General features: G+C 30.8%; 142 protein-coding genes, 1 tRNA gene, 1 other RNA gene, 5 pseudogenes and 1 riboswitch (1 of these 150 cut by a window edge). Of the genes and pseudogenes, 117 read left to right on the forward strand and 32 right to left on the reverse strand.

The features are described 5' to 3' along the window. The 4 genes in view from spoVAC to CPJCM30710_RS01385 are tightly spaced (at most 24 nt apart) and all read left to right on the forward strand, a layout consistent with a single transcriptional unit that may run on beyond the window. Positions 1 to 221, forward strand: partial view of a stage V sporulation protein AC gene (gene spoVAC / locus CPJCM30710_RS01370; protein ID WP_212902376.1) — the final stretch only. Its footprint begins 259 nt before the window's first position; the window shows 221 of its 480 coding nt (coding positions 260–480); the start codon falls outside the window, past its left edge; it ends in the stop codon at positions 219 to 221. After that, positions 222 to 1,223 carry a stage V sporulation protein AD gene (spoVAD, locus tag CPJCM30710_RS01375; protein ID WP_212902377.1) on the forward strand — a complete coding sequence of 334 codons (1,002 nt, stop codon included), beginning with the start codon at positions 222 to 224 and terminating at the stop codon, positions 1,221 to 1,223. It abuts the gene before it with no gap. Between the two features lie 19 nt (positions 1,224 to 1,242). Continuing rightward, positions 1,243 to 1,596, forward strand: a complete 354-nt coding sequence (spoVAE, locus tag CPJCM30710_RS01380; RefSeq protein ID WP_212902378.1) for a stage V sporulation protein AE — start codon at positions 1,243 to 1,245, stop codon at positions 1,594 to 1,596. A 24-nt stretch (positions 1,597 to 1,620) separates the two neighbouring features. After that, complete coding sequence (locus CPJCM30710_RS01385) at positions 1,621 to 1,827, forward strand: DUF1657 domain-containing protein (protein WP_212902379.1); 207 nt, start codon at positions 1,621 to 1,623, stop codon at positions 1,825 to 1,827. Positions 1,828 to 2,028: 201 nt separating this feature from the next. Here CPJCM30710_RS01385 and CPJCM30710_RS01390 read toward each other — a convergent pair. Continuing rightward, positions 2,029 to 2,379: pseudogene (locus tag CPJCM30710_RS01390) on the reverse strand (GerW family sporulation protein); the annotation flags it as partial. Between the two features lie 470 nt (positions 2,380 to 2,849). Between CPJCM30710_RS01390 and CPJCM30710_RS01395 the strand changes: the two are divergent. Then, a complete protein-coding gene (locus CPJCM30710_RS01395) occupies positions 2,850 to 3,335 on the forward strand; it encodes a spore coat protein (RefSeq protein ID WP_212902381.1) in 486 nt (161 codons plus the stop codon). Between the two features lie 218 nt (positions 3,336 to 3,553). Further along, on the forward strand, positions 3,554 to 4,804 hold the full coding sequence (locus tag CPJCM30710_RS01400) for a GntP family permease (RefSeq protein WP_212902382.1): 1,251 nt from the start codon (positions 3,554 to 3,556) through the stop codon (positions 4,802 to 4,804). Positions 4,805 to 5,435: 631 nt separating this feature from the next. On the opposite strand, the gene yjeM is transcribed toward CPJCM30710_RS01400, so the two are convergent. Continuing rightward, positions 5,436 to 6,950 (reverse strand): glutamate/gamma-aminobutyrate family transporter YjeM, encoded by a 1,515-nt coding sequence (gene yjeM / locus CPJCM30710_RS01405; RefSeq protein WP_212902383.1) that lies wholly within the window; start codon positions 6,948 to 6,950, stop codon positions 5,436 to 5,438. A gap of 364 nt (positions 6,951 to 7,314) precedes the next feature. Here yjeM and CPJCM30710_RS01410 point away from each other — a divergent pair, with 364 nt between their 5' ends. Further along, on the forward strand, positions 7,315 to 8,043 hold the full coding sequence (locus CPJCM30710_RS01410) for an EcsC family protein (protein WP_212902384.1): 729 nt from the start codon (positions 7,315 to 7,317) through the stop codon (positions 8,041 to 8,043). Between the two features lie 82 nt (positions 8,044 to 8,125). On the opposite strand, the gene CPJCM30710_RS01415 is transcribed toward CPJCM30710_RS01410, so the two are convergent. The 3 genes from CPJCM30710_RS01415 to CPJCM30710_RS01425 are packed head-to-tail and all read right to left on the reverse strand — an operon-like array spanning position 8,126 to position 12,074. Further along, positions 8,126 to 9,238, reverse strand: coding sequence for a GerAB/ArcD/ProY family transporter (locus CPJCM30710_RS01415; protein ID WP_212902385.1), 1,113 nt, complete (start codon positions 9,236 to 9,238; stop codon positions 8,126 to 8,128). Positions 9,239 to 9,272: 34 nt separating this feature from the next. Further along, on the reverse strand, positions 9,273 to 10,445 hold the full coding sequence (locus CPJCM30710_RS01420; RefSeq protein WP_212902386.1) for a Ger(x)C family spore germination protein: 1,173 nt from the start codon (positions 10,443 to 10,445) through the stop codon (positions 9,273 to 9,275). A 3-nt stretch (positions 10,446 to 10,448) separates the two neighbouring features. Next, entirely contained in the window at positions 10,449 to 12,074 is a 1,626-nt protein-coding gene (locus tag CPJCM30710_RS01425) for a spore germination protein (protein ID WP_212902387.1), read from the reverse strand. Positions 12,075 to 12,428: 354 nt separating this feature from the next. Between CPJCM30710_RS01425 and CPJCM30710_RS01430 the strand changes: the two genes are divergently transcribed. Together CPJCM30710_RS01430 and CPJCM30710_RS01435 are read left to right on the forward strand one after the other, a co-directional pair. Continuing rightward, positions 12,429 to 12,701 (forward strand): DUF2325 domain-containing protein, encoded by a 273-nt coding sequence (locus CPJCM30710_RS01430; RefSeq protein WP_212902388.1) that lies wholly within the window; start codon positions 12,429 to 12,431, stop codon positions 12,699 to 12,701. A gap of 282 nt (positions 12,702 to 12,983) precedes the next feature. Then, the gene (locus CPJCM30710_RS01435; protein WP_212902389.1) at positions 12,984 to 14,312 is read left to right on the forward strand and encodes a DUF4434 domain-containing protein; all 1,329 of its coding nucleotides are present in this window, start codon (positions 12,984 to 12,986) and stop codon (positions 14,310 to 14,312) included. Between the two features lie 30 nt (positions 14,313 to 14,342). On the opposite strand, the gene CPJCM30710_RS01440 is transcribed toward CPJCM30710_RS01435, so the two are convergent. Together CPJCM30710_RS01440 and CPJCM30710_RS01445 are read right to left on the reverse strand one after the other, a co-directional pair. Continuing rightward, positions 14,343 to 15,509: an iron-containing alcohol dehydrogenase gene (locus CPJCM30710_RS01440; RefSeq protein WP_212902390.1), complete on the reverse strand. Its 1,167-nt coding sequence runs from the start codon at positions 15,507 to 15,509 to the stop codon at positions 14,343 to 14,345. A 180-nt stretch (positions 15,510 to 15,689) separates the two neighbouring features. Further along, the gene (locus CPJCM30710_RS01445) at positions 15,690 to 16,205 is read right to left on the reverse strand and encodes a CBO0543 family protein (RefSeq protein ID WP_212902391.1); all 516 of its coding nucleotides are present in this window, start codon (positions 16,203 to 16,205) and stop codon (positions 15,690 to 15,692) included. A 529-nt stretch (positions 16,206 to 16,734) separates the two neighbouring features. Here CPJCM30710_RS01445 and CPJCM30710_RS17990 point away from each other — a divergent pair. The 9 genes and pseudogenes from CPJCM30710_RS17990 to CPJCM30710_RS01485 all read left to right on the forward strand — a co-directional run bounded on the left by CPJCM30710_RS17990 (position 16,735) and on the right by CPJCM30710_RS01485 (position 25,675). Next, complete coding sequence (locus CPJCM30710_RS17990; protein ID WP_281413943.1) at positions 16,735 to 17,184, forward strand: CBO0543 family protein; 450 nt, start codon at positions 16,735 to 16,737, stop codon at positions 17,182 to 17,184. Between the two features lie 212 nt (positions 17,185 to 17,396). Continuing rightward, positions 17,397 to 19,106 (forward strand): SulP family inorganic anion transporter, encoded by a 1,710-nt coding sequence (locus CPJCM30710_RS01450; RefSeq protein ID WP_212902392.1) that lies wholly within the window; start codon positions 17,397 to 17,399, stop codon positions 19,104 to 19,106. 487 nt (positions 19,107 to 19,593) lie between these two features. Continuing rightward, a pseudogene (locus tag CPJCM30710_RS01455) lies at positions 19,594 to 19,761 on the forward strand (DUF255 domain-containing protein); the annotation flags it as partial. Positions 19,762 to 20,099: 338 nt separating this feature from the next. Then, positions 20,100 to 21,188: an RCC1 domain-containing protein gene (locus CPJCM30710_RS01460; protein ID WP_212902394.1), complete on the forward strand. Its 1,089-nt coding sequence runs from the start codon at positions 20,100 to 20,102 to the stop codon at positions 21,186 to 21,188. Between the two features lie 218 nt (positions 21,189 to 21,406). Continuing rightward, a pseudogene (locus CPJCM30710_RS01465) lies at positions 21,407 to 21,565 on the forward strand (DUF255 domain-containing protein); the annotation flags it as partial. 696 nt (positions 21,566 to 22,261) lie between these two features. Further along, entirely contained in the window at positions 22,262 to 23,179 is a 918-nt protein-coding gene (locus tag CPJCM30710_RS01470; protein ID WP_212902396.1) for an ABC transporter ATP-binding protein, read from the forward strand. A gap of 18 nt (positions 23,180 to 23,197) precedes the next feature. Next, complete coding sequence (locus tag CPJCM30710_RS01475) at positions 23,198 to 23,992, forward strand: ABC transporter permease subunit (protein ID WP_212902397.1); 795 nt, start codon at positions 23,198 to 23,200, stop codon at positions 23,990 to 23,992. A 735-nt stretch (positions 23,993 to 24,727) separates the two neighbouring features. Beyond that, positions 24,728 to 25,186 carry an NUDIX hydrolase gene (locus tag CPJCM30710_RS01480; protein ID WP_246503424.1) on the forward strand — a complete coding sequence of 153 codons (459 nt, stop codon included), beginning with the start codon at positions 24,728 to 24,730 and terminating at the stop codon, positions 25,184 to 25,186. Positions 25,187 to 25,483: 297 nt separating this feature from the next. After that, entirely contained in the window at positions 25,484 to 25,675 is a 192-nt protein-coding gene (locus tag CPJCM30710_RS01485) for a DUF255 domain-containing protein (RefSeq protein WP_212902398.1), read from the forward strand. Positions 25,676 to 25,703: 28 nt separating this feature from the next. On the opposite strand, the gene CPJCM30710_RS01490 is transcribed toward CPJCM30710_RS01485, so the two are convergent. Together CPJCM30710_RS01490 and CPJCM30710_RS01495 are read right to left on the reverse strand one after the other, a co-directional pair. Then, complete coding sequence (locus CPJCM30710_RS01490) at positions 25,704 to 26,444, reverse strand: DUF5050 domain-containing protein (protein WP_212902399.1); 741 nt, start codon at positions 26,442 to 26,444, stop codon at positions 25,704 to 25,706. A gap of 96 nt (positions 26,445 to 26,540) precedes the next feature. Continuing rightward, a complete protein-coding gene (locus CPJCM30710_RS01495) occupies positions 26,541 to 27,323 on the reverse strand; it encodes a type II CAAX endopeptidase family protein (protein WP_212902400.1) in 783 nt (260 codons plus the stop codon). A 265-nt stretch (positions 27,324 to 27,588) separates the two neighbouring features. Between CPJCM30710_RS01495 and CPJCM30710_RS01500 the strand changes: the two genes are divergently transcribed. Both CPJCM30710_RS01500 and CPJCM30710_RS01505 read left to right on the forward strand, forming a co-directional pair. After that, complete coding sequence (locus CPJCM30710_RS01500) at positions 27,589 to 27,774, forward strand: hypothetical protein (protein WP_212902401.1); 186 nt, start codon at positions 27,589 to 27,591, stop codon at positions 27,772 to 27,774. Positions 27,775 to 27,916: 142 nt separating this feature from the next. Then, positions 27,917 to 28,096: pseudogene (locus CPJCM30710_RS01505) on the forward strand (DUF255 domain-containing protein); the annotation flags it as partial. Between the two features lie 115 nt (positions 28,097 to 28,211). Here CPJCM30710_RS01505 and CPJCM30710_RS18195 read toward each other — a convergent pair. From CPJCM30710_RS18195 to CPJCM30710_RS01515, 3 genes and pseudogenes are all read right to left on the reverse strand, one after another. Next, positions 28,212 to 28,328 (reverse strand): annotated as a pseudogene (locus CPJCM30710_RS18195) (butanol dehydrogenase); the annotation flags it as partial. A 182-nt stretch (positions 28,329 to 28,510) separates the two neighbouring features. After that, positions 28,511 to 28,804, reverse strand: a complete 294-nt coding sequence (locus CPJCM30710_RS01510) for a spore coat protein (protein WP_212902403.1) — start codon at positions 28,802 to 28,804, stop codon at positions 28,511 to 28,513. Positions 28,805 to 28,819: 15 nt separating this feature from the next. Next, a complete protein-coding gene (locus CPJCM30710_RS01515) occupies positions 28,820 to 29,026 on the reverse strand; it encodes a hypothetical protein (RefSeq protein WP_212902404.1) in 207 nt (68 codons plus the stop codon). A gap of 200 nt (positions 29,027 to 29,226) precedes the next feature. Here CPJCM30710_RS01515 and CPJCM30710_RS01520 point away from each other — a divergent pair, with 200 nt between their 5' ends. Continuing rightward, positions 29,227 to 31,278, forward strand: a complete 2,052-nt coding sequence (locus tag CPJCM30710_RS01520) for a thioredoxin domain-containing protein (protein WP_212902405.1) — start codon at positions 29,227 to 29,229, stop codon at positions 31,276 to 31,278. A 30-nt stretch (positions 31,279 to 31,308) separates the two neighbouring features. On the opposite strand, the gene CPJCM30710_RS01525 is transcribed toward CPJCM30710_RS01520, so the two are convergent. The 3 genes from CPJCM30710_RS01525 to CPJCM30710_RS01535 all read right to left on the reverse strand — a co-directional run bounded on the left by CPJCM30710_RS01525 (position 31,309) and on the right by CPJCM30710_RS01535 (position 33,378). Further along, a complete protein-coding gene (locus tag CPJCM30710_RS01525) occupies positions 31,309 to 31,860 on the reverse strand; it encodes a YqaA family protein (RefSeq protein ID WP_212902406.1) in 552 nt (183 codons plus the stop codon). A gap of 219 nt (positions 31,861 to 32,079) precedes the next feature. Next, the gene (locus CPJCM30710_RS01530) at positions 32,080 to 32,655 is read right to left on the reverse strand and encodes a TlpA disulfide reductase family protein (RefSeq protein WP_212902407.1); all 576 of its coding nucleotides are present in this window, start codon (positions 32,653 to 32,655) and stop codon (positions 32,080 to 32,082) included. 18 nt (positions 32,656 to 32,673) lie between these two features. Beyond that, positions 32,674 to 33,378: a cytochrome c biogenesis CcdA family protein gene (locus tag CPJCM30710_RS01535; protein ID WP_212902408.1), complete on the reverse strand. Its 705-nt coding sequence runs from the start codon at positions 33,376 to 33,378 to the stop codon at positions 32,674 to 32,676. Positions 33,379 to 33,720: 342 nt separating this feature from the next. Here CPJCM30710_RS01535 and CPJCM30710_RS01540 point away from each other — a divergent pair, with 342 nt between their 5' ends. The 11 genes from CPJCM30710_RS01540 to CPJCM30710_RS01590 all read left to right on the forward strand — a co-directional run bounded on the left by CPJCM30710_RS01540 (position 33,721) and on the right by CPJCM30710_RS01590 (position 49,889). Beyond that, the gene (locus CPJCM30710_RS01540) at positions 33,721 to 35,151 is read left to right on the forward strand and encodes an MFS transporter (RefSeq protein ID WP_212902409.1); all 1,431 of its coding nucleotides are present in this window, start codon (positions 33,721 to 33,723) and stop codon (positions 35,149 to 35,151) included. Positions 35,152 to 35,221: 70 nt separating this feature from the next. Continuing rightward, positions 35,222 to 36,373: a DUF116 domain-containing protein gene (locus CPJCM30710_RS01545; protein ID WP_212902410.1), complete on the forward strand. Its 1,152-nt coding sequence runs from the start codon at positions 35,222 to 35,224 to the stop codon at positions 36,371 to 36,373. A 153-nt stretch (positions 36,374 to 36,526) separates the two neighbouring features. Beyond that, positions 36,527 to 37,861: a peptidoglycan-binding domain-containing protein gene (locus CPJCM30710_RS01550; protein ID WP_212902411.1), complete on the forward strand. Its 1,335-nt coding sequence runs from the start codon at positions 36,527 to 36,529 to the stop codon at positions 37,859 to 37,861. A 206-nt stretch (positions 37,862 to 38,067) separates the two neighbouring features. Next, entirely contained in the window at positions 38,068 to 39,375 is a 1,308-nt protein-coding gene (locus tag CPJCM30710_RS01555) for a S8 family peptidase (protein WP_212902412.1), read from the forward strand. 18 nt (positions 39,376 to 39,393) lie between these two features. Beyond that, positions 39,394 to 42,138, forward strand: a complete 2,745-nt coding sequence (locus CPJCM30710_RS01560; protein WP_212902413.1) for an endonuclease — start codon at positions 39,394 to 39,396, stop codon at positions 42,136 to 42,138. A 330-nt stretch (positions 42,139 to 42,468) separates the two neighbouring features. After that, a riboswitch (glycine riboswitch) is annotated at positions 42,469 to 42,560 on the forward strand. 310 nt (positions 42,561 to 42,870) lie between these two features. Further along, complete coding sequence (gene thrC, locus CPJCM30710_RS01565; protein WP_212902414.1) at positions 42,871 to 44,352, forward strand: threonine synthase; 1,482 nt, start codon at positions 42,871 to 42,873, stop codon at positions 44,350 to 44,352. Positions 44,353 to 44,361: 9 nt separating this feature from the next. Beyond that, the gene (gene thrB, locus CPJCM30710_RS01570; protein ID WP_212902415.1) at positions 44,362 to 45,255 is read left to right on the forward strand and encodes a homoserine kinase; all 894 of its coding nucleotides are present in this window, start codon (positions 44,362 to 44,364) and stop codon (positions 45,253 to 45,255) included. 41 nt (positions 45,256 to 45,296) lie between these two features. Further along, positions 45,297 to 46,619 carry an aspartate kinase gene (locus tag CPJCM30710_RS01575; RefSeq protein WP_212902416.1) on the forward strand — a complete coding sequence of 441 codons (1,323 nt, stop codon included), beginning with the start codon at positions 45,297 to 45,299 and terminating at the stop codon, positions 46,617 to 46,619. A gap of 30 nt (positions 46,620 to 46,649) precedes the next feature. Further along, positions 46,650 to 47,939 carry a homoserine dehydrogenase gene (locus CPJCM30710_RS01580; RefSeq protein ID WP_212902417.1) on the forward strand — a complete coding sequence of 430 codons (1,290 nt, stop codon included), beginning with the start codon at positions 46,650 to 46,652 and terminating at the stop codon, positions 47,937 to 47,939. Between the two features lie 510 nt (positions 47,940 to 48,449). Continuing rightward, positions 48,450 to 49,013 carry a DUF6143 family protein gene (locus tag CPJCM30710_RS01585; protein ID WP_246503425.1) on the forward strand — a complete coding sequence of 188 codons (564 nt, stop codon included), beginning with the start codon at positions 48,450 to 48,452 and terminating at the stop codon, positions 49,011 to 49,013. A gap of 192 nt (positions 49,014 to 49,205) precedes the next feature. Continuing rightward, a complete protein-coding gene (locus CPJCM30710_RS01590; protein ID WP_212902418.1) occupies positions 49,206 to 49,889 on the forward strand; it encodes a YjjG family noncanonical pyrimidine nucleotidase in 684 nt (227 codons plus the stop codon). A gap of 186 nt (positions 49,890 to 50,075) precedes the next feature. On the opposite strand, the gene CPJCM30710_RS01595 is transcribed toward CPJCM30710_RS01590, so the two are convergent. Then, positions 50,076 to 51,305, reverse strand: coding sequence for an aminopeptidase (locus CPJCM30710_RS01595; RefSeq protein WP_212902419.1), 1,230 nt, complete (start codon positions 51,303 to 51,305; stop codon positions 50,076 to 50,078). Positions 51,306 to 51,462: 157 nt separating this feature from the next. Next, on the reverse strand, positions 51,463 to 51,963 hold the full coding sequence (locus CPJCM30710_RS01600) for a hypothetical protein (protein ID WP_212902420.1): 501 nt from the start codon (positions 51,961 to 51,963) through the stop codon (positions 51,463 to 51,465). A 314-nt stretch (positions 51,964 to 52,277) separates the two neighbouring features. Between CPJCM30710_RS01600 and polA the strand changes: the two genes are divergently transcribed. The 9 genes from polA (at position 52,278) to CPJCM30710_RS01645 (ending at position 60,579) form a co-directional block, all read left to right on the forward strand. Further along, the gene (gene polA, locus CPJCM30710_RS01605; RefSeq protein ID WP_212902421.1) at positions 52,278 to 54,887 is read left to right on the forward strand and encodes a DNA polymerase I; all 2,610 of its coding nucleotides are present in this window, start codon (positions 52,278 to 52,280) and stop codon (positions 54,885 to 54,887) included. Between the two features lie 12 nt (positions 54,888 to 54,899). Beyond that, a complete protein-coding gene (gene coaE, locus CPJCM30710_RS01610; protein ID WP_212902422.1) occupies positions 54,900 to 55,499 on the forward strand; it encodes a dephospho-CoA kinase in 600 nt (199 codons plus the stop codon). 21 nt (positions 55,500 to 55,520) lie between these two features. Further along, positions 55,521 to 56,069 carry a lytic transglycosylase domain-containing protein gene (locus CPJCM30710_RS01615; RefSeq protein ID WP_212902423.1) on the forward strand — a complete coding sequence of 183 codons (549 nt, stop codon included), beginning with the start codon at positions 55,521 to 55,523 and terminating at the stop codon, positions 56,067 to 56,069. Positions 56,070 to 56,275: 206 nt separating this feature from the next. Continuing rightward, positions 56,276 to 57,616 (forward strand): DUF346 domain-containing protein, encoded by a 1,341-nt coding sequence (locus CPJCM30710_RS01620; RefSeq protein WP_212902424.1) that lies wholly within the window; start codon positions 56,276 to 56,278, stop codon positions 57,614 to 57,616. Between the two features lie 288 nt (positions 57,617 to 57,904). Then, positions 57,905 to 57,987, forward strand: a tRNA-Leu gene (locus CPJCM30710_RS01625). A gap of 1 nt (position 57,988) precedes the next feature. Continuing rightward, a non-coding RNA gene (gene ssrS, locus CPJCM30710_RS01630) (6S RNA) lies at positions 57,989 to 58,182 on the forward strand. A gap of 210 nt (positions 58,183 to 58,392) precedes the next feature. After that, complete coding sequence (locus CPJCM30710_RS01635; RefSeq protein WP_212902425.1) at positions 58,393 to 58,830, forward strand: hypothetical protein; 438 nt, start codon at positions 58,393 to 58,395, stop codon at positions 58,828 to 58,830. Between the two features lie 243 nt (positions 58,831 to 59,073). Beyond that, entirely contained in the window at positions 59,074 to 59,757 is a 684-nt protein-coding gene (locus CPJCM30710_RS01640) for a LiaF transmembrane domain-containing protein (protein ID WP_212902426.1), read from the forward strand. 234 nt (positions 59,758 to 59,991) lie between these two features. Next, the gene (locus tag CPJCM30710_RS01645; RefSeq protein ID WP_212902427.1) at positions 59,992 to 60,579 is read left to right on the forward strand and encodes a protein kinase; all 588 of its coding nucleotides are present in this window, start codon (positions 59,992 to 59,994) and stop codon (positions 60,577 to 60,579) included. A gap of 96 nt (positions 60,580 to 60,675) precedes the next feature. Here the strand turns inward: CPJCM30710_RS01645 and mscL are convergent, their stop codons facing one another. Further along, positions 60,676 to 61,080 (reverse strand): large-conductance mechanosensitive channel protein MscL, encoded by a 405-nt coding sequence (gene mscL, locus CPJCM30710_RS01650; RefSeq protein WP_212902428.1) that lies wholly within the window; start codon positions 61,078 to 61,080, stop codon positions 60,676 to 60,678. 138 nt (positions 61,081 to 61,218) lie between these two features. On the opposite strand from mscL, the gene CPJCM30710_RS01655 reads away from it, so the two are divergent. The 17 genes from CPJCM30710_RS01655 to pckA all read left to right on the forward strand — a co-directional run bounded on the left by CPJCM30710_RS01655 (position 61,219) and on the right by pckA (position 82,660). Next, positions 61,219 to 63,150 carry a sensor histidine kinase gene (locus tag CPJCM30710_RS01655; protein WP_212902429.1) on the forward strand — a complete coding sequence of 644 codons (1,932 nt, stop codon included), beginning with the start codon at positions 61,219 to 61,221 and terminating at the stop codon, positions 63,148 to 63,150. Then, positions 63,137 to 65,179 carry a sensor histidine kinase gene (locus tag CPJCM30710_RS01660; protein WP_212902430.1) on the forward strand — a complete coding sequence of 681 codons (2,043 nt, stop codon included), beginning with the start codon at positions 63,137 to 63,139 and terminating at the stop codon, positions 65,177 to 65,179. Before CPJCM30710_RS01655 ends, CPJCM30710_RS01660 begins: the two co-directional genes overlap by 14 nt. Positions 65,180 to 65,371: 192 nt before the next feature. Then, positions 65,372 to 65,872: a TspO/MBR family protein gene (locus tag CPJCM30710_RS01665; RefSeq protein WP_212902431.1), complete on the forward strand. Its 501-nt coding sequence runs from the start codon at positions 65,372 to 65,374 to the stop codon at positions 65,870 to 65,872. A 304-nt stretch (positions 65,873 to 66,176) separates the two neighbouring features. Then, a complete protein-coding gene (locus CPJCM30710_RS01670; RefSeq protein ID WP_212902432.1) occupies positions 66,177 to 67,328 on the forward strand; it encodes an amidohydrolase in 1,152 nt (383 codons plus the stop codon). A 354-nt stretch (positions 67,329 to 67,682) separates the two neighbouring features. Further along, the gene (locus tag CPJCM30710_RS01675; protein WP_212902433.1) at positions 67,683 to 68,684 is read left to right on the forward strand and encodes a 2-hydroxyacyl-CoA dehydratase family protein; all 1,002 of its coding nucleotides are present in this window, start codon (positions 67,683 to 67,685) and stop codon (positions 68,682 to 68,684) included. After that, positions 68,681 to 69,445: an acyl-CoA dehydratase activase gene (locus CPJCM30710_RS01680; protein WP_212902434.1), complete on the forward strand. Its 765-nt coding sequence runs from the start codon at positions 68,681 to 68,683 to the stop codon at positions 69,443 to 69,445. Before CPJCM30710_RS01675 ends, CPJCM30710_RS01680 begins: the two co-directional genes overlap by 4 nt. Further along, positions 69,442 to 70,116: a 7-cyano-7-deazaguanine synthase QueC gene (gene queC / locus CPJCM30710_RS01685; protein WP_212902435.1), complete on the forward strand. Its 675-nt coding sequence runs from the start codon at positions 69,442 to 69,444 to the stop codon at positions 70,114 to 70,116. The genes CPJCM30710_RS01680 and queC overlap by 4 nt, the downstream gene beginning before the upstream one ends. A gap of 15 nt (positions 70,117 to 70,131) precedes the next feature. Next, positions 70,132 to 70,596 (forward strand): 6-pyruvoyl trahydropterin synthase family protein, encoded by a 465-nt coding sequence (locus CPJCM30710_RS01690; protein WP_212902436.1) that lies wholly within the window; start codon positions 70,132 to 70,134, stop codon positions 70,594 to 70,596. 1 nt (position 70,597) lies between these two features. Continuing rightward, positions 70,598 to 71,374 carry a radical SAM protein gene (locus tag CPJCM30710_RS01695; RefSeq protein WP_212902437.1) on the forward strand — a complete coding sequence of 259 codons (777 nt, stop codon included), beginning with the start codon at positions 70,598 to 70,600 and terminating at the stop codon, positions 71,372 to 71,374. A 283-nt stretch (positions 71,375 to 71,657) separates the two neighbouring features. After that, positions 71,658 to 73,814, forward strand: coding sequence for a type IA DNA topoisomerase (locus CPJCM30710_RS01700; RefSeq protein WP_212902438.1), 2,157 nt, complete (start codon positions 71,658 to 71,660; stop codon positions 73,812 to 73,814). A 216-nt stretch (positions 73,815 to 74,030) separates the two neighbouring features. Further along, the gene (locus tag CPJCM30710_RS01705) at positions 74,031 to 75,629 is read left to right on the forward strand and encodes an ATP-binding protein (RefSeq protein WP_212902439.1); all 1,599 of its coding nucleotides are present in this window, start codon (positions 74,031 to 74,033) and stop codon (positions 75,627 to 75,629) included. Further along, entirely contained in the window at positions 75,607 to 76,314 is a 708-nt protein-coding gene (locus CPJCM30710_RS01710) for a response regulator (protein WP_212902440.1), read from the forward strand. Before CPJCM30710_RS01705 ends, CPJCM30710_RS01710 begins: the two co-directional genes overlap by 23 nt. 310 nt (positions 76,315 to 76,624) lie before the next feature. Next, a complete protein-coding gene (locus tag CPJCM30710_RS01715; protein ID WP_212902441.1) occupies positions 76,625 to 77,797 on the forward strand; it encodes an NAD(P)-dependent malic enzyme in 1,173 nt (390 codons plus the stop codon). A gap of 96 nt (positions 77,798 to 77,893) precedes the next feature. Further along, positions 77,894 to 78,862 carry a 2-keto-3-deoxygluconate permease gene (locus CPJCM30710_RS01720; RefSeq protein WP_212902442.1) on the forward strand — a complete coding sequence of 323 codons (969 nt, stop codon included), beginning with the start codon at positions 77,894 to 77,896 and terminating at the stop codon, positions 78,860 to 78,862. A gap of 165 nt (positions 78,863 to 79,027) precedes the next feature. Beyond that, positions 79,028 to 79,735 carry a carbonic anhydrase gene (locus CPJCM30710_RS01725; protein WP_212902443.1) on the forward strand — a complete coding sequence of 236 codons (708 nt, stop codon included), beginning with the start codon at positions 79,028 to 79,030 and terminating at the stop codon, positions 79,733 to 79,735. A gap of 193 nt (positions 79,736 to 79,928) precedes the next feature. Next, positions 79,929 to 81,017, forward strand: coding sequence for an Ldh family oxidoreductase (locus CPJCM30710_RS01730; protein ID WP_212902444.1), 1,089 nt, complete (start codon positions 79,929 to 79,931; stop codon positions 81,015 to 81,017). Positions 81,018 to 81,055: 38 nt separating this feature from the next. Next, complete coding sequence (pckA, locus tag CPJCM30710_RS01735) at positions 81,056 to 82,660, forward strand: phosphoenolpyruvate carboxykinase (ATP) (RefSeq protein WP_212902445.1); 1,605 nt, start codon at positions 81,056 to 81,058, stop codon at positions 82,658 to 82,660. Between the two features lie 256 nt (positions 82,661 to 82,916). Here the strand turns inward: pckA and CPJCM30710_RS01740 are convergent, their stop codons facing one another. Both CPJCM30710_RS01740 and CPJCM30710_RS01745 read right to left on the reverse strand, forming a co-directional pair. Beyond that, complete coding sequence (locus CPJCM30710_RS01740; RefSeq protein ID WP_212902446.1) at positions 82,917 to 86,219, reverse strand: glycosyltransferase; 3,303 nt, start codon at positions 86,217 to 86,219, stop codon at positions 82,917 to 82,919. A gap of 390 nt (positions 86,220 to 86,609) precedes the next feature. Then, on the reverse strand, positions 86,610 to 87,626 hold the full coding sequence (locus CPJCM30710_RS01745) for a polysaccharide biosynthesis protein (RefSeq protein WP_212902447.1): 1,017 nt from the start codon (positions 87,624 to 87,626) through the stop codon (positions 86,610 to 86,612). A 460-nt stretch (positions 87,627 to 88,086) separates the two neighbouring features. Between CPJCM30710_RS01745 and CPJCM30710_RS01750 the strand changes: the two genes are divergently transcribed. Then, complete coding sequence (locus CPJCM30710_RS01750; RefSeq protein ID WP_212902448.1) at positions 88,087 to 88,968, forward strand: phosphotransferase enzyme family protein; 882 nt, start codon at positions 88,087 to 88,089, stop codon at positions 88,966 to 88,968. Positions 88,969 to 89,261: 293 nt separating this feature from the next. Then, positions 89,262 to 90,434: an NAD(P)-dependent malic enzyme gene (locus tag CPJCM30710_RS01755; protein WP_212902449.1), complete on the forward strand. Its 1,173-nt coding sequence runs from the start codon at positions 89,262 to 89,264 to the stop codon at positions 90,432 to 90,434. Positions 90,435 to 90,755: 321 nt separating this feature from the next. Here the strand turns inward: CPJCM30710_RS01755 and CPJCM30710_RS01760 are convergent, their stop codons facing one another. The 5 genes from CPJCM30710_RS01760 to CPJCM30710_RS01780 all read right to left on the reverse strand — a co-directional run bounded on the left by CPJCM30710_RS01760 (position 90,756) and on the right by CPJCM30710_RS01780 (position 95,041). Further along, positions 90,756 to 91,463 carry an LrgB family protein gene (locus tag CPJCM30710_RS01760; protein WP_212902450.1) on the reverse strand — a complete coding sequence of 236 codons (708 nt, stop codon included), beginning with the start codon at positions 91,461 to 91,463 and terminating at the stop codon, positions 90,756 to 90,758. A gap of 16 nt (positions 91,464 to 91,479) precedes the next feature. Next, a complete protein-coding gene (locus CPJCM30710_RS01765) occupies positions 91,480 to 91,830 on the reverse strand; it encodes a CidA/LrgA family protein (RefSeq protein ID WP_212902451.1) in 351 nt (116 codons plus the stop codon). Between the two features lie 391 nt (positions 91,831 to 92,221). Then, positions 92,222 to 93,019 (reverse strand): ABC transporter permease, encoded by a 798-nt coding sequence (locus CPJCM30710_RS01770; RefSeq protein WP_212902514.1) that lies wholly within the window; start codon positions 93,017 to 93,019, stop codon positions 92,222 to 92,224. Then, a complete protein-coding gene (locus CPJCM30710_RS01775; protein ID WP_212902452.1) occupies positions 93,009 to 93,776 on the reverse strand; it encodes an ABC transporter ATP-binding protein in 768 nt (255 codons plus the stop codon). The genes CPJCM30710_RS01770 and CPJCM30710_RS01775 overlap by 11 nt, the downstream gene beginning before the upstream one ends. A gap of 230 nt (positions 93,777 to 94,006) precedes the next feature. Then, positions 94,007 to 95,041, reverse strand: a complete 1,035-nt coding sequence (locus CPJCM30710_RS01780; protein ID WP_212902453.1) for an ABC transporter substrate-binding protein — start codon at positions 95,039 to 95,041, stop codon at positions 94,007 to 94,009. Positions 95,042 to 95,321: 280 nt separating this feature from the next. Between CPJCM30710_RS01780 and CPJCM30710_RS01785 the strand changes: the two genes are divergently transcribed. The 4 genes from CPJCM30710_RS01785 to xylE all read left to right on the forward strand — a co-directional run bounded on the left by CPJCM30710_RS01785 (position 95,322) and on the right by xylE (position 100,245). Then, positions 95,322 to 96,218 carry an MBL fold metallo-hydrolase gene (locus CPJCM30710_RS01785; RefSeq protein WP_212902454.1) on the forward strand — a complete coding sequence of 299 codons (897 nt, stop codon included), beginning with the start codon at positions 95,322 to 95,324 and terminating at the stop codon, positions 96,216 to 96,218. 559 nt (positions 96,219 to 96,777) lie between these two features. Next, positions 96,778 to 96,954, forward strand: coding sequence for an alpha/beta-type small acid-soluble spore protein (locus CPJCM30710_RS01790; RefSeq protein ID WP_212902455.1), 177 nt, complete (start codon positions 96,778 to 96,780; stop codon positions 96,952 to 96,954). Between the two features lie 212 nt (positions 96,955 to 97,166). Further along, positions 97,167 to 97,958, forward strand: coding sequence for a histidinol-phosphatase HisJ family protein (locus CPJCM30710_RS01795; protein WP_212902456.1), 792 nt, complete (start codon positions 97,167 to 97,169; stop codon positions 97,956 to 97,958). 892 nt (positions 97,959 to 98,850) lie between these two features. Continuing rightward, positions 98,851 to 100,245 carry a D-xylose transporter XylE gene (gene xylE / locus CPJCM30710_RS01800; protein WP_212902457.1) on the forward strand — a complete coding sequence of 465 codons (1,395 nt, stop codon included), beginning with the start codon at positions 98,851 to 98,853 and terminating at the stop codon, positions 100,243 to 100,245. Between the two features lie 366 nt (positions 100,246 to 100,611). Here xylE and xylR read toward each other — a convergent pair whose 3' ends face one another. Continuing rightward, positions 100,612 to 101,760 (reverse strand): transcriptional repressor XylR, encoded by a 1,149-nt coding sequence (gene xylR, locus CPJCM30710_RS01805; RefSeq protein ID WP_212902458.1) that lies wholly within the window; start codon positions 101,758 to 101,760, stop codon positions 100,612 to 100,614. A 723-nt stretch (positions 101,761 to 102,483) separates the two neighbouring features. Between xylR and xylA the strand changes: the two genes are divergently transcribed. The 14 genes from xylA to CPJCM30710_RS01875 all read left to right on the forward strand — a co-directional run bounded on the left by xylA (position 102,484) and on the right by CPJCM30710_RS01875 (position 120,387). Then, on the forward strand, positions 102,484 to 103,806 hold the full coding sequence (gene xylA, locus CPJCM30710_RS01810) for a xylose isomerase (protein ID WP_212902459.1): 1,323 nt from the start codon (positions 102,484 to 102,486) through the stop codon (positions 103,804 to 103,806). A gap of 84 nt (positions 103,807 to 103,890) precedes the next feature. Next, entirely contained in the window at positions 103,891 to 105,387 is a 1,497-nt protein-coding gene (xylB, locus tag CPJCM30710_RS01815; protein ID WP_212902460.1) for a xylulokinase, read from the forward strand. 25 nt (positions 105,388 to 105,412) lie between these two features. Next, positions 105,413 to 106,060: a fructose-6-phosphate aldolase gene (fsa, locus tag CPJCM30710_RS01820; protein WP_212902461.1), complete on the forward strand. Its 648-nt coding sequence runs from the start codon at positions 105,413 to 105,415 to the stop codon at positions 106,058 to 106,060. 32 nt (positions 106,061 to 106,092) lie between these two features. Then, the gene (gene tkt, locus CPJCM30710_RS01825; RefSeq protein ID WP_212902462.1) at positions 106,093 to 108,084 is read left to right on the forward strand and encodes a transketolase; all 1,992 of its coding nucleotides are present in this window, start codon (positions 106,093 to 106,095) and stop codon (positions 108,082 to 108,084) included. A 386-nt stretch (positions 108,085 to 108,470) separates the two neighbouring features. Next, a complete protein-coding gene (locus tag CPJCM30710_RS01830) occupies positions 108,471 to 109,529 on the forward strand; it encodes an aldose epimerase family protein (protein WP_212902463.1) in 1,059 nt (352 codons plus the stop codon). Between the two features lie 393 nt (positions 109,530 to 109,922). Next, the gene (locus CPJCM30710_RS01835) at positions 109,923 to 111,086 is read left to right on the forward strand and encodes an ROK family transcriptional regulator (RefSeq protein ID WP_212902464.1); all 1,164 of its coding nucleotides are present in this window, start codon (positions 109,923 to 109,925) and stop codon (positions 111,084 to 111,086) included. A 45-nt stretch (positions 111,087 to 111,131) separates the two neighbouring features. Beyond that, a complete protein-coding gene (locus tag CPJCM30710_RS01840; RefSeq protein ID WP_212902465.1) occupies positions 111,132 to 111,371 on the forward strand; it encodes a hypothetical protein in 240 nt (79 codons plus the stop codon). Positions 111,372 to 111,459: 88 nt separating this feature from the next. Beyond that, entirely contained in the window at positions 111,460 to 111,900 is a 441-nt protein-coding gene (locus CPJCM30710_RS01845) for a methylglyoxal synthase (RefSeq protein ID WP_212902466.1), read from the forward strand. 866 nt (positions 111,901 to 112,766) lie between these two features. Continuing rightward, complete coding sequence (locus CPJCM30710_RS01850; RefSeq protein WP_212902467.1) at positions 112,767 to 113,777, forward strand: LacI family DNA-binding transcriptional regulator; 1,011 nt, start codon at positions 112,767 to 112,769, stop codon at positions 113,775 to 113,777. A 342-nt stretch (positions 113,778 to 114,119) separates the two neighbouring features. Beyond that, positions 114,120 to 115,364, forward strand: a complete 1,245-nt coding sequence (locus CPJCM30710_RS01855; protein ID WP_212902468.1) for an ABC transporter substrate-binding protein — start codon at positions 114,120 to 114,122, stop codon at positions 115,362 to 115,364. Between the two features lie 166 nt (positions 115,365 to 115,530). Continuing rightward, positions 115,531 to 116,367, forward strand: coding sequence for a carbohydrate ABC transporter permease (locus CPJCM30710_RS01860; RefSeq protein WP_246503432.1), 837 nt, complete (start codon positions 115,531 to 115,533; stop codon positions 116,365 to 116,367). Then, the gene (locus tag CPJCM30710_RS01865; protein ID WP_212902470.1) at positions 116,367 to 117,188 is read left to right on the forward strand and encodes a carbohydrate ABC transporter permease; all 822 of its coding nucleotides are present in this window, start codon (positions 116,367 to 116,369) and stop codon (positions 117,186 to 117,188) included. The genes CPJCM30710_RS01860 and CPJCM30710_RS01865 overlap by 1 nt, the downstream gene beginning before the upstream one ends. Positions 117,189 to 117,248: 60 nt before the next feature. Continuing rightward, positions 117,249 to 118,934 carry a glycoside hydrolase family 13 protein gene (locus CPJCM30710_RS01870; protein WP_212902471.1) on the forward strand — a complete coding sequence of 562 codons (1,686 nt, stop codon included), beginning with the start codon at positions 117,249 to 117,251 and terminating at the stop codon, positions 118,932 to 118,934. A gap of 754 nt (positions 118,935 to 119,688) precedes the next feature. Beyond that, entirely contained in the window at positions 119,689 to 120,387 is a 699-nt protein-coding gene (locus tag CPJCM30710_RS01875) for a sensor histidine kinase (protein WP_308442609.1), read from the forward strand. A 546-nt stretch (positions 120,388 to 120,933) separates the two neighbouring features. Here CPJCM30710_RS01875 and CPJCM30710_RS01880 read toward each other — a convergent pair. Continuing rightward, positions 120,934 to 121,164 carry a DUF3892 domain-containing protein gene (locus CPJCM30710_RS01880; RefSeq protein WP_212902472.1) on the reverse strand — a complete coding sequence of 77 codons (231 nt, stop codon included), beginning with the start codon at positions 121,162 to 121,164 and terminating at the stop codon, positions 120,934 to 120,936. Positions 121,165 to 121,675: 511 nt separating this feature from the next. Here CPJCM30710_RS01880 and CPJCM30710_RS01885 point away from each other — a divergent pair. The 10 genes from CPJCM30710_RS01885 (at position 121,676) to CPJCM30710_RS01930 (ending at position 130,982) form a co-directional block, all read left to right on the forward strand. Then, positions 121,676 to 121,840, forward strand: a complete 165-nt coding sequence (locus CPJCM30710_RS01885) for an HAD family hydrolase (protein WP_212902473.1) — start codon at positions 121,676 to 121,678, stop codon at positions 121,838 to 121,840. Beyond that, a complete protein-coding gene (locus CPJCM30710_RS01890) occupies positions 121,798 to 122,514 on the forward strand; it encodes an HAD-IIB family hydrolase (RefSeq protein WP_212902474.1) in 717 nt (238 codons plus the stop codon). Before CPJCM30710_RS01885 ends, CPJCM30710_RS01890 begins: the two co-directional genes overlap by 43 nt. 282 nt (positions 122,515 to 122,796) lie before the next feature. Further along, the gene (locus CPJCM30710_RS01895) at positions 122,797 to 124,929 is read left to right on the forward strand and encodes a BglG family transcription antiterminator (RefSeq protein WP_212902475.1); all 2,133 of its coding nucleotides are present in this window, start codon (positions 122,797 to 122,799) and stop codon (positions 124,927 to 124,929) included. Positions 124,930 to 125,224: 295 nt separating this feature from the next. Next, positions 125,225 to 126,046: a transketolase gene (locus CPJCM30710_RS01900; protein WP_212902476.1), complete on the forward strand. Its 822-nt coding sequence runs from the start codon at positions 125,225 to 125,227 to the stop codon at positions 126,044 to 126,046. A 12-nt stretch (positions 126,047 to 126,058) separates the two neighbouring features. Continuing rightward, a complete protein-coding gene (locus CPJCM30710_RS01905; RefSeq protein ID WP_212902477.1) occupies positions 126,059 to 126,997 on the forward strand; it encodes a transketolase family protein in 939 nt (312 codons plus the stop codon). 200 nt (positions 126,998 to 127,197) lie between these two features. Beyond that, entirely contained in the window at positions 127,198 to 127,641 is a 444-nt protein-coding gene (locus CPJCM30710_RS01910; protein WP_212902478.1) for a PTS sugar transporter subunit IIA, read from the forward strand. Positions 127,642 to 127,764: 123 nt separating this feature from the next. Continuing rightward, positions 127,765 to 128,049, forward strand: coding sequence for a PTS sugar transporter subunit IIB (locus CPJCM30710_RS01915; RefSeq protein WP_212902479.1), 285 nt, complete (start codon positions 127,765 to 127,767; stop codon positions 128,047 to 128,049). Between the two features lie 43 nt (positions 128,050 to 128,092). Then, positions 128,093 to 129,355: a PTS ascorbate transporter subunit IIC gene (locus tag CPJCM30710_RS01920; protein WP_212902480.1), complete on the forward strand. Its 1,263-nt coding sequence runs from the start codon at positions 128,093 to 128,095 to the stop codon at positions 129,353 to 129,355. Positions 129,356 to 129,605: 250 nt separating this feature from the next. Next, complete coding sequence (locus CPJCM30710_RS01925; RefSeq protein WP_212902481.1) at positions 129,606 to 130,289, forward strand: fructose-6-phosphate aldolase; 684 nt, start codon at positions 129,606 to 129,608, stop codon at positions 130,287 to 130,289. A 249-nt stretch (positions 130,290 to 130,538) separates the two neighbouring features. Next, a complete protein-coding gene (locus tag CPJCM30710_RS01930; RefSeq protein ID WP_246503426.1) occupies positions 130,539 to 130,982 on the forward strand; it encodes a hypothetical protein in 444 nt (147 codons plus the stop codon). A 419-nt stretch (positions 130,983 to 131,401) separates the two neighbouring features. Here the strand turns inward: CPJCM30710_RS01930 and CPJCM30710_RS01935 are convergent, their stop codons facing one another. Both CPJCM30710_RS01935 and zupT read right to left on the reverse strand, forming a co-directional pair. After that, positions 131,402 to 132,010, reverse strand: coding sequence for a DUF3267 domain-containing protein (locus CPJCM30710_RS01935; RefSeq protein ID WP_212902483.1), 609 nt, complete (start codon positions 132,008 to 132,010; stop codon positions 131,402 to 131,404). A gap of 105 nt (positions 132,011 to 132,115) precedes the next feature. Beyond that, complete coding sequence (gene zupT, locus CPJCM30710_RS01940) at positions 132,116 to 132,892, reverse strand: zinc transporter ZupT (protein ID WP_212902484.1); 777 nt, start codon at positions 132,890 to 132,892, stop codon at positions 132,116 to 132,118. Positions 132,893 to 133,330: 438 nt separating this feature from the next. On the opposite strand from zupT, the gene CPJCM30710_RS01945 reads away from it, so the two are divergent. Then, positions 133,331 to 134,965, forward strand: coding sequence for a nitrite/sulfite reductase (locus CPJCM30710_RS01945; protein ID WP_246503427.1), 1,635 nt, complete (start codon positions 133,331 to 133,333; stop codon positions 134,963 to 134,965). An 858-nt stretch (positions 134,966 to 135,823) separates the two neighbouring features. After that, a complete protein-coding gene (locus CPJCM30710_RS01950) occupies positions 135,824 to 136,975 on the forward strand; it encodes an MFS transporter (RefSeq protein WP_212902485.1) in 1,152 nt (383 codons plus the stop codon). 230 nt (positions 136,976 to 137,205) lie between these two features. Here the strand turns inward: CPJCM30710_RS01950 and CPJCM30710_RS01960 are convergent, their stop codons facing one another. Together CPJCM30710_RS01960 and CPJCM30710_RS01965 are read right to left on the reverse strand one after the other, a co-directional pair. Continuing rightward, entirely contained in the window at positions 137,206 to 137,904 is a 699-nt protein-coding gene (locus tag CPJCM30710_RS01960; RefSeq protein ID WP_246503428.1) for a YsnF/AvaK domain-containing protein, read from the reverse strand. Between the two features lie 171 nt (positions 137,905 to 138,075). Next, positions 138,076 to 138,525: a YsnF/AvaK domain-containing protein gene (locus CPJCM30710_RS01965; protein WP_212902487.1), complete on the reverse strand. Its 450-nt coding sequence runs from the start codon at positions 138,523 to 138,525 to the stop codon at positions 138,076 to 138,078. 364 nt (positions 138,526 to 138,889) lie between these two features. Here CPJCM30710_RS01965 and CPJCM30710_RS01970 point away from each other — a divergent pair, with 364 nt between their 5' ends. The 17 genes from CPJCM30710_RS01970 to CPJCM30710_RS02045 all read left to right on the forward strand — a co-directional run bounded on the left by CPJCM30710_RS01970 (position 138,890) and on the right by CPJCM30710_RS02045 (position 153,218). Further along, a complete protein-coding gene (locus CPJCM30710_RS01970) occupies positions 138,890 to 139,792 on the forward strand; it encodes a hydrogenase small subunit (protein ID WP_212902488.1) in 903 nt (300 codons plus the stop codon). 18 nt (positions 139,793 to 139,810) lie between these two features. After that, the gene (locus tag CPJCM30710_RS01975) at positions 139,811 to 141,247 is read left to right on the forward strand and encodes a nickel-dependent hydrogenase large subunit (RefSeq protein WP_212902489.1); all 1,437 of its coding nucleotides are present in this window, start codon (positions 139,811 to 139,813) and stop codon (positions 141,245 to 141,247) included. Further along, positions 141,247 to 141,717 (forward strand): hydrogenase maturation protease, encoded by a 471-nt coding sequence (locus CPJCM30710_RS01980; RefSeq protein ID WP_212902490.1) that lies wholly within the window; start codon positions 141,247 to 141,249, stop codon positions 141,715 to 141,717. Before CPJCM30710_RS01975 ends, CPJCM30710_RS01980 begins: the two co-directional genes overlap by 1 nt. After that, positions 141,710 to 142,051, forward strand: coding sequence for a hydrogenase maturation nickel metallochaperone HypA (gene hypA / locus CPJCM30710_RS01985; RefSeq protein WP_212902491.1), 342 nt, complete (start codon positions 141,710 to 141,712; stop codon positions 142,049 to 142,051). The genes CPJCM30710_RS01980 and hypA overlap by 8 nt, the downstream gene beginning before the upstream one ends. A gap of 1 nt (position 142,052) precedes the next feature. Then, positions 142,053 to 142,715, forward strand: a complete 663-nt coding sequence (gene hypB, locus CPJCM30710_RS01990) for a hydrogenase nickel incorporation protein HypB (protein ID WP_212902492.1) — start codon at positions 142,053 to 142,055, stop codon at positions 142,713 to 142,715. Positions 142,716 to 142,717: 2 nt separating this feature from the next. Beyond that, positions 142,718 to 142,891: a Sec-independent protein translocase subunit TatA/TatB gene (locus CPJCM30710_RS01995; RefSeq protein WP_281413942.1), complete on the forward strand. Its 174-nt coding sequence runs from the start codon at positions 142,718 to 142,720 to the stop codon at positions 142,889 to 142,891. Between the two features lie 24 nt (positions 142,892 to 142,915). Continuing rightward, positions 142,916 to 143,680, forward strand: coding sequence for a twin-arginine translocase subunit TatC (gene tatC / locus CPJCM30710_RS02000; RefSeq protein ID WP_212902493.1), 765 nt, complete (start codon positions 142,916 to 142,918; stop codon positions 143,678 to 143,680). Continuing rightward, on the forward strand, positions 143,646 to 145,916 hold the full coding sequence (gene hypF, locus CPJCM30710_RS02005; RefSeq protein WP_212902494.1) for a carbamoyltransferase HypF: 2,271 nt from the start codon (positions 143,646 to 143,648) through the stop codon (positions 145,914 to 145,916). Before tatC ends, hypF begins: the two co-directional genes overlap by 35 nt. 3 nt (positions 145,917 to 145,919) lie before the next feature. Then, a complete protein-coding gene (locus CPJCM30710_RS02010; RefSeq protein WP_212902495.1) occupies positions 145,920 to 146,138 on the forward strand; it encodes a HypC/HybG/HupF family hydrogenase formation chaperone in 219 nt (72 codons plus the stop codon). Between the two features lie 18 nt (positions 146,139 to 146,156). After that, positions 146,157 to 147,254 carry a hydrogenase formation protein HypD gene (hypD, locus tag CPJCM30710_RS02015; protein ID WP_212902496.1) on the forward strand — a complete coding sequence of 366 codons (1,098 nt, stop codon included), beginning with the start codon at positions 146,157 to 146,159 and terminating at the stop codon, positions 147,252 to 147,254. Continuing rightward, positions 147,254 to 147,934 carry a cobalt transporter CbiM gene (gene cbiM / locus CPJCM30710_RS02020; RefSeq protein ID WP_246503429.1) on the forward strand — a complete coding sequence of 227 codons (681 nt, stop codon included), beginning with the start codon at positions 147,254 to 147,256 and terminating at the stop codon, positions 147,932 to 147,934. Before hypD ends, cbiM begins: the two co-directional genes overlap by 1 nt. A gap of 33 nt (positions 147,935 to 147,967) precedes the next feature. Continuing rightward, positions 147,968 to 148,285 carry a PDGLE domain-containing protein gene (locus tag CPJCM30710_RS17750; RefSeq protein WP_246503430.1) on the forward strand — a complete coding sequence of 106 codons (318 nt, stop codon included), beginning with the start codon at positions 147,968 to 147,970 and terminating at the stop codon, positions 148,283 to 148,285. Positions 148,286 to 148,294: 9 nt separating this feature from the next. Beyond that, on the forward strand, positions 148,295 to 149,242 hold the full coding sequence (cbiQ, locus tag CPJCM30710_RS02025) for a cobalt ECF transporter T component CbiQ (protein WP_212902497.1): 948 nt from the start codon (positions 148,295 to 148,297) through the stop codon (positions 149,240 to 149,242). Positions 149,243 to 149,246: 4 nt separating this feature from the next. Continuing rightward, a complete protein-coding gene (locus tag CPJCM30710_RS02030; RefSeq protein WP_212902498.1) occupies positions 149,247 to 150,002 on the forward strand; it encodes an energy-coupling factor ABC transporter ATP-binding protein in 756 nt (251 codons plus the stop codon). A gap of 33 nt (positions 150,003 to 150,035) precedes the next feature. Then, the gene (hypE, locus tag CPJCM30710_RS02035) at positions 150,036 to 151,040 is read left to right on the forward strand and encodes a hydrogenase expression/formation protein HypE (RefSeq protein WP_212902499.1); all 1,005 of its coding nucleotides are present in this window, start codon (positions 150,036 to 150,038) and stop codon (positions 151,038 to 151,040) included. A 75-nt stretch (positions 151,041 to 151,115) separates the two neighbouring features. Further along, positions 151,116 to 152,783, forward strand: coding sequence for a hydrogenase maturation protein (locus tag CPJCM30710_RS02040; RefSeq protein ID WP_212902500.1), 1,668 nt, complete (start codon positions 151,116 to 151,118; stop codon positions 152,781 to 152,783). A gap of 156 nt (positions 152,784 to 152,939) precedes the next feature. Next, a complete protein-coding gene (locus tag CPJCM30710_RS02045; protein ID WP_212902501.1) occupies positions 152,940 to 153,218 on the forward strand; it encodes a YmaF family protein in 279 nt (92 codons plus the stop codon). A gap of 207 nt (positions 153,219 to 153,425) precedes the next feature. On the opposite strand, the gene CPJCM30710_RS02050 is transcribed toward CPJCM30710_RS02045, so the two are convergent. Beyond that, the gene (locus tag CPJCM30710_RS02050) at positions 153,426 to 153,860 is read right to left on the reverse strand and encodes a DUF1259 domain-containing protein (protein WP_212902502.1); all 435 of its coding nucleotides are present in this window, start codon (positions 153,858 to 153,860) and stop codon (positions 153,426 to 153,428) included. A 570-nt stretch (positions 153,861 to 154,430) separates the two neighbouring features. On the opposite strand from CPJCM30710_RS02050, the gene CPJCM30710_RS02055 reads away from it, so the two are divergent. From CPJCM30710_RS02055 to CPJCM30710_RS02100, 10 genes are all read left to right on the forward strand, one after another. Next, a complete protein-coding gene (locus CPJCM30710_RS02055; RefSeq protein WP_212902503.1) occupies positions 154,431 to 155,213 on the forward strand; it encodes a transporter substrate-binding domain-containing protein in 783 nt (260 codons plus the stop codon). A 12-nt stretch (positions 155,214 to 155,225) separates the two neighbouring features. Next, entirely contained in the window at positions 155,226 to 155,876 is a 651-nt protein-coding gene (locus CPJCM30710_RS02060) for an amino acid ABC transporter permease (protein WP_212902504.1), read from the forward strand. After that, entirely contained in the window at positions 155,873 to 156,595 is a 723-nt protein-coding gene (locus tag CPJCM30710_RS02065; protein WP_212902505.1) for an amino acid ABC transporter ATP-binding protein, read from the forward strand. The genes CPJCM30710_RS02060 and CPJCM30710_RS02065 overlap by 4 nt, the downstream gene beginning before the upstream one ends. Before the next feature lie 382 nt (positions 156,596 to 156,977). Then, entirely contained in the window at positions 156,978 to 157,466 is a 489-nt protein-coding gene (locus tag CPJCM30710_RS02070) for an FUSC family protein (protein WP_212902506.1), read from the forward strand. 861 nt (positions 157,467 to 158,327) lie between these two features. Then, positions 158,328 to 161,768, forward strand: coding sequence for a pyruvate carboxylase (locus CPJCM30710_RS02075; protein ID WP_212902507.1), 3,441 nt, complete (start codon positions 158,328 to 158,330; stop codon positions 161,766 to 161,768). A 277-nt stretch (positions 161,769 to 162,045) separates the two neighbouring features. Further along, complete coding sequence (locus tag CPJCM30710_RS02080) at positions 162,046 to 162,459, forward strand: MarR family winged helix-turn-helix transcriptional regulator (RefSeq protein ID WP_212902508.1); 414 nt, start codon at positions 162,046 to 162,048, stop codon at positions 162,457 to 162,459. 168 nt (positions 162,460 to 162,627) lie between these two features. After that, complete coding sequence (locus CPJCM30710_RS02085) at positions 162,628 to 163,077, forward strand: pyridoxamine 5'-phosphate oxidase family protein (RefSeq protein ID WP_212902509.1); 450 nt, start codon at positions 162,628 to 162,630, stop codon at positions 163,075 to 163,077. A 229-nt stretch (positions 163,078 to 163,306) separates the two neighbouring features. After that, positions 163,307 to 163,759, forward strand: a complete 453-nt coding sequence (locus CPJCM30710_RS02090) for a MarR family winged helix-turn-helix transcriptional regulator (RefSeq protein WP_246503431.1) — start codon at positions 163,307 to 163,309, stop codon at positions 163,757 to 163,759. Continuing rightward, the gene (locus tag CPJCM30710_RS02095; protein ID WP_212902510.1) at positions 163,759 to 165,489 is read left to right on the forward strand and encodes an ABC transporter ATP-binding protein; all 1,731 of its coding nucleotides are present in this window, start codon (positions 163,759 to 163,761) and stop codon (positions 165,487 to 165,489) included. Before CPJCM30710_RS02090 ends, CPJCM30710_RS02095 begins: the two co-directional genes overlap by 1 nt. Then, entirely contained in the window at positions 165,482 to 167,305 is a 1,824-nt protein-coding gene (locus CPJCM30710_RS02100) for an ABC transporter ATP-binding protein (protein ID WP_212902511.1), read from the forward strand. Before CPJCM30710_RS02095 ends, CPJCM30710_RS02100 begins: the two co-directional genes overlap by 8 nt. The last annotated feature ends 590 nt before the right edge of the window (positions 167,306 to 167,895 follow it).

Below are 167,895 nucleotides of genomic sequence, written 5' to 3' on the forward strand. Positions count from 1 at the left end.
ATCATATTGGACAGTGGGCTGGAGCAGGAACAAGTATTCCAGTTACAGGCTTTGCTAATTCTATAGCTTCTGCTGCTATTGAGCATAAAACTGAAGGGTTTGTTTTAGGAACAGCAGGAAATATGTTTAAGATAGGTGGAGCAGTTATTGTTTATGGTGTATTTGCAGCTTTTGTAGTTGTACTTATTAAAGTTACTATTAAATGGTTAGGTGGGATGTAAGTGATTAAAGGACATCAATCATGGATTTTTAAATCTAATCCCACTATAATTGCTTCTGCTGCTGTGGGAGGACCTTTTGAATCTAAAGGGGCTTTAGCAGAAGATTTTGATATACTTCATGAAGATATATGGATAGGCCAAGATAGTTTTGAAAAGGCGGAAAAAGTTCTTTTAGAACATGCATGTGAAAGAGCAATTCAGAAGTCTGGATTAAAAAAAGAGGATATTCAATTTTTTTTAAGTGGAGATTTAATGAATCAAATTATTTCAAGTAGTTTTGCTGCTCGTACTCTAGGCATGCCTTTTCTCGGAGTTTTTGGTGCATGCTCAAGTGCCATGGAAGGATTAGCTTTAGCTAGTTTAATTGTAGACAGTAAGGCTGCAAATTATGTAATCGCAGGTGCTTCCAGTCATAATGCAGCTGCAGAAAAACAATTTAGATATCCTACTGAATATGGAGGTCAAAAACCACCTACTGCTCAATGGACTGTAACAGGAGCGGGAGCAGCAGTAGTGGGAAGTAAAGGAGATGGACCTAGAGTTACTTCAGCGACTATAGGTAGAGTAATAGATATGGGAATTTCTGATCCATTTAATATGGGAGCAGCAATGGCACCAGCAGCAGTAGACACTATTGAAGCTCACTTTAGAGATTTAAATGTAGATTCATCTTATTACGATATTATTGCTACTGGTGATTTAGGAAAAGTAGGCCATGAAATTGCAGCGAACTTATTAATAAAACATGGGATTATAATACCTTCAGAAAAATTTACAGATTGTGGGGTTTTAATATATAAAGAGAACCAACCAGTTTTCTCAGGAGCTAGCGGTTGTGCTTGTTCTGCCACAGTAACCTATGGTCATTTTCTTAATAGGATGAGAAGAGGAGAATTAAAAAGACTATTAATTGTTGCAACAGGTGCATTAATGTCTCCAATGTCATATCAGCAAAAAGAAAGTATACCATGTATAGCCCATGCAGTATCAATAGAAATGTAAAAAGAGGTGTTCATATATCATGGAAAAGTTTATTTGGGCATTTATAGTAGGTGGGGCAATATGTGTTATTGGGCAGATTATGATGGATGTATTCAAACTTACTCCTGCTCATACTACTTGTTCATTAGTTGTAGTTGGAGCTATTCTAGGAGGTATGGGATTGTATGAACCTTTAGTAAAGTTTGCAGGAGCCGGTGCATCTGTACCTATCAGCAGCTTTGGAAATGCTTTAGTAAAAGGAGCTCTGATGGAAGCAGAGCAGACTGGTTTTATTGGGATACTAACAGGGATTTTTGAGATTACCAGTGCAGGTATTTCTTCCGCTTTAATTTTTGGTTTTTTAGCTGCTCTAATTTTTAAGCCTAAGGGTTAGATATATTGAAAGGAGGTGAAATTTATGACAGTAGGAACTCAAATGCAACAAGCAATTGCAGGAATTCAAAGTGCTGCTGCTACAATGAAAACCTTTGCTTTAGAAACTCAAGATCAACAAGCAAAACAAGATTTTCAACAAATTGCTCAGCAACTTGATAGTGCACTTAATGTCTTAGAAGGAAGAAAACAATATATTGAGCAACAAGAACCTCAATATAAACAACAATAATTTTATTTATCTATAACTAAAGTGTAGTTAGTAGTTTTATTTAATTTTATTGATATAGACTTACATAAATTATATAAGTTGAATTGAATAAATAAAACTAACTATAAATAGGTTCTAATCAATTTAGTCAAATTTCACTTTATGAATGAAGTGGAAACAAATAAAACAGCTGGAGTGTATATCCAGCTGTTTTTCAATAAGTTAGTATTTTTTTGTAGTATTTTGTGATTGATTATTCTTTTGATTTTGTTGTTGGTTCTGCATAATACCTTGCATCATATTCTGCATTTGACCTTGTTGTTGTCCTCCCTGACCCTGCATACCTTGCTGGTTCATACTTTGGCCTATATTTGCTATTGTTTGAGGAACTTTATCTAATAGCTGATTTATATCTAAATTACTGCTTTTTTCATTAACAGGAAGCATAGACACTGATTCCTTATCAATAACTACTACTGCATTGGTAGAAATTTTAGCACCTAAACCTAGACCACCTGGAGAATCTGCTGCATTACCATAACCTACTGTAACAGACATTACAGGAACTAAAGTTTTATCTCCAACGGAAAGTGGATGACCAAGAACAGTTTCTGTATCTACAAGATTTTTAAGGTCTGAAAATAATGTATCCTGATATGATCCCTTTAATCATTGGATTCAGCCATGATATGACTATACGCAAGTCGGATAATACCTCTGAACTAGCAGCAAAAGTAGTTTTTAATGGAAATACTTCTAATAACAATATCAATAGTAAGAGTATAATTATTAGCATTAATAAAAAAAACATATTATTACCTCTCTAATTAATAATTAGTCAGTAAATAAAACTTATCTTTCTCTATCAATAGTATGTCAACTATTATCATTAATATTAATTGAAATATATTCATAAGTTTTCAAATCTTCAAAGTTAATGTACATATAAATAAATTATCTAGACTATGAGAATCTATCAAATTTTTAGATGAAATGTATAATATTTTTATTTTTACTAAAAATATTTATGAGGTGAGGTAAATATGCAAATACAACTTAGTCAAAAAGAAAGAATGATTTTAGAGGACTTAAAAACTCAAGAAGAAGTTTGTATCCAAAAATATAATAACTACTCTCAACAAGTTCAAGATTATCAGTTAAAGCAGCTTTGCAGCAAATTGGCTGGAGCAGAACAGCAACATTACAATACTATCAACCAATTACTGCAAGGTCAGCAACCAAATTTAAATCAAAGCCAACAAGGTCAACAATCACAACAAAATCAACAAATGCAACAAACTTCAACTCAGAATCCTGTACCAGGATCTGTTAATCAAAATGATAAGATGCTCTGTACTGATTTACTAGCTACAGAGAAGCATGTTTCAGGAAATTATGATATTGGTATTTTTGAATCTGCTTCTCCGCAAGTTAGACAGACACTACAACATATTCAGCAAGAAGAACAAAAACATGGAGAAGAGTTATTTAACTACATGCAAAGTCATGGAATGTATAATGTAAAATAGATTTTATAGAAAAAATAGCATTAGGGGATTACCTGGTGCTATTTTTTCTATTATTTCTGAATATAAATTTGAAATTTTATGATAAAGCTTAAAGATTAAATATAAGATGTTATTTATAAAACTATAAAAGTTATTATAATTAATATTTAAACAATAATATACTAGAAGTTATAATGATAATAAAAATAGAATCATGATTATTAATTGGAGGATCAATTATGGAAGTTACAGCATTAGGTGCAATCATAGGGCTAATTATAGCAATTATACTTATTATTAAAAAGGTTCATCCAGCATATGGATTAATACTTGGTGCAATTATAGGAGGAATATTGGGAGGAGCAGGGCTTATAGGAACTGTTGATTTAATGATTAATGGAACAAAAGAAATAATGCCAGCAGTACTTAGAATCTTAACAGCTGGTGTCCTTGCAGGAGTACTTATCGAATCTGGTGCAGCAGCAAAAATTGCAGAAACTATAGTAGATGAACTAGGAGAATCTAATTCCCTGATAGCTCTATCTATAGCGACCTTAGTATTAACCTCTGTAGGGGTATTTATTGATGTAGCAATTATAACTGTAGCACCAATAGCATTGGGTATTGGAAGAAGGATAAACTTAACTAAAACAGCTATTCTTATTGCAATGATTGGTGGTGGTAAAGCTGGAAACTTAATGTCTCCAAACCCTAATGCTATAGCAGCATCAGATAGCTTTAAGGTACCACTTATTTCTGTTATGGCAGCAGGTATAATTCCAGGATTTGTAGGACTTATAGTTACTTGCTTGATAGCAAAAAAGTTATCAATGAAGGGGACAAGTGTAGATTTAAGTGAAGGTGCATTAACTTCTGAAATAAAACCAGCATTTCTAACAGCTATTGCTGGACCACTTGTAGCAATCATATTATTATCCTTGAGACCATTATTTAAGATTAGTATAGACCCTGTTATAGCATTACCAATCGGTGGAGTAGTAGGTGCTTTATGCATGGGAAAAATAAAAAATATAAACAGATATGCTGCAATTGGACTTTCAAAAATAAGCGGAGTTGTAATACTTCTTCTTGGTACAGGTGCAATAGCAGGAATCATTGCAAATTCACAATTAAAGAATGTTATTATAGATATACTTAATACTTTAGGACTGCCAGCTTTTATGTTAGCACCTATGGCAGGTATTTTAATGTCAGGAGCAACTGCTTCAACAACTTCAGGTACTGCTGTGGGAAGTCAGGTCTTTGGGCCAACGATACTTCAGCTTGGAGTTAAACCATTAGCTACTGCTGCGATGATACATGCAGGAGCAACTGTGTTAGATCATCTTCCTCATGGAAGCTTTTTTCATACTACTGGTGGAAGTGTGTTTATGGATATGAAGGAAAGATTAAAGCTTATACCTTATGAATTATTAATAGGTTTATTAATGACAATAATATCAACTATAATATTTGGATTCATAATGTAGATTAATAAATATAATAAAGATAAACAGACATCGAGCTTGCATAGCTTTAGTTCAAATGATAACAAATAAAAGTAGTACCAGTATTACAGTACTACTTTTTTAAATATACAATATAGATTTTAAAATATAAAACAATAATATAGAGCACGTAACGATCTACCTTACACCACTATAAATAACTTATTACCTAACAATAATCTTTCGACTATAATCAAGCAGGTCATTACTAATAATGATGGTTCGTTCGACTATACAAAATATCTACACAACCATATATAACCTTTCGGCTATACATGACCATAATTGATCCCCATTGATCATTAGACTAAAAGTCATCAATACTCTGTATAATCTTAGCTCGACCTTATATTATAAGTTGGAACCTTAATATAATCAATGCTATTCGACTATATTAAAGCTTTTCCCCACAATATAAAATCTTCCCTCTGACTATATAAAAGCCAATAACGACCTATATATAATCTTTGGCCGACTTATATATATACTAATATATAGAACATATATAAGTCTTGGCTCAACCGTTACGTACCCTACGTTATTATACTAACCCTTTTATCTTTATTATATACAAGAAATTTAAAACAATTTTTTCAAAAATTATTTAATAATTTTATGCAACTTTATAGTTTTGCTCTTTTTTTGTTTTCTTTTCGTAGTTGCTGTACATTATTAATGCAACTATTGTAAAGAATAGAGGTCCAGAAATCATCCATAATGTAGATTGCATATCACCATTTGTTGCAGGTTCTATTATTGTAAACAAATTAGCGAATCCTACAGTAAGAGTAACAACGATAGTAGCAATTAAACTGCTATTATAACTCTTGAAAACTTGAAAAGGCTTTTTAATATCTGTTTTCTTTTTAAATGGAGCAAATGCACCACCTATAAACAGGTAAGGAAGTGTCATAGCTACATTAGTCATTAAAACTAATTTATTAAAGAATTGAGAAGCACCTTCTCCACCAAATGATACTAGTAACACAAAGGCTGCTACAATGACGCATTGAATCCATAATGCATTTTTGGGTATATTATTTTCAATTTTACTCATTTTCTTAGGCCAAAATGTAGCTGGAGTACCTTCTATTAATTGCTTTAATGGAGCATAAGATAATGTGAAAAAAGCTCCTGTAAATGCTAAGAACATTGATAATCCAGCAAATCTTGCTACCCAAGCACCAATAATTAAGGAAGTACTTTGGCTAAATCCAAAGCCTTGGCCTAATTGGTATCCTAAGTTTTTCATTACTACATATACAACGTTACCCATATGTACATTCTTTGAAGCTAATACATCATTCCAGTTTACAAAGATACCACACAAAAATATACCTAATGAATATCCTATAGCAATAATAATTGCAGCAATTGTAATCCCTTTAGGGAATGTTACTTCAGAATTTTCAGTTTGATCCACCAAACCTCCGACTACTTCTATACCACCATAAGCAAATATCGTAAATACTAAAAATGATAAAACAGCCAATGGGGATCCATACTTAGGATTAGGAGATTGTGTAAAAGTTTCAGCAGTAATAGGTTGAGCTGCATGTCCGCCATTTGCTATTAAAACAACTACTGCACCAACTAATAATACAATGTTTAATAATGCTACCGCAGTACCACCAATTGAAGTTATTTTAGTTATTTTTTCAAAACCTCTTGATGCTGTTAATGTTACTAGTAGAATCCAAACTATACCTAATAATCCTAAAGTTTGAGTTGAATTTAGTCCTAGTAGTGACCAGCTTGAAGTTGTATCCTTTCCGAATATTACGTTTGATAATGGAATCCATATTGCAGAACAGGTGTTAACCATCCAAACTACATATGAAGCATACCACATGAATGTTCCTACAAAAGCATATTTAAGTCCAATGGATTTTTCCATCCATGAATAAATTCCACCTTTTTCATTCTTAAATGCTGCACCATATTCAGCCATCATAAATGCAAAAGGAATAAAGAATGTTATTGCGGATAAAATATACCAAGGAATTGCACTATAGCCCATTAAGTAGAATGATCTAGGCATGTTGGCAAATCCAAATACTGATGTAAAAATCATTAATACCAATGGTACTAATGTTAATTTTTTACTAACGTTTACATCTGATTTCATAATTTGTTCTCCTTTGAATGTAGATTTCACATAACTTTATAACCAATATATAATTATACTGAAATCAATATAGTGCGCAATGACTGTAAAAGAGAATTATGAGTTTGGATTTTTTTGTTGAATATTGTTAATTATTTAATTGGAATAACTTTAGAATCTTACTGAATTGTAACTAAAGATAAACAACTTCAATCTTTAAATAGTTCCTGAAAATAGACTCGACATGCAATGCTTTTTCAAGAATTATAAGTTCAGTTACGAAGTTGTGTATCTATATAAAGACGATGTATTAATATATTTCATAGAATCAGCTGGAATAAAAGAGTATAATTAGTATAAACAAAATCGTTTGTGAGGGGTAAATATGAAAAGTTATGAAGAAAAAGCTTTATATGAACTAAAAATATGGCAAAAAAAGATGGCTAAGAAACCTTCTTTTACAAGTGGCATAACAAAAGGATTACAGAATAAAGTAAATAATCTCATTCCAGAAAAGGTTCATACGGTAGTTACGGAAACTATTAAGAATATGGTTAAGGGCGTATTGATTGGTTCAGAATTTATGACTAAGCGGATATTGGTTCAAGCACCTTTGGAAGAAAGGGAACGTTTAGTAATGGATAAGTTAGACTTTTATAAAAAGGCTGCAGTTTTAAGTGGTGCTGGAACCGGTGGAGCAGGATTTTTTATTGGATTAGCGGATTTTCCTATTCTTATAAGCTTAAAAATAAAATTTTTATTTGATGTAGCAAGTTTATACGGATTTGATGTAAGAAATTATAAAGAAAGACTATATATTCTGTATATTTTTCAGTTAGCTTTTGCTAGTGACAAAAGAAGAAATGAAGTCTATAAGGAGATATTAGACTGGGATAATTATGTGCAAAAATTGCCTGATGATATAAACTCTTTTGATTGGAGAACCTTTCAACAAGAATATAGGGATTATATTGATTTAGCAAAAATGCTGCAGTTAGTTCCAGGAATAGGAGCTGTAATTGGTGCTTATGCTAATTATAAGTTAATGAATAAACTTGGAGAAATAGCTATTAATGCCTATAGACTAAGATTGTTTAACATTAAGACTCTATGATAACTATAATAGAGTCTTAATGTTATTTTCCACAAATAGTTAATACTACGTATAAAGGTTGAAAAATATGTATATATAAATTTTATTTCATACGAGTTCTACTTCTTTTTTTTATAAGGTTCTTTATGTAATATAATAATAATGCAGCTATTGGAATTATAATTGCTAATGGTAAGTGAATGTATGTTAGCGTCAGTACTTGACCTATAAAAATATGTTGTGGATAGTTTTTGGCTATTAGTAATGAAGTAATAAGAACTACTATACTGAAAGGTATGGCTAAGTATTTTGTATCTTTTAACTTTACAAGTTGAGCAGTACCAAGCATTGCTCCATACATAAAGAAACTTATCTTGATGAAACCTCCTACTACCATAATAAGGACTATAAGTATATCTACTCTATCAAATGCTTCCCCTATTTTCATTACGCGTAGAGTTTGTAGAAGGGGAAAGAGAGTCTCAGATGCAAAATCTGTTCCCAGTACAGAAATAAACATTATAGTGTTTAATGCAACAAGTATTCCTTGAAAAATCATAGCAAATGCTGCTGCTTTTCTTATTTTTGATACTTCAATAACAGATGAAAATAACATGGTGAATAGTATACTCTCACCATATGGGAAAGTAATGAGTTTCCAGCTTTCTTTTATAGGAGTTATTATTCCATTTTCAAGTACAGGCTTTAAATGATGAAAATGTAAAGCGTGTGGTGTTGTGAAAAGAAATATCCATTCCATGATAAAGAAAAATACCCACAGAGGTAAGAATATATGAGTTAATCTGTAAACATTTTCAATACCTTTAAAAACTGAATATCCTACTGGTATCATTAATGCAACAGAAGTTATAATTAATGGCAGTTTAGGCATTACAGCAATTGCTATAAGTTCTGTAAAATCCCGTAATACTCTTGCAGCTTCATATGCAAAAAAAATAATGTATATTAAACTTAATAGATACCCTATTACTCTTCCAAAAATTTTAGGTATATATGTAACAATAGTATCATCAGGGTACTTTTGCCACAGACTTGTATATAAAATTTGTAATATAACTGCTGGCAGTAAATAAAAAAGTATTGCTATCCATGCATCTTGTTTTGCTTCAGGATTAATAAAAAAAAGTACAGCGCTGCCATAAGGTACAAATACAATAGCAGAAAACAATTGATAAGCTGATATTTTTGTTTTCACAATAATCCTTCCTCTATAGATAATTTAGTTACTATTAATGAATTATTGGGTGAGAAATGAAGCCAGGTCTTTTTAAACTGGAATTTACTTTTATTTCTACTGTGATATATGGGAAAATATCGTTCCAGTTTTTCTCCATTTTTTTCCAAATGTCAGGATAAGTTCTATGTATTATGTCGCCAAAATCAAAAATGTCTGCATTCAACTTATTTTGAGCTGCATCTAAAGCAAGTTTAATTTCTTTTTCTATGGCCTTGTCTTGAATTTTACTTAAGTCATTCATTATTTCTGAGTTTTTTATAGGATCTAAATCAGCTGTCATTTCTCTTAAGTTTCCTTCTTCTTTTATAGTTATCTGTAAAGTTATACTGTTATTTTTTATGATGGGTTTTATTGTACTTTTTGATTTTATTATTTCAAAGGTAAGTATTTTGTTATTTGATGAATGCACTGTTATACTTCCACCTTTTACCTCACCTTTTACCCACTGCATGCCTCGAGTTTGATTTATGTCTAAGTATCCTATGAGTTTATCTTTTTTTAATACAGCAGTACCAACCATCTTGAATGTGTTGTCTACATTAGGACTTTTATTAAGACTAATAATTCCTAGTACCGGTGCTGCTGTTTTGCTATGTAATATATTGGCAAAATCAACTCTGCGAACTATAGGTGAATATCCCATAATTGATTGCATTTTTATTAAATTTGCTATCTCATTAGCAGGAATTGTTTCATCAGTAGTTAGTGCGGATACTATATCTGAAGACCTATCTTTTGTTATGAAAAGAGGGGTATCTGGTCTTACTGTATAAGTTCTTAAGGAAGAATCAAGAGCCAGTGATAAACCGGATTCGGCTATCCTTTCACTATAAACTAAGAATTTAATGTGAGCAAAAAATAGGTTTTTACCAAGCTCAGTAGATAGATGGTTTAAGGCATCAGCTGGTGTATCACCAGTAGTATTATATATTGTTACATCCGTTGAAACTTGCTGATTTTCTCCTTTTTTAGTATCTGTACTGCTAGATGGCTGTTTTTTTGGATTCAATATCTGAGCTGTTAACATGTATTTACCTTCTGATGAAAGGTCAAATCCCATTGCTACTAATATTGCTAATTTCTCAAGTTCTTGTTTTGTTCCCTTACAGCCTATAATAGAAAATGTAGTTATAATCATTACGAGAATCGAAAAAAATTTTTTCATAAACTACTCCTTTCTATTATTTTCTTCCATAGCTTTTTTATGTTCTTCTTTTATTGACTTAATACGAGATTTTGGTTTTCTTCGTATAGAGTGTGTTCCTGTTATAAGCCAAGATCTTTTAAATTTAGCCCATAAAGGACGCCGCATAAATAAATCTGGCAATTCATTTGTCACAACAGGTGCTAATGGTGCCATGTATGGAACACCAAATGAACGCATAGATATAAGTTTTATAAACAGTAGTATTGCTCCAGAAGTTACGCCTAATAAACCTAGAGTTCCACCAAGTAATAGAAATATAAATCTAGGAAATGTAGTTGCTGTATACATATCTGTAGATGGTATAGCAAATGAGGATATAGCTGTAGCAGCTATTACAATTACCATTGGCGTACTTGCAAGACCGGCCTCCACTGCAGCCTGTCCTAACACCACTGCACCAACAACACTTATTGCCTGGCCTACAGCTCTTGGAATTCTAACACCAGCTTCTCTTAATATTTCATATGCTAATAACATCAAAAAACACTCAAATAATGCCGGATAGGGTACTCCAGAACGAGCTTTTATAAAAGTAACCAGTAAAGGAGTTGGAATAAATTCTTGATGAAATGTTGTTATTGCTACATAAGTTCCTGGTAAGGTAAGACATATTATAAAAGATAAATATCTAATCCAGCGGTTAATAGTAGATGGAATAAATTTTAGATAGAAATCTTCATTTGTTATCATAAATTCTATAAAAAGAGAAGGCATAATTATAACTACAGGGGTTCCATCTATAATGATTGCTATGCGACCTTCTAATAGTTTGCCTGCTACCACATCTGGTTTTTCTGTGGAGAATATGGTAGGAAAACCACTTGTAGGATCATCCTCTATATATTCTTTTATATAGCTAGCTCCTAGTACTGCATCTATATCAATTTTATTTAGTCTTTTTCTTACCTCTCTTACGATGTCATGATTCGCTATATTGGAAAGATATGCAATGGCAATGTCCGTTTTAGTTTCTCTTCCTATTTTCATTGATTCCATCTTGAGGTTTGTGTTCTTAATTTTCTTTCTTATAAGAACTTTATTAGTAGCTATGGATTCTGTAAAACCTTCTCTAGGTCCACGAATAACACTTTCAACTTCAGGTTCTTCTATATTTCTTCCCGGAGGGTTGTTTACATTTATAACCAGTGCTTCATTTACTTTATCTATAAACAAAATAAGTTTTCCACTCAATATTGAATCTATAATTTTATCCATATCAATATAAATATCGTTATCTCTTATTCCTAATAAATATTTAGAATAGTCCTTACTATTAGGAGTATAAGTTTTTTCTTGATTTTCTTTAGTTAATTTTTCAATTATAGATTGTTCAATGAGATTTGTTTGTATCATATTATCTATGTACACAAGCATCGCACTAAACTCTGGATTGTTTGTGATTTTTAGTTCTCTAATAATTAAATCGGAACAATTCTCAAATATGTTTTTTATATATTGTTTATTTTCTTCTAGTATATGTGAAATTTTAATGTTTTCATCTTTAGGTACCTTAGCAGTTTCATTTATAGTCTTTTTTTTACTGTTTTCATCGCTTAATGAAAACATGGTTTTTATTAAATCTAACACTTAATTCACCTACCTTTGGTAATATTGTGTGATAAATTTGGTTATTTATTCATGGAGATTATATAGCAGGGTATAAGCATAAATTTTTCTAAACTGATAGAAATTACAATATGCCATATAGTGGAATTTGATATAATATTTTCAAAAAAAATTATAAAAAGATGTTGTAAATATTTGAGAAACATATTAATATAATAGGAAAGGTAGGTAATGGTTAATTGAAATACAAAAGGTAAAATATAAATGATTGTTTTATTTTAGAAATTATTGATAAGGTATGTGGTTACTAGTACTTTTAATCAATATTGTGGGGAAGTTAATATAACAAGAATATGGAGAAAGGGTGTTGATTTTATGTGCATTACGATTGTAGGTGGAGATAATATTGCAAAGATAAATGGTAATCTTTATAAAAATGGTTTTTTTGTAATTAAACACATAAGCGGTAGAAAAAAGAGTCATAAATGTGTTGAAATTCCTAAAAACACTGATATAGTGTTGGTATTTATAGATTATGTAAATCATAAATTATGTGAACATATAAAAAGGGAATCTAAAAAAATGGGTATAAAGGCAGTGTACTCCAAAAGAGCATGGTCTTATATTGAGACCCTATTATGTGAATAAAAACATAATCTTTCAATCTTTATCTCATAATTTTTAATAGCATCAAGTCTCTTTAACGTTCCTGTTACATTTTGTGAAATGACACCAAATCTTTTCGATATTTAACACTTTTCTTAAAATTATTGATTTAATATGAACTTATATATCCAAATTACAAATTTAGTTATGAAATTGTTTATCCATATTTTTGAATATCGGTAGCAATCTTTTTTATTATCCCTGCATTTAAGTGTTATAAAATCATAAAATATATATGTGTAATATATTTAGGAGAGAGTACATATGTGTACAAATAAAAGTTATCCTATTGTTGATGGAAGCTTTATTCAATCCGATATGGTATATACTTGGGATGATTCGATGTGGTTAAAGGAATTTGGATATCTAAAAGAAGCTAATATGCACTATGTAGTTATTATGGGAGCATCTGTCACAGAAGGGGACACTATTAAAACAATTTACCCTACGAAAATTTCGAGGGGAGCAATGAAGTATGATGGAATAAATGTAATAGATAGTTTTCTTAGAAATGCAGAAAAAGTTGGAATGAAGACATTTTTAGGTATAAATTTTAATGGAGATTGGTGGAAAAAGCACGCAAATGATCCTGCATGGCTTTATGCTCAAATGGAGAGGGGAAATCTTGTAGCTGATGAGCTTTTTAGTCTGTATCATTCTAAATATCCAAATGCTTTTTATGGCTGGTATTGGATGTATGAAGTAGACAATTTAAACTTTAGAACTGAGGGACAGCTAAATGTGTTGGCTAAAGCTATTAATATTAACTTAAAGTATCTTAGAGAGAAAAATGAAAGATTACCTGTCCTAATTTCTCCTTTTATGAACTCAAAATTTTCAACCCCAGAACAGTATGCAGAGAGTTGGGCGTATATCTTAAAAAACACAGAGCTTGGACGAGGGGACATATTTTGTCCTCAGGATTCAGTAGGGAGTGGAGGAATAAATGTTGATGAAGTAGAAAAGTGGTTTTCTGAGCTCAAAAAGGCTGTAAATACAAAACCTGGTTTACTGTTTTGGGCAAATAATGAAAACTTTGATCAAAGAGATTGGTCAAGTGCTACTTTAGATAGATTTATAAAGCAGCTGCAGTTTACAGATCCTTATGTCACCAACCACATAACTTTTGCATACAGCCATTATTATAGTCCTAATAACATTCACTATGGATTTCATAAAACTTATTTAAAATATGTTAATAATGGAATCTTAGAGAAAAGTTGTCCAACTGCACCTAAAAACCTAAAATTAAAGGTTATTGATAAATCTAAAGTATTACTAAGTTGGGAACAGTCAGAGGATAATATAGGTATATACGGTTATGAAGTATATAGAGATGCAAAACTTATCTATAGTTCTAAGAGGCAGAGAGTGTATGGTGGGGCTAAAGAAGATATTTCTACTAAATACTTAGATAGTTTAAGAGTGGGATATACAAGAATAAAATATATATACAAGTTAAGAGCTTTTGATTTTGCTGGAAACTTCTCAGAATTTAGTAAAGAGGCTGAAATAGCAGTAGAAGGAAGTTTGTGGAATAGGTTAAAACAATGCTTTAAAAGTATAAGACAAATCTTTAGTAAGAAAATGTGAAAAGCCAGCATATGCTGACTTTTCTATATTTTAAAAATCTACTTTTTCTCCATAGTATGCACATTCATATAATTTTTGCATTTCTGCTGGCGTTATTTGTCTTGGGTTGCATCCTGTACAAGCGTCTTCAACAGCTCTTTCTGCGATAACTTGTACTTTATTCTTAAATTCTTCTTCATTAATTCCATATTCTTTTAGTGTTAAAGGAATGTTCATTTTCTTATTCATCTCTATAATCATTGAGGTCAATGAATCAACTAATTCTTCATCAGTGGTTCCTGCCAACCCAAGCCTCTTTGATATATACGCATATCTATCAATACAAGCCTTCTTATTGAAGTCTATTACATATGGTAGATAGATTGCATTTGCACATCCGTGAGGAATATGGAATACAGCTCCAGATTTATGAGCCATACTGTGAGTTATTCCAAGTAAAGCATTTGAAAATGCCATTCCTGCTAAACATTGAGCATAATGCATTTGTTCTCTGGCTTCCATATTTTCTTCAAAAGAAGGTATTAAATAATCTCTAATCATTTCTATAGCCTGTATAGCTAATGGGTCTGAGAACGGTGAGTGTAATGCAGCAACATATGCTTCAATAGCATGAGTTAATGCATCCATACCAGTGTGAGCAGTTAATGTTTTAGGCATAGTTTCTGCTAAATTAGAATCAACTACAGCTATATCAGGAGTTATGTTGAAATCAGCTAAAGGATACTTTATTTCTGTCTTGTAGTCTGTAATCACTGAGAATGCAGTAACTTCTGTTGCAGTTCCTGAAGTTGAAGGTATAGCTATAAACCTAGCCTTATTTCTTAATTCAGGAATTGTAAATGGGTCCTTTATATCATCAAACTTTAATTCAGGATGTTCATAGAATACCCACATAGCCTTTGCAGCATCTATTGGAGAACCCCCACCGATTGATACTATCCAATCTGGTTCAAACTCTCTCATTACTTCAGCACCCTTAAATACAGTTTCTACTGATGGATCTGGTTCTACTCCTTCAAAAAGCTTAACTTCCATACCGGCTTCTTCTAAGTAAGCTACTACTTTATCAAGGAATCCAAACCTTTTCATTGAGCCCCCGCCTACAACTACTATAGCCTTCTTTCCTTTTATAGTCTTAAGTACCTCCATTGAACCTTTTCCAAAATATAAATCTCTTGGCAATGTAAATCTGTTCACTATATTTTCCTCCTTCTAATTTCCAATATATACCACACAACTTTAATTATACCCTTTTTATTCCTTGTTATCAAATTTTTAACAGAAAATAAAACAAGGTTAGTATCTACTTACTTGTTTTCTCTAAATAGATTTTTATTTTACATTCTTTTTTTACAAAAAAGTAAAGAGAGGGATAACTTACATTATAATTTTAAAAGGAATTTTAAATTTAGTTGTCATGATAACAGATATAATTATACAAACAAACCAAGCTAAAAGAGGTTTGTCATGATGCAGTTTTAATACTGGGAACTGGTACGTATTATGTAACATAGACCACCAGATATTCCAGCCATTATCGTAGCCAACTAATCCCAATGAATACAGAATGGCTTCTATTCCAGTATAAATAAATACCCATAGTACTATATATATAACTTGATCATATAATTTCTTCGGATAGTGAGTTAGATATATTAATACACTAAAAGAAAAGACTGTAAATATGTTAAATAGATCATTAAAAGGAAATCTAATATAGCTACATCTAAATACCCAGAGCCAATTATCATAAAATGTTAAACAATAGATAATGTCACCAAAGGCAAAAAATAACATAGAAGGATAATATACTCTCCAGTTTTTCCAATCTCCCCATTTATAAGCAGCAAGTGACCATATTACTCCGTGTATTAAACGTACTACTACATTCATATTGATTCCTCCTAAATTATTAACATCAATATTAATGGATTGTTTTTTATGCTTAATTTGTTTTAATTGAGTTATATATTAATGAGAAAAAATTTAATTAAAAAACAAGTTTAATGGCATGATTAGAAAAGAAAGTTTCTATTTTTCAAACTTTCTTTCTGAATCAAAGTTCCCCATTGAACTTGTTTTATTTTGAGTATAAATAGTTTTCTATAAGATATACAAGTATTCATCATCTCTAAGTAAATAAAATATTATTCACCTATGTTTCGTAATATTATCGAAGTTGTAGTAGGTTTTATTAATTTGATTGATAATTAATTAACAATATTTTTCCCTTTTAAATATTTATTATACAGTTAACTTGGTTCTACATTTACTTCTCGTTAGACGGTAATAATATAAATATAACATCATTTTTTTATTATTTAATTGTATTTAAGGATGATGAAAAAGGTTGCTTTATTTCTTTATTATGGTGCAGGGAGCCAAAGGAGTGAAAGTTAATATGAGTAAAGATACGATAATTATGTGTATTGGGTGTTTATTAGCTACAATTCTACTCATACTATTTGTTCCAAGGAATAAAATCAGGGAGGCACATGTGATTTTTCTTTTTGTACAAGTAATAACATGGTTGGTAGGGCTAATAGTTGTAGAATATAGATTAATTGAATACCCCGATCGATTTTTTGAATATTCCACAAAAACAAGTTTTGCTTTTGAGTATTTTATTTATCCTTCGATTTGTATTATATTTAACTTATATTATCCTGAAAAGAAAAATATCTTTAGGCAGTTTATGCATAATGCTTATTATTGTACAGGTATAACAATTACAGAGGTGCTTTGTGAAAGATATACAAACATAATTAAATACATACATTGGTCTTGGTATATAACATGGATTACTCTTTTTATAACTTTTTATGCCTCAAGGATATATTATGTTTGGTTCTTTAGATTAAAAAATAATTAATACACATTTTTTAAAAAGATGATAGGAGGAATCCAAAGGTTTCTTTATTTTTATTAATAAAAACTAATCATAAGAAGAAATCAGGTTAATGTTTTTTGCTTATCCATAGACTACTTTTTAGTGTTTTAATATATCATCCGCAAGACATAAAACAGCATTTTAATAACATTTGGCACTATTTTAAGGAAGTATGACTAATTAGGAGGCATAAAATGTTAAAACCAAAACTTTTTTCAATTATTAAACATAGAGATGTTGAATTAAATAAAAGTCAAATTATTAACGATGTTATAGCAGGAATTATAGTGGCAATTATTGCGCTTCCTTTGTCAGTAGCACTTGGTATTGCATCAGGTGTAACTCCAGAAAAAGGTTTAATTACGGCAATTATTGCAGGGTTTTTTATATCATTTCTTGGTGGTAGTAGGGTTCAAATTGGAGGACCAACTGGTGCCTTTGTAATTATCCTCTATGGCATAGTATCAAAGTATGGTGGTCAGGGGTTAACAGTTGCAACGATTATGGCAGGCATATTTATGATATTTTTTGGATTTATGAGATTGGGAAGTGTGATTAAGTATATTCCATACCCTATAACAACTGGTTTTACAAGTGGTATAGCGGTGGTTTTATTTTCTACCCAAGTAAAAGATTTATTGGGGTTATCTATTAAAGAAGTGCCCTCAGAATTTTTCGATAAATGGCAGGCATATTTCTCAAACCTTTCCACAATAGATATTACTACAATGGTAGTAGGTTTAGTTTCATTGCTCATTATTGTAATATCGCCTAAAATCAACAAAACAATTCCAGGATCTTTAATTGCTCTAGTAGTAGCAACTTTAGCAGTTAAAGTATTACATTTACCTGTTGACACAATTGGAAGTAGATTTGGAGAAATTTCAAGTTCTATTACATTCATTAATTTAGAGGATTTTCACATTAATATATCCATAGTTAAGGAATTAATAAGACCTGCTATTACCATTGCTTTTTTAGCAAGTGTTGAATCTTTGTTATCAGCAGTTGTTGCAGATGGTATGATCGGTAAAAAACATAATTCCAATATGGAACTTATTGCACAAGGTGTTGCCAATATTGCATCAGCACTTTTTGGAGGGATTCCTGCAACTGGGGCAATAGCTAGAACAGCTGCAAATGTAAAAAGTGGCGGACGTACACCTATAGCAGGAATTGTTCATGCATTAATGCTTTTGGTTATTATGCTAGTTTTCATGCCGTTTGCAAAATTTATTCCAATGACCACTTTATCAGCTATTCTTGTTATTGTATCTTATAACATGAGCGAATGGCGTTCATTTAAAGGATTGTTAAAATCCACAAAGAGTGATATAGCCGTATTAATGGTGACATTTTTATTTACTATATTATTTGATTTAGTAATTGCAATAGAAATAGCCATGGTAATTGCAATGTTTTTATTTGTTAAAAGAATGTCTGAAAGTACACAAATTGAAAATAGCAGTCAATATTATAAAGACAATTTTGAAGAAAGTGAAGATGAAGATGAATATTCAATTTTAGCACAAAAAGATAATTTACATGAACATTTAGGTTCTAAAATTTTGTTATATGAAATTAATGGACCTCTTTTCTTTGGAGCTGCAAATACATTCATTGATATTATGAATGAAATTAAGAGTGATTCAAATATTATTATTTTCAAAATGAAAAATGTTCCCAATATGGATGCCACAGCTTTTAATGTTCTAAAAACAATAGATAAAAAATGTAAAGAAAAACATATTTTAATACTTTATTCAGAAGTTAATGAGCAACCTATGAAATTGATGATAAATACTGGGTTTGTATCTAAGATAGGAGAAGATTGTTTTTTCGAAAGTACTGAAAGAGCAATAAAGACTGCAAATGAAATTATTAATTGTAAAGTGTCACTTTAATAACATTCGATTCATAATTTAGTTATATATACTTATATGTGTTTGTAGCTTTATGGCAGCATCAATATTCGGTGAGGCAGGCATTGAATGAGCATAAAGAAGTTTTACTTGGTACTAAACTATTTGAGCATGAAAAGAACTTTTAAAAAATAACGTATATAGATTTGTGTAAATTCAAATCTATATACGTTATTTTACTGAATTGCCGATAATCTTTCTATATAGTATTAATATAATAAGTGTAAAAAGAGAGTGCGGAACTAGCAACATATAATAAAGAAAGCATGCTAGGTGGATTTAATAATAGACTTAATACTCAATCTTTTAATGCTGCAAACTTTTGGGTTCCATAGTTTTATATATTATCTTTAGAAATTTTAAGAAGATGTGTTATAGATATTTTTTATGTGTAAAAGCGAGCTAAAGGCTTTCTTATTTTTATTAATAAAAATTAATCATATAAATAATAATAATTACGATATAAGAAGTGGAGGGTGAGAGTGTAAAAGATAGAAAATCTAATAGACTAATAAATCAGAAATCCCCATATTTATTGCAACATGCATATAATCCAGTTGATTGGTATCCATGGGGAGAGGAAGCCTTTGAAAAGGCAAAAAGAGAAGATAAACCAGTTTTTCTAAGCATTGGATATTAGACCTGTCATTGGTGTCATGTTTGTTATTAACAGCAAATCAGAATTACATCTCTTTGAAATTCTCTATTAATTCATTCTTGTTCTGTATGAAGAATATGAAAAGCCAGGATATATTTTAGAGTACATAGTAGGACTTGCGGATAGTACTGAAAAGTAGTTTATTTAGATAGGAGGAAAATCAAGTTGGGGTAAATATCTAAATAGTGATTCAGCTCGAAATCCATCTAATAATTAAAAAAGTGTCGAAGGTGTTCCTTTTAACATACTATATAGCAAAATATTCATTTCTATTATATGAGGAATATAATAAAGTAAAAATATTGGGTGGTGTTATTATGAGCAATATTGTATGGGCTTGGGGATATAATGGTGTGGGTCAATTAGGGAATGGTACAAATACTGATAGTAATATTCCAGTACAAGTTTTAAATACTAATAATATAGTTGAAGTATCTGGTGGAATATCTCATAGTTTAGCTCTTGATAGCAGTGGAAATGTATGGGCTTGGGGATATAATTATTATGGCCAATTAGGGAATGGTACAAATACTGATAGTAATATTCCAGTACAAGTTTCAAATATTAATAATATAATTGCAGTATCTGGTGGAGGAAGTCATAGTTTAGCTCTTGATAGTAATGGAAATGTATGGGCTTGGGGATATAATTATTCTGGTCAATTAGGGAATGGTACAAATACTGATAGTAGTATTCCAGTACAAGTTTTAAATATTAATAATATAGTTGCAGTAACTGGTGGAGGAAGTCATAGTTTAGCCCTTGATAGTAATGGAAATATATGGGCTTGGGGAGGTAATTATTCTGGTGAATTAGGGAATGGTACAAATACTAATAGTAATATTCCAGTACAAGTTTCAAATATTAATAATATAGTTGCAGTATCTGGTGGAGGAGTGCATAGTTTAGCCGTTGATAGTAGTGGAAATGTATGGGCTTGGGGAAATAATTCATTTGGCCAATTAGGGAATGGTACAAATACTGGTAGTAATATTCCAGTACAAGTTTCAAATATTAATAATATAATTGCAGTATCTGGTGGAGGATTGCATAGTTTAGCCCTTGATAGTAGTGGAAATGTGTGGTCTTGGGGATATAATTATTCTGGTCAATTAGGGAATGGTACAAATACTGATAGTAATATTCCAGTACAAGTTTTAAATATTAATAATATAATTGCAGTATCTGGTGGATATACTCATAGTTTAACCCTTGATAGTAATGGAAATGTATGGTCTTGGGGATATAATATTGATGGTGAATTAGGGAATGGTACAAATACTGATAGTAATATTCCAGTACAAGTTTCAAATATTAATAATATAATTGCAGTATCTGGTGGATGGTATCATAGTCTTGCAATCAGTCAAACCTTACCAAGAAGAGGAGTATTGATATTTTATTAATTGTATAATGAATTAAAGTGCGGAAAGGACTGAATTAACAAGCTTTTCTACACTTTTTTTATTATTTTTACAGTAAATACTATCATCAAGGGCTATAAATTTCATTAATAGTACTTGATGATGTAAGAAGTATAGATAGAATTAACATGTAATATGCCATATTGAACATGGGTAAATTATTAACACTAGTTAAAAGATAAAAAAGGGAGTGAAATAGTATGTTAGGTTCAAAAGAAAAGTCAAATAGACTAATAAATCAGAAAGCCCCATATTTATTGCAGCAGGCATATAACCCAGTTGATTGGTATCCATGGGGAGAAGAAGCTTTTGAAAAGGATTTTAGGGAAGATAAGCCGGATTTTCCAAGTGTTGGATATTAGACCTGCCATTGGTGTCATGTCTGTTATTAACAGCAAAATGAACTACATCTCTTTGAAATTTTCTATTAATTCGTTCTTGTTCTGCATGGAGAATATGAAAAGCTAGGATATATACTGAATTTTATATATCTTAAAAATCTACTTTTTCTACATAGTATCCACACTAATATAAATTTTGCATTTCTGCTGGAGCTATTGTCTTGGGTTGCATCTTGTACAAGCGTCTTGAACATTTATTTCTCTAATAACTTGTATTTTGTTCTTGAAGTCTTCTGTATTAACTCCATATTTTTTTACGATTAGAGGAACATTAATTTTCTTGTTCATACATATAAGTGTTTTATGGTAGGGTGCACATCGGTGAGGAATATAAAATATAACTCTAGACATATGAGACATACTGTGATTTATTCCAAGTAGAGTGTTTCAAAACCATTTATCAGTAGATTTATACTTCACAGGTGCAAATATAAAAAATCATAAAATTTTGCTATACCATATTATGCAGTAAGTGATTTGGTATTTTATGTAATTAGAGTTATAATGATATATGAGGTTAATTCGAAATTGTAGTATAAGACGAATTAAAATTTATATGAATTTTAAATAATAGTTATTTATAAGTATCGAATAGATTACACATTTTTTGAACTTTTTATCTGGTTATACGTTTAATAATTGCGAGGTGAAAAAATGAATGCAATAAATATAGAAAATCTTAAAAAATCCTATGATGGGCAGACTAATGCTTTGAACAATATAAGTCTAAGTATACCAAAAGGTGAGATATTTGGCTTTCTTGGCCCTAATGGTTCAGGGAAAACCACTACAGTTAGAATTCTTAATGGAATTCTTTCAGCAACATCAGGACATGCTGAAATTTTAGGGATACCTGTGGGGGAAAATAATCTTGAGATTCATAGATTATGTGGAGTTATGACCGAAAGTTCCTCCTGTTATGAAAATCTTACTGCCGAACAAAATCTAATATTCTTTGGGAAAATGCATGGAATTGAGGAAAAATCGCTTAATGAACGTACTAATTTTATATTGAAAAGGCTGGAGTTACTAGATGTAAAGAATAAAAAGGTAAAATTTTTCAGTACAGGAATGAGAAAGAGAATTTCCTTGGCTATAGCATTAGTTCACAATCCTCAGATTTTATTCCTTGATGAACCTACTTCTGGTTTAGACCCAGAAAATGCACTGAATGTTACAAGGCTTATAAAAGAACTTGCAGAGGAAAACGAGGTTACAATCTTTCTTTGTACCCATCAATTAAAATATGCTGAAGATATTTGTACACTATATGGTTTTATAAATAATGGCAATATCCTTGGTTTAGGTACATTTGATGAACTTGCTTCAAGGAAAAATGCAACCCTTCGATTAAAAATTAGAGGGAAAAATATTTCGGAGAAATTTAGATTTATCCATGAAGGTAATGATATATATAGCAAATCTATTTTAGGAGACAAAGAGGTAAATACTCTAATACAAGGCATACTGACAAGTGGTGGGGAAATTTATGAGGCTGTACAGCAGAAATGGTCTTTGGAACAACTGTACTTTAAATATATAAAAGGTATATCTGATGATATAACATTATAAGTCTGGAGTGGTTAGAATATGAATAGAAATGAAAAAGCATTGATATATAAAGATATAAATGAAATAACAAGTTCAAGACGGGTTATTATGCCTATGACTATTGTACCAATTATTCTGATTGTAATCATACCCCTAGCAATATTGATAGGTGCTAACTATATTGGAAATGATTCAAATATGTTTACAAAGATAGCTCCTCTTCTAAAAAAATTGCCTTCTGAATATACAACATATACTCCAGCGCAACTTTTAATAAAAGTAACGATAAACTTTATGTTTCCGTCATACTTTCTTATAATTCCAATAATGTGTTCAGGAGTTATTGGAGCCAGTAGTTTTGTGGGAGAAAAGGAACATAAAACTCTGGAGTCTCTGCTTTACACACCAATATCCATGGAACAACTGCTTAGAGCCAAGATTTTAGGCGTTTTTGTGCCGTCTTACATCGTGACTTTGATTTCATTTATAGTTTTTGGCATCATATTTAATGTAGGTGGTTTTATCTATTTTGGAGGACTTATTTTTCCAGATATAAAATGGCTCATAATCATACTTTGGATTTCACCTGCAATCAATTTATTATCGCTAATATTTACTGTGATGGTATCGGCAAAGTCAGAAACCTTCCAAGAAGCACAGCAAGTAAGTGGCCTTCTTGTCATTCCAGTGATTCTTGTATTAGTGGCTCAAATGACAGGTGTACTTTTGCTCAGTAAACTTGTAATGTTTATAGGGGGTGGTGTTCTCTTGATACTTGATTACATATTGATAAAGAGGATTTCCTCTAAGTTTATTCCTGAGAAACTGATCTAAATATCTGTTATTGACCTTTTAATTTTGTTCCTCACGTAATGAACTTTTATGTTTTTTTGACGACAAAGTACCAGTAAATATACTGAAAAAATATCATTTAAAAGAAATACACGGGGCAGACAAGTATCTTAGGTGCTGGTCTGAATGGTATGGTTAGCATATAAGGGAGACTTGACTGTTCACGAATAGACTTAGTTCGGAGTATTCTTATGTTCCGAATTTTTGGGTTTCATAGTTATATATTATATTTAGAAATTTTGAAGAGATGTATCGTAGATATTCTTTTATGTGTGAAGGGAAGCTAAATAAAGGCTTCCTTATTTTCATTAATAAAAATCAACCATATAAATAATAATAATTACTATATAAGAAGTGGAGGGTGAAAGTATGGAAAGTGTGAAAGATAAAAAATCTAATAAACTAATAAATCAGAAATTGCCATATTTATTGTAGCATGCATATAACCCCGTTAATTGGTATCCATGTTGAGAACATTCGCCTTATGTAAGATTATGAGCATAAAATTTAGCTTATTTAGTACTCATAATTCTTATAGGTTGCATATATCCTAAAAATAGGACATATGCAGTCAAGTATAATTTTACGAAATATTATTAAAATAAATATTCTAAACATAGATTTAATGAATTGCATAGTAATGATTCCCACTTCACATTTCAATGTTTTTAATTATTGTATTAACAGATGGTTTGGGAGATATAAAAGGAGGAATGAATGGAGAAAATGAATTATGTAAAATACATACGTGATAGAGTTGGAAATGATGTAATAAACTTAATAGGGGTAAATGTATTAATAATAAATGAAAACAATCAAATTCTACTTCAGAAAAGGGGAACATTTCCTTATAAATGGGGATTGGTTGGAGGGATTACGGAATTGGGAGAATCCCTTGAAGAAACTGCTATTAGAGAAGCAAAAGAAGAAACTGGACTAGATATTAAGGAACTAAATTTACTAGGAACTACATCAGGAGAAAAATGTTATATAGATTTTCCTAATGGTGATAAAGCATATTTTATAACTGTTGGATATTTTACCAAAAGTTTTAGTGGCGAATTGAAGATAGACAATTTGGAAACTAAGGAATTGAAGTTTTTTAGTTATGAAGAATTACCTGATAACATACCCAATAGCCACAGAATAATGCTAGATAAATATTATAATAATTAAAATCAAAAATGTTTAGTTACCAATCCTTTATTATATTGAGTCGAAATCTTCTTATGTTACGAACTTTTGGGTTTCATAGTTATATAGTATCTTTAGAAATTTTAAGAAGGCGTGTTATAGATATTTTTCATGTGTAAAAGGGAGCTAAAGGCTTCCTTATTTTTATTTGCTGCCATTTCAGAAAGTAAAATCTAGCTAAGTTGAATAGGCTCGATACCTATTCAACTTTATTTTTATTAATAAAAATTAATCATATAAATAATAATAATTACGATATAAGAAGTGAAGGGTGAAAGTATGGAAAGTGTAAAAGATAAAAAACCTAATAAGTTAATAAATCAGAAATCCCCATATTTATTACAGCACGCCTACAATCCAGTAGACTGGTATCCATGGGGAGAGGAAGCTTTTGAAAAGGTGGATATGAATTATAAACCAATTTTTTTAATTATTTTACATCGAGCCTATCATTGGTATCGTGTCTGTTAATAGCATTATATCTCTTCTTATTTTAAAGCTATTCTATATCTTCAACTGCTCCAACTCCATGAGTGTTGTATTTCGTAGGCGAAATAACTCTTACTCTTTTATTTCTTTTACTATCTGTACAAATGTATCCCACAAATTCTTTACTTGCACTTTCAAGAATAGCATCTTTTTCGTTTTCACTAGATATTTTTGTTAAGCCTGTTCCATTAGTTTTAATTGTGTATATTATAAAGTTTTTAGAGAAGTATATATCATCGTCAACAACACAAAACTTAGCAGAGTCTGCATCAGATAACTTTGTGCTAACATCTGTAGCAAGGTCTACTTTGTATAGTGCTTTTAAAGATATACCATTTGCACCTTCATCTGTAGATAAATAATATAATTTATTGTTTACTATAACATAATCATGAATAGGTTCTGTTTTCAATTTAGTTTTGGTATTACTATCTGAACTAATTCTATATAAATAATAGCCTTCTTTTTTATAAGTATAGATCTTGTTTTTTGTTGTAGTGGAATCGTCTTTTTTGATTTCAGAAGGTGTCTTAGATGGTTTAGCATTACTATTTTCACCATTAGTTCCTTTCTCCGTTGTATTTTTGGAATCAACAGAGTTTTTATTTTCTGACTGTGTTTGCGATTCGCTCTGTGTAGAGTACTCAGGTTTTGTTTGTGATTGACTATCTTTATTTTCTTTGGTACAGCCAATCATACCTATAGTACAAGCGGATAGCATTAAAATTAATATTATTTTTTTAAATTCCATAATAGCCTCCGTTCCTTTGATAATCCTATACATTATATGCAAAATTATACATAATGTCAGTATTGTTAAAAGCTTTAAAAAATAAACAAATCATAATTATGTTTGAATATTATTTGCTATTTGATTTTGTTTCTTTTTATGATACATAACAATTACAGACGATAAAATAATCATTACTACGGTGGTACATATCTTTACTTCTATTGTATCTGAAATAATCCACGAATAGCTGAATGAATTTACCAATGTGTGAAGTAGAATGCACAACCAAATGTTTTTGCTTACATAATATATTGTTGCTAGCGCAAAGGACATTCCAAATGCTGCAATAGTAAATAAGCTAAAATTCAAAGTATTGTGTGTTGCTCGTGCTCCTACAATGAAAAATAAAGGTAAATGCCATAATGCCCAAATACAAGCTGTAAATGATGTTGCAATTTCAAAAGGAAATTGTTTTTCTAATGTAGGTTGCAAAATATATCGCCATCCGAGTTCCTCTAAACCTCCTAGAAAAATCACCGTTGGAATGTTTAGAAAAGCCATATAAATCGCTGCTCCTTTTGAAACTCCCTGCATGAGAAGTGGAATTCCAAAATATATCGCAAAAAAAACTAACAATAACACATAATGAAAAGGTTTTTGTTTAATCGCAAAAGCATTTTTAATAAATTGCTTGATTCCTGTTATCCTATGTTCTTTTTTCAAGACCAGATATGACATAATTGCTGGTGCATTATTTCCTATTATAAATAATATACTCCAAACATATGGGTCAGATTGTAAATATCCAAATTGAGATGCAATAGCAATAATCCCCCACATCAAATATGTTATTAAAAATGTGCCAATTAAATAACTAATAGCAATTTGTTTATTCATACATCCCCCTTAAGCTGAGAATAATCCATATACTACAACATACTATAGTTACCAGAAGCTTAGAACTTTTTTTAAGATTAGCTTTATGAGTTCATTGCTTCTGGCCTGATAATCCTATGCAAATATGGAAAACCAAGAATTTTACTATGTAATAAGCGTTTTGGTATTTTATGTAATTGGAGTTGTAATGATATATGAGATTAATTTGAAGTTGTAATATATTATAAAATAGAGAAATTTTAAAAACTTTTGTGAGGGGATAGGTGTGAAAAAGGGAATTAAAAGAATGGGGATTATTGTGGGAGTAATAATGGGATTACTGACGTTGATTATTGGAATCAGTTTTATTAACCATAAAATACAACTATCTAAAGAAGATAGTATAATATTGTCTTTAGAAATTTTAAGCAGATGTATTATATATACTCTTTTATATGTGAAAGGAAGCTAAGGGCTTCCTTATTTTTTTTTCTGCAATTTCACAAAGTGAAATTTGTTCAAATTTAATAGGCTCGATGCCTATTAAATTTCATTAATAAAAATTAATCATATAAATAATAATAATTACGATATAAGAAGTGGAGGATGAAAGTATGGAAAGTGTAAAAGATAAAAAATCTAATAAGTTAATAAATCAGAAATCCCCATATTTATTGCAGCATGCATATAACCCTGTTGATTGGTATCCATGGGGGGAAGAAGCTTTTGAAAAGGCAGAAAAGGAAGATAAACCAATTTTTCTTAGCATTGGTTATTCGACCTGCCATTGGTGTCGTGATTGTTATTACAGCAAAATGAACTACATCTCTTTGAAATTCTTCATTAATTCCATATTCTTTTACGATTAGAGGAACGTTCATTTTCTTGTTCACCCATACAAGCCTTTTTATTGAAATTTATTACATATAGTAGATAGATTACATTTGCACATTGGTGAGGAATATGAAATACAACTCAAGACTTATGAGCTATACTGTGAGTTATTCCAAGTAAAGTATTTGAAAACTATTTAGAAGTAGATTTATCACTTGTATTAACACATAAAGTACAAGAAATATTCTAATAGGTTACTTCACAGATGCAAATATAAAAATCATAGGATTTTACTATGTAATAACATCCAGTAAGTGGTTTAAATAACCTAAAAAAATAAAGAGTCAAAATGACTCTTTATGACATTTTCTAATCTATTTAACAGTTGTTTCAGTCTTATTTACAACATCTGAGAGTTGTTGAGTAGGTGGATTATATGGGTTATCCCAACCTTTGTTTATGGTTAACTCAGTAAGTGCTGAATGACCACCAACCACCTGATTAAGACTAGATGAGTAAATTGCTCTTAATTCTGGTGTTGTGCTTGTCAATGTTGCATTTAGATAGGCATCTGCTGCGCTTTTAGCAGAAGCAAGCATATTTCCAGCTATAACCTCATCATTTATATCAGTTGTGTTTTGGACTATATTGCTTAAAATAGTTGACATAACATTGTACCTCCTTTATACTCTTGTGACGCTATTCTCATTAATAAATTGCTGTAGCCCTTTAATTCTACCTTCAGCTGCCAATATACCTGATTCTGCTTGCTTTTTTAATTCATCATCTGTTATAAGTGCCTGCATTGTCCTTGAAACTGCTAAGCCATCGCTCTCAAACTTTAATAATCCTGTTAATGAAAGTACTTCTCCTTCAGTAAGTTTTCTCATTTTCAAACCTCCATTCTATACTTTGTGTATTAATTTCTGCATTAGTATATGTAATTTATATTATATTAAACATTCAACTTCACGAAGTGAAATCTGGCTCAAAGTTAATAGGCTTGATGCTTATTAACTTTTATTTTTATTAATAAAAATTAATCATATAAATAATAATAATTACGATATAAAAAGTGGAGGGTGAAAGTATGGAAAATGTAAAAGATAAAAAATCTAATAAACTAATAAATCAGAAATCCCCATATTTATTACAGCACGCCTATAATCCAGTTGATTGGTATCCATGGGGAGAGGAAGCTTTTGAAAAGGCAGAAAAGGAGGATAAACCTATATTCCTTAGCATAGGATATTCGACCTGTCATTGGTGTCATGTTATGGAAAGAGAGAGCTTCGAAGATGATGAAGTAGCTGATGTACTTAATAAATACTTTGTTTCTATTAAGGTAGATAGGGAAGAAAGACCTGATGTTGATCATATCTATATGACAGTTTGTCAGACACTTACAGGTCATGGTGGATGGCCATTAACTATATTCTTAACTCCTGATAAAAAACCATTCTTTGCAGCAACTTATATTCCAAAGCATGATAGGATGGGAATGCAGGGATTGATATCTATTCTTCAGAGAGCAAAAGATGCATGGAAAAATAATCGAAGTGATATTTTAGAAAGTAGTAATCATATAATGGGTTTTATAGATCAATCTAATGACATAATGAGAGGAGACTTTGACGAGGGCGTTGCTGAAGAAGCTTTCTTTCAATTTACGGGTGATTTTGATAGTGTTTATGGTGGATTTGGTGGTGCACCTAAATTCCCGACTCCGCATAATTTAAGTTTCCTTTTAAGGTACTGGTATAAGACAAAAGATAATTCTGCACTTAAAATGGTAGAGAAAACATTAGAATCCATGTATAAGGGAGGAATATATGATCATATAGGATATGGATTTAGTAGGTATTCTACTGATAATAAATGGCTTGTTCCTCATTTTGAAAAAATGTTGTATGATAATGCCCTTTTGGCTATCGCTTATTTAGAGACTTACCAGGCTACTAAAAATAAAAAATATTCTGATATAGCACAAGAAATATTTACATATGTTTTAAGGGATATGACTTCTCCTGAAGGTGGTTTTTATTCAGCAGAAGATGCAGATTCAGAAGGTGAAGAAGGTAAGTTTTATGTATGGTCAGTACACGAAATAAAGAGTATATTGGGCGAGGAAGAAGGAGAAAAATTCTGCAGAATTTTTGATATAACACCTAATGGAAATTTTGAGGGTAAAAACATACCAAATTTAATTAGATTCTCAATTCCTGAGAATGAACTTCAATTTGTAAAAAGGTGTAGAGAAAGACTATTTAGCTATAGGGAAAAAAGAGTTCATCCATACAAGGATGATAAGATTTTAACCTCTTGGAATGGCTTAATGATTGCTGCTATGGCTATTGGAGGAAGGGTATTGAATAATAAAGAATATAGTTTAGCAGCAGAAAGAGCTGTTGAGTTTATATATAAAAATCTTGTTCGAGAAGATGGTCGATTACTTGCACGATACCGTGATGGAGAAGCTGCTTTCCCGGCTTATGCAGATGATTATGCTTTCCTTGCTTGGGGACTAATAGAGTTATACGAAACCACTTATAATCCAGATTATCTTAAAAAAGCAGTAGATCTTAATAATGATTTATTGAGATACTTTTGGGATGTGGAAAAGGGAGGGCTTTTTGTCTACGGCAGTGATAGTGAACAGCTTATAACAAGACCTAAGGAAATATATGATGGTGCAACTCCATCAGGTAACGCTGTATCAGCACTAAACTTATTAAGATTGGCTCGTTTAACTGGTGACTATGAGCTTGAGGATAAAGCTCATAGGATACTAAAAGCTTTTGGAAACCAAATAGTAAGTTATCCAAAAGGTCATGCTTTTTCTTTAATGGCTTTACTATTTATTCAGTCCCCAACAAAGGAAGTTGTGGTAGTAGCAGATTCTAATAATAATGATGCCCAAAATATGATTAATATAATAAATAGTGAGTTCAGACCATTTACTGTTTCAGTGTTCTTTTCTAGCGAAAATAGTGATTTAAAATCAGTGGCGCCTTTTATTACAGATTACAAGTCCGTTGACGGAAAAGCAACCGCTTACGTGTGCGAAAACTTTGCTTGTCAAGCACCTGTAACTAGTAGTGACCAGCTTGAAGAAATGCTTACAGACGCCGTTCTAGTTTGAATATAGTTAGATAATTTTCAAAGGGACATATTAAGGATGTCCCTTTCTAATAAATTTTAGAAGTAGCATTATAATGAAGATAGTTATTCCAATAAATAATGCGTAATTTTTAAATGAATTAATCAGGTTTTCGCCATATAAGGTAATAAGAATACCTTGAGGTATATATCTTATTGATCTACTAATAACTGCTGCTGATAAAAATCTTGGCAAGCCCACCTTAAATATACCAGCAGACAATACATATGTTTCATAAGGAATAGGAGTAAAAGTAGATGTTAAAATTGTTAAAAACGCATTTTTATTATATAGGTTTTCTACTTTTATCAGAGTTTTTTCTGATATCAATTTATACAATATAGTTCTTCCTGCACTCTTTCCTATGAAATATCCAACAATTGACCCAATTGCTGAAAAAAATATTAGAACTAAAGAGTATAAAAAAGCTTTTTGAGGATTTATTAAAGCAATAGGTATGGAAATCAGTTCCATAGGAATTGGCATAAATATAGCTTCACAAAAAGCAGAGACCATAATGCCTAAAATTCCGTAGTTTATTAAAATGTTTATCATATATTCCATTCTTTATTTCTCCATGAATTCTTATGTAAATAGATTTATTGCCTATAAAAAGCGTAGAGTAGTTCTTGAGATACTCTACGCTTTTATTTGTTTGCTCGCATTGCATAAATTGAAAACTGGCTAAAGTTGAGCAGATTCAAGACCTGCTTAATTTTATTTGCTGTTATTTCACTTAGTTAAATCTGACTCAATCTGAGTAGGCTTGACGCCTGCTCAGATTTATTTAATATTAACATAACTTTTCATTTCTTCAAGAGACATTGCTCCGATTTTCTTCGCAATAATATATCCTTCTTTATCAATAAAAAATGAAGTTGGAATTGACACAATATCATATTTAGAAGCTACGCTTTGATCAGTATCCAGTAATACTCTAAAATTATATGTGTTCTTATCTATAAAAGATTTCACAGTATTATTATCTTCACCAATATTTACAGCAAGGATAACTAAATCTGAATCTTTTGTTTCTTGATATAGCTTTTCTATATCTGGCATTTCTGCTCTACAAGGAGGGCACCAAGTTGCCCAGAAATTAAGAAATACTTTTTTTCCTTTAAAATCATTTAACGACACTTCTTTTCCATTTAAGTCTTTTAGTCTAAAATCTAAAGCGCTAACTTTTTCAGAAGTAGTAGAGGATTGAGAATTTTTAACAGTATCTTCATTATTGATAGTAGCCTGAGTACTACTATTGGAATTTGTGTTTGAATTATCCTTATTAAAATTAATTACTGTATACATGCTTATACTAAATAATAACACAGCTAGTATTGGAAAAATAAATTTCTTCATTGTTATAACCTCCATCATTTAAAAGTTAAAGAAGGTAAAATATCTGCTTAAAGAATTGATACTATTTGTAAATAACATTATACCCATGATAATTAACAGTATTCCACTGATAAAAGATATGATAGGTGTATATCTTGAGATCTTATTCTTGTATTTTATGAAGTTTCCTATGGCCAAAGAGGTAAGTATAAATGGTACTGCAAGTCCCAAAGAATATATGCTAAGAAGAAGGATACCTTTATAAATCGTATCCATGTTACCCGCATAAATCAGTATAGATGACAGTATAGGACCAACACATGGAGTCCAACCAGCAGCGAAAGCCATACCCATAAAAATAGAACTGAATCTATTACTGAATTTGTTAAAAGTTAAAAGTTTTTTTTCGTAATAAAGCAGTTTAACTTTTAGCAGACCTATAGTGTGAAGCCCAAAAAGAACCATTAGTAAACCACCAATTTTTCTGAAAATACTTTGGTTTTTAATTAATAATTTACCTAGTGTAGTAATTGAAGCTCCCATAAGTATAAATATAATAGAAAATCCAATAACAAAACCAATTGATTTGTATAATATATTTAGTCTAGCTTTTTTATTATCTAGTTCTCTTATGGTAATTCCAGTAAAATAGCTTACGTAAGCAGGTACTAGCGGTAGCACACATGGTGAAAGAAATGATAAAAATCCCGCTGAAAAAGCTAATAAAAAAGAAATATTATTCAATGCATATTGCCTCCATGTTAATTAATCTATAAGTAGAATATGTATAAAATTCGCAATATATAAATACAAATTCTATAATATATTTTAGAATTTGTTCTATGTTGTTTCATGGTTTTATTTGTTAACTATTTTTTCTAAAGAAAATAGCAAATAATATATTATATAATCTTTAGTAATAAATTTTTAGTAATATAGTGACAATAATTAAAATTATAAAAATAAGTTATGAAGAAATTATGAAGATAATTTTAAAAATTATAATTTTATTAGGTTTGCTTGGCTATTATTTTATATGATGGTAAAATTATCTACAATAAATGCAAGTGAAGAAGGTGAAATATAATGCAGAATACATTAAATTCAACGTATGAAAATAGATGGTTTATTTTATTTATAGTAGTAATGCTGACTTTCATGGCTTGTCTAGATAGTAGCATTGTAAATGTTGCTTTGCCTGTAATGGCTGATAAATTATCTGTTTCTATGGCTGTTATTGAATGGGTAGTTACAAGTTATTTAATAGTAATTTCTGTTACTATATTGATATTTGGAAGATTAGGTGATATTAAAGGTAAAACTACAGTATTTAAATGGGGTCTTGTTTTATTTACAATAGGATCCTTAATGTGTGGTATATCAAACACACTTTCTATTTTAGTAGTTTCAAGAATTATACAGGCTATAGGTGCAGCAGCGTCTATGGCTAATAACCAGGGAATTATTACCCATGTATTTCCTAGTAATGAAAGAGGAAGAGCACTTGGAGTATCAGCTACTTTTGTTGCGTTAGGGACTCTTGTAGGACCTCCTCTAGGTGGTTTTATAGTATCTATTTTAAGCTGGCAGTACATATTTTTAATTAATATTCCTATAGGTATATTAATTTTTGTGTTGGGTATTAAGGTTTTGCCGAGGGCTAGTGTAAAAGAAGAAGAAAGTTTGGATTTAAAAGGTGCAATATTGTTTATATTGACCATAGTACTACTGTTTGGCGCTATTATAAAAGGTCGAGAGATAGGATATACAAACCTATTTATTATTGCAGCATTTATACTTTCAGTAGTATCTTTATTAGCATTTTTGTTTTTTGAATCAAGAATAGAAGAGCCACTACTTGAACTTAGTATATTCAAAAATCGCTTGTTTTCTGTAAGTATATTTTGTGCCTTTATATCATTCGTTGCAATAAGCTGCAGTAATATAATACAACCTTTTTATCTTCAGGATGTTATGAAGCTATCACCGGCCACTACAGGCTTTATTATGATGGTTTATCCATTAGTTTTGTCTATTGTTGCTCCTATAAGTGGATATTTATCTGATAAGATTGGGTCAGAACTATTAACATTTATCGGTTTAGTATTTACAATTATAGGATTGTTATTAGTGGCAACATTAAATGAAAATTCTGATCTTAGAGTTATGATGGTGTTTTTTGCAATTATGTCAGTAGGCAATGGACTGTTTCAATCACCAAATAATTCTTTAGTTATGTCAACTGTGCCTAAAAATAAATTAGGTATAGCAGGTAGTATTAATGCACTGGTTAGAAATTTAGGTATGGTTCTAGGAGTAACCTTAGCAACTACTCTTTTATATAATCGTATGAGTTATAAAATTGGATATAGGGTAGTAAACTTTGTTGAAGGAAGAGAAGATGTATTTATATTTGGAATGAGGTATGTATACCTTATTGCAGCTGCAATATGTGCTGTAGGAGCGATACTAACAGCATTAAGGTTATATTCAAAAAAGCGAAAAAATATATTATAGTTAGGGTATTTTGTAATTTATTAAGAAATGAATTTATTTACTTTAAATAAAAGTATAAAGGGGTAAGGATATGGAGGAGATAATAACATATTCTTTAAGAAGTGATAGTACTACATCAAATGAGTACTATAGAAATATAGCTTCATTCACTGATGAGGTATTGCTAGTTATTGATGATAATATTGGTAATTTAGTAGAGGACTATAAGGCTTATATAATAAATAGTTGTTCCGAAGAAGTTAGGACTAAAGAGGAATATAAAATAGAAGCTTTAATGTTGGGTATTCTATGGAGGACATATATTAGTCATTCTGTAATTCTAAAAGAAGTTCCTCGAAGAGTACTCAATATTCTTGTAAATCAAAGAGAGAAGAATGTATTTTTTAAACCGGTAGTTGATTCTTTAAAAGGATATTTTGAGACTGTATTCTTATTAAAAGAATATAATACTAACAAAGAAGTAGATAAAACTATTGAAAATATATGCAAATTAAGTAATTGGTTATCTGCTAGTGGAGATTTCAAGTATGAGGTAAAAAGATTGACACTTTGGCAGGAGTATCTAAATACGAAAACTAAAGAAGAAGTATCAGAAATTATTTCAAAGATTATTGAATTAGCTCAGTGGTTTAAAAAGAGAAGTGAGGAAAAAATTGGAGATTACACTAAAAATGTAGAGGAATTCTTAAAACATACTTATCCAAAACACAAATGGAAAGAAGATATTATATATTGTGGGCGTAAAAGAGTAGAATATCATTTCAATATGGTTGGTGCAGAAATAATGAATAGTGTATATAGGGATGAATTTTTAAAAACTAAGGAAAAAAGATTATTATTACCTGCATGTATGAGATTTAAGTCAGAAAAAAAATGTAACGCAATTAAGACAACAGAAGGTTATTTGTGTACCAGTTGTACATCTGTATGTAAAATAAAAGAATTAACTGACTTAGGTAGGAAATATGACTTTAAAGTCTATACTATTCCACATGAATCCACTCTATTTATAAATACAACAATAAAAGAACAGAAAATAGGTATTGTTGGGGTTGCATGCGTTCTTAACCTTATTTCAGGTGGATGGAAAGCAATAGATATTGGATTTATTCCTCAATGTGTATTACTAGATTATTGTGGTTGTAAGAATCACTGGCATAACCATGGAATGATAACAGATATAAATATGCTTAAACTTAAAGATACTTTTAAAATTAATTAGGAAGTTAACGGCAGATAGTGTTAGATATTGAAAAGTGTTAATGAGCATTTTAAGCTCATTAGTACTTTTGTTATATACTTTTTATAACTTAGTTATAATTTTAACTATAGTTCATATAAATATAAAGAATTAATTAATCAAGGATGCGGCATTATGCTACATAAAGGGATGTTAAAAATACAAGTTTTTAAGGGGAACTCCTATATACCAGTAGAAGGTTCAAAGGTAAGTGTAATTCAGGAAAAAGAAGGTAGTAGTAGGGAGATTATACAAAACTTAACAACTGATTCATCAGGACTTACAAATGAAATAGAGTTAGAAGCTCCTCCAATAGATAATTCTATGAATCCCTCTGATAAGTCACCCTATAGTTTGTGCAATATAATTGTAGATGCACCTAGATATAAAAGATTAATAATTAACGGATGTCAAATATACCCTAATATTACATCTACTCAACCATGTAATTTAGAACCTATAAATATAAGACAAGGTAGTGAGAAGGTTTTAAATATATCTCCAAATAAATTAGTTGGGAATTATCCACCTAAAATTCCAGAAAATTTGGATCTAGTACTACCAACGCCTCCTGATTTAATACTAATAGGATTCGGAGTAGTAGTACCTGAATTAGTGGTAATACATGATGGTCTTCCCGATAGTTTAGCTAATGATTATACTCAAACTTTTAAACATTATATAAAGAATGTAGCTTCATCTGAGATATATCCTACTTGGTCAGAAAGTACTATAAGAGCTAATATATACGCTATAGTATCTTTCACTTTAAATAGAGTGTTTACTGAATGGTATAAAGCAAAAGGAAAAAACTTTCATATTACTAGTTCTACTGCTTACGATCATGCATTTAGTTTTGGAAGAAATATATTTGATAATATAAGTAGAATTGTAGACGAAATTTTTACTGCCTATATAAAAAGACCAAATAAAATGCATCCTCTCTTAGCTCAGTATTGTGATGGAATAAGAGTCCAGTGTCCTGGTTGGTTGTCACAATGGGGAAGTAAATATCTCGGGGATCAAGGAAAGACACCTTTTGAAATATTAAGAGCTTTTTATGGTCCTAATATAACGTTAGATACAGCAAAAATAGTAAAAGGTATTCCAACGTCTTATCCAGGACATACTTTAACAATAGGTTCTAAAGATGGAAATGTAAAGTTTACTCAAGAATTTTTAAATAAGATATCAGAACACTACCCAGCTATTCCTAAGCTTATAGTTGATGGAATATATGGACATAATACAAAAAAAGCTGTTACTACTTTTCAGAAAATATTTAAATTACCGCCAACAGGCGATGTAGATTATGCTACTTGGTATGAAATTTCAAATATTTATGTAGGTGTTACTAAGATGGCAGAATTACGAAGTAGCAACTACAGATCAATAGAAAGAAAATTTATTCCTCCTGTTTTAAATAATTATAATATTCCTATAGTAACTTATTTTGAAGAGGAAGAATAAATTAGAACGTAAAAAGAATGCTATTTAAAAGTATTTTATACTTTTAAATAGCATTCTTTTTATTGTCTCCAAATAATTAAATATTAATAAAATATGTAGAACTCATAAGTATAAAATAAATTTTTTGTTTAACAATAAATAAAAGTTTAAATAAATAGTATACGTATAAAGTTAAAATGTTTAAAAACATAAGAGGAGGTAATTTTATGAGTGAAAATGTTAAAAAAAACACAATCTTAGTAGGATTAAAAGAAGGGGTTGACCCTAAAAGTATACTTCCAGTTAATGTTACTAAGAGTTTCAGTGAACTAGGTAACATAAAAATTGAGAGATTACATAGCATTAAACCAGTAGTAGAAAAAGTAAAAACAGAAACTGCTTCAGTTCTAGAAGCTAATTTAAACGATGAGGAGATATTTAAAAGTGCTTATGACAGAATGAGTGAAGCAGAAAAGAAATTGTATAGAACTTACGAAATTAATATTGGTGATAACGTTGATAGTGAAGCATTATTAGATAAATTAAGAAAAAATGATGATATAGAATATGCAGAATTAGATCAGCCACTAGCTTTATATACGAACCCAAATGATGCACGTTTTCCTGAATTATATGGTTTGAAAAATATGCAGTGCCCAGAAGCATGGGATATTAGTCAAGGTGAAGAGATTGTGGTTGCAGTTATAGATTCAGGTGTTGATTATAATCATCCAGATATAAAAGCGAATATGTGGAAAGATATAAATGGAAAATATGGCTATGATTTTTCAGATGATAATAATGATCCAATGGATGATTTTTCTCCGGGAGGTGACGGACATGGTACTCATGTTGCAGGTACTATAGCAGCTGTTGGAAATAATGAAATAGGTGTTATAGGAGTAGCTCCTAAGGTGAAAATTATGGCATTAAAGATTTTCCCTAATGCTTTTGATAGTGTAGCAGCTAAAGCCTTAAGATATGCAGTTGATCATGGTGCTAAGGTGTTAAATAATAGTTGGGGCCCTATAAATAGACGACCTTCTAATCCTGTAGTAGAAAATGCTTTAGACTATGTTTATGAAAAAGGTGCTATAGCTGTGTTTGCAGCGGGAAATAGTAGTGATGATACCAAGTATTATTCACCTGCTAATTATGAGAAAACAATAGCCGTGTCAGCAGTTAATAAAAATGATAAAAGAGGTAGTTTTTCCAATTATGGAGAGGTAGTGGAGGTTGCTGCACCTGGAGTTAACATTTTATCTTTGAAAGCACGTAGTAATGACTATATTAGTGAGGGATTTAGTGGAACATCTATGGCTGCACCTCATGTAAGTGGTTTGGTATCTTTAATCTTATCAAAAAAACCAACCTTGACTTTTGAAGAAGTAAAAACAATTGTTAAAGAAAGTGCAGATGAAATAGAAACTGATAAATATATAGGAAGTGGAAGAGTTAATGCTTATAAGGCATTAAATCATAATCTATTAATTGGTATTACTCCTTCAACACGAGAGTTGATAGGTGTAAGATAGACAGGGGGCTGATATGTTTTGATTAATACTTTTAATAAAAACAAACCAATATCTTTAATAGGTAAGGAGTATGCACTGAAAGGTGTTAACCCATTAGAACCGAAAGTATTTAGAGATTTAGTTAAAAGAAGAGCTATGGATATTCTTAATATCACACCTAATAATGAAGAATGGGAAGTAGATGAAAGCGTAAGAAAAGAAGTTGAGAAAAATATTTATGAAAAAATACATAAGGAAAACAATTTACTCCCTGTAGATTTCTTATATAAAGGTGTGGAAAAAGCAAGAGCAGTTTGTAGAATTTCTACGCCAGATGGACTAGGCACTGGGTTTTTAATTGATAAGGGAATGATTATGACGAATAATCATGTTATCCAAAGTAAAGAAATAGCGGAACAAAGCTTTGCTGAATTTTATTATGAAGCCGATAAACAAGTAGTTAAAGTAAAGTTAAAACCTGAGGATATATTTATAACTTCTGTTGTAGATGATCTTGATTTTACAATTGTGTCTTGTGAAAATTTAGGCATTGAAGATATTAAGCCGGTACATTTATTAAGAAGTTCGGTAACTATTACAAGAGGAGAATTTGTAAATATCATTCAACATCCTAACGGAAGAAAGAAAGAAGTTGCATTGCAGGATAATAAGGTGACATATGTATATGATAAAGTAATCAGATATAATACGGATACAGAACCAGGGTCATCAGGGTCAGCAGTATTTAATAATAAGTGGGAGTTGGTTGCTTTACACCATGCAGGATGGTTTACGGATGATAATAATCAAGAGGCTGAAAATGAAGGCATCAGAATTTCAGCCATAGTAAACCGGTTGATAAAACTAGCTAACGAGGGAAATCAGAATGCCTCAAGGATATTAACAACTGTTGAAGGTACATCTCCTTATTTAGGGCTTTTTGATGTACATGGATTAATACAAAATGAAAAAGATCTTTTAGAAGTAGAGATACCTTCATTTAAAGGGGACAAAAGATTCGCTGATATTGGCTTTTGGAATATAGAACATTTTAATAATTCTGTCAATCAACAAAGAGTTACTAATGTAGCCAAAATTGTTGCTAACTTATCAATGGATGTATTAGGGCTTGTAGAAGTAGAGAATAGTGCATTAGATAGGCTTGTAGTTGAATTGAAAAAAAGTAGCATAAATATGAATTATGTATATTTGAATGCGGAGGGTACCCAAGATTTAGCTGTACTTTATGATGTAGAGACAACAAATGTAGAACTAAGAAATGATATAAATGAAAAGTATAAGTCAATACTTAGTTCTAAAACGAATTTAGGAAATGATGTATTTCCTAAAAAAAGAGAGCCTCTATTTGTAAAGTGTATAGTAAAAGAAGAAGATAAAGATATCGAATTTTTAATGATAGTAGTACATCTAAAAGCTTTTGGTGATCCGGAAAGTATGACTAGAAGGAAATTGGCAGCTAACATTATATCTGTAATTATAGATGATTTACGAAAGGATGAAAGTTTTAAGAATATTCCAATCGTATTAGGAGGAGATTTTAATCAAACATTAGATGGAGATATTTTAGGTAGTTTAATTGATTCGCCATATTTATTTACTTTAACAACAGATGATGCTAAGGCTGGTTATGTTTCATATATTGGAAATAGGTTCTCATTAATTGATCATATTATAGTAAGTAATGATGTGAAATTGGGCTCTATTTCTGATGATGATGCAGCGATAGTTAGATTAGATAAAAGTATAAGGAGATACGTAAATAATATTTCTGATCATGTACCGTTAGTAGTACGACTCATCTATAAAAATGCGGGAAATATTCCTGAGTACTTTAGAAATAAACATAACAGCTTATGTACCATAGTAAAAGACGAAGATAGTATTGAAAAGACTTTGTTAAAACTGCATATTAATAAAAGTAAGCTGGAAAACCAAATAAATTATTATAATGAAGAACAGGATAAACTTTTAATAAATGAATACTATACTGATATTCATTTTAATATAGGAGATAAAAAGATTTTGTTTAAAGATATTAGTAAACTAGTTACTAATACACATACAAAATGGCTTTCCTATGATAAAAGTAAAAGGGAGCTTTTTTCATTGGTAGATTTAAGAGAGAATGGATTAATTAAGAGTATATACTCAGGAAAATTAACAGATCCTGAAGAATTAATAAGAGAAGATTACGAACTTGAAAAAGTAAAAAAACAAGCCTGTAAAGGTTTGTTAGTTGATGCAAGGTATCTAACACAAGTAGATAAAGAAGAAATAATTGAAATAATAGAAAGTACATGTAATTGTAATGTTGAACATGTTGTGCCACAATCATGGTTTAACCATAAGAGTCCTATGAAAGGAGATTTACATCATCTTTTTACCTGTGAAAAAGCATGTAATCAATTTAGAGATGATGATGAATACTATGATTTCCCAGATTATAATCCGGAAAGCAACATAGAAAGGACAATAAGTAATTGTGGTAAAGGTGAGTTTGAAAAATTTGAACCTGAATCAGGAAAGGGAGAAGTAGCAAGGGCTGTATTATACTTTTTATTGAGATATCCAGGTAAAATTAAAGAAAACAGAAGAAACCGAATAAATATAGACTTACTGTTAACATGGCATAAGGAATTTCCTGTATCATTATATGAAAAACATAGAAATAAAGCCATTTATGAACTTCAAGGAAATAGAAATCCTCTTATCGATTTTCCTCAATGTGCTAATGGTATAGATTTTTCTTTGAGTCTAGTTTAGTTTTCATGTTTAGTCGCTACAAGCTCCGTCATTTCTTGTCAGTTAGTTGGAAGTTAACTTAAATTTTAATAAAAGAGGAGAGTTGTTATTATAAAGCTCTCCTCTTAATAGGTAGTACATTTTTATAAATATTGTAAATTACATTTATAGCTGTCTATTATGGGATGGAATTTTAATAAATTTCACTTAATTTTCGTTTTATAATTATTAGCCAGTATAAAAAATTTAATTCTCAAAATACTATTGACTTTTATAAATATTATATTATATAATTACAAATAATTTAACAGATTCGGTTGAAGATGGCGGGATATTTGATAAACCGTTATTGGACGAACCTCTGGAGAGACTCCAAAAGAGCACCGAAGGGGAAAGCCAATTGATTTGGTGAAACTCTCAGGTAAAAGGACAGAGGATTTTTGATATTACGTTTTTGAGAATAAAACTATTTACTTACGATATTAGTAAGATATAGTACTTCTCCTAAATATCAAAATCCATATCTCCAGAGACTAGATTTTAATATTTAGTCTCTTTTTTATTTTTCATATAATCACATAATATATCTACATTTTTAAAAAAATATAAATAAGCGCCGATTGTTGATTGTGCTCACAGAAAAAAGTTGAATTTTTAACAAATAACGGTGTATCATAGTATAATATAACAAATTTTAAACTTATTAAGTAAAATATAAAAATACATAACAAAAAGGAAAAGGGGGCTAATACATTGTTGTATAAAAGCACTAGAGGTAAAGGAAAAGTTGTAAAGGCATCTGAAGCTATAATAAGAGGTATTGGTGAGGATGGTGGTTTATATGTACCACAGGAATTCCCTAAAATTACAAAATCATTTGATGAACTAGGAAAGATGAGTTATCAAGAACTTGCATTTTATATTATGAAAAAGTTCTTTAATGATTTTAGTGATGATGAGCTTAAAGAATGTATACATAAAGCTTATGATGAAAAATTTGAAGATCCTAGTATTGCTCCATTAGCATACAAAGCAGGAGCTCATTTCTTAGAGCTTTATCATGGAAGAACATTAGCGTTTAAGGATATGGCACTAAGTATACTTCCTCACTTATTAAAAACAGCGGCAAATAAACTAGGTATTACAAAGGAAATAGTTATACTTACAGCTACATCAGGCGACACTGGAAAAGCAGCCTTAGAAGGTTTTGCTAATGTAGATGGAACAAAGATTGTGGTTTTCTATCCAAAGGATGGGGTAAGTGAAATTCAAAGAAGACAAATGACTACACAAGAGGGTGACAATACTTTTGTAGTTGGTATAGAAGGTAATTTTGATGATGCTCAAAGCGGAGTTAAAGAAATATTCGGAGATGCTGAATTTAATGAATTTTTAAATGAAAAAGGATTTATGTTCTCATCTGCTAATTCAATAAATATTGGTAGACTTGTTCCTCAAATTGTTTACTATGTTTATTCTTATGCAAATTTATTAAAAGAAAAACAAGTTAAAGATGGAGAAAGCATGAACGTAGTTGTACCTACAGGAAACTTTGGTAATATATTAGCTGCTTATTATGCTAAGATTATGGGAGTGCCAATAGGCAAATTCATTTGTGCATCTAATGAAAATAAAGTGCTTACAGACTTTATAAATACTGGAGTTTATGATAGAAAAAGAGAATTCTTTGTAACTAATTCTCCTTCTATGGATATTCTAATATCAAGTAATCTAGAAAGATTTTTATATGAAATAAGTGGTGGAAATGCAGAACTAATAAATGCATTAATGGAACAGCTTAAAACAGAAGGTAAGTATGAAATAACAGAAGACATGAAAGAAAAGTTGAAAGTTTTATATGGTGGATTCGCTACTGAAGATGAAACTCTTGCAGCTGTTAAGAAGGTTTATGACACTGCTAGTTATGTTATAGATACTCATACTGCTGTAGCTTATGATGTTTATGAACAGTATAAGAAAAATACAGGAGATGAAAGTGTTACAGTAATAGCATCTACTGCAAGTCCATTTAAATTCCCTAGAAGCATAAATGATGTTTTAAATTTTGCAGATAGTACAGCTTCAGATTTTGAAATGGTAGAAGAGCTGTCAAAGAAGTTTGATATTAAAATACCTAAGGGAATACAAGGATTAGATAAAAAAGAAATTCGTCATGAAGCAACTTGTAAAAAGGATGAAATGAGAGAAATAATTAAAAAGTTTTTAAAGGTATAGGTGATATTTATGATAGAAGTAAGAGTACCTGCTACAAGTGCTAATATGGGACCAGGTTTTGATTGTCTTGGAGTAGCAGTTAAGATGTATAATAGATTTCTAGTAGAAGAAATTGAAGAAGGTCTTGTTTTTGAGGGGTGCGATGATAAGTTTAAGAATGAAGATAACTTAATATATGTAGCAATGAAAAAGTGCTTTGAAAAGATAGGATATAGTCCTAAAGGATTAAAGATAAAAATAGAAGGTGATATACCTGTATCAAGAGGACTTGGTAGTAGTGCTGCTTGTGTAGTTGGTGGAATTGTTTGTGCTAATGAGTTAGCTGGAAGAGTTTTAACCAAAAAAGAAATTTTAGAATTAGCCGTAGAGATGGAAGGACATCCAGATAATATAACTCCAGCACTTTTTGGAGGCATGACTGTTTCTATATATGAAGATAATAAAGTTATATATAACAATGTAAGTGTAAAAGAAGGTATTAAATTCTGTGCACTTATACCAGAATTTACATTGTCAACTGAAAAAGCAAGAGGAGTACTGCCAAAAAGTATAGATTATAAACAAGGTATATTTAATATAGGTAGAGCTGCACTTATGATATCTGCATTAAATAATGGTGATTTTGATATGCTTAAGTATGCTTGCAAGGATAAATTACATGAAGATTATAGAGCGCAGCTTATTGAAAATTTCTATTCTATAAAAGAAGAGTGTCAAAGACTTAATTGTCTGGCTGTGTTTTTAAGTGGAGCAGGTCCAACAATTATGGTTATGCTTAGAGAAGAGGATAAGAATTTTGCTGAGAATATGCAAAAGTTCTTAGACACTTTACAAAATAAATGGAACGTTGTAGAACTTGAAATGGATAATGAGGGAACTGTGGTTAATGGTGTAACTCACTAATCTAGTTTAATTTATATAAATTTAGGGGGCTAAAAATAAAAATGAATAATATAGTAATAGCTAAGTTTGGAGGAAGTTCATTAGCAAGTAGTGAACAATTTAGAAAAGTAAAAGATATAGTTTTTGGTAACGAAAATAGAAGATATGTTGTGCCTTCAGCACCAGGTAAAAGATTTAGTAAAGACTATAAAATTACAGACCTTTTATATTTATGTCATCAACATGCTAAAAATGATATACCTTTTGAAGATGTTTTTAAGCTAATTGAGGAAAGATATACTAGTTTAGCAAAGGAATTAGACGTTGAAATAGATTTAAAGAAACATCTTGATGAAATAAAAACTAAGATTGCAGATGGAGCTTCAGCGGATTATACAGCTAGCCGTGGAGAATACTTAAATGGATTAATTCTTGCTGGTTATTTAGGATATACTTTCGTAGATGCAGCAGAGGTTATTCGTTTTAAGACAAATGGTGCGCTTGATTTAGAAGCTACGCAAAAATTAGTAGAAGAAAGAATGAATGGAATAGAGAGGGCGGTTGTACCAGGTTTTTATGGAGCAACGCCAAACGGAACTATAAAAACTTTCTCTAGAGGTGGTTCTGACGTAACAGGAGCTATATTGGCTAGATGTTTACATGCAGATCTTTATGAAAACTGGACAGATGTTTCTGGATTCTTAATGGCAGATCCTAACATCGTTGAAAATCCAAAGCCAATAGAAATAGTAACTTATAAGGAACTTAGAGAACTATCTTATATGGGAGCAAGAGTACTGCATGAAGAAAGTATATTCCCAATTAGAGATGTTTGTATTCCTATAAATATTAGAAATACAAATAGACCAGAAGATAAGGGAACTTTAATTGTAGCTGATGATGGAGAATCTCAAAACTATAGCGGAGCTATTACTGGTATAGCTGGTAAAAAAGACTTTGTAGTTATAACTATACAAAAAATGCTTTTAAATTCAGAACAAGGTTTTTGCAGAAAATTGCTTTCAATATTAGAAAGTCATGATGTATCCTTTGAGAATATGCCATCAGGTATAGATTCTGTTTCACTAGTAATTGAAGATACTCAACTTGAAGACAAATTAGAAGATATATTAGAAGAAATCAAAAAACATTGTAATCCAGATTCTATAGAAGTGTCTCCAAATATGGCACTTATAGCTACTGTAGGAAAAGGAATGGCTAGAGCTAAAGGAGTAGCTTCAAAAGTATTTAAGGGGCTTGCTGAGGCAGATGTAAACATTAGAATGATTAACCAAGGCTCAAGTGAAATAAACATTATTATTGGCGTAGAAAATGATGAATTTGAAAAAGCATTTAAAGCTATATACAAAGCTTTCGAAAATTAATTACTATACAGTAAAAGGGAGAGTAATTTTATGGAAAAGGTTAGGATTGCGTTATTAGGATTAGGAAATGTAGGTAAAGGTGTTTGGAAAATACTACAAACTAATAAAGAAGCTATAATTAAAAGAGCAGGATATGATATAGAAATAGCGAAAATATTAGTAAGAGATATAAATAAATATAGAAATATTGGTGTACCTGAAGAACTTCTAACTACAAATGCAGATGATATATTTAATGATGATAGCATAAAAATCGTAGTAGAAGTTATGGGAGGACTTGAGCCTGCTAAAGAATATATATTAAGAGCTATAAGAAATAAGAAAAATGTAGTAACTGCAAATAAGCTTCTTATCGCAACTAATGGAGATCAAATCTTTAGTGAAGCTGAAGAAAATGAAGTTATTGTAAACTTTGAAGCTAGTGTTGCTGGTGGAATTCCTGTAATTCATGGTATAAATGAAAGCTTAACTGCTAACAAAATAGAAGAAGTTGTAGGTATAATCAATGGAACTACAAACTATATCTTAACTAAAATGACTTTAGAAGGTATGGATTTTGAAGATGCGTTAAAAGAAGCACAAGAAAAAGGTTATGCAGAAGCAGACCCAACTTCTGATGTAGAGAGTTACGATGCAGCTTACAAGTTAGCAATATTAACTAAGTTAGCTTTTGAAACAAAAGTAGATATGAATAATGTATACAGAGAAGGTATAACAAAGATAAATTCTATAGATATACAATATGCTAAAGAACTTGGATATGTTATAAAGCTTTTAGCTATAGTTAAAGAAGTGGATGGAAAGTTAGAACTTAGAGTTCATCCGACGATGATTCCATCAATTCATCCTCTAGCTAATGTTAATGATTCCTTTAATGCGGTTTTCATTAAGGGTAACGCTGTAGGAGACTTAATGCTTTACGGAAGAGGAGCAGGAGAGCTTCCTACAGGTAGTGCTGTAGTAGGAGATATCATTTCTGTTTTAAGAAGTTCTACAGATGGTGCGAAGCTTTCAACTAAGCATTATACTGAAATGGAAGTAAGACCAATGGCAGAGGTTACAGCTGAATACTATTTAAGAATTACAGTAAAAGATGAACCAGGAGTTTTAGGAGAAATCGCTACTGTATTGGGTCAAAATAAAGTTAGTATGTCATCCTTTATACAAAAGCCTAAAAAGGGAGAAAAGGGATATGTATCTATAGTTCTTTTCACTCATAATACTTCTGAAGGTAGTATTAATAAAGCTTTAGAAAAGATAAAAGACTTAGAAGTTGTAAATAAGGTTGAGAATATAATCAGAATAGAGAATTTAGCTTAATAAAGATATACCACTTCAATCTTTAAATAATTCATAAAAATAGCATCTACATGCAATGCTTTTTCTAGGATATACAAGTTCAATCCTTAATGAATTTTAGGCAAATAACACTAAAAGGGCATCGAGTCCTTTTACCCTTAGTCAGATTTCACTTCGTGAAATGACAGTATATAGTCTCGGAATTCAATACTTTTACTAAAATTCTTAAATCAATATGAACTTGTATATCATGAATTATAAATTCAGTTATGAAGTTGTGTATCTATAAAAGCAATGTTAAACTGAGTAGACTTGATGTCTACTCAGTTTTATTTACTGTTATTTTATCAAATAAAATCCGAATAAGAATAAAAGGTTTTGATGTCCTTTTATTCTTATTTTTATAAAATAAGTTTTTATATTACAATTATAGATATTAATGTAGGTTAAGTCTTAAGCACACCTTTCTATTTAATTCATATTATAGTAATAAGAAACTAAAATTCTACTATAACAAAAGAAGGTGTATTTATGAAAGAAAATAATATGTCACCTCAAGAGTGTATGGTAAAAATACCGAATAAGGTTATAACCATACCTAATCCAGTATATCAATCGTATAAAGGAAGATACTTTGTAGGGCAAAGTAAGTTTTTAATATTTGGTGTTGGAACTAATGCTTGGGCAGCATTAGTGAATCCTAGAAGTTCTGGCGTTAATCTTTTTGTTAATGTTTTTACTGTATCAAATTTTTCTAATGAATCACTTACTGCTGAAATATGGTTGAATACAATACCACCTGGAATTAGTAAAGTATCAAGAAAGTTTAGTCCTACAGATACTGCTTTATCTCCACTTCCAGAGCCAAAAGTACAATTAGAATATGCACAAAATGTAACAGGATTTCCAAGTAAGGGGATAAATATTTACGGTAGAATTGTACCATCTCAAAGTACACTTGTTTCAGAAGAAGATGGTAAATTTGTTATTCCTCCAGGAGGAAATTATTTAGTATTTCTAAGTTCCTCAGGACAAGACTTTGTTAAGGCAAAAATAGCATTTGGTTGGTGGGAAGAGAAAGTATTTTCAATCTAAGTATCAGTATAAATTTAATATAATAAGTTATTATATTAAAGTAGAGTGATTTATGTATTTTATAATTGTATTAATGCAATTACAAAATATTTATTTCTCTCTGCTTTTATTTTTTTGGATTTTATAAAACAAACTCTGACTGAAAATATTAAAGAATTTGATAAATGTGGATTACAGGAGGAATGTAACATAATGAGTTTCAAACTAATATTGTTTGATGCAGATGATACACTTTTTGATTTCACTAAAGCTGAGGAGTATGCACTTGAAAATGCTTTCAAAGAATTTAATCTAGAATATAACAAAAATAATCATTTAAATAAATTCAGAACAATAAATAAAACTTTGTGGGGTGATTTTGAACAGGGAAAGGTCACAATCCCTGAACTAAGAGTTGAGAGATTTAAGAGGTTTTTTAAAGAGTTAGGCATGGTTCTAGATTATAATAAATTTAATGATTCTTATACATCTTTTTTAATTAAGGGTACATTTTTAATTAATGGAGCAGAGGAACTATGTAATTACTTATATGGTAAATATAATCTTGCTATAATAACAAATGGAGCTAAGGATGTACAGCATTATAGGTTTGATTCTTCACCTCTTAAAAAGTACTTTAGTCATATTATAGTCTCTGATGAAGCTGGTTATCAGAAGCCCAATACAGGAATATTTGAATATACATTTAAGAGACTTTGCCATTCAGATAAAAATTCTGTACTTATAGTAGGGGATTCTTTGACTGCAGATATTCAGGGGGGAATAAACTGTGGTATAAAAACCTGCTGGTTTAATCCTCAAGGAATACAAAATTCAACTTCTTTAAAGCCTGATTATGAAATCAAGTCCCTAAGTGAACTTATGGAATTATTATAATAAATATTTCTTTCCAATTTAATAAATGAAGATTTTTCACAGTCTGAATAACAGATATATAACTTCATAACTGAATTGTTTAGAGATTGAAATTGTATATGTTTAAAAGGTGCTAACCATAATTAATTATGATTAACACCTTTTAGCTTTAGGGTAATTGATTGACTTTGTAAACCACAACAAGTTTTAAAACGCCCAATTTCCTCTACTGAATATTTGTATCTCTTCATTATTATGGGTAAATCCAATAATCTCTAGATCTTCTGTTCCAATCATGAAATCAACGTGAGTAAGAGAGTGATTTACTTCTCTCTCTTCAAGTTCTTTTTCACTTAGAGAATCTCCATTCTTTATACATAGAGAATATGCTTTTCCTATAGCAAGATGACAGGATGCATTTTCATCATATAGAGTATTGTAGAATATTATTCCAGAATCTGAAATTGGTGAATGATGTGGTACAAGAGCTACTTCTCCCAAGTAGTGAGAACCTTCGTCAGTCTCTATTAGATGTTTCAAAGTATCAGATCCTTTTTCTGCAGTGAAATCTACAATTCTTCCATTTTCAAAAATTAAGGAGAAATTATCAATTAAGTTGCCTCCATAATTAAGTGGTTTTGAACTTACAACCTTACCATTAACCCCTGTCTTCTTTGGCATAGAGAATACTTCTTCAGTAGGCATGTTTGCTATGAATTCCACTCCACCTTGAGTATATTCAGCGCCTCCAACCCATAAATGTTCATCAGGAAGTTCAATTTTAAGATCAGTACCCTTTGAATTTTTAAAGTAGAGAGATTTAAGGTTTTTTGAATTCAAGTAGTCCATCTTTTCCTTAAGGTTATTTTTATGTTCATCCCAAGCTTGGACGGGCTCTTCTTTGTCAACTCTAACAATCTTAAATATGGCATTCCAAAGATTTTCTATAGCTTCTTCTCCAGATAGTGTTGGGAATACCTTTTTAGCCCAGCCTGAAGTAGGGATTGACACTATGGACCAAGCATTTTTATTACTCATAAGTCTTTGATTGAATTCCTTTAAAGCAATTTGTCTAGTTTTCTGATTTAGTGCTATTCTTTTTGGATTAACATCCTTCATAAGTTCTGGGTCGGAAGCCGAAATACTTAAGAAAGCAGCACCTTTCTCTGCATAGGATATCAAAGCATCCACTTGCCACTGTGGCATTGTTTCAAAAACTTCTTCAGGTGCTTTTAAGAATCTTATTTTAGCTGAAAGTTCGTCATTCCAATGAATAACTACATCTTTTGCTCCCTCATCATATGCTATATCTGCTACCATTCTTGTAAAAGGCGCACATTCAATTGGTGACATAACAACTAGAGTTTGATCTTTTTGAATATTAACTCCTGTTTTTACTGCTAATTTTGCATATTTTTTTAATAAATCATTTTTCATAAATACACCTCTCTTGTTAAAAAATCCTTTTCATAAATATTATTTTCTCATAAAATTATTTTAATGTCTAAAAATTCTATAAAAAAATTGTTTTTAAAAGATAAGGTAATTTATGAAGTTGTACATCTATTTCAGAGGTGTATAAAAGTTGAGACAACTAGAGATTGAGTAATATCATATCGTAATACTCATCTCCAAGATCGTTAGTGCAGCCATAATCTATGAGGTAATACTTGTTATCTATTATTCCCCAAGAACGAGGTGTAAATATATCATTTGAATAAAGAAGAAATCTATCTATAAGTTCATGCATATCATTAAGCATATTTTTTTGTTTTAATATCACCATGAAATCGGAGCGAGTAATTTTTAATAAACTTTTTAAGGGTATGGCTCTTTTCATTATTAGTATTTTAGGAGAATAATAAATAATGGGACATAGATAATTTTTTAGATGTTTATTTGAATGTGAATAAACATAGTTTTCAACAAAATTTTGATAATAGCCATCATCATTTTTTGCAACTTTTAAAACATAGTTATCATCTAAAGCATAGACTTTGCGAGCTATTCCTTCTCCGAGAAATGTATATTTATTCTCAAAATCTTTAAAAGAAAGTGTATATAAATATTTCATAATTTTTCTTATGTTATTCATTATTTATCCTCCAAGTAGTTTGTTTTCTATTATTATGTTATGGTAATATTTATATTGAGTTACAGTAAACTTACATTTTTATTTTGACAAATATAATGAATAGAACTATTATATGAATACAGATTGTTATATTAAGTTGATAATACTTTTAGGTACATAAGAAAGTTTATATATAAGTTTTAAATTTTAAAAAAAGTATTGAAATTCATATGGTTTTTAGATGTAAAGATACACAACTTTAATCCTTAAATAATTTACTAGCGACTATAACTAAAATGTAGATTATTATATAAATAATCTAATGGAGGTGTCTTATGGAACGTTTATTAATAATTGATGGAAATAGTTTGATGAATAGAGCCTTTTATGCGTTGCCACTCTTGTCCACTAGTGAAGGAATATATACAAATGCAGTATATGGATTTACTAATATGCTTTTAAAGGTGAAGGATGAAATAAAACCTAATTACATAGTGGCATCTTTTGATAGAAAAGCTCCTACTTTTAGACATGTAGAGTATGAAGATTATAAGGCTGGAAGAAAAAAGATGCCTCCAGAACTGGCAGAGCAATTTCCAATAGTGAAGGAAATGCTTAGCCTTTTTGACATAAACATATATGAACTGGATGGATTTGAAGCAGATGATATAATAGGAACTTTAGCAAAATATGCAGAAAGAAATAATATAGAGATTTACATAGTAACAGGAGATAGAGATGCTCTTCAGCTTGCTTCTGACAATATTAAAATTATATTCACTAAAAAAGGTGTAACAGAGAAAGAAATATATGATAAAAAGAGAATGATAGATGAGTATGGTGTTACACCAGCTCAATTTATAGATGTAAAAGGTCTCATGGGAGATAAATCTGATAATATACCAGGGGTTCCAGGAATAGGGGAAAAGACAGCATATAAACTTATTCAAACCTATGGGAGTATTGAAGAGGTCTTGAAAAATGTTGAAGATATAAGTGGAAAAAAGTTAAAGGAAAATCTTATTGGGTATAGTGACCAGGCAATCTTTTCAAAGAGATTGGCTACAATAAAAACGGATGTTCCTTTAGAATTTAATTTAGAGGAGATACGGTCTAAGGACAATTTGGATAAGCAAGGATTAAAAAAGTTATTTTTAAAACTTCAGATGAAATCTCTTGTTGAGAAATTAGGAAATGATATAGAGGAAGATAAGCAAGAAGAAAGTCCTATTGATTTTAAATATATAGATGATGAGGAAACTCTTAAAACTTTGATAGGAACTATTAATCAAGGTTCAATTTTTATAACATTTAAACTGAAAAATATTGAGCTTTATTCAACACTTTCAATTCAAACTATATACTTAACTTATGAGGATAAAAACTATATAATAAGTTTTGAGAAGTTTTTAGAAAATAAAGAAGTAGTAAAGATACTTAAAGATTTTTTCGAAAATGATAATGTTAAAAAGGTAGGTCATGATATTAAAAATTCACTAACAGCTCTAAGAAAATTGGGCATAGATCTTAGAGGATTAGTTTTTGATACAGCAATTGCTGCATATTTAATTGACTCTTCAAAGGGAGCATATTCACTTGTAACTCTTATTAACGAATATATAGGTCAAGATCCTAAGGGTAATGAAGAAGAATTAAATATTAAGCTTAATTTTTATCTTAAAGATATTTATAGACTTCTTGAGAAAAAAATAGAAGAAGCAGATATGAGTACATTATTCTATGAAGTAGAATTACCTTTAACGGAAGTGCTTTCTTCAATGGAGGAACTAGGCTTTAAGGTAAATAAAGATATGCTAGATGAGCTTTCTGAAAAGTTTAAGAGTGAAATTAATAAAACTCAGAGTGAAATCTATGCGTTATCAGATGAGGAGTTTAATATAAATTCACCTAAACAACTAGGAAAGATACTTTTTGAAAAATTAGATTTGCCTGTGGTAAAGAAAACAAAGACAGGATACTCAACTAATGTAGAAGTATTAGAAAAGCTTCAAGACAAGCATCCAATCATAAGCAAAATTATCTATTATAGACAGATTACAAAACTATTTTCAACTTATATTGAAGGATTAAAATCAGTTATTGATAAAGATGGATGTATACATTCTAATTTCAATCAAACAGTGACAACTACGGGAAGATTATCATCAACTGAACCTAATCTTCAGAATATACCTATCAAGTATGAAATGGGAAGAGAGATAAGAAAGGTATTTATTTCTAGAGAAATGGATAATGTTATACTTTCAGCTGACTATTCACAGATTGAGTTAAGAGTGCTTGCTCACATAGCTGAGGATCAAAATATGATTGATGCTTTTAAGCATGATTTAGATATTCATACTAAAACTGCATCAGAAGTCTTTAAGGTTCCATTAGAGGACGTTACTTCTTTAATGAGAAGTAGAGCTAAGGCAGTTAATTTTGGTATAGTCTATGGTATTAGTGATTTCAGTCTTGCTCAGGACTTAAATATAACTAAAAAGGAAGCCAAAGAGTATATGGATATTTATTTTGAAAGATATCCTAAGATTAAAGAATATATGGATAAAGTTATAGAAACTGCAAAAAATAGCGGATATGTTACCACCACCTTGAATAGAAGAAGATTTATACCTGAAGTAACCTCCTCTAACAAAATAGTAAAAGCATTAGGAGAACGACTTGCAATGAACGCACCTATACAGGGAAGTGCTGCAGATATAATAAAGATTGCCATGGTACATGTATATAACCAACTTAGAACAAGGAAGCTTAAGAGTAAACTAATTCTTCAGGTTCATGATGAACTTATTTTAGATGTAGTGCAAGAAGAACTTGAAGAAGTAAAATCTATGGTTAAAGAGCAAATGGAGAATGTAATTAATCTTCAGGTACCTTTAGAAGTCGATGTGAATATAGGTAAGACATGGTATGAAGCTAAATAAGGGGGCATATCAATGATAAAAGTTGGATTAACAGGAGGAATTGGATCTGGAAAGAGCACTGTTTCGAAGATGTTTCAAAGTGCTGGATTGCCAATAATTGATGCTGATTTAATAGCTAGAGAGGTATTAGACAAATATCCTGAAATTCTTGAAAAAGTAAGAAATGAATTTGGTGATGGTTTCTTTGATTGGAGAGGACAGTTTAAACGCAGAGAATTTGGTAATCACATTTTTAGATTCCCTAAGCAGAGAGTTAAGTATGAGAATATAATAATGCCATATATTAAAAAAGAGATAAATGATATATTTAGCTTATACAGTAAAAAAAGTGAATCTGTTGTTATCTTGGATGCACCAACTTTAATTGAAAACAATATGCATGAAGAAATGGATTATGTTATTGTTATTTCAGTTGATTACAATACTCAGCTTGCAAGGTTAAAGACAAGGGATAAACTTACTCAATCAGAAGCCTTAAGTAGAATAAATTCACAGCTTCCTTTAGAAAAAAAATTAGAGTATGCTAATTTTATTATAGACAATAATTTAAGTATTATAAAAACAAAAGAGCAAGTGGATGATATTACTGCAATTTTACGTTTATATAAATAATAAGTTTTGTGGGAGTGGGAGATGAAGATAAGGAGAGTACTTGTCGCTGTATTGATGATTTTATTATCAGTATTTACGACAAAGTGGATTTTGTATAATATTATGTATCCATACGAGTATAAGGAATTCATAGATAAGCATAGTAAAGAATATAATTTAGATCCTTTATTTGTATTGTCAGTGATAAAAGCAGAAAGTAATTTTGACTCGAATGCTAAATCTTATAAGGATGCACATGGTCTAATGCAAATAACGGACGATACTGCCAAGTGGGCATCAAAAGAAATGGAAATAGAAGATTATGATGTTTCTATGCTTATGGACCCTGAGTTTAATATAAGGATGGGATGCTGGTATATTGATAATCTTTATAAAGAATTTAATAATTTTGATTTAGTACTTGCTGCTTATAATGGTGGTAGAGGAAATGTAAATAAATGGCTTAATGATTATCAATATTCTAAAGATGGTAAAATGCTTGATTACATTCCTTTTAAGGAAACCGATAAATATGTTAAGAAAGTAAAGGTTAATTACAATATTTATAAATTTTTGTATAAGCAAAAATAATAATGTATAAAAATTGTTTCTATATGCTGTATTTGATGTAATTTGATAAAGTTAAATTTGACTAAAAGTTAATGGGCTTGATGCCTATTAACTTTTATTTTTAATAAACTAATTGATAATATATAAATTTATAATTTCTGAGTTTTTTAACATTTATATTTCGAATGATAAATAAAATAGAATATAATTATTTTTAGGAGGCTACTATGTATTCGTACTGTTCATATTGCTGGTATGCGCCATATTGTTCTTGCATGAATCAATGTCATCAATGTGCATCTAAGATTAGCAGATTTTATGATAACGATTTATTGCGACAAAAACCAGAAGAAATAGTGGATGACACGGAAAGAACAGAAGATTTTGAAGAATTAGAGATAACTGATGACCAGAATAAAGAGTTATTAAGAGCATCACAACAGGATGTAAATAGAATTTTAAATAAGTTTCTTCAAGAGAATAGGAATATTCTTCAAACCTTTAGAAGATACAATATACAACAACGGTTGGCCAGGTATTATTTAGGTGTTGTAGTTGGATATGTATTAGATAATGAAAGTACGATAAAGGTAGAGAATATAAATGTAAAAGTTAATAGGCTCCTTAACAGATTTCAAAGAACTAACTATCAACTAGTAGCAACTCTGTTAGGGGCAGGAATGCCTGTAAATATAATTAATAACATAACTAGAGAAACAATAAGATTTACTCTGAGAAATTTAGGGGAAACACCTAGTAAAATAGGTTGGAGCCAATGGGAAGACTTGGGTGGAGTAATAACCTCATCGCCAGGGGCATCCTCTTGGGGTCCTAATAGAATAGATGTGTTTGCTAGAAGACAAAATAATGCAATGTGGCATATTTATTGGAATGGTACGAGATGGAGTACTTGGGAAGACCTTGGGGGAGTATTAACATCAGGACCAGCAGCAGTATCATGGGGAAACAATAGAATTGATTGTTTTGTAAGAGGAACTGATAATGCAATGTATCATAAGTGGTGGGACGGCCAGAGATGGAATGAGTGGGAATCTCTCGGTGGTATTTTGACATCAGCACCAGCTGCTTCATCATGGGCTGTTAATAGAATCGATTGCTTTGTAAGAGGAACTGATAATGCAATGTATCATAAGTGGTGGGACGGTCAGAGATGGAATGAGTGGGAATCTCTTGGTGGAACTTTAACTTCAGCTCCTGCAGCAGTATCATGGGGAAACAATAGAATTGATTGTTTTGTAAGAGGCACTAATAATGCAATGTATCACAAATGGTGGGACGGTCAGAGATGGAGTAACTGGGAAAACTTAGGTGGATATTTGACATCAGCACCAGCAGCTTGCTCCACTGAGCCAAATATAATTCATTGTTTTGCTAAAGGAAGAAATAACGAGTTAATCTATAAGTTTTGGAATGGAAGGGTATGGAGTGATTGGGAGTCATTAGGTGGAAATCTTACGTCAGATCCAACAGCAGCCTCTTGGGGAAGAAATAGAATAGATGTATTTGCCAAAGGTGTCAATAATCATTTATGGCATATTTATAGGTAAGCTTACGAAATGTTATAAAGCTCAAACAACTATATTTCATATTAAAATAAATCCAGGATTCATATTAAAATGAACCTGGATTTATTCATATAAGTATGTACAATTGCAGCCAAATGATTTATAATTAAGTTAGATAGTTTACATTTAGTAAGTTTTTAACGTTACTAAGGAATTTGAAACTTGTACTTGACTGATTATTATGTTGTTGTTATAATATGATTTGTTCTAGGGGGATACCCTAGGTACATTAAACTAAAATTTAAATGTAATATAGTATAATATATATATGCGAGAGTGGCGGAATCGGCAGACGCGCACGTTTGAGGGGCGTGTGGGAGACCGTACGGGTTCAAGTCCCGTCTTTCGCACCAGAAATTTCTAAAATATTCGAGAGGCCCTATATTTTGAACCTACATTACAGCGAAGGGAGTTCAATATTTAGTTGCGGATATGTACTTTCTTGTGAGACCCTTAGATGGCATAGAAGGCGATAGAAGCAGTTGTGAGAACACCCACCTATCGAGAGATAGGTGTCAAAATTAGGGCGACGGTATTTTGGATTTTAAATGAAATTTAAAGAGAAGTAGAGATACTTCTCTTTTTATTTGCTGTCATTTTACAAAGTGAAATCTGATTTTGATGATATTTCTAAAGGTATCTAAGTTGAATAATGTTTTATTATTTTGAAATAATAAATATGAAAGATTTAGAACTCTACTATAAGAATAATCGGATATTATTTCTAATGCTAAAATTACTTGTAAGGAAGTGTTTGTATGAAAATAGAAGGTTTTTTTAGTAGTATTAAGACTGCAAATGAGACTGTTTCTAAGCTTAAGAGTGAAGGGTATAATGAAGTCTTTGTTGATATAAACGAGCATTATAATAATGCCTATTCAGAAAGAGGTCTTCTTGGAACAGAAAATATATCAAGTCTATCAGAGGCTGTTTTAGGATCAGGTAATAATAGAGGACAGGGAGTTAATTCACCTTTAGCTGCTGCAAGTCCAATGGTAAGTGGCATGGGCGGTTTTGAGGAAATAGCTAATATAAATTGCAAAGTCGTTGTTGAAGTAGGGAACAAAGATACTAAAACTGCTAAGAAGATAATAAGTGATATGGGTGGAGAGCTAGAGAATCTAAATACAAAAATCCCTAAAGGACTTGAGAACATAGGGGTTGAGGAACTGATATTAGGGAATATAGAAGAATAGGTTTAAATTTGGATTAAAAGACTATGTTATAAGATGCTGCTATGCAATTTATAATATAGTCTTTTTGTATTTTCCTAAAAGTCAGTATATTGACAGTATAAAAGAAACTAGAATATAATTAATTACATATATTGTATAATATGTTTAAATAATGAAATATATAGTCTAGAGAGAAGTAAATAGTAATATAATTAACATAGATAAAACATGTTTTAATTAAAAATATTTTTAGAGGTGATTGATTTGAAAAGAAAGATTTTCCTTGGAAGTATATTTATTATAGTAGGTATTGGGTTATTGCTTCAACAGATAGGATTTTGGGATTTTGGTCAAGTAATTTCTACTTGGTGGCCATTGATATTAATAGCTGTTGGAGTAGGAAACTTATTTGCAGATTCTGATTCTAAAACTCTGGGTATCATTTTAATACTATTAGGTGCATGGTTTCAAATGAGAGAACTTAATATAATTACGCATAGTATTATAAGGTATTTCTGGCCTTTACTAATTATAGCTATTGGTATTTCAATATTGTTACCAAGAGGTTCGAGAAACCTTGATTATAAATTTAGTGGAAAAGAAACTACTGAAGATTTAGTTGATAATATAACATTATTTTCGGGCGTAAAAACAAGAAATATTTCTAAAAACTTTAGAGGAGGAAGTTTGACTGCTATTTTTGGTGGTATTGATATGGATTTAAAAGATGCTAATATTTCAAGTGGTAATGCAAGCCTTAATATAACAGTTGCTTTTGGTGGAATAGATATAAGCGTACCTCCAGGTTGGAAGGTAGTGGTAAAGGGTATTCCTATCTTTGGTGGATGGTCAAATAAAACAAATAACATTAATTATGTTAATCTGGAAGGTCCAGTATTAACTATAAATTGTTTTGTAATTTTTGGAGGAGTGGATGTGAAAAATTAATAATTAAACATAGTATCTGAAAACCTTTATCTTATAAAGATATTGGATTTAGCTTAGTTGCTGCCATGTGGCGAAACAGGGGTGATGCCTGTTTATTTTTATTTGTCATCATTTGAAAAAGTGAAATTTGACTAAAAATGAATAGGTTTGATATCTATTCATTTTTATTTTTCTAGTCATGTTTATATTTTTTTAATAGTATAAATAAGTAGAATAACTATAGGAAGTGAACTTATGGTAAGGCACTTAGATTTTAGTACTAACTTTAGTGATGAGTTGGAAAAACTTTTTAAGAAAGCTGAATTTTTAGGTGAAGGGCATAATGGAATAGTATATCTTTTACCAGAAAATAAGATAATAAAGTTTTTTAGAGATAAGGAAATATGTGCTGATGAATACTATATACTCTACAAAGCACAAGGCTCCATTTTTTTTCCTAAGGTTTATGAGTATGGTGAATACTATATAGTAAGAGATTATGTAGGTGGTATTAGGTTAGACAAGTATGTTGAAAGAAAAGGATTAGATAGTTATTTGTGTAAAGCTTTGGTGGAAATGCTTGATGAATTTACAAAACTAGGTTTCACTAAAATAGACATTAGATGTAGAGATATTTATGTTCAGGATAATAAAAGTATTATAGTTATAGATCCGAAAAATAACTTTGATAAGAAAGTAAAATATCCTAGGCATTTGATGAAAGGCTTAAATAAGCTTGGTGTATTACAAATCTTTTTAAGTTATATAAAAGAAAAAGACAAGAGTAAATATGGTGCTTGGAAATATAGTATGGAAAAGTATTTGAAATATCGTGTAAAATAGAAGTGATAATTTCTAATAGATAAGGGAGCTTTTAACTAAAAACTCCCTTATCTGCTGCCATTTCACAAAGTGAAATCTAACTTAACCTAATCAGTTTTATCTATTATCTCTTATTTCTTTTAGAAGTTCTCGTATATCAGTGAGAAGGAGTGTTTCTTTTGAAGGTGTTATAACTTTTTCTTTCTCTTTTTGTTTCTTTTTGAATCTATTGATGAATTTAATAAAAATAAAAATTGAAAAAGAAATAATTAAGAAATCAATAACTGATTGTAGGAATTGACCATATTTAATTGAGAGTTCAGGTATCTTATTAGAACCTTCTCTTATTACTACTTTTAATTCTGTAAAATTTAATCCCCCAATCAAAAAACCAAGCATAGGCATAATTATATCATTAACTAAAGAGCTAACTATCTTACCGAATGCACCACCGATTATTACACCAATCGCTAAGTCTAATACATCACCTTTTACGGCAAAATCTTTGAATTCTTTCCACATTAGCAACATCCTTTCTACAGTAAGTCAAATTATTATTGATAGTTATTCAAAATATTAACATAGAACATAGAATACTGTCAAAAAAATGTTGATATTACTATACAATATAAATTAATATAGTGTATAGGAGGAAATTTCATGGATAAGAAAGATGTTTTAATAGATTCATTATATATAGATAATAAAAAAGTTATAAAGTTTTGGCCAATGTATATTATTTCTTTTGCTTTTCTTATTATTGCCTTTATTATAAGTGAAGAAATTGCAGATTACTTAGTAAGAATAATAAATATAATAATATGCTTTGGTGTTATGCTTATGACCGCGGCTACTTCAAAGTTTTCAAAATATAAACTTTTTATTTTTTCCGGAATATGCTTTTTTATTATAGGTCTTTTAAATAGTATTCATATCACTACAGTAACATCAGTGAATGAATATTTATACTACTCAGATTTGTATATACAAATAAAAAATTTAGCTGAAAGTCTATATTTATTTATGGCATTAAAACTCATCTATAATAATTATAGTAGTAGCAAAGCTTTGATGCAGTATGTTTTCTTGCTTTTATTTGCAGTAATTTTAATGCAAATGTCTATTTATTTTCATGTAAATGTTTTTGTTATAAGGATGTATATTTTAGCTATTATTTTAATTTTAGCTTCAATATCATTAATAAAATCATTAATAAATACCACCTCTGAGAACAATAAAATAAATTATTTCAGTATATTCATATCACTACTTGTTATAACATATTATTTAAATTTTATTAATTTATTTATATATAAGCCCTTTATTCAACTTATGATTGAGGAGTTTACATTTTTAGCTTATAGTATCATATACATTTCTCTTAGTGAAAAGTTATTGAACAAGCCTTATAAAACTATTTTTAATGATACTTATGAGAGAACTCTTCAACTTGAGGTATTAAATAGGGAAATATACTTAAAAAATAAGGAAATGGAAAATGGAAGGAAATATTTAAAAGAGAGAGAGACAGTATATAGAACACTTTTTAATAACATACCATTACCTATGGTTATTATTAATAACAATAATAAGAGAATTATTTATGCTAATAAACAATTTCTTTTTCTTTTTAGGCTGAAAAGTATAAAGGATGCTGTCAATAAATCTATACTAAATTTTCTTGTTATTAAGGAAAATACAACAGTTAAAGAAAATAACTGTTTAAATTATGAAGGAGAAGTGTCTATTGAAGAAAAACGTGTTGAATTAGAGATAAGAGAATTTATGTTAAATAATGAAACGCATGAATCAATGTTAATTTTTAAGGATATAACGGAGAAAAGAAGGATTGAAAGAATAAAGATTAATGTAGAGCAAAAAAAATTAGAAGAAAAAATGAGAAGTGACTTTTTATCAACCATTTCTCATGATTTAAAAACACCAATCAATGTCATCTATAGTGCTGCTCAATTAATTAAAATCTTTCTTGAAAATGATAATTATGAAACAATTAAAAAATATAACATTATTAATAAGGATAATTGTATGACGTTAATTAGATTAACTAATAATTTAATTGATAATTCTCAAATAAATTATGATTACCTGAAGCCTCAACTTGCAATTTTCAATATTGTAGAGATAATCGAAGATACAATAATGCATTTAGCTGAATATATAAAAAGTAAAGATTTAGATTTAATTTTCGATACAGAAGAAGAAGAATTATTAGTTTCATGTGATAAAGGTTTTATAGAAAGAATAATTTTAAATCTAATTTCTAATGCAGTAAAATATACAAAAAAGGGTTCTATATTTGTTAATATTACTTGTAATGATAGTAAGGTTTTTATTCAAGTAATTGACAGTGGAAAAGGAATAAGTAAAGAATATTTAGAAAATGCATTTAAGAAATATATGGTCACTGATAAAAGTAGAGTTACAACAGAAAAAAGTACTGGGTTAGGACTTTATGTTGTTAAAAGTTTAGTTGAACTTCAAGGGGGACAAGTCATTATAGAAAGTAATAAGGATAAAGGTACGAAAGTAGAACTTCAGTTTATGAAGGAGAAGGGCTATGAAAAATTTTAAAGATTACATTATGAATAATATGACCTGGATTTTAAGGATTTTTATTCCAGTGATTTTAGTAGTGATAATGTTCTATTCTACAAACAAAAATTTAATGCTGTATCACCAGTTTGTAGAAATATTATGTGTTACTCTTGGGGCCTCTTTAACGATAATTTCATTATCAAAGTACAATACTAAAATTAAGAATTTTTTTACATATGTAGGTATAGGCTATAGTGTAATATGTTTTATTGGTATTGTACATATAATGTCTTTAAACGGTAATAAACCGTATGAAAGTGTAGTAAGCTTTACAACAGTGACTTGGATATTAAGTAATTACTTTGAATATTGTATTATATTAATAGCCATTTTATGTCATAAATTAAGTATTAGCTATAAAAAAGTGATTTTATTTTATGGGGTTATAGGTATCTTAACAGGAATAATACTTAGTATTTCATATAGGAATTTTAAAAATGGAACTCCTTTTATAAATAGGTACTTGTTTATTAAAATAAACTATATTATACTATTTTGCTTATTTATTATATTAATATACGTAATTTTAACTTATAGAGGTCTTTCAAAAAGACAGAAAAAATATTTAATTTTATATGTAGCAACGATTTTCTTATACGAAAATATAGCTAAAATAGATTTTGTCGATACAACATATTCTAGTTACAATACAGCTGTTATGATTCATATTGCCAAATATATTGCATACTACATACTCTATGAGGCAATTGCAATATTTTTAGTAAAGAATACTTATGATAATATGTATGGTGAACTTATAGATATGGAGAAGTATAAGGAATATTATAATGAAATACTAAATCAAAGAATGAATATTCAGATGGAATTAAATACAATGATAGAAAAAAGTAAAGAAAAGTATGAAAATTTAATAAATTATATTTCTGATGCAGTCATTATTTTTGAAGACAGTAAAATTAAATATATAAATGAAGCTGCTATAAAAATTTTTGATTTATTAGATATATTAGATTTAGAATCTGTAAGCATACATGAATTTTTGGAATTACTTGATCCACCATCTATGGAAATGTCAGAGGAATATAGAGGAAGCTTAAGACATTACTGGAGTTTTATATTAACTAATGAAGCGGAACAAGAAAGAAAATATGAACTAAGATGTGAACATTTAAGTCAAGATATGTGGCTTGTTTTTATTAGAGATATGACAGAGATAGAAAGAATAAAGGCCTTAAAAGTTGAGTTAGAAAGTTATCTTCAAGAAGAAAAATTAAAAAGAGAGTTTTATACTAATATTTCTCATGAACTTAGAACTCCTATAAATGTTATTTTTTCAGCTCTACAGTTAAATGATTTATATATAAATGATAAAAATATAGTAGGATTAGAAAAAAACAATGCTAACATAAGGAAAAATTGTTTAAGATTAATTAGAACAATAAATAATTTTATTGATACAAATAAGATTTTGGAAGGATATCTTACACCGGATTTAAGATATCATAATATTGTAGAGTTAGTAGAAAATGTGGCTCAAGCAACAATAAAGTATTTAAACTTAGTAGGAATATCTTTAATTTTTGATTCAGTAGCAGAAGAAATTTATGTGAAATGTGATTATGAATTTATTGAAAGAATAATATTAAACTTGCTTTCTAATAGTGTTAAGTATGGAGAAAATGGAGGAAATATATGGGTAGATGTCTGTTTGGAAGAAGAGAATGTTGTTATTTATATAAAAAATGATTCTAAGCCTATTTCAACAGAAGAACAGCGGTATGTTTTCGAAAAATTTGCAAAATCAAGTAATGAACTTAGTGGAAGAAAAGAGGGCAGTGGATTAGGATTATATATTACAAAAGCTCTCATAGAACTTCAAAATGGTTCACTAGAATTAATCGTTACACATGCATTGAATAAATTTATAATAAAATTGCCTAAAGGTGAGGCAGATGAGTTTGAGTATTTGGGAAATAAACCAATATTAAACATTAATGAGTTAGAGGAAAAAGTAGACATAGAGTTTTCTGATATTTATATTTAAGTATTACTTTGCCATTCTTTATCCTGATTTGTTGCTATTTCGCAAAGGAAACCTGGCTAAAAGTGAATAGGTTCTATACCTATTCACTTTTATTTGGAGCTGAGCAGGCTCGGTAACTGCTCGGTTTCAAGATCCAATTCAGACATATTAACCTTAAGGAATACATAATTATATGGATAAGGAGGGATATATATGAACGTATTTAAAGTGAATAATAAGTATAATATTGGTGATCTAATTATTAGTCTTATAATAACTTTGGGTGGAGCAACGGTAATAGGATGGTTTACATCTAATTTATCTAAAACTCAATATAATGAACTTGTAAAACCAGTATTTGCACCTCCATCTTGGGTCTTTGAAGTTATTTGGCCTGTATTATATATTTTGATGTCAATAGCAGCTTATAGAATCTACCAACTTAAAAAACAAGGGGTAGACGTAGGTAATGCACTTAAGTTGTATGCAGTTCAACTAATTTTAAACTTTATATGGCCTTTTATTTTTTTTGCAAAAAAATTATATGGGATTTCTTTTATAGAGATTGTTATTTTATGGATGTTTATTTTATTAACCTTTCTTAAATTTTTAAAATTAGATAAGCGGGCAGGCTTATTACTTATACCGTATATTTTATGGGTTACATTTGCAGCAATACTAAACTTTTTCATATGGGCACTTAATGAAATGTAATTTAAGGGGTTTTATATAAGGTTTAGTTAAATATCGATTATAGGGTAGCAATGGTGCTTCTTTATAATTTGCTGTTATTTCACAAAGTGAAATCTGGCTCAAACTATAGATACACAACTTCATAATTGAATTAAGAATTTTAGGAAAAGTATTGAATGCAGAGACTTTTCCTAAATTTCGTTAATGATTGAAGTTGTGTATCTTAAATAGTCTCGATGTGTATTAAATTTTATTATCTAAGTTGTTATAATATAATAATGTTAAAAATTAATATTAAAGAACGTAAAAGTAGGGGGCATAAAAAATGCTAATTAAAAATGGTAAGATATTTACAATGACTGGAAAGAACTATGAAAATGGATGTATATTGATTAAGGATGGGAAAATTGTTAAAGTTGCAGAGTGTATAGATATAGAAGATGATATTATAATAGATGTTAAAGGCGCGTATGTAACACCAGGTATGATTGATGCTCATTGTCATATAGGTATAATAGAAGAAAATATGGGTTTTGAAGGCATGGATGTGAATGAGGCAGTAGATCCAATAACGCCACATCTTAGAGCTATTGATGGAATCAATCCATTTGATGGTTCCTTTAAAAAGGCGATAAAAGCGGGGATTACAACTGTAGTTACAGGCCCTGGAAGTGCCAATGTAATAGGAGGACATTTTGCAGCAATAAAGACTCATGGTATATGTATAGATGATATGATAATTAAAGAATCAGTAGCTATTAAGATTGCTTTGGGTGAAAATCCAAAGAGGATATATAAAGGAAAAAATAAATCACCAATGACTAGGATGGCTACAGCTGCACTATTAAGGGAGGCACTTATAGAGGCAGAAAATTATCTTAATAAAAAGAAAAAATCTCAACAACTAGGAGAATATTTCGAGAAGAAAATTAAATATGAGTCACTTATTCCTGTTATAGAGAAAAAGATTCCACTTAAAGCACATGTTCATAGAGCAGATGATATATTGACCGCTTTAAGAATAGCAAGGGAGTTTGATTTGAAAATTACCTTAGATCATTGTACTGAAGGCCATCTTATTTCGGAACACATAAGAAAATCATCCTATCCTGCAATTGTAGGACCTACGATGAGTTTTAGTTCTAAGATTGAGCTTTCAAATAAGAGTTTTGAAACTTCTGTTAAGCTTATGAAAAAAGGGGTCAAGGTTGCTATTATGACAGACCATCCTGTAATTCAAATTGAATATCTGCCTTTATGTGCAGCTTATGCTATGAAAGAGGGACTAACCTTCGAAGAGGCATTAAGCACAATAACAATTAATGCAGCTGAAATTATAGGTATAGATGATAGGGTTGGTAGTATTGAAGCTGGTAAAGATGCTGATATTGTAGTATTTAATGGAAGTCCTTTTGATATTTTAACAAATACGCTTTATACAATAGTTAATGGAGAAATAGTTTACAATTACAATTAATAAACATAAACAACTTCAATCCTGAATTATAGATTAGCTGTGAAGTTGTGTATCTATAGTTTAATCTAATAATTGTATTATTAGTAGTTATATGATATATTATTTAGAGTAAAATAAAACTGACTAGGCATCGAGCCTATTCAGTTTTAGCCAGATTTCACTTTGTGAAATGGCAAAGAATAAGACAGTTCGTAACCATCCTGTCTATAAATAAAACTATGGACTAATTGCTTAAACTTTGGAATTGGGTTAGGTAAGGAAAGTCATGCCCTTTTTTAATGGTGAGTAAGGTGTACATAGTTATTTGTACGCCTTTTTTTACGTGGAATTTTTATATCAAGTTTGAGGTGAAATATGAAAACAATTGGCATAACTACAACAGTTCCTATTGAAGTACTAATTGCAGCTGGATATAAAGTTATTGATTTAAACAATATTTTTATTACTTCAAAGGATTATGGAAAATATATTGAATTAGCTGAAAGAGATGGATTTCCTAAAAGCTGCTGTGCATGGATTAAAGGTATATATGGAGCATGTTTAGAAAATAACATTAAGGAAGTAATAGGTGTTATGGAAGGTGATTGTTCCAATACTAAAGCGCTTATTGAAGTATTAAACCTTAAAGGTATAAAGACGTATCCATTCTCTTATCCACATAGTCATAGTCTTGAGGATATAAGAGTATCTATTGATAGTTTTATGGATTTATTTAAGGTAAATATGCAGCAGGTTGAAGAAGTTAGAAAAAACATAAATGAAATAAGGGAATTAGCCAAGAAAATAGATGAAAATACATATAAGACTAATAAGACAACTGGTTTTGAGAATCATTTGTATCAGGTTTCTGTAAGTGACTTAAATGGAGACGCGAATGAGTTTAAAAGATTCTTAGAAGAGAAACTTAAAGAAATTGAAGGAAGAAAACCGATTAATAAAAAAGTAAGGCTAGGATTTATTGGAGTACCCCCAATGACAGCTGATATTTATGAATATGTAGAAGAGTTCAATGCTCATTTTGTTTATAATGAAGTTCAAAGAGAATTCGCATTTCCTAGAGTTGATAAAGCAAAAGACATATATGAACAGTATTACGATTATACATATGTATATAATATAGATTTTAGATTAAGCGATATAAAGAAGCAAATAGAAGAGAGAAAAATAGATGGAATAATACATTATACTCAAGCTTTTTGTTATAGAGCTATACAGGATATTGTAATAAAAAATGAGCTTAATGTTCCTGTACTAAATATTGAAGGTGATAGTATAAATAGTTTAGATTCAAGAACAAAGCTTAGGCTTGAAGCTTTTATAGATATGCTTATAGATATAAAGGAGGCAGCGATTTGAGGATACTTGGAATAGACCTAGGAAGCAGAGAAGTAAAAGTAGCATTAATGGAAGATAGAAAGATTGTAGAAAAATTTAAGGTTAGTACTGTGTCCTTCTATAGAGAGTATTGCAGTTTTGATGGAAAGATAATAGTAAACATGGAAAAGTTAAATCTAGGAAGGATAGATGCAGCTGTATCTACAGGGTATGGTAGAAATAATACAGACCTTAAAATGTTTAAGCCTATACAAGAGATAAAAGCTCATGTATATGGAGTGTTCTATCAAACAGATCTTAAAGATTTTGTACTTCTTGATGTAGGAGGACAGGATGTTAAGGTGGTAAAGGTTGAAAAGGGGATAATTACAGATTTAGAACTTAATGAAAAGTGTGCTGCATCCTGTGGAAGATATCTCGAGAATATGGCAAATGTATTAGAAGTTTCTCTAGATGATATGTTTGAGCATTATAAAAATCCGGTACAACTTAATTCAACATGTGCTGTATTTTCAGAATCTGAGCTTATAGGGAGAATTGCGGAAGGTACATCCCTAGATAGTCTATGTGCAGGAGTTAACTATTCTCTATACAAAAGATTGGCTCCATTATTGACAAAATTTAAGGGGAGAAAACTTATTCTCTCTGGTGGAGTAGCAAGAAATAAAGCATTAATTAGTTATCTAAAAAATGATTATGATGAGGTAATTTCACTTGATGAGTTCCAATTTAATGGAGCGCTAGGGTGCTGTTACTATGGAGAAAGGATGATTAAGATATGAAAAAAGCAGTTGTATTATTATCAGGTGGACTAGATTCAACTACGGCACTTTATTTAGCAAAGGAACAGGGCTTTGAGGTATATTCTATAAGTTTTAATTATGGTCAGAGACATAATAAAGAATTAGAGTGTGCAAAAAACATTGCTGAAAAAGCTGGTGTAAAGCAGCACATAGTTGTAAATACAAATATGGATGCTTGGGGAGGCTCTGCGCTTACTGATGAAAGTATTGAAGTACCAGAAGGTGACGAAAATAGAAAGGATATTCCTGTAACCTATGTGCCAGCAAGAAATATGATATTCTTAGCTTATGCTGCTTCGTATGCAGAAGTTGTTGGTGCTCAAGATGTTTTTATAGGGGTAAGCCAGGTGGATTATTCAGGATATGTAGATTGTAGAGAAGAGTTTATTAAGGCAATGGAAAATGCTATAAACATGGGTACTGTTTGTGCAGTAGAGCAGGGAAGAAAAATAAAGATACATGCCCCATTTATGTTTATGACAAAAACTCAGGAAATTGAGTTGGGTATGAAACTTGGTGTAGATTATAGCGACACATGGACTTGTTATAAGGGTGACGAACTTCCATGTGGAGAGTGTGATAGCTGTCTTTTAAGAATAAAGGCTTTTGAAGAAGCTGGTTTTCAAGACCCACTACAATATAAAAAATAAATGGAGAATAAATTAATGAAGAGAGTATCTATAACCAAGGAATTTACGTGGGATATGGCCCATATGCTTGGTGGTCATGAAGGATTATGTAAGAATCTCCATGGTCACACATATAAGATGCAAGTAGAGGTATGCAGAGCAGATGGTGATGTGATAAAAAATTGTGAAGCATCTAAGAGTATGGTAGTAGACTTTAAGGATTTAAAGAGTATAGTTAAGTCTAAGATTGTAGAACCTTTAGACCATGCCTTTATGTATTGGAATCAGTCTCCAGATGCGGCAGAACATCAGATTGCTGATGTTTTAAAGAGTACTGGGAAAAAGGTTGTAGAGGTAAGTTTCAGACCTACAGCAGAAGAAATGGCAATTGATTTTTTTGAGCGATTAAGTAAAGATTTAGAAGATTGTGGTTTAGAAGTTTTGTGTATAAGAGTTTGGGAAACACCATCAAGCTTTGCAGAAGTTAAAAAGGAGAAGTAACATGACACTAGAACAATTTAAAAACTCTCAAATACCAGTAGTTGAAATATTTAAGAGTATATCTGGAGAAGGAATTTCACAAGGTGAGGTAGTAACATTTATAAGAACTGCCGGCTGTAATTTGAGATGCAGCTATTGTGATACGACTTATAGTTATGATGAATGCAATAAGGATAATGAATATTTAACTGCTGATAAAATAGTAGAAAGATTAGAAGAGCTAGGTTGTAAGAGTATAATCTGCACTGGGGGAGAGCCTCTTGAGACTGGCAAAGCAAAGAGATATATTCCATTATATCTAGCAATTAAAGGCTTTAAAGTTAGAATTGAGACTAATGGAAGCTGTCCAGTATATTCTGATGAAGAGATAGCAGCTTTTTTAGGTGAGAATTCTAAGGTTAGTAATAATAAGCTAAATCTTGAGAATTTACCGATTTTCTATGCTTTAGATATTAAGTGTCCAGGTTCAGGAATGGCTCATAAAAATCTTTTTGAAGAGAACTTTAAATTACTTCGTTCTGGAGATGAAATAAAATTTGTAGTAGGTGGAGAAGAAGACATAAACTATGCACTTGAAACAATAGAACAATATAAGGATGTATTTTCATCTAAAGAGGTTGTTATTGATTTTTCACCGGTTTTTGGAAAAATAGACCCGAAGAAATTAGTTGAGATGCTGGTAGAGAAGGATAGCTATTTTACTGATAACAATATAAAGGTAAGACTTAGTTTACAAATTCATAAGTTCATTTGGAATCCAGAAACTAGAGGTGTTTAGAACTTTTTATTGGTTGTAATTTTATAAAGTAAAGTTTGAATAAGAATGAAAGGGTTTGATGCTCTTTCATTTTTATTTCTTTAAATATAGTTGAACTGATGGAACAAAGTGTTATAAGTACAAAAATATATAAACTAAACTTGAAAAAATACATATTAAATAATATTATTAATGTTGTAAATTTTTATAGGAATTAAATAGTAAGGTCATAAATAAGAAAATTGGTAAATTGAGAAGCATGTCTCAGTTTTATCAAAAATTGATTTTTAAGGGATGTGACGGAATGGTCAAGGTTATTATAGCGGAGAAGCCATCAGTAGCAAAAAATATTGCTGATGCACTAAATATAAAACAACGACGAGACGGATACTTTGAAGGTGAAAATTACATTGTAACATGGGCTTTTGGTCATTTATTACAGCTTTATGATGCAAAGGATTATGATCCAAAGATGGCATCATGGAGGATGGATAATTATCCGTTTATACCTAATGGATTTAAATATAAAATTAAGATAGATATGAGTAAAAAGGATAGTCCAGATAAGGGTGCAGAGAAGCAAGTAAATATTATTAAAATGTTGATTAATCGAGAGTCTGTTGATGGTGTTATTTCAGCCTGTGACTATGATCGTGAAGGGCAGATTATTGGTGATATTATAATTAAATATCTTAGGGTAACAAAGCCAGCATATAGATTGTTATTAAATGAGTGGACTCCTGATGAAGTTATTAAGGGTATGGAAAACTTAAAACCCAATATTGAAATGAAGCCTCTGCAAGATGCGGGAATAAGCAGGCAATGGGCAGACTGGGTTATTGGGATAAACTTGACCTCAGTTACAACATTAAAGTATCTAAGAGGGAAAGGACATCCGTTAAATATTGGACGTGTATTATTACCAACTTTGAAGATTATATACGATAGAGATAAAGAAATAGAAAACTTTGTTCCTGATAATTATCATAAGTTAGTAGCAACTTTTAAAACTGATAAAAATGAGGAGTATGAAGGAACATACCTACTAAATGAGGAAGAAAAATTTAGGAATAAAGACGATTTAGCAACACTAGTACCTAAAATAAAGCATGGTCAAGGAACAATCATTGATAAACAAGTAGAACGAAAAAAAGACTATTGTCCATATTTGTTTAACCTGTCAGGGTTACAAGGGTATATTACGAGTAAATATAAAGGTTGGACCTCAGATAAAGTATTAAAAGTTGCCCAGTCCCTATATGAGAAGAAATTTATAACATATCCACGTACAGCAAGTGTAGTATTAGAGGAGAGTTTAGTAGATAGAGTTAAGAAAGTGCTAAATATATTAAAAAAAGGATTACCATATGAGGATGAGATAAAGTTTAACGTTTCTAAACGTATTTTTGATAATTCCAAGGTGGAGAGCCATAGTGCTATAACACCTACGTATATATTGCCAAGCAACCTTACAAAAGATGAAGAGGCTGTTTATAGTGCTATTAAGAATAGATTTATAGCTCAGTTTATGCCAGTTGCAGAGTATGAAGAAACCAAAATTACTACAAAAATTAACAACAGTGAAGTAACTGGAGTATTTATATCAAAAGGAAAAGTTCAAATCATTGAAGGGTGGAAAAAGGTTGAAAATATAGAATCCAAGGATACTATACTTCCTTTAGTTGACGTAAATCAAATTGTAGATGTAGTTAATACTAAAATTACTTCTCATACAACAAAACCACCTAAATATCATACTGAAAAAACTCTTTTAAGAGTTATGGAGACCTGCGGAAAGAAATTTGAAGAAGAAGATAGTGAAGAAATGATGGAGGCTATATTAAGTGGTTTTAGTATAGGTACACCAGCTACAAGAGCTGAAATTATTAAAAAGTTAAAGGATATTGGCTATATCTACAGTAAAGGAAAAAGTTTGCAATGCACTGATTTAGGCAGAAGAATAATAGAATTTTTTCCTATTAAGAACTTAATGAATTTAGAGTATACAGGTAAGCTAGAAAAAACTTTATCAGATATGGAAAAAGGAAAAGTTGAAAGAAGTAGTTTTTTAAATCTAATATTTAATTTTACGAGGGAAGCAGTAGATACTATTAAAAGCAGTGAAAATGTTGTTATAAGTGGTACCGAAGAAACACCTTCCGTAGAAGAAACTATAGGCAAGTGTCCTTTATGTGGCAGTGCTGTAATTGAGGGGAAAATGGGATTTGGCTGCAGTAATTGGAGAAGTGGATGTAAATTTGTGGTATGGAAGCAGGATAAATTTCTACAGTCATTGAAGAAAAATGTTACTAAGGAAATGGTCCAAAAATTATTGCAGGATGGTGTGGTTCAGGTAAATGGCTTGGAAAGTAAAAAAGGCAATAAGTTTGACGCTAATTTAAGATACGAAAAAAATGCGAATAACAATTATTTTAGTTGGAAAATTGAGTTTATCAAGTAATTTTACCATCGTATTTATTTGGATAAACTTAATTTTAAGTGATATAATTAAAAGGCAAGAAAAGGGCTACCTACGGGATAGCCCTAAAATATGCTTACTAATAAGCTTATAATTGATTAGATATGCTACTATATATAGGCTACCTAGTAACTCTAAGTTGTTTATCTTTAAGTAAAAAAATAATGGGTATTTTAATTAATATGGAAAGGAGCAATAATGAAGCTTCAACAAAAGATCATTTGTCTTTTTATTGGTGTATTAATGCTTTCTATAGGAAGTATCACTATTTTATCCTTTTACCAAATGAGAAACCTGCTTGAAACACAGGTTAGCAAGGATATGTTAGATGTAACAAATTCAATTGCAGAAAATTATGTTGTTAAAGAGTATTTTGGGACAAGCGATAACGTATCAAATGAAATCCTTAACAATGAAATAGAAAAGCTAAGGCAAAAACTAGGTGTTCAATTTATAGTTGTTATGGATATGAAAGGGATAAGACAAACTCATCCTATAAAAGAAAAGATAGGGAAAAGGTTTGAAGGTGGAGACGAAAAGGCAGCTTTGACTAAAGGTGAAGAATACGTTTCCATGGGAAAAGGAAGCTTTGGCCCTTCCTTTAGAGTGTTTGCTCCCATTTATGAGGGAAGTAAGCAGGTTGGTGCAGTATGTATTGGGATAATTGCTGAGAACTATTATAATCAAATAAACGAAAGAATGAAAAAGTTTATTCCTTTTATTGTATTAGGACTTGCTTTAGGAGTTTGGGGGGCCATATTATTATCATACAATATCAAAAAAACTATTTTAGGACTTGAACCTGAGGAAATAACGCTTATTTTGAAGCAAAAAGAAACAGTGTTGGAAACGATTAAAGAGGGAATTATTTGTGTAGATGAACAAGGAAAGATAACTCTTTTTAATAAAGAAGCAGGAGTTATTTTAGGACTTGAAGAGTCTGATATTGGGAGAGGTATTACTGATTTTGTATACGGTAACATAATTGAAGATGCTCTAGGAAATGGGGAACCTATAGAAAATATTGAGGTAAAGGTAAGACCTGGGGTGAGTATAATATCAAAGTTCACTCCTTTAAGGAATGAAAAGAATAAACTGATTGGTATTTTAATTAATTTTAGGAATTTGACAGAAGTAAGAAAGTTAGCTGAGGAGCTTACAGGTATTAAAAAAATGACATGGTCACTAAGAGCTCAAAATCATGAATTTATGAATAAGCTCCATACTATTTCTGGGTTAATACAGCTAGAAGAGTACGAAGAAGTTCTTAAGTTTATAAATAATGTTGCTGATGAAAGAAAAAATATAAACACTATAGTCACAAAAAAAATAAAAGATATATCATTAGCTGCACTACTTCTTGCAAAGTATAGTAGAGCAGAAGAATCAAGGGTTAAGTTAATTATTGATGAAAATTCATCACTTAAAAAACTCCCTAAATATATAACCTCTGAAGAATTAGTTTCGTTGGTTGGAAATATATTAGAAAATTCTTTAGATGAAGTAAAAAATGATGGTAGTGGTGAAATTTATATAAAAATTTATGAGGAAAATGATATGCTTAAAATTTTTGTAAAGGATAATGGTAGAGGAATTAGGAGGGACATTGCTCCACACATATATGAAATGGGAGTTTCGAGTAAAGAAGGGCAAAGAGGTTATGGCATGTATTTAGTAAAAAACATTGTAGATGAAGCTAGGGGTACTATCAATTTTGAAGTAAATAATGGTACTGCGTGGTATATTGATATTCCAATGGGAGGGAGCGTTCAGGATGATAAAAGTGATGATTGTTGAAGATGATCCTATGGTAAGGGAAATAAATAGCAGATTTTTAGAAAAAGTTGATGGTTTTACTTTAGCAAAGGCAGCTAGTAATTTAAAGGAAGCAAAAGAGTTTGTATCTAAAAATAAGATTGATTTAATACTTCTTGATGTTTACCTACCAAAGGAAAGTGGATTAGACTTTTTAAAATGGCTTCGTAAGGAAGAGAAAATAATAGACATAATACTTATAACAGCAGATAAAAGTAGGGAAAGTGTACAAGAAGCTTTTAGGTTTGGGGCTGTAGATTATTTAATAAAACCTTTTTCTTTTGAGCGATTTAAGGAAGCATTATTTCTATTTAAAGAAAGATATGATCGCTTTAAGAAGAACGAGACTATTGAACAAGAGGAATTAGATAAATTAATAATAAGCAGTAAAAATACAGCGGATGTAAAGAAAGGAAATACAGATTTACTAGAAAAAGGCTTCAATAAGTATACTTATACTAGTATATGGGATGCAATAGAAAAAAAAGGTGATGAATATTTTGTCGCGGAAGATTTAGCTGAACAACTTGGAATAGCGAGAGTTACGGTAAGAAAGTATCTTGAGTATATGGACAAAGAAGGAAGATTAACAAAGTTAATTGAATATGGAAAAGTTGGCAGACCTCAACACAGATATAGGATAGTCGACACGACACTATCACCATAAATATAGATTAGTTAGTAGTTTATTTATGACAACTGTTTAGGGTAATATTTTTAGATCAACGGGAATTCGTTTATATACGAATTCCTTATTTTTATTTGCCATCATTTTGTGTAGTAAAATCTGACTCAATGTAGGTAGGCTAGGCGCCTACTCAAGCTTGGTTAGGCGCTTAAAGTATGTTGTTAAAATTTATACAAAGAAAACTAAAAAAACAAAATGCATTTTAAATTTACAGAATATTTTAAAAATAAGCTCCAGCTGATATCATTAAGTCATAAAGAACAACAACACTTTGAGGAGGATGAGAGGTATGAATTATTTTGAAGAAAGTTTAAAACTACATGAAAGAAGTATGGGAAAGGTTGAAGTTATATCAAAGATCAAAGTTGAAACAAGAGATGATCTAAGTTTGGCGTATAGCCCAGGTGTTGCAGAGCCATGTAGAAAGATTCATGAAAACGAAGAAAACGTATACAAATATACTTCAAAAGGAAATCTTGTAGCAGTAGTTACAGATGGAACAGCAGTACTAGGATTAGGAGATATAGGTCCAAAGGCTGGAATTCCTGTAATGGAAGGTAAAGCTATTCTATTTAAGGAGTTTGCTAGTGTAGATGCTTTTCCAATATGTTTAGATACTAAAGATGTTGATGAAATAGTAAAAACTGTTAAGCTAATAGCTCCAGGTTTTGGCGGAATAAACTTAGAAGATATCGGAGCACCAAGATGTTTTGAGATAGAAGAAAAACTTAAGAAGGAATTAGACATACCAGTATTTCATGATGACCAGCATGGTACAGCTATAGTAGTTTTAGCAGGATTAATTAATGCACTTAAACTAGTTGGAAAGAAAATCGAAGACTTAAAAGTAGTTGTAAATGGTGCAGGAGCAGCAGGTACAGCAATAGCTAAACTTTTACTTTCAACAGGAGTTAAGAACTTAATCGCTTGCGATAAGGTGGGCATACTTTATAGAGGTATTGAAAACATTGACGACGCTAAGAAGGCTTTAGCTGAAGTAACAAATCCAGATAATATTCAAGGAACTATGGCTGATGCATTAGTTGGAGCAGACGTATTCATCGGAGTTTCAGCTCCAGGGATTTTAAAACCTGAAATGGTTAGAACAATGAATAAGGATGCTATTGTATTTGCTATGGCAAACCCAACTCCAGAAATTATGCCGGACGAAGCTAAGGCAGCGGGAGTAAAAGTAATGGGTACAGGACGCTCAGATTTCCCAAATCAAATAAACAACGTTCTTGTTTTCCCAGGTTTATTCAGAGGAGCATTAGATGTTAGAGCAAAAGAAATAAATGAAGAAATGAAGATAGCAGCAGCATATGCAATTGCTAATGTAGTTAAAGAAGAAGAATTAAACTCAGAAAATGTTATTCCATTTGCATTAGATAAAGAAATAGCAGCAAAGGTAGCTGAAGCAGTAGCTAAAGCAGCAAGAGAAACAGGTGTTGCTAGAATATAAGGTTTTAAAAGGAGTAATGTCTAGCCCTTAGTGAATAAGGGTTAGACAAATATAAATCACTAAATTGTAAAGGTTTAAATGTAGGGGGTATTAACAATGAAAGTACCAATTTATAATTTTATGAAAAAGGTTCCTGGTGGAATGATGGTAGTTCCTCTACTTTTCGGAGCAACTATAAACACATTTTTTCCGCATGCTTTAGAAATCGGTGGATTTACTGAAGAATTATTCAAAAAAGGTGCACAACCATTAATCGGTATGTTCTTATGTTGTATGGGATCACAAATTGCTTTTAATAAAGCAGGACTTCCAATTAAAAGAGGATTTATTTCACTTATTACTAAATTTATTATAGGTGCAATCATAGCTATAACAGTTGGTAAAATGTTTGGAACAGCAGGAATACTTGGAATAACTCCAATGGTTTGGATGTCAGCTTTCTCAAGTGTTAATACAGGTCTTTATGTAGCAGTTGCAGATCAATATGGAGATGCAGCTGACGTTGGAGCAGGAGCAATCATAGCTTTAAGTGGTGGAGCATTCTTTACAATGATAGCTTTAGGTGCTAGTGGATTAGCAAACATTCCTATTCTTTCAATGGTAGCTGTTATCGTACCAGTTATAGTTGGATTTATTCTTGGTAACTTAGATTCAGGTATGAAAAAGTTTTTAGGACATGGACAACATACTTTAATTCCTTTCTTCGCATTTGCTTTAGGTGCAAACATGAACTTTATAAATCTTATTAAAGCTGGAGCACCAGGAGCAATATTAGGTCTACTAGTTCTTGTAATTTCAGGATTTGCAGGATACTTTGTACATCGTCTATTTGGATATCATGCAGGAGTTACAGCAGCTATTGGAAATACAGCTGGAAATCAATTAGCAACTCCATTAGCTATAGTTACAGCAGACGCAACATTAAAACCATATTTACAAACTGCTACAGCTCAAATTGCAACTTCAATTATAATAACTGCAATATTGTGTCCAATGCTTGTAGATTATTTAGATAAAAAGATTAAGGCTAAATCTGCAGCTAATGCGGTAGAAGCTGTAGCCTAATTTAGAAATTTTAAAATTAGTAGAGATGATTAAAAAATATTCATCTCTTTCTTTTTATAAGTAAATTGTATAACTTATTAAAGTCTATGATAGAAAAAATTGACCTATAGAAATACAAAGTTGTTAAGAGGACAATCTTATGAATAATTATTTAGGAGGTTTTTTATGAAAAATATATTGTATGAAGAAGATGCAAAAAATATTAGAAATATCATAGGCAGTAGAGACAAAGTGATAATTCGTGCTAATACAGCAAAAAAGATTCTTATTGAAGGTAATAAAAGGTATGTAAGTGGAAAACTTGCAAATAAAGATATATCCTTAAAAGTTCTTTCACAGCTTTATACAAATGGACAATATCCATTTGCAGCAATTTTGACTTGTTCAGACTCTAGAGTTTCACCTGAATTAATTTTTGATGTAGGATTAGGAGATATATTTGTAGTTAGAAATGCTGGAAATGTAGTTGATAGTATTGTATCTGGCAGCATTGAGTATGCAGTACAGTTACTTAATGTGCCATTAGTTATTGTTCTTGGACATGATAAATGTGGGGCAGTAAAGGCTGCTGTTGATGGGGGGGAGGTTTCACCAAATATAAAAGCAGTTACAAGTAATATTGATCCAGTAGTTAAATATGTAAAGGCTAACTATAAGAATATTAAAGGTGAAGAAATTGCTTCAAAAGTTGAAGATGAGAATATATTGTATTCAGTTAATAAACTTTTGGAAAATTCCGTAATAAAGGAATTGAAAAGTAATGGGAATGTTGATGTGATTCCAGTAAAATATAGCATGGCTACTGGAGAGGTTACATTTCTAGAAATTTTTAATGATAATTTAAAACAAATGAATGACACAAAGTATGGTTGATTTTTAAACAATTTAAGTTGTATATCTATAGATACTGGTTTTGTTAAATTAACTACAAAGTTTTCTTTATTACCAAAATACATTAAAAAAACACATAATATTTAAAGGTTTTCAGTTTGTTGGTAATATTATATCAATGATTTAAAAATCAAAAAATACTATTTAAAATTTTAAAGAAAAATAGGAGGAAAAAATGGGGTATTCAAGGTATAAATATGAGGATTTAAAGAAATTATGTAATGTAGCTTTTCAAAGGTTTGGATTTTCTAAGGTAGATAGGGAAACTATTACAGATGTATTGCTATTATCTGATTTATTTGGAATTGAGTCACATGGAGTTCAAAGATTAGTTCGTTACCATAAAGGAATCAAAAGTGGAATGATGAAAGTTCATGCAGAAATGGAAATTGTTCATGAAACTCCAGTATCAGCAGTTATCGACGCTCACCAAGGTATGGGACAAGTAGTTGGTAAAAGATCTATGGAAATGGCTATTAAAAAAGCAAAGAACTTAGGTATGGGAATGGTTGTAGTTAGAAATTCAAATCATTACGGTATCGCTGGATATTATGCAAGAATGGCTGCACAGGAAGGGTTACTTGGAATGTCAATGACTAATTCAGAGGCTATCCAAGTTCCTACTTTTGGGAAAGCAGCAATGATGGGAAGCAACCCAATTGCTATAGCAATGCCTGCAGAACCATATCCATTTCTTTTAGATATGTCTACAACTGTAGTTACAAGAGGCAAACTTGAAATTTACAATAAAAGAGCAGAAGCTCTTCCATTAGGTTGGGCGTTAGATAGTAAGGGAGCTGACTCTTCAGATGCTAAGGATGTACTATATAATATACAAAATAAACTTGGTGGAGGAATAGTTCCGTTAGGTGGTTCTTCAGAAGAATTTGGAGGCCATAAAGGCTATGGATTAGGAGTTTCAGTTGAATTATTTACAGCAATCTTATCTGGTGGATTAACTGCAAATTATACTCATATGAACAACGTTGGTGGAACATGTCATTGGTTCTTTGCAGTAGATTATGGCATCTTTGGTGATAAAAAGGTAATAGAAGCTGGTATGTCTAAGTACTTACAAGAACTAAGAGATTCAGATAAAGCTGAAGGGCAAGACAGGATATACACCCATGGTGAGAAAGAAATAGAAGCATATAATGATAGACTAGCTAATGGAATATTAGTAAATGAAAATACCTTAGAGGAAATTCGAAATATGTGTAATTATCTTGATTTGTCAGTGAATGATTACTTAAAGGAAATATAGTAATTCCAATAAATATTAGCTAGGAGGTATTTTAAAAAATGAACTTGGACTGTTTGAATTTTAAAGGTAATAAAAAAATATATAGAAATTTACCTGTATCAGATTTAGTAGAATTAGCTGTTAAGAGAGGGGAAGGAGTTTTATCTAGCTCTGGAGCACTTGTAATCCATACCGGAAAATATACAGGAAGATCACCAAAGGATAGATTTATAGTAAAACAAAAGAGCGTAGAAGATAAAATAAATTGGGGGGAAATAAATGAACCTCTAGAAGAAATCATCTTCGATGAACTGTATAATCAGGTAATAAATTACCTTTGTGAAAAAGATTTATTTGTATTCGATGGTTTTGTAGGTGCAATGAATACCTATCGTAATGGTGTTAGAGTAATTAGTGAATATGCCTCTCAAGCTCTCTTTGCTAACCAAATGTTTTTAAGACCTACAAGTGATGAGCTTGATGATTATCAGACGGATTTTAAAATTATATGTGCTCCAGGATTTAAAGCCCGTGGAAGTTTAGATGGAATTAATTCAGAAGCATTCATAATAGTTAATTTTGATAAAAAGCTTGTTCTTATTGGAGGTACTTTATATTCTGGTGAAATAAAAAAATGTATGTTCTCAATAATGAATTACATTCTTCCAAGTAGAGGGGTATTTCCTATGCATTGTTCAGCAAATATAGGAGTTGAAGGCGATACTGCAGTATTTTTTGGGTTATCAGGGACCGGAAAAACAACACTCTCATCAGATCCAGATAGAAGGCTTATTGGAGATGATGAGCATGGTTGGTGTGATGAAGGCATCTTTAATTTTGAAGGTGGATGTTATGCAAAAACAATAAGGCTTTCAGCTGAAAATGAAAAAGAGATATACGGAGCAATAAAATTTGGAGCTGTTCTTGAAAACGTTATATTAAATAAAGATAAAACACTTAATTATGATGATGATAGTTTAACTGAAAATACAAGAGCAGCATATCCACTACATTATATAGATAATATTGAAGCTACTGGTATTGGTTCTCAGCCTAACACAATAATATTTTTAACAGCAGATGCCTTTGGAGTATTACCTCCTATTTCAAAGTTAAGTAAAGAAGCAGCAATGTATCACTTTATGTCTGGATATACAAGTAAACTTGCAGGTACTGAAAGAGGTATTAAAGAACCTCAAGCAACTTTTTCATCCTGTTTTGGTGAACCATTTATGCTTCTGAATCCAACAGTTTATGCAAAATTATTAGGAGAAAGAATAGAAAAAAATAATGTTGATGTATACCTAGTAAACACAGGATGGTCAGGTGGAGCGTATGGAGTAGGACAAAGAGTTAAATTATCCTATACAAGAGCTATGGTAAGTGCTGCACTTGAGGGAAATTTGAAAGATGTTAGCTATGTCGAAGATGAAATATTTAAAGTTCAAGTTCCTACTTATTGTCCTGGTGTTCCTAATGAAATACTAGATCCTAAGAATACTTGGAGAAATAAGTCTGAATACTATGTTAAGGCTAAAGAATTAGCTGAAAAATTTGAAAATAACTTTAAGAAGTTTAAAAATATACCTGAGAACATTATTCAAGCAGGACCTAATTCAGATAATATACAATCTGTGCAAGAGGTCGCAGTAACTAACTTTTAAGTTTTATAAAAAAGTTATAAAGTTTTTCTCATGATTAATATGTCTTTATAATTCCCCCAAATTATAATAGACGCAGAATAACAAAGTACAGATAAGGATAATAATAAATTAAAATAAAACTGAGCAGGCATCAGGCCTATTAACCTTCAGCTAGATTTCACTTTTTGTGAAATGACAGCCAATAAAAGAGGTTATCGCTAAAAGGTAATTGATAATTGCCTTTTAGGATATCCTCTTTTCTGTTTATATTACTATATTAGCTATTATTTAAAATTCGTTTATAAACCGAAAGCGTTCTGTTTGCAGCCTTATCTATATTAAACATTTCTTCACACCATTGTCTGCCCCAATTTCCAATTTCTATTCTTTTATAATAATTTGTAGCTAGATATTTCATATCCTCGTAAAGGCTCAGTGGATCGGGCTCTTTTATGGAGTCGTGGTCTCCAAAGTAAGTTTGCCACTGAATATCCTTATTTTGTTCACTAACAATTCCCACATAACCACTATTACCGATGGCTATTACAGGTTTTTTACAACTCATTGCTTCTAATGCAACTCTTCCGGTACCAATTACAATATCGCTTATCATATAATAATCAATTACATTGTGTTTCGCACCAACAACATGAAATGCATCTCTTTCTAAGCAGCTATTTAACATATTTGCCTCTCTCTGCAGCATTTCTTTTCCGTCTCCATCGCCAATAATAATAGCGTGTATATTATCATATTTATTTGCTAATTTATTGAACCCAAATATAAAACTCTCAGCTGCAAATGTTTTTTGCCATGCTAACCTGCTGCAATAAGTTATTACTAAATCATTTGGAGCAATATTTAATTCTTCTCTAATATTAGTTTTGACTGTTTCTTTAGTATAATCTTCTAAAGTTACTCCGTTGGCTATACCAAATAATTTACTCTTTACTTGATTGCCTAATTTTCTAACAAGTAGTCTTTCTACAGGTTTACTCACTGGAATAATTGCATTAGTATTGAAGCATGTGTTAAATAACACATCATTGGGATAAAATAATCCATGAATTGTTGTTACATAAGGAATATTATATCTCTTATTGATTTCGCTTGCTATACTCATACTTGTAAATAAATGGGCATGCAATAAGTTAATCTTTTCCGTATCTATTATCTCTTTAACTAACTTAATACAGCTGAATAGTTTTTTATTAGACATATGCTCTGTATTTAAAGGTATTTTAAATATCTTTATTCCATTATATTGAAACAGAGTTGTTAAAGGTCCCCCACTAGTTCCCACTACCACATAAATTCCCATGTCTATAAGTTTTTTAACTAAGTGTAACACATGAGTTTCAGTTCCACCTAGATTAAGAGCATCAACTAATATCAATACTCTAATCGAGCTTTCATTATTTAATTTACTTATATTCTCAGGTTTTTTAATAATAAATTCTCTATAAATTATATGGCCTTTTATATCACTTGCAGCAATTGATTCAATAGTATAATTATAGTATTGTTGTTCATTGATTAAATGATATGCTTTATCATGCCTTCTATAGTTATATAATATCTTGTTAATTTTCTCTACTTTAGATTGTTTTAGAAGCTCTAATAAAAGTCCAATCTGATCATCGAATTCTTCGGGTTCTTCTGGAACGTTAATTTTATTAATTAATTCCCTACGTATTAAAAGCGTTGGGAAAACTATTGGTATGAAATCACCTAAAATAGCCTTTTCTATAGTTTTAGAATCTACATAATAATTTTGCAATCGCTCTATAAACAAACAAGCTTTTTTATACTTCTGAACATCTGTAGTACATTTAATTAAACATGAAACCATATCGAGATCTTTATTTGACAATAAATATTCTACCTGATTTTTAATTCTATTTTCAGTGCTCGTATCGTCTGGATCATGCCTAGTTATAAAATCACCAGATGAAACTTTTAATCCACTAAAAAATGCATAAGTTAGTCCTTTATCTGAACTAGTCCGTATTACTTTTATCCTCTCGTCTTTTATTTGATCAATTAAATCATAAGTTCTATCATCTGAACCAGTATCTACTATTATCAATTCCAGATTTTTGTAAGTTTGACTAAGTATACTATTGATACTTTCAACTATATACTTTTCACAATTATGCACTGGCATAATAATACTTACTAACGGGAGTGTTTGTATTTCTTCTTTTGGTTCATCAGAAAGTGGTTCATCATAAAGCACTTCTCTAAGATTTTGGACTCTATGGCCCTTGTTTAGAAGTCTATAGATAAACTCAAAAGATTCTCTTCCTAATATTTTTCTATTTAGTCCTCCTGTTTCGTTTATAATACGAGTTCTTAACATAATAGTATTAATGTTTACACAGGGCATATAATCAACTATATAGCTGTACTCAATATCCTCGTCATACTTAACAAAATTAGACCCACCACCAAAGTTTGTACCAACCACACTAGTAAGAAAGTTCTCGTTAAGATATTCAACCTGTTTTTGTATTCTCCCTCTATTACTTATTCTATCTTCACCATGAAATGCTATATATTCCCCTTTAGCTAAGTAAGCCCCAATGTTATAGGTCCAAGGATACGATATTATTCTTGGAAGCTTAAAATAAATAAATTCCTTAATAGCTACATTTTTTTTATCCTTTTTATTAAACCACCATTCGTTTATTGTATTTTGTATATTATTATCTAATGTGTTATCAATGATAATCAATTCTATATTTTTATAGGTTTGATAAGCAATACTATCTAATATATCAATTATAGAATTTAATTCATTTTCTAGTACGATTACAGTAGAAACCATGCTTTCTATAGTTTTTAATGCTTCTGGTAAGTACTTACCATCAGTTATTTTATTAGCATCTTCTAATTTTTTGCTTTTCTGTCCCTCATGTTCTCTTACATAGTATAAGTTTTCATTTATATTAGATATAACGTAATCGTTATTTATGATGTCTTCTATGAGATAATAATCATTTAGATTATTGGTAACTTTTTTAAAACCAATTATTGTGTCTAGTATATCTGCTCTAAACATAAGTGTCCCAGAGCATACACAGTGTTCGAATTTTTCCTTATAACTTCGTTCTATTGAGTCGCTGTCATAGATTAACCACTCAGCAACTCCTATTATATTATCTATATTTTCATTAAATGATTTATAGCTCGAACCTACTGCAGCAGTATCAATATTACTTATTAAATAATCCACTTGTTTTTTTATGCGATCTTCACTACTTATATCATCAGAAGAATGAATTACAATATATTCACCTTTAGCTAAATAAAAACCTATATTCCAAGCCCACCATTCATCCCGATTTCTAGGTAGTTTTAAATAGATGAAATCTGCGAACACATTTCTGTTTTCTTCACTCCATTTTTTAATAACGTCTTCAGTATCATCAGTTGAACAGTCATCAATTAAAATTACCTCGATATTTTTATAAGTTTGTTTTTTTAGGCCATCTAATGCATCGCATATATACTGAGCTCTATTATAAGTTGGAATTACAACGCTTACTAAGCCTGGTTGTCTCTCATAATAATACATAAACTAAGTGTCCTCCTTTATAAAGGTATTAAAAAAACTAAATTTTCAACTAATCTTTCTACCTTTATTAACTATACCTTTGTACTTTTTAATAATTTAAGACTTTAGTATATATGTGTAATCTATATAGTCAGATGGTAAACGAAGACTTTGCTATCGTTATATGTTAGTATCTGATATGGATATTTTTGATAATTAATATTTATAGGTGTATATAAAATAGCATCAACTGCGTAAGAAATAATGTCGAAACTATTTATTCTATATCAATATATGGAAGTATCTTGTTTATTGTGTATAAATTGTATTGATAATAACATATTTTTACTTCTTTAGAATGTAAAAAGCTATGAAGTAGAATATAGCTTCATAGCTTAGTGAATTACATTTCTATTTAAGATTTTCCAGTTCCCTTTTTACATAGTCAAGTTTTATCAGTTTTTCCTTTATTTCATCAACATTTAACCTGGTTGTATTTTCAGATGTATAATCTGTTGCATTTAATATATTAAATTGGTCTTCTACAAAGTCATTGCTGTTATGCAAATTTGCATTATTAGATTTAATTCTATAATAATTGCCGTTATCTTCACATCGTAACATCTCTTCTCTAGTGACTAAAGTTTCATGAATTTTTTCACCATGTCTAACTCCAATTATTTTGATTTCTGTATTTGATTTAAATAATTCTTTTAGGGCAATAGCCAAATCATATATAGTAGATGCTGGGGGCTTCTGAACCCAAGTGTCGCCTTGAACACCATGTTTAAATGCATTTATAACTAAATCAATGGCCTCATCAAGACTCATTAAAAATCTAGTCATATTTGGATCTGTTATAGTTATCGGTTCATCGTTTTTAATTTGTTGTATAAATAAAGGTATTACAGAACCTCTTGAGCACATAACATTGCCATAACGGGTACAACATAGTACTGTTTCTGAAGCGTTTAATTCTCTAGACTTTGCAGCAACTAATTTTTCCATTAATGCCTTACACATACCCATGGCATTTATAGGGTATACTGCTTTATCAGTACTTAAAAATATGGCTTTGCGTACATTGTTTTCAACTGCTGCATTTATTAGATTTTGTGTTCCCAATACATTTGTTCTAACAGCTTCTATAGGATAAAACTCGCATGTCGGCACTTGCTTTAATGCAGCTGCATGAAAAATATAATCTACATCTTTTGTGGCACTATATAAGCTTTCAAAGCTTCTTATGTCACCAATAATAAATTTAATTTTTTTATTATTATATTTTAATCTCATATCATTTTGTTTTTTCTCGTCTCTGCTAAATATACGTATCTCTTTGATGTCTGTGTTTAAAAATCTATTTAATACTGCGTTACCAAAGGAACCTGTACCTCCAGTTATTAAAATGATGTTATTTTTAAACATCTATCATTCCCTCCCGTGATATAATCATTTGCTTAATTCAACGTTATTTAAACTTTAATATATAAAAATCTCATTTTAATACTAAGATGCATATAAAGCTCTATGTTTTTAAAATATTGTCGTATTATAATATGCACGAAACTAAATAGGTTTCCTATCATTATAGGAAAACACATGAATTTATGCTTCTATGATAAAGAACTCATTATTCATAGTTTTATACAGTAAACTAAAAGTTCAATTTAGAGGTTTCAATGGATACAGACACAGACGTTACATTATTTCCATATAATGTATTAAGAAAATAATAACTATCTATTAATTATTCAATGTTGTTAAGAGATAGATAAAATAACTCTATCACTGAATTAGCTAAGATTAAGGTTACTTATTTTTATTTATATAGTTTTTAAATGTAATTTCTACTAATCTGCCTTGTAAAAATTGAGGGGGAAAACTAATGGATAACTTATTAAATCAGGTCTATAAAATATGGGGCTTTAAGAAAGTTGAATTAATTAAAGCTATTAGATCTGGAATATCTAAAAAAATATACTTGATAGAAACAAATGAAGGAAAATTTATATTGATGGGATTTGGCCCAACGTATTCTGAAGAAAGCTTTTTAAGGTATATTTCGGTGCTAGAGTATTTAGAAAACAAGCCAGTAAAACTTGCTCCCAAAATTCTAATGGATAAGGAGGGTAATTCCTATGCTAAAATTGATAATAAATTTATATGCATCATGGAATATATTGATGGGCGAACCTTAGGGGAAGAACTGGAAGACGAATATAGATTAGGAGAAACTATCGCTTTATTACACTCTTTTGATGATTTTCAAATAGAGAGTGATATAAGGATAAATGATACTATTGAAGAGGCTTATAAAAAGTTTTATGAATGTCCCTACAAAAGTAAGTTATATAAAATAATCGATGTACTCCCAAATTTCTATGATTATAGGCAGGGATTTATCCATACAGATATTGCACCCCATAATGCGATAATAAATAAGAATAATAAAGTAATACTGATTGATTTCGATGGAGCTGGGAAAGGTTCTATTTACATCGATGCAGGTTTTCCGCTTATAACACAATTTGTACGATTTCATGGTCCTGGCGATCTAAGGTTTAACTATGAGAATGCAAAAGCCTTTTACTCGGGATATTCATCTATAACTAAATTAGAAACTAAGGATAAACAACTTATCTATGCTGGAGCTGTTTTTTGGCAGCTGGCACATATGCCATCCTATCAACCAGGAACCGAAAATAATATGCTTGATATACTAAAATTCGCAATAGCAAATAGAGATGAGTTGATCTCAGTACTTTAAAATTATTTTTCCGTGTTTTGATGCAATACAGAAAAGAGGCATGTAGAAAAGGTATTTTTATACTTTTGTTACAGCCTTTTTTACATATATGGAAGAGAATGACTAAGATGATTCAAGTAATGATTATTGAAGATAATCTCATGGTAATAAAAATAGATGGTAATTCTAAAAAGATTTAAGCTGTTAATTTATAGATAAACAAAACTAAAAAAACAAAATGCATTTGAAATTTAAGGTCAAACTGGTATTATATAATGAGTGAGGAACAAAAAACTTCTAGGAGGATGAAAGATATGAATTACTTTGAAGAAAGCTTAAAGCTTCACGAAAGAAGTGTAGGGAAGGTTGAAGTTGTTTCAAAAATTAAGGTAGAAACAAGGGATGATTTAAGTTTAGCTTATAGTCCTGGTGTTGCAGAGCCATGCAGAAAGATCCACGAAAATGAAGAAAATGTATATAAATATACTTCAAAAGGAAATCTTGTAGCAGTAGTTACTGATGGAACAGCGGTACTAGGGTTAGGTGATATAGGTCCAAAAGCTGGTATGCCAGTTATGGAAGGAAAAGCTATTCTATTTAAGGAGTTTGCTGGAGTAGATGCTTTCCCAATATGCTTAGACACTAAAAATGTTGATGAAATAGTGAAAACTGTTAAATTAATATCTCCGGGATTTGGAGGAATAAACTTAGAAGATATAGGAGCACCAAGATGCTTTGAAATCGAAGAAAGACTTAAGAAAGAATTAGATATACCAGTATTTCATGATGACCAACATGGTACGGCTATCGTAGTTCTTGCAGGATTAATCAATGCACTTAAGTTAGTTGGAAAGAAAATGAAAGACTTAAAAGTAGTTGTAAATGGTGCAGGGGCAGCTGGTACAGCAATCGCTAAGCTTTTACTTTCAACAGGAGTTAAGAATCTAATTGCTTGTGATAAGGTAGGGATTCTTTATAGAGGAATAGAAAATGTTGATGATGCTAAGAAAGCTTTAGCTGAAGTAACAAATCCTGATAACATACAAGGAACTATGGCAGACGCTTTAGTTGGAGCAGACGTATTTATTGGCGTTTCAGCTCCAGGAATATTAAAGACTGAAATGGTTAAAACAATGAATAAAGATGCTATAGTATTTGCAATGGCAAATCCAGTTCCAGAAATCATGCCAGATGAAGCAAAGGCTGCAGGTGTAAAAGTAATAGGTACAGGACGTTCAGACTTCCCAAATCAAATAAACAACGTTCTTGTTTTCCCAGGTGTATTCAGAGGTGCATTAGATGTTAGAGCAAAAGAAATAAATGAAGAAATGAAGATTGCAGCAGCATATGCCATAGCTAATATAGTTAAAGAAGAAGAATTAAGTTCAGAAAATGTTATTCCATTTGCATTAGATAAGACAATAGCACTAAAGGTAGCGGATGCGGTAGCTAAAGCTGCAAGAGAAACAGGTGTTGCAAGAATATAGTTTATGATGAGTTTTCATTATTATAAATGTAAAGTTTTAAAATGGGGGTAATAAAGATACACTACTTCAAATCTTAAACAATTCATGAAAAAGTAGTGCATATTGGGCTATTTTTATGGATTATAAATTCAGTTATGAAGTTGTGTATCCATAATGCAAGTACTACCCATATGAACAGTTAAATAAAAGAGGCTCCTATGTAGCATGGCTACATAGGAGTCTCTTTTATATACTATCATTTTACAAAGTGGGGTTGACTAAAATAGGTTGAATGTATATTTAATCTTATTTTTCTCATATGGTGAATAAATTAAATTTTTACTACATATGTAGAATTTTGTATAAAATATTATATATTATTGGAGCGAGGAAAACAGTCATTATACCTGCAATGCCTATAGAAAGGCTACTCATAGCCCCCTCAGTTTCTCCTATTTCTAAAGCTTTTGTTGTGCCTACTGCATGAGAAGCAGTACCTAAAGAAATGCCTACAGCAATATTATTCTCTATCTTTAATATTTTACATATTAGCGGACCGAAAACTGCACCGATAATACCAGAAACAATTATACCTACAACTGTTATAGATATTATTCCATTTAGTTGACTACTAATTTCTATGCCTATTGGTGTTGTCACAGATTTTGGTACAAGAGACTTTATAAGTGTATCATTTAATCCAAGTAAATATGATAATATTATAATACTTGTTATACCAACCGTACTTCCAATAAAGATTCCTGCTATTATAGGTAAAGAATATCTTTTTAGTAAATTTATTTGCTTATATAAAGGTACGGCTAAAATAACAGTTGCAGGTCCAAGAAAAATATTTATAAATTGAGCACCTTCATTATAGGTTTCTAAATCTATATTGAAGGTCGTTAAAAAAACTATTATTAAAGCTATTGCTATTAATAAAGGGTTAAAGATAGGTAATTTTGTTTTCTTATAAAATATAATTCCAATTTCAAAAGCAATTAAGGATAAAGCAATGCCAAAAAGAGCATTATTAGTAATTACATTCATAGAAATACCTCCTTATTTATTTTTTTTCTTTTGGTGTTAACAACTGAACAACGAAACCAGTTACTGCTATTGTTATACTTGTTGTTAATAGACAAACCAAAAGTATTTTTCCCCATGAATCTTTTAATATATTTAGTGAGGCAAGAAGTCCAACGCCTGCTGGTACAAAGAAAAAAGCTAAGTGATCTAAAAAGAATTTTGCTATTGTTTCTACCTGGTTGACCTTAATAATATTAGTTAGCAATAGCAGTAATAAAAGAAGCATTCCTATTATATTACCTGGTACAGGTAAGTGTAGAATTTTAGAAGTTGTTTCACCTATAAAAAATATAATTAATATAATTAAAAGTTCTCGAAATAGCTTCATTAAAAAGCCCCCTTCCCAATACTCTCTTTTTACTTTATCACTTTATTCAATGAAGGTAAAATATTGTATAAGTTTATATAACACATTTAAAACAATTTCATTTTTCATTTAGCGCAATGAACACCTTATTGTTTTGTTTTCTTAATAAATGTAGCTATTTACATAAATAAAGATACAAAAGTTTAAAATTTAATATAGAATTTTAGAAAATACTTGAAAACTTTATAGTATTTTCTAAATCTATAATAGGTAATTAAACTTGTGTATCTTTACTTGCTTCCATTTCACACAGTGAAATCTAGCTAGGCTTGAATAGGGCCGATACCTATTCAAGTTATTCGATAAATTACAACTAAAATAAAAAGACATAATATTTTTTAAGAAATATAACTTAGTATTTAATTCTTATCTTATTTTCTAATATTGTAACAATTTTGTACATTAGATAAGCTATTACAGAGAGAATTATTATACTCATCATAACCATATCTAGTTGTGCTATTTGACCACCATATACAATTAAGAATCCTAATCCATCCTTTGCAACTAAGAATTCTCCCATAATCACTCCAACCCATGAAAGTCCAACATTTATTTTTAAAGCTGATATAAGTGTTGGGATGGAAGCTGGAATTATAAGATATCTTAATATCTGCGGTTTAGAGGCTCCGAAGGTCTGCATTAATTTTATTTTTTCTTCATCAACTTCTTTAAAGCCTGCTAGTACACTTATTATAGTAACTACAATTGAAATAAGTAGTGCAATAACAATAATTGGTGTAATTCCGTTGCCTGCCCAGAAAATGATAATTGGTGCAAGAGCAACTTTAGGTAGAGCATTTAAAACAACAAGATATGGCTCTGCTACCTTAGAGGCGAACTCACTCCACCAGAAAAGTATTGAAATAAAAGTACCGAGTAATGTTCCTAAAGTAAAACCTAAAATAGTTTCATAGCAGGTAATACCAATGTGTTTTAATAGAGTCCCTTCCTTATAAAATGAGATTAAAGATTTGACAACTCTTGATGGAGTAGAAGTTAGAAAAGGATCTATCCATTTTAAATCTCCAGCTATCTCCCAAAGGGCTATAAAAATTATGAGAACAAGGGCCCTTACAATCCCCAATTTAATACGATCATTTCTTATTTTCTTTAGATATAGTTCATGTTCTTTATTTTCATTCATCATTATGATCCAGCTCCTTCCATACTCTGTTAAAATAATCTCTAAACTCATGTTCTTCCCTTCTTTGAAGAGGTGAAAGTTCTGAACTTGAAAATTCTAAATTTATTATTTCTTTTACTGAAGAAGGACGTTTGGATAGCATAACAATTTTAGAAGATGTAGAAATAGCCTCAGAAATATCGTGGGTTACCATAATAGCAGTTTTATTTTCATTTTTAATTATATGAAAGATTTCATCACATACTTTAAGACGAGTTTGATAATCAAGAGCAGAGAAGGGCTCGTCTAAAAGTAGTATTTCTGGATCTAAAGCAAGAGTCCTGATAAGTGAAACTCTTTGTCTCATGCCTCCAGAAAGTTGACTAGGATAGCTTTTCTTAAATTTAGATAAACCGTATAGAGATAACATCTTTTCGATTTTTTCTTTATTTTCTATAGTTAATTTTTTCTTTATTTTAAGTCCTAAAATTACGTTATCCCAAACAGTTAGCCACTCAAAAAGGTGGTCCTTTTGAAACATATAGCCAAGCATCTCCCTATTACCTACAAGAGGTTTATCTTTATATAGTATTTTACCTGAGGAAGGATAAATGAGTCCTGAAATTAAATTAAGAATAGTAGATTTACCACAACCAGAAGGTCCTATAAGACTTATAAAGTCTCCCTTATAAATAGAGAAGGTAATATTTTTCAGTGCATCTACAACTCCAGATGGAGTGTGATATCTCATAGAGATATTTTCTAGTGTAAGTAGATTCATTTATTATCACCATCCATTAAAATTTTTGTCACGGATTAAGAATTGAAATTGTTCATCTTTAATCCGTGACAACAATATGACTAATAAACAATTTATAATTAAAATCATTGTAATTTCACAAAGGTACTAAAAATTGAGATACTAATAAATATATTGCCTTACGTGCTGTCATTTCACAAAGTGAAGCCTAGCTAAAGCTAAGTAGGCTCGATACCTGCTCAGCTTTAGCTTTACTTAGAAAGTTCCTTAACTACTTTTTCACTAAAGCTGTTGTCAACGAGTTTTTCAAAAGAAGGTCTTGCAGGGATTAAATTTGAATCATAAGATTGAATGATATCCATAAGTTTTGACATAGCTTCTTCTTGCATTGTAGGATTAGGTGCAAAGGCATTTATGCTTCTATAATTTTTTATTACATTAACTAAAATGTCCTCATCAGTTCCTGGGAAGAAGGACTTTATTGCTTTAGCTACTTCTTCATCACTGCTCTTTTGTACCCAGAGTTGACCTTTATAAATTGCTCTTGTAAATTTCTCTATAATTTGTGGATTTTGATTAATATATGATTTAGTTGAGAAGAAACAGGTATAAGGAATAACCCCAGCAGATTGTCCTACTGATGCAACTATATAACCAGCATTATCTTTTTCTAACATTGATGCGGTAGGTTCGAAAAGTGCGACATAATCTCCTGTACCACTTTTAAAGGCTCCAGCTGTTGCTGTGAAGGCTAAATTAGTAATGATTTTAACATCTTTATTTGGTTGAATACCATGATTTCTTAAAACATATTCTAGAGACATTTCAGGCACTCCACCAGGTCTACCACCAATTATAGTCTTACCTTTTAGGGATTCCCATTTAAAGTCTTCTTCTTTACTTCTTGATACTAAGAAAGAGCCGTCCCTTTGAGTGAGTTGTGCAAAAATTACAGGTAAGTCGTCCCTTTGTTGATTGTGAATATAAATGATTTGTTCAGGTCCGCAGAATCCTATATCAGCATTTTTTGATAGTACTTGTTGAGCTGTTTTATCTGCCCCCTGACCAGTAGACAAGTCAATTTCTAAGCCTTCTTCTTTAAAAAATCCCTGATTTATAGCTGCATACATTGGAGCGTAGAATACTGAACGAACCACTTCGTTTAATCTTACCTTTGTAAGTGCTTTAGTATCCTTGGTATTAGTTTTAGTGATTTCGCAGGAAACTAAGGTTAATACCAATATCATAAGTACAGAAGTGATGGTTAGTAATTTAGATTTTTTCATTTGGCTCCCCTTTGATGTATTTGAATTGATTTACTTTATGATATGAATAGAAATCTGGAACGGTTACTTATAAGGGGATTTTTGTAATAGAAATATAAGCGTTAAAAGGAACTTTATTTATAAATCTTTCACTTTATATTTCGTGTAAAAATAGGTGTATAGTAGGGTGGGGAATATGCTATAATTTGTATACTCATATTTTCAGTAATAATATAAAAGGAAAGGAGTGAACATTTAGTGATTTTGTATGTTTACCATACTCTTTCATTAAGGCGAGTATATGGAGATAAAGAAAGTAAAGGGAAATACATTTTGTATTGATACGGGAATAACATATATACCTTTTTATAAAATTAATGATGAAGAAATTATTATGTTGGATTCAGGATTGGCAAAAAGAGAAAGAGAAGAAATAAATACACTTCTAGAAAAAAACAGTTTTAAAGTAGTTGGTATAATATGCAGTCATGCACACAGAGACCATATTGGAAACAATGCTTACTTAAAAGAAAAATACAATTGTGTTATAGCCATGCCATCCCATGAAGCTCTTCTTTGTAGTTCTACAGTCAATCTTAAAGTTTATTATAGTAGCCAGACATTATCTGATGTTATAGAGCATTTTGGACATATGATTTGTAAAACAGACGTTATGATTTCAGATGAACAAGATTCTATATATGTTTGTAATATTAAATTTAAAGTTATTCATACACCAGGTCATAGCCCTGCACATATATGCATCGCTACACCAGATGATGTTTTATATTTAGGAGATTCACTTATAAGTTATGAGGTCATGAAAGGATCTAAAATGCCTTACACGTATATATTAAAAGAGGACTTGAAAAGTAAAACAAAGCTTTATGACTTAAAGTACAGCAAATATATAATAGCACATAAAGGAATGTATGATGATATTACAGAACTAATAACAGATAATATAAATTTTTATAAAAATAAAGCCAAAAGAATATATGATGTTATAGATGGTGCTATGACAATGGAAGAAACTTTGAAAGCTGTTATTAAAAATTTTAATATTCATGTAGATAACACATATAAATATATATTTATTGAAAGAATGTTGAAATCCTATGTTGAATATTTGAATGAGACAGGAAGTATAGAGTTAAATATGGAGGATGGATTTCTTAAGTACTCAAAATCTACATAATGCCATTTGTTGATACTTAACATACAAGTGTTTTTCCAAAAAAGAACAGGATGATTCAAATAATTGCAATTTAAAACTAATTAGTTCTGCTGAACAAAACAATAACTATATTCTTAAATTTATATAAAATAAATCATTGTAATTAAGACACATCATTCTTATAATAGGATGGAAGAATATTACCTAGGTCCAAAAATATAAGAATATAAAAAGATAAAAACATAAAAACATATAGTAAATGAGCGGGGTTATGAAGTTTTTGTGTTTTTATATGTTAGTATTATAATTCCAGGGGGAGGATATACTTATGTACTTGATAGAGAGGGAGAATCAGTGGCGCTGGCATTTTCACAGGCAGGATTCAAGCTTTTGTTTTAAAATATTCATTAAAGGATAAATTTAGATATCCAAAGCCGTTATGGTATGTATCAAAGACAATTTGATATATATTTTTATATTAATAGGAAAATATGATATAACCTACAATTAATTTGATAGGGTAACAAACCTGAATTTATATAAACTATAAATATAAACTCAATATGAGGAGGAGTGAATTATGGCACACAAAATATTAATACCGGAAGCAAAACAAGGGTTAAGCAAAATGAAAATGGAATTAGCAGCTGAAGCTGGGGTGAATTTAAAAGATGTTCATGATGGAAATCTACCCTCAAGTACAGCTGGGAACATGGTTAAAAAAATGGTAGAAAGCTACGAACGAAACTTAAAATAACGTATTATAACAAAAGCTTTAGATTATTCTAGGGCTTTTTATACTTAATCTATCTTATACAAAGGTAGTTATATTTTCCTATAAGATATTTGTTATAATGTTTATATAGAAATATAATGTAATTTTAAACAGAGCCTATAAATTAAAACTCAGTCTCAGACTGAGCCTTTGGGTTTGTTATAATATTAAAACAAAAGAGAGGGATTTTTATTATGTATTTATCTGATTATCATATTCATACAAATAATTCTTTTGATTCTAATGAAACTATGGCTGGAATGTGCGAACAAGCAGTAGTTGAGGGGTTAGATGAAATCTGTTTTACAGATCATTTTTCTGTAAAAGAAGGGATAAAATCTAACGGATTTATTGATTTTAGCAAGTATTTTTCTGAGATTAATACTTGTAGGGACATTTTTAAAGGTAAGATTGCTGTGAAAATGGGCATTGAAATTTGCGAGCCTTTTGAAGATGAATATAAGCTGGGTTGTGAATTGACAAAGCTGCCTTTTGATTTTTTGCTGGGTTCTGTTCATAATATCGGGCTTGAAGGGATAAGCAGGTACATAGAAGATAGGGATAACAAGGAGATTTGGGATGTGTATTTTAAAAAATTGAGTAAACTATCTTCTTCTCCATATGTAGATGTTGTCGCTCATTTAGACCTTATGAAGAGATACTCATATGACAGTCATGGAAATTATTCATATGAATATTATAGAGATGTAATAGCGGAGGTACTAAGAGGGATAATTAAAAATGGTAAGGGTATAGAAGTTAATACCTCAGGATTAAGGTCGTCTGTGAAAGAAACAATGCCGTCAATATCTGTTTTGAAGCTATATAAAGAAATTGGTGGAGAAATTATTACTATCGGTTCGGATGCTCATGTAAAAGGTGATGTAGGAAGGGATATTAGATATGCAGTAAATGTACTTTCAGAACTTGGATTTAAGTCCGTATATACTTATCATCAAAGGCAGCCGATTGCAAAAAAGATATAGAAAATAGGACAACGGGTTAGTCAAAATCGCCATGAAATTCGCATGGTGATTTTTTTGTTTTAACACGCAAATTCACACTATTGGTAAATTTAATAGTATTCATGTTAACAACATATGACTTATAGGCCAGTCTATTAGTCATAGCTTCTGTCATTACAGGGTGTCTAAATATTTCTCCTCATCTATCAAAAGATAAGTTAGTGATAATTATTGTTGATTTATTTCAGATCTAATGGATATGTTGTTGAAGAGTAGCTTCACCTCTTTCGATAACGTTTATCAAATATCTAATTTACCCACTCTTTTTGTATGATCTTTAAACTAAGTTAGAATATTTTCTTCTAAAACGTTCTCGTTTAAAGTGTATTAAATGGTTAATTTTTTGTTATATTTGGAAAATTATAAAAAAACCGCAAAAAACTATTGAAAATAACAATTATTTGGTATATGAGTTAGTTAACATAGTTTATCCAATAAACAAACAAAGTGGTGAATTTATTTTATTTAATTAAAGGAGGGAGAAAAGTATGTGAAATCGTACACATATTGATGGTTTTTTTCATAAGTAAAAGATCTTTTATTTAAGTAATTTATTAACTCAAAGTAGAAAGGAGGATAGAGACAGATTTTAGAATATTAAACCATAAAGAATTAAGTTACTACAAGTTGTCTTTTAATTATATTAATGTTTGCAAGGTGGTTTGAAAACGTTTTTTTAAAAAATCGGTTATATGGAATTGAAGGCGTTATTAAAGTTTATTACTAAATGAAATTAAAGAAGCATTGATAACCCAGTGTTGCTTGGACAATCGATAGTTCACTTTAATGTTACTTAGCAAATATTTAGTAAATTAAATTCTTTTTGGGTATTAAAATCTGTCTTTAACAAACTATGAAACAAAATCGAAACTCAGTTTATCTTTTTGTAATTACATTAGTGGCTACCATTGGAGGTTTACTTTTTGGATATGATACAGCTGTAATATCTGGGGCTGAAAAATCATTAAAAGTGTATTTTACTGATAGTTTAAATCTAGGAGCATTAGTACATGGAGCAACAATTTCAAGTGCATTAATAGGTTGTATTATTGGAGGTATAATATCTGGTCGTTTCGCATCAAATTTTGGACGTAGGAAATCTCTTATTATAGCGTCAGTACTTTTCTTTGTATCAGCCCTTGGTTCTGCTTATCCTGAGTTTTTATTTTTCACAAAAGGGCACCCAACCATTTCTCTATTAATTGCCTTTAATATATATAGAATAATAGGGGGAATTGGTGTTGGTTTAGCTTCAGCGATTTGTCCAATGTATATCGGAGAAATTGCTCCTGCTGATATTCGTGGTCGATTAATATCTTTCAATCAACTTATGATCATTATTGGAATGCTAGTCGTTTACTTTGTTAACTGGGCTATCGCTCACGGACAAACAATAGAATGGGTAAATGATATTGGCTGGAGATATATGTTTGCATCGAATGCCGTTCCAGCTATAATGTTTGGTTTACCTTTACTTTTTGTACCAGAATCACCACGTTATTTAGCACTAAAAGGTGAAGAGGATAAAGCTCTAGCTATTCTAACTAAAATTAATGGTTCTTCAGAAGCAAAAGTCATCTTAGAGGATATCAAACAAACAGCAACTGTAGATGATTCTACCGAAAAACTATTTGCCTACGGAAAAACAGTAATTTTTATAGGAATCATGCTATCTGTTTTCCAACAGTTTGTTGGTATCAATGTTGCTTTGTATTATGCTCCAAGAATTTTTGAAAGTATGGGGGCTGGGCAAGATGCTTCTATGTTACAGACAATTGTTATGGGATTAGTTAATGTTATCTTTACTGTTGTTGCCATTATGACTGTTGATAAATGGGGACGTAAACCTTTACTGGTAGTAGGCTCTGTTGGTATGGCTATTGGTATGTTTGGTGTGGCTGGTATGGCTTTTTCAAATATTATTGGAATTAGTACTTTAGTATTTATTATTATATACACAGCTTCATTTATGATGTCATGGGGACCTATTTGTTGGGTACTAATTGCTGAAATCTTTCCTAACAAAATTCGTGGCAAAGCAGTGGCAATTGCTGTTGCTGCACAATGGGCTGCTAACTATCTAATTTCATCTACTTACCCAATGATGATGGAATATAGTAGTGCTCTAACTTATGGTTTTTACGGACTGATGAGTGTTCTTTCAGCTCTATTTGTTTGGAAGTTTGTTCCTGAAACCAAAGGAAAGACTCTTGAAGAAATGGAAAAAGTTTGGGGGGAATCGGCGTAATATACTATAAAGCATGGTTTTAGAATACCTCTATATATCTTAGGTATATATGTATCTCAAAAATGAATAAACGCCATCCTTTTTTGAAGAATGATTAAATGAGGTGGCGTTTATACAATTAATTCTTTTTAAGTCGATACAATACTGCTTTAAGACAAATATATTTATCAGTAAAGTTGCAGCCTGTTAATAAGCTGCGACTTTTTTCATTTAAAAGAATTGAGAAGACTAATCAGAAACCCTAATCTGTTCGTAAAAAGTACACTTTTAAACCAAAAGGGGCCAGCTTTAAAGAGGGGTTGTGTAATTTCTCTAAAATCTGAATGTGGTAATTTGCCATGCTTTTTATAAATTGTATTTTTTACGTTATACCATATCTAGAAAATATTCAATAGCAATGGAGGATGCTCCCAAAGCTGCAGCATTCTTTCCTAAGGAAGACGGCAGCAATTCATAATGATTATCTAATTCAGGATAAGTTCTAGATGAGACTGAATTTCTAATTGAATTCAAAACCATGGAGTGTGACTCGATTATGTTGTTTCTTAAAATGACGGCTTGTGGGTTGAAAGTATTAAGAATATTAGTCAAGCCTATGCCTAGATAGTGGCCGAAGTTTTGTAATAAATTTAAGATCTCAACATCATTCTGGTGTGCAAGATCAATAATTTCCTGATATGAAATCGTATTGTTTTTTTTCTGAAAAGATTTTAGTAATGCTTTTTCAGAGGCATATAATTCCCAGCACCCGCGATTTCCACAACTACATTTTGGGCCGTTAAAATCTATTGTCATGTGTCCCATTTCTCCAGAGAAACCGTTAACCCCTCTGTATAGTTCATTATTGATAATAATTCCAATTCCTATTCCAGTACTGATACTTACATAGATGATGTTATCATAATTTTTAGCAGCACCAAATATTTTTTCTCCATACGCACCTGCATTTGCTTCATTTTCAATAAAAACAGACACATTGAACTCCTGTTGTATTAAAGTCTTTAAGTCAATATTACTCCAGTTGGAGTTTGGGGTAAAAATGATTTTTTCATTTCTATCTACAAGTCCAGGCACACATACACCTATACCAATTAGACCGTATGAAGAATCTGGCATATGACTAATAAAGTGTTTGACAATTTTAAATAAAATATCTTTTGTTATTTCAGGAGAAGAATCCGCTAAATCATAGTACATATCAAGAACTATATTCCCCTCTAGATCTGTTAAAATGCCATTAATATAATCAACACCTATATCTATTCCTATAGAGTATCCAGCGTTTTTATTGAAAATAAGCATTACAGGTTTTCTTCCACCAGTTGACTGTCCTTGACCTATTTCGAAAATAAGCTTTTCTTCAATTAACGTGTTTACCTGTGAGGAAACAGTAGATTTATTTAATCCAGTTATTTCAGATAATTTTGCCCTTGAAATAGGTGAATTTTTAAGGATTTCATTTAATAGTAGCTTTTGATTTAATTTTTTGACTAAAGCTTGATCTGCGATATCCATTTTACTTACTCCTTTTGTAAACTTTTAAATCATAGTATTTTCTTTTAAAGATTTTCCGTTAAAAATGCATTGAATAATCCACCTTTCTTTTATTATAACTAAAATAAACTAAAAAATCTTGAAGATTATTGAAAAAAATGATTGTTTCTGTGTACAATACCATCTATTTAGTTTGTAGACCCGACAAACTAAGAATAATCCTTAATTGCAAAATTGTAAATTCCTATTACCAGCTTTTATATTCGCTTACTAGTAAGCAGTACTACTTTTGGCTTCTAAGATTTATTTCATCGGGATAATTTCTAAGTATATGTCCAGTTGTACTTCTTCTATATAGAAACCTCTTATATAATGAAGCCATTCAAACTTTAATAAAAAAGAAAGTTAAGAATCATGGAAAGTTATACATCATCAGTTTAGGCTCAGTAGTTGGTGTAGGATATTCAACAACTTTGATACCCAGTATTGATGAGGTAATAAGTATATTATCTTGGGTTATTATTAGGCTTATCAACTTTAGATATATTGGTGCTCAATAGTAAGTATATTAACTGTATTATTTATTTTATATAACCGAAAGAAAATTAAAAAAACTTTTGAAAAAACTTTGTAAAATACTTTGTAAAATAGTTTATAAAAGTAATTGAAAAAGTTTCATACCAATGTTATACTTATATTGTAAATTAAATATTAATTGTAAATTAAAAATGAGAGGTGTTAAATATGAACAAATATTTTCCTAATGTTTCTAAAGTAAAATACGAAGGTCCAAAATCAACAAATCCTTTTGCATTTAAGTACTACAATCCATATGAAGTAATTGGTGGAAAGACAATGAAAGAACATTTAAGATTTTCATTATCTTACTGGCATACTTTAACTGCTGGTGGTTCAGATCCTTTTGGAGTTGCAACTGCGGTTAGACCATGGGATGGTCAAAATGATGATATGGCTTTAGCAAAAGCTAGAATGGAAGCTGCTTTTGAACTTATGGACAAGTTAGATATCGAATATTTCTGTTTCCATGATAGAGATATTGCACCAGAAGGAAAAACTTTAGCAGAAACTAATGAGAAGCTTGATGAAATCGTTTCACAATGTAAAGAATTAATGAAAAAATATAACAAGAAACTATTATGGGGAACAGCAAATTGTTTCTCAAGTCCAAGATATGTTCATGGTGCGGGTACTACATGTAATGCAGAAGTTTTTGCTTATGCAGCAGCCCAAATTAAAAAAGCTCTTGAAGTAACAAAAGAATTAGGTGGTGAAGGCTACGTATTCTGGGGTGGACGTGAAGGTTACGAAACTTTATTAAATACAAATATGGAATTAGAGTTAGATAATTTTGCTAGATTACTTCAAATGGCTGTTGATTACGCTAAAGAAATAGGATTTACAGGTCAATTCCTTATAGAACCAAAACCAAAGGAACCTACAAAGCACCAATATGATTTTGATACAGCAACAGTTTTAGGATTCCTTAGAAAGTATAATCTAGAAAAGCATTTTAAAATAAATATAGAAGCGAATCATGCTACTTTAGCACAACACACTTTCCAACATGAACTTCATGTAGCAAGAATTAATAATGTTTTAGGAAGCGTAGATGCTAATCAAGGAGATCCAATGCTTGGATGGGATACAGATCAATTCCCTACAAATGTATACGATACCACTTTAGCGATGTATGAAATACTTAAGAATGGAGGAATTGCACCAGGTGGATTAAACTTTGACTCAAAAGTTAGAAGAGCATCTTTTGAAGCAGAAGATTTATTCTTAGCATATATAGCAGGAATGGATACATTCGCTAAAGGATTAACAGTTGCATATAATCTTCTACAAAATGGTGATTTAGAAAAGTTCATGGAAGAAAGATATTCAAGCTTTAACGAAGGAATAGGTAAGGAAATTGTAGAAGGTAAAGTTGGACTTAAAGAGTTAGAAAAACATGCATTATCTAATAATATTATAGTTAACAAATCAGGAAGACAGGAATTACTTGAAAGTATAGTTAACCAATATATATTTGAAGGTAAGTAATGTTAAGTATAGAGACAGTATTTTAAAACTGTCTCTATATTAATATAGGTGTTTACAAATTCAATAGTAAGGAGATGGTTATTTATGAATTGTTTAGGAATAGATTTAGGAACTTCTTCTGTTAAGATTATTATAATGGATGGAACTGGTAAGGTCGTTGAAAGCACTTCTAAAAGTTATGATGTTAGTTATCCTGCAGTTGGTTGGGCAGAACAAAATCCAGAGGATTGGTGGAACGGCACTAAAGAAGGAATTAAAGAATTGTTAAGTAGAGGTAGTGTAAAGCCAGAGGAAATTAACGGGATAAGTTTTAGTGGACAAATGCATGGCTTAGTTTTACTTGATGAAAAAAATGAAGTTCTAATGCCTGCAATTCTATGGTGTGACCAAAGAACACAAAAACAATGTGATTACCTAAATAATGAGTTTGGCCAAGATAAGATCTCAAAATATACAGGAAATAAAGCTTTAACAGGATTTACAATACCTAAGGTGCTATGGGTTAAAGAGAATAAACCAGAAATATATAGCAAGGTAGCACATATGATGCTTCCAAAGGATTATATAAGTTTTAAGCTTACAGGTAGCTTTGCTTCAGATGTATCAGATGCGTCTGGAACAGTAATGTTCGACGTAGAAAATAGAAAATGGTCTGAAGCAATGTTAGATTTATTAGAGATAGATGAAAAGGTTTTACCTAAGGTTTATGAATCTTGGGAAGTTGTGGGAAAAGTATCTAAAGAAGCTTCTAAGGAAACAGGATTATCTACAGAAACCTTAGTAATGGCTGGTGCAGGAGATCAAGCTGCAGGTGCAGTAGGAACAGGTACAGTAGATGCGGGAGTATTGTCAGTTGCACTTGGAACTTCTGGAGTAGTTTTTGCTTGTGACGAAAAATTCTCTGTAGATAAGGAAAATAGGCTTCATTCCTTTTGCCATTCAAATGGAAAGTGGCATCAAATGGGAGTTATGCTTTCTGCAGCATCTTGTTTACAATGGTGGGTAGATAACGTTAATACAGATGCTGATGGAAATGTTTTTGAAAAGCTGCTTTCTGAAGCTGAGGATTCTCCAGTAGGTAGCAATAGATTATTATTCTTACCGTATCTTATGGGAGAAAGAACTCCTCACAGTGACGCAAATGCAAAAGGAAGCTTTATAGGATTAAATATCACTCATAAAAGAGGAGATATGACAAGATCTATTTTAGAGGGCGTTTGCTTTGGTCTTAGGGATTCTTTAGAAATATTAAAAAGCCTTAATGTGGAAGTTAAGGAAGTAAGAGTTAGCGGTGGAGGTTCTAAGAGTAAGCTTTGGAGACAAATACTTGCAGATATATTTAACTTAAATGTAAATGTAATAAATTCAAAGGAAGGTCCAGCATACGGAGCAGCTATATTAGCAGCAGTAGGATGTGGATTGTATAACACTGTAGATGAAGCTTGTAAGGAGTTAATAAATATAACAGATAGAACAGAACCAATAAAAGAAAATGTAGAAAACTATAATAAGATTTACAATGTATATTCATCATTGTATGGCTGTTTAAAAGACAAGTTTGAAGAAATAAGTAATTTATAAAATATTATTATCAGGAGGACTAAAAATGAAATTATTTATTGATACTGCAAATGTAGATGAAATAAGGAAAGCTAATGACATAGGGGTTATTTGTGGTGTTACTACAAATCCTTCATTAATAGCAAGAGAAGGAAGAGACTTCAAGGAGGTAGTAACAGAAATAACTACTATAGTAGACGGACCAATAAGTGCAGAGGTAATTAGTTTAGAGTCAGAAGGAATGGTTAAAGAAGCAAGAGAGCTTGCTAAAATACACAAAAATATCATAATAAAAATTCCTATAACAATAGAAGGATTAAAGGCTGTAACAATACTTACAGCAGAAGGAATAAAGACAAATGTTACTTTAATTTTTTCAGCATCTCAGGCGCTTATGGCTGCAAGAGCAGGTGCAACCTATGTAAGCCCATTTGTAGGAAGATTGGATGATATAAATTCTGATGGAATGGTATTAATAAAAGACATAGTTGAAATATTTAAGCTTCATAATCTAAAAACAGAAATAATAGCAGCAAGTATAAGAAATTCAATGCACGTAGTAAATGCAGCAAAAGCTGGCTGTCATATAGCTACAGTTCCATATAAAGTTCTTCTGGATAATACTAAACATCCGTTAACAGATGCAGGTATAGAAAGATTTCTAAAGGATTGGGAGACAGTAGCAAACAAGTAACATTTTATAAAGAATAGGGAGTTGGCGAAGATATGAAGAATACTGATCAGTTAATAGTAAGCAATATAAGAATATTGTCAGCGGAGATGGTGCAAAAATCAAATTCAGGTCATCCAGGGTTACCAATGGGAGCAGCTCCTATGGCATATGCTTTATGGGCTAAAAATATGAAACATAATCCATACAACACTAAATGGATAGGAAGAGATAGATTTGTACTTTCAGCTGGGCATGGTTCGGCGTTAATTTATTCATTATTGCATTTATTTAATTATGAATTATCTATAGAGGATTTAAAGAAATTCCGTCAATGGGAGAGTAAGACTCCTGGACATCCTGAGTATGGACATACCGTAGGTATAGAGACTACTACAGGACCATTGGGTCAAGGTATAGCTAATGCAGTAGGTATGGCTATGGCGGAACAGTATCTTGCTGCTAAATTTAACAAGCCAGGATTTGAGATAATAGATAACTATACATTTGCTTTAACAGGTGATGGCTGTTTAATGGAAGGAGTAGCATTAGAAGCAATATCTTTAGCTGGAACATTAGGACTTGGAAAGCTTATACTTCTATATGATTGCAATAATATAACCATAGAAGGTAGCACAGATATAGCTTTTACAGAAGATGTAGAAAAGAAGTTTGAAGCTTGTGGTTGGCATGCAGTAAAAGTTGAAGATGGTAACGACGTAGATTCAATAGATAAGGCTATAAAGATGGCAAAAGCAGAAAAAGAAAAACCAAGTATTGTAATAGTAAAAACTCAAATAGGATATGGATGTCCAGCAAAGCAGGGAAAATCATCAGCTCACGGCGAGCCTTTAGGTGTAGAAAATATAAAAGCAGCAAAAGAATTTTTAGGATGGAATTATGAAGAAGAATTCCATGTGCCAGATGAAGTAAAGTCTCATTTACATGAAGTAACAGAACAATTGAAGGGTGAAGAAGAAAAATGGGAGAAGCTAAAGGAAGGATATGATAAGGAGTATCCAGAGCTTTCAAAAGAATTAGAACTTTGGTTAAGTGGCAAGGGAGCAGTAGATTTGGATAAGGAAGAAAGCTTATGGAGTTTTGAAAAACCTATGGCTACAAGAGCTTCTTCAGGAATTATAATAAATAAATTAGCTTCTTTAGTTCCAAACCTTATCGGAGGTTCTGCAGATTTAGCTCCATCTACTAAAACATATATGGAAGGAAAAGGCGACTTTTCAAAAGAAAACAGAGCAGGGGCAAATCTTCATTTTGGAATAAGAGAACATGCTATGGCTGCTATAGCCAATGGAATGACTGTATATGGTGGATTAAAAACTTTTGTAGCAACCTTCTTTGTATTTAGTGACTACATGAAAGGTGCTATGCGCTTATCTGCTCTTATGAAATTGCCAGTAGTTTATGTTCTTACCCATGACAGTATAGGTGTAGGGGAAGACGGTCCTACCCATGAACCAATTGAACAGCTAGCATCCCTAAGAAGTATACCAAATATGACAGTTTACAGACCAGCAGATTCAAAAGAAACAGCAGCCGCTTGGGACTATGCTCTAACAAAGGCAGATGGACCAACCTGCTTAGTTTTAACAAGACAAGATTTACCACTGTATAAAGAAACAGGACTAGAAGCATTAAAGGGTGCATATATACTGAAAGATTCAAAGAAAGATATAGCAGATATTATACTGATGGCAACAGGTTCAGAAGTGGAACTTATATATAAGGCTGCAGAAATCTTAGAAGAAAAAGGTATCGATGCTAGAGTAGTAAGTATGCCTTCACTAGAATTATTTGAAAGACAAAGTGAAGAATATAAAGAAAAAATACTACCTAAGAAGGTAAGAAATAGGTTAGCTGTAGAAGCAGCATCATCCTTTGGATGGCATAAATACGTAGGTCTAGACGGCAATGTTATCTCTATAGATCATTTTGGCGCTTCTGCACCAGCGAAAATCTTATTTGAGGAATTTGGATTTACAGTAAAAAATGTAGTAGAAAAAGCATTAGAAATAATTACTAAGAAATAAATTTAATAATTATATATAATGTGAATTTTTGTACTTCAATGTACATGCAAGCTGGAGGGTTAATCTTTAGCTTGTATGTATATAAATTTCTTTGTTAATTTGTATAAAATTAAAATTGTTCAAAAATTATAAACGATGATTAAGTTTTAGTGAAGTAATAATATTTAGTGAAATTTTAATAAATATTCATATCTTATAAAGTGATCTATAGTAGTATATCTTAGTAAATTAATTTGGGATGATAAAGTTTATATAAAAATCATAATATTTATGTTTAATACAAATTTTGATAAATATAAAGATTTTCGGTAAAAGAGTAGATATTAATATTTAGATATTCCAGTATTTTTATAAGCGGTAATTCATTTATGGAAGGGGAACGTATAATGGGAATTACAAGAAGCTTTTATGGAAAGACATTAGAGGGAAAAGAGGTGGATATTTTTACTCTTTCTAACGATAATGGTATGGTGGTGAAAATATCAAATTACGGTGGTATAGTTGTATCACTTATTGTACCTGATAAAAATGGCAAACTTGATGATGTTGTATTAGGATACGATAGGTTGGATGGTTATCTTAAAAACGGGTCTTTTTTTGGTGCGATTATAGGACGGCATGCAAATAGAATTGAAAATGCAAGTTTTGAAATTAACGGTGTAGTATATAATGTAACAAAGAATGAAGGAGAGAATCAGTTGCACGGTGGACTTATAGGATTTCACAAAGTTGTGTGGCGAGCAGAGATAGTAAGAAAAGGACAAGATGAATGCCTTCAACTTTCTTATATTAGTAAAGATGGTGAGGAAGGTTATCCTGGAAACCTTGATGTTAAAGTTATATATACACTAACTGATGACAATGCCCTTAGAATTGATTATCTTGCAATTTCAGATAAGGATACGGTGGTGAATTTAACAAATCACTCGTATTTTAATCTATCAGGCCACGCATCCGGAGATATTCTAAAACATGAAGTTATGATTGATGCAGATAGATTTACAGTAAATGATAAGTATAGTATTCCAACAGGAGAAATAAGAAGAGTGAAAGGAACTCTAATGGATTTCACTAAGTTAACACCAATAGAATCAGGAATATTTAGTGAATATGAACAAATAGCCTTTGGACATGGTTATGACCATAACTGGGTGTTGAATGTAAGTGGAGAAAAAGCAGAGAAGGCTGCTGAAGTATTTGATGCATCCAATGGAAGATTGATGGAAGTTTATACAACTAAACCAGGGATACAACTGTATACTGGAAATTATCTTGACGAATCTGAATGTTGCAAAGATAGTGCTCGATACGTTAAAAACAGTGGTTTGTGCCTTGAGACTCAGTATTTTCCTAATTCAGTAAAACATGAGCATTTTCCTTCCCCGATATTAAAGGCAGGAGAGCGATATAATCACACAACTATGTATAAATTTTTAACTAGGTAACATATTACCATTGATCATAAAAAGCCATCCTTCATAGTAAGTTTTACCTGCAAATCAATTTTACATCACAAAAAAGTGGGTTTTATATTTTTCAGAATAATAAATTCTTAAAAACTAATGTTTTAATTATTCTGATTTTAGATGTCCGTAGGCTAGGTCTTTGAATATATAGAAATGTTTTATAATACAAAAAGACTATATCATATATAAAAGCATTTTTATGCACTTTGTAAGAAGGATTTAAAAAGTTGTTTAAAAAGTATTTTTTTATGTTATAATAAAGTCAATCAATATATTTTAAACGAGTAATTCTATAGTTTTTTTATATAAGATAGTGTAAAATTGTACCTAGGGTATGATACCTAAATATTATATTAGATAAATGGTGATAAAATGCTTATTTTAGATCAAAGTGCTATAAAAGTAAATAACAGAAAAAGGATATTAAGATTATTATCTGAACAAAGAGAACTTACAAAACAAGATATTGCTAGGATTCTAGATATAAGTATTCCTACAGTTTCTACTATAGTAGCAGAACTTATAGTAGAAGGAATATTAGAAGAAGCTGGTATAGCTAGCTCCACAGGGGGAAGAAAACCGATAATATTGAGGTTTATTCCTACTTCATACTTTTCTCTAGGTGTGGATTTATGTGAAGACTTTGTAAGAGTAATACTTACAGATTTAGATAGTACTATACTTAAAGATGTTAAAGTTCAGATAGAAGATTTAGATTTTAATAATCTCTTAGATATCATAAAGTCTACAGTAAAAGAAATTTTAAAAGATAGTCATATAGAAATTTCCAAGGTATTAGGTCTAGGAATTTCTCTTCCAGGTATAGTAAATAATATGGAGCTTAAATTAGACATTGCTCCTAATTTTAATTTAAGAGAGTTAGATTTTAAGCCTTTAAAAGCTGAGCTAAATATTCCAATTTTTATTGAAAATGAAGCCAATGCAGGTGCTTTAGGAGAAGCTATTCTTGGAATAGCTAAGGAAATGGATAATCTCATTTATATTTCCATAACTGAAGGAATTGGTGGAGGAATAATTTTTAAGCAAGAGGTTCATAGAGGTAGGAATAGTAAAGCTGGAGAAATAGGACATATGACTATAGATAAATTTGGCAAAGTCTGTAGCTGTGGTAAGAAAGGTTGCTGGGAAACTACTGCTTCTAAAAGAGCTCTTATTAAATATTATGAAGAATTAACTTCCGCAAAAGTAAAGAATATAAAAATCATATTTGATAAGTATAAAATGGGAGAGGATGAAGCTTTTAAAGCTTTGGAAATATATTCAGAGGAACTGGCGATAGGCATTCAAAACCTCATATATATATTTAATCCAGATTATATAGTTATAGGTGGAGAGATAAGTCGTTATGAAGATATATTGCTTCCTTTATTAGAAAAGAAAATCTTTTCTGAATGTCATTTATATAATAGTAGTGATGTTAAACTTTTATTTGCAAAACTTAAGGAGGATTCCAATATATTAGGAGCTTCACTTATGCCTATTACAGAAGCTTTTGGATTTAACAATATAATGTAGATTTTAAGAATGGAAGATAATTATGAATTTTGAGGTATAAAATCTATGTCACACAAATGGGATACTGAGCAACTCCCTTTACAGGGAGTTGCTCAGTATCCTGGAGAATCTTCTGTTCTCAATCAGAGAATAGAAGGTAATCGACTGTTGGGAAATACGAGTAAATTAATTTTAAAAGATATGTTTATGATTTTAGAATTAAATAGGTTTGAACATGGTGTATTAAAACAACTGAGGTTTGCGCTTTATGGTGTACCAAAGTTATGGCAAGGTGTATACGTTTAAATAGTGGAATAGGCGTTATTTTATAAGATATCCGATGCGTTATACCAGCTTATATCATTAAGTGATTAATAGTACAGAGGTGATATTAATGATTAAAAAAAACATAGGAAAGCAAAAACATATTGCGTTGGTTGCCCATGATAACAGAAAAACTGATTTAATTAATTGGGTTAAGAATAATAGTAATTTGCTTGGAAGACATTTTCTTTGTGGTACAGGCACCACATCAAGGCTTATTACTGAGGAGACATTACTTCCAGTGAAAATATATAAAAGTGGCCCTCTTGGAGGAGATCAGCAAATTGGTGCAGCAATAGTTGATGGCAAAGTAGACTTTATGATTTTTTTCTGGGATCCATTAACCTCTCAACCACATGATCCAGATGTTAAAGCTCTTCTGAGGATAGCTGTTCTATATGACATTCCAGTAGCTATGAATCAATCAACTGCAGATTTTTTATTAAGATCAAGTATTATGGAAGAAGAGTATGACAGGAACATTTTTGATTATAGCATTATAAGAAGATAGATATTTTAACAAAAGTGTATAGTATTATTCTAATTATAGCCTAAGTGGAAAATATAAATTAATAGTTGAACAATGTCATTAAACTCCTTGATTTCTAATAAGTCGAGGAGCTTTTTATTGTTTTAAAAATAGGCTTATTTATAATGCCGTCAGTATGAAATTCGCATGGTGATTTTTTTGTTTTAACACACAAATTCACATTGTTGGTGAAATGTCGCTCCACCACCCCTTATTGGAGGAGATGTGGTCAAACTCATCAAGTATCACCAGTAATAAATGAAACTGTAAAGTCAGAAGAAAAATCCAAAACTCTTTAGAAAACAAACTGAAAAGGTTTAAACACTTCTCAGTATGTGGTTTGTTTAAGTAGAAAATATAAGTAAAGCCTTGATGACAATGGCAGTTTATAAATTATACGAGGAATCTACGTTAATATCATATTTCATTCTGTTTGTGGAAAAAATACTATGGACATATATTCCAAAATAGTATATATTTAAACAATATTAAACGATTACGTAGATTGCAAGAGTGTATGTGATATGAAATCGATAATTAAAGGCGTAGGAAGAATCGAAGTTGCTTTCATTGAGGTAGTTTCAGCAAGCTTAAATATCTCAATGAATACTTAGAAGAAACGAAAGAATAGTATTAAGCATCGTAGAAGAGAGAGGCTATTAATGAAATATCATACAAGAGGGCTTGTAATGAAAGATTTTAAAAGCTACTACTTAGCCCATAATATATTAAGTTTTTAGTTTAAAAATAAAAAAATATGTCGAAATAATATCATGGACATATTTTCCAAAAAGGTATATACTAAAAATATGTTAAACGATTACGTTACGATAGGAGAGAAAGTAGGTATGAAACCGACTATTAAAGATGTAGCAAGAAAAGCGAATGTTTCAGTTGCGACAGTTTCAAGAATCTTAAATGGTCTCGATGGATACTCAGAAGAAACAAAAGTAAAAGTATTAAGTGTTGTAGAAGAACTTGGATATCAGAGAAATGCTATTGCACGGGGACTTGTAATGAAAAATACTAGTACCATTGGTGTTTTACTGCCAGATGTAGCTACTAATTTCTATGCTGCAATTTTAAATGGTATAGAAGATACTGCACATCAAAATGACTATAGCGTAGTTGTGTGCAATACTGGTGTAAATGGGGTTAGAGCATTGGATTACATTAAAGTTCTTGGGGAACGTCAAGTAGATGGAATTATCATAATAAGCATAAATATAACGGAAGAACTTTATAAAGCAATCGAATTATTAAAAATTCCATATATATTGGTATCTACTATGTCCTTTAGATTTCAGATGCCATATGTGAAAGTGGATGATCAACAAGCAGCTTATTCGGCTACTCAATATCTTATTAAAAAAGGGCATAAGGATATTGCAATGATTAGTGGAGATAAAGATAAAACAGATCCTATAGCTGGAAAACCAAGGGTAAATGGCTACATACAAGCCCTTCAGGATTATGGATTAAAAGTTAATTCTAAACTAATAAAGTATGGAGATTTCAGCTATGAAAGCGGGATTAAGTGTATGGAAGAATTACTAGAAGAAACTGAAAAATTCACTGCCGTTTTTGCAGCTAGTGATGAAATGGCAGTTGGCGCATTATCTGTAGCTTATCAGAGAAAAATTATTATACCTGATGAATTATCTATTATTGGTTATGATAATACAAAAGTAGCAGAGATGGCAATTCCTCCGTTAACTACAGTAGCTCAACCTCTATATGAAATGGGGAAAAAAGCGATGCAGAAAATCTTAAAAACTATTGAAACAAATGAGAAGCCAGAAAGTACTATTTTGCCGCATTCAATTGTGGAGAGGAGTACAGTAAAACAGCTTACATAAGCTGGTTTTTCTTTAAAGATTTACGTAAACGCTTAACCAAGATATTAAAAAATAAGTCCATTTATAAATACTTGTTTATTAAAATGTACAGTATATCGTAGTAATGTTATATATTTATCTAAATAATACAATAAATATTATATATATATATAAATATTACTTAGGTAAACGTTTGATTTGATTCGTTAATACTTATTGTGGATAAATTCTAAGGCTAAAGTAATGTCTTTTAAATTTATATATAATTCATTTAACGAGAAGGTAAGGGGATGATAGAAGATTATTAGAAGTGCTTAAATTTTTAATAAATCAAATAAAGATTTGAAAATGGGGGAAATCAATATGCTAAGTAAAAAATTATTGTCATTTGTATTAACAGGAATTATGGCTGCTTCATTATTTGCAGGATGTTCTAGTAAGACAGCACAGTCTAAGTCAGATGGAAAGGTGCAGATTGAATTTTTGCAATCTAAAACTGAAGCAAAAGGTACATTTGATAAGCTGATTGCGAAGTTTGAAGAAGAAAATCCTAATATTAAGATTACTCAAACTAATACACCTGATTCATCAACTGTTCTTAGAACTCGTGTTGCAAAAAAAGATGTTCCAGATGTAGTTGCTGTTGGAGCAGATACAACTTTTGCTGACGTATCAAAAGCAGGTGTATTTGAAGATCTGTCAAATTCACCACAACTAAAAAATATTCAACCAGCATACGTACAAATGGTAAAAGATGTAGCGGGAACAGATAAGGTTTATGCTATTCCATATGCTGCTAATGGGGCTGGGGTAATTTATAATAAAAAGATGTTTGCAGAACTTGGACTTACTGTTCCGAAAACTTGGGATGAATTTATAGCTGTGGCTGATAAAATAAAGGCTGCTGGAAAAATACCATTCTACTTAACATTAAAAGATTCTTGGACAACCTTACCACCATTTAATATTTTTGTTGGAAATACACAAGGAGATAATTTCTTTGCTGATCGTGCTGAAGGAAAAACTACCTTTAAAGAAAATTATAAAGAAGCAGTTGATAAATATCTCAAATTAACTGAATATGGTCAAAGTGACATTTTCGGTAAGACATATTCTGATGGAAATGTAGCTTTTGGTAAAGGTGAATCAGTAATGTATTTACAAGGAATTTGGGCACTTGCAGAAATTAAAAAAGCAAATCCAGACATTGATTTAGGAGTTTTCCCACTTCCAGTAACAAACGATCCATCAAAAACAAAAGTGGTTTCTGGTGTAGATTTACTTCTTTCATTAAGTAAAACATCAAAACATCCAGAAGAAGCGAAAAAGTTTATTAATTTCTTATTAAAAGAAGAAACAGCAAAAACATATATTAATGAACAAAAATGTTTTTCAGCTATTACAGGTATTACACAAGAAGATTCAGCTCTTAGTGGGTTAAAAGAAAGCTTCGAAAAGGGTGCATTGGTTGACTTCCCAGATCATCGTATTCCACCTGCACTTAGCATAGATAGAGAACTTCAAGCATTAGTTAAGAGCAAAGATGTAGATAAATTCTTAACAAATTTAGATAAACAATGGGATAGCTTAAAAAGCCGTAAAAAATAAAGGTTTTAAGAAAGAAGTTGGGCTTTAAGCTCAATTTCTTTCCAACCACAATTAAGGAGGAGAGTTTATGAGTGAAAGTAATTTCTCAATCGCTTTGAAGAAAATAATTCCGTTTCAGAAAAAACAAACTGTAAAGGAAAAAGGAATTGATATTGTAATATATTTAATGACGATTCCTGCAGTTCTTTTATTTGCCGCTTTTCACACATTCCCGGTAATACAAGGTATTTACTATTCATTTACGAATTGGGATGGATTAAGTTTAGAGTATAATTTTATTGGTTTTAAAAATTACTTAGATCTTCTAAAAGATACTAACATATTAAATTCTTATTTGTTTACATTTAAATTTGCAATTGTTACTACTATTATTGTAAATGTATTAAGTCTTCTAATTGCACTAGGACTTAATTCTAAAATAAAGTTTAAGAACTTTTTTAGAGCAACTTATTTTCTTCCTAATGTTTTAAGTATGCTTATTATAGGATTCATTTTTAACTATATATTTGCCAATGTTCTTCCGGTAGTAGGAACAAAGCTTGGCATAGAGGCATTAGCTGCTAATATTTTAGGTGATGATAAATTAGCTTGGATTGGAGTTGTAGTTATTGCTGTATGGCAAGCATGTGCATTCAATACAATTTTATATCTATCAGGCTTACAAACAGTACCTGAAGATATATATGAAGCTTCAGCGCTAGATGGAGCTGGTAAATGGCAAGAGTTTTGGAAAATTACTTTCCCAATAATTGCACCTTTCTTCACAATTAACATGGTGCTTGCAATGAAAAACTTCCTAATGGTTTTTGATCAAGTTGTAGCGTTAACTGGCGGTGGTCCAGGAAGAGCAACTGAATCTATTGCATTCTTAGTTTATAAATCAGGATTTTCAGGAGGCGAATTTGCTTATCAATCAGCAAACTCCGTTGTATACTTTATTGTTATTATAATAATTTCAGTTTTACAAATTAAGTTCCTACAAAAAAGGGAGGTGGATATGTAATGAAACAGAAAACAAATTGGGTTGTAACGTCTTTAATAGCAGCTGGAACAATCTTTATCTTATTTCCATTATATATAGCAATTTCTATTGCACTAAAAACACCACAAGAATTAGCAGATTCGTTATTTTCACTTCCGATTGGGTTGCATTTTGAAAACTTTACGCGAGCAATTGAAGCTACAAACTTTTTCAATGCATTAAAAAACAGTGCATTTATCACGATAGTTACAGTAGTTTTAACTGTTTTAACAAATTCCATGGTTGCTTATGCTATTGCTAGATATATGCAGCGTAAAAAGATTTTTAAATTCCTATATTACTATTTTTTAAGTGCTATGTTTGTACCATTCCCAATTATTATGCTTCCAATTGTAAAGCAGACATCTGCTTTAGGTATGAATAGCCCAGCAGGACTTATATTCCTCTACGTTGTGTATGGAATTGCATTCAATACGTTTATCTATGTAGGATATATTCGTTCAATCCCATTAGCTTTAGAAGAAGCAGCGATTGTTGATGGGTGCAGCACTTGGGGAGTATTCTGGAGAATTATTTTCCCATTAATGTCTCCTATCAATGCGACTGTTGCAATCCTTACATGTTTATGGGCATGGAACGACTTTATGTTACCACTGATCATTTTAAACAATCAAGCAGATATTACACTACCTTTAGCACAATATGTATTCCAATCAAAATTTGGAACAGATTATAACTTAGCTTTTGCTTCTTATTTAATGGCTCTATCACCAATGGTTCTTGTGTATATCATAGCTCAAAAGTGGATTATAAATGGAGTTACTCAAGGAGCAGTAAAGTAATATTAAATAGAAATATATTAATTCAAAAGGATGTTATTATTAATGAATGGAGGATTTATTATGAATAAAGCATGGTGGAAAGAAAGTGTTGTATATCAAATATATCCAAGAAGTTTTAAAGATAGTAATGGAGATGGAATAGGAGATTTAGGAGGAATCATAGAGAAGTTAGACTATTTAAAGGAGCTCGGCATTGATGTTATTTGGCTTTCTCCGGTTTACAAATCTCCAAATGACGATAATGGATATGATATCAGTGATTATCAAGATATTATGACAGAGTTTGGTACCATGGAGGATTTTGATAAGTTGCTTAAAAAAGCTCATGATAAGGGCATAAAAATCATGATGGACTTGGTAGTAAATCATACTTCTGATGAACATCAATGGTTTATAGAAAGTAGAAAATCCATAGATAATGAATATAGAGATTATTATCTATGGAAAAAGGGTGTAGATGGACAACCTCCAAACAACTGGGGATCTTGCTTTAGCGGTTCTGCATGGAAATATGATGAAAGCACAGAGATGTATTTCCTTCATTTATTCTCCCAAAAGCAGCCAGATTTAAATTGGGAAAATAAAAAGGTACGAAATGAAGTATATGATATGATGAAATGGTGGCTAGATAAAGGAATTGATGGATTTAGAATGGACGTTATAAATTTAATTTCTAAGGATCAACAGTTCCCTGATGGTCCAAAGGGAGAAACAAGTCTATATGGAGATTTTGGACCATATTCTGTTAATGGGCCAAGGGTTCATGAATTTTTAAATGAGATGAATCGTAAAGTATTATCTAAATATGACATAATGACTGTAGGAGAAACTCCAGGGGTAACCACAGAAGAAGCTATGAAATATGTTGGTAACGATAGAAACGAGCTTAATATGGTTTTCCAATTTGAACACATGGGCTTAGGTGATGGACCAGATGGTAAGTGGAGCAATCTTTCATTTGATTTAAATGACCTAAAGAGAATCATGACTAAGTGGCAAAAAGGATTAGAAAATGGAGGATGGAATAGTCTATACTGGAATAACCACGATCAGCCTAGAGTAGTTTCACGTTTTGGGAATGATAAAAAGTATTGGAAACAGTCAGCAAAAATGTTAGCAACTTGTCTTCATATGATGCAGGGAACTCCTTACATTTATCAAGGTGAAGAGATAGGTATGACTAATGTAGCTTTTGAGTCCATAGAAGAGTATAGGGATATCGAAACTATAAATGCATACAACGAACTGGTAAACATTAAAGGAAAAGATTCAGCAGAAATGATGGCAGCAATTTATGGAAGAGGAAGAGATAATGCTCGTACACCTGTACAGTGGGATGACAGTGAAAATGCAGGATTTACAACTGATACTCCATGGATAAAAGTAAATCCAAATTATAGACAAATTAATGTAAAATCTCAGTTACATGATCAGGATTCTATTTTTAACTACTATAAGAAATTAATTAGTATACGTAAGAAAAATGAGATTGTAGTATACGGAACTTACAATTTAATCCTTGAAGACCATCAAGAGATATATTCGTACACAAGAACTTTAGGAGATAAGAAGCTTCTTGTAATCTGCAATTTTACAGAGAATACTCCAGTTTTCAATCTACCTGAAGAGATAAAATATAATTCTAAAGAATTTATTGTAGGAAATTATACAACAGAGTGCGCTGGTAGTATAGAATCCTTTGAATTAAAACCTTACGAAGCGAGAGTATATTTACTTCATAGTTAGTAGATAAAGGTAAAGTATATTGAGGAAGGTTTAATTGGAAGTGTACCAACAATACCGGCAAAATCAAAGTGCATAATTGTGAAACTATATAATTTCTTATTTGCTGTAATTTCACGAAGTGAAATCTGACTAAAAGTTAATAGGCTCTATGCCTATTAACTTTTAATTTATGTACACTCAATAAACATATACTTTGTAGAATTGAATTAATATGACAGGAAAAAAGTGTTGCATTTACTATCTTTGGGGAATTTAATTGGACTTTTGCATTGCAAGTATAAGGATGGCTTTTGCATGTGACGAATGATAGTCGTATTTATGCTTGGGAGAAGATGGAGAACTAAGAAATGGGACAAAGTGGCCTTTGTAAGAAAAGAAATGCTGCAATATTAGTATCATTTTAACTGCTAGAAGTCATAATTAAAAACACACTATTAAAAGTACTACGTTTTTTAGGAGCGATTAATTATTTTTAAGTATAATAAATATAAAAAATAATGTATTTTTCTTGTATCTTTTATTACACTTTTACTACTTTTTCCAAGACCGGTTCTTGCTCAGGGTATAGGGGAAAAAAATGTACTTATTATAAGTTCTTATGGAAGCCAAAGTACTATTTTATCTAGATATGAATCAAAGCAATGGACTGACGAAATTATATCTTCAATAAATTCACAGTTTATAGATAGTAAAAAAAATATAAATGTAAAAATCGAGTATATGGGTTCGGGAGAAAAATCCTGGGATCAATACATTGAAAACTAGTGCATTTAACGAAGAACAAGAAAGTGTAGAAAAGTATATAAGTATAATGAGGCAAAACTGCTATAGACTTCTCAGAATTATAGGCAATCTTATTGATATAACAAAGATTGATGCAGGGCATTTTTTTACTCAACACTTGAATGACGATATAGTAAGTGTAGTGGAAAATATTGTACTATCAGTTGCTGATTATGTTGAAAGTAAAGGTAGTTCTATTACCTTTGATATAGAAATAGAGGAAAAAGTGATGGCGTTTGACCTAGATGCCATGGAAAGGATAATACTTAATTTATTATCAAATTCTATAAAATTTACCTCTAGTGGTGGAAGTATAGAAGTTAGTATATACAATAAGGTGAATAGTATAGTTATATCTGTTAAAGATACTGGAGTAGGAATAACTGCTAAAAAACAATCCTCCATATTTGAAAAGTTTGTTCAAGTGGACAAGTCTTTATCGAGAACTAGGGAGGGAAGTGGGATAGGTCTCTCATTAGTCAAAGAATTAGTAGCCTTACATAATGGAACTATAGAATTAGAAAGTACCCCGGGTAAAGGAAGTGAGTTTAGAATAGAGATTCCTGTAAATTTGGTACATGAAGATAAAGGCTCTACTGAACTTAGCATCTGTACAAGTGAAGACAAAGTGGAAAGAATTAAAATAGAGTTTTCTGATATATATAATTAGAAAAATGAAGGGTCATATTACTGCTAACGGGTTTACTTTAGGAGTGCAAAAACAAAAAATACACTAACTTTTGAGTACAAAATTATATTGATTTTTGCACTCTTTTTATATGACTTAAATAAAGGATTTAAAGGCATTTTTCTTTAAAATTATATTAGTTTTTGCAGTACAAAAAACAGATGTAATAAATTTATTACACCTTCAAAAATGCTTGTAAAAATGAGTGACAGTTCATTCACCCAAATTACTTTTTAGCACCATTGATTATAAAAGAAATCCTAAAGGCTTATTTTATTTCAACTGAATATTTAATTCTAATCTCTTTGTTTATATTACTTATAATATGTATTTTAAGAAAAGTAGGATACTATTACGTAATATTCTTATTTTATGAACTAAAAGTTATAAACAATTTTATTAATAGGTTATCTAAAGACTAAATAAAAAAGGATATATTATGCATGTATAATATATCCTTTACCCCTATTTATCAATATTTTTTCATTTAGGTATTGATAAAAAATTTACATCGTTTCTGCTTAAAGCTTAAAAAATTGGTTTATTTTCTAGATTATCACCTTGATCCCCATTAGGATTGCTTCTCAAGTACTCCCTACCATTTTTTGCCTTTCCAATGTTTACACCCTCTATCAAATCATCCTTTGCCATCATTATTGCTTCGTCTATTGAATATACATTCCCATTTTCAAGCATTACATCAGTTATATCTCCCTGAGGATTTTTCTTTACCTTTATAACTTTAGATTTATCACTCATACTAACACCCCACCTATATTTTTTGATATCACTTCGTGAAGTTTCTTTTTAATATTATTTGTAGTAATCTTACGTACTATTCATATATTATTCAACAACAACTTAATAATCAAAGTAAAAACCTACACTGAAATATTAATTAAAGCATAGGTTTTTTATTGCAAAAACTACTGTAAAAATGACTGTAATTTTGTGGTTTGCACCTCTAAAGTAAACCCGTTATATTACTGCAGATATATTATTTTTTTGTTAGTATGTAATATTTGGGATGACTTAAAATATATCCGTAAATAACCATTCATAATATGAAGAGATAACTATTTATATATATAAAAATATATGTGTAAGTTCATAAATTTCATGTGAAAGTTTTTAAAATATTAATTTTATGTTGATATTTTTTTGGAAAAATATGTATAATTAATTTAAATATTAAGTGGTCTTTTGTAATTTATAACAAATTTAGCTAATATTTTGCATATTATCAATATATAATTAGGGGGGGATAACTATGAAATACAAATTATTAGCAATTGATATGGATGGTACTTTTTTAAATGAAGAGCGTAATCTTACAGAAGGTAATCTTAACGCTGTTAGAAAAGCGGCAGAGGCAGGAGTAAAGGTTGTAGTTTGTTCAGGAAGAATATACCATCACTTCTTAGACATTTATTAAAAGATATGCCAAAAAATCAACCTGTAATAGCAGGTAATGGAAGTGTTATCTTTGATGATAATAATAAACAACTTCGTTATGAGTCTATAGATATGAAAACTATATTTAAAATAATTGATATGTTAAGAAAAGATTATGCTAATGTTTATTATCAGTTTTTTGATCAGGACATAGTTTGTGCTGAAAAATTTGAAAGCACAATACAACACTATTATGAAATGAACTTAACTCTTCCAAGGGAATATAGACTTGAATTACATATAATATCAGATGCAAAAAAATATCTTGAAAAAAATAATTCTATAGTTACAAAGATTGAGATTTGTAATGATGACTTAAACTTGATTCAGGAAATTAAGGATAGGCTTGAGAAAATACCTAATATAGAAGTAGTAGGTTCAGGACTTAACGGAATAGAAATAACAAAAAAAGGTTTAAATAAAGGAAACTCGCTTGAGATTCTAGCTAAACATTATGGATATTCTATTGATGAGTGCATAGCAGTTGGAAACGATGAGAACGATATAGAAATGATTAAAAAGGTAGGTCTAGGCATTGCGGTTAAAAATGCGAAGGATTATGTAAAGGAAGTCGCAGACTATATTACTAGGAATGACAACAATAATGATGCTATAGCAGAGGTTGTTAAAAAATTTATAAAACCAGCAATTTAAATAGATATCAAGTTTTTCAATGGATAATCTTATACTATAAAGTTAGTCTATATCTAGCGTTACTACACAATATAACACTGGATATAGACTAATTTTATTTTTACGTATTAGGCTATGTACATACCTGAAGCCAAGCCAATAGAAATTTATTATTAATCAGCTTTTTGAAATTTTTATATGTAACTTTTTTATTACAACGCTAGTTTCCTTAAAATGGAACTTAAACTATAATTTATTATAAGGACAAATATAAATTAATTAATACAAGAGGTAGGTATTTATATGGACTTAAACAAGGATTGTATAGATATATTGTTACATCTTAAGGAAAAAAAAGATTTTGTTAAGGTCACAGAGTTATCACAAAAATATAACCTTACGGATAGAGCAATAAGATATAAAATTGATAAGATAGAGGCCTTTTTAGTTGGTAAAGGTTTTAACTATTTTGAAAGGCAGCATATTAAAGGAATTAAATTGAACTTAAGTCCTGAACTTGAAAAATATATTGATAGTTTTATAGAAGAGTATACTCCTTACCAATATGTATACTCCAAGGAAGAACGATTTAACATTATGCTTACAAAACTGTTAGAAAGCACTACTCCAATTAATATTTCACGTTTTCAATCTAAGTTATGTATCTCTAAAAATACTGTCTTAAAAGAACTAAAGGAAGTGGAGTTCTGGCTGAACTCAAGAGGGCTAACTCTTAATAAAAAACCTAAAATTGGAGCTTATATTGATGGTGATGAAGTAATAAAAAGAAGGGCTCTTACTGAAATCACTTCTCAAACTCTTTCTTCAGAGGACATTGTTAAATATATAAACACCAAGAAAGGAAGCTCAAAAATAAATTCTCTTCAATTTGAAGCTCTTTTTTCTGAAATAGATATAGATTTTATTGATTCTGTGATAAGAGAAGCAGAAAATCATTTAAATAAAGAGTTTAGCGATGAAGCGTATGGAGGTCTTATTACTCATCTTGCAATAATGATTAAGAGAATACAGCTAAATAAAAATCTATATCTTCCTAAGACATCAATAGATGAAAATATGCATTATAAGGAAATTGAAGTAGCAAACATAATTGTTTCTAAAATTCAAAAACGTTACTCTATTATAGTACCTAAGGAAGAAGCTAATTATATAGTGTTTCATCTTCTTGGTGCTAAAATTTTAAAGAATAATGATATCTTCATGGACAATAACTTTGAAGTAAATAACCTTTATGATGTAATTTGTGTGATGGTAGATGAATTTGAAAGCATTTATGGGGTAAGTTTCCAAGCTGAAAGAAATCAGTTAGTTGATGGCCTTCTTCTTCATTTGAGACCAAGTCTTTATAGAATAAAATACAGCTTGAATATAATTAATCCTTTATTTAATGAGATAAAACTTAATTATAGCGAGCTTTTTTTTAATACTAAAATAATTACAAAACATTTAGAGAATTATGTGGGAAAATCTATAGATGATCATGAAATTTCATATATAATGCTTCATTTTGGAGCTGCTATGAGAAATCTTGAGGATAGGCTTTATAAAAAAGTAAGGGTTATTTTGGTCTGTGGCACTGGTATAGGAACTGCTAAAATGCTCGCTTCTCAACTTAAAACCGAATTTCAAATCCAAATAGTAGATACTGTTAGCAGCAGAGCAGTTAAAAATATAGATAAATTCACTTACGATTTCATCATAACCACTGTAAATATTCCAGAGCTTTTAGAAAACCAATATGTTAAGGTAAATCCAATATTACTTCCTAAGGATTATAGCAGACTGAAAAGTTTCTTAAAGCCTAAATATAAAAATTATTCTTCGTTAAAGGAACTTGACTTAGTAAATAGATTGCTTACTATAGTAGAAAAATATTGTGATATTGAGGATAAACAGCAGCTTCAGTGTGAGTTTATGTATGAAATAAAAAAAGATAATTCTATCCCGTTAAATAAATCTCTTTTGGTGCTATCTGATCTTATAAAGTGGAGCACTATAAAACTTAAAGAGAACTGTAATAATTGGGAAGAGGCTATAAGAATTGGGTGCTCTATGCTTATTGAACACGGATATGTAACAGCTGAATATACTGAGGCAATAATAGATAACCTTAAGACAATAGGGCCTTATATGGTAGTAGCACCGGGAATTGTACTTGCTCATGCTAAGCCTGAAAATGGTGTGCGACAAGTATGTATGAGCCTGTTAACATTAAAATATCCAGTTAAGTTTGGAAGTTCTATTAATGATCCAGTAAGACTTATAATAACGTTTGGTACTACTGATGGAGAGAAACATCTTAAAGTTCTTTCACAGTTAATGGATCTGTTAAATGATAAAGATTCACTATCTAAGATAATGAATTCAATCTCCAAAAATGAGGTTATGGATATCATAACTAAATATTCAAAATAACTAAAGCTGAGTTCAATTTTTAACCTCAAGATATAGTCGCATTCGTTCTTTAATACTAGAAGAAGTTTTAGAATTTAAATAGTTGAAAATTTCCGAATACATTGGAAGAGAAATGATTCTATAACGTATATTAATTATTTATCTTCAAAATTATAATTAAATCATAAGGTAAATGATTACAAAAAATAAAACTAAGCAGGCATAGAGCCTACTAAAGATAAACACTTCAATCATTACTTAATTAAGTTATGAAGTTGTTTGTCTATGAAATGACCTCAAATAAGGAGGAGATAAAATGAATAAAACTGAACTTGAATTTTTAACTAAAAAGTGTAGTTATATCCGTTCGTTAATATTGGAGGAAATCCACTCCATAGGTACTGGTCATATTGGGGGAAGCTTTTCTGCTGTAGAAGCTTTAGTGGTACTTTATCATAAAGTTATGAATATAGACCCTAAAGACCCTAAAAAACAAGGTAGAGATAGATTTATATTATCAAAAGGCCACGCAGGTCCTGCACTTTATGCAGTACTTGCTGATAAGGGTTTTTTTCCACTAAACGAACTTCAAACTCTTAATAAATCAAATACAAATCTCCCAAGTCACTGTGATATGAATAGGACCCCTGGAATTGATATGACTACTGGATCGTTAGGACAAGGTATATCCTGTGCTGTGGGTATGGCATATGCTTCAAAACTTCAAAAGGATGGAGCCTACATTTATTGCATGGTAGGTGATGGAGAATGCCAAGAAGGGCAAGTTTGGGAGGCTGCTTTATCAGCTTCACAATTTAAGTTAGATAATTTTATCTGTTTTGTAGATTATAATAGGGTTCAGTTAGATGGTTCTCTAGAAGAAATTATAAATATGAGTCCTATGGAAGATAAGTGGAAGAGTTTTGGTTGGAATGTATTTTCTATAGATGGTCATAGTCTTGAGGAAATACATGAAGCAATAATTGAAGCGCAAAAATTGCATGATAAACCTTCTGCTATTATATTAAATACTGTAAAGGGTAAGGGGATTTCATTTATAGAATCTATGGGCTTCAAAAATCACAGTATGAATATAACTGATGAAGTTAAAGAAAGAGCATTAAAGGAATTAATATAAGGGGGGAGTGTTATGGTAAGTACATTAGAGATGAGAGAAGTATTATCTAAAACTCTCGAAGATCTTATGGAAAAAGATAAGAAAATAATATTAATAGATGCAGATTTAGCTTCTGCCAATGGTACACTTTCTTTAAGAAAGAAATTTCCTGATAGAGCTTTAGATATAGGTATATCAGAGCAAAATATGGCTTCAGTAGCAGCAGGAATGTCAGCATATGGGCTTAAACCCTTTATATCTACATTTACTGCTTTTGCTTCAAGAAGAATATGTGACCAGATAGCTATATCCATGCTTTATGCCAAGCAAAATGTTAAAATTATAGCTACTGATTCAGGTATTTCTTCTCAACTAAATGGTGGAACTCACATGAGTGTAGAAGATATTGGTGTTTTAAGAAGTATACCTAATATAGTTATCTATGAGGCTGTAGATTCAATGCAGTTATTAAAGGCTCTTCCTGTTATAGCAGATTATAATGGAGTAGTTTATATTAGAATGGTTAGAAAGGATACTCCACCAGTATTTGATGATAATTATCAATTTGATCTATTCAAAGGTGATCTTTTAAAAGAGGGTTCTGATGTAACCATTATAGCTTCAGGTATTATGGTTAATGAAGCACTAGAAGCCTCAAAAATTTTAGCTGAAGAAAATATTAATGCTGAGGTTATTAACATACACACTATTAAACCAATTGATAGAGAATGTATTATAAGTTCTGCAAAAAAAACTGGCTCTGTGGTTACTTGTGAAAACCATAATATTATAGGTGGTTTGTATAGTGCAGTTTGTGAAGTTCTTAGTGATGAATGTCCTGTGCCTATAAAAGCTATTGGTATAAAAGATCACTTTGGTGAAGTGGGCAAGCTACCATTCCTGATGAATAAGTATGAGATGACAAAGGAATATATTGTTTCTGCAGTTAAGGAAGTCTTAGAACTTAAATAGTTCAAAATTTCCGAATACATTGGAACAGAAAAGGCTGTATAACTCATATTAATCATTTTTCTTCCAGAGTATAATTAAATTGAAATACAAAAGATTACAAGAAATAAAGCTAAACAGGAAGGCATAGGAATTACTTAGTTTTAGTCAGATTTCACTTCGTGAAATGGCAGCAAATAAAGGTTGAAAGAGAGGTGGTATATATGCTGAAATCATTGATAGTTGAAGATACAATAGGCGTAAAAGTACATTGTAGGAATTGGGAGGATGCTATTAAAGCAGGAACTTCCTTATTAATAAATAAGAATATAATAACTCAAGCTTACGAAGATGCAATCTTTAAAAATTTTGCTGAATTAGGACCATATATGGTTATAGCTCCTGGTATAGTACTTTCTCATGCAAGACCAGAAAATTCGGTGAAAACTTTATCAATGAGTTTAGTTACTTTGGAGAAACCAATTGAATTTGGCAGTGAATGTAATGATCCAGTAGAATTGATTATTACTTTAGCAGCCATAGACAGTAACTCTCACATTGCAGCACTTAAAGACTTAATGGATTTATTTATGAATGCAAAGGATCTTACTACTATACTCAAAGCTTCTTCTAAGCAAAAAATTCTTGATGTAATAAATAAGTATTAAAAATGATAGTTTTCACTTTTAAGTGATTATAGAAATATCCTAAGATTTTAATAACTATCTTTATATTCTGTTTAATTACGCAAATATTTTAAATAAAAATTTAATATTTTGGAGGTTTTAATTATGAAAATGTTAGTTTGTTGTGGTAGTGGACTTGGAAGTAGTTTTATGATTGAGATGAATATTCAAAAAGTACTAAAAGAACTTAATGTATCAAATATTGAGGTTGATCATTCAGATTTAGGATCTGCAAAAGGAACACCAGCAGATATTTATGTAGGAACAAGAGATATTGCTTCACAGTTACAAGGTTTAGGAAAGGCAGTTGTATCATTGAATAATATGCTAGATATGAATGAATTAAAAGAAAAAGTTTCTGCTACTTTAAAAGAGTTAGGTATTATTTAACGCTTTCATCATTTATCATACTTTCGATGGGGGGAGAATTAATATGTTAAAGTTTTTGTTGGATATTTTAAGTACTCCAGCTATATTAGTAGGTTTTGTTGCTTTTTTAGGACTCATAGCCCAGAATAAACCTAAATCAGAAACAATAAAAGGAACGGTAAAGTCAATTATGGGATTCCTAGTACTTAGTGGAGGTGCAGGAATCCTCGTAGGGTCCCTTCAATACTTTGGTAGTATGTTTCAACAGGGCTTCAATATTCAGGGTATAGTTCCAAATAATGAAGCCATAGTTGCATTAGCTCTTAAGACATATGGAACTCAAACTGCTCTTATAATGGCCTTTGGTATGTTAATGAATATTTTAATTGCTAGACTGACAAATCTTAAATATATTTTCTTAACAGGACATCATACTCTTTATATGGCATGTATGATTGCTGCTATACTAATAGCAGGTGGATTAAATGGAACTATTTTAGTTGTTGTTGGTTCGGTATTATTAGGCTTTGTTATGGCTGTCTTTCCTGCTTTAGCTCAACCAACAATGAGAAGAATTACAGGGCAAGATGATATTGCATTTGCTCATTTTGGTACTGTAGGTTATATATTATCAGCTGGAATTGGTAAGTTAGTTGGTAAAAACTCAAAATCAACAGAGGAAATGAATTTTCCACAAGGGTTGACATTCTTAAGAGATACTTCTGTGGCTATAAGCTTAACAATGGCTATACTTTACATTATAGTTGCTGTAGCTGCTGGTCCAGCATATATTGAGAATGAAATAAGTGGTGGTCAAAACTTCTTAGTCTTTGCAATTATCCAAGCTATAACCTTTGCTGCTGGTGTTTATGTAATACTTGCAGGTGTTAGATTAATCCTAGGAGAAATTGTACCAGCGTTTAAAGGGATTGCATCTAGAATTGTACCAAATGCTAAACCAGCTCTTGACTGTCCAGTGGTATATCCATATGCACCAAATGCTGTGTTAATAGGTTTCTTAAGCAGCTTTGTTGGAGGGATAGTTGGTATGTTTATACTTATAGCTTTAAAAGCTCCAGTTATTCTTCCAGGTGTTGTACCACACTTTTTCTGTGGAGCTACATCAGGTGTATTTGGTAACGCTACTGGTGGAAGAAGAGGTGCTGTAATAGGTGCCTTTACTCAAGGATTATTAATCACCTTCTTACCTGTATTATTACTTCCTACACTTGGAAACCTAGGATTTGCAAATACAACTTTCAGCGATGCTGATTTCGGTGTTGTGGGTATTATTCTTGGTAACTTCTTAAAACTTTTTATACATTAAGCTATTCTTAAATAAGAATTTAAAATAACTAATAAAAGTGGTTAACCATGAAACTAATGAGTTAAATCACATTTAATTTTGCGAAATAATATTAAATAGAGGTTGCAGATTTAAGTGAATTTGCAGCCTCTATTTATATAAAATAAACTACTATAAAGAGTATGTAACATGAGATTTTTTATATATAAGAAAGATTAAATTTAATATCAACAATTAAAAATATTATATATATGAAATGGAGGAATGAATAATGATATATATGTTAGATACAGCTAATTTGGCGGCTATAAAAAAGGCATATGACTTATATCCTTTAAGCGGAGTTACAACAAATCCAACAATTATTTCAAAAGAAAATAAAGGTTTTATAGAGATATTACAGGATATTAGAAATATAATAGGTGAAGATATTATGCTTCACGCACAAGTACTAGGAACAACAGCTGAAGAAATGATAGAGGAAGCAAAGTATCTCAAAGAAAAAATAGGTAAAAACATATATGTTAAAGTTCCAGTAACTCAGCAAGGAATTAAAGCTATTAAGATTTTGAAAAAACAAGATTTTAAAATAACTGCAACGGCCATTTTTACAGCCCAACAGGCATTAATGGCAGGAGTAAGTGGGGCAGATTTTGTTGCTCCTTATGTTAATAGAATAGATAACATAAGTGGTAATGGAGTAGAAGTTGTAAAAAACATAATCGATCAAATAAAAGTATATAATCTAGATACTAAGGTACTAGCAGCATCCTTTAAAAATGTTCAGCAGGTTCATGAGGTTTCAAAGATTGGAGTACACTCAATAACTGTTAATCCGGAAATAATGGACAAAATGTTAGAGCATCCACTTACTGATTGGAGCGTAAATGAATTTATTAAGGATTGGAAAAAAGTTTATGGACAAAGTTCAAACACTATAATAAGTGAAGTTTAGTAATTTATAGATTAATTATAAAGTATATAGAAATCAGGGGGTGTCTCAAAATAGAAAGGAAGAATTTCTATTTTCAGTCAGCCCCTTAAAAAATTTATTATGAAAAGAGTAAAAGTTCAATTGAAATAAGAGAGAAAGTATAACTGCATTGGAAATTTTAATATAGTATAAGATATGTTAAATTTTATATATATTTTATAGATTTATAGAATATATATAATTATAAAATAAATAAAGGGGATGTTATTAATGGAGGCTTTGGCTATTTTCGGATTATTAGTATTTGTTTTCATATTAATAGGTATTGTTTTTTATATAATTTTTGCTTATGCCTTCTATAAGATGGCTATGGATGCAGGTTTGGAAAATCCATGGATGGCTTGGATTCCTATACTACAATTGTACATTTTAGGTAAGTTAATTAAATCATTAAAGATTGGAAGCTATGAGATACCAAATATAGAATTAGTACTTCCAGCTGCAAGTCTACTAGTTATAGTGTTGAATAAGACTCCAATTATAGGCAGTTTACTATCGCTAGCTAACTATATTCTTATGCTGTTTGCATTAAACAAGATTTATAAGATGTATAAGCCAGATCAGGCTACACTATTTACTGTTTTAAGTATATTTGGACTTCCTATTCCTTTCATCTTCATGTCTATAAAAGATCTTAAGCCAATAGAAGATTAAGAGAAATGGATGTTTGTCCTGCTACAGTGTTTTGTTGGCGGTTCGCTATAGTTTCTGTCAGCAGTGGTTAGGTATATGAAATATTAAACAACTGATTGCATTGATAGAAGATAAAATTTCCCAATTACCCCACATTAAAATATACTTACAAATTTATTAATAATGTAAATAAAAGTCTATATCTAATATTTAAGATATAGACTTTTATTTGCTGTTATTTTAATTTACTTTTACAGCTGGAGATTGTTTTGTGGTAAGTGTATAGAAAGTAATAAAGTATTAGTTAACAAATTATTATCAAAGTAATAATTTGTAGAGTATACATAATAAATTTAAAATTAGACTATGTTGATATATGACTATTTTTTAGGGAAACCCGATTTGGGCTTCCCTTAATTCACATTTTAAGAATAAATAAATTAAGTGGTTTTATAATAGGATAACTCTCCATTCATAACAATTTTACTTTTATTAGGTACTTGTATAGAAATTAATATAATATTTAAAAAATCAACTGAACTTGCTACTGCATTAATTATACAAATAAACTTCAATATAGGAGTTAAATACCCTATTGGCCCCAAAATTAAAATACTTCCCACTGAAATTAATAGGAAAGGCATAGCTGCAATGAATATATATCGCTCCTTTGTTATGATTTCTTCTGTATATGCATAACCTCCAAACCACGTTAGTCCTAAAAAGGTATTATCTGAATTTAAAAAGTTTGGTACAAAAATCAAATGAATAATTTCATGAATATAAATAAAGATAATGATAATGAATATATCTACAACGTTAATTGTCATAGAAAAATTATGTTGCTGAACTCCGAAATCTGCCAAAGTTATTGGCGAAAACAAATTGATTATATATATAGATATAAATCCTAAGAAAATCATAAGTGGGATTGAAAATATAATTGACTGGATGATATTCTTAGGTTCTTTTATTAAAATCCAACCATCCCCTAATAATAGAGCATTTTTTTCTTTATTACATTTAGGAATCTTATTTCGTATTCTCAAAATAATACCTCCATTTTTGTATTAACACCATATCTTACAATTGTGCTTTTATTTCATTATAAAACTATATTAATGAAATGGGTTAAAAGTGTGACTAAGTTACTTTTAACCCATAAGAACATGACTTAAAGGTATGATGCATATTCCTAAAAAGATTGAAAATAGATAAACCTTATCATACCCATATTGCCTTGAGGTAGGTATTAGCTCTGCAAAGGAAATATATAGCATAATTCCAGTTAGTGTAGCAAAAATAACAGATAAAATAATGTCATTTATAAAAGGTCTTAAAAATAAAAAGGCGAGTAAAGCTCCCACTGGTTCTGCAAGTCCTGAGATAAAGGTATATTTGAAGGCTTTAGCTTTACTACCAGTAGAATAATATATTGGCATAGCAATTGAAATGCCCTCAGGGATGTTATGCAAAGCAATTGCTAATGTTATAGTACTTCCTAAAGTAATATTATCATAACTAGAAACAAAGGTGGCAATTCCTTCAGGAAAATTGTGTATCATAAGTGCTATCATAGAAACAAATCCAATTCTATATAATTTTCCAGCCTTCTCACTAGGAACTTTACGAGGAGCCTCAGGTATAAACTCATCTATAAGCATAGCCATTAGTGCTCCTATAATAAGGAATAATAGGGTGTAGAGTACACCGTTAATATTTCCATGATATTTACTTAAGATTTCCTCAGCAGATACAAAGAGATCTGTGAAAGAAACTGTTATCATAACTCCTGCAGAAAATGCTAAAGCAAAAGTTATAAGTTTTTTATTTTGTGATTTAGAAAAGAAAATAATAAATGCACCCAAAACTGTGGACATTCCTGCAATGGAAGATAAAAGTAAGGGTATAACAGATCGATTTTCAAACATAATATTTACCTCTCCAGTAATATTTAATAATAAAGAAATAGATGTAAAAACTAATTTAAATTAACTAATATTAAATTTATTGTATTCTTAAAAATTCTATGCCAATATTATTTTTAAACATAGTTGTTTCAGGAGATAAGAAAGAAGCTGTGGCCGGCTATTACAAAGTATTAAATAGACCTAATCAGTGAAGATTTTTATTGCAAAATTTTTGTTCTTAAAGAAGCAGAACATTTTATTTCTTGATATCTAAATTATAATATAATATTATAAATATATAATGAATTCCTATTTGAATATAAGGATTTGTTAATATCACCTATATTGTTAAAAGTGCGACAGTAGCATTGATTTAAACAGCAAGGGCGATCGTTTAGTGCGTAAGCTAGTGATAGTACAGTTTGAAAAATTAAAATTATTTATTTAAAAGGAGATATTATGATAAAAATTACAGAAGAAATATTAAAAAGTGTAGAAGAATATAAAAGTAATCTTCAACAATATAAAGAAGGTAAGTTAGATAATTTTAAATCCTTCAGTGCCTTTATGGGAATTTATAAAGAAGGATTAAAAGATACTTATATGGTAAGACCTAGGATTCCGGGTGGAGTTGTAAAATTAGATCAGTTAAAAGTGATAAGTGATATAGCTAAAAAATATGCTGAAAGCAAGATACGCTTTACAACAAGACAAGACATTCAATTTCATTCAGTAAAAATCGATTATTTAGATAGTGTGTTAGAAGAGTTGGTGAAGGCTGGATTAACTACAAAAGGTGCTGGTGGAGACAGTGTAAGAAACGTTGCATGTTCTCCCCTTTCAGGAGTAGCACAGGATGAGGTTTTTGATGTTACTCCATATATGAAAGAAGTTGCAAACTATATGATGAAAGATCCTGCAAACCTTAGGTTGCCAAGAAAATATAAAGTATCTTTTTCAAATAGTCCAGAAGATACAGCTAATGCTACTATAGCAGATATAGGTTTTGTAGCAAAAATAGTAGATGGTAAAAAAGGCTTCGAAGTTTATGCCGGCGGTGGACTTGGCGGTGGTGCTGCAGTATCATTAAAACTTGAAGACTTCATAGAAGATGCAGATGCATTATATTATGTACAAGCAATGAAGCAAGTTTTTGAAAGAGAAGGCGATAGAACTAATAGGCACAAAGCTAGATTAAGATTTGTTGTAAAGAGATTAGGAGAAGAAGGGTTTATCCAACTATTTAGAAATGAACTTGATAAATTAAGAGCTGAAAAAGACTTAAAGCTTAATATAGATTCAAAAGAAGAGAAGACACAGAATACTGTAGAAGATAATAAATCACAATGGGACAAGAAGTATGAAAATCTAATATTCTCACAAAAGCAAGCAGGATATTACTCTGTATATATTCATCCACAAAATGGAAGTATGAGTACTGATAATTTAGATAAGGTATTAGATTTCCTAACAAGTTTAAACTATGAAACATCTATAAGATTAACTCTAACTCAAGGTTTCTTTGTAAGAGACTTAAAAGAGAAAGATGTACAGAATCTAATAGATATAACATCTAAGTTTTCATCTGTATTTAATATATATAATTCTATAACCTGTGCAGGACCAACAATTTGTAATTTTGGTATTAATGATTCTCAGGGGCTTTTAATTGGTATAGTTGAAGCTTTTAAGAATGCATCAGTTGAAATAAAGAGTGCATTGCCAAGAATGTTTATATCAGGATGCCATAATTCATGTGGACAACATCAAAGAGGAGTTATAGGACTTACTGGAAAGAAAAAGCGTACAGATGATGGAGTGATTCCTGTATATGGTATATCTTTCAATGGAAGATTAGGGTCAAATGTAGCAAGATTTGGAGAGGTTTATGGAGATATACCTGCAAAAAAAATACCTAAATTCCTTATAGAGCTAGCTGATTTAAAAGTAAACTCAGGCTATATAGACTTTGTAGAATTTATAGAAAATAAAGAAAGAGAAGTAAAGGAATTAGTTAGTAAGTATTCCTCATTAGAAAGTTTTAGTGAAAACCCTGGTTTATATTCTGATTTTAGTTGCAAAGAAGGGCTTTAGGTCTAAAATAAAAGTTGGTAAAAACTTGAATATATTGTAGAGAAGTAAAACGTACCCCTTAGGCAGCTTAAGAACGTAATTTAATCTATTTAGGGTAATATTACCATTAAATTTATTACTCTTCTTAATAGGTAACTTATTTTAGATGGTTTGATTTTGAGATTTAATTTAAATAATTCGTTTAATTTTTATTTATTATACATGAAAGGACTTGCATAATTGCTATATGCAAGTCCTTTCGTATGTGAAAAAAATAGAAAAAATTAGATTAAGCATTAAATCGATGAAATATACACTTAAGTCAATATAATAGATGTAGGAATCAATCCCATTATATTGAATTTGGCATCCATTTATGTTTTACTATTAATTGGGGTGAAATATATGATAATTATTGGAATAAAGGCATTAGGAAAAGGAGTAGCTAAAATATTTGCTAATGCAGAATAGGTAAATTCATTGGTGGAAAAACTTTAAATGAATTCGGGTGTGTTGATGTACTGATTAATAGACTTTTATAGGGTTTTATGATTTTTGATAACGATATAAGATAATGAAATATCGTAAGCTTGGAAAAACAGAGTTAAACTTATCTGTAATTGGTGTAGGAACATGGCAATTCGGTGGAGAGTAGGGAAAGAACTTTACTCTGTCAGAAGTAGATTAAATATTAGGTAAGGCAAACTATAGCTGTGACTAGTTTGATTCCAGGATGCAAAAGTGTAGAGCAATTAGAATCAAATGCGAAAGCTGCGGATTTAGATATTTTTAATAAATAACTCAACTGTGTACTCATTCTAACATTATAAAACTGATATTTCCTAGAAGTATCGGTATAGAAAACGAGGTATGAATATCATGAAGGAAACATATAAAAAATATTTAGGGTCATTTTATTTCATATATTTTGCAATGGGAGCCTTTTTTCCTCTTTTATCTCAATATCTTAAGCAGAGCGGTTTAAATGGTGTACAAATTGGTTTAATTATGGCCATGAATTCATTTCTATCTATTTTTTTTCAACCATTTTGGGGGATACTTTCTGATAGAACTCAAAAATTGAAATTAATTCTTATGAACACTATAATTGCTTCTGCTTTACTTGGAATTTTAGTGTCTTCTATAAAAAGTTATTTAGGTTTAGTTATAGTTTTTATCTTCTTATATATATTTCAAAGTGCGGTAGGTCCCTTGGCGGATTCCATGGCACTGCACTCTGGCATAAACTATGGATCAATACGACAATGGGGGTCTATTGGTTTTGCAATGGCAGTTTTTGTTTCAGGAATGGTGGCACAATATTTTAAACTGTATTTTATATTTTATATTTATGGAATCTCTTATTTCCTCTCTTTAATTTTTATAAAGAGTATAAAAATTAATCATCATAAAGTGGAGCACAGACAAATTCATGGTATAAAACAACTTTTTAAGAATCCTAATTATATACTTTTTCTCATAGGTTGCTTTTTTACCTTTGGGCCCATCAGTTCAAATAATGCATATTTTGGATTGTTATATGAAGATTTAGGAGGAAATCTTGCGGGAATAGGAATTGCTTTTTTGCTATTTGCAGCTAGTGAAGCTCCATTTATGAAACATAGTGATTTTTTTATAAAGAGATGGGGATTTACAACTGTATTGATGGCTTCTACTTGTATTTCTGCTGTAAGATGGATTTGGTATAGTTCTGCTCCTTCTCCTATTTTGATATTGATTTTGTTCGTATTGCAGGGAGCTTCTGTTGGAACTTATCTTTCTGCCGCAGCACAATACATTAGAGAAAATACACCAAAAGAATTAACTACAGCTGCTTTAGGTATATATACTTCTTTAAGCATTGGCGTGGGTTCTATGATATGTAATTTTATGGGTGGATATATATACGAGCATTTTAGTATTGAAAAAGTATATTTGTTTTTGAGCATTTTTACTTTTATAGGATTGATTCCTTTTGGAATTTTACAGTTTAGAAAAATTCCTAGGATTTTTACGGAACGTGTGAATTAATTAATATGATAAAAATGACCATTGACGTTAGTACTAGTTAGTAATGTTAAAAGAACCTATAGCAAGATATGGACCCTTTATTATGAATACAATAGATGAAATTTTAGAAACTATTGACTATTTTTACAATAAAGATTAATATACGAAAACAGATTTTCAATCATCAATAATTTTAAAACAAAATTAGCAGGGGAGTAGAATACTACTCCCTTTTCTTTATTTATTGTCATTTAAGTCTTCTTATTTATAACTTTAGATTTTCCTGTAGTTTTCACATGAAGCTTTTCTTTTTTTAAGGTTTCTTTAATATGCTCAATCTCTTGGAATTGATGATTATAAATTTCAACATCTTCTAGAATTACTGGATGCTTTGTAACCTCAATACGTTCTTCGCTAATAGGTATTCGGATCGTCTCAATATGGTTATTCGTTTGATCTGGAGAATCTGTATTTAAAACTTTTTTCTCAATTACAAGTTCTTCGCGGGTCACAGGGACAGTAATATTTTTTTCTACTGTAAAAGCTTCTTTGTGTACAGCTACTTCTCCTGTTTTTATCCACTTCTTGACGATGTCCAACTTTTCTTTCCGAAGTTGGAGTTTTGCATCGGTATTAATATCATTAATAACCTGCTCTGGATTTTTGTGATTATTCACATATGAGTCATATTCCGCAATTTCGGCTTGCGAATTATATAATACTATTAGGCTCCCTATACCGCCACCAATAAAGATACCTAATACAGTTCCAGTTATGATTGCATTAACGGGACTAGCTGTAATTATGAATCCAAGTATGGGAATAACTAAGGTACCTATTTCATTCAAGATACCGAGCACTGCTCCAAAAATTCCTCCAGCTAATGCACCGATAGCAACGCCTCTTGACATCTCAGTTCTTTCTTGATAAAACATAAATTTTTTTGACATATTTAATCCTCCAAAGTTACTTTAATCATAGTGTTTTATCTTTTTAACTTTAAACAAAGTAATAAAGAATGAGGTAATATAACTATAATTTAAGGTGCTTTTGAAAAACACCTCACAAATCGTACTTACGATTCGGGAGGTGTTTCTTGGTTTCGTTTTATACAGTATTACTTAGTGGAGAGAGCGAACTGTATCATCACTAACTATATCAGGATCACCAGTTTTACTTACGCGAGCTTCTTCTCTTTTTAAGGTTTCTTCTACGTGTTCAGTTTCTTCTATTTCTCTCTTGTAAGCTGAAATCTCCCCTGTTATTACGGTATGTTTATCTACTTCAACTTTTTCTTCACTAACAGGAATACGAATGGTTTCTTCATCACCAATAGGTGAATCGGAGGACTCATTATGGATGGCTCTTCTTTCAATAACAACTTCCTCATGAGTAACAGGAACATCAACCGTTTCTGTTTCTTCTATAATCTCTTTACTTATTTCTACCTCACCTGTTCGCACTTTATTTTTAGTTATATCAAGTTCCTCTTTGCGAAGACGAAGCTTTCCTTCATCATTATCTTCTCTTTTATCAGTATCATCAAAGATTCCTCCAAATAATCTACTCATAGTTACCTCCTCTAATCATATAATTTTATACTTGTATTTATGGTGTACTTTTCAGGTATACATTATAACAGGAAAGGTAATGAAGAAAATCTAATAAATTCATTTTATGAAAGATGAATTTATGGGTTCACTGACAAAGTTCATAAATTACATATTAATTGTTTATATAGTGATTAATCTAAATAACTGAGAAATTAAAAAAATATTGACTATTCCAATAGGATTCGTTAAAATAATTATATGAAATTGATAATTAAAATCAATAAGGACACGGTAATTAAACATGATATAAATATATTTAATAAACTAATTAAGATATTTATATATAATGAGAATGAAATTCACTATTTATAGGAGGGGAAGCATGAAAGTATCAAGAAGAAGTTTTTTAAAGTGGTGCACAGCATCAGCTGCTGCACTGGGATTAACAGAATTTGATCTAAACAGATTAGAAAGTGTGGTTTTAGCAGCAGAAACCACCCCGCCAGTTATTTGGCTTCAGGGTTCAGGGTGTTCAGGGTGTTCTATATCTTTACTGAATGCAGTAGAACAAACTACAGTAGATGATTTTTTAATTAACAAAGTAAGTATGAAATATCATCATAATCTTATGACTGCGGCTGGAGATTTAGCTATATCTGCCATAGACCAGACGGTGGCTCAATATAATGGGCAATTTATTTTAGTTGTTGAAGGGGCGGTTCCTACTGCAAGTAATGGTATGTACTGTGTTTTAAGTGAAAAAAATGGAGTTCCTTGGACAATGTTAGATGCAGTCAAAGAATTAGGTCCGAAAGCTAGTTATGTTATTGCAGCTGGAACATGTGCTTCTTTTGGGGGAGTGCCAATGGCTGGTCCAAATCCTACTGGAATAATGAGATTAGATACTCAAATTTTATATGGTCAAACGAAAAATAGAATAATTAATCTTCCAGGGTGTCCGGTTCATCCATATACATTAACTAAGACTATAATAGATCTTTTACTTTATGGTATGCCTAAACTAGATTCAGAAGGAAGGCCTGAGCCATACTATAAATCAAGTGTACACAGTGCGTGTCCTAGAAGAGGAAAAGGAACTGCCGTAGTACTTGGGGAACTTAATAAATGCTATAAAAATTTAGGGTGCAAAGGGCCTCAGACATATTATGATTGCCCAAATAGAAAATGGAACAACAAGGTAAATTGGTGTATTGACGGAGGACATTCTTGTATTGGATGTTCAAGTAAAGATTTTCTTAAAGAGTCAATCTATAAATTTGTTTAAAAGGAGGCTTATTAGAACATGGCAACAAAAATAAAAATAGATCCAGTAACAAGACTAGAAGGACACTTAAAAATTGAGGTTGAGATAGATAGTACTAATAAGGTAATCAGTGCTTACAGCACGGGAAATATGTTTAGAGGGTTTGAAAAAATCCTAATTGGAAGAGATCCACGAGATTCTATACATATAACTCAAAGAATATGTGGTCTTTGTCCAGTAAGCCACAGTATAGCTGCAGTAAAAGCTGTAGAAGATTCTTTTAAATACACACCTTCTTTCAATGCAAAGCTTCTTAGAAACTTAATTCAAGGTGGCAACTATCTATCTGATCATATCTTACACTTTTATCATTTAGCTTTGCTAGATTACGTTAAAGGACCAGCTAAAAGTCCTTGGACACCGGGATATAGTGGGGATTATAGATTAACAGATGCAGAAAACCAAGCTTTAATCGACAACTATTTAAAGGCTTTAGAAATAAGAAGAAAAGCCCATGAGATGACAGCAATTTTTTCAGGGAAGATACCTCATGTTATGTCTATTGTGCCAGGCGGTGTAACAAAACAACCTACTAGTACAGATATAAATAAATTTAAGACATATCTAAATGAAATAACAACTTTTATAGATAATCAATATATGAATGATTTAAATTTTATTGCTAATAAATATAGTGATTATTATAACATAGGTAAAGGATGCGGAAATTTACTAACTTATGGGGTGTTTGATATTGACACCAATGGGAATAATTTATTTAAATCAGGGATATATATAAATGGAAGTTACTATTCAATGGATTTAACGAAGATTAAAGAATATGCGAAATATTCCTGGTATACAGATGCTTCAGGCAATCTGCATCCATCAGTTGGGAAAACAGAACCATCTTACGGAAAAACTGGAGCATATTCATGGTTAAAAGCTCCACGTTATGATGGACAAGTATTTGAAGTGGGCCCATTAGCAAGAATGTTTATGAATAAAGAATACACTAGAGGTATTTCTGTAATGGATAGACATATGGCTAGAGGACTTGAAACAAAGAAATTGGCACAGCAGATGTTAACATGGATTGATGGAGTGTCTACTTCAACTAATCCATATAAGCAATTACCTTTGCCTACTTCAGGTACAGGAGTTGGATTAACGGAAGCACCAAGAGGCGCTTTAGGACATTGGTTGAATTTCTCTAACAAAGCATTGACAAATTATCAAGTACTTACTCCTACTTGTTGGAATGTTTCTCCACGAGATGATATGAGTCAAATGGGCGCTTTAGAACAGGCATTAATTGGTGTCACTATACAGGATATCAATCAACCTATTGAGTTGTTAAGAATTGTCCATTCCTTTGATCCATGCACAGGATGCTCAGTTCATGTTATAGACCCTGAAAAAAATCTAAAGGCAAAATTTGTAGTATCAACTCCTAATCCTAATGGGGTTCTGTAATGAAAAACATAGCAGTTGTAGGAATAGGAAATATACTACTTAGGGATGATGGAATAGGAATTCATGTCATTAACATGCTGCAGAAGGAACCACAGGAAAAGAATGTAGAGATTTTTGATGGAGGAACTTGTATATTTAGTTTAATAGATATATTTGTAAAAAATCATAAGGTAATAATAGTAGACAGTCTAAAAGGGGGACATCCCCCTGGAACTGTCTATAAAGTTACACCTGAAGAGTTAGGTAGTTGTATAAAAGCTAATTCCTCTCTTCACGATGTACAGGTTCTAGATATTTTAAATAGTGTAAAACTGATGGGATACTCACCAGAAGTGATTATTATTGGAGTAGAACCAAAGGAAATATTTTATGATATGGATATATCCTCAACCTTAAGAGAACAAATACCTAAAATTATTGAAGTCATAAAAGAGGAATTAGGAAAAGAAGTAGGTGAGCACAGTGCATGAAGTTTCTATTATGGGAGATATTTTTAACATTGTGAATGAAAATATAGTAAATTATAAGATGAAAAAAGTAAACAAAATTCTTCTAAAAGTTGGAGAATTCACTTGTGTACAAGAAGATGCTCTTCAATTTGCTTTTGAAGCTTTCTCAAAGGATACAGTGGCGGAGGGAGCAGAGCTAATTATAGACAGGGTAGAGGCTACTGCAAAGTGTAGTAATTGCGAAGAAATATTTAAGATAACCTTTGTTAATAAAATTTGTCCTAAATGTCAAACTTTTAGTAACAATATTGTTACAGGATATGAATTACTGTTGCAAGAGATAGAGGGGGAGTAAAATGAAACAGATTTTAGTAAAAAAGAATATACTTCAAACTAATGAAGAAATTGCTTTAAGAAATAAAGAAGTTCTATTAGAAAAAGGAATTTTTACAATTAATTTATTAGGATCACCAGGAGCAGGAAAAACTTCTGTATTAGAACAAATTATAAAAAATTTAAAAGATAAAGTGAATATGACTGTAATTGAAGGAGACCTTTATACAACAAAGGATGCAGAGAGAATCGAAAGTCATGGAGTGCAAGTGATTCAAGTAAATACAGGAGGAGCATGTCATTTAGATGCTTCTATGATTGAAGAAGCTATGAATCATATAGATATTGAAGGGATGGATTTTCTTATTATCGAGAATGTAGGAAATTTAGTTTGTCCAGCTTCCTATAACCTTAGTGAAGATATGAAGGTAACAGTCTTAAGTATAGCGGAAGGAAATGATAAACCCCTAAAGTATCCGTCTATGTTTCAAAGATCTGAAGTTCTTATAGTAAATAAAGTAGATTTAATAGAGTTTACAAACTTTTCAATGGATGAGCTGTACAAAGATATAAAGTCATTAAATGAAAATATAAAAATCTTTGAAGTGTCTTGTAGAACAGGACAGGGTTTAGATGAGCTGTGTGAATATTTTAAATCAAAGGTATATGAAAGAAGGGGGATGTAATAATGCCAAGTTTAGGATTACCTGAATTAATTGTTATTCTTGTTATAGCACTTGTTGTTTTTGGTCCAAAGAAACTGCCAGAGGTAGGAAGAGCTTTAGGATCATCTATTAAGGAATTTAAAAAGTCTGCGAAAGAAATTACCAATGATATCGAGAATAAAGAAAAGGATTCTTAGATTAAGAATAGGAAGTGAAATATTATGTCTAATGCAGATCAAGAAATGACCATCATTGATCATCTTGATGAATTGCGAAAAAGAATACTTATTTGTATTCTTTTTGCGTTTCTATTTTCCATTATAGCTTATACAAAATCATCAACAATTATATCTTTGCTAAAAGCACCTTTAGGAGATGTAGTGCTAGTTTTTATTACTCCTATGGAAGGATTTATGACTAAATTAAAGGTAGCTTTATTAGGAGGTATGGTATTAGCGTCTCCTGTACTGTTTTTGCAAACTTTGTTGTTTATGTCTCCTGCTCTTTATAAAAAAGAGAAAATATTATTATTTTCTTGTTTACCTTTTATTATTCTTTTATTTTTTGGTGGAATATATTTCAGTTATCAATTTATACTTCCGACTACATTACAATATCTAATGAGTTTTAGTGACGAATCGATGAAACCAATGCTTTCAGCGGAAAAGTATTTTACCTTTGTAATAATGCTTACAATTGCAATAGGAGCAATTTTTGAATTACCAATGATCATGCTTTTACTTTCTAAACTTGGAATTGTAAATTATGAGCTGTTAGCTAAGAGAAGAAAGTATGCTTTATTAGTTATAGTAACTATTACCGCTGTACTGACTCCAACTCCAGATGCATTTACCCTTTTAGCTGTTGCAGTACCGCTTATATTATTATTTGAGATAAGCTTGGGAGTAATGTATTTATATCATAAAATTGCTGGTTCTAGGAGAAATGAAGATGAAGAAGTTAGTGAGGAAATACATAATAGTTAAAGGCATAGTCCAAGGAGTAGGATTTAGGCCATTTGTTTATAATGAAGCAATTAAAAACAATCTTACTGGTTGGGTAAAAAATACATCTGAGGGTGTATGTATTGATATAGAAGGACAAGAAAGAGAGATAAATGTTTTCTTAGAAGAACTAAATAACAACTCTCCTATACTTTCTAAAATAGAGGAAATTTGTGTACAAGATAGATCTTTACAATATTATAAGGAATTTATAATTGATAGAAGCTGTAAAGATACGTATGGTACCACTTTTATTTCTCCAGATGTAGCAATTTGTAAAGATTGTGAAAAGGAGATAACAGATTCAAACAATAGAAGATATGAATATCCTTTTACTAATTGTACAAGTTGTGGACCGAGGTTTTCTATAATAAAAAAGTTACCTTATGACCGCTCAATGACAACAATGGGAGTCTTTAAAATGTGTTCTGATTGCAGTGAAGAATATGAAAGCCCTATAGATAGACGATTTCATGCTCAACCAAATGCTTGCAATATATGCGGTCCTAAAGTCTGGTTAACAGATAAATATGGAAACTTCATAGAAAGCACGGAACCTATAAAGAAAGCTAGACTTTTACTTAAGGAAGGGAAAATCATTGCTGTAAAGGGGATTGGTGGATTTCATCTTATCTGTGATGGAAAAAATGAAAAAGTAATTCAATTATTAAGGGATAGGAAGGGAAGATCATCAAAACCTTTTGCACTTATGATGAAAGACATAGAAACAATAAGAAGCTATTGTTATGTAAATGACCTAGAGGAAAGAATTCTTATTGGAATTAGAAGACCTATTTTATTACTAGATAAGAAAAATGAACAATTACCTAATAAGATAGCTTTTAATAATAATAAGTTAGGAGTAATGCTTCCATATACTCCTCTCCATCACCTTTTATTTGATGAGGAGCTAACTGTTTTAATTATGACCAGTGCCAATGTAAGTGGACTGCCTATAATATATAAAAATGATGAGGCTTTAGAAAGTCTAAAAGATGTTGTAGATTATTTTTTACTGCATGATAGAGAAATACATGTACCTGTAGATGATTCTGTTTCTAGAGTTGTTTTAGGGAAAGAGTGTGTAATTAGGCGTTCAAGAGGATATGCACCAGCTGCCGTAAGAGTAGAAGATATAACTGAAACCTTAGCTTGTGGAGCAAATTTAAAGAACAGTTTTTGTATATCAAAGAAACAGTTTGCATTTTTAAGTCAGCATATAGGAGACTTAGAAAATTTAGAGACTTATAAAAGTTTAGAAAATAATATTAAGCATTTTAAAAATATATACAATATTCAACCCAAGTTAATAGCTCATGATTTACACCCGAATTTTTTATCAACGGATTTTGCACAGAAAGAAGAGGGCGTAAAAGTTCCTGTACAGCATCATCATGCACATGTAGTAAGTTGTATGGTAGAAAATAAGATAAACACGAAGGTAATAGGAATTGCCTTTGATGGTACGGGATATGGAACAGATGGTAAGATTTGGGGAGGAGAATTTCTGATCTGTGATTATTTAAATTTCGAGAGAGTGGGGCATTTAAAGTATGTAAAGATGCCAGGAGGAGATGCAGCGGCTAAGGAGCCTTGGAGAATGGCGCTTAGTTACATATATCATGTTTATGGAGATGAGTTTGATATAAATATGGTACATGATGTATCTGAAAGAGATATAAAAAACATAATTATGATGTTAAAACACAATATGAACTGCCCCGAGACGTCTAGTATGGGAAGATTATTTGATGCTGTATCTGCATTACTAGCATTCAAAAGAAAAATTACCTTTGAAGGAGAGGCAGCTATTGAATTAGAGATTTTAGCAGATTTAAATGATGAGAGGTTATATAGTTATGGCATTGACACGGTTAATGGAGTTTATATAGTAAATACAGATCTCATCATAAGAGATATTATAAAAGATATGAAAAATCAGGTGAGTACGAATATTATAGCCAAGAGGTTCCATAATACTGTAGTGGCTTTTTCTATAGAAATATGTAGATTAATTAGAAATAAATATAATATAAGTTCAGTAGTTTTAAGTGGAGGGGTATTTCAAAATGAGATTCTTTTAAAAGGATTATATAAAGTACTTATGAAAGAAGGATTTGAAGTATATACCCATGGAGAGATTCCTTGTAATGATGGAGGAATAGCAGTAGGACAATTGATGATTGCAAACTATAAATATAAAAACAGGGAGGAATAAGAGATGTGTGTAGCAGTTCCAGCAGAAGTAATAGAAATTATGGGTTCTGAAGCTTTAGTGAATTTTGGAGGAGTAAAAAAGAAAGTAAATATAGATTTAGTAGAAGACCTGAAAGTTGGAGAATATGTGCTTCTTCATGCAGGTTGTGCAATGCAGAAAATAGATAAAGAAGAAGCAGAAAATACCTTGAAATTGTTTGAAGCGTTAGCTGAAAGTGAATAAGCTAAGGAGAGTTCTAAAATGAAGTATTTAAAGGAATTTAGAAATGCAGAGTTAGTTAAAGAGATGTTAAAAAAACTTTCTATAAAGGAAGATAAAGTTATAACAATAATGGAAGTATGCGGGACACATACTATGTCTATCTTTAGAAGTGGAATAAGGGATTTATTACCTTCTAATATTAAATTAATTTCAGGACCAGGATGTCCAGTGTGTGTTACATCTCAAGGGTATATAGATACAGCTATAGAACTAGCTAAAAGACCAGATATTATGATTGCTACTTTTGGAGATATGCTTAGAGTTCCTGGTACAAAGAGCTCTTTACAAAAGGAAAAAGCATTAGGGAGAAATATTAAAATGGTGTATTCTCCGCTAGATGCTGTTGAACTTGCAAAGGAAAATATTGATAAGGAAGTGGTGTTTTTAGGAATAGGCTTTGAAACCACTGCACCTACCATTGCATTAAGTGTAGAAAAAGCTTATCAAGAAAATGTGAGGAATTACTCAGTACTGCAATCTATAAAGACAATGCCAGCAGCCATGAGGCAGTTAGTTTTAGATGAGGAGCTTAAGATTGACGGCTTTCTATGTCCAGGACATGTAAGTACGATTATAGGGGTTAAGCCTTATGAGTTCTTAGCATCTGAGTTTAATGTACCAGCAGTGGTAGCAGGTTTTGAATCTGGTGATATAGTAATGGGAATACATGAGCTGATAGAAATGATTAAGGAAAAGAAGTATGGAGTAAAAAATCAATATACTAGACTTGTACAATATGAAGGAAATACAAAGGCTTTGGCTATGATAGATAAAGTATTTGAAGTAACAGATAGTGTATGGCGTGGCTTAGGTAAAGTAGAGAGTACAGGTTTAAGATTAAAGGAAAAATACAGTTTATTCGATGCAGAAAAGAAGTTAAATATAAAAATAGCAGATAATAAAGTGAAAACAGGTTGTATTTGTGGAGAGATTCTTAAAGGGAAAAAAACTCCTCCTCAATGTAGGCTATTTGGTAAGGTATGTAATCCACTGAATCCTGTAGGTGCTTGCATGGTTTCTGAAGAGGGAACTTGTGCTGCTTACTATAAATATAAAGGTATAGAGGGGGAATTATAATGCATATTCCAGATGGATATATAGGGTTGGAGACAGCTGTTCCTTTTATAGGTATTATGGTTTCTATATGGAGAAAGGCTCTTAAGAAGATAAAAACTACATTAAAGAAAAAACACATACCTGTTCTTTCTATTGGAGCAGCTTTTTCCTTTACTGTTATGATGTTTAACGTTCCGCTTCCGGGTGGAAGTTCTGGTCATGCTGTAGGCGCTGTTTTATTAGCAGTGTTATTAGGTCCCTGGGCAGCCTGTATAGGGGTATCGTTAGCTTTAATAATTCAAGCTCTAGTATTTGGTGATGGAGGAATATGGGCAATAGGTGCTAATAGTTTTAATATTGCTTTTGCTATGCCCTTTGCTGGTTATTGCACATATAAATTAATAAGAGGTAGTGCAGAGTCTTTATCTAAAAGAGACCTTCTTGCTGCAGCGGTCGCAGGATATGTTGGATTAAATATTGCTGCTTTACTTACGGCTTTAGAGTTTGGAATACAGCCATTGTTATTTAAGGCCGCTGACGGTACACCTCTTTATAGTCCATATCCACTATGGATTTCAGTACCAGTTATGATGTTTGAACATTTACTTATTGGAGGTCCTATTGAAGGAGCAATAACAATGCTTGCTTATTTATATGTAGGAAAGAGCAATCCAAATTTGATAGATATAAAAAAAGTATAAATTTGAGTAAAACTGTTTTAGGAGGAAATTTGTATGAAAAGAAAGTGTAAAAATTTATGGACTGCTCTTGGAACATTGATTTTATTATCTCCTTTAGGTATGTTGGCGCCTGGGACTGCTTGGGGGGAGTGGGGCTCCGATGAACTTATAAAAATGACTGGATTTGTACCAAAAGGGTTGCAAAAATTATCAGAGAGTTGGAAATTTACACTTTTCCCTGACTACAGCATATTTACCTCTGAAAAGGGATTTTCTGCTCAGGCTTTAGCATATATTTTTTCAGCTGTAGTTGGAGTAGCATTACTAATTATATTTATAAATTTATTAGGAAAATTGCTGAAAGTAGAATAGAGAGGGCTTATGAGTAGAGAAGTTACAATGCCTGAGTGGTTATTAGAAAAGTCTCCAGAGAATTACCAATGTTATAAAGGGAAAACTAAAAGTATAAAAAAGAATTTTGTTATTAGAACACTTAAACACCTATATGAAGTCATTAAAAATGATTTCTTAGCAGATGTGTATCATAGAAAAAATGGATTTTTACAAAAGTTAGATCCAAGAGTAAAAATTGTAACCTTTCCATTGTTAATAGCTTTCACAACGGTTGTAAGAAGCGTAAGTGTTTTAGCAGCAATATATTTATTTACATTAGCATTAGCTGTAATATCAAAACTTCCTATGATGAATTTTATTAAAAAAATAGGAGTGATAACAGCTTTATTTACCTTTTTAATGACATTTCCAACGATGTTTAATATTGTTATTGATGGAGAGGTTCTTTTTAGTATTTACCAATTAGAAAAAACCATAATGATATGGGGATTTAATATTCCTTCTAGTTTATCAATCACTAAACAAGGCCTTACTGCAATGGCTATTTTAATTTTAAGAGTAAGTATTTCTACATCCCTAGGTTTTCTTTTGTTTTTTACAACTCCGTGGGTAAATATAATGAGAAGTTTAAGCTTAATAAGGATTCCACAAATTTTTATTACAATGTTAGATATGTCATATCGGTATGTTATGGTGTTAATCAAAAGTTCTCTTGAAATATTTCAAGCAAGAAAAATAAGGATTGTAGGTAAAGTAAGTTATATAAATAATAAAAAATTTATATCTAATTCTATAGGCACATTATTTGCTAAAAGTATGGATATGAGTACAGATATTTATATGGCTATGCTATGTAGGGGATATAATGGAGAAGTAAAAACCATAAATATCTTGAAGTTAACAGTACTAGATTATATTTGGATATTTGGTATAGTAACATTTTTAGGCATCTGCATATTTATGAAGGGGATTTGAATTTATGTATAATGACGAAATATTTGAACTTAATCATTTACAATATAGTTACATAGATGAGTTTGCGGCTTTAATTGATATTAATTTTAAAGTTAAAAGAGGAGAGAAAATATGTATCCTTGGAGCTAATGGTTCAGGAAAATCAACTTTATTAAAGATTTTAAGTGGTTTATATTTTCCTAAAGAAGGAGCCATGAAAGCTTTTGGAGAGTATATAACAGAAGAAAATATGGAAGATGATTATTTTTCTAAACAGTATCATAGGCGAGTAGGATTTGTTTTTCAAAATTCTGATGTACAGCTTTTTAATAGTAGTGTATGGGATGAAATAGCTTTTGGTCCAATACAGTTAGGATTAAAAAAGGAAGAGATATTTAAGAGAGTAGATGATGTAATGGAATTATTTAATATATCTCACCTCAAAGAAAGACCACCTTATAGATTAAGTGGGGGAGAAAAGAAGAAGGTAGCGTTAGCATCAATATTAGTTAATAATCCTGATGCATTGATTTTAGATGAACCTACCAATGGACTTGATCCTAAATCACAAAGATGGTTGGTAAATGTATTAATTCAGCTAAATAGAGCTGGAAAAACAATTATTACTTCTACTCATGATTTAAAATTAGTAAATGAGATAGCAGATAGGATCATTGTCTTAAATGAAGATCACCAAATCGTTGCGGATGGTGCAGTTGATGAAATTTTAAAGAATAGAGAACTACTTTTACAGGTAAATCTTATAGACGAATATAACTAAAAAATAATGACTAATATGAAAGAGGTGTAACTTATGGATATTATTACTTTATCCCATGGAAGTGGGGGGAAATTAACTCATAATTTAATAGAAGATTTATTTTATAAACATTTTAATAATGAAATTTTAGCTCAAAAGAATGATTCCTCAATTTTACCTAGTTTTAGTGGCAAAATAGCTGTAACAACAGATTCATTCGTTATAAATCCAATTTTTTTTGATGGAGGAGACATTGGAAAATTATCAGTATGTGGTACAGTAAATGATTTGGCGATGAGTGGTGCAAAGCCTCTATATTTAACTGTAGGATTTATCATAGAAGAAGGATTAGAAATGAGTTGTTTAGAGAAGATTGTTGAATCAATAGGGAGAACTGCTAAAGAAGCAAATGTGAAAATAGTCGCTGGAGATACAAAGGTTGTAGAAAAGGGAAATGCAGATAAAATATATATAAATACAACAGGGGTAGGAGTAATTGAAAAAAATATATACTTAAGTGGAGATAATGCAAAACCTGGAGATAAAGTTATAGTAAGCGGAACTTTGGGAGATCATGGAATATGCATTATGTCCAAAAGAAAAAACCTAGAATTTGATGTATCAATAAAAAGTGATTGTGGGCTTTTAAATAATCTTGTAGAAAAGATATTACATGTAAGTAGTAATGTAAGAGTATTAAGAGATCCAACAAGAGGTGGACTAGCTACTACCTTAAATGAAATAGCTAATCAAAGTAGAAACAGTATTTTATTATATGAAGAGAATATTCCAGTAAAAGATGAAGTTAGAAGTATGTGTGAGATTTTAGGATTAGATCCTTTATATGTTGCAAATGAGGGAAAAGTTGTGGTAATTGTTGCATCGGAAGATGCTGATAAGGTATTAGAAGAAATGAGAAAAGATCCTATGGGTAAAGATGCTCAAATAGTAGGAGAAGTAGTAAAAGATAATAGTGAAAAGGTATATTTAAAGACAGAAATAGGGGGAACTAGAATGCTGAATATGCCTGCAGGAGAATTACTACCAAGAATTTGCTAAAAATTCATATTATTCTGGAAATAGGTTTGTTAATTTTATATAAGAATGATTTTTACAAAGGAAGGTTGAGGAATTTTGCGTATTCTATTTTTGGTAACAGCTCATAATAGTTTAAGTCAAAGGGCTTATGTAGAATTAACTGATTTTGGACATGATGTTTATGTTCAACCTGCACTTGATGATAGTATTATGATAAGTTCAGTTGAGCAGTATAAACCTGATTTAATAGTAGCTCCTTTTTTAAAAAAATATATTCCAGAGATTATTTGGCGCAATCATACTTGTATTATTGTTCATCCAGGTATTAAGGGTGATAGAGGTCCTTCTTCTTTAGATTGGGCGATTCTTAATAATGTAAAAGAGTGGGGAGTTACTTTACTTCAGGCAAATGATATGATGGATGCCGGTGATATTTGGGCATCCTATAATTTTGAAATGAGAGTTACTAGCAAAAGTGATTTGTATAGGAAAGAAGTTGCTGAAGCTGCTATAAAGGGATTGATAGAGGTAGTTGAACGTTATGAAAAGGGAAATTTTACTCCACAATCTCTTGATTATAGCAATCCTGATGTAAAAGGAAACTTGCATGTACCTATGAAGCAAGTGAATAGGGCAATTGACTGGTCAGAACCAACAAAAGTTATAGTAAGAAAGATTCGTTGTGCGGATAGCCAACCAGGAGTTCTAGATACTATTTACGGAGATGAATATTTTTTATATGGAGCACATGAAGAAGATCTATTAAAGGGAAACCCAGGTGAGATTATTGCCTGGAGAGATGGGGCGATTTGTAGAGCTACTGGAGATGGTGCACTTTGGATTACTCATTTAAAAAGAAAGACCTGTGAAGAACATTTATATTTTAAACTTCCAGCAACTCAAGTTCTTGCTGATAATTTAAGAAGTGTACCAGAAGCACCTATAACAATATTTGATAATTATAAAGGCAGTACGTATCGTGAGATTTGGTATGAAGAAAGGAATAAAGTAGGATATCTATATTTTAATTTCTATAATGGAGCTATGAGTACAGAACAGTGTATGAGGTTGAGAGAAGCATTTATTAAGATACGAAAGAGGGAAACAAAAGTCATTGTTCTCATGGGAGGTTATGATTTTTGGTCAAATGGAATTCATCTCAATGTGATTGAAGCAGCAGAAAAGCCTTCAGATGAGTCTTGGAGAAATATTAACGCTATAAATGATCTTATTCGTGAGATTATTAACACGGATACTCATTTAGTAATATCAGCTATGCAAGGTAATGCAGCAGCAGGAGGAGTTATCTTAGCATTAGCATCTGATTGGGTTTTTGCCCGTAAAGGAATTGTTTTAAACCCTCATTATAAAAAAATGGGGTTATATGGTTCAGAATATTGGACATATCTCCTTCCTAAACGTGTTGGAAAGGAAAAGGCCATTGAGCTAACGGAGAATTGTTTACCTATAAGTACATATACTTCTAAGAAACTTGGTTTAGTAGATGATGTGTTTAATGCAGTAGATTTTAAACAACAGTTAATTTCTTTCGCTGAAGAATTAGCTAATAATGCTAATTATGAAAAGATATTAATTGAAAAGAATCAGATACGACAGAAAGATGAAAAAATAAAGCCTTTAGAGCGGTATCGCCAAGAAGAATTAGAAAAGATGTGGCTTAATTTTTATAGTTCCGATTCAATTTATCATGATTTACGTAAACAGTTTGTTTATAAGCTTTCTTGTCAACTAAAGTTATCTTAGTATTCGTTACTAACTTCACAGATATGAGAAATCTTAAGGTATTAGTATTATTTCTGTATTTAGGAATCTCCTAAGTAAGCAAAGAAGATACCAATGGAACATTAATAGTAATGTGTTCATAATATATAGAGTAAGTTCAGCAAAAGGAGTTTATATATGTATCATAGTCATTATTACGCAGGATTAACATCTGTTGATGATGGCCATAGACATGAATATCATGGGCAGACTACTCTAGCACCAAGTGGAGTGCCTCATACACACTATATATTAGGATATACATCCTATGACGATGGGCATACTCACTACTACATGATTCAAACTACCGTAGATTATCCAGTGCCTGGAGGACATATTCATGACATTTTGGGAGTAACCCGAATCTCTGAACAACATTATCACTCAATGCAAAGCAGAACAACTGTTACTTATTAACTATAAAAAATAACCCCCAGAGTTTGGGGGTTATTTGCTGTCATTAATGCGAAAGCAGCGGATTTAGATATTTTTAATAAGTAATTCAATTTTATCTATTTCTCTATGTAGAAACTATAGCAAGTTATTCAAGTAATAATAAGAATTCAGATAGTACCAATAAGGGGTATTTGTGAAATATCCACAAATACCCCAGTAATTATCTTCTTAACACTTTAACACTTTAAGAGCTTCAGCTACTTTTCTTGCAAAATCTAAGGGTTCATCAATGGATTCAAAATGGATATAGAAAAGTCTTGGATTTTCGAATAACCAGTGGTTGTGAAGTGCTGTAACTTTAATATGATTTTCTCTAAGAATAGATATAAATGGATTAATCTCTTCTTGTAAGATAACTGTTTCGCCTAGATTAAGAGTTTTTCCACACTTGTCCATATTTTCAAATGAAAATAGAGCACCTAAAACTAATGGAGAACGAGTTCTTCTTCCTAATATTTCGACATCTAAGTCTCTATTAAAGGTTACTACACATAGGTCTCTTCGAGATTCAAGAACTTCTGCTCCAAGTATCTTAGCAAAACGCTTACAAAGACTACTTTTTTTGCTCTCGCCTATAATATCCTCAATGTTTATATTTCCCATAGTTTTGCCTCCTTATTCTTTTGTATTCATAGAAAGTAAGTTGATGCTGGAGATAGATAACTTCAATAGTAAACTTCAGTTATGAAGTTATTTATCTATAGAAGCCAATTGTAGAAACTTGACTTTCTATGTAATTAAGGAGGTTTTTAGTATATTTTATGCATGCTTGTCCATTTTGTGCAAGACTAGCGTGTTAATTAATATTTTTATACTATCAGTATAGGGAGGATGAATAACAGTTAAATAGTACTACATGTTCTATTACAATATTAATTATTAGAATCTGAATAAGTTATCTTCTATCACAGAATACAATGTATATACAATAGGCCTTTTAATTTTCGGTTTGATAAACCGCACATTAAGTCTTTACTTATTGGAGTAGAAGAAAGCATTAAATAAAATTAATAAAAGGATACTTGACTGCTTTTATAATTATACATATAATTAATTTGTGACTAATTTTTATCGATAAAAGTTTAATTACATTATAAAATATGAACAATGACGTTCTTTAAGGGATGCCCTTAAAGAACGTTTTTTTATTTTAAAAATAAAGGAGAAATTTGAATGTTAAAAAAAGTTTTATCTGTATTAACTGCTGCTACAATTGTTGGAACAATATTTGTAGGTTGCGAGAAAAATCAAAAGAGTCAGGGAACTGAAGATAGTAAGAAAAAATATATTATAGCAACAGATGCTACATATGCACCTTTTGAATATCAAAAGGATGGTAAATATATAGGTATTGATATTGACCTATTAGATTCTATATCGAAGCTTGAAGGTTTTGAGTATGAACTTAAGCCAATGAACTTTAAAGGGATAGTGCCAGCTTTACAGGCAAATCAGATAGATGGTGCAATTGCTGGTATAAGTATTACGGAAGAAAGAAAGAAGATACTAGATTTCTCAGAAGGATATTATGAAGCAGGTCTTTCAGTGGTAACTAAGGCTAATAATGATAAGATTAAATCTTCTGATGATTTAAAAGGAAAGATTTTTGCAGTAAAAAAGGGAACTGCTGGTTCAAAATTTGCTGAAGAAAATAAAGAAAAGTACGGAGCTAATATAAGATACTTTGATGATTCTCCAACAATGTTCCAAGAAATTGTAAATGGTAATGCGGATGTAACATTTGAAGATTATCCAGTTATAGCTTATAAGATTTCAACAGATACAAATCCAACTTTAAAGGTTGTGGGAGAAAAGCTAAACAAAGATAACTATGGTTTTGCAGTAAACAAAGGTAAAAATAAAGAACTTTTGCACAAGTTTAATACAGGATTAAAGAAACTTAAGGAAAGCGGAGAATACGATAAGATACTTAGCAAGTATATAAAGAAACAATAGAGGAGTTAAATTATGGAACATATTACATTGATAAAAGACAGTTTACCAAGCCTTTTTAGTGGAGTTGCAGTTACATTAAAAATAACAATTATATCACTTTTCTTTGCTTCAGTATTAGGGTTGATTTTTGGTCTTATGAGTATATCACATAAGAAGGTGCTTAATGCGTTAGCGGTTGTTTATGTAGATATAATGAGAGGTACACCTTTAATTGTACAAGCATTCTTTATATATTTTGGGTTACCAAGTGTTCTTGATTTTAAGATAGATGCAGTGGTAGCTGGGGTTATAGCGTTAAGTTTAAATGCTGGTGCTTATATGGCAGAAATTTTTAGAGCAGGAATTAAGTCTATAGATAAAGGGCAGATGGAGGCAGCTAGAAGTGTAGGACTTCCATATGGAAAGGCTATGAGAAAGGTAATTTTACCTCAAGCGGTAAGAAGAATGACTCCTGCAATTATAAATCAGTTTATTATCTCTTTAAAGGATACATCAATACTTTCAGTTATAGGTATTCAAGAACTTACTCAAAGCGGAGAAATAATTATTGCCTCAACTTATAAGGCATTTCAAATTTGGGGAGTTGTTGCAGTTATGTACTTTATTATAATAACTACATTATCTATAGTTTCTAAGAAGATCGAGAGGAGCTTAAGCTTATGATAAAAGTTTCAGGGCTAAAGAAGTATTATGGAGAGTTGCAAGTACTAAAAGGCATAGATTTACAAGTAAAAGAAGGTGAAGTACTTTGTCTTATAGGGCCATCAGGTTCAGGTAAAAGTACTCTGCTAAGATGCCTAAATGCACTTGAAGAAATAAATGACGGCAAAATTTTAATTGACAGTGAAGATATTTACGATAAAAAAGTGAATATAAATAAGCTTAGAGAAAAGGTAGGGATGGTATTCCAATCTTTCAACCTTTTCCCACATCTAAATGTTAAGAGTAATATAACTCTTGCACCATTAGAACTCAAAAAGATGAACAAGAATGAAGCTGAAAAAAAGGCCTTAGAACTTTTAGGGAAGGTAGGTCTTGAGGCAAAGGCTACTGAATATCCAGACAATCTTTCCGGTGGACAGAAACAAAGAATTGCTATCGCTAGAGCTTTGGCAATGAATCCAGAAGTGATTCTTTTTGATGAACCTACTTCAGCTCTTGACCCAGAAATGGTTGGGGAAGTACTTCAGGTTATGAAAGAACTCGCAAATGAAGGTATGACTATGGTGGTGGTAACTCACGAAATGGGTTTTGCAAAAGAAGTAGCTGATAGGGTTATATTTATGGATGGAGGATACATTGTAGAAGAAGGAAATCCAGAAGATATTTTTTCTAATCCTCAGAATCTAAGAACTAGGAATTTCTTAAATAAAGTTCTTTAGATGAGACACGCCCATTTTAGAAGTGTGAATTTATTGATGAATATTGCCAATGACACAAGCTTGATTGAGCTAACAAGGTCGATTCAACCTTACAAATATCGATTTGATTTATACGGCTCGACTTTAGTGCCTTAGTATTTCATGTAGGGAGGCTTCGCTTGGTTATTCCATTTCCAAACTTCCCCTGATAACCTCAATATTCAGTTATCAAGGGTGTAATATAATGATATAATATAGAAATTTTGGAAAGTTATACATCATAATAGTTCTATAACAGAAAGTGTTCCCTATGTATCTACTAAGAGGATGGAGGATTTCTCATAAATATGTTAAAATTTATTGTAATAATGAGCATACAAGATAATGACTAGAGGTGAGTTTAATGAGTAAAAGAGAACTTCCCCAAATAGGACTAAGAAATATTAAAACAGCTATATCAGTATTTTTATGTATAGTTCTATTCCAAGCTTTGGATAGACCATATCCTTTTTATGCGTGCATTGCGGCAGTTATGTGTACTAAAGAAACAGTTGCAATAACATATAAAGCGAGTTTTGATAGAATGATAGGATCAATACTAGGTGGATTTATGGGAATGATTTTAATTATTATTTCATCACATATTAATTTTTCTACAATAGAATCGTTTATGTCTGGTATAGGTATAGTAATAGTTATTTATATGTGTAACCTAATAAAAAGACCAGGTGCTTGTCCTATCTCATGTATAGTACTCTTATCTATCACAACAACTGCTCATGATTCAACGCCATATTTATATGCCCTAAATAGAGTTATAGATACATTTATTGGAATAATCATTACAATAATTATTAATAGATTTATTTGTCCTAGGGAAAGTATATGTTAAAATAAACTGCTAAAAAGTTTAAAAGCTTTTTAGCAGTTTATTTTTAATGAAGTAATTATTTTAAGCTCAATGTTGCATTAGATCAAAAAATAATATCCCACTTTATAAAATTATAGAAAAATAAAAGGAGCTTAGCGACCGGCGAAGGAAACGCTAAGCTCCATGTAATTAGCACTGTTAAGTACCAACTGCTTAATTATAATAACATGAATTTAACTTAATAGCAACATGTATTTTTATAAATTTTCAGGAATATGGATTGGTCAGTAAAATAATATTTAATTATTGTGGAAAACTAGAAACAATTATAATAATAAGTAAAGAAACTAAAAAGTGTATGTGCGGTAATGTATAGGATATAGTCTTATAAAGAAATTTCACGGCATCACATAAAATGACATGCTTCTTTATAAATAATTTCAATTTTTAATTTAATATGAATTTGTATATCCTAAATTATAAATTCAGTTATGAAGTTGTTTATGCATTATGAAAATGTTTACTTATAACAATTAGAGCTAATAAAAATGTAAAACATTGTAGAAATTTATAAAAATAAGGTTTATAATATAATTGCATCAGTTTGGGCTGATGCAATTTTGGGGTTTTGATTGATGCAATTTTTTGCTTTAGAGAATAAAAATAAAATGGCAAAGGAAATCCTAATAGCATATAATTAGAAGATAAATCATAGGAAGTTTACAAGTCAAGGCTCTATGGAATTGGATGAACTAAAGGAGGCATTAGGTGACATAAGTTAGAATTTAAGTTCTGTAATTAAGCATTAATTAGAAAATTAATAAAATAAGTAATTGATGCTAAATAATAAATTGTGATAATTGTTAAAGGAGTTGAATTGTTTTGGAAAAAAAGTTTAAAAAGGTATTAGTAGCCAATAGAGGAGAAATTGCAATAAGAATTTTCAGAGCTTGTCATGAACTTGGTATAAGAACAGTTGCTATATATTCAGAGGAAGATAAGTTATCTCTTTTTAGAACTAAGGCAGATGAGTCATATCTAATTGGCAAAAATAAAGGACCTGTAGAAGCTTATTTAAATATTGATGAGATTATTAGCCTTGCATTAAAAAAAGGTGTTGATGCAATACATCCAGGATATGGATTCCTTTCTGAAAACTCTGAGTTTGCAAAAAAGTGTGAAGAGTGTGGTATAGAGTTTATCGGTCCAAATGCAGAAATGATGGATAAACTAGGAGATAAGATTAAATCAAAAATAGTAGCTAAAAGTGTTGGAGTACCAGTAATCCCAGGCGTTGAGAAGCCTATAGCTTCAGAAGAAGAAGCAAAACAGTTTGCAGCAAGTTGTGGATACCCTGTTATGTTAAAAGCTGCTGCAGGTGGTGGCGGTAGAGGAATGAGAATAGTAAGAAGTGAAGATGAACTTCTTACTGCTTTTAGAAGTGCTAAAAATGAAGCGAAAAAAGCTTTCGGTATAGATGATATATTTATTGAAAAATACTTAGAAGGTCCTAAACATATTGAAGTTCAAGTTCTTGGAGATAAATATGGAAACATAGTACATCTTTATGAAAGAGATTGTTCCATACAAAGAAGACATCAAAAGGTTATTGAACTAAGTCCAGCATTATCTTTATCTGAAGAAAAGAGAGAGGCTATATGCGCTGATGCATTAAAAATAGCTAAGTCTGTAAATTACAGAAGTGCAGGAACATTAGAATTTTTAGTAGATATGCATGGTGACCATTATTTTATAGAAATGAATCCAAGAATACAGGTAGAACATACTGTAACAGAAATGACTACAGGAATAGATATAGTTCAAAGCCAAATTTTAATAGCAGAAGGTCGAGCACTAAATTCTAAAGAAATAGGCATTTATTCTCAAGATGATGTAAAACCAAGAGGATATGCAATTCAATGTAGAGTAACTACAGAAGATCCTTCAAATAATTTCGCGCCAGATACAGGAAGAATTGATGTTTATAGATCAGGTTCTGGTTTTGGTATAAGACTTGATGGAGGAAATGGGTTTGCAGGTGCAGTAATAAGTCCGTATTATGACAGCTTACTTGTAAAAACTACGGCTTATTCAAGAACCTTTGAAGATGCAGTTAGAAAATCCATAAGAGCGATAAAGGAAATTACTATTACTGGAGTTAAGACAAATGTTGACTTTTTAATAAACGTATTAAATGATCAGAAATTCCAAAATGGTGAGTGTGATACTAACTTTATTGCAGAAAATCCACAATTATTTGATATAGTACCAAGAACTGATGAAGAATACAGAATTCTGAAATTTGTTGGTGAAAAGATAGTAAATGAGACTAAGGGTAATAAAATAGGTTATGACGTACCAGTGATTCCAAAGCTAGATAAGATTACAGATGTTAGTGGAACAAAGCAAATATTAGATGCAGGTGGTCCTGATGCAGTTGTTAAATGGATAAAGGAGCAAAAGAAACTTCTGCTTACAGATACAACTATGAGAGATGCTCAGCAGTCTCTGATGGCTACTAGAGTAAGAAGCAGAGATATGTTAAAGATTGCAGATGCAACTTCTGTGTTTGGTAAGGATTTATTCTCACTTGAAATGTGGGGAGGAGCTACATTTGATACTGCATATAGATTTTTAAAGGAATCTCCATGGGAGAGACTTGAAGAGTTGAGAAAAAGAATACCTAATGTTTTATTCCAAATGCTTATTAGAGGTGCAAACGGTGTAGGATATAAGAACTATCCTGATAATGTTATAAGAGAGTTTATCAGAGAGTCTTCAGCAACAGGAATTGATGTATTTAGAATTTTTGACTCATTGAATTGGTTAAAAGGTATTGAAGTATCATTAGATGAGGTTTTAAAGTGTGGTAAGTTAGCGGAAGTTTGTATATGCTACACAGGAGATATTTTAAATACTAAAAGAGATAAATATAGCCTTCAATACTATGTAAATATGGCCAAAGAAATCGAAAAGATGGGTGCACATATACTTGCTATAAAAGATATGTCAGCTTTACTTAAGCCTTATGCTGCTGTTGAGCTTATAAAGGCATTAAAGCAAGAAATTTCAATACCAATTCATTTGCATACCCATGATACTACTGGTAATGGTGTTGCAACTGCTCTAATGGCTGCGGAGGCAGGAGTAGATATAATAGATACAACATTTAACAGTATGTCAGGACTTACAAGTCAGCCTGCATTAAATTCAATTGTAGCAGCTCTTGAGAATACGAATAGAGATACTGGTATAAATCTAAATGAAATTCAAAAGTTATCTGATTATTGGGGTGCTGTAAGACCTGTTTATAGTCAGTTTGAATCAGATTTAAAATCAGGAAGTGCTGAAATTTATAGATATGAAATACCTGGTGGACAGTATTCAAATTTAAAACCGCAGGTAGAAAGCTTTGGTCTTGGTCATAGATTTAATGATATAAAAGAGATGTACAGAAAAGTAAATGATATGGTAGGAGATATAGTAAAGGTTACTCCTTCTTCAAAAATGGTAGGAGATTTAGCAATCTTTATGGTTAAAAATGATTTAACTCCTGAAAATATATATGAAAAAGCAAGCAATATGGCTTTCCCAGATTCTGTAGTTTCATATTTTAAAGGAATGATGGGTCAGCCTATGGGCGGATTCCCAGAGGAACTTCAAAAACTTGTTTTAAAAGAAGTGGAACCTATAACTTGTAGGCCAGGAGAATTATTACCAGCAGAGGATTTTGATAAGATTGAGAATTATCTAAAAGAAAAATATAGATATAATCCATCTAAGAAGGATTTAATAAGTTACGCTTTATATCCAGATGTATTTGAGGATTATCTAAAATTTGTTTTAGAGTATGGTGACTTAAGCCGTATGAGCAGTGATGTATTCTTCCATGGACTAGCTGAAGGAGAAACAAGTGAAATAGAAGTTGGAGAAGGTAGAGTATTAATTACTCAATTCTTGGAACTAGGTAAATTAGATGCAGAGGGAAATAGAAGTCTAGAATTTGAGATCAACGGAAATAGAAGAGAAATAAAAATACATGATAAAGCTGAGACAGTTAGAACTAATGGAGGGAAGAGTATTGCTTCAAAAATGGCGGATCCTTCAAATAAACTAGAAGTAGGAGCAAGTATCCCAGGAACTATACTTAAGGTACTTGTTAAAGATGGTGATGAAGTTAAGAAAGGCCAAAGTTTAATTGTAATAGAAGCAATGAAAATGGAAACAAATGTTGTTGCTGCTAGCGAAGGCACTATTGAAACTGTATTTGTAGAAGAAGGACAGCAAGTTAAGGCAGGAGAATTACTAATAAAAGTAAAATAGCATATAGATATAAGTAAGCTTCCTATATAAAATAAAAACAACCAGCAGCAATGTTGGTTGTTTTTATTGCTGTCACTTTACGAAGTGAAATTTACCTAAAAGTTAATAGATTCGATACTTCTTAACTTTTATTAATCCGTACAGTAGCCTTCATCTTTTATCACATAATCATTTAATACTAGTGGAACAACTGCAAGTTATAGTATTAGCTTGCAGTTTGACAGTTCCCGTTACATTAATATACAATAGGTATATTATAGGTATGAGGTGAGTAAATGTGGAATTAAATGAGTGCATTAACTTTTTGCTGGCGAAATCTCAGAATACAGTGCTTCAATATTTTAGGGCCAGTCTTGCTCAATTCAACGTAACTCCAGTTCAATATGGGATTTTAAAATGTCTTTGGGATGAATCGCCCCAAACTCCTAAGCAAATTGCTAAGGTTTTAGACTTAGATGCTTCAACAATTACTGGTATACTTGATAGGATGGAAGATAAAGGGTTAATTAGCAGAACTCCTAATCCAGATGACCGAAGGACACTTAGATTAATAATTACTGATTCTGGTTTAAAATTACGAGAACCAATAGAAGCAGTCATAGAAGAATCCAATAAATATATATTAGATAAATTTAGTAAGGATGAACAAGAGCAGTTAAAACAGTTGTTGAGAAGAATTACAAATAATTAAACTATATAAAAGTATTACTTCACAAAGTGAAATCTGGCTAAAAGTGAATAGGTTTAATACCTATTCACTTTTATTTACAGTAATATTTCTTTTAAAAGCAAATAGTTTGTTGACAAATTATTTGCATACAAATAAAATAGAATAAGAAGAAATAAGGGGGGAAGTTCATTGAGTAAAATTTTGGGTAGTTCTATGCCTCAGCAAATAGTTGAATTATTTAACAAGGAATTAATTACAGTGTTGGTATCAACCGTTACTGAAGAAGGGTTTCCACATGCTATGCCTGTTCATCTAATGGCGGCTCCAGATGACAAAACTATTCGCATGGCATTAATGAAAAAACATCAAACAACAGTAAACATAAAGAATAACGGAAAAGCACTTATTTCAGTTTTAGAAGGTTCAGATATAGCAATAGGGATAAAGGGAACAGCTAGGGTTGTCAGGGAACCAATGGAAGGTAATGATGTAATGTGCATGGTTGAATTTAAGGTTGAAGAAATAAAGAGTGACACAACTCCTACAGTTATAGTTACTGATGGTATTCGCAGTAAACATAGAACTGAAAAAACAGAGATTTTTTTTAGAAGCATGTTTGATGAATTGTATAAAGACTAACTTTGTTAAGACGGTTTTAAGGAAAAACTATTATGATTAAGCATTTGTCTGTAATCATAATAGTTTTATATTTTTGTAATTAAAACCAAATTTTGGGAGTATACTATTTACATCTTATCAATCGTATTATAATATATAAATAGTTAGATATCTAATAATTAGAATTCTAACTATTAGAGTAACATCTTTTAGGTATACTATATTTACAATTAATTGGGGGCGTAAAAATATGAAAGACGGAACAGATTATATAAGAACTGAAACCTTACATATGGCACTTATAAAGGTACTTAGAGTTCATAAGCGTAGGGCTAATTCAGAGTTCTGTAAGATTGGAATGACTCAAGGGCAACCAAAAATACTGGATTTTCTGTCAGAAAGTGATGGGTGTATTCAAAGAGAGTTAGCAGAGAATTGCAATATAGAACCTGCAACCGTTACCAGTTTATTAGCTAGCATGGAGAAGGCTGGACTTATTTATAGAACTCAAAATTCAAAAGATAAGCGCGTACTTAATGTTTTTTTAACAGATAAGGGGAAAGTGCGACAGAAAGAAGTAGAAAAAGTATTTAATTTGATGGACGAGGAGTGTTTTCAGGGATTTTCGGAGGAAGAAAAAGTTCAAACAATGAGGATTTTGAACAAGATTTATGAGAATATGATAAGAAAGGAAAGGGGATAATGTTTAAATTATTAAAATATTTGAAAGGACCATCAATAATATGTGCTATTATAGCTCCTATTATGATGTTTATAGAGGTAGTCATGGACTTGATGCAGCCTAAACTTATGGCGGATATCATTGATATAGGGGTTGCAAGTAGGAATACTTCATACGTTATTTCTATAGGTGGAAAAATGATATTTGTAGCATTAATAGGTCTTATAGGCGGAGCCGCTTGTTCAGTATTTGCATCCGTTGCAGCTATGAGTATGGGAGAAAAATTAAGGCAAGGTCTTTTTGATAAAATACAGACTCTATCATTTTTAGAGTTAGATAAATTTAAGAGTTCATCACTTATTACAAGACTCACAAATGATGTAACACAAGTTCAACATATGATGTTAATGGGTCTAAGAATCATGGTTAGAGCACCTCTTATATGTATAGGTGGATTTATTATGGCTGTTGCTTTAAGTCCTAAGTTATCACTTATATTTTTAGTAGCAGTACCTGTGATTTTGGTAGCGGTTATACTTATTCTTAAAAAATCATTTCCATTATTTTTATCAGTACAAGAAAGAATAGATAGCGTTAATGATGTTATCCGTGAAAGCATATTAGGAGTTCGTGTTATTAAAGCATTTACTATAGAGAATAAGCAAGCAGAAAGATTTGATGAAGTTAATTACGATTTAATGGATAAAAGTATTAAAGCTCAAAATATGAATATGATATTATGGCCAGTTGTAACTTTAGCAATGAACTTAAGTGTTATTGGGGTATTATGGTTTGGCGGTAATATGGCTAATAAAGGTATGATTGAAATAGGTAAAATTATGGCTTTTATAAATTATCTTTTACAAATTATGAATTCTCTTATGATGGTAGTTATGCTTGTTTTAAACTTTTCTCGTGCAAAAGCTTCAGCAGATAGAATAAATGAAGTATTAAACACTACATCATCTATTCAAGATAATAAAAATTCAGTTAAAATGACAGGCTTTGATATAGAATTTAAAGATGTTTCTTTTAAATATAATGAACATGGTGATTATGTGTTAAAAAATATATCCTTTAAGGTAAAAGAGGGAGAGAAAATAGGAATTATTGGAGCGACAGGTTCAGGAAAAAGCTCTTTTGTAAGTTTAATTCCAAGGCTTTATGATGCAACCGAGGGACAAGTTCTTATAGGTGGAGTTGATGTTAAGAAGTTAAAATTAAAAGAACTTAGAGATAACATAGGAGTTATTCTACAGGATAGTATTTTATTTTCAGGAACTATTGAAGATAATTTAAAGTTTGGCAATGATCATGCAGATATGGAATTGATGGAGAATGCAGCGCGTGATGCTCAAGCTCATGAGTTTATTACTGTAAAAGAACATACTTATAAAAGTGTTGTAGAACAAAGAGGTAAAAATTTATCAGGAGGGCAAAAACAACGTCTTTCTATTGCAAGAACTCTAATAAGAAATCCTAAAATTCTTATAATGGATGATTCTACAAGTGCCCTTGATATGGCAACAGAAGCAAAGCTTCAAAGTAGTATAAAGAATAGAATGGCCAATAGTACGGTATTAATAATTGCTCAAAGAATTTCAGGAGTAATGGATGCTGATAAGATAATAGTTTTAGATGATGGTAAAATATCAGCGGTTGGTAATCATAAAGAATTATTAAAAGATAATGATATTTATAGTAGCATAGCAGTTTCACAATTAGGTGAGGAGGTGCTTTCTAATGTCTAATCATAAGGAGCAGTTTGTAGTTAGACCTGGGGGTAATCCTATGAGAAGATTTAATAAAAAACCTGAAAAACTTAAAAATGCTAAGAGTACAATAAAAAGATTATTAAGCTACTTAGGAAATAAGAAAGGAATAATAGTATTAGTATTTTTACTTTCATTAGTAGCAACTACAATAAATATTGTTGGTACTAGATTAAACGGATATACGGTAGATAATTTTATTGAAAATGGAGATATGATAGGACTTACAAACATTTGTATAGTATTAGTAATTATCTATCTTATAAGTGTTACTTCAACATATATTCAAAATAGATTTATGGTTAGTATAGCACAGAGAACCACCTCAGATATAAGAAGAGATTTGTTTGGAAATATGCAAAAGCTTCCTTTAAAGTACTTTGATACTCATTCAAGTGGAGATTTAATGAGCAGACTTACAAATGATGTTGATAACATAAATATAACATTGTCTCAGAATGTAACTCAACTTTTCTCAGGAGTAGTAAATATAGCAGGAATGTTTGTAGCAATGATACTTCTAAGCCCCAGACTGACACTGGTAGGATCTATAGCAATACCACTTATGTTCATAATGACAAGAATTATTGTTAATAAAACCCAACCTTTCTTTATAAAGCAGCAAAAAGAGTTAGGTAATCTAAATGGATATATAGAAGAAATGATATCAGGGCAAAAGGCTGTATTATTATTCTCTCAAGAGGAGCATGTTAAGGAGGAGTTTTCAAAAATAAATAAAAGACTTACAAGGAGTGCTATATTTGCCCAAGCTTTATCAGGATTTATGGGACCTGTTAATAACTTCATAAATAATCTTACCTATTTGATTGTAGCTGTATGCGGAGGATATTTTATTCTTTCTGGAATGAATATAACGATAGGAGTAGTATTTGCCTTTATACTTTACATGAGAAATTTTACTCGTCCACTTAATGAAATACTTAATATATTCAATACTATACAATCTGCATTAGCTGGTGCTGAACGGGTATTTGAAGTTATTGATGAATCTAAGGAAGAGGATACTGAAGAAGCAAGGGATGTTGATAATATATATGGAAAAGTTACTTTAAATGATGTAAACTTCTCATATACCAAGGAAAAACAAATACTTAAAAATATAAATTTAACTGCTAAAAAAGGACAAACTATAGCTATAGTAGGGCCAACTGGCTCAGGAAAAACAACAATAATAAATTTATTAACGAAGTTCTATGATATAGACAGCGGAGAGATTGCAATTGATGATGAGAATATAAAAAATATAAAAAGAGGCAGCCTTAGAAAATCAATATCAATGGTGTTGCAAGATACTTTTTTATTTTCTGACAGTGTACGTGAAAATATAAGATATGGAAGATTAAGCGCTACAGATGAAGAAGTTGAGCAGACTGCAAAACTTGCAAATGCCCATTCATTTATAAGGCAATTACCAGAGGGCTATGATACTATTTTATCTGATAATGGTGGTAATATATCACATGGACAACGTCAGCTATTAGCAATTGCAAGAGCTATATTAGCACAATCCTCAATTCTTATTCTTGATGAAGCAACATCATCAATTGATACTCGTACTGAAGTAGCTATACAAAAGGCACTGTTAAACTTAATGGAAGGTAAGACTACTTTTGTCATAGCACATAGATTAAGCACTATAAGAAATGCAGATCAAATACTTGCAATAAAAGATGGGCAGATAATTGAACGAGGAACACATAATGAACTTATAAAAAAGGATGGTTTTTATGCTGAGCTTTATAAAAGCCAGTTTAAAACTGGAATGAGTTTATAATTTTTTAAAATTGATAGGATGTCATATGGTTTATAGAAATATATAGATACATAACTTCATAATTGAACTTAGAATTCAGAAAAAAGCATTGCATGTCGAGGCTATATGCTGCCATTTCACGAAGTGAAATCTAGCTCAAATTTATTAAGGATTGAAGTTGTTTATCTTAATAGTAAAGTTTATTGATTCCATTTTATAGCATTTCACAAAGTGAAATCTGGCTAAAACTGAGCAGGCTCGATGCCTGCTCAGTTTTATTATAACTTATAAGATTATCACAATAGGTCAATACTTAGAATTTAATTTGTGAAAATTCCCCGAAAGTGTGAATAATCACAACTAAAGAGATTAGGAACTGATTAGCTTAGTTCTGTTGTAATGGTTTACTTAAATTGTTATCATAAAATCAATGAAAGTACTTTCAAGAAAGTTTTATAAGAGAGAGAAGTTTTATAAAGGGATTTTTATATAGGTATATTTAAAAGGGAAAAATATATTAATGAGGTGATGGGTTATGATGCAAAAAGTTCAGCGCTTTGGTGCCGCTATGTTTGCACCGGTATTATTATTTGCTTTTTCAGGTATGATTG

Origin of the sequence: Clostridium polyendosporum, from assembly GCF_018332455.1 — a bacterium.
In the GTDB taxonomy this organism is placed as follows: domain Bacteria; phylum Bacillota; class Clostridia; order Clostridiales; family Clostridiaceae; genus Clostridium_AY; species Clostridium_AY polyendosporum.

What these genes read in the sequence shown, in the direction of transcription:
- CPJCM30710_RS01710 (WP_212902440.1), top strand. Translation starts at nt 75,607, where the DNA reads ATGATAAAAGTGATGATTGTTGAAGATGATCCTATGGTAAGGGAAATA.
- CPJCM30710_RS01695 (WP_212902437.1), top strand. Translation starts at nt 70,598, where the DNA reads ATGACACTAGAACAATTTAAAAACTCTCAAATACCAGTAGTTGAAATA.
- CPJCM30710_RS02095 (WP_212902510.1), top strand. Translation starts at nt 163,759, where the DNA reads ATGTTTAAATTATTAAAATATTTGAAAGGACCATCAATAATATGTGCT.
- CPJCM30710_RS01655 (WP_212902429.1), top strand. Translation starts at nt 61,219, where the DNA reads ATGGATAAGAAAGATGTTTTAATAGATTCATTATATATAGATAATAAA.
- CPJCM30710_RS01925 (WP_212902481.1), top strand. Translation starts at nt 129,606, where the DNA reads ATGATATATATGTTAGATACAGCTAATTTGGCGGCTATAAAAAAGGCA.
- CPJCM30710_RS01700 (WP_212902438.1), top strand. Translation starts at nt 71,658, where the DNA reads ATGGTCAAGGTTATTATAGCGGAGAAGCCATCAGTAGCAAAAAATATT.
- CPJCM30710_RS01645 (WP_212902427.1), top strand. Translation starts at nt 59,992, where the DNA reads ATGGTAAGGCACTTAGATTTTAGTACTAACTTTAGTGATGAGTTGGAA.
- zupT (WP_212902484.1), bottom strand. Translation starts at nt 132,892, where the DNA reads ATGTTTGAAAATCGATCTGTTATACCCTTACTTTTATCTTCCATTGCA.
- CPJCM30710_RS01750 (WP_212902448.1), top strand. Translation starts at nt 88,087, where the DNA reads ATGGATAACTTATTAAATCAGGTCTATAAAATATGGGGCTTTAAGAAA.
- CPJCM30710_RS02070 (WP_212902506.1), top strand. Translation starts at nt 156,978, where the DNA reads ATGAGTAAAAGAGAACTTCCCCAAATAGGACTAAGAAATATTAAAACA.
- CPJCM30710_RS01745 (WP_212902447.1), bottom strand. Translation starts at nt 87,626, where the DNA reads ATGTTTAAAAATAACATCATTTTAATAACTGGAGGTACAGGTTCCTTT.
- CPJCM30710_RS01435 (WP_212902389.1), top strand. Translation starts at nt 12,984, where the DNA reads ATGTGTACAAATAAAAGTTATCCTATTGTTGATGGAAGCTTTATTCAA.
- polA (WP_212902421.1), top strand. Translation starts at nt 52,278, where the DNA reads ATGGAACGTTTATTAATAATTGATGGAAATAGTTTGATGAATAGAGCC.
- CPJCM30710_RS01835 (WP_212902464.1), top strand. Translation starts at nt 109,923, where the DNA reads ATGCTTATTTTAGATCAAAGTGCTATAAAAGTAAATAACAGAAAAAGG.
- CPJCM30710_RS01830 (WP_212902463.1), top strand. Translation starts at nt 108,471, where the DNA reads ATGGGAATTACAAGAAGCTTTTATGGAAAGACATTAGAGGGAAAAGAG.
- CPJCM30710_RS01420 (WP_212902386.1), bottom strand. Translation starts at nt 10,445, where the DNA reads ATGAAAAAATTTTTTTCGATTCTCGTAATGATTATAACTACATTTTCT.
- CPJCM30710_RS01460 (WP_212902394.1), top strand. Translation starts at nt 20,100, where the DNA reads ATGAGCAATATTGTATGGGCTTGGGGATATAATGGTGTGGGTCAATTA.
- CPJCM30710_RS01520 (WP_212902405.1), top strand. Translation starts at nt 29,227, where the DNA reads ATGGAAAATGTAAAAGATAAAAAATCTAATAAACTAATAAATCAGAAA.
- CPJCM30710_RS01860 (WP_246503432.1), top strand. Translation starts at nt 115,531, where the DNA reads ATGACGATTCCTGCAGTTCTTTTATTTGCCGCTTTTCACACATTCCCG.
- CPJCM30710_RS01885 (WP_212902473.1), top strand. Translation starts at nt 121,676, where the DNA reads ATGAAATACAAATTATTAGCAATTGATATGGATGGTACTTTTTTAAAT.
- CPJCM30710_RS02050 (WP_212902502.1), bottom strand. Translation starts at nt 153,860, where the DNA reads ATGGGAAATATAAACATTGAGGATATTATAGGCGAGAGCAAAAAAAGT.
- CPJCM30710_RS01410 (WP_212902384.1), top strand. Translation starts at nt 7,315, where the DNA reads ATGAAAAGTTATGAAGAAAAAGCTTTATATGAACTAAAAATATGGCAA.
- CPJCM30710_RS01725 (WP_212902443.1), top strand. Translation starts at nt 79,028, where the DNA reads ATGAAAAATATATTGTATGAAGAAGATGCAAAAAATATTAGAAATATC.
- CPJCM30710_RS01770 (WP_212902514.1), bottom strand. Translation starts at nt 93,019, where the DNA reads ATGATGAATGAAAATAAAGAACATGAACTATATCTAAAGAAAATAAGA.
- CPJCM30710_RS01530 (WP_212902407.1), bottom strand. Translation starts at nt 32,655, where the DNA reads ATGAAGAAATTTATTTTTCCAATACTAGCTGTGTTATTATTTAGTATA.
- CPJCM30710_RS01870 (WP_212902471.1), top strand. Translation starts at nt 117,249, where the DNA reads ATGAATAAAGCATGGTGGAAAGAAAGTGTTGTATATCAAATATATCCA.
- CPJCM30710_RS01585 (WP_246503425.1), top strand. Translation starts at nt 48,450, where the DNA reads ATGAAAGAAAATAATATGTCACCTCAAGAGTGTATGGTAAAAATACCG.
- CPJCM30710_RS01485 (WP_212902398.1), top strand. Translation starts at nt 25,484, where the DNA reads ATGGAAAGTGTAAAAGATAAAAAACCTAATAAGTTAATAAATCAGAAA.
- CPJCM30710_RS01720 (WP_212902442.1), top strand. Translation starts at nt 77,894, where the DNA reads ATGAAAGTACCAATTTATAATTTTATGAAAAAGGTTCCTGGTGGAATG.
- CPJCM30710_RS01730 (WP_212902444.1), top strand. Translation starts at nt 79,929, where the DNA reads ATGGGGTATTCAAGGTATAAATATGAGGATTTAAAGAAATTATGTAAT.
- pckA (WP_212902445.1), top strand. Translation starts at nt 81,056, where the DNA reads ATGAACTTGGACTGTTTGAATTTTAAAGGTAATAAAAAAATATATAGA.
- CPJCM30710_RS01960 (WP_246503428.1), bottom strand. Translation starts at nt 137,904, where the DNA reads ATGTCAAAAAAATTTATGTTTTATCAAGAAAGAACTGAGATGTCAAGA.
- hypD (WP_212902496.1), top strand. Translation starts at nt 146,157, where the DNA reads ATGAAGTATTTAAAGGAATTTAGAAATGCAGAGTTAGTTAAAGAGATG.
- xylE (WP_212902457.1), top strand. Translation starts at nt 98,851, where the DNA reads ATGAAACAAAATCGAAACTCAGTTTATCTTTTTGTAATTACATTAGTG.
- CPJCM30710_RS02010 (WP_212902495.1), top strand. Translation starts at nt 145,920, where the DNA reads ATGTGTGTAGCAGTTCCAGCAGAAGTAATAGAAATTATGGGTTCTGAA.
- hypF (WP_212902494.1), top strand. Translation starts at nt 143,646, where the DNA reads ATGAAGAAGTTAGTGAGGAAATACATAATAGTTAAAGGCATAGTCCAA.
- CPJCM30710_RS01430 (WP_212902388.1), top strand. Translation starts at nt 12,429, where the DNA reads ATGTGCATTACGATTGTAGGTGGAGATAATATTGCAAAGATAAATGGT.
- CPJCM30710_RS02090 (WP_246503431.1), top strand. Translation starts at nt 163,307, where the DNA reads ATGAAAGACGGAACAGATTATATAAGAACTGAAACCTTACATATGGCA.
- CPJCM30710_RS01780 (WP_212902453.1), bottom strand. Translation starts at nt 95,041, where the DNA reads ATGAAAAAATCTAAATTACTAACCATCACTTCTGTACTTATGATATTG.
- CPJCM30710_RS01910 (WP_212902478.1), top strand. Translation starts at nt 127,198, where the DNA reads ATGCTGAAATCATTGATAGTTGAAGATACAATAGGCGTAAAAGTACAT.
- CPJCM30710_RS01980 (WP_212902490.1), top strand. Translation starts at nt 141,247, where the DNA reads ATGAAAAACATAGCAGTTGTAGGAATAGGAAATATACTACTTAGGGAT.
- CPJCM30710_RS01970 (WP_212902488.1), top strand. Translation starts at nt 138,890, where the DNA reads ATGAAAGTATCAAGAAGAAGTTTTTTAAAGTGGTGCACAGCATCAGCT.
- xylA (WP_212902459.1), top strand. Translation starts at nt 102,484, where the DNA reads ATGAACAAATATTTTCCTAATGTTTCTAAAGTAAAATACGAAGGTCCA.
- CPJCM30710_RS01600 (WP_212902420.1), bottom strand. Translation starts at nt 51,963, where the DNA reads ATGAATAACATAAGAAAAATTATGAAATATTTATATACACTTTCTTTT.
- coaE (WP_212902422.1), top strand. Translation starts at nt 54,900, where the DNA reads ATGATAAAAGTTGGATTAACAGGAGGAATTGGATCTGGAAAGAGCACT.
- CPJCM30710_RS01705 (WP_212902439.1), top strand. Translation starts at nt 74,031, where the DNA reads ATGAAGCTTCAACAAAAGATCATTTGTCTTTTTATTGGTGTATTAATG.
- CPJCM30710_RS17990 (WP_281413943.1), top strand. Translation starts at nt 16,735, where the DNA reads ATGTGTATTGGGTGTTTATTAGCTACAATTCTACTCATACTATTTGTT.
- tatC (WP_212902493.1), top strand. Translation starts at nt 142,916, where the DNA reads ATGTCTAATGCAGATCAAGAAATGACCATCATTGATCATCTTGATGAA.
- CPJCM30710_RS01785 (WP_212902454.1), top strand. Translation starts at nt 95,322, where the DNA reads ATGGAGATAAAGAAAGTAAAGGGAAATACATTTTGTATTGATACGGGA.
- CPJCM30710_RS01615 (WP_212902423.1), top strand. Translation starts at nt 55,521, where the DNA reads ATGAAGATAAGGAGAGTACTTGTCGCTGTATTGATGATTTTATTATCA.
- CPJCM30710_RS01515 (WP_212902404.1), bottom strand. Translation starts at nt 29,026, where the DNA reads ATGAGAAAACTTACTGAAGGAGAAGTACTTTCATTAACAGGATTATTA.
- CPJCM30710_RS01620 (WP_212902424.1), top strand. Translation starts at nt 56,276, where the DNA reads ATGTATTCGTACTGTTCATATTGCTGGTATGCGCCATATTGTTCTTGC.
- CPJCM30710_RS02055 (WP_212902503.1), top strand. Translation starts at nt 154,431, where the DNA reads ATGTTAAAAAAAGTTTTATCTGTATTAACTGCTGCTACAATTGTTGGA.
- CPJCM30710_RS01555 (WP_212902412.1), top strand. Translation starts at nt 38,068, where the DNA reads ATGAGTGAAAATGTTAAAAAAAACACAATCTTAGTAGGATTAAAAGAA.
- CPJCM30710_RS01765 (WP_212902451.1), bottom strand. Translation starts at nt 91,830, where the DNA reads ATGAAGCTATTTCGAGAACTTTTAATTATATTAATTATATTTTTTATA.
- CPJCM30710_RS01920 (WP_212902480.1), top strand. Translation starts at nt 128,093, where the DNA reads ATGTTAAAGTTTTTGTTGGATATTTTAAGTACTCCAGCTATATTAGTA.
- CPJCM30710_RS01595 (WP_212902419.1), bottom strand. Translation starts at nt 51,305, where the DNA reads ATGAAAAATGATTTATTAAAAAAATATGCAAAATTAGCAGTAAAAACA.
- CPJCM30710_RS01850 (WP_212902467.1), top strand. Translation starts at nt 112,767, where the DNA reads ATGAAACCGACTATTAAAGATGTAGCAAGAAAAGCGAATGTTTCAGTT.
- tkt (WP_212902462.1), top strand. Translation starts at nt 106,093, where the DNA reads ATGAAGAATACTGATCAGTTAATAGTAAGCAATATAAGAATATTGTCA.
- CPJCM30710_RS01690 (WP_212902436.1), top strand. Translation starts at nt 70,132, where the DNA reads ATGAAGAGAGTATCTATAACCAAGGAATTTACGTGGGATATGGCCCAT.
- CPJCM30710_RS01445 (WP_212902391.1), bottom strand. Translation starts at nt 16,205, where the DNA reads ATGAATGTAGTAGTACGTTTAATACACGGAGTAATATGGTCACTTGCT.
- CPJCM30710_RS01660 (WP_212902430.1), top strand. Translation starts at nt 63,137, where the DNA reads ATGAAAAATTTTAAAGATTACATTATGAATAATATGACCTGGATTTTA.
- CPJCM30710_RS01400 (WP_212902382.1), top strand. Translation starts at nt 3,554, where the DNA reads ATGGAAGTTACAGCATTAGGTGCAATCATAGGGCTAATTATAGCAATT.
- CPJCM30710_RS01880 (WP_212902472.1), bottom strand. Translation starts at nt 121,164, where the DNA reads ATGAGTGATAAATCTAAAGTTATAAAGGTAAAGAAAAATCCTCAGGGA.
- xylR (WP_212902458.1), bottom strand. Translation starts at nt 101,760, where the DNA reads ATGGATATCGCAGATCAAGCTTTAGTCAAAAAATTAAATCAAAAGCTA.
- CPJCM30710_RS01495 (WP_212902400.1), bottom strand. Translation starts at nt 27,323, where the DNA reads ATGAATAAACAAATTGCTATTAGTTATTTAATTGGCACATTTTTAATA.
- mscL (WP_212902428.1), bottom strand. Translation starts at nt 61,080, where the DNA reads ATGTGGAAAGAATTCAAAGATTTTGCCGTAAAAGGTGATGTATTAGAC.
- queC (WP_212902435.1), top strand. Translation starts at nt 69,442, where the DNA reads ATGAAAAAAGCAGTTGTATTATTATCAGGTGGACTAGATTCAACTACG.
- CPJCM30710_RS01790 (WP_212902455.1), top strand. Translation starts at nt 96,778, where the DNA reads ATGGCACACAAAATATTAATACCGGAAGCAAAACAAGGGTTAAGCAAA.
- spoVAE (WP_212902378.1), top strand. Translation starts at nt 1,243, where the DNA reads ATGGAAAAGTTTATTTGGGCATTTATAGTAGGTGGGGCAATATGTGTT.
- CPJCM30710_RS01480 (WP_246503424.1), top strand. Translation starts at nt 24,728, where the DNA reads ATGGAGAAAATGAATTATGTAAAATACATACGTGATAGAGTTGGAAAT.
- hypE (WP_212902499.1), top strand. Translation starts at nt 150,036, where the DNA reads ATGGATATTATTACTTTATCCCATGGAAGTGGGGGGAAATTAACTCAT.
- CPJCM30710_RS01540 (WP_212902409.1), top strand. Translation starts at nt 33,721, where the DNA reads ATGCAGAATACATTAAATTCAACGTATGAAAATAGATGGTTTATTTTA.
- thrB (WP_212902415.1), top strand. Translation starts at nt 44,362, where the DNA reads ATGATAGAAGTAAGAGTACCTGCTACAAGTGCTAATATGGGACCAGGT.
- CPJCM30710_RS01470 (WP_212902396.1), top strand. Translation starts at nt 22,262, where the DNA reads ATGAATGCAATAAATATAGAAAATCTTAAAAAATCCTATGATGGGCAG.
- CPJCM30710_RS01635 (WP_212902425.1), top strand. Translation starts at nt 58,393, where the DNA reads ATGAAAATAGAAGGTTTTTTTAGTAGTATTAAGACTGCAAATGAGACT.
- cbiM (WP_246503429.1), top strand. Translation starts at nt 147,254, where the DNA reads ATGCATATTCCAGATGGATATATAGGGTTGGAGACAGCTGTTCCTTTT.
- CPJCM30710_RS01395 (WP_212902381.1), top strand. Translation starts at nt 2,850, where the DNA reads ATGCAAATACAACTTAGTCAAAAAGAAAGAATGATTTTAGAGGACTTA.
- CPJCM30710_RS01575 (WP_212902416.1), top strand. Translation starts at nt 45,297, where the DNA reads ATGAATAATATAGTAATAGCTAAGTTTGGAGGAAGTTCATTAGCAAGT.
- CPJCM30710_RS01950 (WP_212902485.1), top strand. Translation starts at nt 135,824, where the DNA reads ATGAAGGAAACATATAAAAAATATTTAGGGTCATTTTATTTCATATAT.
- CPJCM30710_RS01715 (WP_212902441.1), top strand. Translation starts at nt 76,625, where the DNA reads ATGAATTATTTTGAAGAAAGTTTAAAACTACATGAAAGAAGTATGGGA.
- CPJCM30710_RS01865 (WP_212902470.1), top strand. Translation starts at nt 116,367, where the DNA reads ATGAAACAGAAAACAAATTGGGTTGTAACGTCTTTAATAGCAGCTGGA.
- CPJCM30710_RS01525 (WP_212902406.1), bottom strand. Translation starts at nt 31,860, where the DNA reads ATGGAATATATGATAAACATTTTAATAAACTACGGAATTTTAGGCATT.
- CPJCM30710_RS01995 (WP_281413942.1), top strand. Translation starts at nt 142,718, where the DNA reads ATGCCAAGTTTAGGATTACCTGAATTAATTGTTATTCTTGTTATAGCA.
- CPJCM30710_RS01905 (WP_212902477.1), top strand. Translation starts at nt 126,059, where the DNA reads ATGGTAAGTACATTAGAGATGAGAGAAGTATTATCTAAAACTCTCGAA.
- CPJCM30710_RS01930 (WP_246503426.1), top strand. Translation starts at nt 130,539, where the DNA reads ATGGAGGCTTTGGCTATTTTCGGATTATTAGTATTTGTTTTCATATTA.
- CPJCM30710_RS01845 (WP_212902466.1), top strand. Translation starts at nt 111,460, where the DNA reads ATGATTAAAAAAAACATAGGAAAGCAAAAACATATTGCGTTGGTTGCC.
- CPJCM30710_RS02100 (WP_212902511.1), top strand. Translation starts at nt 165,482, where the DNA reads ATGTCTAATCATAAGGAGCAGTTTGTAGTTAGACCTGGGGGTAATCCT.
- CPJCM30710_RS01475 (WP_212902397.1), top strand. Translation starts at nt 23,198, where the DNA reads ATGAATAGAAATGAAAAAGCATTGATATATAAAGATATAAATGAAATA.
- CPJCM30710_RS01675 (WP_212902433.1), top strand. Translation starts at nt 67,683, where the DNA reads ATGAAAACAATTGGCATAACTACAACAGTTCCTATTGAAGTACTAATT.
- CPJCM30710_RS01775 (WP_212902452.1), bottom strand. Translation starts at nt 93,776, where the DNA reads ATGAATCTACTTACACTAGAAAATATCTCTATGAGATATCACACTCCA.
- CPJCM30710_RS01670 (WP_212902432.1), top strand. Translation starts at nt 66,177, where the DNA reads ATGCTAATTAAAAATGGTAAGATATTTACAATGACTGGAAAGAACTAT.
- hypB (WP_212902492.1), top strand. Translation starts at nt 142,053, where the DNA reads ATGAAACAGATTTTAGTAAAAAAGAATATACTTCAAACTAATGAAGAA.
- CPJCM30710_RS01740 (WP_212902446.1), bottom strand. Translation starts at nt 86,219, where the DNA reads ATGTATTATTATGAGAGACAACCAGGCTTAGTAAGCGTTGTAATTCCA.
- CPJCM30710_RS01665 (WP_212902431.1), top strand. Translation starts at nt 65,372, where the DNA reads ATGAACGTATTTAAAGTGAATAATAAGTATAATATTGGTGATCTAATT.
- xylB (WP_212902460.1), top strand. Translation starts at nt 103,891, where the DNA reads ATGAATTGTTTAGGAATAGATTTAGGAACTTCTTCTGTTAAGATTATT.
- CPJCM30710_RS01590 (WP_212902418.1), top strand. Translation starts at nt 49,206, where the DNA reads ATGAGTTTCAAACTAATATTGTTTGATGCAGATGATACACTTTTTGAT.
- CPJCM30710_RS17750 (WP_246503430.1), top strand. Translation starts at nt 147,968, where the DNA reads ATGAAAAGAAAGTGTAAAAATTTATGGACTGCTCTTGGAACATTGATT.
- CPJCM30710_RS01895 (WP_212902475.1), top strand. Translation starts at nt 122,797, where the DNA reads ATGGACTTAAACAAGGATTGTATAGATATATTGTTACATCTTAAGGAA.
- CPJCM30710_RS01755 (WP_212902449.1), top strand. Translation starts at nt 89,262, where the DNA reads ATGAATTACTTTGAAGAAAGCTTAAAGCTTCACGAAAGAAGTGTAGGG.
- CPJCM30710_RS01915 (WP_212902479.1), top strand. Translation starts at nt 127,765, where the DNA reads ATGAAAATGTTAGTTTGTTGTGGTAGTGGACTTGGAAGTAGTTTTATG.
- cbiQ (WP_212902497.1), top strand. Translation starts at nt 148,295, where the DNA reads ATGAGTAGAGAAGTTACAATGCCTGAGTGGTTATTAGAAAAGTCTCCA.
- CPJCM30710_RS01760 (WP_212902450.1), bottom strand. Translation starts at nt 91,463, where the DNA reads ATGAATGTAATTACTAATAATGCTCTTTTTGGCATTGCTTTATCCTTA.
- CPJCM30710_RS01550 (WP_212902411.1), top strand. Translation starts at nt 36,527, where the DNA reads ATGCTACATAAAGGGATGTTAAAAATACAAGTTTTTAAGGGGAACTCC.
- CPJCM30710_RS02065 (WP_212902505.1), top strand. Translation starts at nt 155,873, where the DNA reads ATGATAAAAGTTTCAGGGCTAAAGAAGTATTATGGAGAGTTGCAAGTA.
- yjeM (WP_212902383.1), bottom strand. Translation starts at nt 6,950, where the DNA reads ATGAAATCAGATGTAAACGTTAGTAAAAAATTAACATTAGTACCATTG.
- CPJCM30710_RS02030 (WP_212902498.1), top strand. Translation starts at nt 149,247, where the DNA reads ATGTATAATGACGAAATATTTGAACTTAATCATTTACAATATAGTTAC.
- fsa (WP_212902461.1), top strand. Translation starts at nt 105,413, where the DNA reads ATGAAATTATTTATTGATACTGCAAATGTAGATGAAATAAGGAAAGCT.
- CPJCM30710_RS01945 (WP_246503427.1), top strand. Translation starts at nt 133,331, where the DNA reads ATGATAAAAATTACAGAAGAAATATTAAAAAGTGTAGAAGAATATAAA.
- CPJCM30710_RS01510 (WP_212902403.1), bottom strand. Translation starts at nt 28,804, where the DNA reads ATGTCAACTATTTTAAGCAATATAGTCCAAAACACAACTGATATAAAT.
- CPJCM30710_RS01965 (WP_212902487.1), bottom strand. Translation starts at nt 138,525, where the DNA reads ATGAGTAGATTATTTGGAGGAATCTTTGATGATACTGATAAAAGAGAA.
- CPJCM30710_RS01545 (WP_212902410.1), top strand. Translation starts at nt 35,222, where the DNA reads ATGGAGGAGATAATAACATATTCTTTAAGAAGTGATAGTACTACATCA.
- CPJCM30710_RS01975 (WP_212902489.1), top strand. Translation starts at nt 139,811, where the DNA reads ATGGCAACAAAAATAAAAATAGATCCAGTAACAAGACTAGAAGGACAC.
- CPJCM30710_RS01580 (WP_212902417.1), top strand. Translation starts at nt 46,650, where the DNA reads ATGGAAAAGGTTAGGATTGCGTTATTAGGATTAGGAAATGTAGGTAAA.
- CPJCM30710_RS01900 (WP_212902476.1), top strand. Translation starts at nt 125,225, where the DNA reads ATGAATAAAACTGAACTTGAATTTTTAACTAAAAAGTGTAGTTATATC.
- CPJCM30710_RS01385 (WP_212902379.1), top strand. Translation starts at nt 1,621, where the DNA reads ATGACAGTAGGAACTCAAATGCAACAAGCAATTGCAGGAATTCAAAGT.
- CPJCM30710_RS01840 (WP_212902465.1), top strand. Translation starts at nt 111,132, where the DNA reads ATGTCACACAAATGGGATACTGAGCAACTCCCTTTACAGGGAGTTGCT.
- CPJCM30710_RS02045 (WP_212902501.1), top strand. Translation starts at nt 152,940, where the DNA reads ATGTATCATAGTCATTATTACGCAGGATTAACATCTGTTGATGATGGC.
- CPJCM30710_RS02060 (WP_212902504.1), top strand. Translation starts at nt 155,226, where the DNA reads ATGGAACATATTACATTGATAAAAGACAGTTTACCAAGCCTTTTTAGT.
- CPJCM30710_RS01490 (WP_212902399.1), bottom strand. Translation starts at nt 26,444, where the DNA reads ATGGAATTTAAAAAAATAATATTAATTTTAATGCTATCCGCTTGTACT.
- CPJCM30710_RS01855 (WP_212902468.1), top strand. Translation starts at nt 114,120, where the DNA reads ATGCTAAGTAAAAAATTATTGTCATTTGTATTAACAGGAATTATGGCT.
- CPJCM30710_RS01450 (WP_212902392.1), top strand. Translation starts at nt 17,397, where the DNA reads ATGTTAAAACCAAAACTTTTTTCAATTATTAAACATAGAGATGTTGAA.
- CPJCM30710_RS01795 (WP_212902456.1), top strand. Translation starts at nt 97,167, where the DNA reads ATGTATTTATCTGATTATCATATTCATACAAATAATTCTTTTGATTCT.